The 197,763-nt window shown below is 52.1% G+C and carries 189 protein-coding genes, 1 other RNA gene and 1 pseudogene (1 of these 191 cut by a window edge); 96 read left to right on the forward strand and 95 right to left on the reverse strand.

All coding sequences use genetic code 11. The annotated features are described in order from the left end of the window. From ABXT62_RS15845 to ABXT62_RS15880, 8 genes are all read left to right on the forward strand, one after another. Positions 1 to 18: the final stretch of an NAD(P)H-quinone oxidoreductase gene (locus tag ABXT62_RS15845; protein WP_415356280.1), read on the forward strand. 981 nt of this gene lie to the left of the window's left edge; only the last 18 of its 999 coding nucleotides appear in the window; its start codon lies beyond the left edge, outside the window; its stop codon occupies positions 16 to 18. Positions 19 to 288: 270 nt separating this feature from the next. Beyond that, on the forward strand, positions 289 to 843 hold the full coding sequence (locus tag ABXT62_RS15850; protein ID WP_415356281.1) for an NAD/FAD-utilizing enzyme: 555 nt from the start codon (positions 289 to 291) through the stop codon (positions 841 to 843). A gap of 85 nt (positions 844 to 928) precedes the next feature. Then, positions 929 to 2,281, forward strand: coding sequence for a cytochrome c oxidase subunit II (gene coxB / locus ABXT62_RS15855; protein WP_415356282.1), 1,353 nt, complete (start codon positions 929 to 931; stop codon positions 2,279 to 2,281). A 48-nt stretch (positions 2,282 to 2,329) separates the two neighbouring features. Then, positions 2,330 to 4,087, forward strand: a complete 1,758-nt coding sequence (locus tag ABXT62_RS15860; protein WP_415356283.1) for a cytochrome c oxidase subunit I — start codon at positions 2,330 to 2,332, stop codon at positions 4,085 to 4,087. 3 nt (positions 4,088 to 4,090) lie between these two features. After that, positions 4,091 to 4,771, forward strand: a complete 681-nt coding sequence (locus ABXT62_RS15865) for a cytochrome c oxidase subunit 3 (protein ID WP_415356284.1) — start codon at positions 4,091 to 4,093, stop codon at positions 4,769 to 4,771. 10 nt (positions 4,772 to 4,781) lie between these two features. Next, positions 4,782 to 5,465, forward strand: coding sequence for a heme-copper oxidase subunit III family protein (locus ABXT62_RS15870; protein ID WP_415356285.1), 684 nt, complete (start codon positions 4,782 to 4,784; stop codon positions 5,463 to 5,465). A gap of 9 nt (positions 5,466 to 5,474) precedes the next feature. After that, positions 5,475 to 5,792, forward strand: coding sequence for a cytochrome C oxidase subunit IV family protein (locus ABXT62_RS15875; RefSeq protein WP_415356286.1), 318 nt, complete (start codon positions 5,475 to 5,477; stop codon positions 5,790 to 5,792). Positions 5,793 to 5,825: 33 nt separating this feature from the next. Beyond that, on the forward strand, positions 5,826 to 6,488 hold the full coding sequence (locus tag ABXT62_RS15880) for an SCO family protein (protein ID WP_415356287.1): 663 nt from the start codon (positions 5,826 to 5,828) through the stop codon (positions 6,486 to 6,488). 67 nt (positions 6,489 to 6,555) lie between these two features. Here ABXT62_RS15880 and ABXT62_RS15885 read toward each other — a convergent pair whose 3' ends face one another. Beyond that, a complete protein-coding gene (locus tag ABXT62_RS15885) occupies positions 6,556 to 7,785 on the reverse strand; it encodes a mechanosensitive ion channel family protein (RefSeq protein ID WP_415356288.1) in 1,230 nt (409 codons plus the stop codon). A 78-nt stretch (positions 7,786 to 7,863) separates the two neighbouring features. Here ABXT62_RS15885 and ABXT62_RS15890 point away from each other — a divergent pair, with 78 nt between their 5' ends. Together ABXT62_RS15890 and ABXT62_RS15895 are read left to right on the forward strand one after the other, a co-directional pair. Continuing rightward, positions 7,864 to 9,600 carry an amidohydrolase gene (locus ABXT62_RS15890; RefSeq protein WP_415356289.1) on the forward strand — a complete coding sequence of 579 codons (1,737 nt, stop codon included), beginning with the start codon at positions 7,864 to 7,866 and terminating at the stop codon, positions 9,598 to 9,600. Between the two features lie 166 nt (positions 9,601 to 9,766). Next, positions 9,767 to 12,442: a S8 family serine peptidase gene (locus ABXT62_RS15895; protein ID WP_415356290.1), complete on the forward strand. Its 2,676-nt coding sequence runs from the start codon at positions 9,767 to 9,769 to the stop codon at positions 12,440 to 12,442. 77 nt (positions 12,443 to 12,519) lie between these two features. Here the strand turns inward: ABXT62_RS15895 and ABXT62_RS15900 are convergent, their stop codons facing one another. Continuing rightward, positions 12,520 to 13,155, reverse strand: coding sequence for a hypothetical protein (locus tag ABXT62_RS15900; RefSeq protein ID WP_415356291.1), 636 nt, complete (start codon positions 13,153 to 13,155; stop codon positions 12,520 to 12,522). Between the two features lie 264 nt (positions 13,156 to 13,419). After that, positions 13,420 to 13,623, reverse strand: coding sequence for a hypothetical protein (locus ABXT62_RS15905; RefSeq protein ID WP_415356292.1), 204 nt, complete (start codon positions 13,621 to 13,623; stop codon positions 13,420 to 13,422). Positions 13,624 to 13,805: 182 nt separating this feature from the next. On the opposite strand from ABXT62_RS15905, the gene ABXT62_RS15910 reads away from it, so the two are divergent. Continuing rightward, positions 13,806 to 14,465 (forward strand): hypothetical protein, encoded by a 660-nt coding sequence (locus tag ABXT62_RS15910; RefSeq protein ID WP_415356293.1) that lies wholly within the window; start codon positions 13,806 to 13,808, stop codon positions 14,463 to 14,465. Between the two features lie 297 nt (positions 14,466 to 14,762). Here ABXT62_RS15910 and ABXT62_RS15915 read toward each other — a convergent pair whose 3' ends face one another. From ABXT62_RS15915 to ABXT62_RS15940, 6 genes are all read right to left on the reverse strand, one after another. Then, complete coding sequence (locus tag ABXT62_RS15915; protein WP_415356294.1) at positions 14,763 to 15,527, reverse strand: class I SAM-dependent methyltransferase; 765 nt, start codon at positions 15,525 to 15,527, stop codon at positions 14,763 to 14,765. Positions 15,528 to 15,626: 99 nt separating this feature from the next. Beyond that, on the reverse strand, positions 15,627 to 16,091 hold the full coding sequence (locus ABXT62_RS15920; RefSeq protein WP_415356295.1) for a hypothetical protein: 465 nt from the start codon (positions 16,089 to 16,091) through the stop codon (positions 15,627 to 15,629). 426 nt (positions 16,092 to 16,517) lie between these two features. Further along, positions 16,518 to 17,525, reverse strand: coding sequence for a DUF2860 family protein (locus ABXT62_RS15925; RefSeq protein ID WP_415356296.1), 1,008 nt, complete (start codon positions 17,523 to 17,525; stop codon positions 16,518 to 16,520). Between the two features lie 377 nt (positions 17,526 to 17,902). Further along, on the reverse strand, positions 17,903 to 19,129 hold the full coding sequence (locus ABXT62_RS15930; protein WP_415356297.1) for an OmpP1/FadL family transporter: 1,227 nt from the start codon (positions 19,127 to 19,129) through the stop codon (positions 17,903 to 17,905). Positions 19,130 to 19,372: 243 nt separating this feature from the next. Further along, positions 19,373 to 20,908 (reverse strand): DUF1254 domain-containing protein, encoded by a 1,536-nt coding sequence (locus ABXT62_RS15935; protein WP_415356299.1) that lies wholly within the window; start codon positions 20,906 to 20,908, stop codon positions 19,373 to 19,375. Positions 20,909 to 20,944: 36 nt separating this feature from the next. Beyond that, a complete protein-coding gene (locus ABXT62_RS15940) occupies positions 20,945 to 21,757 on the reverse strand; it encodes a transporter (RefSeq protein ID WP_415356300.1) in 813 nt (270 codons plus the stop codon). A 508-nt stretch (positions 21,758 to 22,265) separates the two neighbouring features. Here ABXT62_RS15940 and ABXT62_RS15945 point away from each other — a divergent pair. Next, a complete protein-coding gene (locus ABXT62_RS15945; RefSeq protein WP_415356301.1) occupies positions 22,266 to 23,660 on the forward strand; it encodes a DcaP family trimeric outer membrane transporter in 1,395 nt (464 codons plus the stop codon). Positions 23,661 to 23,869: 209 nt separating this feature from the next. On the opposite strand, the gene ABXT62_RS15950 is transcribed toward ABXT62_RS15945, so the two are convergent. Then, a complete protein-coding gene (locus tag ABXT62_RS15950) occupies positions 23,870 to 24,916 on the reverse strand; it encodes a YdiY family protein (RefSeq protein ID WP_415356302.1) in 1,047 nt (348 codons plus the stop codon). Between the two features lie 239 nt (positions 24,917 to 25,155). Between ABXT62_RS15950 and gorA the strand changes: the two genes are divergently transcribed. The 7 genes from gorA to ABXT62_RS15985 all read left to right on the forward strand — a co-directional run bounded on the left by gorA (position 25,156) and on the right by ABXT62_RS15985 (position 33,234). Further along, complete coding sequence (gene gorA / locus ABXT62_RS15955; protein ID WP_415356303.1) at positions 25,156 to 26,514, forward strand: glutathione-disulfide reductase; 1,359 nt, start codon at positions 25,156 to 25,158, stop codon at positions 26,512 to 26,514. A 2-nt stretch (positions 26,515 to 26,516) separates the two neighbouring features. Next, entirely contained in the window at positions 26,517 to 27,275 is a 759-nt protein-coding gene (locus ABXT62_RS15960; protein WP_415356304.1) for a sulfite exporter TauE/SafE family protein, read from the forward strand. 68 nt (positions 27,276 to 27,343) lie between these two features. Further along, complete coding sequence (locus ABXT62_RS15965; RefSeq protein ID WP_415356305.1) at positions 27,344 to 28,276, forward strand: ABC transporter ATP-binding protein; 933 nt, start codon at positions 27,344 to 27,346, stop codon at positions 28,274 to 28,276. Further along, positions 28,266 to 31,154 (forward strand): Gldg family protein, encoded by a 2,889-nt coding sequence (locus tag ABXT62_RS15970; RefSeq protein WP_415356306.1) that lies wholly within the window; start codon positions 28,266 to 28,268, stop codon positions 31,152 to 31,154. The genes ABXT62_RS15965 and ABXT62_RS15970 overlap by 11 nt, the downstream gene beginning before the upstream one ends. Then, on the forward strand, positions 31,151 to 32,053 hold the full coding sequence (locus tag ABXT62_RS15975; RefSeq protein WP_415356307.1) for a DUF4340 domain-containing protein: 903 nt from the start codon (positions 31,151 to 31,153) through the stop codon (positions 32,051 to 32,053). The genes ABXT62_RS15970 and ABXT62_RS15975 overlap by 4 nt, the downstream gene beginning before the upstream one ends. 73 nt (positions 32,054 to 32,126) lie before the next feature. Beyond that, positions 32,127 to 32,633 (forward strand): exosortase H, encoded by a 507-nt coding sequence (xrtH, locus tag ABXT62_RS15980; protein ID WP_415356308.1) that lies wholly within the window; start codon positions 32,127 to 32,129, stop codon positions 32,631 to 32,633. After that, entirely contained in the window at positions 32,626 to 33,234 is a 609-nt protein-coding gene (locus ABXT62_RS15985) for an exosortase H-associated membrane protein (protein ID WP_415356310.1), read from the forward strand. The genes xrtH and ABXT62_RS15985 overlap by 8 nt, the downstream gene beginning before the upstream one ends. A gap of 45 nt (positions 33,235 to 33,279) precedes the next feature. Here ABXT62_RS15985 and ABXT62_RS15990 read toward each other — a convergent pair whose 3' ends face one another. The 7 genes from ABXT62_RS15990 to ABXT62_RS16020 form a co-directional block, all read right to left on the reverse strand. Next, positions 33,280 to 34,083 (reverse strand): enoyl-CoA hydratase, encoded by an 804-nt coding sequence (locus tag ABXT62_RS15990; protein ID WP_415356311.1) that lies wholly within the window; start codon positions 34,081 to 34,083, stop codon positions 33,280 to 33,282. Between the two features lie 244 nt (positions 34,084 to 34,327). Next, positions 34,328 to 35,224, reverse strand: coding sequence for a 3-hydroxyisobutyrate dehydrogenase (gene mmsB / locus ABXT62_RS15995; protein ID WP_415356312.1), 897 nt, complete (start codon positions 35,222 to 35,224; stop codon positions 34,328 to 34,330). Positions 35,225 to 35,250: 26 nt separating this feature from the next. Then, a complete protein-coding gene (locus tag ABXT62_RS16000; protein WP_415356313.1) occupies positions 35,251 to 36,363 on the reverse strand; it encodes an enoyl-CoA hydratase/isomerase family protein in 1,113 nt (370 codons plus the stop codon). Between the two features lie 11 nt (positions 36,364 to 36,374). Then, positions 36,375 to 37,163, reverse strand: a complete 789-nt coding sequence (locus ABXT62_RS16005; RefSeq protein WP_415356314.1) for an enoyl-CoA hydratase — start codon at positions 37,161 to 37,163, stop codon at positions 36,375 to 36,377. After that, positions 37,160 to 38,320, reverse strand: a complete 1,161-nt coding sequence (locus tag ABXT62_RS16010) for an acyl-CoA dehydrogenase family protein (RefSeq protein ID WP_415356315.1) — start codon at positions 38,318 to 38,320, stop codon at positions 37,160 to 37,162. Before ABXT62_RS16010 ends, ABXT62_RS16005 begins: the two co-directional genes overlap by 4 nt. Positions 38,321 to 38,349: 29 nt before the next feature. Next, complete coding sequence (locus tag ABXT62_RS16015) at positions 38,350 to 39,759, reverse strand: aldehyde dehydrogenase family protein (protein ID WP_415356316.1); 1,410 nt, start codon at positions 39,757 to 39,759, stop codon at positions 38,350 to 38,352. A gap of 203 nt (positions 39,760 to 39,962) precedes the next feature. Beyond that, positions 39,963 to 40,940, reverse strand: a complete 978-nt coding sequence (locus ABXT62_RS16020; RefSeq protein ID WP_415356317.1) for a LysR family transcriptional regulator — start codon at positions 40,938 to 40,940, stop codon at positions 39,963 to 39,965. A gap of 197 nt (positions 40,941 to 41,137) precedes the next feature. On the opposite strand from ABXT62_RS16020, the gene ABXT62_RS16025 reads away from it, so the two are divergent. After that, a complete protein-coding gene (locus ABXT62_RS16025) occupies positions 41,138 to 41,722 on the forward strand; it encodes a hypothetical protein (protein ID WP_415356318.1) in 585 nt (194 codons plus the stop codon). 265 nt (positions 41,723 to 41,987) lie between these two features. Here ABXT62_RS16025 and ABXT62_RS16030 read toward each other — a convergent pair whose 3' ends face one another. The 6 genes from ABXT62_RS16030 to ABXT62_RS16055 all read right to left on the reverse strand — a co-directional run bounded on the left by ABXT62_RS16030 (position 41,988) and on the right by ABXT62_RS16055 (position 46,762). Next, complete coding sequence (locus tag ABXT62_RS16030) at positions 41,988 to 42,413, reverse strand: HIT family protein (RefSeq protein WP_415356319.1); 426 nt, start codon at positions 42,411 to 42,413, stop codon at positions 41,988 to 41,990. Between the two features lie 93 nt (positions 42,414 to 42,506). Further along, positions 42,507 to 43,271, reverse strand: a complete 765-nt coding sequence (locus tag ABXT62_RS16035; RefSeq protein WP_415356320.1) for an SDR family oxidoreductase — start codon at positions 43,269 to 43,271, stop codon at positions 42,507 to 42,509. A gap of 42 nt (positions 43,272 to 43,313) precedes the next feature. Beyond that, positions 43,314 to 43,874 (reverse strand): UbiX family flavin prenyltransferase, encoded by a 561-nt coding sequence (locus ABXT62_RS16040; protein WP_415356321.1) that lies wholly within the window; start codon positions 43,872 to 43,874, stop codon positions 43,314 to 43,316. Between the two features lie 56 nt (positions 43,875 to 43,930). Next, on the reverse strand, positions 43,931 to 45,820 hold the full coding sequence (locus tag ABXT62_RS16045; protein WP_415356322.1) for a DEAD/DEAH box helicase: 1,890 nt from the start codon (positions 45,818 to 45,820) through the stop codon (positions 43,931 to 43,933). Between the two features lie 165 nt (positions 45,821 to 45,985). Continuing rightward, positions 45,986 to 46,384: a nuclear transport factor 2 family protein gene (locus ABXT62_RS16050; RefSeq protein WP_415356323.1), complete on the reverse strand. Its 399-nt coding sequence runs from the start codon at positions 46,382 to 46,384 to the stop codon at positions 45,986 to 45,988. A gap of 30 nt (positions 46,385 to 46,414) precedes the next feature. Next, positions 46,415 to 46,762 (reverse strand): hypothetical protein, encoded by a 348-nt coding sequence (locus ABXT62_RS16055; RefSeq protein ID WP_415356324.1) that lies wholly within the window; start codon positions 46,760 to 46,762, stop codon positions 46,415 to 46,417. A 170-nt stretch (positions 46,763 to 46,932) separates the two neighbouring features. Between ABXT62_RS16055 and ABXT62_RS16060 the strand changes: the two genes are divergently transcribed. Together ABXT62_RS16060 and ABXT62_RS16065 are read left to right on the forward strand one after the other, a co-directional pair. Continuing rightward, complete coding sequence (locus ABXT62_RS16060; RefSeq protein ID WP_415356325.1) at positions 46,933 to 48,393, forward strand: coniferyl aldehyde dehydrogenase; 1,461 nt, start codon at positions 46,933 to 46,935, stop codon at positions 48,391 to 48,393. A gap of 136 nt (positions 48,394 to 48,529) precedes the next feature. Further along, on the forward strand, positions 48,530 to 48,793 hold the full coding sequence (locus ABXT62_RS16065; protein WP_415356326.1) for a DUF3012 domain-containing protein: 264 nt from the start codon (positions 48,530 to 48,532) through the stop codon (positions 48,791 to 48,793). On the opposite strand, the gene ABXT62_RS16070 is transcribed toward ABXT62_RS16065, so the two are convergent. Next, positions 48,786 to 49,484 carry a VOC family protein gene (locus tag ABXT62_RS16070; protein WP_415356327.1) on the reverse strand — a complete coding sequence of 233 codons (699 nt, stop codon included), beginning with the start codon at positions 49,482 to 49,484 and terminating at the stop codon, positions 48,786 to 48,788. The two genes, ABXT62_RS16065 and ABXT62_RS16070, sit on opposite strands and share 8 nt — an antisense overlap. Before the next feature lie 174 nt (positions 49,485 to 49,658). On the opposite strand from ABXT62_RS16070, the gene ABXT62_RS16075 reads away from it, so the two are divergent. From ABXT62_RS16075 to ABXT62_RS16100, 6 genes are all read left to right on the forward strand, one after another. After that, positions 49,659 to 50,468 (forward strand): substrate-binding periplasmic protein, encoded by an 810-nt coding sequence (locus ABXT62_RS16075; protein ID WP_415356328.1) that lies wholly within the window; start codon positions 49,659 to 49,661, stop codon positions 50,466 to 50,468. A 104-nt stretch (positions 50,469 to 50,572) separates the two neighbouring features. Continuing rightward, positions 50,573 to 51,547, forward strand: a complete 975-nt coding sequence (gene glpQ, locus ABXT62_RS16080) for a glycerophosphodiester phosphodiesterase (protein WP_415356329.1) — start codon at positions 50,573 to 50,575, stop codon at positions 51,545 to 51,547. Beyond that, entirely contained in the window at positions 51,547 to 51,939 is a 393-nt protein-coding gene (locus tag ABXT62_RS16085) for an MmcQ/YjbR family DNA-binding protein (protein WP_415356330.1), read from the forward strand. Before glpQ ends, ABXT62_RS16085 begins: the two co-directional genes overlap by 1 nt. A 155-nt stretch (positions 51,940 to 52,094) precedes the next feature. After that, complete coding sequence (gene pyk, locus ABXT62_RS16090; RefSeq protein ID WP_415358230.1) at positions 52,095 to 53,543, forward strand: pyruvate kinase; 1,449 nt, start codon at positions 52,095 to 52,097, stop codon at positions 53,541 to 53,543. A gap of 4 nt (positions 53,544 to 53,547) precedes the next feature. Next, positions 53,548 to 54,510, forward strand: coding sequence for a glucokinase (gene glk / locus ABXT62_RS16095; RefSeq protein WP_415356331.1), 963 nt, complete (start codon positions 53,548 to 53,550; stop codon positions 54,508 to 54,510). A gap of 246 nt (positions 54,511 to 54,756) precedes the next feature. Next, entirely contained in the window at positions 54,757 to 54,963 is a 207-nt protein-coding gene (locus ABXT62_RS16100; protein ID WP_415356332.1) for a cold-shock protein, read from the forward strand. Between the two features lie 88 nt (positions 54,964 to 55,051). Here ABXT62_RS16100 and ABXT62_RS16105 read toward each other — a convergent pair whose 3' ends face one another. From ABXT62_RS16105 to lgt, 10 genes are all read right to left on the reverse strand, one after another. Continuing rightward, positions 55,052 to 56,485, reverse strand: coding sequence for a tetratricopeptide repeat protein (locus ABXT62_RS16105; RefSeq protein ID WP_415356333.1), 1,434 nt, complete (start codon positions 56,483 to 56,485; stop codon positions 55,052 to 55,054). Positions 56,486 to 56,502: 17 nt separating this feature from the next. Next, positions 56,503 to 57,105 (reverse strand): energy transducer TonB, encoded by a 603-nt coding sequence (locus ABXT62_RS16110; protein ID WP_415356334.1) that lies wholly within the window; start codon positions 57,103 to 57,105, stop codon positions 56,503 to 56,505. Positions 57,106 to 57,110: 5 nt separating this feature from the next. Next, positions 57,111 to 57,536, reverse strand: coding sequence for an ExbD/TolR family protein (locus ABXT62_RS16115; RefSeq protein WP_415356335.1), 426 nt, complete (start codon positions 57,534 to 57,536; stop codon positions 57,111 to 57,113). Next, a complete protein-coding gene (locus ABXT62_RS16120; RefSeq protein WP_415356336.1) occupies positions 57,533 to 57,943 on the reverse strand; it encodes an ExbD/TolR family protein in 411 nt (136 codons plus the stop codon). The genes ABXT62_RS16115 and ABXT62_RS16120 overlap by 4 nt, the downstream gene beginning before the upstream one ends. Before the next feature lie 13 nt (positions 57,944 to 57,956). Next, a complete protein-coding gene (locus ABXT62_RS16125; RefSeq protein WP_415356337.1) occupies positions 57,957 to 58,475 on the reverse strand; it encodes a MotA/TolQ/ExbB proton channel family protein in 519 nt (172 codons plus the stop codon). A gap of 1 nt (position 58,476) precedes the next feature. Further along, on the reverse strand, positions 58,477 to 59,862 hold the full coding sequence (locus ABXT62_RS16130) for a MotA/TolQ/ExbB proton channel family protein (protein ID WP_415356338.1): 1,386 nt from the start codon (positions 59,860 to 59,862) through the stop codon (positions 58,477 to 58,479). Then, positions 59,859 to 60,647 (reverse strand): DUF3450 domain-containing protein, encoded by a 789-nt coding sequence (locus ABXT62_RS16135; RefSeq protein WP_415356339.1) that lies wholly within the window; start codon positions 60,645 to 60,647, stop codon positions 59,859 to 59,861. The genes ABXT62_RS16130 and ABXT62_RS16135 overlap by 4 nt, the downstream gene beginning before the upstream one ends. Positions 60,648 to 60,868: 221 nt before the next feature. After that, entirely contained in the window at positions 60,869 to 61,387 is a 519-nt protein-coding gene (locus tag ABXT62_RS16140; protein ID WP_415358231.1) for a dihydrofolate reductase, read from the reverse strand. 14 nt (positions 61,388 to 61,401) lie between these two features. After that, positions 61,402 to 62,235 (reverse strand): thymidylate synthase, encoded by an 834-nt coding sequence (locus ABXT62_RS16145; RefSeq protein ID WP_415356341.1) that lies wholly within the window; start codon positions 62,233 to 62,235, stop codon positions 61,402 to 61,404. Further along, positions 62,232 to 63,053, reverse strand: coding sequence for a prolipoprotein diacylglyceryl transferase (lgt, locus tag ABXT62_RS16150; RefSeq protein ID WP_415356342.1), 822 nt, complete (start codon positions 63,051 to 63,053; stop codon positions 62,232 to 62,234). The genes ABXT62_RS16145 and lgt overlap by 4 nt, the downstream gene beginning before the upstream one ends. Positions 63,054 to 63,189: 136 nt before the next feature. On the opposite strand from lgt, the gene ABXT62_RS16155 reads away from it, so the two are divergent. Beyond that, on the forward strand, positions 63,190 to 63,963 hold the full coding sequence (locus ABXT62_RS16155; protein ID WP_415356343.1) for an NRDE family protein: 774 nt from the start codon (positions 63,190 to 63,192) through the stop codon (positions 63,961 to 63,963). A 46-nt stretch (positions 63,964 to 64,009) separates the two neighbouring features. Here ABXT62_RS16155 and ptsP read toward each other — a convergent pair whose 3' ends face one another. Both ptsP and ABXT62_RS16165 read right to left on the reverse strand, forming a co-directional pair. After that, entirely contained in the window at positions 64,010 to 66,274 is a 2,265-nt protein-coding gene (gene ptsP, locus ABXT62_RS16160) for a phosphoenolpyruvate--protein phosphotransferase (RefSeq protein ID WP_415356344.1), read from the reverse strand. Positions 66,275 to 66,280: 6 nt separating this feature from the next. After that, entirely contained in the window at positions 66,281 to 66,781 is a 501-nt protein-coding gene (locus tag ABXT62_RS16165; protein ID WP_415356345.1) for an RNA pyrophosphohydrolase, read from the reverse strand. 117 nt (positions 66,782 to 66,898) lie between these two features. Between ABXT62_RS16165 and ABXT62_RS16170 the strand changes: the two genes are divergently transcribed. Beyond that, the gene (locus tag ABXT62_RS16170) at positions 66,899 to 67,552 is read left to right on the forward strand and encodes an HAD family hydrolase (RefSeq protein WP_415356346.1); all 654 of its coding nucleotides are present in this window, start codon (positions 66,899 to 66,901) and stop codon (positions 67,550 to 67,552) included. A gap of 69 nt (positions 67,553 to 67,621) precedes the next feature. On the opposite strand, the gene ABXT62_RS16175 is transcribed toward ABXT62_RS16170, so the two are convergent. The 6 genes from ABXT62_RS16175 to ABXT62_RS16200 form a co-directional block, all read right to left on the reverse strand. Further along, positions 67,622 to 68,803: a class I SAM-dependent rRNA methyltransferase gene (locus ABXT62_RS16175; RefSeq protein WP_415356347.1), complete on the reverse strand. Its 1,182-nt coding sequence runs from the start codon at positions 68,801 to 68,803 to the stop codon at positions 67,622 to 67,624. A 27-nt stretch (positions 68,804 to 68,830) separates the two neighbouring features. Further along, entirely contained in the window at positions 68,831 to 69,220 is a 390-nt protein-coding gene (gene gcvH / locus ABXT62_RS16180) for a glycine cleavage system protein GcvH (RefSeq protein ID WP_415356348.1), read from the reverse strand. Between the two features lie 132 nt (positions 69,221 to 69,352). Then, positions 69,353 to 70,570 carry a UbiH/UbiF/VisC/COQ6 family ubiquinone biosynthesis hydroxylase gene (locus ABXT62_RS16185; RefSeq protein WP_415356349.1) on the reverse strand — a complete coding sequence of 406 codons (1,218 nt, stop codon included), beginning with the start codon at positions 70,568 to 70,570 and terminating at the stop codon, positions 69,353 to 69,355. Between the two features lie 4 nt (positions 70,571 to 70,574). Beyond that, positions 70,575 to 71,816 (reverse strand): 2-octaprenyl-6-methoxyphenyl hydroxylase, encoded by a 1,242-nt coding sequence (ubiH, locus tag ABXT62_RS16190; protein WP_415356350.1) that lies wholly within the window; start codon positions 71,814 to 71,816, stop codon positions 70,575 to 70,577. A gap of 3 nt (positions 71,817 to 71,819) precedes the next feature. After that, entirely contained in the window at positions 71,820 to 73,133 is a 1,314-nt protein-coding gene (pepP, locus tag ABXT62_RS16195; protein ID WP_415356351.1) for a Xaa-Pro aminopeptidase, read from the reverse strand. A 57-nt stretch (positions 73,134 to 73,190) separates the two neighbouring features. Then, entirely contained in the window at positions 73,191 to 73,793 is a 603-nt protein-coding gene (locus ABXT62_RS16200) for a UPF0149 family protein (protein WP_415356352.1), read from the reverse strand. Between the two features lie 167 nt (positions 73,794 to 73,960). On the opposite strand from ABXT62_RS16200, the gene ABXT62_RS16205 reads away from it, so the two are divergent. The 4 genes from ABXT62_RS16205 to ABXT62_RS16220 all read left to right on the forward strand — a co-directional run bounded on the left by ABXT62_RS16205 (position 73,961) and on the right by ABXT62_RS16220 (position 75,329). Beyond that, a complete protein-coding gene (locus ABXT62_RS16205) occupies positions 73,961 to 74,170 on the forward strand; it encodes a TIGR02449 family protein (RefSeq protein ID WP_415356353.1) in 210 nt (69 codons plus the stop codon). Further along, the gene (locus tag ABXT62_RS16210; protein ID WP_415356354.1) at positions 74,167 to 74,478 is read left to right on the forward strand and encodes a cell division protein ZapA; all 312 of its coding nucleotides are present in this window, start codon (positions 74,167 to 74,169) and stop codon (positions 74,476 to 74,478) included. Before ABXT62_RS16205 ends, ABXT62_RS16210 begins: the two co-directional genes overlap by 4 nt. Before the next feature lie 72 nt (positions 74,479 to 74,550). After that, positions 74,551 to 74,730: non-coding RNA, 6S RNA (gene ssrS, locus ABXT62_RS16215), on the forward strand. Between the two features lie 8 nt (positions 74,731 to 74,738). Next, positions 74,739 to 75,329 (forward strand): 5-formyltetrahydrofolate cyclo-ligase, encoded by a 591-nt coding sequence (locus ABXT62_RS16220; RefSeq protein ID WP_415356355.1) that lies wholly within the window; start codon positions 74,739 to 74,741, stop codon positions 75,327 to 75,329. 48 nt (positions 75,330 to 75,377) lie between these two features. Here the strand turns inward: ABXT62_RS16220 and ilvA are convergent, their stop codons facing one another. After that, entirely contained in the window at positions 75,378 to 76,907 is a 1,530-nt protein-coding gene (gene ilvA / locus ABXT62_RS16225; RefSeq protein WP_415356356.1) for a threonine ammonia-lyase, biosynthetic, read from the reverse strand. Positions 76,908 to 77,072: 165 nt separating this feature from the next. On the opposite strand from ilvA, the gene rpiA reads away from it, so the two are divergent. Continuing rightward, complete coding sequence (gene rpiA, locus ABXT62_RS16230) at positions 77,073 to 77,747, forward strand: ribose-5-phosphate isomerase RpiA (RefSeq protein ID WP_415358232.1); 675 nt, start codon at positions 77,073 to 77,075, stop codon at positions 77,745 to 77,747. 44 nt (positions 77,748 to 77,791) lie between these two features. On the opposite strand, the gene ABXT62_RS16235 is transcribed toward rpiA, so the two are convergent. After that, positions 77,792 to 79,198 (reverse strand): FAD-binding oxidoreductase, encoded by a 1,407-nt coding sequence (locus ABXT62_RS16235; RefSeq protein ID WP_415358233.1) that lies wholly within the window; start codon positions 79,196 to 79,198, stop codon positions 77,792 to 77,794. 126 nt (positions 79,199 to 79,324) lie between these two features. Here ABXT62_RS16235 and serA point away from each other — a divergent pair, with 126 nt between their 5' ends. The 3 genes from serA (at position 79,325) to ABXT62_RS16250 (ending at position 84,844) form a co-directional block, all read left to right on the forward strand. Continuing rightward, positions 79,325 to 80,554 (forward strand): phosphoglycerate dehydrogenase, encoded by a 1,230-nt coding sequence (gene serA / locus ABXT62_RS16240; protein WP_415356357.1) that lies wholly within the window; start codon positions 79,325 to 79,327, stop codon positions 80,552 to 80,554. Positions 80,555 to 80,801: 247 nt separating this feature from the next. Next, positions 80,802 to 83,171: a TonB-dependent receptor gene (locus ABXT62_RS16245; RefSeq protein ID WP_415356358.1), complete on the forward strand. Its 2,370-nt coding sequence runs from the start codon at positions 80,802 to 80,804 to the stop codon at positions 83,169 to 83,171. 50 nt (positions 83,172 to 83,221) lie between these two features. Further along, on the forward strand, positions 83,222 to 84,844 hold the full coding sequence (locus ABXT62_RS16250; RefSeq protein WP_415356360.1) for a sulfotransferase: 1,623 nt from the start codon (positions 83,222 to 83,224) through the stop codon (positions 84,842 to 84,844). Here the strand turns inward: ABXT62_RS16250 and ABXT62_RS16255 are convergent. From ABXT62_RS16255 to tkt, 5 genes are all read right to left on the reverse strand, one after another. Then, on the reverse strand, positions 84,824 to 85,813 hold the full coding sequence (locus ABXT62_RS16255; RefSeq protein ID WP_415356361.1) for an alpha/beta hydrolase: 990 nt from the start codon (positions 85,811 to 85,813) through the stop codon (positions 84,824 to 84,826). The genes ABXT62_RS16250 and ABXT62_RS16255 overlap by 21 nt on opposite strands. Positions 85,814 to 85,824: 11 nt before the next feature. Further along, entirely contained in the window at positions 85,825 to 86,889 is a 1,065-nt protein-coding gene (gene fba / locus ABXT62_RS16260; protein ID WP_415356362.1) for a class II fructose-bisphosphate aldolase, read from the reverse strand. 42 nt (positions 86,890 to 86,931) lie between these two features. Then, a complete protein-coding gene (locus ABXT62_RS16265) occupies positions 86,932 to 88,104 on the reverse strand; it encodes a phosphoglycerate kinase (protein ID WP_415358234.1) in 1,173 nt (390 codons plus the stop codon). A gap of 66 nt (positions 88,105 to 88,170) precedes the next feature. Beyond that, a complete protein-coding gene (locus ABXT62_RS16270; protein ID WP_415356363.1) occupies positions 88,171 to 89,181 on the reverse strand; it encodes a glyceraldehyde 3-phosphate dehydrogenase NAD-binding domain-containing protein in 1,011 nt (336 codons plus the stop codon). A 10-nt stretch (positions 89,182 to 89,191) separates the two neighbouring features. Beyond that, positions 89,192 to 91,192 carry a transketolase gene (gene tkt / locus ABXT62_RS16275; protein ID WP_415356364.1) on the reverse strand — a complete coding sequence of 667 codons (2,001 nt, stop codon included), beginning with the start codon at positions 91,190 to 91,192 and terminating at the stop codon, positions 89,192 to 89,194. Between the two features lie 181 nt (positions 91,193 to 91,373). Here tkt and ABXT62_RS16280 point away from each other — a divergent pair, with 181 nt between their 5' ends. The 5 genes from ABXT62_RS16280 (at position 91,374) to ABXT62_RS16300 (ending at position 96,671) form a co-directional block, all read left to right on the forward strand. Continuing rightward, on the forward strand, positions 91,374 to 92,384 hold the full coding sequence (locus ABXT62_RS16280; RefSeq protein ID WP_415356365.1) for an ArsR/SmtB family transcription factor: 1,011 nt from the start codon (positions 91,374 to 91,376) through the stop codon (positions 92,382 to 92,384). Positions 92,385 to 92,409: 25 nt separating this feature from the next. Beyond that, entirely contained in the window at positions 92,410 to 93,567 is a 1,158-nt protein-coding gene (gene metK / locus ABXT62_RS16285) for a methionine adenosyltransferase (protein ID WP_415356366.1), read from the forward strand. A 106-nt stretch (positions 93,568 to 93,673) separates the two neighbouring features. Further along, positions 93,674 to 95,065 carry an adenosylhomocysteinase gene (gene ahcY / locus ABXT62_RS16290; protein WP_415356367.1) on the forward strand — a complete coding sequence of 464 codons (1,392 nt, stop codon included), beginning with the start codon at positions 93,674 to 93,676 and terminating at the stop codon, positions 95,063 to 95,065. A gap of 13 nt (positions 95,066 to 95,078) precedes the next feature. Further along, positions 95,079 to 95,918 carry a methylenetetrahydrofolate reductase [NAD(P)H] gene (gene metF, locus ABXT62_RS16295; RefSeq protein WP_415356368.1) on the forward strand — a complete coding sequence of 280 codons (840 nt, stop codon included), beginning with the start codon at positions 95,079 to 95,081 and terminating at the stop codon, positions 95,916 to 95,918. Between the two features lie 18 nt (positions 95,919 to 95,936). Then, a complete protein-coding gene (locus ABXT62_RS16300; protein WP_415356369.1) occupies positions 95,937 to 96,671 on the forward strand; it encodes a 16S rRNA (uracil(1498)-N(3))-methyltransferase in 735 nt (244 codons plus the stop codon). On the opposite strand, the gene ABXT62_RS16305 is transcribed toward ABXT62_RS16300, so the two are convergent. Then, the gene (locus ABXT62_RS16305; protein WP_415356370.1) at positions 96,668 to 97,918 is read right to left on the reverse strand and encodes an alpha/beta hydrolase fold domain-containing protein; all 1,251 of its coding nucleotides are present in this window, start codon (positions 97,916 to 97,918) and stop codon (positions 96,668 to 96,670) included. The genes ABXT62_RS16300 and ABXT62_RS16305 overlap by 4 nt on opposite strands. Before the next feature lie 147 nt (positions 97,919 to 98,065). Between ABXT62_RS16305 and gshB the strand changes: the two genes are divergently transcribed. Genes gshB through ruvX form a run of 4 tightly spaced genes read left to right on the forward strand, consistent with a single transcriptional unit; the run spans position 98,066 to position 100,999 of the window. Then, entirely contained in the window at positions 98,066 to 99,022 is a 957-nt protein-coding gene (gene gshB, locus ABXT62_RS16310; RefSeq protein WP_415356371.1) for a glutathione synthase, read from the forward strand. A 7-nt stretch (positions 99,023 to 99,029) separates the two neighbouring features. Continuing rightward, positions 99,030 to 99,896 (forward strand): energy transducer TonB, encoded by an 867-nt coding sequence (locus tag ABXT62_RS16315; protein WP_415356372.1) that lies wholly within the window; start codon positions 99,030 to 99,032, stop codon positions 99,894 to 99,896. A 54-nt stretch (positions 99,897 to 99,950) separates the two neighbouring features. Continuing rightward, a complete protein-coding gene (locus ABXT62_RS16320; RefSeq protein ID WP_415356373.1) occupies positions 99,951 to 100,541 on the forward strand; it encodes a YqgE/AlgH family protein in 591 nt (196 codons plus the stop codon). Positions 100,542 to 100,567: 26 nt separating this feature from the next. After that, entirely contained in the window at positions 100,568 to 100,999 is a 432-nt protein-coding gene (gene ruvX, locus ABXT62_RS16325; protein WP_415356374.1) for a Holliday junction resolvase RuvX, read from the forward strand. Positions 101,000 to 101,011: 12 nt separating this feature from the next. Here the strand turns inward: ruvX and ABXT62_RS16330 are convergent, their stop codons facing one another. Both ABXT62_RS16330 and ABXT62_RS16335 read right to left on the reverse strand, forming a co-directional pair. Further along, positions 101,012 to 102,151, reverse strand: coding sequence for a PilT/PilU family type 4a pilus ATPase (locus ABXT62_RS16330; RefSeq protein ID WP_415356375.1), 1,140 nt, complete (start codon positions 102,149 to 102,151; stop codon positions 101,012 to 101,014). Between the two features lie 38 nt (positions 102,152 to 102,189). After that, on the reverse strand, positions 102,190 to 103,224 hold the full coding sequence (locus tag ABXT62_RS16335) for a type IV pilus twitching motility protein PilT (RefSeq protein WP_415356376.1): 1,035 nt from the start codon (positions 103,222 to 103,224) through the stop codon (positions 102,190 to 102,192). Positions 103,225 to 103,349: 125 nt separating this feature from the next. Between ABXT62_RS16335 and ABXT62_RS16340 the strand changes: the two genes are divergently transcribed. From ABXT62_RS16340 to hemW, 8 genes are read left to right on the forward strand one after another with little or no spacing between them, the layout of a single operon-like run. Next, positions 103,350 to 104,042, forward strand: a complete 693-nt coding sequence (locus ABXT62_RS16340) for a YggS family pyridoxal phosphate-dependent enzyme (protein WP_415356377.1) — start codon at positions 103,350 to 103,352, stop codon at positions 104,040 to 104,042. Positions 104,043 to 104,094: 52 nt separating this feature from the next. Further along, positions 104,095 to 104,931 (forward strand): pyrroline-5-carboxylate reductase, encoded by an 837-nt coding sequence (proC, locus tag ABXT62_RS16345; RefSeq protein ID WP_415356378.1) that lies wholly within the window; start codon positions 104,095 to 104,097, stop codon positions 104,929 to 104,931. A 16-nt stretch (positions 104,932 to 104,947) separates the two neighbouring features. After that, complete coding sequence (locus tag ABXT62_RS16350) at positions 104,948 to 105,535, forward strand: YggT family protein (RefSeq protein WP_415356379.1); 588 nt, start codon at positions 104,948 to 104,950, stop codon at positions 105,533 to 105,535. Between the two features lie 10 nt (positions 105,536 to 105,545). Next, a complete protein-coding gene (metX, locus tag ABXT62_RS16355; protein WP_415358235.1) occupies positions 105,546 to 106,694 on the forward strand; it encodes a homoserine O-succinyltransferase MetX in 1,149 nt (382 codons plus the stop codon). After that, on the forward strand, positions 106,694 to 107,284 hold the full coding sequence (metW, locus tag ABXT62_RS16360) for a methionine biosynthesis protein MetW (RefSeq protein ID WP_415356380.1): 591 nt from the start codon (positions 106,694 to 106,696) through the stop codon (positions 107,282 to 107,284). Before metX ends, metW begins: the two co-directional genes overlap by 1 nt. Before the next feature lies 1 nt (position 107,285). After that, complete coding sequence (locus tag ABXT62_RS16365) at positions 107,286 to 107,726, forward strand: DUF4426 domain-containing protein (RefSeq protein ID WP_415356381.1); 441 nt, start codon at positions 107,286 to 107,288, stop codon at positions 107,724 to 107,726. After that, entirely contained in the window at positions 107,726 to 108,331 is a 606-nt protein-coding gene (gene rdgB, locus ABXT62_RS16370) for an RdgB/HAM1 family non-canonical purine NTP pyrophosphatase (protein ID WP_415356382.1), read from the forward strand. The genes ABXT62_RS16365 and rdgB overlap by 1 nt, the downstream gene beginning before the upstream one ends. Before the next feature lie 32 nt (positions 108,332 to 108,363). Further along, positions 108,364 to 109,470, forward strand: coding sequence for a radical SAM family heme chaperone HemW (gene hemW, locus ABXT62_RS16375; RefSeq protein WP_415356383.1), 1,107 nt, complete (start codon positions 108,364 to 108,366; stop codon positions 109,468 to 109,470). On the opposite strand, the gene trmB is transcribed toward hemW, so the two are convergent. The 6 genes from trmB to ftsY all read right to left on the reverse strand — a co-directional run bounded on the left by trmB (position 109,445) and on the right by ftsY (position 114,358). After that, complete coding sequence (gene trmB / locus ABXT62_RS16380; RefSeq protein ID WP_415356384.1) at positions 109,445 to 110,173, reverse strand: tRNA (guanosine(46)-N7)-methyltransferase TrmB; 729 nt, start codon at positions 110,171 to 110,173, stop codon at positions 109,445 to 109,447. The two genes, hemW and trmB, sit on opposite strands and share 26 nt — an antisense overlap. Before the next feature lie 25 nt (positions 110,174 to 110,198). Further along, on the reverse strand, positions 110,199 to 110,576 hold the full coding sequence (locus ABXT62_RS16385; protein ID WP_415356385.1) for a DUF423 domain-containing protein: 378 nt from the start codon (positions 110,574 to 110,576) through the stop codon (positions 110,199 to 110,201). A gap of 50 nt (positions 110,577 to 110,626) precedes the next feature. Next, positions 110,627 to 111,481, reverse strand: coding sequence for an RNA polymerase sigma factor RpoH (rpoH, locus tag ABXT62_RS16390; RefSeq protein ID WP_415356386.1), 855 nt, complete (start codon positions 111,479 to 111,481; stop codon positions 110,627 to 110,629). A 155-nt stretch (positions 111,482 to 111,636) separates the two neighbouring features. Further along, complete coding sequence (ftsX, locus tag ABXT62_RS16395; RefSeq protein ID WP_415356387.1) at positions 111,637 to 112,620, reverse strand: permease-like cell division protein FtsX; 984 nt, start codon at positions 112,618 to 112,620, stop codon at positions 111,637 to 111,639. Then, positions 112,617 to 113,282 carry a cell division ATP-binding protein FtsE gene (gene ftsE, locus ABXT62_RS16400; RefSeq protein WP_415356388.1) on the reverse strand — a complete coding sequence of 222 codons (666 nt, stop codon included), beginning with the start codon at positions 113,280 to 113,282 and terminating at the stop codon, positions 112,617 to 112,619. The genes ftsX and ftsE overlap by 4 nt, the downstream gene beginning before the upstream one ends. Continuing rightward, a complete protein-coding gene (ftsY, locus tag ABXT62_RS16405) occupies positions 113,279 to 114,358 on the reverse strand; it encodes a signal recognition particle-docking protein FtsY (RefSeq protein ID WP_415356389.1) in 1,080 nt (359 codons plus the stop codon). Before ftsY ends, ftsE begins: the two co-directional genes overlap by 4 nt. 80 nt (positions 114,359 to 114,438) lie before the next feature. On the opposite strand from ftsY, the gene rsmD reads away from it, so the two are divergent. Then, positions 114,439 to 115,008: a 16S rRNA (guanine(966)-N(2))-methyltransferase RsmD gene (rsmD, locus tag ABXT62_RS16410; RefSeq protein ID WP_415356390.1), complete on the forward strand. Its 570-nt coding sequence runs from the start codon at positions 114,439 to 114,441 to the stop codon at positions 115,006 to 115,008. A gap of 104 nt (positions 115,009 to 115,112) precedes the next feature. Next, positions 115,113 to 115,601 carry a pantetheine-phosphate adenylyltransferase gene (gene coaD, locus ABXT62_RS16415; protein ID WP_415356391.1) on the forward strand — a complete coding sequence of 163 codons (489 nt, stop codon included), beginning with the start codon at positions 115,113 to 115,115 and terminating at the stop codon, positions 115,599 to 115,601. Between the two features lie 26 nt (positions 115,602 to 115,627). Here coaD and mutM read toward each other — a convergent pair whose 3' ends face one another. The 4 genes from mutM to radC all read right to left on the reverse strand — a co-directional run bounded on the left by mutM (position 115,628) and on the right by radC (position 117,795). Continuing rightward, positions 115,628 to 116,440 carry a bifunctional DNA-formamidopyrimidine glycosylase/DNA-(apurinic or apyrimidinic site) lyase gene (mutM, locus tag ABXT62_RS16420; RefSeq protein ID WP_415356392.1) on the reverse strand — a complete coding sequence of 271 codons (813 nt, stop codon included), beginning with the start codon at positions 116,438 to 116,440 and terminating at the stop codon, positions 115,628 to 115,630. A gap of 99 nt (positions 116,441 to 116,539) precedes the next feature. Further along, positions 116,540 to 116,695: a 50S ribosomal protein L33 gene (gene rpmG, locus ABXT62_RS16425; RefSeq protein WP_415356393.1), complete on the reverse strand. Its 156-nt coding sequence runs from the start codon at positions 116,693 to 116,695 to the stop codon at positions 116,540 to 116,542. Between the two features lie 12 nt (positions 116,696 to 116,707). Beyond that, entirely contained in the window at positions 116,708 to 116,944 is a 237-nt protein-coding gene (gene rpmB, locus ABXT62_RS16430; protein ID WP_415356394.1) for a 50S ribosomal protein L28, read from the reverse strand. A gap of 176 nt (positions 116,945 to 117,120) precedes the next feature. Continuing rightward, positions 117,121 to 117,795, reverse strand: a complete 675-nt coding sequence (radC, locus tag ABXT62_RS16435) for a RadC family protein (protein ID WP_415356395.1) — start codon at positions 117,793 to 117,795, stop codon at positions 117,121 to 117,123. A gap of 96 nt (positions 117,796 to 117,891) precedes the next feature. Here radC and coaBC point away from each other — a divergent pair, with 96 nt between their 5' ends. From coaBC to slmA, 4 genes are all read left to right on the forward strand, one after another. Continuing rightward, complete coding sequence (gene coaBC, locus ABXT62_RS16440; protein WP_415356396.1) at positions 117,892 to 119,094, forward strand: bifunctional phosphopantothenoylcysteine decarboxylase/phosphopantothenate--cysteine ligase CoaBC; 1,203 nt, start codon at positions 117,892 to 117,894, stop codon at positions 119,092 to 119,094. Between the two features lie 6 nt (positions 119,095 to 119,100). Further along, positions 119,101 to 120,540, forward strand: a complete 1,440-nt coding sequence (locus ABXT62_RS16445) for a phosphomannomutase/phosphoglucomutase (RefSeq protein WP_415356397.1) — start codon at positions 119,101 to 119,103, stop codon at positions 120,538 to 120,540. A 43-nt stretch (positions 120,541 to 120,583) separates the two neighbouring features. Further along, complete coding sequence (gene argB, locus ABXT62_RS16450) at positions 120,584 to 121,486, forward strand: acetylglutamate kinase (protein WP_415356398.1); 903 nt, start codon at positions 120,584 to 120,586, stop codon at positions 121,484 to 121,486. Between the two features lie 104 nt (positions 121,487 to 121,590). After that, positions 121,591 to 122,226: a nucleoid occlusion factor SlmA gene (slmA, locus tag ABXT62_RS16455; protein ID WP_415356399.1), complete on the forward strand. Its 636-nt coding sequence runs from the start codon at positions 121,591 to 121,593 to the stop codon at positions 122,224 to 122,226. A gap of 78 nt (positions 122,227 to 122,304) precedes the next feature. On the opposite strand, the gene pyrE is transcribed toward slmA, so the two are convergent. Further along, positions 122,305 to 122,949 (reverse strand): orotate phosphoribosyltransferase, encoded by a 645-nt coding sequence (gene pyrE, locus ABXT62_RS16460; RefSeq protein ID WP_415356401.1) that lies wholly within the window; start codon positions 122,947 to 122,949, stop codon positions 122,305 to 122,307. A 264-nt stretch (positions 122,950 to 123,213) separates the two neighbouring features. On the opposite strand from pyrE, the gene ABXT62_RS16465 reads away from it, so the two are divergent. Beyond that, positions 123,214 to 123,978 carry an exodeoxyribonuclease III gene (locus ABXT62_RS16465; protein ID WP_415356402.1) on the forward strand — a complete coding sequence of 255 codons (765 nt, stop codon included), beginning with the start codon at positions 123,214 to 123,216 and terminating at the stop codon, positions 123,976 to 123,978. Positions 123,979 to 123,996: 18 nt separating this feature from the next. Here the strand turns inward: ABXT62_RS16465 and rph are convergent, their stop codons facing one another. Then, positions 123,997 to 124,719, reverse strand: a complete 723-nt coding sequence (gene rph, locus ABXT62_RS16470) for a ribonuclease PH (RefSeq protein ID WP_415356403.1) — start codon at positions 124,717 to 124,719, stop codon at positions 123,997 to 123,999. 173 nt (positions 124,720 to 124,892) lie between these two features. Between rph and ABXT62_RS16475 the strand changes: the two genes are divergently transcribed. The 5 genes from ABXT62_RS16475 to ABXT62_RS16495 all read left to right on the forward strand — a co-directional run bounded on the left by ABXT62_RS16475 (position 124,893) and on the right by ABXT62_RS16495 (position 129,437). Further along, complete coding sequence (locus ABXT62_RS16475) at positions 124,893 to 125,747, forward strand: YicC/YloC family endoribonuclease (protein WP_415356405.1); 855 nt, start codon at positions 124,893 to 124,895, stop codon at positions 125,745 to 125,747. 36 nt (positions 125,748 to 125,783) lie between these two features. Further along, complete coding sequence (gmk, locus tag ABXT62_RS16480) at positions 125,784 to 126,401, forward strand: guanylate kinase (protein WP_415356407.1); 618 nt, start codon at positions 125,784 to 125,786, stop codon at positions 126,399 to 126,401. Between the two features lie 191 nt (positions 126,402 to 126,592). After that, on the forward strand, positions 126,593 to 126,853 hold the full coding sequence (gene rpoZ / locus ABXT62_RS16485; protein ID WP_415356409.1) for a DNA-directed RNA polymerase subunit omega: 261 nt from the start codon (positions 126,593 to 126,595) through the stop codon (positions 126,851 to 126,853). Between the two features lie 40 nt (positions 126,854 to 126,893). After that, the gene (locus tag ABXT62_RS16490) at positions 126,894 to 129,011 is read left to right on the forward strand and encodes a RelA/SpoT family protein (protein ID WP_415356411.1); all 2,118 of its coding nucleotides are present in this window, start codon (positions 126,894 to 126,896) and stop codon (positions 129,009 to 129,011) included. Between the two features lie 42 nt (positions 129,012 to 129,053). Further along, entirely contained in the window at positions 129,054 to 129,437 is a 384-nt protein-coding gene (locus ABXT62_RS16495) for a RidA family protein (RefSeq protein WP_415356413.1), read from the forward strand. On the opposite strand, the gene ABXT62_RS16500 is transcribed toward ABXT62_RS16495, so the two are convergent. Then, the gene (locus ABXT62_RS16500; RefSeq protein ID WP_415356415.1) at positions 129,434 to 130,309 is read right to left on the reverse strand and encodes an epimerase; all 876 of its coding nucleotides are present in this window, start codon (positions 130,307 to 130,309) and stop codon (positions 129,434 to 129,436) included. The two genes, ABXT62_RS16495 and ABXT62_RS16500, sit on opposite strands and share 4 nt — an antisense overlap. Positions 130,310 to 130,361: 52 nt before the next feature. Here ABXT62_RS16500 and ABXT62_RS16505 point away from each other — a divergent pair, with 52 nt between their 5' ends. Next, entirely contained in the window at positions 130,362 to 131,264 is a 903-nt protein-coding gene (locus tag ABXT62_RS16505) for a hydrogen peroxide-inducible genes activator (protein ID WP_415356417.1), read from the forward strand. Beyond that, positions 131,245 to 133,338 (forward strand): ATP-dependent DNA helicase RecG, encoded by a 2,094-nt coding sequence (gene recG / locus ABXT62_RS16510; protein ID WP_415356419.1) that lies wholly within the window; start codon positions 131,245 to 131,247, stop codon positions 133,336 to 133,338. Before ABXT62_RS16505 ends, recG begins: the two co-directional genes overlap by 20 nt. A gap of 33 nt (positions 133,339 to 133,371) precedes the next feature. Here the strand turns inward: recG and ABXT62_RS16515 are convergent, their stop codons facing one another. Together ABXT62_RS16515 and ABXT62_RS16520 are read right to left on the reverse strand one after the other, a co-directional pair. Beyond that, the gene (locus tag ABXT62_RS16515) at positions 133,372 to 133,920 is read right to left on the reverse strand and encodes a DUF1415 domain-containing protein (protein ID WP_415356421.1); all 549 of its coding nucleotides are present in this window, start codon (positions 133,918 to 133,920) and stop codon (positions 133,372 to 133,374) included. A 30-nt stretch (positions 133,921 to 133,950) separates the two neighbouring features. Continuing rightward, positions 133,951 to 135,321, reverse strand: coding sequence for an FAD-dependent oxidoreductase (locus ABXT62_RS16520; protein ID WP_415356423.1), 1,371 nt, complete (start codon positions 135,319 to 135,321; stop codon positions 133,951 to 133,953). A gap of 234 nt (positions 135,322 to 135,555) precedes the next feature. Between ABXT62_RS16520 and ABXT62_RS16525 the strand changes: the two genes are divergently transcribed. From ABXT62_RS16525 to ABXT62_RS16535, 3 genes are read left to right on the forward strand one after another with little or no spacing between them, the layout of a single operon-like run. Then, a complete protein-coding gene (locus ABXT62_RS16525; protein ID WP_415356425.1) occupies positions 135,556 to 136,209 on the forward strand; it encodes a chorismate--pyruvate lyase family protein in 654 nt (217 codons plus the stop codon). 15 nt (positions 136,210 to 136,224) lie between these two features. Further along, positions 136,225 to 137,112, forward strand: a complete 888-nt coding sequence (ubiA, locus tag ABXT62_RS16530) for a 4-hydroxybenzoate octaprenyltransferase (RefSeq protein ID WP_415356427.1) — start codon at positions 136,225 to 136,227, stop codon at positions 137,110 to 137,112. A gap of 7 nt (positions 137,113 to 137,119) precedes the next feature. Then, entirely contained in the window at positions 137,120 to 138,277 is a 1,158-nt protein-coding gene (locus ABXT62_RS16535) for a GNAT family N-acetyltransferase (RefSeq protein ID WP_415356429.1), read from the forward strand. Positions 138,278 to 138,309: 32 nt separating this feature from the next. On the opposite strand, the gene yaaA is transcribed toward ABXT62_RS16535, so the two are convergent. After that, positions 138,310 to 139,089, reverse strand: coding sequence for a peroxide stress protein YaaA (yaaA, locus tag ABXT62_RS16540; RefSeq protein WP_415356431.1), 780 nt, complete (start codon positions 139,087 to 139,089; stop codon positions 138,310 to 138,312). Positions 139,090 to 139,521: 432 nt separating this feature from the next. Between yaaA and ABXT62_RS16545 the strand changes: the two genes are divergently transcribed. Genes ABXT62_RS16545 through ABXT62_RS16580 form a run of 8 tightly spaced genes read left to right on the forward strand, consistent with a single transcriptional unit; the run spans position 139,522 to position 150,546 of the window. Continuing rightward, a complete protein-coding gene (locus tag ABXT62_RS16545; protein ID WP_415356433.1) occupies positions 139,522 to 140,088 on the forward strand; it encodes a polysaccharide biosynthesis/export family protein in 567 nt (188 codons plus the stop codon). Between the two features lie 24 nt (positions 140,089 to 140,112). Beyond that, positions 140,113 to 141,297, forward strand: coding sequence for a hypothetical protein (locus tag ABXT62_RS16550; RefSeq protein ID WP_415356435.1), 1,185 nt, complete (start codon positions 140,113 to 140,115; stop codon positions 141,295 to 141,297). A gap of 51 nt (positions 141,298 to 141,348) precedes the next feature. Then, complete coding sequence (locus ABXT62_RS16555) at positions 141,349 to 143,115, forward strand: GumC family protein (RefSeq protein ID WP_415356437.1); 1,767 nt, start codon at positions 141,349 to 141,351, stop codon at positions 143,113 to 143,115. After that, positions 143,115 to 143,966, forward strand: a complete 852-nt coding sequence (locus tag ABXT62_RS16560) for a CpsD/CapB family tyrosine-protein kinase (protein ID WP_415356439.1) — start codon at positions 143,115 to 143,117, stop codon at positions 143,964 to 143,966. The genes ABXT62_RS16555 and ABXT62_RS16560 overlap by 1 nt, the downstream gene beginning before the upstream one ends. A 19-nt stretch (positions 143,967 to 143,985) precedes the next feature. Then, positions 143,986 to 144,891 carry an ExeA family protein gene (locus ABXT62_RS16565; protein WP_415356441.1) on the forward strand — a complete coding sequence of 302 codons (906 nt, stop codon included), beginning with the start codon at positions 143,986 to 143,988 and terminating at the stop codon, positions 144,889 to 144,891. Positions 144,892 to 144,903: 12 nt separating this feature from the next. Continuing rightward, entirely contained in the window at positions 144,904 to 146,484 is a 1,581-nt protein-coding gene (gene xrtD / locus ABXT62_RS16570; protein WP_415356443.1) for a VPLPA-CTERM-specific exosortase XrtD, read from the forward strand. 8 nt (positions 146,485 to 146,492) lie between these two features. Further along, positions 146,493 to 148,115: a glycosyltransferase family 4 protein gene (locus ABXT62_RS16575; protein WP_415356445.1), complete on the forward strand. Its 1,623-nt coding sequence runs from the start codon at positions 146,493 to 146,495 to the stop codon at positions 148,113 to 148,115. Between the two features lie 40 nt (positions 148,116 to 148,155). After that, positions 148,156 to 150,546, forward strand: a complete 2,391-nt coding sequence (locus tag ABXT62_RS16580; protein ID WP_415356447.1) for a tetratricopeptide repeat protein — start codon at positions 148,156 to 148,158, stop codon at positions 150,544 to 150,546. Positions 150,547 to 150,645: 99 nt separating this feature from the next. Here ABXT62_RS16580 and ABXT62_RS16585 read toward each other — a convergent pair whose 3' ends face one another. The 3 genes from ABXT62_RS16585 to ABXT62_RS16595 form a co-directional block, all read right to left on the reverse strand. Next, positions 150,646 to 151,842 (reverse strand): glycosyltransferase family 4 protein, encoded by a 1,197-nt coding sequence (locus ABXT62_RS16585; protein WP_415356449.1) that lies wholly within the window; start codon positions 151,840 to 151,842, stop codon positions 150,646 to 150,648. Next, on the reverse strand, positions 151,823 to 153,136 hold the full coding sequence (locus ABXT62_RS16590) for a nucleotide sugar dehydrogenase (RefSeq protein WP_415356451.1): 1,314 nt from the start codon (positions 153,134 to 153,136) through the stop codon (positions 151,823 to 151,825). The genes ABXT62_RS16585 and ABXT62_RS16590 overlap by 20 nt, the downstream gene beginning before the upstream one ends. A 101-nt stretch (positions 153,137 to 153,237) precedes the next feature. Next, a complete protein-coding gene (locus ABXT62_RS16595) occupies positions 153,238 to 155,169 on the reverse strand; it encodes an alginate lyase family protein (RefSeq protein WP_415356453.1) in 1,932 nt (643 codons plus the stop codon). A gap of 215 nt (positions 155,170 to 155,384) precedes the next feature. Here ABXT62_RS16595 and ABXT62_RS16600 point away from each other — a divergent pair, with 215 nt between their 5' ends. From ABXT62_RS16600 to ABXT62_RS16615, 4 genes are all read left to right on the forward strand, one after another. Further along, positions 155,385 to 156,524: a glycosyltransferase family 4 protein gene (locus ABXT62_RS16600; RefSeq protein WP_415356455.1), complete on the forward strand. Its 1,140-nt coding sequence runs from the start codon at positions 155,385 to 155,387 to the stop codon at positions 156,522 to 156,524. A gap of 201 nt (positions 156,525 to 156,725) precedes the next feature. Beyond that, positions 156,726 to 157,529 carry a sulfotransferase family protein gene (locus ABXT62_RS16605; RefSeq protein ID WP_415356457.1) on the forward strand — a complete coding sequence of 268 codons (804 nt, stop codon included), beginning with the start codon at positions 156,726 to 156,728 and terminating at the stop codon, positions 157,527 to 157,529. Positions 157,530 to 157,595: 66 nt separating this feature from the next. Next, entirely contained in the window at positions 157,596 to 157,976 is a 381-nt protein-coding gene (locus tag ABXT62_RS16610; protein ID WP_415358236.1) for a glycosyltransferase, read from the forward strand. Next, on the forward strand, positions 157,943 to 158,680 hold the full coding sequence (locus tag ABXT62_RS16615; protein ID WP_415356459.1) for a glycosyltransferase: 738 nt from the start codon (positions 157,943 to 157,945) through the stop codon (positions 158,678 to 158,680). Before ABXT62_RS16610 ends, ABXT62_RS16615 begins: the two co-directional genes overlap by 34 nt. A gap of 677 nt (positions 158,681 to 159,357) precedes the next feature. On the opposite strand, the gene ABXT62_RS16620 is transcribed toward ABXT62_RS16615, so the two are convergent. After that, positions 159,358 to 160,719, reverse strand: coding sequence for a hypothetical protein (locus ABXT62_RS16620; protein WP_415356460.1), 1,362 nt, complete (start codon positions 160,717 to 160,719; stop codon positions 159,358 to 159,360). 2,215 nt (positions 160,720 to 162,934) lie between these two features. Here ABXT62_RS16620 and ABXT62_RS16625 point away from each other — a divergent pair. The 5 genes and pseudogenes from ABXT62_RS16625 to ABXT62_RS16645 form a co-directional block, all read left to right on the forward strand. Further along, positions 162,935 to 163,093: pseudogene (locus tag ABXT62_RS16625) on the forward strand (hypothetical protein); the annotation flags it as partial. Positions 163,094 to 163,407: 314 nt separating this feature from the next. Next, on the forward strand, positions 163,408 to 164,706 hold the full coding sequence (locus tag ABXT62_RS16630) for an ArnT family glycosyltransferase (protein ID WP_415356461.1): 1,299 nt from the start codon (positions 163,408 to 163,410) through the stop codon (positions 164,704 to 164,706). Further along, positions 164,703 to 165,227, forward strand: coding sequence for a TRAP transporter small permease subunit (locus tag ABXT62_RS16635; RefSeq protein WP_415356462.1), 525 nt, complete (start codon positions 164,703 to 164,705; stop codon positions 165,225 to 165,227). Before ABXT62_RS16630 ends, ABXT62_RS16635 begins: the two co-directional genes overlap by 4 nt. After that, complete coding sequence (locus tag ABXT62_RS16640; RefSeq protein ID WP_415358237.1) at positions 165,224 to 166,585, forward strand: TRAP transporter large permease; 1,362 nt, start codon at positions 165,224 to 165,226, stop codon at positions 166,583 to 166,585. Before ABXT62_RS16635 ends, ABXT62_RS16640 begins: the two co-directional genes overlap by 4 nt. Before the next feature lie 33 nt (positions 166,586 to 166,618). Then, the gene (locus ABXT62_RS16645) at positions 166,619 to 167,011 is read left to right on the forward strand and encodes an acyl-CoA thioesterase (RefSeq protein ID WP_415356463.1); all 393 of its coding nucleotides are present in this window, start codon (positions 166,619 to 166,621) and stop codon (positions 167,009 to 167,011) included. Positions 167,012 to 167,081: 70 nt separating this feature from the next. On the opposite strand, the gene ABXT62_RS16650 is transcribed toward ABXT62_RS16645, so the two are convergent. Both ABXT62_RS16650 and uvrD read right to left on the reverse strand, forming a co-directional pair. Then, positions 167,082 to 168,260, reverse strand: a complete 1,179-nt coding sequence (locus tag ABXT62_RS16650) for a TRAP transporter substrate-binding protein (RefSeq protein ID WP_415356464.1) — start codon at positions 168,258 to 168,260, stop codon at positions 167,082 to 167,084. A 16-nt stretch (positions 168,261 to 168,276) separates the two neighbouring features. Continuing rightward, positions 168,277 to 170,427 carry a DNA helicase II gene (gene uvrD, locus ABXT62_RS16655; RefSeq protein ID WP_415356465.1) on the reverse strand — a complete coding sequence of 717 codons (2,151 nt, stop codon included), beginning with the start codon at positions 170,425 to 170,427 and terminating at the stop codon, positions 168,277 to 168,279. Positions 170,428 to 170,570: 143 nt separating this feature from the next. Here uvrD and ABXT62_RS16660 point away from each other — a divergent pair, with 143 nt between their 5' ends. Next, the gene (locus tag ABXT62_RS16660) at positions 170,571 to 171,608 is read left to right on the forward strand and encodes an SPOR domain-containing protein (RefSeq protein ID WP_415356466.1); all 1,038 of its coding nucleotides are present in this window, start codon (positions 170,571 to 170,573) and stop codon (positions 171,606 to 171,608) included. A 111-nt stretch (positions 171,609 to 171,719) separates the two neighbouring features. Then, positions 171,720 to 172,094: a hypothetical protein gene (locus ABXT62_RS16665; protein ID WP_415356467.1), complete on the forward strand. Its 375-nt coding sequence runs from the start codon at positions 171,720 to 171,722 to the stop codon at positions 172,092 to 172,094. A gap of 127 nt (positions 172,095 to 172,221) precedes the next feature. On the opposite strand, the gene glmS is transcribed toward ABXT62_RS16665, so the two are convergent. The 16 genes from glmS to ABXT62_RS16745 all read right to left on the reverse strand — a co-directional run bounded on the left by glmS (position 172,222) and on the right by ABXT62_RS16745 (position 188,278). Then, positions 172,222 to 174,051, reverse strand: coding sequence for a glutamine--fructose-6-phosphate transaminase (isomerizing) (glmS, locus tag ABXT62_RS16670; RefSeq protein ID WP_415356468.1), 1,830 nt, complete (start codon positions 174,049 to 174,051; stop codon positions 172,222 to 172,224). A gap of 2 nt (positions 174,052 to 174,053) precedes the next feature. Further along, on the reverse strand, positions 174,054 to 175,424 hold the full coding sequence (gene glmU / locus ABXT62_RS16675; protein ID WP_415356469.1) for a bifunctional UDP-N-acetylglucosamine diphosphorylase/glucosamine-1-phosphate N-acetyltransferase GlmU: 1,371 nt from the start codon (positions 175,422 to 175,424) through the stop codon (positions 174,054 to 174,056). A gap of 302 nt (positions 175,425 to 175,726) precedes the next feature. Then, positions 175,727 to 176,155: a F0F1 ATP synthase subunit epsilon gene (locus tag ABXT62_RS16680; RefSeq protein ID WP_415356470.1), complete on the reverse strand. Its 429-nt coding sequence runs from the start codon at positions 176,153 to 176,155 to the stop codon at positions 175,727 to 175,729. Positions 176,156 to 176,182: 27 nt separating this feature from the next. Next, entirely contained in the window at positions 176,183 to 177,580 is a 1,398-nt protein-coding gene (atpD, locus tag ABXT62_RS16685; RefSeq protein ID WP_415356471.1) for a F0F1 ATP synthase subunit beta, read from the reverse strand. 93 nt (positions 177,581 to 177,673) lie between these two features. Beyond that, positions 177,674 to 178,537: a F0F1 ATP synthase subunit gamma gene (gene atpG, locus ABXT62_RS16690; protein ID WP_415356472.1), complete on the reverse strand. Its 864-nt coding sequence runs from the start codon at positions 178,535 to 178,537 to the stop codon at positions 177,674 to 177,676. Positions 178,538 to 178,553: 16 nt separating this feature from the next. After that, complete coding sequence (atpA, locus tag ABXT62_RS16695; RefSeq protein ID WP_415356473.1) at positions 178,554 to 180,098, reverse strand: F0F1 ATP synthase subunit alpha; 1,545 nt, start codon at positions 180,096 to 180,098, stop codon at positions 178,554 to 178,556. A 30-nt stretch (positions 180,099 to 180,128) separates the two neighbouring features. Next, complete coding sequence (locus tag ABXT62_RS16700) at positions 180,129 to 180,665, reverse strand: F0F1 ATP synthase subunit delta (RefSeq protein ID WP_415356474.1); 537 nt, start codon at positions 180,663 to 180,665, stop codon at positions 180,129 to 180,131. A gap of 12 nt (positions 180,666 to 180,677) precedes the next feature. Beyond that, positions 180,678 to 181,148, reverse strand: a complete 471-nt coding sequence (locus tag ABXT62_RS16705) for a F0F1 ATP synthase subunit B (RefSeq protein WP_415356475.1) — start codon at positions 181,146 to 181,148, stop codon at positions 180,678 to 180,680. Positions 181,149 to 181,213: 65 nt separating this feature from the next. Continuing rightward, positions 181,214 to 181,444, reverse strand: a complete 231-nt coding sequence (gene atpE, locus ABXT62_RS16710; RefSeq protein WP_415356476.1) for a F0F1 ATP synthase subunit C — start codon at positions 181,442 to 181,444, stop codon at positions 181,214 to 181,216. Positions 181,445 to 181,492: 48 nt separating this feature from the next. Further along, positions 181,493 to 182,374, reverse strand: coding sequence for a F0F1 ATP synthase subunit A (gene atpB, locus ABXT62_RS16715; protein ID WP_415356477.1), 882 nt, complete (start codon positions 182,372 to 182,374; stop codon positions 181,493 to 181,495). 22 nt (positions 182,375 to 182,396) lie between these two features. Then, positions 182,397 to 182,786 carry an ATP synthase subunit I gene (locus tag ABXT62_RS16720; RefSeq protein WP_415356478.1) on the reverse strand — a complete coding sequence of 130 codons (390 nt, stop codon included), beginning with the start codon at positions 182,784 to 182,786 and terminating at the stop codon, positions 182,397 to 182,399. A 238-nt stretch (positions 182,787 to 183,024) separates the two neighbouring features. Then, entirely contained in the window at positions 183,025 to 183,921 is an 897-nt protein-coding gene (locus ABXT62_RS16725) for a ParB/RepB/Spo0J family partition protein (RefSeq protein WP_415356479.1), read from the reverse strand. A 2-nt stretch (positions 183,922 to 183,923) separates the two neighbouring features. Next, positions 183,924 to 184,742 (reverse strand): ParA family protein, encoded by an 819-nt coding sequence (locus ABXT62_RS16730; RefSeq protein ID WP_415356480.1) that lies wholly within the window; start codon positions 184,740 to 184,742, stop codon positions 183,924 to 183,926. Positions 184,743 to 184,786: 44 nt separating this feature from the next. After that, positions 184,787 to 185,413, reverse strand: coding sequence for a 16S rRNA (guanine(527)-N(7))-methyltransferase RsmG (rsmG, locus tag ABXT62_RS16735; protein ID WP_415356481.1), 627 nt, complete (start codon positions 185,411 to 185,413; stop codon positions 184,787 to 184,789). 1 nt (position 185,414) lies between these two features. After that, on the reverse strand, positions 185,415 to 187,331 hold the full coding sequence (gene mnmG, locus ABXT62_RS16740; protein WP_415356482.1) for a tRNA uridine-5-carboxymethylaminomethyl(34) synthesis enzyme MnmG: 1,917 nt from the start codon (positions 187,329 to 187,331) through the stop codon (positions 185,415 to 185,417). A 104-nt stretch (positions 187,332 to 187,435) separates the two neighbouring features. Further along, positions 187,436 to 188,278 (reverse strand): lysophospholipase, encoded by an 843-nt coding sequence (locus ABXT62_RS16745; RefSeq protein ID WP_415356483.1) that lies wholly within the window; start codon positions 188,276 to 188,278, stop codon positions 187,436 to 187,438. A 166-nt stretch (positions 188,279 to 188,444) separates the two neighbouring features. Here ABXT62_RS16745 and ABXT62_RS16750 point away from each other — a divergent pair, with 166 nt between their 5' ends. The 5 genes from ABXT62_RS16750 to ABXT62_RS16770 all read left to right on the forward strand — a co-directional run bounded on the left by ABXT62_RS16750 (position 188,445) and on the right by ABXT62_RS16770 (position 192,968). Next, positions 188,445 to 190,436 carry a sodium-translocating pyrophosphatase gene (locus ABXT62_RS16750; RefSeq protein WP_415356484.1) on the forward strand — a complete coding sequence of 664 codons (1,992 nt, stop codon included), beginning with the start codon at positions 188,445 to 188,447 and terminating at the stop codon, positions 190,434 to 190,436. A gap of 130 nt (positions 190,437 to 190,566) precedes the next feature. Further along, positions 190,567 to 191,046 (forward strand): PaaI family thioesterase, encoded by a 480-nt coding sequence (locus tag ABXT62_RS16755; protein WP_415356485.1) that lies wholly within the window; start codon positions 190,567 to 190,569, stop codon positions 191,044 to 191,046. Between the two features lies 1 nt (position 191,047). Further along, positions 191,048 to 191,479, forward strand: a complete 432-nt coding sequence (locus tag ABXT62_RS16760; RefSeq protein WP_415356486.1) for a PaaI family thioesterase — start codon at positions 191,048 to 191,050, stop codon at positions 191,477 to 191,479. Between the two features lie 22 nt (positions 191,480 to 191,501). After that, positions 191,502 to 191,957, forward strand: coding sequence for a nuclear transport factor 2 family protein (locus ABXT62_RS16765; RefSeq protein ID WP_415356487.1), 456 nt, complete (start codon positions 191,502 to 191,504; stop codon positions 191,955 to 191,957). A 21-nt stretch (positions 191,958 to 191,978) separates the two neighbouring features. After that, on the forward strand, positions 191,979 to 192,968 hold the full coding sequence (locus tag ABXT62_RS16770; protein ID WP_415356488.1) for an LLM class flavin-dependent oxidoreductase: 990 nt from the start codon (positions 191,979 to 191,981) through the stop codon (positions 192,966 to 192,968). 476 nt (positions 192,969 to 193,444) lie between these two features. Here the strand turns inward: ABXT62_RS16770 and mnmE are convergent, their stop codons facing one another. From mnmE to rpmH, 5 genes are read right to left on the reverse strand one after another with little or no spacing between them, the layout of a single operon-like run. Then, on the reverse strand, positions 193,445 to 194,809 hold the full coding sequence (gene mnmE / locus ABXT62_RS16775) for a tRNA uridine-5-carboxymethylaminomethyl(34) synthesis GTPase MnmE (protein ID WP_415356489.1): 1,365 nt from the start codon (positions 194,807 to 194,809) through the stop codon (positions 193,445 to 193,447). A gap of 37 nt (positions 194,810 to 194,846) precedes the next feature. Further along, positions 194,847 to 196,550, reverse strand: coding sequence for a membrane protein insertase YidC (gene yidC / locus ABXT62_RS16780; RefSeq protein WP_415356490.1), 1,704 nt, complete (start codon positions 196,548 to 196,550; stop codon positions 194,847 to 194,849). Positions 196,551 to 196,567: 17 nt separating this feature from the next. Continuing rightward, positions 196,568 to 196,795, reverse strand: coding sequence for a membrane protein insertion efficiency factor YidD (yidD, locus tag ABXT62_RS16785; RefSeq protein ID WP_415356491.1), 228 nt, complete (start codon positions 196,793 to 196,795; stop codon positions 196,568 to 196,570). Further along, complete coding sequence (rnpA, locus tag ABXT62_RS16790) at positions 196,795 to 197,187, reverse strand: ribonuclease P protein component (RefSeq protein ID WP_415356492.1); 393 nt, start codon at positions 197,185 to 197,187, stop codon at positions 196,795 to 196,797. Before rnpA ends, yidD begins: the two co-directional genes overlap by 1 nt. Positions 197,188 to 197,196: 9 nt before the next feature. Continuing rightward, positions 197,197 to 197,331 carry a 50S ribosomal protein L34 gene (gene rpmH / locus ABXT62_RS16795; RefSeq protein WP_415356493.1) on the reverse strand — a complete coding sequence of 45 codons (135 nt, stop codon included), beginning with the start codon at positions 197,329 to 197,331 and terminating at the stop codon, positions 197,197 to 197,199. Between the last annotated feature and the right edge of the window lie 432 nt (positions 197,332 to 197,763).

Below are 197,763 nucleotides of genomic sequence, written 5' to 3' on the forward strand. Positions count from 1 at the left end.
ATCATTATCAAAATATAGCCCTTTCTAGTCATTATTCGCATATCAATCTCGCTACTTGTAACCAAATAGTCTTAAAAACGCTATTTGGATGCCCGTCAGATCAACATCTTTCTAAAAAAACTACGGTTATACCCAATTTTTATTCTTTTTAATGCTAACGAAAGATAGTAGTTATTCCTTTATGCGCTTAAAACCCATTTAGGCAGGGACTAAAAATTGCGCCTGCTAGATTCCAATTTTGCCAGTGCTATACTCAAATTTAAAATAAGAGTAATAAGGAAGGCTACGATGAAACGCCATTACTACATCAGTGACGACCTTGATGATTTAGAAGTTATCGAACAACAGTTGGAAGCCGCCGGCGTTTCAACGCCTCAAATCCACGTGCTCAGTAAAGATGACTCAGGCGTTCAACAACACCACCTGCATCAAGTAGAGCCTGTGCTTAAAAAAGACGTCGTAAAGGGCACCAAAACGGGCGCTTTGGTGGGTGCAATAGGCGCTGTTGCAGTCCTGTCTTTGGCTTGGAAAACGGGCCTTACTGACACCTACACTTGGGTGCCGGCAATATTTCTCTCCGTTATCATTCTGGGTTTTTGCACCTGGGAGGGTGGGTTGATTGGCATACAGGAACCGCATACCGATTTCAAAAGATTTCAGGAAGATCTGCGCCAGGGTAAGCATATCCTTTTTGTAGATGCGGACCCTGACCAAGAAAGCATACTAAGAAATGTCGTCACTGCTCATCCCAAATTACAGGATGCCGGCGAGGGCGCTTCAACGCCACGCTGGGTAGTCACTGCTCAGAACAAGTTCGCGCGCTTTATGCATCTTGCGCCCTGATTAAGTTTATAACTGCACTGTAAAACACGCAGAGGTTTTTAACACGTACTGACATCCGCCCAATAACAATGATAAGGGAAGGTATATGAAGCTAGTGATTGCGCTGGTGTTACTAGTCCTAGGGTCTTTATTGTTCCACTGGTGGAGCCCTTGGTGGATGACACCTATTGCGTCCAACTGGGTCGCAATCGACGACACCATTGAGCTAACACTTTATATCACCGGCGTCGTTTTCGTTGCAGTAAACCTATTCATGGCATGGGCCATTTTTCGCTATCGCTTCGACCCATCACGACGGTCTCATTATGAGCCCGAAAACAAAAAACTTGAAATCTGGCTAACCGTTATCACCTCAGTAGGCGTAGCAGTAATGCTGGCACCTGGACTAATAGTATGGGCGGACTTTGTTAATGTGCCTGAAGACGCCGATGAGGTAGAAGTCGTGGGCGCACAGTGGCAGTGGAGCTACAGGTTTCCCGGTGCTGATGGCATTCTTGGCCAAGTCGATTCTCGCTTCATAAGCTCGGACAATCCGTTTGGCATGAGTCCCAATGATGAGGCTGGCAATGACGACGTTCTTATTAGCAGCAACGAATTACATCTGCCCATAGATCGCCCGGTCAAACTGTTACTGCGCTCCAACGATGTGCTCCACGATTTTGCCGTACCGCAGTTCCGCGTGAAAATGGACCTCGTACCCGGCATGGTCACTTATGTCTGGCTCACACCCACCCGCACTGGAAAGTTCGACATACTGTGTATGGAATTATGCGGTATCGCGCATTACACCATGCGCGGTCATGTCGTCGTTGATGAGCAAGAAGATTTTGATCAATGGATGTCGCAACAACAGACCTGGAACGAGATACAGTCTATACCGCCTGGCGACCCCATTGCTGGAAAAGCAAGCTATGCTACCTGCGCTGCCTGCCACGGCCAGCAGGGCGAGGGTAATCTGGCAATGAACTCGCCCAACTTAGCTATCCTTCAGCCTTGGTATATCACTCGGCAAATCAACCATTTTAAAGACGGCATTCGCGGCGCGAATCAAGCTGACGAATTTGGTCGGCAAATGGCCCCAATGGCCAATATGTTAATGGACGAAAGCGCCATCCGAAATGTAGCCGCCTACATCGGCACACTGGACCCCCCAGCTACCGTCAGCACTCTCGATGGTGATGTCGAGAAAGGCGCCTACTTTTATAACAGCTGCGGCGCTTGTCATGGCGCAAAAGCGCAGGGCAATTATGCATTACAAGCGCCGCGCCTTGCGGGGCAGGATGACTGGTATCTGAAGCGCCAGTTGAAGAATTTTCGCCTAGGAGTGCGCGGTGCAAATGAAGGTGACACATACGGCCACCAGATGGTTTTAATGGCCCGCTCCATTCAAAACGACCAATCAATCAATGATTTGCTGGCGTACGTCAATACGCTTTAATCCGGCGCCGAAACAACGTGCAGGCTCAAGCAACTAAGGAAAGATAATATGCAAAACGTGGCAATTGCCGACCAGCCAGACGAGCTACATGATCCACAGACGTTTATTACCAAGTACGTCTATAGCCAGGATCATAAGGTTATTGCCATTCAGTATGCGATTACTGCAATTTTCGTCGGCCTGGTCGCACTAGCCCTATCTGCACTAATGCGCCTACAACTTGGTTTTCCTGATGCCTTTGACTTCATAGATCCCAGTAGCTACCTGCAATTCGTCACCATGCACGGCATGATTATGGTGATCTATCTACTGACGGCTCTGTTGTTGGGCGGATTCGGTAATTATCTGATCCCTCTCATGGTTGGCGCTAGGGATATGGTTTTCCCTTTTATGAACATGTTGAGCTTTTGGTTTTACCTCCTTTCGGTCATCGTTCTACTCGCCAGTTTTTTTGTACCCGGTGGGCCGACGGGTGCAGGATGGACGCTTTATCCGCCGCAGGCTATTTTGCCAGGCACCCCTGGTTATGACTGGGGCATTATCTTGATGCTGGTCTCTCTGGTGATATTTATTATCGCTTTCACCATGGGTGGATTGAACTATGTCACCACTGTCTTGCAGGCGCGCACCCACGGCATGACTCTGATGCGCATGCCCCTAACAGTGTGGGGAATTTTTACTGCAACAGTACTGGGCCTGCTTGCATTCCCCGCGCTGTTAGTGAGCGCTATTATGATGATGCTAGACAAGACGCTTGGCACCAGCTTTTTCATGCCAGCACTAGTGTCCTTGGGAGAGAGTCTCGATTACTCCGGCGGTAGCCCGGTTCTATTTCAACATCTATTTTGGTTTTTTGGCCACCCGGAAGTCTACATTGTTGCGCTTCCAGCTTTTGGCATGGTGTCGGACGTCCTCGCTACCCACGCGCGCAAGAATATCTTCGGCTACAGAATGATGGTCTGGGCGATAGTCGCGATTGGCGGTCTCAGCTTCGTTGTGTGGGCTCACCACATGTATGTCAGTGGGATGCTTCCAGCGTTCGGATTTTTCTTTGCAACGACTACGCTAATTATCGCGGTGCCAACCGCCATAAAGGTCTACAACTGGGTCCTCACGCTCTACCGTGGAAACATCCACCTCACGGTTCCTATGCTGTTTTCCATCGGCTTTATCTTCACGTTTACCCACGGCGGCCTAACCGGTTTATTTCTGGGCAACGTAGTGATCGACCTGCCTCTCTCTGATACCTATTTTGTGGTAGCGCATTTTCATATGGTCATGGGGGTTTCCCCGATCATGGTGCTGTTCGCCGCCATCTACCATTGGTATCCGCTGATCACAGGCAAGATGTTCGACGAGAAGCTGGGCAAAATTCACTTCTGGTTCACATTCCTTGGCACCTATGCCATTTACCTACCCATGCACTACCTTGGGTTTCTGGGTGTACCTCGGCGCTACTTTGCGATGGGATCTACCGATTTCATTCCTGAATCAGCCCAAAGCCTCAACGCAAGTATCACCGTTTCGGCACTGATCGTTGGGCTAAGCCAACTTATTTTTATCTATAACGTGTTCTGGAGCCTGCGGGCCGGAAAACCAGCTGGCCATAATCCGTGGGAAGCCACAAGCCTTGAGTGGCAAACCCCGGATGTGCCACCTCATCATGGCAACTGGGGCCCGGAGCTACCAACGGTCTACCGCTGGGCCTATGACTATGGCGTACCAGGTGCAGAGAAAGACTTTATCCCCCAGAATCATCCAGTAACGGAATCCGAGCAAACCGCCGGCGAACCGGAGGGCCGGTAGTTTATGAATATTCTAAAAGTGTTGCGTGACAAACCGTGGGTACACTCAACCGCAAGCGCCACCCTTGAGCAATACAGTGGCCCGGACCCAGTAGCAGCCTCACAGATCATGCTGCGATTTGTGCTAGCGATTGTTGGTGTGCTGTTTTTTCTTTTTATCATTACGTTTCTTTCACGATCCCAGTATCCAGATTTTGAAGCGCTTGCGGGCTCGCCATGGCAACCCTTCACTGACTCTTCTCGCCTCTGGTTTAACACTGCACTGCTTGCCTGCGCTAGCCTCGCGATACAGTGGGGTTTGGGCGGTTCTCGCTCAGGAAAATTAAATATAACGGTGGCAGGGATCAGTGCTGCCGTATTTTTTACCCTCCTTTTTTTAGTCGCGCAATTTGATCTTTGGCTGCGCCTGCAATCCATGGGGTTCTACCTCAGCGGCAACCCAGCGAACAGCTACTTCTATCTGCTCACAGGGGTACATGGGCTGCATCTGATTGGTGGGCTGGTTGTGCTAACCAATGTCGTTTTTCGAGTCTGGTATAACCACAATATTGACTCTTTAAAAGCGCCATTAAAACTGTGTACAACCTATTGGCATTTCCTCCTCGGAGTCTGGCTAGTGCTGTTCGCACTTCTTACCAGCAGGCCAGAGACCATTAACGCACTCGCAGCCATGTGCGGATTTTGAGGGCTATTACATGACAATTCAAACCGATAAGAGTACGAGCTATACAGAGCCCGGTATCGAAGGCTTAGTTGCTGACTGGTCATCCGATAGACAAACGTTCGACCTGCCCTGGGGCAAGTTGATGATGTGGATATTTTTACTGAGTGATACTTTTATCTTTAGTATATTCCTCACTGGTTATATGAATGTTCGGCTGTCGCAAACCGACAATTGGCCTAACCCAAGCGAAGTCTTCGCATTAGAAATTGCGGGTCAACATCTACCGCTGCTGCTGATCGCAATTATGACATTTGCTTTGATCACCAGCAGCGGCACCATGGCGATGGCAGTAAATTTTGCCTATGCTGGCAACAAACGAAAAACAGTCATACTGATGACAATAACCGCGATACTGGGTGCTTCTTTCGTTGGTATGCAGGTGTTTGAGTGGACCAAGCTGATCGTCGAAGAAGGCGTGCGGCCTTGGTCGAACCCCATGGGGGCCGCCCAGTTTGGTTCTATTTTCTTTATGATCACCGGCTTTCACGGACTGCATGTCACTGCTGGCGTGATTTATCTCAGTATTATTGCTCGTAAAGTTGCCAGGGGTGACTATGAGAAAAAGGGCTATGCCATCGTTGAAATAACCGGCCTTTACTGGCACTTTGTCGATCTGGTATGGGTATTTATTTTTGCATTTTTCTACCTGTGGTGAGGTAAATCTATGAGCGAAACTGCCGGCCAACAACATCCTATCGGGATCTATCTAAAGGTATGGCTACTGCTATTCATCCTCAGTGCCTTTTCTTATGCCGTAGACCTGCTGCATGTCGAAGGCTATTTACGCTGGACCCTGATTCTAATTTTTATGTTTTTGAAGGCGGGGCTGATTGTCACTATCTTTATGCATGTCACGTGGGAGCGCCTGGCGCTGAAGTACCTGCTATTCGCCCCACTGATCGCAATAGCCGTGCTCATTATTTTAATGGCGATGGAAGGTGATTACACCTTTATGACCAGAGAGATTTTTTTCGATCAATAGGTGCACACACAGACTTTGAGACTGTCTCCTCGCATGAAGATGCTGACTGGCTTCCTAATAGCCAATGCCGTCCTTGCGGTTGTAATCACTGCCATTTTTCTAAACAGGCCTAATACACCGCCGCAGATTCAAGGTGTGCTCCTACCCCAGGCCAGACAGTTACCAGAATTTCAACTGCTCGATCATAATAACCAGGACGTCAGTCAGGAAAGCCTGAAAGGGCAGTGGCACTTGATCTCTTATGGCTTCACCACCTGTCCCGACATTTGCCCGACGACACTGTCACAGCTCGCTATCGTAAATCAACATCTGAAGGGACTAGGCCGCACCGACCTGCGGGTGTTGTTCTACACGGTTGATCATCGGCGCGACACCGTTATGCAAATGGCTTCTTATGTGCCGTTTTTTGATGCGGACTTTGTCGGACTGACTCATATCGATAACAGTGACAACCTTCATCTTCCATTTGAGCAGGGTCTGGGTATCGTCGCACAGCTAGTGCCGTCCACAGGAACTGATGTTGACCCCGCCGCCAACGAGTATCAGGTCAATCACGGCGTCACTCTATTTCTCATTAACCCGAGAGGCCAATTACAGGCAATTTTTCGACCTGAGATTAATCGCTCGGGTGATCACACATTCAGCCCGGATACAGTCATTCGCGACTATCTTGCCATCCGAAATTACCTAGGATAAATAATGAGAAAACCTCGGTCAATTTTGGACACACCGGGGTGTAACTGTTTCGGCGAATGGACCATCACTACAGTTGTCTAATCGAAAACTCTTTACCCGCGGGTCTTTGGAATAACTGCAAACCAAACTCTGGCATAATCGCCAACAAGTGGTCGAAAATGTCCGCCTGAATATCTTCATATTCTGTCCATTTCACGGTATTCGTAAAGCAGTACAACTCTATCGGTATACCGTCATCCGGCGCTAATTGACGAACCAATAAAGTCATATCCTTACGTATCCTCGGATGCTCTTTAAGGTACCGCCAGGCATAGGCTCGAAATGTACCGATGTTAGTCAATCGACGCATATTGACAGCAGCATCAGATTCATCTGCAGTCGCCCCAACCATTGTCTGATTATATTTCTTAAGCTCATCGTGTTTGCCAGCGAGGTAATCCTCTAATAAAGAGAACCGTCTATAACTATTCACGTCCTGTGCGCTGATAAAGCGTATAGAGGATGCATCAATGTGCAGAGCGCGCTTGATACGGCGCCCACCCGAACTCGACATGCCCCTCCAATTTTTGAAAGAGTCAGTGATCAGCCGCTGAGTAGGGATAGTGGTGATAGTCTTGTCAAAGTTTTGCACCGTAACCGTGTATAGCTCCATATCCACCACGTCTCCATCAGCGCCCAACTGGGGCACCTCGATCCAGTCTCCTACACGCACCATGTCCTGGGCCGCCAATTGCACACTGGCCACCAGAGACAGCAAAGTGTCTTTGAACACCAGTAACAGTACTGCCGTCATGGCACCAAAACCACTCAGCAACAGCACTGGTGATTGATCAAGCAATGCCGCAATGAACAGCAGCCCCCCCAGAATCACTACTGCGAGTTGTAATAACTGGATAAACCCTTTGATCGGCCGTTGTCGGGCCTCGGGATTTGACTCGTAAATATCATTGGCCGCATTGAGAACCGCAATGATAGTAATCGTCGCCACCACCATCATATAGGCGGTGGTCAAATTCATCACAAACGATTCCAGCCCGGCATTAATACTTGGCAGGAAATTTACACCCATGTGAATAGTGAACGCAGGCAACAGCTGTGCCAATCGTTTGCCCACCCCATTTTTGATTAGGGCATCACTCCAAGTGTATGTCGAGTATTTCGCTACAGTACGCAAACCAAGATCTAACAACCGGTGCGCTACAACGTAGCCAAGAAGGGCCGTCAATAGTAAAATCAAAACGACGGTGATATCCGGTAGCGCCGGGTGATATTCTGCTAACTGCGTTATCATGCTCATCACTTCAACCTGTGTAAAAATGAATGTTAGCACGCTAGTAGAGCCGTGCCTTAGTTTCCAACAGAATAGGGGATTCCCATGACGTTTCCAGTACTATTTTTTCCGCTGGCCTTCCTGCTAGCATCTAGTTCTGTTGCAGACTCCACGCCACTAACCGTGGAAGCTTCTGTGGTGCCGACCACAAGGATAATCGCCGACTCAATTTATTACGGGGGCGACATCCTCACAATGGCAAGTGACACGGCTCATTATGCGCAGGCGGTTGCTGTTCTAAACGGGAAAATTTTATTTGTAGGCAAAAAAGAGCAGGCGCTCCTGCACCAAAGCGACGAGACAGTGATGGTCGATTTGCAAGGGAATACGATGATGCCGGGGTTCATTGAGCCCCACTTGCATCCATCAATTGCTGCGATTATGTTGCCCAATGAAATTATCGCGCCCTATGACTGGGTGTTACCTGATGAAACGAAAATCGGCGTGCAAGGTCATGACAATTATATAGATCGCATCACCACATCAATAGAAGAGAACGCGCAAAGCGACAATGTTTATTTTATTTGGGGCTATCACCAGCTGTGGCATGGTGAACTGTCGCGCGACATCCTAAACCGTATTGCGCCGGATCAACCCGTTGCCATCATACATCGCTCTTTTCATGAAATTTATCTCAACGATGCGGCTATCGCCGCAATCGGAATTGAGAAAAAAGATTTTCTGGGTAATCCGCAGGTTGACTGGGAAGCTGGACATTTTTATGAAGGAGGCTGGCTAGCTTTAGTGCCGAGAATGGCGTCTAACCTACTGGACCTAAAGCGTTATCTAAAGGGCTTGAGTATTATGAGCCAGCTAGTCGTTCAAAATGGAATAACCACCATTGCGGAACCCGGATTCCCCAGTGCGAATTTTGAGGCGGAGTATGCCCTGTTGAAAGTCGAGATGGATAAACTGCCGCCCTATAGCGTCTATCTGATCCCCAATGGGACTCAGCTCTACCGCATGAAAGGCGGCAACAAACAAGCTCTCGCGTTCACAAGAACGCTAGATGAGAAATACAACACCGATAATATTAAGTTCCTACCTAACCAGATCAAGCTTTTCTCCGATGGCGCCATCTATTCGCAGTTGATGCAAATGCAGGACGGTTATACAGACGGTCATGCTGGAGAGTGGATGACCCCCCCAGATCTGCTTAAAGAGCAGCTAAGTCTGTATTGGGATAACGATTATAAGATCCATGTGCACTCCAATGGGGATCTAGGTATACAACAAGTTCTGGATTTCAACAGTGCTGATCAAAAGCGAAATCCGCGATCTGATCACCGGCTTACGCTGCATCACATGGGCTATTTCACTGATGCGCAGGCACAGCAGGTCGCTGATTTGGGTATGGACGCATCAGTAAACCCCTATTACCTTTGGGCTTTAGCGGATAAATATTCAGAAATTGGTCTGGGTAAAGAACGTGGAGAGAATCTTGTGCGTATTAACTCTTTGGCCGAAAAAAATGTCCCGATATCCTTCCACTCGGATTTCTCGATGGCTCCGATGGAACCTCTGACACTGGCCTGGACAGCGGTCAATCGGGTAACCTCGCAAGGCAGTAAATTCTCTCAAGATCAGCGAGTCGATGTATATACTGCCTTACAAGCGATCACCATCAATGCCGCGAGAGTGTTAAACCTAGAAAATGAAATAGGGTCTATTGAGGTCGGAAAAACAGCGAACTTCGTCTTGTTAGATGAAAACCCACTGCAAATAGACCCAATCATGCTAAAGGACATCAAAGTTCTAGGCACTGTTTACCGCGGAGAGTAAACGCACACACAGAGATCAACCATGAGAGGGACTTGGGGATGCGGCAAACGGCCTCTCAGGCGCGGTTACCGACCATGATTGACTCGGTGCAAAAACGGTACTGCCTGTGAGGAATCTCTGTTATCTTTTGGTTTCCTTATAGCGACTATTGATATTCTATCCGATTATGCCAATAACACTGCGCACCCTAACGGCTTGCCTCATTATCGCTTTACTCGCCGTTGCTTGCGGTGGTGGCGGCAGTAGCGGGGGAGCGGGCGACAACAACACACCAAATGTTCCTGAGCCTCCATTACCTGTTGATCCCATTGACCCTCCTGTTCCGGCTGAGACCTTTAGTATGTCCGGCACAATTTCGACATCGACGAGTCAATTAGTCGATAGCGATACCAACGATCCAAATACACTCGGCATTAGTAATGATGACCCAAACCAGGCCCAGTCAATAGCCAATCCCATCACAGTAGGGGGCTATGTGAATGTGCCTGGCGCAGGCGCTCCAGGACGTTCTATGGCGCCCGGAGATGTCGATGATTTTTTCCAAGTCGATCTACTGGCCGGTCAGCGAGTCACAATGTTGGTCGCTGATTTTGAACAGGCCGATGCAGACCTGTATCTGCTTGATTCTCAGGGCGTTCAAGTGGAAAACTCCCTCAATGGCGGCGAGATAGAATCCTTACTCGTGCCCGAGGATGGGACCTATTTTGTGGTCATTAACGTGTATGAGGGTGCAACTAACTATATTCTTGCGATCGGCAACACACCGAGTCAGGCCGACCTGCGCGAGTATAAGGTTATTCCATGGGAGGCCGTGGTGACCTATAAAGACGATACCCAGCAGTTGAGCAGTGGTCCTCAAACTGAAGAGATGAGCCGCGGGCTGGGCATACAACAGCGAGCGGGGGGGCGCGGACGCGGACGACTGATGGCTCTGCGCAGAGCGTTGTCACGCTCAGCCCAAGGGAGTCTAAAACCTGCTAGCTGGGCCTCAAATATCGGGACCATAAACGACCCTAATCTACGTGCGCGCACAGAGACATTGATGGCTATAAAGTCCTTGCGTAAGGACTCACGGGTCCTCTATGCCGAGCCCAATTTTCAGGTCAACGCTGTGGCCGCCCCCAACGACCAGGCTTACCCGCTGCAATGGCATTATCCTCTGATAGCAATGCCAGACGCCTGGGAGATCACCACAGGGCGCAGCGAGGTCGTGGTCGCAGTCATTGACACCGGTATCCTTGCAAATCACCCCGACCTAGCCGGTCAACTGGTAGATGGCTATGACTTTGTCAGCAACATTGAGGGCGCAATGGACGGTGACGGCATCGATTCCGACCCGCAGGACCCCGGCAGCTCCTTAGGCGGAAGCTCCTCGAGTTTTCATGGCACCCATGTCACCGGAATAATCGCCGCCCGAGGTAATAATCAAATAGGAGTCGCGGGTACCGCCTATGGCTCACGCGTTATGCCGTTGCGTGCGCTGAGCGCCAACGGTGAAGGTACATCCTATGATATTGATCAGGCAGTACGTTACGCCGCGGGTCTGCCCAATGACTCTGGGACAGTGCCACAAAGACGCGCTGATGTTATCAATTTGAGCCTCGGTGGCGCGCCCTTCACTCAGGCCACTCAGGCACTTTATGACGCGGTGCAGGCAACCGGGGTAGTCGTCGTCGCTGCGGCAGGCAACGAGGCCAGCTCCGCTCCCTTTTTCCCCGCAAGCTATGACGGTGTCATCTCCGTCAGTGCGGTAGATGGGCAGCGACGACTGGCATCCTACTCTAATATCGGTCCCGACATTGACGTGAGCGCCCCCGGCGGTGATAGCAGCATCGACTTTAACGGTGACGGCTACCCCGATGGGGTATTAAGTACAGATGGCAGCGTCAGCGACAACGTTATCGACTATGTTTACACCTTCCTCAGTGGCACCTCAATGGCAGCGCCGCATGTTGCGGGCGTTGTAGCGCTGATGAAAAGTGTCAACCCAGAGCTGACGCCTAGCGATATAGACGCCCTGTTGGCCTCTGGAGCGCTCACCGACGATCTCGGCACTCCGGGCAGAGATGATCTGTTCGGCCACGGCATTATTAATGCGCAGCGCTCGGTGCTGGCGGCTCTCGAGGCAACGGGCATCAGCCCTGCTGATCGCCCTCTTCTGACAGCCTCGACCAATACCCTGAACTTTGGGAGCACCACCACGACACTGAATCTGCTTTTGCGCAACGGTGGAAAGGGCGATCTTATATTGGAATCCCTGTCTACTTCTGCGTCTTGGCTGCAAATTGTCGCAGTGGAGGTGGATAACGCTAGACTAGGTGAATACGAAGTGACTGTGAATCGAGCCAATCTCCCTCCGGGAGTCTATGCGGCGGATATCACCGCCCAATCCTCAAAAAACAACTTGGCAGTTCGAGTCCTGGTCTCAGAAGGGGGAACGGGCACTGGGGCAGATGTCGGCGTGATCTACATTCTCCTCTACGATCCAATGCTGGATGATGTGGTCGCACAGGTCAGTACTCAGAGTAACGAGGCCGATTATCCATTCCGGTTTTCTGATATTCCCGCTGGGGACTATCAAATTATAGCTGGCACAGATACTGACAACGACCTCTTTATTTGCGACGCCGGTGAAGCCTGCGGTGCTTGGCTAACAACGGATCAGCCGATTCAGATCGAACTGGACAGTAATTTAACAGACCTGAACTTCCCGGTGGGATACCTTGTCTCACTGCCTGCAGCCAACAGTGTCAAACAGTCCAGCGTCAAAACAGGGATGCTCAGAACGGCGAGAGATCAGGACGAGGGTAGAGGGACGAAGCAACCGGCTAATGCGGAGTAACACCACTTTAGCCGGAATTTTAGGCTCTGACCAAAAGGCGGCGCCGGTTTAAGTCGGACGCCGCAAACACCGATCTATCAGGCGGCTTTTGGCTTGGCTGGGGCTTTCTTCTTGGCAGCAGGTTTCTTCTTAGCTGCAGGCTTCTTCTTAGCGACAACCTTCTTCTTAGCTGCAGGCTTCTTCTTAGCGACAACTTTCTTCTTAGCTGCAGGCTTCTTCTTAGCGACAACTTTCTTCTTAGCTGCAGGCTTCTTCTTAGCTGCAGGCTTCTTCTTAGCTGCAACCTTCTTCTTAGCTGTAACCTTCTTCTTGGCCTTGGCTGCCGCTTTCTCAACCAAGCTCGCTGCTTGATTAGCCGCTTTGGCTTTACGGTCAGCCAGAACAGCCTCAGTCTTCACCGTCACGAATTTCTCGGCTGCATCGTACGCGGCCTCAGCGACTTTCGGTAGTGACTCTGCAAATCCTTGCGCCTGCTTCACGAGTGCATCAACTTTTTTCTTGTTTTCAGGTGTGACCTTTTTTCGGAGTGCAACTTTAGCGCTTTTTAATCTCGCTTTTGCAGTCTTATGTCTCTTGCGCGAAGCAGCAAGTTCACGCTTGATGCGGACATGCGCTTTTTCCGAATCAGAGACCAACTTCTTCCGAAGCTGATCTACTCTTTTATGCGCGCTTTCTGCCATTTTTGTGGCTTGGGCTAATTCTTTTTCCAACATGATCAGGTCACTCCCTATAAAATTTGATCTTACAATTTTATTGTATTACTAAATCACAAAGATGTAACGCGTATTTTTTGATCAACACTTTGTCATCACAACGCATCAATGCGGTTTTTGAGCGCTGTTTATCTTGCTTTTCGATGGCACGTTTTTATACGGGCATCCGATACAGTTACATAAGTTAAGGGCTTTACTGCGTCCATGTAATACTGTGATGTGTTACGCGCAGTGCGGTGGCACAAGCCGATGGTTATGTAATCATCACGTGTAACCTATGCACACTTGATAAGTGTGGTCCAACTCATCTGTATTTTCCACGACGCCAGCGTCATATTCAAACAACATTTCAGCCGCCGCTTTTAAATCACCCATCAGCGGAAAGGAAGATCCACGCTGGCCACTCAAAGCGAAAACGAGCTTGTCGTAGGTACTCGTTGAGAAATAAACGGGTATCAATTGCTTCATCTGTGAAGCGAGCACAGCGTTAAGACCCTAGGCAAGGTGGTGTCGATCGCCGCCCACGACGGACTCGACAATGCGGTAGACACACTGCGATCATTTTCTCTATACTTGACTATTGGTATATTTTTGGCGCTTAAAAAGCACCATCACGCTGGCTGAGCAATGCAGACATAACAGGCGTAACGATGTTCACTACGACACTCGAAAAGGACAATGGCGGTTTCTATATTCACATAGACAATCACTTCACAGATCTATTTGGCTTAAATAAGTATCACCCAGACATGAAGTGGGACATCATACCACTAGAACTTGGCTTATCCGCCTCCGCAAGAGCGTCTCTTGAAAATATAGAAGCCACAGTCCGCAAAAAAAGAATACCCATAAGCAGCACTGCCATGTGGAATCCAATCAATGACATGCTCCAAATCGTCACACATAGGACGCCCACAATCAAAGGAGGCTTCGTAACGGTAGAGCATGTCACCAAAGTCAGCGATCTCTATCGTGGCTGGCCGCTGCTATTGAACCATCACCTACAGGTACTTCAGTTACCAAGTGGAAAGCAACTAACCAGAAAAGACTTGTCAGTGCTTAGTCTATTTGCAGCGCGTACGCCCAGAAAAAAAATAGCACATGCACACTGCTGTTCAGTGGCAGCGATTGAAAAACGTCTCGCAAAGATAAAAGACATATTAACGCCTCAAGACAGAGTAGCTAAGCTTCACAGCCTTAGTGAGCGCCTGATAGAACTAGACCTCCTACCATTCCTACTGAGTGGGGTTGACCACTTCGACCCCATCGAGTTTGTCTCGCCTCATGTAGCACATAGCCGTAGTTTTTGAAGTTTTACTGCTCTCTGCCGCAATGGTGGCGAGTGCCGCACCCTTCAGGCTATGGGTAAGGTGTTGAACATCATCTAACAACCGATATCGATTCACATGATTCAGAGGGCCGGGCTCCCACTGTTAGCTTACCGCAGGCTTAATAAGCCGCACAGCGCAGCTCACCTTTGAATACTTGGGGCTTTGCAGAGGCTCAACAGGGAGCGTGTGTGGATTGAAGCCTACCGCTGACTTTGGCTACGAGAAGCCGATCGATTGAACCTCGATAGTGCGGGATCTAGCGAATGAAAAGGGAACCTATGCGAAGGGAACCGCCGGCACACTAGCGAGTAAAGCGTGCCCTCTCTCACCGAGTTGCTCGTTAATATCAAAACTCTCTGGATCCAACGATTCCTGTCCGCGATAGATCACAGCAATACCGCGCTGAAGGACTACTTTCGTGATTATACCGGGCCGATAGGCGCTGGCGAGTGTTGCCATCAGAACAAGCCGAGCAAAACCAGTTGTTTTCTCTACCATGTAGTCTGGCCCGCCACCGCTTTCTGAAAAGTGTTCCCATGACCAGTCTTCAATGACAAAAATACCGCCGGGTTTTAAACGTGGAAACAGTACATTGAAAGAAACCAGTGAGGGAATGAAGTTGTGTGATGCATCATCAATGATGACGTCTAGCAACTCATCCCCGAAATCCTTTTTCAAGATTTCTTTAAGCATGCCGACATCACCCTGATCACTGTTAAAATGCGTACTAATACAGGCGGCTTGCGAGTGTGTCGACATAAACTCACCGAACGCTTCACTGGCGCTATCTGCAATCTCAATTGCACTTAGTTTTTGGGGCTTGAATAGCATTGAAAAAAAGGCAGTGCTAGCGCCAGTACGTATGCCAAGCTCGACTATGTTTGAGTCAGTCTTTACCTCAGCAGCCAGGTTTTCGTAACAGGTAATATGAAAAGGCTCCTTCATTATCTGTAGTTCTTTGGATAATGGAGAGCCCCAACCGGCTACTTTAAATGAAGTGCCATCGATTTCAATTCGATTTTTACTGGTCCAGTTGATCATATATAGATCTTAACCAAGAAACCTTTCACAAGGAAGGCCATGACCCTGAAATACACTTTTTCCCCGACAAGTTCCCACGTTGTCGAGGGTGAGCGCAGACTAGTTCAGGACTGAGATGTTGTAGTCCGCCCGTAAATCACAGATCCTAGCGTTCATCATTTCATCCGTAAGCGCTGAATGGGGCCACTTTTGACTCATCTTGCGCACATGCGTCAACCAGATCCAGAAGAACTGGGGTGTGTAGTAAAATACGATCTTGAAGGTACCCAGCAATTTGCCTCCCAACAGAGCCTCTCCCTCTTTATTCAATTTCTGCACTTCGGGATTATCGGCGTAAGCCTTCAACTCGGCCATACTGATATCGCACCCAAATAAAATCCAGGGCTTCAACAGTATTTCACCAATAAGGGAGGTGTCGCAGCCGAAGATGACGTGCGTCAGGTCATGATCGATGAAGGTCTTGCCGTTTACGTTGGACGCAGACGCAACCTCAGGATTGTGACGATACAATTCGTCCAGTCCTTCGCGTAGCGTCAATTCGCAATCTTGATTTAAAAACTCCATTCAGTCATTCTCAGAATGTGGCCAGCCGCATTTTAGAACCGATAGTGTATAACGCGCATGACGTTGAGCTCACAAAAGGTCTCATGCAGAACCCGAACCCTCGCTCAAGTATAGGCAATGTAAACGGAGGGTGTCCATCGGATTATCTCGTCAGTCTTGATCGGTGATCCCCACAATTTGCGCGAGAAGTTTTCCTAGTACCGCGGCACAGGACTCGAATCACAGATAAACCAATTCCTATTCGTTCATTATTGGACCATTGCGCACAGCAATTCGGGCCATGATGACCTCACTGGCCGACTTGCTGATGTAGCGTTAGCATCCTGCGAATAGCTACAATATCTCAGGTAGCCCCGCCTTAAGCTGACCCGATCTGAAAGAGCCCGCCAGTATCACTGCCGGGACTTTTCAATGCTCAAGAGATGCTTAAAAGGTACGAACTACCCGTGCGACAAATAATAACGTGGAGCTTTTGTTAAAGTCGATATCGGCGTCATTGTCGCCCCATTGAATACCGGTTGTCGCTACCCACTTATCCCAGCCCAATGGCTCTGGAAAGCGTAATTCACTCGCGACAATATAAAGGTCTGCATTATTCGTTTTATTGAATATCGGGTTGACCTTGTCGCCGTCGAGACTCTCATACAGAGCGCGGTTCAACCACCTGAAGTCTCCACCATTGTACATGTGAGCGACGCCTAACCTGTAACCATCCTGAGACATCGCGCCGCCATCAAGATCATAATCAACGAAGGCCATGCTAGGACGGATCATGTTTTTACCACCACCGAGCACAAACGCATAGCCTAGTTCTGCTACGGTTATGTCACCGCCCCGCTCGAGTAATTTCTCTTCCGCAGCGCTAAGTCCAAGATTTTGACCACTAAGCTCGTCACCGATATCCTTTTTCTTGAACGTCGCTATAAATTCGAAATTGCTCCCGAGAATCTTGTCCCAAGTAACACGCACACCGCTGGTTGAAAGATCGGTTCTGTCACGCTTTTGACCTGTCAGGTACGGATTTTTCCATACATCTACCTGCGCAAGAGGCGGCGCCAATGCCGCTAGCTCGATATGACCAATCGAGTCGAAGTTATGCCGCAAGGTCAAAGTCGTGTTACTAGAGAAATCGATGCTAGCTTCAGCAGCAGACGCCAAAGAGACTCGAGTTTTTTTGCTGTCAAAGGTATAGCCGATGTTGTAATCGAAAGTGGGCGAAATTATTTTGGTGTCACTGGGAGAACTAAGGCTATAGATTGTAGAGTCACTCAGATCAATACCGAGCACTCTAGCCAAAAAGTTTGACTCTACCTTCCCGCCAGCAGCGCCCCCAGCCAAAGAGCCAGAGAAACCCGCTTCCTCAGGCATAGGATCCAAAGCCAAGACGGACGCAGTCGCTGCAGAGGCTATTAAGGCGCACACTATTTTTTTCATCTTTACTCCCTACACACATTGATTATAGACCGCACGCAGCATCATACCATTAACCCCGTCTCCATCGGTCAAATCAAGTGAACATGCGTCCCTGCACGGCGCTGAAATAGGTGACTCCGGCTTTTTGAGCTTGCCATTCCCGCTCTGCCGCACCTCTTAGCCTCCCTCGAGCTCTTCCACTAGCAGGCCATCAGATAGGCTACGCAGCGTTAGGTCGTGGCGGTGTTGTCCTTGCTAAAAAAATATGTTTGGGTGCCGAGCCGATGCTCACATTGACAGCGATCAAAGCAGCCGGCCGGTTCACGTATCCTCTATCACAACAATAAAAGAACATAGAAAAACCTGCTTTTCACCGCCTGACTGACATCAAAGTGGCGTCACAGCATCCAGTTTGCAAAAAACGACAACTGAATCATCTCATTAGTGCTGTACTCGCCGCTCCAGAACTCTGCATCGATTTTGGCCTTACCCAAGTCAGTGTAATTAACATAGCCACCAAGCATTAGCGTATCACTCAGATGATAACGCGCTCCAGCGTTGTAGCGGATCTGCTCGTCAACGGGTAATTCGGGAACTCGGGCGCTCGCATCAACCACGTTAGTATCATAAGCCATGCCAGCAGTGACGTCCCAGGCGTCGTTCAATTGATACTGGAAACCTGCGGCGTAATGGTAGGTGTCCTTCCAGTCGATGGGCAGGGGAGCTCCGCCAGCGCCTTTAATCGAGATAAAGATATTGTCCAGCTCCTCCCAGTTATCCCAGCCAACTGTAAAATCCAAGCCTAGCCGATCATTCACATCATGGTGTAAGGCCACCCGAATATTCTGTGCCATCGTCAGCCCTGTATCGGTATCAAACTCTATGCCGTCACCGACGCTACCATCAAGTTCGAGTTCGCCGTCAAACTCAATATCAAAACTGCTTTGCCAGCTTATACCCACTCGCGTGCCAGCATTAAACGCATAGGTGGCGCCCACCATACCTCCGAAACCACTATCGTCACCATCCAGCTTGGCCCTAATATCGCTTTTACCAGTAAAGGGTGAGGTAGGCAGACTCAGTTTTTGTGTCAACGTGGAATAATAAATTTGTGGCTTGACGCCAACCGATAATCTATCCGTGACCTGATAGGCCAGAGTAACTCCCAGTGCCATGACCAACAGGTTGACCTCTGTGGCCTTATAACGTCCCACCCAGTCATCATCGTAGTCTAAGCCGGCACCGGCTAGCCCCTCAACAGAGATACCGGTGCCCCACTTGTCCCAGCCATTATCGAAAACATAGGCCATGCTAGCGGCAGGCGCAACCAGTCCCGCCTGCCCGCCATCCCCATCTCCAATAAACGGAACGGAATCCTTCACATCGAACTCTATTTTAGGAATAAGAGCGCCCACTGAGCCAAACAATTGGCTGCCTTCAATGCGCGTTGAACTGGCTGGGTTGTGAATAATCGTTGCTGCCTCGTCCGTGCCTGCAGCGGCGCCGGCCGATGCACGGCCCCCGGCGAAGTCACCGTACTCATTCAGCCACAATCCGCCGGCAAGTGCGTGATTAGCGCCCAGAAGTACCAGCGTGATGGCGGTTTTTTGTAGCATTTTTTCCATTGCACCTATTCCTTTGAGAATCATTCTCTTCTGCAAAGCAAACCCTTGCGACACAGGACCCGACAGAACCATTGTAACGCGAGGTTATGCGTAGTTAAAGCTGTCCGTGTAAAGCTGGCGGCACGTTTGCAATGGGGTGCTGGATAGGCGCTTGGAGTGTGCACATCCGCTTGTGGACACTAAAAACCCCGCAGTTGGCGGGATTTTATCATTGCTAATAACTGTCGCAATCCGGCAGATTGCCTACAGGTTGTCGTCGCCATCTAGAAGCTCAAAGTTACCAGGACGCCAGGTCTTGTCAAACCAGGGTTCCAGCGGTCCATAAAGTCTAAAGATCCCCCACCAACCCTTGCCAGGAACCGTTTGCACCCAATTTGCTTCCTTGCCTTCTGGTGCCGTGGGGCCAAAATAAAGGTCGACCGATCCATCGCTAGAGACTTCAAGCTGGTCTCGTTTGTTGTTCTTGCTTGGGAAGGGTTGCTCTGTTTGAAGCTCGCTCCTTGTCTGAGGATCATAAAGCACGACCGACCAAAAATCTTTTGCCGGAACATTGCCTGGAATATTCAAACGATAGGTTTTGCTACCATCCAGATATTCACCCTTTTCATCCGTTGCTGCGACGGCATATTGCGATCCGGCGCCGACCATTTTCAACACCATCGCGGGCGTGTTTAACGTGTAACCATAAAAGAATGCTGTGCGTGCATCGAGGTTACGTCCACCGTCCCCATTGTCAATTAGCCACTGGTAATCTCCGCCTAAAAAAGCAGTAAACCACTGACTGCCTTCATAGTAATAAGCGGATTCATCTCTTGGCCTAAGCAAAAGTGCGCGGGCAGTCGCATTACCTATCGCAACTCCATCGGTCAAAATTTTTGTCATGCGCTCGTCGGGATCGAAGGCCTGACCCTTCTGGATACCTATACTCGACAACTGACCACGTAGCTCAGGATCCAGGAAGTCGACTGGCTCTCTCTGGATCACATTATTGATTTCCTCAAAGAAACTAAAATCGTTGGAGTGAACGGTATTGAACGGAACCGTTGAGCCACTGATAAACTCCATAGCGGGAGGGTTATCTTTCTGATTGAGCGGGTAAACTTTCAGGCCTTCCTTAACTGATCGGACCGCTGCATCTGTTTTCCCGTCAACCAGAAAACCTCGCAGCACCATTAGGTTGATATTGGAGGGCGACCGAGCCTCAAAGTATCCCTCGGGGACTTCTCCGTCATAGGCCTCCGGCACAATCAAGTACTTGCCTCCCTTACCACGGTCCGGTCCCGGCGCACCCATGTCTGTCACAAAGCGAAAGTATGCATCATTCACCGTGCTGGGACCGCTTCCTGCTGGGATTTCCACGACAGTGGGACCATCACGCTCAAGGTCAAACATGACGGCTGAGTAAACGGTGTCGGTGTTGCCCGTGAGAAAAAGTGGATTCGAGTCAAGTAATTGGTCAAACATCATCACCTGATTCGACGCACTAGCGCCGAGGCTCGCGAGCCCTAAGCGCATTCCCTCCATCGAAGCCGCCGGCACCATGTCCAGAAACACCTCTGTGGCTCGTATGGTATCGAGGTTATCGTACACTTTGGTAACGGTTTCGGCATCGGGCATTCCATCAAAAAAGCTGAGTTTGCCGATGGACGTCTCAACACTATCAGGCGTAAGAATAGATTCGGGTATGAGGTTGTTAAACCCCGGGGTTACATCCTTTGCATAAGCAAGAGTACACCCGATGGAAACCGCTAAAAATGACACCGTTATGTGCTTTATCACTGTGATATCTCCTTTAAAATTTGACTTTTCTACACTCTAAGAGCCTTTCGGAAAAAGTAACGTCAACTGCAGACGCAGGCCCCATCCCTCTGGAGCCGCGTCCGGGGCTTCTGCCCAATATCGTGCGCCAACCCCAACCTGAAAAATTTGGTCGCCGGCCTTCAACATCTGGGCCACAAACAAGTTGATGGGGACTGACCAGTCGTTGCCTTTCCAGTTATAGGACGACTCCGCATTCAAGCTGATGGTGGTTTTCGTGCTGGTGACATAGGACACAAACGGCTGCACAAACGCAGCACTAATATCCTCACGGCTGCCGTCACCGGCAAAAGAATTGACCTGATTGACGAGCGCACCATAGGTCCAAGGCCCCGCCTGCTTTAAGGCAACAGCGGTAGGCCCGGCACCCCACTTTTGGGCGCCCAACACATCATTCGTCGCAGTGTCCAAGTACAAAACTGGGCCTACCCCCCAGATCCAGCCGGATGACGTTGGCGCCTTGGGCGAAAAGAAAATGCTCTGGGTAATATCCCCAAGGCCGGATTTGTTCAATTCCGGCAATTGCATATTTTTTTGGTCTATCATCGGCAAGATGGTCCGAGAAATAATATTCCAGTCTTCATTCAGTGAGATGGGAATAACGGGTTGAACATTGATAAGCCACCTCTCGCCTTCTTCATCCGAGCCAAAATTTTCATCATAATTAGCTTGGATCGGCAAGCTGATCAGGCTTGAAATCGGATTAGCGAGTTTCTTGGCCAATTCGGTGGCATCGTCTGCAGATGCGGAAGAAACCGCGACTAATGTGACTACCATCATGAGCGTAACGGCAAAACTACAAGGCTTCATACTGTCTCCTAAAGTGCTGATAATGCGTTCTTTATCTAAAACCACCAAAGTTTAAGCCACACAATTTTCTACTTCCCGTGAGCGGGCAATACCCTAAAAAAAGAAGGGTTACGCCGTTAGCGCCAACTTTAACATTGTTCCAATGCGTAACTTAACCTATTAGGGGCCGCAACGACATTAGGCAAGTGCCTACTTTTAGTCCCCTTAAGGCCTAGCTTAGGATAACCGGTTGACTATGGCTATAACTGGTTTAGTGTCTCGGGTGGGATGGGGAGTATCTCCGCCCCCATGTACGCTAAATTTTTCTCTGTCTGTTTTTACGAGGTGACAGGAATTCAAGCGTTTTGATGTGTCAGGATAAGGCAAAGCGACTCCAAATATGAAAATTGCACTCTCTGTAGTCTTATTCCTTACGCTAACAACTCTGAATGGTCGCAATGCAAGCTCACAGGAAATGCGGCCGTCAATTGATCCGACGCAAAACGCTACCGCAGATCAAAGAATAGACATGAAAACGGTTATCTCGCTATTGCAGCAGCAACAGAAGGAGCTAGCAGAGCAGCGGCAATTACTCGAGAGTCAGTCACGTCAAATCGCAACCTTAAGTGCAGAACTGGATAAACTACGCACGCCTCCTGAGGTCAGCAAGGACAAGGAAATAACGGAGACGCTAGTGTCCGGGTCAAAGGGGTCTACTGGGAATATCGCACTTTCGGAAATGGGGGCAGAGACCACACAAAGCACGACAAGAATACAAGAGAATGAAGCTGTCGAGGTGGCGCAGGCTCAATTTGACGACCCAAGCAGAGACTCACTCAGAGATTTTGTCGGGGCTTGGCCGCTGCCAGGCACCAATGCCGCGTTAGCTATTGGGGGTTTCGTCAAAACCGATGCCATTTACAATTTTGATGCTTTGCAAAGTAGGGACCGATTTATCGTTGGCTCGATCCCCGTCGGAATTCAGGCAACGAGTGGGGATGAGGCCCAAAGTAGCATTACAGCGAACCAATCTCGGCTCAATGTCGACCTCAGAGAACCAACCGAATACGGTCTTATGCGTGCGTTTATCGAAGGAGACTTCGCGGGGGACGACGATGCTTTTCGTCTACGGCACGCTTTTGGACAGTGGAGACGCATGCTCGCAGGGAAGACTTGGACGACCTTTATGGACCCCGATGCATCCCCCGAGGAAATTGATTTTGAGGGTTTAAACGGGCGTATAAATGTGCGCCAGAGCCAGGTTCGCTTTATGCCGAGAATTGGTAGTGCGTATGAACTCCAGTTCGCACTGGAAGACCCCAATCCAGAACTTCAGAATGGCTCCGGCATCAGTCAATTTCCCGACATAGTGTTGGCCGCCCGCTTCCAGCCCAGGCAACGACTGCATGTGAAATTCGCAATACTGCTCAGGCAAATTCGCGGGAAAAGCACTGATAGACAGGTCAAAGAAAAATTCGGCGGAGGGGCCTCGTTGAGCGGGCGCTTTATCATTCCCATCTTTGACCCTCGCGACAATCTGCTATTTCAGCTCAGTGCAGGTAACGGTATAGGCCGCTATGTGAACGACCTATCCAGCATTGGCAACTATGACGGCATCTTCGACCCCAGCACTGGCCAGCTAGGGCTTTTTGATATTGCAGCAGGGTACACTTCTCTCCAGCACTGGTGGGGAGTGGGGGAATTACGCTCCAATTTTACATTTGGCATAGTTGAAGTCATAAGCCCTGACTTTCTTGTTGATGACGCCTATAAGAGAACCCTGCGATTTAGCTCGAATCTGATATGGTCACCTATACCGCGCATAGACTTGGGGGCAGAATATTTGTGGGGCAGACGTGAAAATGTTGGAGGTGATAGCGGCGATGCCACCCAACTACAGGTTGCGGTGAAATATCGCTTCTGAGGTCAACGCGGCGACCGAACCATCGTCGACGACTTGATGACGTAACTCGCCTCTAATTTATCCCGTTTCTCGGCAGGTATGTCCCTTGGATTGCTGAAGCGCATTTTCTCGATTATAGGGCTTCACGGAGTGTTTAGAAAAACGGGGTTGCCTTGAGAGATTACTGATCGAAAAACTCAACGATAACTGCGGCCGGAACCACTAAGTGATCACCAAGTGTAACCAAGGCGAATATTATACGTTTGGTCCAGATCATCTACACCTTCGACCGCACCAGAGTCGTATTCAAACAACATCTCAGCGGATGCCTCAAGATCCCACATCAGCGGAAAAGACAGTCCAAAAGTCGTGTTAAGAATAACATCGGAGGTATCCTTCAAACTCCAGATGCCCGTCTGGTCGAAATACAGCGCCGACTTGCCGCCCAGATAATTGCTCGCTGCCTTCAGGCTCCAGTTGCTCGCGCCATAATGTTTCTCTTCGGCGGCGATGTACTCCTCGGTCACATAGGAAAACCCAATCTCGCCACTCAGGGAGAAAACGGGTTTGTCATAAAACTGGCTACCGAAATAAGGGCCTATAAGGTACCGAATCTCGAGGTCCTGAAATTTGTCTTTTTTTGCATTTACGACAAGGCCCACAAAGTTTGGATCCGCCAGGAAGTAGTCATATTTTCCGATAAGCAGCCAATTGTCAGCACTCTCCACACCGTTGGTCTCGTCTTGCTCCCCAGACCAATTTAAGGTGTACCGATCCCGCTTACTGCGCCACACCGGATCAAGCTTAAAGTTCAGTTCGTCGCTATCGGTGTTTCCACGCTGGAGAGCCCAAGCAAAGCTTATCGATCCGGTCCAGCGGTAACCATTACCAAGCTCCCACGGTTCCGGGTTCACCACTGCCAAATCCTCGATTGGGTAAGTCTGTGCGGCATCGGGCAGTACGAGATTTTCCTGATTAATGATCATAGACGTTGAATTTATAACTGTTTGATCCGCCAAAAGCATCACTGCAGGGTTTCGGTTGTTTACCGACACAATGTGATCCATTGAGAGATTGAGTGTGCCTGCGAAGCTAGTCTTGAAGGTTACCAGCCGATCCCTGACCGAGATCACGGTACCGATCAGTCGCGAGCCATCCTTGAGCACGACCTCGTCATAGAGTGGAGGGCTTTTCTCCGCATGCACGAAAACCGGAAACAGCAGGGCCATAGTCCAGACTAGGAAACCGTTTTTGAGTGCCTTATGTAACAAAATCATAAGAAATCATCTTCTCTTTTCCGACTTTCGCCGGATAATCTTCGAGCGACAAGGTGTTTATAGTAAATTGAAGAACCTTAAATTTCTAGGCCGCACATCGAAACAGTAACGTCGGTAGAGCGACTTAGGGTGATTTAGCCCTTTCATAGAGCTGTGACCTAAGATGCCGACAACTGAGAATGATAGCGCGGGACAAGCGTGGGCTGCTAAACTTGTGCTTTATCGCTAAGGAAAAGATCGTGAGCAATTTTGATTATGACCTACTTGTAATCGGCGCTGGTTCCGGTGGTGTGAGAGCTGCACGCATGGCGGCAGGGTTTGGCGCTCGCGTGGCTATAGCAGAGGATCGCTATATGGGAGGCACATGCGTCAATGTGGGCTGCGTGCCGAAGAAGCTCTATGTGTATGCCGCTCAGTATGGCAAGGGTTTCGGCGATGCCCAAGGCTTCGGCTGGGACAGCACTCAACCGCGCTTTGACTGGTCTACGCTGCGAGACAACAAAAAAGACGAAATCTCGCGCCTTAATGTAATCTATCGAAACCTACTGAAGGGCGCAAATGCGCAGGTGATTGACGGCCGTGCTGTTATCGTAGGGCCCCATACGGTGTCTGTTGGAGAGCAGCAGTACACGGCGGAAAAAATACTCATCGCGACTGGCGGCTGGCCGCATATCCCGGACTTTCCCGGCAGCGAATACGTCGTCAGCTCAAATGAAATATTTGATCTAGACGTATTCCCACAGAACCTTGTCATTGTCGGAGGTGGCTACATTGCGGTGGAATTTGCCGGCATCTTCAATGGTCTCGGCGCGAAGACAACACAGCTCTATCGAGGTCCTTTGTTTTTACGCGGCTTCGATGCAGATATTCGCGCTCACGCCGCTCAAGAGATTGCCAAAAGCGGCGTAGACTTGCGCTTTGACGTCAATGTCCAGTCGATCACCTCCGACGGTACCAGCCTGAGAGTCCGATTAACCGATGACTCCGAACTCGAGGCCGATGCCGTGCTCTATGCTACCGGACGCAAGGCTAATCTCGCTGGTCTCGGGCTCGAAAATGTAAACATACGCCTTAGCCAGCAGGGTGCCATAGAAGTCGACGAAGAGTTTTGCACCAGTGAGCCCACTATATTTGCCCTCGGAGACGTGACCGGAGGCATCGAACTCACGCCAGTGGCTCTCGCCCAGGGTATGGCGTTCGCACGACGTAATTTCGGTGGCCTGGACCAGCAAGTGGATTATGATTTCATACCGACTGCCGTGTTCTGTCAGCCTACCATCGGCACGGTAGGCTTCACCGAGGAGGAGGCTCGCGCCAGATTTGGGGATATCCGTCTGTTCAAATCCAGCTTTCGCCCCATGAAACACACCCTCAGTGGCAGTGACGAAAAAGCCTTCATGAAAATCATTGTTGATGCCAAGACTGATCGGGTTGTCGGCGTCCATATGATGGGTCCTGATGCGGGAGAAATCCTACAGGGCATCGCTGTCGCAATGCGTGCTGGAGCCACCAAAGCACTCTTTGACACAACGATTGGCATTCATCCGACCACAGCAGAAGAGCTCGTCACTATGCGCGAGCCTTGGACGGAAAGTTAGTCATGGAATTCGATCTGTGGCAGGCAGGTCTTCTCGTTGCGGTGGGAATCGCTGCAGGGTTTCTCAATGTGATGGCGGGCGGAGGCTCGCTCCTCACTGTACCGGTGATGGTTTTCATGGGATTGCCTGGCCCAGTGGCCAACGGTACCAACCGTATCGCTATCCTGGCACAGAATATTACCGCCATCGCGACCTTTGCCCGCCGCGGTTTTGGAGATTTTCGACTCAGCCTGACCCTCGCGGTGTGTGCCCTGCCGGGCGCTGTGGCAGGCGCATTGCTTGGGGTCCAGCTGCAGGGCGTCTGGTTCAATCGCGCACTCGCACTGATTATGGTGGCCGTTATGCTGGTGATGTACTTCGACAAACGCGCAGCAGAACAGCCTGAAAACTATCAGCCCACGCGCAGGCAACTGCTGCATGGCCACTTACTGATGGTGGGAGTGGGCTTCTGGGGCGGATTTATTCAGCTCGGTGTCGGCTTCCTTATCATGCCTGTTCTGAATCGGGTGATGGGCATAGATCTGGTGAGAACGAACATGCACAAGGTCTTTATCGTTGCCCTCTACACAATTGTCGCTCTACTGATATTTGCCAGTCAAATTCAGTTAGTGTGGATGATCGGCATCGCGCTTGCAGTTGGAAACTCAATAGGTGGGTATTTGGGCGCCCGGTTCACCATTAGCGGGGGCGAGCGCATGATCCGAAGGGTGCTAAACTGTGTGCTTATTGTTTTTATTATTAAGCTACTATTCAACTTCTAGCACGGTGGTATCAGGGCACAGTAACATGCCCAGATTCCTTGAAAGATCACACAACGACAATCGGCTGTATGATTGAAGTCCAATCTCTAACCCGCCTCTACGGCAAAAATGCAGCCGTAGACGACGTTTCCTTCACTATAGGCAACCATGAAATAGTGGGGCTGCTGGGGCATAACGGCGCCGGAAAAACCACCATCATGAAGATGCTGAGTGGCTATCTGGAACCCACCCGCGGCAGTATTATTATTGACGGCATAAACCTGTCCAATGATGCACGGTCTGCTCAAAATTACCTCGGTTATTTGCCAGAAAATCTACCCATATACCCCGAAATGATGGTCGCTGACTATCTGGACTACGTGGCAACACTCAAGGGTATACCCGCAGTAAAGCGACTGGGAGCTGTGCGAGAGGTCCTGTCTGCCACCGACTTGACGCAGCAAGCGCTCGATCCAATCAGCATCCTGTCTCGAGGTTACAGGCAGCGAGTCGGTGTCGCCCAAGCGATTTTAGGTGAGCCTAATTTATTGATTCTGGATGAGCCAACCAACGGCCTTGATCCCAACCAAACGGAACACATGCGACAACTGATAAGGCGCTTGGCGCGCCGCACCACCATCATTCTCTCCACACACATCATGCAGGAGGTAGATGCTGTGTGTAGCCGGGTACTCATGTTGCGTAATGGACGGTTAGCCCTAGACCAGAATCTCACTGATTTGCACAACAGCAAAACATTACTGTTACGCGCCAGCGCAGGTGCACCTTCTCTGGCGGCCTATCTGGAGCAACTAGCCGACGTTGCATCGCTACAGAGTTTCATTGCCGCAGACGGACTTATGCATTTCGATATTCACCTGAACCCAAACGCCGACATCGACACCGCCGCGAATAGTGTGGCTCATTGCGTCATACAAGCTGGGGCCGAACTCTACCAATTACAGGTCTCAGCACACGATCTCGATCAGGTATTTCGTGAGGTGTACAACAATGACAACTAACTCGGTCGCTCGCCGCGTTGCCCAAAAAGAGATCGGACTCTTCTTCTCGTCTCCCGTTGCATGGTTATTCCTTGCGTCCTTTGCCGCCGTCACGCTATTCCTTTTTTTCTGGGTAGAGTCCTTCTTTGCCCGCAACATTGCCGATATTCGACCACTGTTCGAATGGATGCCAATTCTTCTGATTTTTCTTTGCGCCGCTGTGACCATGCGTATGTGGAGCGAAGAGCGACGCAGCGGCACGCTGGAACATGTACTGACGCAGCCGATCAGCCTGTGGCACTTCGTCATTGGGAAATTTCTCGCCTGCTTCACCCTGTTACTGCTGGCATTGATCAGCACGCTACCGCTTCCAATTACCGTTGCCCTGCTTGCCAATCTAGACTGGGGGCCTGTCATTGGTGGTTATATCGCAGCGACTCTATTGGGTGCTACCTATCTCGCGATCGGCCTATTTGTATCGGCGCGCACCAACAACCCTATCGTTAGCATGATCGGCACAGTGGCGCTGTGTGCCATTCTCTATGTGCTTGGCAGCGCTACCCTGACCGGATTTTTTGACGACAGGACAGGTGAAATCCTGCGCCTACTGGGCAGCGGCGCACGCTTTGAAAGCATCACTCGTGGGGTCATCGATTTACGTGATTTGTTTTACTACATCAGCCTAAGCGCAGGCTTTTTGGTAATGAATGTGTATGTGCTGGAAAGCGAGCGTTGGGCGAGCAACACCTCCAGCAACCGTCACCGTTACTGGCGCGCGATTACCGCGTTGCTATTGGGTAATTTGGTAGTGGCGAATGTTTGGTTGGGACAGCTGCCTAACCTGCGCATGGACATGACCGAAGGCCGGCTATTTTCAATCTCGCAGTCAACAAATGATTTTCTGGATGAGTTGCAGGAGCCCCTTCTCATTCGTGGCTATTTCAGTAGCAAAACCCATCCATTATTAGCACCCCTGGTGCCGCAGTTACGCGACCTGTTGCAGGAGTATGGGCTGGCAGGTCAAGGTAGAGTCCGGGTTGAGTTTATTGATCCAGCCGATTTCCCGGAAATGGAGCAGGAGGCAAATGATCGATACGGTATCTCCGCACGCCCCTTTCAGGTCGCTGACCGACACCAATCTTCTCTAGTCAATGCCTATTTCAACGTGCTGGTGCGCTATGGCAGTGAGCATCAGTCTCTGGGTTTCGCCGACCTGATTGAGGTGCGAACGGCGCCCAATGCCCCGGCGGAAGTCCTGCTGCGAAATCCGGAATACGACATTACACATGCCATCAAGAAAGTACTGTTTGACTATCGCATGGGTGGAAACCTGTTCGACGGCATCGAAAATCCCGTTGAATTTATTGGCTATGTTTCTGCCGACTCATTGCTACCTGAAGCGTTGCTGGCCTACAAAAAAGCCATCATACCTCAGCTGGAACTCGCGGCCCGCAACTCGCAGGGCAAGTTTAGCGTGCGCTTTATCGAACCTGAGGCGCGCAATGCCGCTATCGCCTCTAGTATTTCTGAAGAGTGGGGTTTCAAGCCCATGGTTACGTCGCCAGGGGATACCGAGCAATTCTTTTTTTATCTGACGCTTGCGGATTCGCGTCAAGTGGTCCAGCTACCCACAGAGAACTTCAACCCCACAGCATTTCGGTTGCTATTGGATGCCGGCTTGAAGCGCTTTGCCCCTGGATTTACTAAAATTGTCGCGCTGTCGGTCCCTCACGTTGATCCACAGATGGCCCAGTTTCAAATGGGCGGACCAACCTTCTCAAACCTAGAGGGAATGATCATCAAGGACTACAGCATCAGGCCAGAAGACCTGTCGGATGGCGGTGTATCACCGGAGGCGGATATTCTGGCGGTAGTTGCACCGCACAAGCTGGACGAACAATCGATCTTTGCTATTGATCAGTTTCTGATGCGGGGGGGGACTGTCATTCTGGTGACCTCACCCTTTACCGCCGAATTCAGCGGCGGCCAACTGCGCCTGCAGGACTGGGACAGTGGCCTACAGCAATGGCTGCAGCACAATGGGATAAACATTCAAAAGACTCTAGTCCTCGATGAACAAAATGCCAGCTTTCATGCTCCTGTTACACGACAGTCCGGCGACCACGAATTTCGTGACATACAAATACTAGACTACCCTTATTTTGTCGACCTGCGAACACCGGGACTAGCAACCAAGCACGCGGTGACCGAGAACTTACCGCAGGTAACGATGGCCTGGGCCTCACCAATTTCCGTGGCGCCCAGCAGTGACAAGCGAACCACCCCATTGCTGCGCAGCTCTAACCAATCCTGGCTGAGCAACAGCATGGATATCACGCCCAACGTGGACGCAAACGGCCTCAGAAATCTTTCTCCACCGCCACCAGACAACAGCGCAGTCGATTCACTACCGGTCACTGCATCGCGGAATCTAGGTGTAGTAGTGGAGGGTCGTTTCGAGTCCTTTTTCGCCGACGGTGATTTCCCTCATCACGTCCCAAAAAGCGCTGGGCATGAGCACCCCCTGCCTGTTGCGAGCGCTCGAGGACTACTCAAGCGGTCTCCAGAGTCCGCCCGTATTGTGCTATATGCCTCCAATGACTTTATGGATGATCAAATACTCAACAGTATTGTTGCCGCAAGCGGCACACAATATCTCGGACCACTGGAGTTATTCATGAATACTCTGGACTGGGCACTGCAGGATGAGCAGTTGCTGGAAATTCGTTCCCGGGGACATTTCAACCGCACGCTGCCCCCGATGGAGCGCCGCGGCCAGCTAATTATAGAGTATTTCAATTATGGGCTCGCGCTATTGTGGTTGCTGGCTCTCGCACTCATAAGTTGGCTGAAAAGTATTTTGCAGCGTCGCCATTATGCGCAAGGTCTATCTCTGTGAAGCGATCAGTGGGCGTATTGCTGTTCGCACTGCTTATCCAGTGCGGCATCACAGCTATCCTGTTCTGGCCTGACCAACGTGCAGTCAATAGACCGACGAACCCGACACTCACCTCCTTCTCAAGCGATGAGATAGACGAGATTCGCATCGGCGACGACTTAGATAATGAGGTTGTCTTGATAAGGTCCTCGGAGCAATGGCTGCTGCCCGACCTAGGAGACTTACCGGCTGACTCTGTCAAGGTCCGCTCTTTATTACAACGCATCAGCGGGGAGCAAGGGGCGTGGCCAATAGCGCACTCGTCAGCTGCGCGACAGCGCTTTCAGGTTGCAGACTACTATTATCAACGCCGCTTGACGCTATTTTCCGCAGGCCAGGCATTGGACACCCTCTACCTTGGAACTTCACCACGCTTTCGCAAGGTGCACGCCCGCAATGATCGTCAGGATGCTATTTACAGCATCACGTTAAGCGCCTTTGAAACGCCCGCAACGAGTGGCGCATGGCTAGAACCCAGATTGCTGCAGGTACGCGCTCCCCTGCGCATCGATACAGGCTTCTACAACCTGAGCTTTGAGAGTGGACGCTGGCTGTCTGGCACCGGACGTGAGCCCAACGAGATGCAGCTGGAACGGCTTATTAGCGCCCTTAAATCCCTACAGATCGACGGTATCGCAGGTGAGGAACTGCAGCATGAACTGTCAATGGTAAAAGCAGATCTGGTGATGAAAATACAGAGCCCAACAGGGAACGTAACGCTAGAACTGATCAGTGTGACTAATGAGCACTTTATTTATAGCAGTGAATACCCGATTTTCTTTACACTAAGTGCATATGATTTCGATAGATTGACAGGAGTAGATCCTCGCCTGATCTCTGGCGAAAAAGGTGGAATATGATACGCGATGGCCAATAGTCGAACCAATCCGTAACGTGCTAATATTTTACTTTCTGTAACCTAAGAGCTGGTTCATGCTGCGATTTGTAACGACCTTTTTGCTGATACTTGTAGCCCTGTTCACACTCGAAATGCTCAATCCAGTGCAGGAACACGTAATCACTCCGTTCACATCCCTGTTGGCCCATCTCAGCGCTGTACTGATTCTTCCTTTCGACAATTCTGTCATCGCCTACGGCAAGATCCTCCAATTCAAAGACAGTGGCTTCGCTGTTTCCATCGAAGCCGGTTGCAACGGCGTAGAAGCCACCATTGTATTAATTGCTGCGATATGTGCTTTCCCTGCAAGCTGGCGCGCCCGCCTCACCGCCATTGGCTTGGGGTTTCTTGCCATACAGGTGATAAATATCGTGCGTATCATCAGCCTGTTTTATCTGGGCAATTGGAATCTAGAATATTTTTCCTGGATACACCTTTATCTTTGGCCCGCCCTGATCATGCTGGACGTTCTGGTGGTCTTTATCGTTTACCTACGCTACCTGTCGAAACAGACACAGCCTCGGGAGACTGCGGTTGGCTGAACAACATCATATGCGGCAGTTTTTGCTGTTCGTATTCACTCTTCTGATCCCGTTTTTTGCGCTCTGGACGATCGCTAGTGCGCCAATAGCGCTCCCTGCTATCGGAATTGTCGGCATGCTTCTTACTAACTGGTTTCCCGATGTGGTGAACGCGTTGTATGCCAGCGGCCCAGAGGCTATTTTAATGACAGAATTTGGTGAGAGTGCCGGGCAGCTTATCCCGTTAAGTCAGGCCGAATACCGCTTGGGGTTCGAGATAAACACACGAATTCTTTCCTATTCTTTACCCTTCTATACGGCCCTGCATTTCGCCACAGAAAAAAAAACCTATCTGGCTGACTATCTGTGGGGCGCACTAATCCTCTACGTACTGTTTGTATTCGGCCTGTTATGTCTGTGCCTTAAAGAACTCATGATTAACGTCGGCGCGCCCTTTTTCAACCAACCGGAGTCCTTCGTTCCCTACGCGGAGGTGATCGCAATTGCTTACCAGTTCAGTGTACTGATCGTTCCAACACTTGCTCCGGCAGTCCTGTGGATATGGCAAAGCAAAGACTCACAACTACTGCAAGGGGTGTTTGTCAAAACCGTCGATAGTTAGAATTGGGTTAGCTTCGAAGTTCCACTCTCCGTTTCTAAATGACGGTTAGTCCTTGAAGTCTGGCGCCCTTCCTTCCTTGCGCGCCTTAATCGCCTCTTCAAAGTTTTTGGTGGTCATGCGCACAAACAGTTGAGCATGCCCTTCGTGATTCATATGCGAATGCAAGCTGCCCGCATCCATGCCGGCCCACAACATCTGTTTGCTTAGCTCCACGCCCAGCTGACTAAAGCCATTGATCCGCTCGGCAATGGCATAGCATTCGTCCAGTAATTTTTCCTGCGAGACAACCTTCGACACCATGCCTATCCGCTGTGCCTCTTCGGCATCCACGTCCCTGCCCGTCAACATAATGTCGAAAGCACGACTGGTACCTATCGCCCGCGGCAACAGATAACTCAAACCCAACTCGGCGGACGTGAGCCCATTGTTAATGCCCGCCGGGCGAAAATACGCACTATCCGCTGCGACACGAATGTCGGTTGCCATGGCTAGGCAGAATCCGCCACCAATGGCTGGGCCGTTAATGGCGCCGATGACAGGCTGGTGCATATTCTGAATTGCCTTGACCACATCATCTAGAATCCTCATGGCCCGACGCGCGATACCAGGAATAGTCAAACCATCAAAAATCGCTAACCAGCCGGGGTCTTGAAGGTCAGCACCCGCACAGAAACTAGCACCGGCGCCGGTCACGATCACGACCCGAGTATCGTTGTCGAAACTGACCTCTTCCAGTGCTTCCTTAAAGGGCACCATCACATCAAACGCCATGGCATTCATACGTTCAGGTCGATTCAAAGTAATAAGCGTGATGTAGGGGCGCGGTTTTTCCACGATAACAAACGACATATAGAATCCTTGTAGCAGGTTTTGAGACTCCAGATTACGCTTTCGAGCATGTCTGATCCATGTCGAAATAGGCCAGTCTGAATGCGCCACCTGCACTGTCACACTCACACCGCGAGAAGTCGCGCAGGCAGCGCAGCCAAACACCTGTTAGCTCCACCGGCCGGATGCCGAGCTAAATGCTATTAGCGTCAGCCCCTACTGCTAGAGTCTCTGCGTGTATCACGGCGACAGGTTGCGCTTTCATTTAGGCGCTGATTTCGTTCTGCAACTTCTGCAAAATACTGGAAAAGTCGCGCTTCCCGTTACCAGCTTGTTGATGCTGGCCATAAAGCGCTGCGGCCAATTTCCCCATAGCATTATCGATGTCACATTGCTGTGCAATTTCCATCGCTAAACCCAGATCCTTGACCATCAAATCTACCATGAACCCTGGTTGATAACCGTCGCTGGCGGGGGCAGTGTCCATGACGCCAGGATAAGGATTGTACACTTCCAATGACCAGTTGCGACCCGAACTGGCCAGCATAATTTCGGACAACACCTTTGGATCGAGGCCATTGCGGGCGCCCATTTCCAGCGCCTCGCAGGTCCCAATCATCTGAATAGCCAGGAGCATATTATTGCAACCTTTGGCAACTTGTCCGGCACCTGCAGGCCCAGCGTGGAAAATATTTTTACCCAAATCTTTCAGAATCACTCGCGCTTTCTCAAAAGTGTCAGCATCACCACCGCACATGAATGCCAAGGTGCCTGCAGTGGCCGCGGCCACTCCCCCTGAAACCGGCGCGTCCATAAAGCCTATACCTGATTCGACCGCCGCCTCGCCGACCCGCCGCGCGGTCGCCGCGTCAATAGTGCTGCAATCGAGAATCGTGACAGAACCATCCAGTTTCGACAATAAACCGCCGTCTCCGAGATAGAGTTCGGCAACGTGCTTACCCGCTGGCAACATCGAAATCACATAGTCCACTCCAGCCACAGCTTCCGCGGCCGAACCGGCGACTGAGGCCCCCTTTTCCCGCAATTGGTCGCAGGCCACCTGAGAAAGGTCGAAGACAGCAACCGTATGCCCTGCCTTGACCAAATTGATGGCCATAGGACCGCCCATGTTGCCAAGACCAATGAAGCCTACATCTGCCATTCAGTTATCCCTCTAACAATTACGCGTTACAAATCAGCCAAAGGGTTAACATCCCAGGGCGCGTCAAAAAAAGCTGCCAACACACCTGCCGGCACATCGCGCGAGGATTGATACTGCCATGAAGGGCTGCGGTCCTTGTCGATCAACAGCGCGCGAACCCCCTCTGCGAACTCCGGGTGTCGCACAATATTGGTCACCAGCTGTATTTCGGACTGAAAAACTTCTTTCAGTGAGGCATGGCGCAACTCCACCAACTGCCGGAAAATCCACAGTGCGGCTAGTGGAGATCCGCGAGAAAGACTTTCACTGGCTTTGGACAACCACGGGTCGCTCGTCTGTAGAGACGCAATATTGTCGATGATCTCGTGGATGTCATCTCCATCACACAACGTATTAATCGTACTCAGGTGAGACTCAACCTGGCCGACCGGGCACTGATCAAGACTTTGCTCTGCGAACGAGCGCAGTACATGACGAGCCAGCGCATGGTTAGTCGGGGGCTCAGCCCCCCAGTGCTGACGCAGTAGCTGTTCTAGCACTTCGGGTTTACGCTCGCTGGAAATAAATCGGTCAGCAATACCTGTATAGATCGCATCTGCAGCATTGATCGATGCACCGGTCAATGCAAGAAATTGCCCGGAGCTTGCTGGCATATGATTCAAAAACCAGGTGCCTCCTACATCAGGAAACAGGGCAATCGTGACTTCCGGCATAGCAATGCGCGTTTTTTCTGTCACTACCCGGTGCGAACATCCCGCCATCACACCCAGACCGCCACCCATCACGATACCGTGGCCCCAGCAAATGATTGGCTTACAGTAAGTATAAAGCGTGTAATTCAAGCGGTATTCGCGCGCGAAAAAATTTTCAGCGTAGTCACAGGGACCGCCGGGCGTGGCCACCGCGGACTGGTGCAGCGCCTGAATATCGCCTCCGGCGCAAAAGGCTTTCTCTCCAGCACCCTCAATAAAAACAGCGGCGATAGCATCATCGTGCAGCCAAGCATCCAGCTTTTCTTGCAACAGGTCGACCATTTCCAATGTGAGAGAATTCAGCGTAGCCGCAACATTCAGCGTTACCCGACCCATTTTCCCGGAAGCCGCAGGCAGCTCCTGGAACATTACCGATGGTTCAGACATAGGGGCGCTCCTTAGCCGTTCTTCCAAACGGGCTTGCGCTTTTCCAGGAAGGCATTCACTCCTTCGGTCTGGTCCTGTGTAGAAAATAATTCTATAAACATGTCGCGCTCACCCTGCAAGCCAGCAGCGAGCACAGTATTACGACCGCTGTGCACCAAACGCTTGCAAAAAGCGATTGATGTCGGGCTTTGCTCGCCAACCTGTTCCGCTAACGCAAGTGCTCTTTCGAGGGCTTCGCCCTTGCCGACCACTTCTTCTACCAGACCAATACGCTCCGCTGTAGAAGCATTGATACGCTCGCCGCAGAGAATCATACGCTTTGCCCAACCCTCGCCCACCAACCATGACAGGCGTTGAGTTCCTCCCGCACAGGGCAACAAGCCGACCTTCGCCTCCGGCAACGCCATTTGCGCCTGTTCCTCAGCAATACGAATATCACAAGCCATCGCAGCTTCCAGGCCCCCACCCATGGCAAACCCATTGATCGCAGCAATGGATACGCCCCGAAAGTCTGCCAGGGCCTCAAACGCTTCTCCGAAAAACTGCGCCATATTGCCGGCAGTTATCGGGTCGCCATCGGCAAACAGCTTAAGGTCTGCTCCTGCGGAAAAGAACTTTTCCCCAGCACCGGTCAAGACCAGTGCATACACTTTTTTTTCGTCGTTCAACTTTTCCACTAAATTTTTAAGCGCCGGCAGGCTTTCTGTGTCCCAGGTATTTGCGCCAGGATTGTCTATCGTAACCAGAGCCGTGTGCCCCCGCAGTTCTACTTTCAATTTCTCTGACGTACTTAAACTCACTTAATAACCTCCAGTGCTCCGTCCATTAACAGTCTACGAGAAACAATCACCCGCATGATTTCATTCGTACCCTCCAGAATCTGATGCACGCGAGTATCGCGAACATGGCGCTCCATCGGGTATTCCTTTATATAGCCGTAACCGCCAAACAATTGTAGGGCATCGTTACAGACATTGAAGCCTACGTCAGTAGCAAAGCGCTTCGCCATCGCACAATAGGTCGAGGCCTGAGAGTCCTTGGTATCCAGTTTATAGGCTGCGAGGCGCACCATCTGTCGCGCGGCCACGAGCTCGGTGAGCATGTCAGCCAATTTAAATTGTGTCGACTGAAAGTCTGCAATCGCGGTATCAAATTGTTTGCGTTCACGAGCGTAAGCCGTGGCCTCTTCTAACGCTTGCTGAGCCGTGCCAACACTACAGGTGGCAATATTAATGCGGCCACCATCTAAGCCTTCCATCGCAATCGCAAAGCCCTGACCTTCAGCGCCCAACCGATTGGCGACAGGCACCCGCACTTGTTCAAAGGTGATCGAACGCGTAGGCTGGGCATTCCAACCCATCTTATCTTCCTTCTTGCCATAGGAAATGCCGGCTGCATCGGCAGGGATCAGCAGCGCTGAAATGCCCTTTGGGCCACCGTCCCCGGTACGCACCATAACCACAAGAACCTCGGTGTCCCCGGCCCCTGAGATAAAAATTTTGGTGCCATTAACGATGTAATCATCGCCCTCTCGCACCGCACGAGTCACCAATGAGGCTGCGTCCGAACCTGCGCCCGGTTCGGTCAGGCAATAAGATGCAAGCTTGGTTCCCATAACCAGGTCCGGACACCAGTGCTCGATCACCTCATCAGTACAGTACTTGCCCACCATACTGGTCGCCATGTTGTGAATAGTGAGAAACGCCGCAGTCGCAGTGCAACCCCTGGCCAGCTCCTCGACAATCATACTGGCATCGAGACGACTCATACCCAGACCACCGGCAGCCTCCGGGGCATACATGCCCATAAACCCCAGCTCTCCTGCCTGGCGCAGTGCGTCTTTAGGGAAAATCGACTGTGCATCCCAAGCAGCCGCATGGGGTGCCAGTGCGCCCGCTGAAAATGCTCGTGCGCTGGCAACAAAGGCGTGTTGGTCTTCTGTCAGGGAAAAATCCATACTTGTCTCCTTGGATAAGCGTAGCCGCTTTAAAATCTTCCCATCACAGAACTAAAGAGCTCGTCATCCGAGGGGATGACCTTGTTGACCGCTAACGGTTTGGAAACCCATGTCTCATTAATCAGGTCGCGCCAGGTAATATTGTGATTGATGCCATTACCACCCCATGAGCCACAACCTAGAGAGAAGGTCTGGCGCATGCCGTTCCAGACGTTTCCGCTGTTTGACGCGGCCTGCGGTTGGTTGACCATCACCCGCGACGTGCGGGTGGCCATCGCCAGCTTCATAATATTGTGTTCATTGTAGGAGTAGATACCACAGCTGTGACCCTGACCCTGGTAGGCTTGGATGCTATTGGTTAGCTCGATGGCCTCATCAATATTCCTAACCTTGTAAAGGGCCATGGTGACCGTTAGCTTCTCGCCAGAGAATGGATAGTCCGGGCCAGTGCCGGTTTCCGGTACGATCAGAAACTGCTTGCCTTCAGGCAGGTCGATGCCAGCCTGAGCGGCGATGCTGACAGCATGCTGAGCCACGATGCTAGGGTTTAGGTGGCCGTCATGCCACAAGACGCGCTGCAACTTCTCCTTGTTTCCGCCCTCAATGACATAACCTCCCGCGTGCTTGAGCTTCGCTAAAAACTCATCATAGACCGACTCAAACACGAGTACAGAATTGTCCGAAGAGCAAGACGCTGCAAGATCCAGCGTTTTCGAAATGCGGATTTTGTCAGCAGCTTCATCGAGGTCGGCAGAATCATCGACCGTGATGACGGCGTTACCGACGCCCACACCCAGAGCTGGGGTGCCGGAAGAATAGGCTGCACTCACCATGGCCGCACCGCCAGTCGCCAGAATGCGGTCGCACTGCCGCATCAGCTCATTGGTCTTGTCCAGCGAGGGAACATCGATACTCTGCACAAGGTCTGCCGGCCCACCCATAGCCACGATAGCCTCGCGCATATAGTCGCAAATCTTCTTATTCGTCAGCTTAGCGCGGGGATGCGGCGCCACAATGATGGCGTTGCGACCCTTGACCGCAGAGATGGCCTTAATAACGGGCGTCGCTTCTGGGTTAGTGGACGGTGACAATGCCCCGATGACGCCTACTGGCTTCGCGATCTTCACAATGTTGCGCTCCGGAATCTCCTCGATCACACCCACAGATTTATCACCGATGATGTCCATCAAGGTGGCACGAGTTTTGCGATGGATCTTGAGATACTTACCCTCGTAGTTGCCGAGCTGCGTTTCATCAATCGCCAAACGGGCAATTTCTTCTGAGCGATCTTCACGGCCAACCGACCAGACCATCGCTGTTATCAGTTCATTTACCTGCTCCTGGGTATAATCGGCGATCTGCTCCTGAGCCGCGCGTGCGCGCGCCATCATAACGGCCACTTCCTCTTTGGCTGCTATCAATTCCTCATTGTCTTCCATTGCCCTGAGCTCCGCTGTTAGTTGCTGGCGCGGGTGCCGTCGATGGCTGCCCACACATCACCAAGTGGTCAAAATCTGAGCGCTAGGCTACAAATGCCCAAAGCGCGCTCTAAAGAGACTAAAGTGTTCTTATTATGAGCTATATGGCTATTTCTTGGCTAGCGCAGACCGCTGCATAATAAGCACAGGCGGCCAGTATACTCTCACACTGCGGTGGTAGGCTCCTCCGCAACCGGCGAACGGGTCAACAGCTTCATCAGCAGTGCTCGCATCCACTGGTGGGGTGCGCTACGGGAAGTGCGGGTGTGACGCATGAGCGACATCTTGCCTCTGTTGGGACTGTGCGTGTTATGAATCATGCTCTGCAGCTCTGCTGGCAGCTCTTGACCCAAAATACGCTCATGGTAGAGACCGCTCTCTTGAAAACCCGCATTAGCCACTAGTAACGAGTCCGTACGGGTGAGTACGCCAACGGCTGAGGAAAACTGTGTCGTTTCCAAAACGATGGTGCGAAGCACGCCATACTCGCCAAGCACATCATCCACCATGCTGGTGTTCCCCCGCGCCAGACCAGGAAGATAAAGACGCAGATGCGGATAAGCGAGAAAATCATGTAAGTCCATTTGCTTATCCTCCAATGGATGGCCAACACGCATGTAACAGCGCGGTGCGATGGCAGCAATGGGCTCTGCATGAATGTCCCGCTCCGTCTCAAGGGAGACGAAAGCGGCAAAGTCTGCCTCGCCCTTTCTCAATAGTTCTTCAAAATTGGGTGGTACCTCTGCCATCATAATCTGAACAAGCGGTGCTATGACTGACAACTCCGCCATCAGACTCGGCAATAGGGACTCGCACAAAATGGGTGGCATCAACAACTTGAACGAGCCCGCATAGGTATTAGGGCTGAAGTCCGCGTCACCCAACACATGTTCTATGCTTTCCAGCAGATCAGGGAGCTCCCGACGCAATTCCTCCGCGCGCGGTGTTGGCACGAGGCCGTGCGCAGTGCGGGTGAAAAGCTCGTCTTCAAACGTGTCACGCAATCTCTGTAACGTCCTGCTCATCGCCGGCTGGGACACGGACAAGCGCTCTGCCGCTCGCGTGACATTATGCTCTTCCAGAAGAATCTGTAGTACAACTAATAGATTAAGGTCGGTGCGGATTAACCTGCGAGAAATCATTGCAGCCCCTAGAAATAACTTTAAGTTATATCTAGAGCTTAACAAACTACTGTGAACGAATCACCTGCCAAAATCACAAAGTGTCAACTCTATGGCCGACACTCATGCGGCCTGCTACCATGAGCGCGCAACCCGGCACTCGGCCACGCCGGGGAAACCTTTTTATACCCAACTGCGACTTCATCTAGAGGAATACCATGCGGATTACTAATATCCTTGCCTACGCAATATTGTCACTCACCGTTCTAGGGTGCAGTGGGGTCGAGATACAACCGGCCGATACTAACCGTTTCATCGCCGGCAATTATCTCTACTACCAATGGCGCACAGATGCCCTACCAAGTGACGTTAGGTCCTCTGACCCAGCGTACGCCATTGATCCGGTGATGCGGCGCGACGTTAATGCAGATCTCCAGAGCAAAGGCTATGTGCTGAATCCAGAGCGGGCCCAGTTTACCGTGGGCTATATTCTTATGAATGGCATGGTCCAAGGGGCGACCAGCGACTTGGCAAGCAATATTTCACCCTATCCACGCGTCACACCCAACCGTCAGATCGATCAGGCCAGCGTGGACAACGCTATCGCCTTAGGCGGCGTAAAAGAGACGAACAATATTATTCTCCAGTTCAACGACAAGACAAGCAATCAAGAAATCTGGCATGTCACTCTGACGAAAATAGTAGAGGATGCCAACAGCGTTGACACATCGCGTATCAACGACAACCTTACGCAATACCTGAAACGGGCACTGAAATCATTACCGCAGGCACCTCGCTCCTAATGCATCCCACGCCGGCAAGGGGGTAAACTTCCGGGTTAACACAATGCGGCATGGGCGAGCACTCGCTCGTTCACGATGTCCCCAGCGGTATTAACCAGCAACTCTTCGAGGGACACATTGTCCACTCCCGACACTTCGCGTCCTGAGGGCGCCCAACTGATTACGCGCCTATCAAAACCGGACTCTTTTAAGTGCTGGTGCGGTAACGGCCGGGTGATCACGGCTTTTTTAAGTCTATGTGCGTGTATCTCCAACACCCATAAAACTAGAGTGTCGCTGCCGTAAGACCCACTGTTTTTACCAGGTTGAGCTGCCATTCGCGTAACTGTTCGAGTGCGTACGGATCGCCTTGAGGGAGGTTGCCCCACACCGGTTGTGGCCAGCAGGCGTCCTTTGAGTGTCGCCCAATAATATGCAGGTGCATGGTCGAAACCACGTTGCCCAGTCCGGCAAAATTCACTTTGTCAAATCCCAGCTGCTGCTTAATGAACCGCGAGACCGCTGCACATTCTGCCAATAGGGCCTCACGCTGGTCATCGGGCAGATCTAGGACGTCATGCATCGGTGTCTGTGGAACCAAGATAAACCAGGGAACGGCGGCGTTGCGGTTAAGCAGAACGGCTGATGCGCGAAGCCAACCAAGGTGGTGACAATCTGCCAGCAATTGATTGGGGATATTAGGCTGAGTCATAACGATAGTCTCTTATACTGATGTATTGATAAGGCTGCCAAGTGAGAAATTTTAGCGCTCAGCCAACGCTAGAGTTCATTGCAATAACCTCTACTAGATTGTTATGCCGCCATCCACAGTAATGCATTCGCCGGTGGTATAGCTACTGGCATCGGACACGAGGTAGAGTACCGTGCCAGCCATTTCACTGGGCTCCGCGTGGCGCCCCATGGGAATAGCCTGCACCGCCATTTGATAAATATCCTCGTTGCTAAATAACGCGCCTGCAAACTTGGTCTTGGTAAGACCTGGCAACAGCGCATTACAGCGAATACCAAAGGGAGCACACTCTTTGGCAAAGACTTTTGTCATGTTGACTACCGCCGCCTTGGTGATGGAATAGATTCCCTGCATAGGTCCGGGCTGCAGTGCACTGATCGATGCGGTGTTAACAATGGCGCCGCCACCGTACTCCCGCATGAGCTTGCCGGCTTCTATCGACATGAAAAAGTAGCCGCGAATATTCACTTCAACCGTTTTGTTGTAGGCACCGAGATCGGTGTCCAACACATGCCCGAAATACGGATTGGTGGCGGCATTGTTCACACAGATGTGCAGTTTGCCATGTGCCTTGCGTATGTGCGCGAAGAGCTCCGCAATCTGATCCATCGTGCCCACATTGCAGGCAAAGGCCTCCGCGCTCCCACCCGCCTTGCAAATCTCGTCAGCCACTGCAGTACAGTCGTCGATCTTGCGACTTGAAACAATCACATGGGCGCCCTGCTCAGCCAGCAGCTTAGCGATTTCCTCGCCAATGCCGCGGCTGGCGCCGCTCACTAGGGCAACCTTGCCGGTCAAATCAAAAAGTTGTGTCGCCATGTCATTACTTCCTCTGCCTTTATTCTCAGTCAACCATGAATTTTAGCCTTGCCAACGCTTTACCTGATCAAGATCGAGGTCAAAAAGGTCAAGCGCACGACCGACAGTCTGGGTGACCACCTCATCCAGGGTCTGCGGCCGCGTGTAGAGCGCCGGGACCGGGGGTGCTATGACCGCACCCATCTCCGACAATTGGGTCATGGTGCGCAAATGACCTGTGTGCAGTGGTGTCTCACGGACCATCAATACAAGCCTACGACGCTCCTTCAATACAACATCCGCAGCACGAGTAAGAAGGCTTGAGGTAACACCGGTAGCGATTTCAGACATAGTGCGCACCGAGCACGGAGCAATCAGCATTCCGGCAGTGGGAAATGACCCACTGGCGATGGATGCACCGATCTGGTTGACAGGGTGCACCTCGCTGGCCAGAGCTTCAAGCTCCGCAAGAGACAGGTCCAACTCATAATGCAGGGTGAGTTTTGCAGACTTACTAATCACTAAATGGGTCTGTATCGAACAATCGCGTAACAACTGCAGGGCTCGCAAGCCGTATACAATCCCGGATGCACCGCTGATGCCCACAATAATAGGCTTGGACATGAAGCTACCTCCACTCTCTTGCGTTATGTCGACTCCAGGAGTCTCAGGACAAAAATTTATTTCGCCGGTCGTCGATCACGAGGTGGTGTCCGAGAACCACTGTCAGGTTTTTCTTCGCCTTCCAATCGTACTTGCGGACGCGACGCTCGACTTTTGCCACTTGCAGGTTTTCGTTTCCCCGCAGCGCCAGGCGACAATTTTTCAGGTGAGTTGAGTCTAGATATTTGCAACCGCTGACCGCTGATCCACACTGTTTTCAAATGCTTCATGAGTTCTTTTGGCATACCTTCAGGCAGATCTACAGTGCTGTAATCAGCAAAAATTTCGATGCGACCAATATGCTCACTGTCGATCTCCGCCTCGTTGGCAATTGCGCCAACGATATTGCCGGGTTTTACGCCATGCGTATTGCCCACTTCAATACGGAATCGCTCCATGCCACTGTCTAATCTGTCTTTTTCGGCCTGAGTCTTGCGTTCAGGGTTCGCTATCGCCTCTTTCGCCCGCTTGGTGTCAGCGGGCTTTCGGTCATTGTCCTTGTCTTTATCCCGCCTAGACTTGCCACTGGCGCTGCGCCCGGGCTCGCTAGCAGCACTCTTTTTATCATGCTTCGGCGCTGCTTTGACCTTATCCTGTAATGGCTTTTTGCCCTGCGCCAGCATGCCCAGTGCTGCCGCGATCTCCACCACCGGCACGCCATATTCGTGCTGGTAATCCTGCACGAGTTTCCTGAATATCTCGAGGTCTTCTGTATCCAGTGTTTCCGTGATGCGCTGCTTGAACTTTCCTACCCGCTTGTCCGTCACTTCCTCGACTGTCGGTAGTTCCATTTTATCTAAGGTGTTGCCGGTGGCTTTCTCTATTGCACCCAGCAACCGGCGCTCACGACTAGCTGCAAATAAAATAGCATCGCCCTTGCGGCCAGCTCGACCTGTCCGCCCGATACGATGGATATAAGATTCTACATCCGAAGGAATATCGTAATTGATGACGTGACTGATGCGCTGCACATCCAGCCCGCGCGCTGCCACATCAGTAGCGACAACAATATCGAGTTTGCCGTTCTTAAGATTCTCTACGGTCTGCTCACGTTGCTTTTGCGGGATATCCCCATTCAAAGCTGCCACGGAGTAACCACGCGCCGACAGTTTGTCTGCCAGCTCAGCAGTCAGTATTCGGGTGCGCACAAAGATCAGCATCCCGTCAAAATCTTCCACCTCCAGAATGCGGGTCAGCGCATCGAGCTTATGCATGCCCGCCATCATCCAGACCCGCTGGCGAATTAAATTCGTGGTAACGGCCTTGACCTTGATCGCGACTTCTCGCGGATCACGCAGATGACGTTTTGCAATACGACGGATGGCATCAGGCATCGTGGCGGAGAACAGAGCAATCTGCCGCTCCTGCGGCGTCTGCTCTAAGATCCACTGCACATCGTCGATAAACCCCATACGTAGCATTTCGTCGGCTTCATCGAGCACCAGCGTTTTCAACGCGGACAAGTTTAGTGAGCCACGGCGCATATGATCCATTACCCGTCCGGGTGTGCCGACAACAACATGCACTCCGCGCTTCAACTGACGCAACTGGCCGGTGTAATCAGAACCGCCATAGATGGGCAGCACGTGGAACCCCGGCATATGCCGTGCATATTTCTGAAACGCTTCGGCGACCTGTATAGCCAACTCTCGAGTTGGCGCCAACACCAATACCTGTGGCAATTTTAACGTGAGGTCCAGCAAAGCAAGAATAGGCAGCGCAAATGCTGCTGTTTTACCAGTCCCCGTCTGGGCCTGGCCCAGCACATCAACACTCTCGAGCATAAGTGGAATGATTCGAGCCTGAATCGGCGACGGTGTTTCGTATCCGACATCAACCAGGGCTTGTTGCAGGGGAGCGGGCAATTCCAGTTCTGAAAAACTGGTTACCGCATCTGAAGAGGACATGATGAGTACCTTGAAGGGGGTAAGAGACCCACTATAGAAGCGGCCGCAGAGTATACAGGGAAATGCGGCGGGTGTCGCTTTAGCTCCTGGCTAGTCTACGTAGTGCTCCAAGAGGACAAGAGCCCGGCTCTTCAGCCGTAAACGCTTTCCTCGGACAGCAAATACCTAAAAACCTGTCTTATTGCCCTGACTATGCTCCAGCATCGCCTTCATCTTCGTATGTAACAGGTTAACCGCCTTGAGAGGGCGCACCATAACCTTAAACTCGACAATTTTTCCCGCGTCATCAAAGGTCATGATATCAACCCCGTTAATAACAATGCCATCCAGATCACAGACAAACTCCAGTACCGCATGTTGTGGTGTCACCACTTCTTTTACATAGCGAAAACTGTCATTGAACACGCCGAAAGCGGCGGTTAGATACGCTCGAGTTAGCTCCCGTCCCTTTTGGGGTGTGTGCACAACAGGTGACATAAATACACAATTCTCTGCCAGCACCTCTTCCAGACGATCCATCTCACGACCGCGCGATATCTCATGCCACAACTCTACGGTATTCATTCCATTCACCCCTTGCTAGATCTCCGGCAGCTAAATATCTGTTTCCTGTACAAACTCTCGCTCGATTTGTTGTTGTAGCTCATAGCGCGCAACACCCTTGCTGTGGCTCGATTCGCGCAGGCGCTGCCTGTATCGACCGGTGCGATAGTACTTGACCAGTTGAGGAAAACGCTCTGGCTCTATCTCGCCGGCAATCAGCTCCTCAATAAACGCAATATCAATACCTACACGGTAGGCAATTCGACTGGGCCTAATCTTGTGCGAGTGAAACTCAGCCACAATATGGAGCTGCTGCTCTCGTGAATGCGTGCACAGCCGAGAATAGCCATAGGGTGGCGACGGAGTGCGGGTATCTTGGTGCGAGGTATCAGTGCTCATCGGCAATTTTTACCATTTCATCACCAGAATGCCAAGCCCGAGCAAGCTTCAGTCCCTGTAAGTGCCAAATAAGTGACTTTTCTGGTTAATTTTCGTACATCAGAGGTCTATACTTGCGCGCTAGTATCGAACCCCCAAGTGCGCCGCAATCACATAGCGAGAAACACACCATGAATGCAGAGCAGCAATTACCCACCCTAGGTGACTCTGAACAGAAAATGAATAGCACCCTTCAAATGCAGCGCGATGCCTACCTCAAGGAAGGTATTGTCTCGGCAGAGATACGCATTGACCGGCTGCAGCGCGGCGTCGATGTTTTAATCAAGTACAACGAAAAAATCACAGATGCTCTGAATACCGATTTCACCTGCCGCCCCCGCGAGGTGACCCTACTAACTGACGTCGGGGCAGGGATAGCGCCCATGAAGCACGCCATCAAGCATCTACGCTCTTGGATGAAACCGGAAAAACGTCCCACCATGTTTCCCTTTAACCTTGTCGGCGGCCGCTCTCGCATCGAATACCAGCCCTTGGGCGTAGTCGGTATTATTGCGCCATGGAATTTCCCGGTCAATATGGTGTTCGCGCCTCTTGCCGGCGTCCTTGCGGCAGGTAACCGGGCCATGATCAAGCCATCGGAGTTTACCCCTGCCACTTCCGCGCTGATGGCAGAAATGATCGCCGAGGCCTACGACCCCACGGAGGTCGCCATATTCGATGGCGGCCCGGAAGTCGGCCAAGCATTTTCTAACCTGCCTTTTGACCACATGATCTTTACCGGGGCCACTTCGATCGCCCGCCATATCCTCACTGCTGCAGCGCGTAATTTGGTACCCGTGACATTGGAGCTAGGCGGGAAATCGCCTGTGGTGATTTCCCGCAGCGCTGATATTGAGAAAAGCCTAGGGCGTATCATGACCGGCAAGACACTCAATGCAGGACAGATTTGCCTCGCGCCAGACTACCTTTTGGTTCCCGAAGAGAAATTGCATGAAGTTATCGCCGCCGCGCAAAAAGCGGTCGCCCAGATGTATCCCAGAATCCTGGACAACCCGCAATACACCTCTGTGATCAACGAGCGTCATTTTCAGCGTCTCAATGGCTATCTCGCCGAAGCAAGCGAACGCGGCCAAAAAATTATTCCTATCAATCCCGCCAAAGAGGATTTTAGTACGCAGCAGGGCACGCTGAAAATACCACCCACACTGATCCCCGAACCTGCGGATGACCTAAAAATGATGGAGGAGGAATTGTTCGGCCCGCTGCTCCCTATTCGCACCTATAACAATTTCGAAGAAACTATCAGCTACATCAATAGCAAGCCTCGCCCACTCGCTGCGTATTACTTCGGTGATGACAAGCAAGAAGAAACTGCCTTGATCAGTCGCACCACCTCCGGAGGAGTCTGCATCAATGATGTCGTTATGCAGGTCGCACAGGAGGACCTGCCGTTTGGTGGTGTCGGCCCCAGCGGGATGGGGGCCTACCATGGACTCAAAGGCTTCCAGACGTTCAGTCACGCCAAGTCCATCTACCGTCAGGCCAGCATCAATATCGCCAAACTGGGCGGCATGCTGCCGCCGTATGGCAAGGCCACAGAGAGTACGATCAAAATGCAGCTAAAAAAGTAGCTTTATTTCTTACAGCGTTCAAGCGGACCATGAGAAGGCTAACCAAGATTCTTTCATGGCTCGGTCGAACGGACTATCCTCCGCCGGGTTGCGAATACGTTGCCCAACCATGAACACCAAAACAGGAAGTCATTTTATGCTACGAACTCTTCTTATCGGCAGTATTTTTTTACTGAGTGCGTGCAGTGTCGAACCCGGCACCGCGAAATGGTGCTCCAGCAAAAAGGAGCAAGCGAAGAGTGAATGGTCGGGGTCGGACGCGGCCACTTATGCCCAAAACTGCTTGTTCGATGGCTCGGCCGTGGGTTCTAAAAATTGGTGCGCGGATTTGTCGGCAAAAGCCAAGGGCGAATGGACCATAAACGAAGCCGAAAATTACGCCAAGAACTGTCTTATGTAGCAGGCTGGATCAGCAGTGTGGGTATCCCAAGGCCATGGCTCTTAAGCGTCGCCACAAGGGTTCCGGGTTTTCTTCCTTCCCGGACACTTGAGACGGCTACGCCACGCGCGCCAGCATCGCGGATGACAGTCGCGAGATCAGCGCATTGATAGGCTAGGCCCCAAAAGGCGTTGTCGCTGACGCCGCCCTTATCAGATTCGATCACTTCCAGCGTTAGTTTACCCGTGCGGAAAAACAGCATACGGCCGCCCCATTCAGGCACCGTTTTATCCAGAGCCAGGCGAACGCCCAGCTCATCGGAAAATAATTTAATGCAGGCCTGGGCATCGTTGGTGCGCAAAACCACATGATCAACCGATAATCCCGCGTATTGTGCCTCGGCACGCAACTGACGAAAATTGGCCGTTGAATGGCCCCCACAAATACGAACATCGAGTCCCATAGCGTTTGGCATCGCTTGGTCTAGGGGGCCGGCCTCGGGCAATCTCAACACCATACCCTGAACACAAGGCTGACCCACAGTGCCTTGCACCATTTCTATCACCGTATTAGGCAAGCCCCACCTGGCTGTCGGTTGTCCTTGTGGTGATTCAGCCATGAAAGGTGGTGTCGCAAATAGCTGCTGGTACTGCTCGGCTGCCGCACCCAGTTCCGGCACAGCAATGACGATCCTATCAAACGTTACGGCCATTGCCTGTCCTTTGAACACCCTATCTATGCGATCTATCATAAAAGATTTTGGCTTAATGTGTTGATCAGAATTACACTTGTGCCGCGGGTTTATTTTCTGGCCGGCAATTAAGCGAGTCCGCCAGCGGCCACCCAACTTGCCGCTACCTATTTGAAGCTACAAGGGAAATCTTTAATGTCTAAAACAATAGCAAGACTCATCCTGTCAGGCCTTGTGGCGCTCGGGCTGGCAATCCCTACCTATGCTACGGCGGGTGACACGCTGCAGCGCGTAATTGACTTTAAGGTACTGAGGGTTGGCATGTCAGGCAATCAGCCGCCCATGACGATGATCAGTCGCGATGGCGGCATGATGGGTTTTGACGTAGATCTTGCCAAGGCTCTAGCGATCGCGATGAAGGTAACGCTAGAAATCGAAGTAATGCCTTTTGGTGAGCTGATGGAGGCACTGGAGAAAGACAAAATTGATATGATACTGTCAAACCTGTCGATAACACCGGAACGCACTGAACAGGTCTCTTTTGTCGGCCCTTACATGATGTCCGGCATATCTATACTGACCGGAAGCACTGCCCTAGGCAAGGCATCCTCAGTCGAGGAATTCAACCGCAAAGGCCTCAAACTACTCGCTGTGAGCAACTCAACACAGGACTCTTTCGTAACATCCAATGCACCAGAGGCGACCCTCATCGAAGTGCCGAGTTACGACAAGGGTGTGGCAATGTTGATCGCCGGCCAAGCAGATGCCATGGTCGCAGATATGACACAGTGCGTCTTGGCCACGCTGCGCTATCCCGACGCAGGCCTAACCACCTTGAGCAAGCCATTGACCGTCGAGCCTATTGGTATTGCGGTCAGTAAAGATGACGCGCAGTTTTTCAATCTGGTTGACAACTACCTGCGCGCCTATGAAAAAACGGGCGTGCTGACCCAGCTGCGACAAAAATGGTTTGAAGACAATACCTGGATAGCGTCCCTTCCCTGAGAACATCTTGTTGCCGCGGTTACCAGCAAAGGTGCAGATAATCTATTCCGTCCTTTTTGTTGCGCGTAGATATTCAGCACGCGCCATCGTATTGTAGATCCATTATGAAGACATCCAGCCCAATCGTTATCGCGCATCGCGGAGCCAGCGGATACCTCCCTGAGCACACACTGGCGGCAAAAGCCATGGCGCATGCTATGGGAGCCGGCTTTATCGAGCAGGATGTGGTGCTAAGCAGGGATGGGACCGCCATCGTGCTGCACGACATCCATCTCGATTGCACCACGGATGTAGCGCAGTGCTTTCCCGATCGCGCCCGAACCGATGGGCGCTTTTATGCCATCGATTTTGACCTGCAAGAGATCAGGCAGTTGCGGGTACACGAACGGACCCACCTCGATATCGAGCGCAACGGGCTGGCCGTATTTACCGAACGGTTCCCGACGCAGCCTGCTTTGTTTCAGGTTCCCACCCTCGCCGAGGAAATCGCTATGCTCGCGGGGCTTGACCGCAGCCGCGGGCAAAGCACCGGCCTGTATATCGAACTCAAGTCACCCAACTGGCACCGGCGCGAAGGGCTGGACCTGTCGGCCGCTATCCTTCAAGTGCTGGATGAGACGGAGTATTGGAATCGCCCTGAACAGGTTTTTCTACAGTGCTTCGATGACCAAACGCTGCGCCAATTACGCCACGACCTAAAGGCACCCCTGCCGATGATCCAGCTTATTGGCGAGAATAGCTGGGGCGAAGATAGCGAGGTGGACTATGACTACCTCCGGACGCCGAAGGGGCTATCTTACGTGGCCAGTTATGCTCAGGGGATCGGCCCCTTTATACCCCACATTTACCTCGGTAAAACGGCATCGGGCGACGTCCACCTCAGTGAATTAGTGGAACTGGCGCATGCACGTGGGCTTCTGGTGCATCCCTACACATTACGCCGCGATGAGCTGCCTAAAGGCATTAATAGTTTCACCGAGTTGCTGGATATCCTCATCGACCAAGCAGGTGTCGATGGCCTGTTCACTGATTTCCCCGATATTGTGGTCGATTTTCTGCGGACAGGTAGGATCATTTGATGACTTTTCATGAAATCAGGCATTACCTGCTCAGCAAACCGGAAGCGCAAGAAGACTTTCCTTTTCGCCTCCCGGTGGCCGTTATGAAAATCCAGTCAAAGATGTTTGCCACCCTGGCGGAAAAGGATGGGGTTGTCAGTATGAACCTAAAATGCGACCCGCATGAGGCATTGATCCTGCGTGACATTTTTCCGGCAGTAAAGCCCGGCTACCACATGAACAAACGACACTGGAATACAGTGGTATTCGATAGCAGTATTCCCAAGGGCGAGATTGAACGCATGGTCGATAATTCATACGCCCTTGTAGTACAGGGGCTGCGCAAGGCAGAGCGGTATGCGCTAGAGGTTCGCCATGGTCGGGTTGCGCTCTATGCAAACGCCGAAGCTTAACGGTGCGCGCTCACAAACCGCTGCCAGAATGCATCAGGTACTAGCGTGCCGACGTCTAACAGGGCATTATCGTGGCTGTCTTTTTACCGCACAATACAGAGCCTGCTTTTCAGCCGCGAGGTATTTGGGTTGAAGCGCCAACAACGGAAACCAACGTGAACCCAAAGGTCATCAGACGCACTAAGATCGTCGCCACCGTCGGACCCGCCAGTGATTCGGACGACACCATCGCCAAGCTCATCAGAGCTGGCGTCAATGTATTTCGCCTCAATTTTAGCCACGGCACCACAGAGCAACATACTCTTGTGGCGAGCCGAATTCGCAAGCAGGCCAGTATCGCCGGCCAATACGTCGGTATCATGGCGGATTTACAGGGTCCAAAAATTCGTATCCGAAGCTTCCGCAACGACTTTATTGAGCTTGCCGCCGGCGACCGCTTTCATCTCGACCTCGACCTTGGTGCCAGTGAGGGCGATATTCGCGGCGTGGGGCTGGAGTATGAGCCGCTGTGTTCCAGTGTCGTGCGAGGCGACATTCTACTGCTGGATGACGGGCGCATCCGCTTGCGAGTAGACAACGTCGAGGCTAGAGCGGTCGAATGTAGTGTTCTTATTGGTGGCAAACTCGGTTCACGCAAAGGAATCAACCGTCTCGGGGGGGGACTGGCAGCGCCAGCCCTGACCGCAAAGGACCTCACAGACATCGACAGCCTGAGCGCAATCAGCCCGGATTTCGTCGCCGTGTCGTTTGTTTCCACGGCTGAAGACATCTTCCAAACCAGAGAACGATTGCTACAGCATCACCTAAAACCCGCCATCATTGCCAAGATAGAACGCGCAGAGGTGGTTGCCGACGCCGGCCTGCTCAACAGTATCGTGATAGCCTCAGACGGGGTGATGGTGGCCCGCGGAGATCTGGGTGTCGAAGTTGGTGATGCTCAGTTGATCGGCATACAAAAGGAACTCATCTCCCTCGCACGCACCATGGATCGGGTCGTCATCACCGCTACCCAGATGATGGAATCGATGATCAGCAGCTCTATGCCGACACGTGCCGAGGTATTTGACGTTGCCAACGCCGTACTCGACGGCACGGACGCCGTCATGTTGTCGGCAGAGACTGCTGTTGGTGATTATCCGGTCGAAGTTGTCGAGGCGATGGCAGATGCTGCGCTGGGTGCCGAGCGTCATCCGGTCGCCAGAAGATCCAAATCCCGTCATGACGCCGAATTTTCCAGTGCTCAGAGCGCCATCGCCCTGTCAGCGATATACGCCGCCAACCGCTACAGTAACGTGCGTGGCATTGCCTGCCTTACCGAATCTGGCGCCACCCCACTGCTCATGTCACGTCTAAGCTCGGGCTTGCCCATTTTCGCGCTCAGTCAACGCAGCGAAACACTGCAGAAGCTCTCTCTGTGTCGCGGTGTCGTGCCGCTGTTTTTCGATGCTGCCGCTTTCGAACAGGATACTGTGGATGGCCGCGCTATTGAGTTTTTACTGGATGGTGGCTATTTGCAAAAAGGCGACTCCATTATCCTCACGAAAGGGGCCGTCATAGGAACCGCGGGTTCCACCAGTATCATGCAGATCCTACCCGTGTATTAAGCCTATGCCATTGACAAAATCCAACGCCAACCGGCTCGTAGCGGATATGGGTGGCACCAACACTCGCCTCGCACTGTTCGACCCATTGGCAAACGAATTACGCTCGCTGAGCCACTATATCAATCGAGACTACGCCCAACCCGAGGACATTATCGGTGCATGGTTAAACGCCTTGCGTGAGCCGCGGCCAACGGCGTGTTGCTTGGCCGTAGCGGCGCCACCCTTTGGCGACCAGGTCACCATGCTCAATATCGACTGGTCATTCTCCTGCCGCGAGATGGCGGAGCACTTCGAGTTCTCCGCATTGCGCTGTATCAACGATTTTGAAGCTAACGCCCATGCACTGCCCCACCTAGCGGACCACGACCTGACAACCCTGCATTGCGGGAAACGAAGCGCGAGCGGCAAGCTGGCGACGATCGGCGCCGGCACCGGGCTGGGCGGAGCGACACTGACCCTCATTGGGGGAGCGCCCATTGCGGGCGCAAGCGAGCCGGGATATATGGGGTTGACTGCCGCCACCGACGTCGAACTGGAGCTTTTTCGCTACCTACTGCGACAGTACGGAGAAATTTACGCTGAGCTGCTATTATCAGGGCCAGGCCTGCAGCGCCTCTACCAATCACTCGCCGACATTCAAGGCAAGAACCTCCCATTATTGGCTCCAGAAGCGATATCTGCCCGCGCGCTCACCGGACAATGTGAGTTGTGTACACTCACTCTCAACACTTTTTGTGCTCTACTGGGCTCAATCAGTGGTGACTATGTGCTTGCCAACGGCGCCTATGGCGGGCTTTATCTCGCGGGAGGGGTTCTGCCTGACATGATCCCGTTTTTACAAAACAGCACCTTTGTGCAGCGTTTCCAGAACAAAGGTAAGATGCGTGATCATCTAGCAGATGTGCCGCTTTACTCCATTACCAGTGCCGTTACCGGCCTGCTCGGTGCCGCACACGCACCCTTATAGCCCTTGATTGAAGGCCACAGTGCGGGGAATTTGGGCCATTACGGGGTGTTATTGGCTGAAAATAGTTGTAAAACGGCCCTGTTAATCGTCAATTATGGTGCTACACTTATTTTTGCTGACTAAATTCAGCGGGGTTTATGCTCACGGTCGAAGTTCCAGCATGGTCATCGGTACGTAAATCATAAATAAAAATAAATAGAAAGGCACCTAGGCATGGTGGTGCTGCTCGCTATACAGGTAAATATTATGTCTAAGACAAATGGTACGGTGAAGTGGTTTAACGAAACCAAAGGGTTTGGCTTTATCGAGCGTGAAGATGGTCCCGATGTGTTTGTTCATTTCAGCGCTATTCAAGGCGATGGTTTCAAAACTTTGGCTGATGGCCAAAAGGTTGAATTCGACGTTACGGATGGCCAGAAAGGCCCTCAGGCCGAAAATGTAGTCCCTATCTAAAGCCGAAAGGTTGCGGAGTAAAAAAGGAGCCCTAGGGCTCCTTTTTTATCTATCCACGCATTGGCCTCGCCTAAAGCCTAGGGAGTTTTTATCCTTCGCCTGGCACTGCGCCTTCTTTCGACTCAGGCTCTTCCTGCATGAGTTCTGCCTGCAGTGCTGCCTCTTCTTCTTGCATTGCTTCATCCTCATCTTGCAGCGATTTTTGCCGCGCCAGTTCAGAGTCCATGTAGCCGATCCACTGATCAGCGTAGGCAACTGAGCGCTCATCGCGGCCTGCCGCTATAAAGGCCTCGCGCGCCTTTTCATATTGCTCATTGTTGAAATATGCCATGCCAAGCACCAGGCGTGCAGTATCCGGCCGCTTCACACCGCCGCGGGACAAACCCTTATTAATCGCGGTTATCGATTGTTTGAATTGATCATTATCCAAATAGACATTGCCGAGGCGGACATAAAGCTCTCCCTTAGACGACTTAGCTGCAGCCTTCTCCATGGCAGGAATTGCCTTGTCGAGCTCTTGCGATTGACGCCAGGCATTGCCGGTTAGCTCCCAGTTTTTGGATGTGCCTTCGATCGATTCATTTTTAAGTCCCTTGTCCATTACCTTGGCCGCTTTGTAAGGCACATCGGCGTTCAAGTAAAGATAGGCCATTGTTATCTGTTCATTACCCTTATCCAGCATATTTTGCACATACGCCGTTTCCATCGCAGCCAGCTGCTGAGACTCTTTCTTCTGCTCGCCATACAGATGGGAAATCTGAACCCAGTACTCCTTCTTGGGGTAGTGCTTCAGTAACTGCTCCAGCACAACGACCGTACTATTGGTGTCATTCTTTTCAAAATACAGGTAGCGGGCCAGGTTGTACCACTGCTCTCTGGGGACCTTTCCCGCCTCCTCACTCATGCTGATTGCTTTCTGCACATTCATCAGGGACTCGTCATAGTCTTTGACCTGATAGTACCCCTGAGCCAACAACACATAGGCATTGGCGTTGGGTGTATCGGTCATTTCAAACCATTTAATGAGAGCATTGATGCCTTTTTGCCACTGCTCCTGCACAAAGTACAGCTGGGCAATGGTAAATCGTGTGTTGATTTCCATCGCCAGCGGGATGTCCGGCTGAGCCACGACCTGCTCATAAGATCGCAACGCCCCGGCATAATCTTCCCGGGAATACTGGATAAAGGCATACAGGTTATAGACGTTCGCCAGCTCATAACTGTTCAACGACTTCTTGCCGTCCGTTGCGATCATCTCATCAAGGATTTGCTTAGCGGTGGCAAGGTCTTTGGCCTCCGCGGCAACTTGCGCCTCCGAAAGCTTCTCATAAACACTGTTGCGCAGGGCCGGGGTGCGACGTGTCGCCTCTTGCGACTTCTCTTTCTTTTCCGCCGCGAACGCACTGGAAAACGGCGATAGGCCGACATCAGTTTGCAGCTGCGTCACGGCGACTTGAGCGGCAAACAGAGGGACCGCAAAAAGCGCAGCGCGTGTCCAGGTAGTGGCTTTAAACAACGTCATAACGCATTAACCGTTTACTATTCCAACTCATAAGTGAACTTGTTTCGCACGCCTGCCACTTCGATAGGCTCGCCATCGACCACACGAGGCTTATACTTGAACTTCAAAGAGGCCTTAACAGAAGCCTTGTCAAAGACGCCACTGGGCTGACAGTCTACTGCCCGTGGATCGCGAATAGCGCCAGAAGTGGTGACGGTGTACTCAACAATACAATAACCACTGATACCGCGAGTCTGTGCCCTTCTGGGATAAATAGGCGCCACTTTCACAATAGGCAAATATTCGCCATCACCCTGGGCCATGGTGCCGGTACCGATGGAGATGTTGATATTGGCCCGCGGTGCGACATTCTCGATGTCGACGTCCATGTTAACGTCGAGTTGCTCCATCTCCATGTCCGGCGGAGGCTCTTCCGGATCTTCCGCCTTGTCCGGTTTCGGCGTGGAATTCTGCAACTCAATGTCGTCGGGAAGCCGCACTAGCTCGGCAACCATGCGGTCATCTACCTCAGGGTTGACGAAATTACCATCGATAAGCGTGCGCATGATCAAGAACAGCGCCACAACCACGACGATCGCCAGCAGTATCGAAATAGCCGTTCTAAATAGACTACTCTCCATCTCGCCTACCCCTTCTCGTCAGTGGAGATGCACACGGTCGGGTCTAGCAAGTCCTTGATCTTATCCAACAACTCGCTGGTCGCAAGCGTACTCGCCTCCGCGTCAACCTGTATCACAAAATTCGCCTTAGGGGCTTCTATCTTGGCAGCCTCTGCGGCACTCGCGACGCGAGCCAGCGGTATCTCCTTCTTGTCGTAGTGAATCTTACCTAAGGCGTCTACCGCAAATATAATGGTGCCTCGCAGACAACGATCAGCAGTAGCCGCCTCGATTCTCACGATTTCGGGGCCAGGTTCCTTCACAAAAGTCGACGTCACGATAAAAAAGATGAGCATGATAAACACGACGTCGAGCATCGGCGTCAAGTCAATGTCACCTTCACCACCTCCATCCTGCGGTGCTAAAGGGCCCCTGGTTCTGCGCCTGCTCACTGCGTGCTCTCCGCCGGCCAATTTACCTGCTTTACGCCCGCCTCGCGGGCGCCATCTGCAACAGAGATAAGCGTTTTAGAAGACGCGCCAGCCTCCGTTATAATCGAAAAGCCCTGTTCCGGATCCGAGGCCAACCGCTGTGCTACGCTCGACCTAACAGCCTTAATATCGACAATCCGATCATCCATCCAGATCTGGTCATTGCCCCTTATGGTAACAACGATACTGGTAGCATCAGACTCAGGGGGATCAATATTGGTATCGGGCCGGTTTATATCAACACCGATCTCCCGTAGGAAAGACGCCACTACGATAAAAAAGATCAGCATAATAAACACCACGTCCAGCATGGGTGTCAGGTCGATCTCGGCCTCATCGGCATCTGCGTTTCGGTTTGTTTTGCGCATCAGTGTAGCTCTATCAGTGATCCGTTGTCAGGTTGTCCCACAAGAGCTTGCCCTCACGCTGGGCAATCCGGGTGACATAGGTATTGGCGAACACGCCGGACAAAGCCGCTACCATCCCTGCCATCGTGGGGATTGTGGCCTTCTGGACACCTTCGGCCATGGACTTGGCGTCACCACCGCCGGTTACCGCCATGACATTGAACACTTCTATCATGCCCCACACTGTTCCCAGCAGTCCCAGCAACGGGCACAACGCCACCATCGCCTTAATCATGGGCATAAACTGATTAATCTGCATGCTGGACTGAGAGAGCAGCATGCTGCGGATCTGCTTGGCTTCCCAGGACTTTCTCTCCGCGCGGCCCTCCCACTTGGCAATGACTTTGGTGGCATCTTGCTTCCAAGCAAACTTCAGGTACCACACGCGCTCGAAAATCAGGGTCCACATCACGAACAGCAGGGCAGCAATCAGCCAAAGGACCTCGCCACCCTGTTCCATGAAAGCGAGCAGCACCTGAGCTAAACCGTCCATATCAAGACCTCAGTTTAGCTTCAGTGTGCTCCGCAATCATACCCGTGGTCTGCTCGTCCAGGATGTGAATGATCCGTTGGGCGCGACCGTTCACGATGGTGAACATCAGTACGGTCGGAATCGCTACCAAAAGGCCCAGCACGGTGGTGATCAAGGCGCTAGAAATACCCCCGGCCATAGCCTTGGGATCACCCGCACCAAAGATAGTAATGGCCTGGAAGGTCAGAATCATACCCGTCACCGTGCCCAGCAGCCCCATTAGCGGCGCAATAGCGGCGATAATCTTCAGAAGGGTAAGACCACTCTCCAGCTCCGGCGTTTCCTTTAGCACACCCTCGGACAGCTTCAGCTCCAGGGTCTCAGTGTCCATATTGGGATTGTCCTCGTGTATCTTTAGCACGCGACCCAAAGGATTATTGGTGTTCGCCTTGTCTGACCTAAGCTGAGCACTCACCCTCCCGCCCACGGTGGTCAATACGGAGAAGCGGTAGATGGCCAACAGAAAGGCAAAAATACCCAACGCGGTGATGGCATAGCCGACGTAACCGCCCTGATGCCAGCGCTCTGCTATTGTCGGCGTACCAATGATGGCCGCCAGATAAGAGCCGCCAGTAGGGCCGGTAGGGTCCACGCCGAAGGGGTTCAGTCCGCCCGAAGCAGAGGCCAAGGCGGCAGCCCAACCGGTGTAGGGACCACTAGGTTGGCGCGCTAGCTCACTGAGCTTCCCGTTCTGAAAGCTGAGATAGTTGCCGTCCATATCGACGATATTGAAAGAGCCCACGCGCAGCACCTGGCGCTCAGTACTCTCCCCCCCGGGCGAAGACACATCCGCTGAGAACGTGGTTACCGCGCCGGTCTCGCGGATTTCGCGCAACAGCTCGTACCACACCCTCTCGATCTCCTCAATACTGGGTAGGCCCGTAGAATTGTTCATCCTTTCTACAAGCTCTTGCAGAAAGACTTCCCGGCCGGGATACTGAGCCGAGGCCAGCGAATAATTCTCGAAGTTGGTTATCAGATCTCCGGCAGCCGACGTGAGATGTCCAAACAGCTCCTTCAGAGTGCCGAGCTTCTCAGTCAGTAATTCTTCCTTGGCAGCGATCAGAAGCTCGTTTTCTTCGAAGGCGTTTTCCAGCTCAGTAGAGAGCGCTTCTTGGCGAGCACGCTCGTCCTGCGCCCGTTTCAATTCTGCAGCTTGGCCGGCTTTATCATTGGCAAAGCGCTGTTCCCGCTGTCGGTTTTCCCTGGCCTCCGTGGTCTGGCCCTGCTTGACAAAGCCCAACAACTCATCCAAAGATTTAGCCTGCTGCGCAAGTGCGGATCCACCTGAAACTGCCAGTGCGCCGCAGAGTGCGAGGGCAGCACCTTTTACCCATTTAATGCTCATCGGTTAGCCTCCGGTGCTGCTATGGGCATTTTCAATAAATCAGTTGTTGCCTGCTTGTTCACAATTGCAATGCCCTTTTTAATGGCGGCGTCGTAGTCGCTCGAAGGCAGTGTCACCCAGCTCCTGGAGGTATTGTCCCAGGCGCCGTTCAAGGCGCCATCCGATGACCGATAGGCAAGTGCGATGCGGCCCACTTGTAGAAAATCTACTTCTCGCTCGCTGCCGTCGGTGTCAATCGGCCCCTTATAAGTACTGATTGTGCGGCCGTACTGAAGCTCGATATTGTACGCTTCGAGTACCGCACGAAATATTTCTGCCGTGTCCAGGTTATCGCGATCAAGACTGCTGCGCAGCATCTGCACGCGCGCTAAGCGTTCTTTTTCTTCAAACGGTACATCCAATTTTATAAAAGCCTCGAGCCCGTCTAGCATACGGGGGACCAGCGGGGGTATCTGCCGGGCAATGACCGTCGACTTATCGATATCTGCCTCGATCCCGGCGATGCGCGCGACTTGGTTATCAATTTGGCGCTGCAGGCGAGCGTTGTAAACCTTCAAGCCATCGACCTGCTTAGTCACCGTCTTATAGTCAGACAGTAAATCACGGGTTTCATCGGCCAGCCGGTCAATTTTCACCTGCGAATTGCGCGCGGCGTTGTTTTTGGATTCGCCCACCGCCAGGATGGAGTCCAATGTGGTGGCTTGCACCGTTGCCACAGAACCGCCAAGGGTGCCTGCGGTAATCAGCGTGGCGATTAAGACTTCTTTCAATCGATGCTTAGTCATGGGAATAGTGCTTCCTATAATCCAACAGAGTGATTCACAGCTAACGAGGATAGACCGAATTCATCTTCAATACCGATGAAAATTAGTCTCAACAAACCGAGAAAGGCAATTTAAACCAAGTCGGGGGGTGTTTTCAATCAATGTCCTACAGCATTCATTATAATCCATGCGAGTGTGTATTTTAGTTACACTTTTTACGGCCACTTTATTTCAAAGTAACACTATTTGCGGGGCGGCGCCTGCGAATCAACATCGACGGATTCATAGCACAAAAAGCTGTAATCATAAGGGTTGGGCGCCTCAGCAGCGCAATACTCCCGACTGACCTCCCGCCACCTAGCCCAGTCAATAGGCGGCAACACAGCATCGCCCTCGACGTTCGCGTGGACCTCTGTGACGTAAAGGCGGTCGGCGGCAGGAATCGCGGCCTGATAGATCTGCGCGCCGCCAATCACGACGGCCTCCTGCGCACCGTCAAGCAACGCGATACTCGCGGCCAGTTCCAGCGCCTCATCGAGGGAATACACCACTTTCACACCCTCAACCTGCAGCCTCATATTGCGTGTAATCACAATATTAGTGCGCCCCGGCAGCGGCCTGCCGATAGACTCAAAGGTCTTGCGGCCCATGATGATGGGCTTGCCCATGGTGACACGCTTGAAATAGCGCAAGTCTTCTGGGAGATACCAGGGCAGAGCATTATTGTTGCCAATAACGCCGTTTTCAGCAGCGGCCACCATAACGGACAGCCTGATCACACCGCTACCGGTGCTGCGATGTGAGCGTGAGGGTTGTAGTCCTGTAAGTCGAAATCTTCGAATCGATAATCATAGATGCTGTCTGGTCGACGCAGAATATTGATGCAAGGAAGCGGAAGCGGCTCTCGGGTCAACTGCTTTTGCACCTGCTCCAGATGATTATTGTAGATATGGGAGTCGCCGGTACAAATGATAATTTCTCCTGGCTCCAGATCACACTGCTGCGCCAACATCAGGGTAAGCAACGCCAGGCTGGCAGTGTTATAAGGCAAGCCCAAAAAGGAGTCGCTGGAGCGAATCATCAGCTGCGCAGACAGCCGTCCCTCTGCCACATAAAACTGATACAGCAGATGGCAGGGCGGCAGCGCCATGCGACCGGCCTTCACATTCTCCTGCGGGCTCATGCGCTCATCGGGCAGGAATTCGACATTCCAAGCGTGAAACAGAATGCGACGACTGTCCGGATTATTGCGCAAGCAATCGATCACATAGTCGATTTGATTGATTGTACTGCCATCACGTGTAGGCCACGCGGTCCATTGGGCACCATAGATAGGCCCAAGCTCACCCTCCTCGGTGGCCCACGCGTTCCAGATAGAGACGCCATTCTCCTTCAACCAACGGGTATTCGTATCCCCGCTGAGAAACCAAAGAAGCTCGTTAACGATGCTCTTAAAGTGCAGTTTCTTGGTTGTCAGTAGCGGAAACCCGGTGGCGAGATCGTGACGATACTGGCGTCCGAAGACAGACAAAGTACCGGTGCCCGTCCGATCTCCCTTGCACACACCGTGGTCGAGAACATCCTGCAGCAGCTCCAGATATTGTTTCATTTAGCGCCTTTCGCCTTCCGTTGCGGAGCCGCCCCGTTCGCATTGCGATAAGCCATAGCAATCAGGTAGAGCCCCAACACCACCATGGGCAGTGACAGTAGCTGTCCACGGGTCATCCATCCCATCGCCTCGAAACCAATGTGTCGGTCTGGCTCCCGAAAAAACTCTGCAATAAATCGCAGGCAGCCATAGCCTAGGGCAAAAACTCCAGCAACAGACCAGGTCGGCCTTTCACGAGACGAAAACCACAGCATGATGACAAACAATAGCACCCCCTCTAGGGCAAACTGATACAGCTGTGAGGGATGTCGGGCGAGTTGCAGCGGATCGCGCGGAAAAATCATTGCCCAGGGCGCGTCAGTGGGCCGCCCCCACAGTTCCTGACCGATAAAGTTTCCCAGACGTCCGAGCGCCAGACCCACTGGCGTCAGCGGCGCGACAAAGTCCATCAGTGACCCAAACCCTATTTTGTGGCGACGGGCAAAAAGGTACATGGCAAACAGTACACCTAATAAACCGCCATGAAACGACATGCCACCCTGCCAAACGCGTAGTATCCAGGTGGGGTCTTGCAGCAGCTTTTCACCCCCGTAAAAGAGGGCGTAACCCACCCGACCGCCAAGTACGACACCCAGCGCGGCATAAAAAATGAGGTCGTCGACCTGATCACGCTGAACCGCCGTCCAGGGCAATCGGCTGCGCCGTGCCGCCAGCCACCAGGCAAAGGCCAATCCGGCCAGATAAGTTAGGCCATACCAATGTACCGTTAATGGCCCCAGGGAAAGGGCAACAGGGTCTAGTTCAGGATATGGCAGCATGGTTTCACTTCAATGAGTAGCCAAGAAATAAGCCGGACAACCGTCGCCCGCATGAGTAATCAAGATCGAAAAAACGTATTATCATCCAGCGCGCAGGGATTCACAATTATTTCGCCCCGACTAATGGTTACAATTTATGTGCTTGTTGATTTTGGCCCACCAGGTTTCATCAGACTATCCCCTTTTAGTGGCAGCCAACCGGGATGAGTTTCACGCCAGGCCTACCGCTGCATCCCATTTCTGGCCTGAATACCCGGAGCTGCTGGCTGGCAAGGACCTCCTGCAGGGAGGAACTTGGATGGGCATGACCCGCAGTGGGCGCTTTGCAGCAGTGACTAACTACCGCGACCCGTCACACACACCTGAGGCTCCCCGCTCCCGTGGAGAACTCCCGCTGCAGTACCTAACGGGCTCGCAGACCCCCGAGGACTTCCTTAGCGACATTGCAGCACAGGCGCAGGACTATGCGGGCTTTAATCTTCTGGTGGGCGGTCACGACAGCCTGTGGCATTACACCAACAGCGATACCCAGGGTCCGCAGAACCTGCCCCCTGGCATCTATGGGCTCAGCAACGCCACGCTCGACACACCTTGGCCCAAGGTCGTGCTTGGCAAAGCCAAACTGCTGGCGCTGCTAGAGACCGGCCCGATGTCCCACCGCGCACTGGCCGACGTCGTTTCCAGCCAGCAACTGGCGGACCAAAACAGCCTCATTGCGCAAGGCCTCGACAGCACCATGGAGTCCACATTATCACCTCAGTTTATTGTGACGGACACCTACGGCACGCGCTCCAGCACCACTTTGTGGTTCGATACCCAGGCCCAGGCCAGCTGGCTGGAACAGAGTTTCAATGCACAGGGGGTATTGCAAGAAGTGCAACACAAAGAAATGCGTTTGAGCGACAGGTGAAACAGTGCCTGCGGTAAAGGCGGGCAAGAACATTAGCAATGCCGCGCTACTCTACCGGGCTGTGAATGAACCTTTCCATTCCGTGCTCGGCGAGAAAGCGCTCCAGGCGACGGCTTATCTCATCGGCATAATCCATTGCCATCACTTCTTCCAGCAATTCGCGCGCCTCACTGCCTCGAATATGCCGTAGTGCATTCTTGACTTTAGGAAGACTTGTCGCGTTCATCGACAAGACGTCGTATCCCATTGCCAGCAAGAGCACAGCCGCGCCCGGGTCCCCGGCCAACTCCCCGCAGATTCCAACAGGAACGTTCTCCGTCACACCGGCCACCGCAACTTCTTGAAGCGCCATTAGTACGGCCGGGTGCAAAGATTGATAAAGGCGCGCCACCCGCGCATTATTGCGATCCACTGCCAACAGATACTGCGTCAGATCGTTACTGCCGACCGACAAGAAATCGACGCGTTTGGCCATCGCCCGCGCCTGGTAAACCGCCGACGGCACCTCAACCATGACGCCAATGGGCGGCAGCTTTCCTGCTAAACCGCCTCGGCTGAGCTCACGGTGACAGCGCTTGATCAGATCGAGCGCCTCATCCAGCTCCGGAATATTGCAGACCATGGGCAACATAATACGCAGATTGCCTAGGCCCTCATTGGCCTTGAGCATAGCGCGAACCTGAGCCAGGAATATCTCCGGGTGATCCAGTGTCACGCGAATGCCGCGCCAACCCAGAAAAGGGTTATCTTCTTCGATAGGAAAATACGACAGCGCTTTGTCGCCGCCGATATCCAGCGTGCGCATGGTCACAGGTTTGGGCGCAAAGGCCTCTAATTGCTGGCGATAGATTTGTCGCTGCTCCTCCTCACTGGGAAAACGATCCCTGAGTAGAAACGGCACCTCAGTGCGGTAAAGGCCGACACCCTCAGCACCTTGTTCTAGCGAGCGGGTGACATCCGCCATCAAACCGGTATTCACCCACAGCGGCATGCGATGGCCGTCGAGCGTCACACAGGGCTCGTCTCGCAGCGATTCGAGATCCCGCGAGAGTGCACTGTCTTCGTCAACGATTTGCTGGAAGCGCTGCTTGATCTCGGGCAGGGGGTTGATATGCACGGTGCCGTTATACCCATCGATAATCAACTCGCGGTCTTGCAGCCTGGCATAGGGCAAATCGATCGCACCCATCACCGTAGGCACCCCCATCGCTCGAGCGAGAATGGCAACATGTGAATTGCCCGAGCCACGCACGGATATCAGGCCCACGAGCTTCTCGCGAGGAATCTCTCCGAGGGAGGTCGCCGTCAGCTCCTCACCCACAAGAATCGTCTGGCTCGGGTAGGTCTTCACTTCGTGACTGGCCGCCTGCAGGTAAGCGAGCACTCGCGTACCCAAATCCTTAACATCCACCGCACGTTCTTTCAGGTAACTGTGTTCCATACGCTCAAAATGACGGATGTGCTCTATCATCACTTGGCTCAACGCGCCCTGCGCCCATTGTCCGGCTTTGATCAGACCAACCACTTCCGCGCCAATGGTAGAGTCGTCCAGAATGCTGAGATAGACATCAAACAGCGCATGGTCCTCAGGGCTGAGCTCTGAACCCAGATTGTCAGCAACTCGCTGAATATCTTCCTGCACGCTTTGCAGAGCCTCACGGAAAGCACGAACTTCCGCGCGCCTATTTTTCGCTTGACGCGCTGGAACGGCATAAAGGTCTGCGCCCGGCGACACCACTACAGCAGTGCCAATTGCGATCCCCGCAGCACCGGGCACACCCACAATTTTGGCAGGGGCCGCTCCGTCTAATGCCTGCGACTCGACAACACCGGTAGCCTGCGCATGCGCAATAACACCTGCCAGCTGTGCCGACAGCGTGACCAGAAAAGCTTCTTCACTCTCATCAAAACGACGGCGCTCAGCCTGCTGCACCACCAATACACCCAGCAGACGCCGCTGGTGAATAATGGGCACACCCAAAAATGCGTGAAAGTGCTCCTCCCCAATACCGGGAAGGAATTGAAAGTTGGGGTGATTCTCGGCTTCTTCAAGGTTGACCGGCTCTCCTCGCTCTGCGACCAGACCGATCAGGCCCTCGCCCTCCGCAAGGCTGGCCATACCCACCAACTCTTGGTTTAGTCCTTGGGTCGCCTGAAACACATAGCGCCCGCCCGCCAAATCTCGCATGTACACACTGCACACCTGAGTATTCATAGCTTCACGAACACGGCGCACAGTAATCTGAAGAGCCTCATTCAGCCCACGGGCTGCATTGACCTCCTGAACAATGTGGCGCAGAGTTTCGAGCATAGTGGCTTACGCCCCCTCACGTTTGTCAGTGTAGCGTCCCAACGGCAGGGCCAATTCTTTCATTGCCCTGCGGTAAACCTCGCGCTTGAATGAAACCACCTGATTCAGCGGATACCAATAGCTGACCCATTGCCAATGATCAAACTCAGGCTTGTCATCAAGATCCAGCTGCACCGCCGCGTCATCCTTCAGCAGCCGCAGTAAAAACCATTTTTGTTTCTGCCCGATACACAAAGGCTTTTGGCCCTCACGAACGAATCGCCGCGGCAGCCGATAACGCAACCAGCCTTTGGTAATGCCTAAAACCTCCACCGCGTCCGGCGACAAACCCAACTCTTCATGCAATTCGCGATACAACGCCTGCTCTGGCGACTCTCCCTTGCTAATACCCCCCTGGGGGAACTGCCAGTTATTCTGGCCACCAACCCGCCGAGCCCACAACAACTGGGCCTGGTCGTTGACCAGCATTATTCCAACATTCGGCCGAAAACCGTCTGAATCAATCACTTAAAAAGTTCACCTATTAGTAGAGTAGGGTATTGTTCCACAATTTGCAGGCCCTGAGAAATTTACTATAGCTGACTCTAGGACTATGATATCAATCCTTTTTTCGAGACCCCCACTGTGACACTGGCTATTTTTGACCTCGACAATACCCTAATCGGCGGCGACAGCGACAATCTATGGGGACAATTCCTCTGCGAGCAGCACCTCGTAGAAACTACCGATTACGCCCAGCGCAATGATCAGTTCTATGCTGACTATCAGGCCGGCCAGCTCGATATAGACGCCTATCTTCGCTTCGCCCTCAGTGCATTGAAGGGGCACTCTCCGCGACAACTTAAGGATTGGCATCTAGCCTTCATGGCCAGCAAAATCACACCCATCATGCTACCTAAAGCTGCGGCCCTCATTGACGACCACCGGCAGCGCGGACACGAACTGCTGGTCATTACCGCGACCAATCGCTTCATCACTGAACCTATCGTCCAATCACTGGGCATTCAAAACCTGATTGCCAGCGAAGGAGAAATCATTGACGGCCGCTATACCGGAGAGCCAAGCGGTGTACCCTCCTACCACAGAGGCAAGGTCACCCGGCTCTATGAATGGCTGCATGAGCGCCAGGCCAGCCTCGATGGGGCATGGTTTTATAGCGATTCACGCAATGATCTGCCGCTGTTAGAGCTGATTGATCATCCGGTGGCCGTTGACCCCGATGATGTCTTACGGGCTAGAGCTATTGAGCTCGAGTGGCCAGTGATTTCACTGCGCTGACAGGTCTCGCCACGGCGTCGAGCTTTCGGTTCAGTATTGAGAGATCGCGGCGCAGTGCGTAAAAAAATTCTACACCTTACGCGCAAATACCGCCTTCAAATACTCTGTCTCAGGGATTGCCGGATGAATCGGATGATCTGGCCCCTGAGCGCCCTGCTCAACCACGCGTATACCACAATCAGCCCGCACCGCCGCCTGTTGCATTGCTGTCATCAAATCTGCGCGAGACAGATGCATAGAGCATGATGCGGAAACCAACAGGCCGCCGGGTTGTAATAGCTGCAAGCCCAGGTCATTGATGCGGCGATAGGCCGCTATGCCTTTTTTGAGGTCTTTTTTACGCTGAATAAAGGCGGGCGGATCGAGAATAACCACCTCAAACCGACTGCCCTGCGCAACCATCGCAGCCATCGTCTCGGGCGCAGAACCACGGCGAGTGACGACGCGGGACTCCACTTGATTCAGGCGGGCGTTGGCATCAACACCTTCCAGCGCCTGAGCGGAGCTATCCAGACAACATACCTGGGTTGCACCAAAAGCGGCAGCCTGAACACCCCATCCGCCAATATAGCTGTAGACATCCAGTACGCTTTTATCTTTGACCCAGTTCGCTAGGCGCGCCCTAGACATGCGGTGGTCGTAAAACCAACCGGTCTTCTGGCCATCAAAGACCGGCGCTAGAAATTGCACACCATTCTCTTCTAGGGCAACGTGCTGAGGCACTTCGCCATAAACGACCGCACTGTCAGTGGAAAGCCCCTGCTCCCGACGACTGCGACTGTCGGCCCGCAACAAAATGCCTCGCGGTTGCAGCGTCGCAATCAGCGCCGCCAGTAATGGCTCGCAATAGCGCTCCAGGCCGCTATTGTTGAGCTGCATCACCAAGTAGTCACCGAAACGGTCTATGATCATTCCAGGCAGCGTATCGCTGTCGCCATAAACTAATCGGTAAAAGGATTTTTCAAAAGCCGCCTGCCGCATGGCCAGAGCCGCCTCCAATCTCGACGTAAAGAAGGGGGTATCCATGGCACGCTGCTCGCCGGGCGCGTACATCCTGGCGCAAATAAGTGCACTAGGCTCCATGTAGGCACTGCCGAGCAGCTTGCCATTGGCATTTCTGACCGCCACTAGATCGCCGGCAGAATAACCACTCAGGTGTGAGCGCTGGCTATCAACTTCATTGGAATAGACCCAAAGGTGACCGCCACGCAAACGGTGATCGGCGCCTTTGCGCAAGAAGAGATCAATCACGGGGTATTCCAATCGAGGCTTGAATGCCTATTCGTCTTCACATTGCTGCTGATAATCCTCAGCAGACAACAGTGCATCCAGATCACTGGTGTCAGCAGGCTGCAACTTATAAAACCACCCGTCATTATAGGGGTCGGAGTTGACGATCTCGGGCTCATCTTCAAGCATCGAGTTGATGGCGATCACCTCACCACCCATCGGCGCATAGACATCCGACGCCGCCTTAACCGACTCTACAACGCCAGCATCATCCGCCGCTGCAAAAACAGTTCCCACCTCGGGCAACTCCACAAACACGACATCACCCAACGCTTCCTGCGCATGGTCGGTGATGCCAACCGTCACCGTGCCATCCTCTTCGCGCCGGGCCCATTCGTGTGTAATAGCGTATCTGAGTTCACTTGGCGTCTGGCTCATAGTATTCCCTCTGAAAATATATATCCGGACTCAGCGCTAGGCGCGACGATGAGCGATGCCATTATGGCGCTGTTAAGTGACTCAGTTTAACGGCCCAGTGATGAAAAACAATATCCCTGAGTAACGAAAGAATTACTCCAGTCCCATGGCATGGCGCAGCAGCTGTTGCTTAAGTGGCTGTATCTGGCCCACGACCCGCATACCGGCATTGCGCAACCAGCGCAACGGCAATGACTGCTGTTCAAACAACCGCTTAAAACTGTCCATAGCGGTCATCATCAGTAGGTTGTCACCCTTACGACGGCGCTGATAGCGACGCAGCAACTCCAGCTGCCCTGGACTGACGCCGCGGGTATGGCCGGCCAAAATCTCCTCGGCCAAAACAGCAATATCCTGCAGCCCGAGGTTAATCCCCTGCCCGGCCAAGGGGTGAATCGTGTGCGCCGCGTCTGCCACCAGCGCGACCCCCGGTTGCACATAGTCAACCGCATGACGCTGGCGCAGTGGAAACGCCAAGCGCTTAGTGCTGCCTATCACTGTGCCAACCCGTCCTTCGATAGCACGCTCGAGCGCGGCGCAAAAAGACTGATCCTCCAGCGCCAGCAGGTCATCAACCAGATGTTCCTGCAATGACCACACGATCGAACAGTAGTGGCGTCCGTCCTCGCTGGGCAGCGGCAGCAATGCCAGCGGCCCGGTGGGCAGAAAGCGTTGCCACGCTGTGTTTTCATGCGAGCGGGCAACTTCTACTGTGGCGACAATCGCGTGATGGCCGTAATCCCACTCCCGACTTTCGAACGCCATCATCGTCCTCACCCGTGACAGCGCCCCGTCCGCTGCCACCAATAAATCGGCCTCAAGCGCGCCTCCATCTTCCAGCTCTAACAACATGCGCGAGGAGCTCAGCCGCGTGCAGGTGCTTAGCGCGACCGGATGTAATAGGCTGATGTCGGGAGCGGCCTCAACCCTGGCAAGTAACGCACGGGTGATCACGCGGTTTTCCACGATGTGTCCCAGCTCCGGCAGTTTAACCTCGGCACGGTCAAACTCAATTTCTCCGGTTCCCTGCGCATCCCATACGGTCATATGGTGATAAGCGCAGTAGCGGTAGTCGACGATCGACTGCCATGCCCCCAGCTGTTCCAACAATGCGCGCGATCGCGGCGTCAAGGCACTCACGCGCGGATCAAAATTTTGCAGGCTACAGTCGGTCGGAAATATAGCCGTATCGAGCGGTTGCGCCTCGATCAGTGCAATCGACAAGCCCTCACCGCTGAGTGCAACTGCCAGAGAGGCCCCGGCGATACCCGCGCCGACGATCGCAATATCAAATTGTCGGGTCTCAGCCACTCAATTAACTCCCATTACCCGCTACACCTGCTGCATAACGCACAAACTCTCGCTTGAGACTAGGCATGATGTCCAACCCTGCCAGCGCCAGATCTCGCCCCAGACCCAACACAGGGTCGCCATGCATGAACAGAGCAGGTATGCGATCACTGAATTGTATGGTTCTGTCCTGGTCAGTTTGTTGCCGCTGCTGATAGCGCTGTAGCATCTCCAGATCACCCGGCGCCAACCCGGCAGCAATGCCCTGGCTCAGCACGCGACCCAGTTCGGCCACATCCCGTAGCGCCAGATTGAAACCTTGCCCGGCCACAGGATGCAACGCATGCGCAGCATTACCCATGACGACTATACCTTGGCGTACCTGTTCACTGGACTGCACTAACGATAGGGGGTAAGCGTGACGCTCGCCCACTTTTACCAGACGACCCAGTCGGTAGCCAAAACGTTCCTGAAGAACCTGCAAAAACTCCGCTTCATCACAGTCGCGCAAATGTCGGGCTTGCTCAGCAGGCAAAGTCCACACAAGCGCACTCCGATTCTCTGTGCCGTCTGCCTTAAGCAAGGGTAACAACGCCAAGGGTCCGGTATCGGTAAAACGCTCATAGGCACAACCGCCATGTGGCTCCGCGGAGGCGATGTTCGCGACCAATGCATGTTGTCGATAGGGCTTCTCATTAACGGCCATGCCCAGCTGATCGCGCAGCCGCGAATTGGCACCATCTGCGACCAACAATAGGCCTGCACTAAGACGACTCTTCGATCCCTCGCCCTCCAGCTCAAGGGTGACACTCTTCCCCTCCGGTCTGACGCCAACCACCTTGGCCGGACAGCGCACCTCAACTCGACCTTGTCGATATAACTGTTGAATCAGCGCGTTGCCGAGCCAGGCATTTTCCACCACATAGCCCAGGGCAGGCCAACGGTAATCACTGGCCTGCAAAAGAGTGCTGCCAAATCGACCTCGACTAGAGACATGAATGCTTTCAATGGCGCACAGCCATCGGCGCAAACCTTCCCACACATTCATGTCGTCATAAATCTGGCGGGAGCTGTAGCTCAGTGCTGTAGAGCGCGCATCAAATGCCGGATGATAATCCGGCACGCCGCCCTCGACAGCCGCGGGAATTGGGACGCTCTCTACCAGCAGAATCGTCGTTTGTGCTGGCAACACTGCGCCCAACTGAAGTGCGAGGCTGATGCCTACCATGCCACCACCGGCAATAACAATGTCGAAATGATCAGACATACATCAAGCGGCCATCAGGGCCTCTATCTCCTCTATCGTTTTCGGTACGCCCGCCGTGATGACGTCGCAGCCCTCTTCCGTCACCACCACATCATCCTCTATTCGGATCCCTATACCGCGCCACTTCTTTGCCACGTTGGTGTTGCTCTCAGAGATATAGAGCCCTGGCTCAACGGTCATGACCATACCGGGCTCCAGCACGCGCCATTCCTCGCCGACCCGATAGTCACCGACATCATGCACATCCAGACCCAACCAGTGCCCCACACGGTGCATATAAAAGTCGCGGTAGGCGTTGCGCTTGATCAAGTTCGCGACACTGCCCTTGAGCAACCCCAGAGCAACCAGACCCTGAGTGAAAACCTTCACGCTGGCATCATGTGGCTGATTCCAGTGATTACCGGGCATTATTTCAGCGATAGCCGCCAACTGCGCGCGCAGTACCAGCTCGTAAAGTGCCCGCTGCTCGACACTGAAGCGACCATTGACAGGGAAAGTGCGGGTCACATCCGAGGCATAATATTCCAGCTCACAACCCGCGTCGATTAATACTAGGTCGCCATCACGCATCTTGTCGCTGTTTTCGATATAGTGAAGGACACACGCGTTGCGGCCACTGCCAACAATACTGGGATACGCAGGACATCGGGCACCAGACGTCGCGAACTCGTATTGTATCTCGGCCTCTAACTCATACTCGTACAGGCCACCTCGGCAGACATGCATGGCACGACGATGTGCGCGCGCAGTAATATCCGCAGCCTTGCGCATCAGGCGCAACTCAGCGGCGCTCTTGTATAAACGCAATTCATGCACCATATGATCCAGATCAGTAAATTCCCCAGGGGGAACTGCACCGGTAGATTCCTTGCTGCGAATACTGCTCACCCAACCCATGATTTGGCGATCGAATTCGGTGCTACGCCCCATAGAGTAATAAACGCGTTCTCGCCCTTCAACCAGACCGGGAAGAATCTCGTCGATGTCTCCGATGGGGAAGGCGTCATCTGCGCCGTATTTTTCACACACTCCCTCTGGCCCGGCACGATAGCCGTGCCACAGCTCCAAAGCGGGATCGCGCTCCCGGCAAAAGACCACAAACTGACCATGTCGGCGGCCAGGCAATAGCACCAATACCGCATCTGGCTCGACGAACCCTGACAGATAAAAGAAATCACTGTCCTGACGAAAAGGATACAGCGTGTCCCGACTGCGCACCTGCTCATCGGCGGAAGGTATGATGGCAATACTATTGGGGTCCATCAAAGCGATGAGATTTCTTCGTCGGCGCGCAAACTCAGTCTTACTAATGCTCATAATATCATTCGTCCGCACCCTTGCGGCCATTGAATAGTGATGAAGAGACTACCATAGCTAGTGGAGGAGCCGTTCTGTTTCGGGCGACACATCGCTGTCCTCGGTAGTCGCCAGACTGTCTAAAAATACATTGACCACTGCCGCCCGCAAATACTCCACCAGCTCTATGTAGCTGTCCTCTGCATCTTCCTCGCTCTCATCGTCAGCATGCGCCTGAGCCATGGCAGCAATATCTTTGAGCACCTCCCCGGTATCTTGAGAAAGCGCGGCTGCGGTTTCCTCATTCCCAGCGATCACATAGGCAAAGCCTGACATAAATCCATCGCACCAGCTCGCCAGGGCCGACGCTCTCAAACCGATTTCCTCGTCATCATCAGGCAGCAGGGGTAGGAACGTGAACTCCTCATCCTTCAACGCCACTTCGGTAACGGTGTACAGCTGCATGATGCGACTGGCGAGCTCTCCATGCATTACGATATCGAGGGCCTGAGACAGCGCATCAAGGCCATACTCCGCCTCCGTCGGCGCACCTGTACACAGTATCCCGCAAAGGCAGCCGTGCAACTGGGAGGGCGACACCAACATCCCCTGATCCACCAGGTGATCGGCAAACTCATCGAAGTCAAAAACGCCGACTTCCTCAGCTAGGTCTTCATGCATAGGGTATTCTCCGTGGGAGGTCGCACCCGGCTCGGTGCAGAGGCGCCTCCACTGTTAACTGTAAAAGAGTTGGCAGGCTATTGATATATAAAGATTTTGTGTCGTTGACCTCGATGCCATGCACCACTATAGTAGAACTCCAATAATACTCGTACCAGTATACCCGCATGCCTGTAAATCAACTCAAAGACCTTGAAAATAAAATCGACGAACTTATCGCCTTGTGTGAGGCGTTAAATCGCGAAAATAGTGCGCTCAAGTCAGATGTTGCTGGCTGGGATGATGAGCGAAAGGATCTTATCAACAAGAACGAACTGGCCCGCTCCAAAGTAGAGACCATGATAGATCGCCTGCGCGCAATGGAGTCACAAGTGTGAGCACACCCAACACCACGACCGTCAAGATTCTCGACAAAGACTATCAGGTGACATGCCCCGAAGAGAAGGAAGCAGAACTATTGGTTTCTGCAAAATATCTGGACAAGCAGATGCGCGGGATTCGTGACACGGGTAAGGTTATCGGGCTGGAGCGGATCGCAGTCATGGCGGCGCTCAACATTAGTCACGAACTGCTCCAACCCAATAGTGAGCCGGATGCAAGCAACACTGCGGATGATTCTGTCAAACGCCTTAGCAGCAAGCTGAACAGCGCTCTGCAAGAACTGCGGCAACTCAAAATCAGCTAACGTGCAAAAATTTATTCCTTTATTTGTGGATTATGTGCGGTGCATTAACCGTATCTGAGCTATACTAAGAGTGGGACCCTAGCTTACTCGCCAGACTTTCAGTCCTCGAGCCGATATAGTGTAACCGGGGATTTCTCGTTGCTGTTGGTGTGCATGTCCGGTTTCGGCCGGAAAGCCTTTTTCAGTGCAGGAATCACCACCTTGAACCATCGGGTTCAAGGGCAGTTCTGTCAGCGGTAAGCCGGGAATCCTTTTTTACTATGGCAGATATTCAACGTAGAAAAATTCGACTTCGTAGCGATTTGCGACAGCGCCGAAACACCCTAAATTCTGCCCAACAAGACACCGCAGCCCAAGCTTTAATTCACTCAGTTGTGACGCTTCCGAACTGGGCAAGCGCCCAACGCATTGCCCTGTACTTGGCGACGGATGGAGAAATCGATACCCGTGCCCTGGAAAACGCAGCGCGAGGCCTAGCCAAAGAAATTTTTTTACCCCTTATCACTAACAGCCGTCTCTGCTTTGCGCAGTGGCATGAAGAGGTACTCCTTTCATCCAACCAATATAACATTGCGGAACCGCCAGCAGACGCAGTTCGCTGCCCGGCATCAGATCTGGATATTATTTTTCTCCCCACTGTGGGATGGGACGGGCACGGCGGCCGCCTAGGAATGGGGGGCGGTTTCTATGATCGAACGCTATCTGGAATTTCCGGTCCGTTACTGGTTGGGCTCGCTCATGAAAACCAGCAGGTAGACGAAATTCCTTTAGAAAACTGGGATATCGCACTGGATTATGTGGCCACCGATGTTAGCCTGTATGCTTGCCAACAAAAGGAGCGGTGTCAGTAACGCATCCAGAGTAAAAGGGGACCCCAGCGCACCTTATGAGCCTACGTTTTAGTCTTGACCACTGCCGAGATAGAGCTGATATGCCCGATTATGTGTTTCCTCTGAATACTTGAAATTGATCCGATCCAATACCTGCTCAAATTGTTTCCGCTCAGATTTTCGCACCTGAACCCCAACAAAAATTCGGCCATAGGCGGCGCCATGATTGCGATAATGAAACATAGAAATATTCCAGCTCGATCCCAACCCCGATAGAAACTTGAGCAGAGCACCGGGACGCTCTGGAAATTCGACACGATAAACCCGCTCATCCTGCAATTGGGCCGAGGCATGCCCTCCCACCATATGACGGACATGCAACTTGGCCACCTCGTTATCGGTCATATCCTCAGCGGTGTAACCGCGCTCCCGCAGATCGACTAGCAGTGTCGCCAAATCGTCTCCCCCTGGCGCAATTGAAAGCCCCACAAAAACCTGGGCGGCGTTCGCATCTGCGTAGCGATAATTGAACTCAGTAATACTTCGGCGCCCCAATGCGCTGCAAAACTTTTTAAAACTGCCCGGCCGTTCGGGTACAGTGACACTGATGATAGCCTCCCTTTGCTCGCCAATTTCCGTGCGCTCTGAGATGTATCGCAGACGATCGAAGTTGGTATTGGCGCCGCTGACAATGGCCAATAAATCCTGCCCCTGCACGCCCGTTCGATGTACATACTTTTTTAAACCGGCCAGGGCTAACGCTCCAGCGGGCTCTGCAATACTGCGGGTATCTTCAAAAATGTCCTTGATCGCTGCACACATTTCATCCGTAGATACCGTGATGACTTCCTCTACCGTTTTCCGGATGATGCGAAAAGGCTCCTTACCAATCTGCGCCACAGCGCAGCCGTCGGCGAACAAACCCACCTCAGCAAGGGTATCTCTGCGCCCACGCGATAAAGCCAGCTGCAAACAGGCGGCATCCTCTGGCTCGACACCAATCATCCGCGTCTGTGGCCATGCGGACTTCACGTAAGCAGAAACACCTGCCAATAGGCCTCCTCCACCAACTGGCACGAACAGAGCCTCCAGCGGATTTTGGTGTTGGCGCACGATCTCCATGCCCACAGTGCCCTGCCCTGCGATCACATCCGGATCATCAAACGGGTGCACATACGTCATACCCTTGGCTTGCATAAGCTCCCGGGCCTGCAATGCTGCTTCGTCATAGGAATCACCATGCAGCAGGACCCGCGCGCCAAGGCGACGCACGGCATCTATTTTAATCTGTGGCGTCGTGCGCGGCATGACGATAATAGCCTTCACGCGCAGTTTTTTCGCCGCCATGGCAACCCCTTGTGCATGGTTTCCTGCCGAAGCGGCGATGACTCCACGGCTGCGTTGCTCTGGGGTTAGACGGCTCATCTTGCAGTATGCGCCACGCAATTTGAACGAAAAAATTGGCTGTAAATCTTCACGCTTAAGCAACACTCGATTCCCCAGCCGGCGTGACATCAAGTCCGCTTCATGAATCGGTGTTTCCCGGGCAACATCATAAACCTGCGCGTCGAGAATACGTTTGACGTAGGACTGTGGCATGAGGCATTAACTTCCAGTAGCAGCAGATAGATTAATCATCTTAATAGACCCTGCCCGGCATTTCAGCCGAAACCTCTGTAACGATTGCTGACTCTTTTCGTGATCACAGCAGTGGGGTACTCTATAATGAAACACGCTATACACTATTATGTCCAAGGACAAAACATGACTCAGGATGAATTGAAGCAAGCGGTGGCAGACGCCGCACTTGCCTATATCCAACCCAGACTCGAAAGCGAAACGATCTTGGGTATCGGTACGGGCTCAACCGCTAACCTCTTTATCGACGCGCTCGCCAGGATTAAGGGTCAGATCAATGGCACCGTCGCCAGCTCAGAGGACTCGGCACAGCGACTAAAAAGCCACGGTATTCCAGTATATGAGCTCAATACCGTGGACCAAGTAGACTTTTACGTGGACGGGGCCGATGAAAGCAACCGTGCACTGCAACTGATCAAGGGTGGCGGGGCCGCACTGACCCGTGAAAAAATCGTGTCGGCAGTCGCGCACGAGTTCATCTGTATTGCCGACGAAAGCAAACTGGTACACACCCTCGGAGAGTTTCCACTCCCGGTGGAAGTCATCCCCATGGCCCGTAGTCACGTGGCGCGGGAACTGGTCAAGCTCGGCGGCGACCCGATCTACCGCGAAGGCGTAGTGACTGATAACGGTAATGTGATTCTTGATGTGTACAATTTTTCTATTGCACAACCGTTGTCAATAGAAGGCAAAATCAACAACATCACCGGCGTAGTGACTAATGGATTGTTTGCGCTAAGGCCTGCGGATGTACTCTTTCTTGGAACAAACGAAGGTGTAAAGGCGCTGTATGCTCAGTAAAGTTGAAACCATGTCATGTCACTAAGACAAATCACGTGACATGGTTAAATATCAAAAATCTTTCCGGGATTCATAATACCGTGCGGATCAAACACCTTCTTGATCTGACGCATAATCGACACTTCGAGCTCTGAACGACTATAGTGTAAATAGTCTTTTTTCAGCAGTCCAACGCCATGCTCAGCAGAAATACTGCCACCATAATGCTGCACGATATCGAATACCCACTTGCTCACCTCTGTGCAATGCTGCTGAAAATCTTTCATGGATAGATCATCAGGCTTGAGCACATTCAGGTGTACATTGCCGTCGCCAATATGGCCAAACCAAATGATCTCGAACTGCGGATAATTTTCGCTAACCACAGCTTCCACCGCAGCAAGGAATTCTGGGACGCGGGAAATCACTGTGGATATATCATTTTTATAAGGCGTCCAGCGCGAAATGGTTTCCGAAATATCCTCCCGCAGACGCCACAGAGACTCTGCCTGAGCAAGGCTTTGACTCACCACGCCATCGAGAACCCAACCCTGCTCCGCGCAATATTCGAACAGGCTCATTGCCTGCTCCATGACCTTTTCGTCCCGCTGTTCAAACTCCAGCAGCGCGTAAAACTCTGTCGCTGTTTCGAAAGGACGCTGTAAGCCCTGATGCTCGACGACTTTCTGCAGCGCTAGTTCAGAAAAAAACTCGAACGCACTGAGCTCAATGCTGTCCTGATATGTGCGCAGTACATGCATAATAGATGTCATGTCGGGCGCACCCAATACCAATACGGCCGACTCCTGTGGTGGCGTTGTGAGGCGCATGGTTGCCTCCACCACCACCCCCAGCGTACCCTCGGCCCCGATCACCAGTTGCCGCAGGTCATACCCAGCATTGTTTTTGATCAGGCCTCGATTAAGATCGAGCAGCTCGCCGGTACCGTTAACGACCTTCAAGCCTGCCACCCAATCACGGGTCATGCCGTGACGAATAACCTTGATGCCGCCGGCATTGGTAGAAACGTTGCCGCCGATCTGGCTCGAGCCACTGGATGCGAAATCAACGGGATAGAACAGCCCGCGCTCCATAGCATACTGCTGCAACTGCTCGGTCACTGCGCCAGCACCACAGCGCACTGTGCGGTCGATTGAACTAAAATCTTCTACATAATTGAGCCGATCCAAAGCCAGCACCAATTCCCCATTGGAGGCAACTGCACCACCACTGAGGCCTGTGCGCCCACCAGAAGGCACAATGGCCAGGCCCTCGCGAGCTGCAAGGCGCACAATTTCTTGGACCTGTTCAATACTATCGGGCAGCACCACCGCTGCCGGATTAGGTGTATACACCCGAGTCCAGTCGCAACCATAACGCTGTAAATCTTCGGTGCCGGTCAGCACCCTGTCTGGACCAACTATATTCTCTAAAGCAGTCAGGACAATGTTGTCAATTGCGGCCAAGGTTATTGCCTCCGGTATTTTTCACAGGTCGCTGGTTCAGGCGGCACGTATGATACCATACGCGCGGTTTTTTGCCGCACCGGCAAGCTCACCGGACCGCTCGGCCAACAACCTTTAAAGGAACCGAAAATCATGGCGCTGCAATCCCTAGAAAAAAGTAAAATAAAGTTTCTGCTACTTGAGGGCGTGCACCCTTCCGCACGTGCAACATTGCAGCAATCTGGGTACAGCAACATCGAAGAGCACAAGAAGGCACTGCCCTTGGAAGAGCTCAAGGTCGCTATCGCCAATACTCACTTCGTGGGGATTCGGTCTCGCACACAGCTCACCCAAGAGGTGTTCGACGCTGCCAAAAAACTCGTGGCCGTAGGCTGCTTTTGCATAGGCTCCAACCAGGTTGAACTTGACGCCGCTACCCGCCGCGGCATTACCGTGTTCAATGCGCCCTTTTCCAACACACGCAGCGTGGCCGAGTTGGTGCTCGCCGAGGCGATCCTTCTGCTGCGTGGTGTACCCAGCAAGAATGCAGCGGCCCACCGCGGAGAGTGGCAGAAAACAGCCGCCAACGCCTTTGAAATCCGAGGAAAAAAGCTGGGCATCATTGGCTACGGCAATATCGGTATGCAGCTTGGCGTGATCGCCGAGGGACTGGGCATGCAAGTGCAGTTTTATGACACCAGCAATAAACTACCCTTGGGTAATGCTCGGCAGGTACCGAGTCTCAATCAGCTGCTGGCCGGCTCCGATGTGGTGAGCCTGCATGTGCCTGAAAGTCCTGCCACACAAAACCTGATCGGAGCGGCGCAACTGGCACAAATGCCTGCTGGCAGCATTTTGATCAATGCCTCGCGCGGCACTGTGGTCGACATCGACGCGCTGGCTGATGCGCTGCAAAGCGGTGCTTTGGGTGGTGCCGGCATTGACGTATTCCCCGTGGAGCCGCGCTCCAACGATGATGAGTTCATGTCCCCACTACGCCGCTTCGACAACACTTTTCTCACCCCACATATTGGCGGCAGCACTATTGAGGCCCAAGAAAATATCGGCATGGAGGTGGCGGAAAAGCTGGCGCGTTACAGCGATACTGGGACTACAACGTCTTCTCTCAATTTTCCGGAAGTTGCTCTGCCGGAACATGCAGGATCCCACCGCCTATTACACATACACCGCAATGTGCCGGGCGTTCTAAGCGCTATTAATAGCGTGTTCTCAGAAAACCGGATTAATGTATCGGCCCAGTTCCTGCAAACTAACGATCAGGTCGGCTACGTCGTGATCGACATCGATGCCGAGTACAGTGATATGGCTCTTAAAAAGTTGGCCACCATCGACGGCACGATCCGCAGTCGCGTCCTATTCTAAACTGCGGCTGCGCCTTGCCCGACCGCTAAAAACCCTTCATTCACCCTAGCAATTTTTGTTAAACGGTATTTTTTCGCTCTATCGATTGTTGCCGTTCATATCCTCACGGGGATACAGTTCTTAAGGCTTGTGCTGCCATTTTCCTTAGCCCATCAAGGGCTCATTAATCATAGCTACATACACGGATGTGTCTCATTGCCCGGGAACATCGACTGAACGCTCATACTCAAAATTAATCGAGGTGAACATGCACAAAAAAGATAGATTCCAGCTTAGTGTATTGTCAGCGGCAATTGCCTCAACGCTCATTTCGGGCTATGCAACGGCGCAAGATTCGATTCTGGAAGAAGTCATCGTAACCGCCACCCGCCGTTCGGCGTCGCTGCAAGACATCCCAATCAATATCACTTCCCTGAGCGGCAAAATCATCGAGCGTGACCGCCTTACTGATTTGGTTGATATCGCCCGCATGGTGCCCGGCATGACAGTAGTGGACCAGGGGCCACGCGACAGCAACACGCTCACAGTACGTGGTTTGAACGTAAGTTCGATCTCGGCTAACGATGGCTCCAACAATGGTGGAAATACCGTCGGCACCTATATCGGAGAAATTCCGTTATATATTGATTTCAAGCTCAATGACATGGACCGAGTGGAGGTCCTAATGGGGCCGCAAGGCACGCTCTATGGTGCCGGCACCATGGGCGGCGCTGTACTGTATATGCCTAATCGACCACAAGCCGATCAGCTTACTTACCAAGTGCGTGGCGACGTCTACGACCTCAGCGAGTCCAGCGATGTGGGCTACGAGGGCGGAGGCACCATCAATGTGCCCATTATTAAAGACACGTTGGCTTTCCGGGCCTCTGTGGACTATCTCAATGACCCAGGCTTTATTGATTACAACTACCTAGTGCGTGAAGCCGGTGTTTCCAATCCTCAGCCGAATTTCAGTGATCCGGCCGACGTGAGTGCCAATCTGACACAGGAAAAAGATGCTAATACCGAGGAAACCTGGTCCGGGCGCGCTGCCTTGCGTTACACCGATGACCAATTGGATGGCACGCTCTCCTACTACTATCAGGATCAGGATATCGGTGCGCGCCAGGTCAACCACCAAGCAGCCTTTGGCACTGGCGAATATGAGTCCGCACATCGCTTTCTGGAACCCAACAGTCGTAAGAACGAATTATTCGCACTAGAAGTGGTTATGGATCTCGGGTTTGCCGCGCTGACCTCGGCCACTGGCTACTCAGAATACACCGAAAAGGGTCAGCGGGATCAAACCGACCTGTTGCTCACCTTTGAATATGGATATGAGTTGTTTCCCAGCTTCTCCGCCTATACTCGCGAAGATGCTGATGAAGACACCTTTACTCAGGAGCTAAGACTGGTATCGGCTAGCGACGGCCCCTTCAACTGGATTATCGGTGGCTTCTACTATGACTATGAGTCAAATTCGCTGAGCCAGGAATTCACCCCCGGGTTCGATCAGTTTGCAATAGATGAGCTGGGTGGGGTGCAGTTACGCCCCGACTCCCTGGAGTACTACGAAGAGCTCCATGGCAACCAAAAGGAAACTGCAGCCTTTGGTGAGCTTGGTTACGACATTACAGACGCTTGGCAGGTGACGGTTGGCGCTCGTTGGTTCAAATATGAGAGTAAGGTCACCACCGGCTTTGCGCTGCCGTTATTGGACACCGTTTTTGATGGCGCCCCGCAAGACTCAATCGATGTCAACTCAGAATCCAGCGATGTGGATGACGATGATGTCATTTACAAGTTCAATACGTCCTATAGCTTCAGCGATGACGTTATGGCCTACCTGACTGTCAGTGAAGGTTACAGACTGGGCGGTTTAAACTCGGTGCCGCCGTGCCTACAACCGTTGGAGCCGGGGCAAAATGTGTGTGCCCTGCCAGATGAGACCACCTACGAGCCCGATAAAACCACAAACTATGAGCTTGGAGTACACTCGCAGTTTGGCGACTCCTTACGCCTCAATGGCTCGGTCTACTACATCGAGTGGGATGATGTGCAGCTGGACTCGATAACCCAAAATGGGGACATCCCCATTCTGTCTAATGGCGGCGCTGCAAAAAGCACCGGCATTGAACTATCGACCCAGTACTACGTCATGACCAACTTTTCGCTCAGTGGCGCGTTTGCCTGGACAGACGCCGAGCTGACTCAGGATGTAGACAACCTGTTTGCTCCGGGTGTCGGCGCTTTTGATGGTGATCGACTACCGGGCACCCCGGAATACCAGGCTTACGTCGCCGCGCACTATGAAATACCGCTCAGCGATGGTTCAGATTTGGCTTTCGACTGGTCGATGTCCTACCAGAGCGACGTGCTTACCAAAGTTGGCGAACGAGACTTCGGACAGAGCCTGTCCAACTTTTACCTGAACAATGTTTCCGCCACCTGGCTGAACGATGCCTGGAGAGTATCTCTTTATGCTGACAACGTATTTGATGAGTTCGCGCAGACCGGTGTTCGTGCGGATACCAGCTTCATCGGTGACTCAGGTCTCTTCACAATGCGGCGCTACTACGAGAACATGGTGCGCCCGCGACAGGTTGGCCTCAAGTTCATCTATAACTTTGAAGGCTGAAGGTAAAGCAGCCAAAATACAGGGCGCTGCGGCGCCCTTTTTTTCACGCCATGACAACTGACGAAGAAGCGATCGCCAAGGGACACGCTGCTGCACAAGAAGCAATGCGGGGCGGCCAGCTGCGAGAGGCTCATAAGCACTGCTTGGGCATACTCAAAAGGGACCAGACCTTCGCCGACGCATGGTTCCTCTGCGGCGTTATCGCGTCGCACAATGGGCAGCACGCCAAAGCCATCGAAATTATTGAGAACGCAGTCAAGCTTGCTCCGGACAATGCAGAATACCGCACCGAGCTAGGCAAAAACCTCATAGCATCCAATCAAACTGAATGGGCTTTGCGCGAAGCACAAACAGCGCTATCGCTAGATCCTTTACAGCCAGCCGTCCTTAACACGTTAGGAACAGTGTTCAGTCATGCCGGCGAACACAAGAGTGCTTTACTGTGCTTTACTCGCGCGGCCCAGTTATTAGAAGAGCGCGCTGGCGGAACAAAAGAGCTGTCTATACAGTGGCAAGCTGATTTTTATTTCAATTCAGCAGCGTCAATGCAATTCGCTGGGCACTTTGCAGAAGCAGAGCAGGCCTACGAGAGGGCAATCACACTGCAGCCACTAATGTTCAAGGCCCATTCCGCACTTTCAACACTGCGACGACAAACATCGACAGACAATCACCTCAAGCGACTGCATGAACTTCGCAATAAGGTATCAGGCCCCAGAGATCAATTGCACCTTGGCCACGCCATCGCTAAAGAGCAGGAAGATCTGGGTCACTACGAGGATGCTTTCAAACATCTGACCTGGGCCAAGCAAGCACAGTCAGCCGCAGGCTCTTATAGCGCACAGTCTGATAAAGAGTTATTTGCCGGCGTGCGGCAACTTTTTAGCCAAGAAGTCTTTGACGCCCTGCGCGCCGGCTGCGACAACCCCGAGCCGATTTTTATTGTCGGCATGCCGCGCACCGGCACCACGCTGGTGGAACAAATTCTGTCCAGCCATTCACAGGTTTACGCGGCAGGCGAGCTGCAGAACTTTCCGCTGCAAGTGAACCGATTGACTGGCTCATCCACGGATAATGCGTTCAACATTGAAACGCTTGAGAAATCACTGCAGCTTGAGTCTTCTGTACTCGGATCAGCCTATATCGACAGTACCCGCTCAAGAACCGGGCACTCACAGCATTTTATTGACAAGCTACCACTGAACTTCGTTTTTTTAGGCCTGATCAAACTCGCGCTGCCTAATGCAAAACTGGTCTGCCTGCGCCGGGATCCGATGGACACTTGCTTGAGCAATTACCGCCAGCTGTTCGCAGTGAATTTTAAGCACTATAAGTACAACCTCGATCTCCTCGACTGCGGTCGCTACTACATTCAATTTGATCAGCTGATGCAGCACTGGCGAAAAGTGATGCCTGGCGCAGTGCATGAAGTGGAGTATGAGGCCCTGGTGGGTGACCCCGAGCAGGTGTCAAGAGACTTGCTGGCATACTGCAATTTACCTTGGGAGGAAGGCTGCCTGTCTTTTCACCAACGCAAGACCAGTGTGGCAACCCCCAGCGCCGTGCAAGTTAGACAGGGCATTTACACCAGCTCTGTCAACCGATGGCAGTCTTACGGTGACGCTATGCAACCCCTGTATGAACTACTGAAATCAGCCGGGCTCTACGTTTGAACAACCCGCTATTTTTGCAGAATTATCCTGGCCGATACCGGATTCAGTGAGCCAAGTCTCCACAAGGCGCAAATAATCACTGCGGATTGTATCCGATTCATTTGCCAGCTGATGTCCTGCTCCGGACAGGTATTCCACATGACTCGCGGGAAACAGCTGTCGAATCACGCCAATATTATAGCGCCAGTCCACAGTTGCATCGGCATCGCCCTGAATAATCAGCGCCGGACCCACACCCAGATCATTGTGCCGCAATGCAGTTAGCCAGCGCTGCAGAGCACTCACCCAGCGCAGTGAGATACGCTGGCTTTGGAGGGGGTCATGTATTAAAAAATGCTGGAACGTGTGATCCGACGAGTTCGGCGAAAACTTGCGTGGCAGACTGTCAGCAATATTAGTTAACAGGAAACGAATCGCTCTGACACTCTTCCATCGCACGGGACGTATCAATGGCGCCAGCAACACGGTCGCGGCAAAGGGCCAGGCATATTTACTCGCGTAATCAACTAGGGCCGCGCAGCCGGTACTCTGAGCCATCACCCACAGTGGTAATGGCGGCATGGTGACGGCGCGCAGCACGTCTGCAATGGCGCAGCTATAGTCACTAAAATCATCGATCACTGCGGGCTCGCCGGTGGACAAACCATGTCCAGGCAGGTCAAAGATGAGGACATTGCAGTTGTGCAACAAGCCCCATTCGATCAGCTTGCTGAATACGCCTGTGTGGTCGAAATAGCCATGCAGCAACAACAGGTTTGCAGTCGCATCGGGCTGGCGCCAGTGGTGAACAGCTAGCGTGTATTTGCCCGATTGGACACGACCTGCTACATGCTCGACGTGCGGTAGTTTCGCCGCAAATTCAAGTCCATAAAAGTGGCAAAACGATTGTAACTCCGGAGATGATTGCACGCCGCCATTAAAGGGACGGAGCTGTTGGCGCAGCTTCTGCAGTAGTTCTGGTGTCAACACGGACATGTCATTCAGTGTACGACGGGGGTAAGCGCTCCAGATTCATAATCCGCCTGCATACTGTCTAGCGAGCGAACCTTAATCTTGCCTGCATTGCCGGCTGTGCCAAAGGCTTCATAGCGTGCGATACAAATATCCTTCATCGCGGTGATGGTATGGGCCAAATACTTACGCGGATCAAACTCCGCGGGGTTCTGCGCCATGAAGCGGCGAATCGCACCGGTGGATGCCAGTCGCAGATCCGTATCAATATTGACCTTACGCACCCCGTGGCGAATACCCTCCTGAACCTGCTCGACGGGTACGCCGTAGGTTTCTGAGATCTCACCGCCGAACTCATTAATAATAGCCAGCCACTCCTGGGGGACAGCGGATGAACCGTGCATCACTAAATGTGTGTGGGGAATACGGGCATGGATTTCCTTGATGCGATCAATAGCAAGAATATCGCCGGTGGGAGGACGAGTGAATTTGTAAGCGCCGTGGCTAGTGCCACACGCTATAGCCAAAGCATCCACGTTAGTGGCCTTAACGAACTGGGCCGCTTCCTCTGGATCGGTAAGCATTTGCTCTAAGGTCAATATGCCTTCTGCGCCGCTGCCGTCCTCTTCTCCTGCCTCGCCGGTTTCCAGCGAGCCCAGACAACCCAGCTCACCCTCAACCGAAACGCCGCAGGCGTGCGCCATTTCCACTGCACGACGAGTCACTGCCGCGTTGTAATCATAATCCATCGGCGTTTTACCATCTTCTCCCAGCGAGCCGTCCATCATCACTGAACTAAAGCCTAACTGAATTGAACGCTGGCATACGCCTACCGATACACCATGATCCTGATGCACTACCACAGGGATGTGCGGAAATTCGTTCATTGCGGCTTCCATCATAGCCCGCAGAAAGGGTGCGCCGGCGTATTTACGAGCACCGGCACTGGCCTGCATGATGACGGGCGAATTGGTTGCATCAGCTGCCTCCATAATAGCGCGGGTCTGCTCTAGGTTATTGACATTAAATGCCGGCACACCGTAGTCGTGTTCGGCAGCATGATCCAACAATTGACGCAAACTGATTAATGCCATGTAAATAATCCTTTAGCCTATAACGTTAAGTGAGAGCCGATCCTATTTTGATTTCTGACCCGCGCGTTGTTCAAGTATCTCGACCGCAGGCAGAGTCTTTCCTTCGACAAACTCCAAAAAGGCACCTCCGCCGGTAGAAATATAAGAAATCTTATCCTCGATATTATATTTCTCGATTGCTGCCAGAGTATCACCACCCCCTGCCAGTGAAAACGCGGGGCTGTCTGCAATGGCCTGAGACAAGGTTTTGGTCCCCTCGGCAAACTGATCGAACTCAAATACACCCACGGGACCGTTCCAAAGAATCGTGCCGGCGCTTTCAAGAATTTTCACTATCTGCTTCGCTGACTCAGGCCCGATGTCAAAAATCATATCATCTTCCGCCACTTCATCGGCAGGTTTTAAACATGCCATAGCATCCTCGGAGAACGCTTTGCCCGTCACCACATCAACGGGCAGTGGAATATTGGTTTTCTGCATCAGGGCTTGCGCTATAGGAATCAGCTCATGTTCACACAGAGATTTTCCTACTGAGCTACCGCTGGCTGCCAAAAAGGTATTGGCAATGCCGCCGCCCAACACCAGTTGATCCACTTCCCCAGATAGCGACTCCAGCACCTGCAGCTTGGTTGACACTTTCGAGCCTCCGACGATAGCCACTAAGGGGCGCACAGGGTTGGTGAGCGCCTGCTTCAATGCGCGCAATTCCTTTTCAAGTAAGGGGCCAGCGCATGCGACAGGGGCATAGCTCGCAACGCCGTGAGTAGACGCCTGTGCACGGTGCGCGGTGCCGAAAGCGTCCATAACAAAAATATCGCACAGCGCCGCATAGGCTCGCGACAGCCCTTCTTCATTGGCATTTTCGCCGGAATTAAAGCGCACATTTTCCAGCAGGACCACCTCTCCATCGGCCAGATTCACACCCTCGCGCCAATGTTCCATTAAGGCGACTGACGTTCCCAATAAGACTGATAAATGCTGCGCGACCGGTGCCAGTGAAAATTGCTTATCGTACTCGCCTTCCACTGGACGGCCCAGGTGCGACATCAGAATCACCCTAGCACCTGCCGCCAGCGCCATCTCAATCGTCGGCAGTGCTGCACGGATGCGAGCATCGCTGGTCACGGTGCCATTTTTGATGGGCACGTTAAGATCTTCACGAATTAACACGCGCTTGCCACGTAATTCTTGATCCTGCATTAGATCAACATTCAATGTCATACCGCTAGCCTCTGCTATCACGTGCCCACTTACACGCGCCTCGCAGCACCTTGTGAATCTCTATAACCCACCCCAAAATTTTGCCACATCCAGCATGCGATTGGCGTAACCCCATTCGTTGTCAAACCAGGTCAATACTTTTACCAAGCGTTTCCCACTAATCCGAGTCTGACTAGCGTCCACAATACTGGATCTTGAATCGTGATTAAAATCGCAGGACGCCAGAAGCTCCTCAGTATAGCCAAGGACGCCGCTAAAATCAGACAATGCAGCGTCACGCAGAATTTGATTGATTTCGATCACATCCGTGTCTCGGCGTGTTTGCACAGTCAGATCTAGAGCCGACACATTGAGTGTAGGCACCCTCAGTGCCTGCGCGCTAAAGCGCCCCACCATGTCAGGCAGCAGACGCTCAATACCCCGTGCCAGCTCCGTATCCACCGGAATAATAGACTGGGCGGCCGCCCGTGTTTTACGCAAATCCGTGTGGTGGTAGGCGTCAAGTACGGGCTGGTCGTTCATCGCAGAATGAATAGTAGTGATGGTGCCGTTCTCAATGCCGACGGCATCGTCGAGGGCCTTGATCAAAGGTAGAATGCCATTGGTGGAACAGGATGCGTTCGAAACGATACGATGCTCTGCGCGCAATTCGTCGTGATTGACGCCATAGACGACCGTCTTGTCCACGTCGGACTGCGCTGGCTGAGAAAACAGTACTTTTCTCGCGCCCTGATGCAGATGTTTTTCAGCCGTAGCTCGGTCAGTGAATGCCCCTGTGCATTCCAGCACAACATCCACCCCCAACTTTCCCCAAGGAAGGTCATCTATCTCAGAGTGATTCAGCAGGGTGATCGCATCGCCGTCCACCCACAATTGATTGGCGTCTCCCTCAAGAGACTTCGGGAAGCGCCCGTGCGTTGAGTCATAACGAGTGAGATGCAAAATCGTCCCTGCATCAGCCAATTCGTTGATGGCGACAATACTCAGTTCATGCCTGAGCGGGCTCTCGTAGAGGGAGCGCAGGATGCTGCGGCCGATTCTGCCGTAACCATTGATAGCGAGACGCAACATCGGGTCAGCCCTAGAGGAGGATATCTTCTACGACGGAGACCACATTGTCCGTCGTGAATCCAAAGTGGCGCATCAATTCATCGGCCGGCGCTGACTCACCGAAAGTCGTCATGCCCACTACGCGCCCATCCAGACCAACATATTTATACCAGTAGTCTGCATGCAGCGCTTCAATCGCCACTCGAGCCAGTATGTCGCTCGGCAGCACAGACTCTCGATAACCCGTATCTTGCTGCTCGAACAGTTCGGCACAAGGCATGGATACCACACGAACCTGCTTGCCCTTCGATGCCAGTTCCTCGGCTGCCGTTACCGCCAGTTGAACTTCCGAGCCAGTGGCAATCAGAATGGCATCGGGTGTGCCAGAGCAATCCTTGAGCACATAGGCGCCGCGACTGATATCTGCGACCTGCCCGTCATCCCGCAGCTGGTGGGGCAGTGCCTGACGAGAAAAAACCAGTGCGCAAGGGCCATCGCGACGCTCAATCGCTGTCTTCCACGCCACCGCAGATTCCACTGCATCACAAGGACGCCAGGTTTGCATATTGGGTGTGGCACGCAGCGCGGTTAACTGCTCAACAGGTTGGTGTGTCGGGCCATCTTCTCCAAGACCAATAGAGTCATGGGTAAAAACAAAGATGGATTGCTGTTTCATCAACGCCGCCATGCGCACCGCATTGCGGGCATACTCCATAAAGATTAAGAAGGTGGCACCGTAATTAATGAAGCCGCCATGCAGAGTAATACCATTCATGATCGCTGCCATGGCAAACTCCCGTACGCCATAGTAAATATAGTTGCCGCTCGCATCCTGCGCGCTTACACCCGTCGATCCACTCCACAGGGTCAGATTGGATGCGGCCAGATCTGCAGAGCCGCCGAGGAGCTCTGGCAACAACGGACCGTAGGCATTCAGGCAATTCTGGGAGGCCTTGCGCGAGGCGATAGTCGCGCCTTCCTTCTGACATTGTGCAATATACGCTGTGGCCTGCCGCGAAAAGTCCTCGGGCAGCTCACCCGCGAGCCGGCGGCGCAGTTCTATCGCCAGATCAGGATGCGCAACGGCATAAGCCGCCATCGTCTCTTCCCATTCTTGTTCACGGGCAGCGCCCGATTCGTGTGCATCCCAGCCGGCATAAATATCGGCGGGAATCTCGAAAGGTCCATATTTCCAACCCAGAATCTGGCGTGTCGCAGCCACTTCATCCTCACCCAATGCCGAACCATGAGCAGACTCTGTGCCCTGCTTGTTGGGTGAGCCCTTGCCTATAATGGTCTTGCAGCAAATCAGCGTCGGCTTGTCATTCTGAGCGCGAGCCGCCTCGATCGCAGACCGAATTTCAGAGGCATTATGCCCATCGACCCCCGCGACGACGTGCCAACCATAGGCTCCAAAACGGGCGGGAGTGTCATCGGTAAACCAACCCTGCACCTCGCCATCAATGGAAATACCGTTGTCATCATAAAAGGCGATCAGTTTTCCCAGGCCCAGCGTCCCAGCTAAGGAACTGGCTTCATGGGAAATGCCCTCCATCAGGCAACCATCACCCACAAACACATAGGTATGGTGATCAACCACGGCATGTCCTGGTTGATTGAACTGGGCTGCCAAAACTTTTTCCGCCAAGGCCATACCTACTGCATTCGCCAGGCCCTGGCCCAGCGGGCCCGTCGTGGTCTCTACACCCGGGGTGTAGCCATATTCCGGATGTCCAGGCGTCTTACTGTGCATTTGGCGAAAATTCTGTATTTCAGAAATAGGTAGCTCATAGCCGCAGAGGTGCAAAAGCGAGTAGAGCAACATCGAGCCGTGGCCATTGGACAGCACAAAGCGGTCGCGGCCAGGCCAAGCGGGGTTTGCCGGGTTGTGCCGCAGAAAGTCATTCCACAGCACCTCAGCAATATCCGCCATGCCCATGGGGGCGCCGGGGTGGCCACTTTTCGCTTTCTGGACCGCGTCCATACTAAGAGCACGAATGGCATTGGCAAGTTCTATGCGGGGGGACGACATCAGGTTCTCCGGGGAGGTGAATAGGTACGAAATGGGGCGCTATTTTCGCGTAAGCGGGAGCGAACGGCAAACAAATAGGCAGATATTTGGCGCATAACCGCAATTTCATTGGCGTGAGAAGCACTAAAAAACTATATCAAAATATTTTGATATAGTTTTGATGGCCTGCTAGACTCCAAAAATGACCTTGTCTAACGCCGCCAAATTGGTGACATCACAGCCGGACCAGCCGCCGTCTGCTCTGCAACTAGCCACGCTTACCCGCCTGTGCAAAGCCAGCGCGGATTCTCTGCGCCTACTAGTGCTCAGGGTGCTACGCAAAGATTCGTTCGGGGTCTCCGAGCTATGCTCAATCTTCGACATTCGTCAGCCTGCCCTCAGCCACCACTTGAAGGTTCTTTCCAGTGCCGGCCTAGTGGCGGCAAGGCGTGAGGCCAACTCTATTTTTTACCGCCGCAGCGAAACGGGGCAACACCCCGATCTGGAAGCGCTGCAACACAGCATTTTCGATGCGGTGGATAAGATTGATCTGCCGCTAGATATTCAGGAACGGCTCTTAGCCATGCACCGGCAGCGCGAAGAAAACTCCAGCACCTTTTTCCAGCTCAATGCGCATAAGTTTCAACAACAGCAGGATTTGATCGCTAGCTATGAGCAATATGCTGATATCGCCATCCAGGTGCTGGAAGACGCCCCGCTAAAGCACCGTCGCACGGCGCTGGAAGTCGGGCCTGGGGATGGTTCGTTCCTGCTTGAACTTGCACCGCTGTTTGAGCGCGTAGTGGCGCTGGACAATGCCCCAAGCATGCTGGAACAAGCACGAAGCAGGTCTGCTTCAGCCGGATTGCAAAATATAGACTTTATTCTGGATGACACGCGTAGTCCTCAATTGGCCAATCTGCAGGTCGACTGCGCGATCATTAATATGGTGTTGCACCACACGCCAGCACCGGGTGAAGTTCTGCGCGACGTCGCTTCATACCTCGCACCTGGCGGTGTAGTCCTCATTACCGAGCTGTGCAATCACGATCAGGGCTGGGCACGGGAGAATTGCGGCGATTTATGGCTTGGGTTTGACCCCAGGGAGCTCGCGCAGTGGGCAACGGACGCAGGGCTCAAGGACATCACCAGCGTTCATCTAGCCCAACGTAATGGCTTTCAAGTACAAGTACGGTTATTTGGCCGACTTTAACGATTTTATTTATAAGGATAAGACTATGAGCGAATACAAACTTTTTACCTCCGAATCAGTGTCTGAGGGACACCCAGACAAAATGGCTGACCAGATATCAGATGCGGTCCTGGACTACCTCCTCAAGCGCGATAAAGACGCGCGCGTCGCCGTGGAGACCATGGTCAAGACCGGTATGTGCATAGTAGCAGGCGAGGTCACCACCTCGGCCAATATGGATCTTGAGGAGACCATTCGCCAAACCATACTCGACATTGGCTACGACAGCTCTGACGTGGGTTTCGACGGCGCTTCCTGTGCAGTACTCAACGCCATTGGCAAGCAGTCCCGAGATATCGCGATGGGCGTTGACGAAAGTAAAAGTCATGAGCAGGGGGCTGGAGATCAGGGCCTGATGTTCGGCTATGCCACCAATGAAACTGATGTGCTGATGCCTGCACCCATTTATTATGCCCATCGCCTTGTGGAACGTCAGGCAGAATTGCGCAAGAACGGCAAACTGAACTGGCTGCGCCCAGACGCCAAAAGCCAAATTACGTTGCGCTATGAAGACGGCAAGCCGGTCGCCATTGACGCAGTGGTGCTATCCACTCAGCACGATGAAAAGGTCAGCCAGAAAGAAATTCACAAGCAAATTTTGAAGCATGTGATTAAGGATGTTCTGCCAGCAGAATGGTTGCATAAGGGCACCCAATATCACATCAATCCTACTGGTCAGTTCATCATCGGCGGCCCCGTCGGTGACTGTGGCTTAACCGGACGCAAGATTATTGTGGATACATACGGCGGCATGGCGCGTCACGGTGGCGGCGCGTTTTCCGGCAAAGACCCGTCCAAGGTGGACCGTTCTGCAGCCTATGCGGGTCGCTATGTGGCGAAGAATATTGTCGCAGCGGGTCTTGCGGATCGCTGCGAGATTCAGGTGTCTTATGCGATTGGTGTCGCGGAACCCACATCTATTGCCATTGACACGTTCGGCACTGGCAAAATTTCTGATGACCGCATAGCAGAGCTGGTGCGCGAGCACTTCGACCTGCGTCCCAAGGGCTTGATTGCGATGCTTAACCTGAAGCGTCCTATTTACCAAAAAACAGCAGCCTATGGTCACTTCGGGCGAGAAGATAAGGATTTTACTTGGGAGAGAACGAATAAAGCGAAGGCGCTGAAAAAAGCCGCGCGTTGATGAAAAACGGCTGATCGACGCTCAGTTGCGCCGGGCAGCAAAAAAACTGACTACCCCCATTAACATTTAGACAAATAACGGGCTCCAAGCCCAAAGGAAGATAAAGATGAGCACAGCACAAAAATTGCAAACGACTGAAGACTACAAAGTTGCCGACATCTCACTGGCCCAGTGGGGCCGTCGCGAGCTGGAGATTGCAGAAAGCGAAATGCCAGCGCTGATGGCGATGCGGGCTAAGTATTCAGCCAGCAAGCCACTCGCCGGAGCAAAAGTTCTAGGCTGCATCCATATGACGATCCAGACTGGGGTATTGATTGAAACACTGATGCTATTAGGTGCCGAAGTGCGCTGGTCTTCGTGTAACATTTTCTCTACACAGGACCACGCTGCGGCCGCTATAGCCGCCGGGGGAATTCCTGTATTTGCCTGGAAAGGTGAAACTGAGGAAGAGTATGAGTGGTGTCTTGAGCAGACCGTTCTCAAAGACGGCAAGCCATGGGACGCTAACATGATACTGGACGATGGCGGCGACCTCACCTCTTTACTGCATGACAAGTATCCCGCCATGCTGGACAAAATACACGGCGTTACCGAAGAAACCACCACAGGTGTGCACCGCCTGCTGGAGATGCTGGAGCGGGGCACACTGAAGGTGCCAGCTATCAACGTGAACGACTCCGTGACCAAGTCTAAGAATGACAATAAGTATGGTTGTCGCCACAGCCTCAATGACGCTATCAAGCGCGGCACCGATCACCTGATGGCCGGCAAAAAAGCACTGGTCATCGGCTATGGGGACGTTGGCAAGGGCTCAGCACAATCCCTGCGTCAGGAAGGTATGATTGTAAAAATTACCGAGATCGATCCTATCTGTGCCATGCAGGCCTGCATGGACGGTTTTGAGATTGTTTCGCCTTTCATCGACGGCATCAATGATGGCACTGAGTCGTGCATCGACCGCGAACTATTAGGCACTACTGATCTGGTCGTCACTACCACTGGCAACTACAAGGTCTGTGATTCGAACATGCTGAAAGCGCTTAAAAAGAACTGCGTCGTCAGTAATATCGGCCACTTCGACAACGAAATTGATACGGCTTACATGCGCAGTAATTGGGAGTGGGAAGAGGTTAAGCCGCAGGTCCACAAAGTCTATCGCGACAAGGCAGCCAATGATTACCTGATCCTGTTATCCGAAGGACGCCTGGTGAATCTTGGCAATGCTACGGGTCACCCGTCACGCATTATGGACGGCTCTTTCGCGAACCAAGTGCTAGCGCAAATTTATTTATACGAGCGTAAATTCGCGGACCTAGAGTCAGACATGAAGGCCTCTGCGTTAACTGTTGAAATTCTGCCCAAGAAACTCGACGAGGAAGTGGCGGCACACATGATCGGTGGTTTTGGTGCAGTGCTTACCCGACTCACGCCAGAACAAGCTGATTATATCAAGGTCAGCCAGGATGGACCGTACAAGCCTGAAAGCTACAAGTACTAGGAAACGGTTACTCATGGCTGCGCAAAAACCGCGTATAAGTTGCGAGTTCTTCCCGCCCAAAACAGGGGCGGGTATTGACAGGCTTCTGACCGAGGTTATGCCTGCTCTTAATGCACTAGGCCCAGAGTTCTTCTCGGTGACCTACGGCGCAGGCGGCAGCACGCGCGACACCACGGTTGGGCTAGTGTCCTCTATCAGGGAAGCGGGCACCGATGTCGCACCTCACCTCAGCTTCGGGGGTGATGACGACAGTACTATTGCGGCGCTACTTGAAACGTATCAAGGCGCAGGCATTAAACGTTTGGTCGCGCTGCGCGGTGATGTTCCCTCAGGGACCGGCGGTCCAGCACAGCTTATTTACGCCAGCGAGTTAGTGGCGTTTATACGTGAGCGCACGGGGGATCATTTCCATATCGAGGTCGCGGCTTATCCGGAAATACATCCGGAAGCTAAAAGCTACGACACCGATATCGCTTTTCTCAAAACTAAATTCGATGCTGGCGCCGACAGCGCCATTACCCAATACTTCTTCAACGTTGAATCGTACTTTTACTTTCTAGACCAGTGCGCGGCTATTGGAATCGACAAGCCTATCTATGCTGGCGTTATGCCAATAATCAACTTTTCTAATCTGATTCGCTTTTCCGCCAATTGTGGCGCGGAAATTCCTCGATGGATTTGCCGACGCATTGAAGCCTATGGTGATAATCAGGAGAGCATCGCCAAATTTGGCGTCGAGGTTGTTACTCAACTTTGTCAGACATTGCTGGACAATGGCGCTCCAGGTATCCATTTCTACACCATGAATCAGGTGGAACCGACGCAACAAATCTATAATAATCTAGGCCTGTAGCAGTAGGACTCGATAACTATGCGCACAGCGCGTATTTACACCACTCACAAACTGCACAGTAATACCGTTGTTGTGCTGGAGTCGGAGCCAAGCCGACACTTAGCGCGTGTTCTGCGTTTGGGAGTGGGTGATCGCCTGACCCTTTTTGATGGCAGGGGCGGCGAATATCTCAGCAGCATTACTGCCGTCGACAAAAAAAATGTACAGGTTCTAACAGGCGCCCACCTGCAACATGAATGTGAGTCCCCTCTGAACATTCATCTGGGTATTGCGATATCGCGCGGCGAACGCATGGACTGGATCGTACAAAAATCTACCGAGCTAGGCATCAGCTCTCTGACGCCATTATCGACAAAGCACACTGGCGTTAAGTTAGCCGGCGATCGTGCAGACAAAAAAATTCATCATTGGCAACAAATTGCTATCAGTGCCTGTGAGCAATGCGGACGCAATCGCACACCGGTCATTCATCCTTTAAAGACACTCGACAACTGGCTAGCGTCTACTGTTGCCGAGTGCAAATTTGTACTGCACCACCGAGCGGACGCCTATGCCGAGCAACGCGAGCCCCCTACCAGTATTGCTTTATTAATCGGCCCAGAAGGTGGCCTGGATGAGAGTGAAATCGCCGCGGCAGAGCAAACCGGCTACGCATCCCTCAAGCTGGGGCCCCGTGTGCTGCGCACTGAGACCGCACCGCTAGCAGCTATCGCGATGCTGCAGGGCAGGTGGGGAGACATGGGGCCAAGCTAGCGTGCACGCAACCACTGCGCGTGGGTCCATTCCAGGAAATGACCAACAGCATGAGCCGTATGGTCTGTGCGCACCGAATGGAAGATCTCGAAAGCGTGCTGCGCCCCGGGGAGTTCCGCATAGGCAACCGGCTGTTTAGACATAGCCTGCAGCGCAGAGACAAAGGCCCGCGCCTCTTCCACCCACACCAATGAATCATGCGTGCCCTGGATCACCATCATCGGCGGAGCATCTGCCGAAACATGACTGAGTGGCGAAGCGCTATCCCACACTTGTGGGTTGCCCTCCTTTGAGCACTGCATAACACGATCGGCGAGCAGCTTATCCATGGACATCCCTGGTCGAATACCGCCTCGGTCGAGGAAATCATAGACGCCGTAAAACGGCACAGCCGCTTGCACCGAAGTGTCAACTGTTTCGAAGCCGGGCTGCCAATCAGCGCGGTTGGGCGTCAATGCCGCCAACGAGCTGAGATGGCCGCCAGCGGACCCGCCGGTAATCGCAATGAAATCGGGATCGCCACCGTAATCCCTGATGTGTTCCTTTACCCATGCAATGGCCTTTTTCACATCGATAATATGCGCAGGAAAAGCCGCCTTGGGGCTCAAACGATAGTTGATCGCTACACACAGCCAGCCACGCTGTGCCATGTGGTACATCAGCGGTTTGGCCTGCTGTTCTTTTTCTCCGATAATCCATGCTCCGCCATGCACCTGAAGTAGCACTGGAAACCCGCCCTCGCGCGGTTCATGGGGACGATAAATGTCCAGCAAGTTGCGCTTGCCAGCGTCTCCGTATGCGATATTACTGTCCACGCGAACCCCATCGCGCTTGAAATGGAAAGGTTTGAGCCAGTGACGGGTCAGGATATCATCGGACAAAACATGCTGACGCTCTGATGGTATATCGGCTCTGTAGTTCTCTCCGAGAGACTTGCGTAAAGCCGGGCGAAGATGGTTTGGCGTATCCATAGACTGACAATGCAGATAGACAAGTCCTAACCAGGCCAGCGCAAAAATACCCAGCCCGGTCTGCGCCAGAGGATCGGACAAACCCCCCGTCCACGCCAGCAGCGCGGTGAGCGCAACTTGCCACAATAGATGAATCAACGCTAACTCACCGCACAGCCAGGCACTCAAGAAATAGAGGGGCACCAACCAGTATATGCGCCGCGCCTGTACGATTGCGGTAAGGACGCAATAAGCGCTCAATAACGCCAGAAAAAAGTATATGCCTGCTAGGCTCACGTCGCTCTCCAAAAACAGATAGTCATTTCGAGGGTCTAGTCTAAGGGAATTTCACTCCAATGTGGCCCTCTCCCAACAATCTTCCTACTTGCACCCACCACAGGCTTTGCGTAAGTTAGCAGACCCTCGGAACACATGAGATAGATAATGGCCGTCAAACTAGGGGTCGTGATGGATCCCATCAGCGACATCAACTATAAGAAAGACACCACTATGGCCATGCTGTGGGCGGCCCAAGATCGGGGCTGGGAGTTATTCTATATGGAGCAGACCCACCTCTATCTCGAGCAGGGTGTTGCGCGCGCCCGCATGGCCCCGTTGAACGTCTTTCGTGATCAGGACCATTGGTTTAACCTCGAGCAAGACGAGGATAGAGATCTCGGTGAGCTCGACGTCATCCTGATGCGCAAGGACCCCCCTTTCGATAACGAATACATCTATAGTACGTATATCCTCGAAGCAGCGGAACGCCTGGGGACGCTTGTGGTAAACCGCTGCCAAAGCCTGCGCGACTGCAACGAAAAGGTCTTCGCCACCCAGTTCCCCCAGTGTTGCCCTCCGGTGCTGGTCAGCGCAGACATGCAACGCCTCAAGGCATTCCACCGGCTGCATGAAGACACTATATTCAAGCCCCTCGACGGTATGGGCGGCAGTGCCATTTTTAGGGTAAAACCGGACGACTCTAATATCAGCGTGATTCTCGAGATGCTCACACGGAATGGTTGCGAGACCATCATGGCGCAAAAATTTATTCCCCAGATTGAGAAAGGTGATAAGCGCATACTGATGATCAATGGAGAACCTGTACCCTATTGTCTGGCCCGTATTCCGCTGGCAGGCGAGACTCGAGGCAATCTGGCTGCGGGCGGGACCGGCCAGCCCCAACCACTTTCAGAGCGTGACCAGTGGATTGCTGCACAGGTTGGGCCCAGCCTACGCGAGAAGGGTCTCCTGTTTGTCGGCCTCGATGTGATTGGCGACTACCTCACAGAAATCAACGTCACCAGTCCGACCTGCATTCGGGAAATTGACGCCGGCTATGGTCTGGACATTGGTGGACAACTAATGGAGTGTATTGTCGAAGCATTAGCTAAAAGGCGCTAATTGGCCCATGTATTACCTGGAAACAGGACGTGATAAGCACACTCGGTTTAGAAATGCCCTCGCCCTGGCATTGGCAGTGCACGCCGCCTTAATCCTGACTATTTCCTTCAGCGCCAGCACCCCAATGACGTACTCAACGCCACAAATTGAAGTGACGCTTGCCAACCGACCCAGCGCAACATCCCCACAAGACGCCCGCCAAATTGCGCAGGCCAATCAGGAGGGTAGTGGCGATGAAGCTGAAATTCGTCAAATCAGCCGTAGCAATATCCTTCCTTTCGTTCAGCACTCCCAGCAGCAACCGTTGATGCAAGTACACCAGGAGCAGCTCGGGCAACAGCGTGATGTGCTGACCACCACCGCCAGAGCCGTTCGCACGCAAGCAATAGAGCCGACACAACACGCACAGCGAGAAGTCAGCCTGGAAGGGATTAGCCCAGAAGTTGATCGTCTCAGCGAGGAGCTCGCCAGTCTGCAAGCGGAACTGGATCAACACACAAGAAATTATGCCGATCGACCACGCGTAAGGCGTTTGACTGCTACCTCGGCTAAAAAATCTGCAGACGCCGCCTATCTGCTGGACTGGCAACAACGTTTAGAAACCGTTGGGAACCATTATTATCCGCAAGCGTCCGTTCGCTATGGTATCTATGGCAGTCTTCGCATGCTTGTCGTCATTCGACGCGATGGTAGCCTAGACGACATTCAGATCTTATCTTCTTCCGGTTATGCAGTGCTGGATGAAGCCGCTATCACCATTGTGCGAATGGCTGCGCCCTATTCTCCCTTTCCACCTGAACTTAGGGCTACCGCAGACAAACTGGAAATCGTTCGGACATGGCATTTCCGAGAAAACCCGTTAAGCTCACCCTAGAACTCCACCATTCTGGTTGCTCCCCTTTTTCACACACAAGAGACACGTTTATTCATGCATAGAAGATTTACCACCAACATCGCTAAAAGCGGTGATTGCCTACGAAATCATTTTCTGCTGGCTATGCCTCAACTGTCGGAAGGTATTTTTTCGCAAAGTATCACCTATATTTGCGAGCATGGAGAAGGCGGCGCCATGGGCATTGTCATCAACCGGCCTCTGGATCTATCAGTAAGCGCCATTTTCGAACACCTAGGAATCAGTACCCAACGTGATTTCTCTCATCTACAGGTGATGGCGGGCGGCCCGGTAGACATGGATCATGGCTTTGTATTGCACCGCCGTTGTGATAGAACATGGAAAGCCAGCATGAAGGTAACCCCCGAGATTACCCTTACCACCTCTCGTGACATTCTTAGCGCTATCGCGACTGACGACGGACCGAGCGATCATCTGATCGCCCTAGGCTTCGCCGGCTGGGCTGCTGGTCAGTTAGAGCAGGAGCTGGCAGAAAACAGTTGGATAACCCTGCCCGGAGACAGTGAGGTCATTTTTTCCACGGCCTGCGACAAGCGTTTGAGTGCCGCTGCAGCACTTCTGGGAATAGACATGAACCTGATTTCCAGTCAGGCGGGGCACGCCTGATTGAACAACCAGCCAGAAAATTCTCAATGAGAAAATCTCACCGCACAGTAATGGCATTTGATTACGGCCTGAGTCAGATCGGTGTAGCGATAGGGAACTGCATGCTCGGGACCACACAGCCGCTTGCCGTGCTCCGAGCGAAAGATGGTCAGCCCGAATGGCAGCTCCTTGAAGACCTGATAAAGGAATGGCGCCCAGACGTTTTGGTAGTAGGCGAGCCATTAAATATGGACGGAACTGCAAGCGAATTAAGCGCGCGGGCCAATAAATTCGGGCGACGTTTACACGGACGGCTGGGGCTGGAAGTGGCAATGGTCGATGAGCGGCTCAGTAGCTTTGAGGCGAAGCACAACAGTCGCGAGCAAGGTCATCGGGGAGACTACAAACGGCAACCGGTGGACAGCCTTGCCGCAGAGCTTATCCTGCGCACCTGGCTAGCGGAAAACACGGAGCGATAGCCTAGCCGTTGGTTAGCGTCCGTGGAAACGGCCTTCCTCCTCTTGGTCATCGACGGCAAGCCCCAACCCATCGCCTGATCCAAACTCGCCTCTCTCGTGCATTTTGATTTTCAGGCGCACATCGTTGGCAGAATCGGCGAAGCGTAAAGCTTCCTCCTTATCTATTAGTCCATCCTTGTAAGCTTTCACCAGCGCCTGGTCGAGTGTCTGCATGCCGAGCTCAGTTGACTTGGCCATCAGCTCCTTAATCAAGTGCACCTCACCTTTGCGAATATATTCCGCGATCAAAGGCGAGTTGAGCAACACCTCAACGACCGGAGTGCGCCCCTTGCCGTCCTTGTGCGGCAGTAACTGCTGAGCCACCATTGCCTTCAGGTTCAAGGACAAGTCCATCCACACCTGATTGTGCATTTCAGGCGGGAAGAAACTCTGGATTCTATCCAGCGCCTGGTTGGCATTGTTTGCATGCAGGGTGCATAGGCAGAGGTGGCCGGTCTCGGCAAAGGTCAAAGCCTGCCGCATGGTTTCAGCCGTCCGCACCTCACCAATCAATATGACGTCAGGTGCTTGTCGCAGGGTGTTTTTCAGGGCCACGTCAAAAGACTCCGTGTCCATACCGACTTCCCGCTGGGTAATGATGCAGCCAGCGTGCTCATGAATATATTCAATGGGGTCTTCAATGCTAATAATGTGTCCGCGACTATTGTGGTTGCGATAACCGACTACCGCCGCGAGGGAAGTGGATTTACCTGTGCCGGTAGCTCCCACAAAAATAACCAGACCACGCTTGGTCATGGCCAGCTCCTTGATAATGGGCGGCAGGCCCAATTCATCAACAGTCGGTATTTCGGACTGAATGCGCCGGACTACCAAGCCATATTTCCCACGTTGCATAAAAGCGCTGGCTCGAAAACGACCCAGACTTTCGGAGCTCATCGCGTAATTACATTCATGGTGCTTCTGAAAATCTTCCTGCTGATCTTTTCGCAGAGTCGACAATACAAGCTCGCGCGTCTCCTGCTCAGTAAGTGGCGCGTCGAAAATAGGATGGATTTCACCATCAACCTTGATGCTGGGCGGAGCGCCCGCGGTAATGAATCCGTCAGATGCACCCTCCTTCACCATTCGTCCCAGCAAGTCTTCGATGTTCATATTAACGCTCCCCTGTGAGTTACAAGCAGATTAGAGGCCTAAAAGTTCTCCGGCATCCTGGCTTTTTCGCGCGCCACTTCGCGGGTGATGAGGCGCTTCCCTACCATTTGCTCTAAACACTGGTCCATCGTTTGCATGCCTAATGCGCTGCCCGTCTGGATAGCGGAATACATCTGCGCCACCTTGTCTTCACGAATCAAATTCCGTATTGCGGAGGTGCCACGCATAATTTCATGGGCCGCTATCCGTCCACCGGTGGCTTTTTTTAGTAGCGTTTGTGATACCACCGCTTGCAGTGATTCCGACAACATGGAGCGCACCATAGACTTTTCCGCAGCAGGAAAAACATCAATCACTCTGTCAATCGTCTTAGCTGCTGAGGTCGTATGCAGCGTGCCAAACACTAGGTGCCCGGTTTCCGCTGCCGTCAACGCTAGGCGTATGGTTTCCAGATCACGCATCTCTCCCACCAGCACAATATCGGGGTCTTCCCGCAGCGCTGACCGCAATGCTTCAGCAAAGCCCAGGGTATGGCGGTGCACTTCGCGTTGATTTACAAGGCACTTCTTACTTTCATGTACAAATTCAATGGGGTCTTCGATAGTGAGAATATGTTCGTATTTATTGTCGTTGATAAAATCCACCATGGCCGCCATAGTAGTGGACTTGCCCGAACCGGTGGGCCCGGTCACCAGCACCAGCCCGCGAGGCATCATCGAAATATCCCGAAAAACCTGCCCCATTCCGAGATCTTCCATGGACAAAACCTTGGAGGGGATAGTGCGAAACACACCTGCGGCGCCTCTATTTTGGTTGAACGCATTGACTCTAAAGCGCGCGATGCCAGGCACTTCAAAGGAAAAGTCTGTCTCGAGAAACTCTTCATAGTCCTTACGCTGCTTGTCGTTCATGATATCGTAAATGAGTTCGTGAACCTGTTTGTGGTCCATCGGTGGCAGGTTGACACGGCGAATATCGCCGTCAACACGGATCATTGGCGGCAGGCCCGCTGAAAGGTGTAGATCAGACGCGCCCTGCTTGGCACTAAAGGCCAGTAATTCTGTTATATCCATTTGTACCCTCAACTGTCGACATTGTTCGCCGACTCTTTGCTCGACGGTGCCTCTTGGATGCGAGCCACTGCCACGTTATTTTATTCTCGTGTCCCGCAGACCTCTAATCCGCTAACATGCACGTCATGGACGAACAATTACTTTTTGACAATATAGCAAATCTGCTCCAAAGAGTAAGGCGCAGCGCAGGGAAAAGCCAGTATCACAATAGTGACATTCTTGTGATTGCTGCCAGCAAAGGCCATCTCGCAGAGGATATTCGGACTACCCATGCCTGTGGCCTCAGACATTTTGGCGAAAGCTACTTACAGGAAGCCCTGCAAAAAATGGCCGCGCTGGAGGACCTTGATCTGGCGTGGCACTTTATAGGCCCAATTCAATCCAACAAAACCGGCCCCATAGCCCAACATTTCGACTGGGCGCACAGTGTCGATCGAATAAAAATCGCTCGGCGCCTCAACGAACAGCGACCACAGCACCTGTTACCCTTACAGGTCTGCTTACAGGTGAATATATCGGGGGAAGCCAGTAAATCTGGAACAACGATTGAAGAGTTGCCGGAGTTAGCCCGCGCCGTCCTCGAATTGCCAAACCTCCGACTACGCGGCCTGATGGCGATACCTGCAGCCAATACTGATACAGACCAGCAACGCGAGGCCTTCGGTCGGATGCGAGAGGCTCTGGCACGCCTAAGGACGCTGGCTCCGGATATCGACACACTATCTATGGGTATGTCTGCGGACGTGGAGAACGCTATCATTGAGGGCGCCACTGCAATTCGTGTCGGCACCGCTATTTTTGGCCCTCGTAACAGGTGATTTTGATATTGAGCGGCGTGTATACTGTCGGATTGTTCTCTTGGGTAACCACATGAAAGGCGCAGCCTTGGATACACCACACATTGCATTTGTTGGCGCGGGCAATATGGCCAGCAGTATTATCGGCGGCCTGATCGCAAGCGGCCATTCGGCAACCTGCATCACGGCAGCGGATCCCTTTCCTGCGAGCCTGGAACGTCTCCGCAAAAGCGCCCCCGTTGCCGTTTACAACGATAACGCTGAAGCAGCGCGCTCTGCCGATATTGTCATACTGGCCGTAAAACCGCAGATCATGGCAGAGGCAACTGACAGTATCGCGGCCGTAGTCAGATCCAACAATGCGGTGGTTATTTCCATCGCTGCTGGCGTGACGATTGCCAGCATGCAAGCAAGACTTGGACCAGAAGCTGCTATCGTGCGCTGCATGCCCAATACGCCTGCGCTGCTGCAGCACGGAGCCAGCGGATTGTTTGGCAATGATAATTGTTCCGCACAGCAACGCGACTTCGCTCAGCGGGTACTGTCTGCTGTGGGGATTACATGCTGGGTAGATTCTGAACAAGAACTCGACGCAATCACCGCACTGTCTGGAAGCGGCCCGGCCTATTTCTTTTTGTTTATCGAGGCCATGATTGATGCCGGCCAAGCGTTGGGGCTGAACGCGGATATCGCCACCAAGCTAGCGCTGCAAACCAGTTTGGGCGCGTCACAGATGGCTCTGCAAAGCGATGTGGACCTGGCGGAATTGCGACGCAGGGTCACCAGCCCTGGCGGCACTACCGAATGTGCCGTTCAAAGTTTTGAACAAAGCGGCCTGCGCAAAATCGTGGCAACAGCCATGCACGCAGCCGCCGACCGGGCCGCGGAAATGGCACGAGAAATGGGCTAACCGGAGAAGATTATCTGTGACCGCCATGAATGAAATTATCGTTTACCTAATACAGACACTGCTCAGTCTGTTTCTGCTCGCAATGCTGTTGCGTTTTTTGTTGCAACTTGTGCGCGCCGACTTCTACAACCCCATTTCCCAGTTTGTAGCCAAAATGACCAACCCCCTTGTATTGCCATTGCGCAAGATAATACCCAGTTATGCTAGCCTCGACCTCGCATCACTGCTCCTTGCGCTGCTGTTGCAATTGGCGGGGGTTGTCTCCATTTTGCTGCTTAACGGTATTGCCCTGCCCGGCACCCTGCAGTTACTTATTTGGTCTGCACTAGGCATTATCGGCCTGCTGGTGAATATTTATTTCTTCGCCCTGCTGGCAATGATTATTCTCAGCTGGGTAGCCTCGGGCAGCAAACATCCGGCCATCTATTTGTTGTATCAGATCACTGAGCCGGTGATGGCGCCTTTGCGAAAAATATTACCCTCTATGGGCGGCTTGGATTTTTCCCCCATTTTGGTTTTCATTGCGATTAACATAATACAGATCGCCCTGCGCCATATCGCAAATAGCGTAGGATTGTACCCCGGACTGGTATTTGGTCTGTGACGCGCTGATGATGAACGAATTAATCAATAGCGACTCCGTAGGTATCGTTGCACCACAGGTCGCTTACTTCGATGAACCGCTGCAGCTGACCTGTGGACGTGACTTACCTAGCTACGAGCTGGTTTATGAAACCTATGGCGAGCTCAACCAGCAACGCTCCAACGGCGTACTGATCTGTCATGCTCTCAGCGGGAACCACCATGCTGCCGGATACCATAGTACGGACTCCAAGAAAGCCGGCTGGTGGAACGAGTGTATTGGCCCAGGGAAGCCGATCGACACTAACCACTTTTTTGTCGTCAGCCTCAACAATTTAGGTGGTTGCCATGGCTCCACCGGGCCCAATACCGTCAACCCGTCAACAGGAAAGCCATGGGGACCTGATTTCCCCCCCATGCGGACAACGGACTGGGTGCAGAGCCAAGCCAAACTGGCAGATTATCTCGGCATCGATTGCTGGGCAGCTGTCGTGGGTGGCAGTCTTGGCGGCATGCAGGCTATGCGCTGGTCTCTAGAATTTCCTGAGCGCATTCGGCACTGTATCGTCATCGCCGCAGCACTGAAACTCAGCGCCCAAAACCTGGCTTTCAACGAGGTGGCCCGTCAAGCCATCGAGTCTGATCCGGATTTTTTCGGTGGCGCCTATCAGGATCACGACAAAGTACCCGCCCGCGGTCTGGCGCTGGCACGTATGATCGGCCACATCACCTATCTATCAGACGATGCCATGGCGAACAAATTTGGACGTGATTTGCGGTCTGGAAGTTTGGACCGCGGAGACACTGCCGGCGTCGAGTTTCAAGTGCAAACTTACCTGCGTTATCAGGGCAGTCAATTCTCCGGCAACTTCGATGCCAATACCTATATCCTGATGACCCATGCCCTGGATTACTTCGACCTGACCTTGCAATACGACAACGACCCGGTCGCAGCCTTCCGTAATGCACAATGCAGCTTTTTTGTGGTTTCATTTTCCACTGACTGGCGCTTCTCTCCCGTGCGCTCGCGGGAAATAGTCAATGCCCTGATTGCTGCAGACCGGCCTGTTAGTTATGCAGAGATTGAGGCTAATGAGGGTCACGATGCATTTTTGATGCCCATTCCACGCTACCTTGATGTATTTCGCGCCTACATGCAGCGCGTCGCGGAAACCGACTAATGCGCCTCGACTTGTCGCATATTCAGCGCTGGATCGCACCGGGCTCTCGGGTATTGGACCTCGGCTGTGGAGACGGCGTGTTTTTAGAATTCCTGCGCGACCAAAGACAGGTCCGCGGTACCGGTCTGGAAATTGACCAGGACTATATCACCGCAGCGATTTCCCGTGGGCTCAACGTCGTGGAACAGAACATGGACGAGGGCTTGTCGAACTTTCCCGACCACAGTTTTGATACCGTGGTGCTGGCGCTTGCTCTGCAGGCGGTGAATTATCCGGATCGCGTGCTGGAAGAGATGCTGCGCATTGGCCGCGAGGGTATTGTGACTTTCCCCAATTTCGGCCACTGGCGCTGTCGCTTGATGCTCGGTATTCGCGGACATATGCCGGTGTCAGGTTTCATGCCGCATACCTGGTACAACACACCCAACATCCACTTCTGCACCGTGAACGACTTCGAAGATCTGTGCCGGGACAAGGGTATCCGTATTCTGGCCAGAAATACGGTGGGCAATACCCGCCGCCCGCCCATACTGTCCAGGAAATGGCCCAACTTATTCGCTACCACAGCCATCTACCGTATTACACGCTGACATGCGCTTATCCGTCCTCATGCTTACGACACTCTTCTGGCTGGCACTGCTTCCCGGTCAGACTCTGGCGCAACAGATGGAAAAATTCGGGCGCTTTGAGCTCTATTATAGTGTGGTCAACACCACCTTTCTGGACCCGAAAATCGCCTCGACTTACGGTATCGCCCGCGGGGAAAAACGCGCGATTATTAACTTAGCGGTGCGCGAGAACCTGGCGGATGGCAGCACTTCTCGTGCGATGAAATTACAGGGTCGCACCTGGGACCTCATACAGAGTCAGACACTCGAGTTCACGGAAGTGCGCGAAGGGGATGCAATTTATTACATCGCTAAGTTTCAGTTTATCAATGAAGAGTGGCGCTTTTTTGAGATAGATTTTCGACCTACAGGGGGAGATCAGACCTACACCTTTAAGTTTAAACACCAGCTTTACATCAATTGATGCGCAATCCAGATGATAACCAGATTGTAGTGCTAGCCAGCGGCAATGCCGGCAAACTGCGCGAACTGGATAAGGTTCTGGCTCCCCTCGATGTATCTCTCCAGCCGCAGGCACAGTTCAATGTGCCCGACGCAGAAGAAACAGGCTTAAGCTTTGTTGAGAATGCGATCATCAAGGCGCGGGCGGCCGCGCAACACACTGGGTTGCCCGCGATCGCAGACGATTCCGGCATTGAGGTTGACCACCTAAACGGTGCTCCAGGCATTTACTCTGCGCGATATTCAGGGGCAGGTGATGAGGCCAACAATGTCCTCCTATTACAAGAGCTCAGGGAAATACCCGAGGAACAGCGCAGCGCTCGATTTCAATGTGTCCTGGTTTACATGCGGCATGCTCTGGACCCCGTGCCCCTGATTTGCCAGGGGAGTTGGGAAGGCTTTATTTTATCGGAGCCTAGAGGGGAAAATGGGTTCGGTTACGACCCGCTATTCTACCTCCCCGATTACCAATGCAGTTCTGCACAACTGGCACCTGGCATAAAAAACCGCATCAGCCACCGCGCGAAGGCTAGCAGGCTTTTATTCGACGCCCTGCGCCAGCACTGATGCAGCTCCCTCCACTGGGACTGTATATTCACTTGCCCTGGTGCGAACGCAAGTGCCCTTATTGCGACTTCAACTCCCACGAAACAGAAGACGTCCCCGAGGATCACTACATCCGCACGTTGTTGCAGGATTTGCGCGAGGACTCGCCGATGATTCAGGGGCGGGCAATAGAAACCCTGTTTATCGGCGGCGGTACGCCCAGTCTTTTTTCCGCTGAAGCGATTCAAAAACTGATGCGAGGTATTGCGCAGCTGATCCCGCTTGCTCCAACACTAGAAGCCACCATGGAGGCCAACCCTGGAAGCGCAGATGCAGACAAATTTTACGCTTTCAAAGACGCAGGCATTAATCGTTTGTCAATTGGCATCCAGAGCTTCGACAATGCTCAGTTGCAGACGCTAGGGCGCATACACACCAGCGATCAAGCCTATGCCGCGATTGATTTCGCGCGTCAGGCTGGCTTCGACAGTTTCAATCTGGACCTGATGCACGGTTTGCCAGCTCAAACCTTGCTCAGCGCCAAAACGGATCTGTTTGCGGCCATCGCCTGCAAGCCTTCGCATCTTTCATGGTATCAACTGACCATCGAGCCGAATACGGTGTTTCACAAACGTCCGCCGCTACTACCGGTTGAAGATGAACTGGCGGACATCCAACAATGCGGCGAGCAACTTCTTGCCGACAACGGTTACTCGCAATACGAAGTGTCCGCCTACAGTCAAGAGGGCTTTAACTGCCGCCATAATAGTAATTACTGGTCCTTTGGGGATTATCTGGGTATCGGTGCGGGTGCTCACGGCAAAATCAGTTTTCCCGATGGCCGCATCAAACGCTATAACAAACGACGTCAGCCGCAAGAGTATATGTCTGTTACCTCACAAGCGTTTGTCGCTAGCACACGAACACTGCATCGCGATGAAATCGCCGGCGAATTTATGATGAATGCGCTGCGCCTGAATGACGGTTTTACCTTGCCGCAGTTTGCGTCGCGAACAGGACTGGACTACGCACAGTTAGAACCGCAGCTAGAATTACTCTGTCAGCGCGAATTGCTTGTGCGCGACAGAAATGCTGTCAGAGCTACGGACACAGGCCGGCGCTTTTTAGATAGCATTATTGCGGAGTTTTTCCCTGACTGACCAACGGCTCTGAACGTGTAACACGAGAGAAGACTAGGTCCCACACACCATGTCCAAGCCGCTCACCCCGCGCCTCAAACTTGGTAAGAGGACGATATTCGGGGCGGGGAGCGAACTGATCCTTACCGCAGGTATTGGACAGTCCGTCGGCACTGCCGAGAACAGCCATCATCTGCCTAGCATAATCTTCCCAGTCAGTCGCTAAATGCAGAATGCCGCCCGGCTTAAGCTTGCTTGTCAGTCGCGCGACGAAAGGCGACTGAATAAGTCGGCGTTTGTTGTGACGTCTCTTGTGCCAGGGGTCGGGGAAAAAAATCTGTATGGCATCCAGCGACCCAACAGGAATGCAGTCGCATAAAATTTCCACAGCGTCATGACAATACACCCGAATATTATCGACGCCGCGTTCTTCCATACTGTGTAGCAACTTGCCAACACCAGGCGAATGCACTTCAATGCCTATAAAATTTGTGTCCGGGCTAGCCTCCGCCATGACCACCAGCGACTGGCCCATCCCAAAGCCGATCTCCAGCGTCCGTGGACCGGAGCGACCAAATACTGCATCAAATGCTATTTCACGACCATCATACTCAAGGCCCCAGCGCTGCCAGTTCTCTTCAAGGGAACGTTTTTGAACCTGTGTCATGCGACCGGTGCGCAGCACGTAACTGCGGATGCGCTGTCTCTTGTCGAGATCCGTCATGAGAATCCTCGCCATTACTCCAGAATCAGACCAGCAGCTTCCAGCCCGTTGCGGCCAGACAGGCCCAGCCAGCAATCAATGCCAAGCCACCCAATGGGGTAATAGCCCCCAGCCAGCGCACCCCGGTGAGACTCAAAAGGTAGAGGCTACCAGAGAACACTAGAATTCCGATGACGAATAACCACCCGCTACTTTTGAGCAACACAGTCTGAGGCTGGTTTAAGGCTATCACTCCAACCACCAAAAGAGCGAAGGTATGATAGAAATGGTATTGCACGGCGGTTTCAAATACCTTGAGGGCCTGGTCATCCAATTTGCCCTTGAGGGCATGCGCTCCAAACGCACCGAAGACAACGGCTAGCATGCCGCTAAGAGAAGCTAGGGTAATAAATAATTTTGCCATTTAAGCAGTATAACTCAGAGGCAGTGAAACCGCCTCTGTTGTTAGGCTGTCTAAGCGGGGATGGCCACACGCAGCTTTTTCATCGCACTCTGTTCAAGTTGTCTGATGCGCTCCGCTGAAACACCGTACTGTGCTGCCAGCTCATGCAGGGTGGCCTTCTTTTCGGCCAACCAGCGCTGCGACAGTATGTCACGGCTGCGTTCATCCAGGTCAGCCAAGGCATGGTGAAGCTCTGCTTCACTATTGTCCTGCCACTCACTGGATTCCAGTAACTGAGCAGGGTCTCCGCTGTGATCCTCGAGATAATACTGAGGGGCCTGCCAACTGTCATCATCATCCGCATCAACCGGCTGGTCGTAGCCGAGGTCACGACTACTCAAGCGACCCTCCATGCGTTGTACTTCATGCACCCCCACACCCAGATCATCTGCGATGGCCTGTGCCTCATCTGCGCTCAACCAAGACAGGGTTTTTTTCGCACTGCGCAGATTAAAAAACAATTTGCGTTGTGCCTTGGTGGTGGCAACCTTAACGATGCGCCAGTTGCGCAGAATAAATTCGTGCATTTCGGCCTTGATCCAGTGCACCGCGAAAGACACTAAGCGGACGCCCTTCTCAGGATTGTAGCGTTTGACCGCTTTCATCAAACCCGCATTACCTTCCTGGATCAAGTCGGCCTCGGCGAGACCATAACCTGAATAGCTGCGCGCAATGTGCACCACAAAGCGTAAATGCGACATCACCAGCTCGCGTGCAGCCTGGACGTTTTCGTTGTAATACAGATCTTCGCCCAGCTCGCGCTCGCGCTCTATACTCAGCACCGGAATGCGGCTGACAGCCTGCACATACGCGGACAAACTGCCTCCAGGAACCATCTGATCAACCGGTTGCAGGCTCTTTTTCATTGTTACGACCCCCTATCTATTCCTTGGTCAATTTTAGCACTCAATCAGTTAGAGTGCTAATATTAGAATAGTTCCACAACATCAAACAAATAAAATTTATATTGTATTAAATTCAAGGAGTTGCAGGATACATTGTTACTTAGCGCGCGGCCGTTCTAGCGTGGCTGAATACGGGCCAAATGGCGCGAGACTGCAAGCCAGGCACCTGCAAGGCCGAGTAAGCCGCCTAGAATCACGAGATTCAAGCTGCCCATCACCCCCAGCCCACTCAGTTGAAATGCGCTCTCGTAGAGTATTGCAAGGTCACTTATTGGCTTTTCGAGGAACCACAGTGCCGCTGATACCAGTAGAGCGGCCAACACACCTCCGCCGACGCCATACCAGAGTCCGGTATACAAAAATGGCCTCCGCACAAAACCGTTACTTCCGCCTACCAACTTAACGATAACAATCTCATCCCGACGGCTCTCAATCGCAAGACGTATGGTATTGCCCAGGATTAGCATTACCCCAACAACCAGCATACATCCTATCGCCAGAACCAGACGGCGGCTGAGCGCCATTAGGCTGTTCAGCCGTTGCAGCCACTCCATGTCCAACACCGCCTCCGCCACATCTGAATTGCCCTGCAACTCCACGCGCAGTGCCGACACTGCCGGTCCATCGAGGGCGGCATCAGGCGTAACCAGAATCAGATCCGGTAACGGGTTTTCCTGCAGACTGGCCAATACATCTGCAAAACCGGATAACGTACGGAACTCATCCAAAGCCTCCTCGCGTGAAATAACGCGCGTCTTGCTAACGTCCTGTCGCGCGCCCATCTCCGCTTCGAGTTCTCGTAGTCTGTCGGGGGAGACTTCCCCCTGCAAAAAAAGGGAAATTTGTGCCGGGCTATCCCAGCCAGCGCTTACCTGGCTTACATTATCCAATGCAACATTCAACCCAACCGGCAGAGCGAGTGCGATACCGATCACCAGCCACGTCAACACACTGGAGCCCGGACTGTCGAGCACTCGCATTAGACTGTCCGCAGCCGATAGACGGTGGTGCTGTATCCAAGCTTTGGCATGCCCGCGCAGGTCCGTGCGACTTAAGCTAGCGCCCTCTTTGCGCCGAACCGTTTCTTGTCGGCCTATCACTGCGCCCTACCACTGACCAGACAGCCCTGACTTAACGTGATAATACGGTGCCGCAAACGTGAAATCAGGACCAAGTCATGGCTGGCGATCAATACGGTGACGCCTACCTGATTGAACGCCTCAAACAGGTTCATAATTTCAGCCGACAGCGTCGGGTCGAGGTTGCCGGTAGGCTCATCCGCCAATAAGATTTTTGGCTTGCCCACCACCGCCCTAGCAATACCCACGCGCTGCTGTTCTCCACCCGACAGCGCGATAGGCATGGCTCGCTCTCGATTGAGCAACCCCACTTTATCCAGAGCGGCGCGCACTCGTCGTCCGACCTCTCGGGTGTCATAGCCGGCTATAATCAGCGGCAGCGCCACATTATCGAATACCGTTCGGTCAAACAGCAGTTGGTGATTCTGGAACACGACGCCTATGTTGCGGCGATGTTGTGCAATATTACGGGGGCGGACCCCAGCCAAGTTCTGACCATTGACGACGACCTGTCCACGGCTGGGTCTATCCATCAGCATGATCAGGCGCAGCAGTGTGCTTTTGCCGGCCCCCGAGTGGCCCGTTAGGAAAACGAGTTCGTCCTGGGCGATCTCGATGCTGATTTCCCGCAAAGCATCGTGCCCTTCATCATAACGCTTGCTAACTCGGTCAAAGCTAATCATGCAGAGGCGTCACCCCCATCGAACAAGGCCTCAATAAACGGCACCGCCTCGAAAGGGCGTAGGTCATCGACGGCCTCCCCAACCCCGATAAATCGGATCGGGAGCCCCAGTTTTTTTGCGATCGCAAAGATAACACCGCCTTTGGCAGTTCCATCCAGTTTGGTCAAAGTCAGGCCTGACACCCCTACCCAGCGCTGAAAATGTTCCGCTTGAGACAATGCATTCTGCCCCGTACCCGCGTCCAGAACCAACATGATTTCATGCGGCGCAGAAGCGTCGATTTTGCTCATGACCCGAACCACTTTTTCCAGTTCCTCCATGAGATTATCCTTGTTGTGCAGGCGACCCGCCGTATCGGCAATCAGGATATCTACCTTCCGTGCGCGAGCCGCTTGCAATGCGTCAAAAATCACAGACGCACTGTCTGCTCCCGTATGTTGAGCTATAACCGGTACGTCGTTACGCGCTCCCCATACCTCAAGTTGCTCAACTGCCGCCGCCCGAAACGTATCACCCGCTGCCAGCATGACCGAATGCCCCTCGCCCATATAGTGCTTCGCCAACTTGCCGATAGTGGTCGTCTTGCCAACACCATTGACACCTACCATCAGAATGACAAATGGCTGGTGCCCATGCACCTCCAGTGGAACTTCACAGGGCCGAAGCAGCGCCAGCAGCTCCTCCTGCAAGGCACCTTGCAGTGCGTCCGGCCGCATCAGCTCATTGCGTGAGACACGCTGCATAAGCCGATCAATAATTTCTACCGTGGCATCAACGCCGACATCTGCCAGCAGCAGGCGGGTCTCCAGCTCCTCAAAAAGCTCAGCATCAATTTCTTTGCGGCCCAGAAACAAGGTGCCCAGTCCATGCAACAGAGTATCGCTAGTGCGGCCCAATCCAAGGCGTAGTCGGGATAAAAGACTGCCTTTTGCCGATGACGCTGGCTCTGGCTCGCACACCGCAACCTCAGCTGCACTCTTCTGTGCTTGAATCAATTCATCGTCGACAACTGCGGAGCTTTTATCAGCTAACGCTTGTTCAAGGTCTACCGGGTTTTTGCGTTTAAAAAATTTCATATAGGCCGTGCTAGAGTGTGTTGGTGCAAATGAAAGTCTAGAAAGACACCTATCTTACCACCCTTGGATTCGGCGGAGAAATGACAAGATCAGGAAAGCTTCATCAGGTACGAATCATTGGAGGGCAGTGGCGTGGTCGTAAACTTTCCTTTACGCCCGCAGACGGGTTGCGCCCAACGGGCGACAGGATAAGAGAAACGCTGTTCAACTGGTTGGCGCCCACTATTGAGGGCGCTCGATGTGTTGACCTGTTTACAGGAAGCGGAGCGCTCGGACTGGAGGCGCTTTCTAGAGGTGCGATCCACTGTGACTTTGTCGACAGCTCAAACGCAACATTGAGCCAGGTGAGCGATCACCTGAAAACACTTGTGGCCGTTAATCGGAGTCGGTGCCACCCCGTCTCAGCGCAGCAGTTTCTAAAGATGGCGACTCAGGCGTATGACATCGTATTTATTGATCCACCCTTCATGCAGCAGTTAGTGGGGCCTATCTGCGAGGCATTGACTAAGAAGCAGTTGTTGAGCGGCGATGCGCTGGTCTATGTTGAGACGGGGGCGATGGAGCCGCCAGCCAAAGTTCCGTTAGGCTGGAAAATACACCGACAGAAGGTTGCAGGTGGCGTAGCGTACCGCCTGTTCAGCGTTGATTGATCAAACAAATCGGGCCCACCGGCGACCTTTCCTAACGGATGCGTTGTCGCTCCCCGACAAATTGTTTACCATCCGCAGTCCCGCCTCCACAATCGGCCACCAACATGAGAACCAATACCGTCATTTACCCGGGAACCTTCGACCCAATCACCAATGGCCATGTGGACCTGACCGAGCGCGCTGCACGCCTGTTTGATAGAGTCGTGGTAGGCATTGCCCACAGCGAAAAAAAGACGCCCCTGTTTACTCTAGAGGAGCGAGTCTCTATGAGTCAGTCAGCACTCACACACCTGGATAACGTTGAAGTTGTTGGGTTTAGTAACCTACTTACAGATTTCGCCATTAGCCAGAACGCCCGATGCGTCCTGCGTGGCCTAAGGGCTGTGTCAGATTTCGAGTACGAGTTTCAACTGGCCAATATGAACAGAGCCATATACCCCGAATTTGAGAGTATCTTTCTGACTCCCTCAGAGCACTTGTCGTATATTTCCTCTTCCCTGGTAAGAGAAATTGCAGCCCTGAACGGCGACATCAGTCCGTTTGTTCCGCCCGGGGTTGCAGCGGCGCTGAAACAACGGTTTGCCAGTGCGTAGGAACCAGGACGGCCGCTAGCGACAGCTCAGCGCTGACAGGTCGCACAGTAGACGCTACTGCGCTGCCCCAGACGTACTTCCCTTAACGTAGCCTCGCAACGCTTGCAAGATTGACCCGCTCGCCCATAAACCAAAAGTCGTTGGGCGAAGTATCCGGGCCTGCCATCACCCCCCACAAAATCCCTTAGGGTAGTTCCACCCTGTTCTATAGCAGAAGTAAGTACTTGCTTAATATTTTCTGCGAGTCGCTGGTAGCGGGCTGCCGAAACCCTTCCAGCAGCGCGATCTGGACGAATTCCGGATATAAACAGGGCCTCGTTAGCATAAATATTACCCACACCAACCACCACCTTTCCGTCCATGATGAAATTCTTTATGGGGCTCTTGCGGCCCCGGGAGCGCTGATACAAAACCTGTCCGTCAAACTCCGAGGAAAGGGGCTCCGGCCCAAGGTGAGCCAGTAAAGGGTGGATCTCGCCAGCAGCCAACCAAAGAAAGCAGCCGAAGCGCCGCGGGTCGTGGTAGCGCAGGCAGGCCCCATCGTCGAGCAGAACATCGATATGATCATGCCGGCCGGGGGGAGCATCGAAGTCGACCAACCGCAGAGACCCGGACATGCCTAAATGAACCAATAGCGACCCTGCCTGTGTTCGAAAGAGCAGGTATTTGGCGCGACGTTCTACCGCTTCGATGGCCTGCCCAGCCAACAAAGCCGCCAATTGGTCCGGCACCGGCCAGCGCAACCGGGGCTCCCGCACAAGCACCCGAGTGACCACCCGACCAACACAGTGCGGCTCGACTCCCCGACGGGTGGTTTCAACTTCTGGCAGTTCAGGCATGGTGGGTTGATATCTTTTCTATGCTAATGCGTAGCGGGCCCTGAAACAAAAAACCCCAGCGATAGCCAGGGTTTCAGTCGTCGATCCTAAAAAGGTAGCTTACTTAATTTTACCTTCCTTATACATAACGTGCTTGCGCACTACCGGATCATATTTTTTCATTTCGAGTTTGTCGGGCGTAGTACGCTTATTCTTGTCTGTGGTATAGAAGTGTCCGGTACCAGCAGATGAATTCATTCTGACTTTATCTCTCATCGCAATTCTCCTTTAAACTTTTTCGCCGCGAGCGCGGAGATCTTCCAGCACTTTCTCGATCCCCAACTTGTCAATGATACGCATACCTTTGGTTGATACCCGCAAGCTCACAAAGCGCTTCTGTGACGGCAACCAGAAGCGATGCTGGTGCAGATTGGGCAAAAAACGGCGGCGAGTGCGATTCTTTGCATGTGATACGTTGTTCCCCGATACCGGACGCTTCCCAGTAACCTGACAGACTCTAGCCATGATTTTTCTCTCCCAAAATAGACGCGGGATTTCCAGTAAAAATGAGTGTGATTTAACGACTCAAACGAGACACAGGCCGCGCAGAGCGCGACTTTATACCAGAACACCCCAACCATAGCAAGCGCTTCAGAGCCGGCGAGAGGGCATAATGCACAAAGAATTGTAGGCACTTCGCCTCACAGCAGTCCCTGTTCTGCAAAGGAATACTCTCGGCCACAACCGACGATGATGTGATCCAGCACTCGGATATCCAATAACGACAGCGCAGAACACAGCCGCTCGGTAATCCTGCGGTCGGCGCTGCTGGGCTCAGCAACGCCGGAAGGATGGTTATGCGCAAAAATGACTGCGGCCGCACCATACTGTAGAGCCCTTATCGCCACTTCACGCGGGTAAACCGCCGCGCCATCCAGCGTGCCAAAAAACAAATCCTCACAGCGCAGCACCCTGTGCTGGCTATCCAGAAACAGGCAGGTGAACACTTCTGCACTGTGACTCCCCAAGTGGTATTGGAGGAAGCGTCGTGTTTCGCTGGAACTGGTGAGCACATCCGCGGCAGACGCCTTCTGTAGAGCCTGACGACGCGCCAATTCCATTGCAGCACATAAACGGGCATATTTCGCCGGACCAACGCCAGAACAAGCGAGCAACCTACTCTGATCCGACCGGATCAGCCCACTGATGCCATCAAATTCTTTAAGGAGATTGCGTGCCATATCCAGCGCGCTGCAATCGCGATAGCCCGTATTAAGCAGCAAAGCGAGTAGCTCGCCATCTGACAGTGCGGAAGCACCTCGCTCCAACAGTTTATCCCTCGGTCCTTCGCCGAATGCCCAACCGGCCATGCTCATAGCGCTCCTCCCTGAGCCCCCTGCTGCCGCAGTGTCAAATGTGGCGTCACAATGGTATCTTTCCCAACAGGTTATTTTCCCAGTTTGAGCGAATAAATGGCACATCTTTTCAATCGCAATGTCCTGCTCGGCGTCAGTGGCGGGATCGCAGCCTACAAGTCAGCGGAGTTGGTCAGACAACTACAGGAACTCGGCGCCAATGTGCGCGTGATCATGACGCGCGGTGCGCAGGAGTTTATTACCCCCCTTACACTTCAAGCGCTTTCAAGCAATCCGGTGCATACCGAGTTACTCGATGAGTATGCTGAAATGGGAATGGGGCACATTGAGCTGGCGCGCTGGGCCGACCTGCTGCTAATCGCTCCGGCGACCGCTGACCTGATCGCTCGACTCAGCACCGGTCGGGCCGATGACCTGCTCTCGACCGTGGCCCTGGCAACGGCAGCGCCACTCATGTTGGCTCCGGCGATGAATCAGCAGATGTGGAAGGACCCTGCCACGACAGCCAACATAGGCACACTGTCGGTCAGAGGTGCGCGGATAATTGGCCCTGCGGCGGGCCAACAGGCCTGTGGCGATGTGGGCCTCGGGCGCATGGAAGAACCCTCTACTATTGCCGGCGCTGCGGCCAGTCTGTTTGAGAACAGCCAGCTGGCGGGCAAGCGCATCATGATAACAGCCGGCCCCACCCGGGAGGCTCTGGACCCGGTACGTTACATTTCCAATAACAGTTCGGGGAAAATGGGTTACGCGCTCGCAGCAGCTGCTGTAGACGCAGGTGCGATTACAACATTGGTGAGTGGCCCAGTGGCCTTGGCGCCACCCGACCGTATTCGATTTCTGAGCGTACAAAGCGCCGAGCAAATGCTACAACAGTGCATTGAGCTGCTGCCAGAGTGTGACATTTTTATCGGCTGCGCCGCGGTGGCTGATTATCGCCCCGCTAAAGTGGAAAATCAGAAAATCAAAAAAGCACAGAATGAAATGACTTTGCAACTCGTGCGCAACCCTGACATTGTCTCGGCAGTGGCTGCAAACAAATATCGGCCATACACCGTTGGCTTCGCTGCTGAGACCAATAATGTTGTCGCCTACGCCAGGGACAAAATGCAACGAAAAGGCCTTGATATGATGGTAGCCAATGATGTGTCCAATCAAACCATAGGTTTTAACAGCGATAACAATGCCGTTACTGTTCTGTGGCGCGATGGAGAGAAGATCCTCGAGCTCGCGAGCAAGGCCTCCATAGCACAACACATTGTTCATTTAATTGCCCATCAAACTCGAAAAAACAACTAAAGAAGCGTGTCACACAACCCCACACTCAAACCTTCTCTTGCGGGCAATACACAAGTTGCAGCGCACAAGGAGGGCGCTTTCCCCGAGCATATATTTCGCGCCTATGACATTCGCGGTCACGCAGAGAAAGAGCTCACCGATGCAGTAATAGCCAGTATCGCAGGCGCGATTGGCACAATCGCTGGACAAATGGGTGAACACGCACTGATCGTAGGATGTGATGGCAGAGAGTCCAGCCCCCGTATTAAGGCCGGTCTCATCCGTGCAATCATAGCGACCGGTAGGGATGTTATCGACATTGGCATGACGCCCACGCCACTGCTCTATTTTGCTACGCGGCATCTAAATTGCCGATCCGGCATCATGATAACGGGCAGCCACAACCCGGCAGAACAGAATGGACTGAAAATTGTACTAGACCGGCAGACCCTGGCGGCCGGCCGTATTGCTGAGATTCGCGATCAGGCGGCAGCCGGTAACTTTAGTGCGGGAAATGGACGAATCACTCAAGAGAATATTGTTCCTGCCTATTTAGACAGGGTCCGCCATGATATTGCCATCGCTACGCCCCTTAAAATTGTCATCGATGCGAGCAATGGCGCCACCAGCGAGATCGCGCCGCAACTGTTTCAAGAGCTCGGCTGCGATGTTATACCGCTGAACTGCAAGGTGGACGGTCGCTTTCCTGGCCACCCCCCCGACACCAGTAACGAAGAAAATCTCGCAATGTTGGTGCAGGAAGTCGTCGATGTTGAGGCCGACTTTGGTGTAGCTTTCGATGGCGATGGCGACCGCTTAGCGGTCGTCACACCCTCCGGAAAAATTATACGCTCGGACGTATTATTGATGCTCTATGCTCAGGATTTTTTGTCACGCAATCCTGGTGCGGATGTTGTCTTTGACGTCAAGTGCAGTCGCCAGCTCTCCACATTGATTGCCGACCTTGGCGGCCGGCCCGTGGTATGGAAGACCGGGCACGCTTTTATGAAAGAAAAAATGCAGGAGACCGGTGCGCTGTTAGGCGGAGAATTCTCCGGACACATGTTCTTTGGTGAGCGCTGGTATGGATTTGACGATGGCATCTATGCCGCGGGTCGCCTCGCAGAAATCATAAGTACTCACGGGGATAATCTAGACGATGCCATTGCAAAATTCCCCGCTACGAGCAATACACCCGAAATCATCATTCCCGTGGCGGATGACTACAAATTTGAGTTGGCGAAGAGAATCATCAACAATACCGACTTTCCTTCTGGGAAAGTGACCACTCTGGACGGACTCAGGGTAGACTTTAGCAACGGCTGGGGCTTGGTGCGCGCCTCCAATACGGGACCGGCGCTGACGGCCCGCTTTGAGGCAGACACACTGGAAAACCTCAAGAAGATCCAGGACGAGTTCAGAACCCAAATCGCGCAAATAGACCCTGCGATTGAACTCAATTTCTAACCACCCGCCCCCTTTGGGGTCGGGCTTAATAGTAGGCCAGGATATGTCACTCGATCGCGCAGAAGCTCTCAATATCGCCCAGGTTCTGACCGAAGCCCTTCCCTATATCCAGCGATTCATCGGCAAAACGATTGTGGTCAAGTTTGGCGGCAACGCCATGGTAGACCCGCTGCTCCACGAAAGCTTTGCCCGCGACGTGGTGCTGATGAAACTGGTCGGTATGAACCCGGTTGTGGTGCACGGAGGCGGGCCGCAAATCGGCGCCCTGCTGGAAAAACTCAATATTCAAACAACGTTTGTTGATGGAATGCGCGTCACCGACTCCCAAACCATGGACATAGTGGAGATGGTGTTGGGTGGCAGCGTCAATAAGGAAATAGTCTCGTCTATCAACCGCAACGGCGGTAAGGCTATCGGTGTAACAGGCAAAGACGGCCAAATGATTAAGGCGCGCAAGCTCACGGTCAATCAGTACAGTTCTGAGCGCGATATATCGGAAAACGTCGATATCGGACAAGTGGGAGAGGTCGACCAGATTGATACTGAAGTGCTAAAGGTCATTCTAGGGAGCAACTTCATTCCTGTTATCGCTCCGATCGGAGTGGGCGACGACGGCAGTACTTACAATATTAACGCTGATCTTGTTGCCGGAAAACTGGCCGAGGTTATGCACGCAGAGAAATTGATGCTGCTGACCAATGTCGCCGGGTTGTTGGACAAAAAAGGTCACATTCTTACCGGCCTCACCACAGAACAGGTGGATGGCTTGATCGCAGATGGGACTATCAGTGGTGGTATGCTGCCAAAAATCCGCTGCGCCCTCGATGCAGTGAAGTTCGGAGTCACTAGCGCGCACATTGTGGATGGTCGAGTGCCTCACGCTGTACTGCTGGAAACCTTCACCGACGAGGGGATGGGCACACTCATCACCAATAAACGCGTCTAACTCGCATAAACTGATAAAAATTCTCCCCCATTATGGTCCCGCTTATTGCAGGCAAGACGGGTAATCGCTAGCATTGGGTGACACGCTATTCGATATGGAACGCTATGCCCCCTAGAAAATCCCAAAGGCGCCAGCAAATATTGGAAGCTCTCGCCCATATGCTGGAGGCCGGCCAAGGTAGCCGGATCACTACAGCTGGTCTTGCGAGGCAGGTCGGAGTCTCCGAGGCCGCTCTGTATCGGCACTTTCCCAGCAAGTCAAAAATGTTTGAAGGCCTCATCGAATTCATCGAAGACACGCTTTTTAGCCGCATCAATATCATTCTGAGTGAAGAGCAATTTGCCGCAGTGCGCTGCGAAAAAATGCTCATGCTGTTACTCGTATTTGCCGAACGCAATCCCGGGCTTACCCGCATCCTCACCGGTGATGCGCTGGCGGGGGAAACCGAACGCCTGCACGTCCGTGTGGCACAACTATTCGATCGCTTTGAAACACAGCTCAAACAAGTCATTCGGGAAGCAGAGTTGCGCGAGGGTCTGCGTCCTAGCATCCCCTTGCCCGCAGCCGCCAACCTCCTGATAGCGGCAGCAGAAGGACGCCTATCACAGTATGTGCGCAGCGGATTCCAGCGCCTTCCGACCACAGAGTGGGCCCGTCAATGGGAGTTATTGATGGACGGCTTTTTCCGCGAAGCCGTCACCACGCCACTTTCTGGCCAAACCACTCGTTTTATTCGCTAGGTATGCGGTGGAAGGACGTTACTCGCACGAGGAAATCGCCGCGCGTTCAACATAAACCCCTTGCCCACTTGCTACGGCTTAGACTCCATACTGTTGACGGTACTGCCGCATAGCGGCCAAAGCGCCCGGAGGCCCCTGATCTTCAGCCTCCAGATAATCAATAATGTGGCCCATGTTAATGATACTTAACACCGGCGCATCGTAAGCTCGCTCCACCTCCTGTATGGCCGACAACTGGTCCACCCCCCTCTCCTGCCGATCAAGACCGATGACAACGCCTGCTAGGGTGGCGCCGGCCTCATCAATCATCTTGATCACCTCTCGAACGGCCGTACCCGCTGTAATGACGTCGTCGATCACCAGTACACGCCCTTGCAAAGGCGTCCCCACCACCACACCACCCTCGCCGTGGGTTTTAGCCTCTTTGCGGTTGTAGGCATACGGTACATCCAGCCCGTAATGGTCAGCCAGGGCGATGGCAGTCGCCGCGGCCAGGGGAATGCCTTTATAGGCAGGCCCTAGTAATACGTCAAACTGCACGCCTGAATTCACAATGCAATGCGCGTAGCATCGGCCTAGAGCAGCGAGTGCAGCGCCCGTTGAAAATGCCCCAGCATTGAAAAAATAGGGACTTACGCGACCTGATTTAAGGGTAAATTCACCGAATTTTAACACCTCATGTCTGCGGGCAAGCTGAATAAACTCTGTTTGAACTGCATGCATATCGGCTGTAGATCCTTAAACGAAACATTGTATTCCACAGGTTACGCTATAGAATACCCAAATCTGGATTTGTCCACTTTTTAACACTAGGAAACGAGCAGTAAATTCTTCTCCCGACGCCAATATAATCCATGTCGGCAGCACTGCTAAACAGCAACCCAAACCATCTTACGCACGACCATTCCGACGGGAACTCGGCGAGATGTTTAAATTGTCGCGTGACTCAAGCTTGATAATACACGCTCTCATATCAAGGGATCAAAAATGAGGATCATTAGTATCAGTGCGGATGGTATTAAAAATGCCGCTGAGAAAGGCGTTTTTGACTGGCTCGGTGAGCAAGATGCAGATTTTATCTGTATTCAAGATCTACAATGTTCAGAACATGACTTGCAGGACAAAATCTTCTTCCCAGAGGAGTACAACGCCTACTTTTTTGACGATGCAGGCGGTAAAGCCAATGGCGTTGCTATTTATAGCCGACAAATGCCCAAGGCAATCATGACCGGCCTCGGTTTCGCCGACTTTGATATGGAAGGTCGTTATATACAGGCAGATTATGAAAACCTGAGCGTGGCCTGCCTTTTAGCCCCGCGGGTAGGCCCAGATAACGCCTCCCAACAAGCCCGGAAAAACGAATTTTTCGAGCTCCTCAGCGCCCACCTGCAAAAAGTCCGCAACAAGCGTCGGGAGTTCATCATTTGTGGTAACTGGAATATCGTCCATAGTGCAGCAGATGTGCAAGACAGCCAGCGCAATAGCACTGCATCAGGCTTTCTTGCCGAAGAGCGCCAGTGGATGGACGAGCTGCTAGAGTCTGGCTATGTTGACGCATTTCGGGAAGTTAGCTCAGATCAGGACGAGTTCACCTGGTGGCCAGATGGCGAACGTGGCACAAATGGCTGGCGCACCGACTTCCATTTGATCTCCCAGGGCCTGAAGTACGCTGTAGATTACGGTGCCATTTACAAGATCAAGCCGTTCTCTTCTCACGCACCCGTCATAATGGACTACGATATCGAGCTTTAGTCTGCGGCCGCGCCGCGCTTATCCAGAGGCTAACGCGGCTTTTTGTAAGGCAATTAATTGCTGTATCCCGTCAGACGCTAAGTCCAGCATGTCATTAAGCTCCTCGCGGGCAAACGGCGCCTGTTCAGCCGTACCCTGTACTTCAATAAATCCTCCGGTCTCCCCCATTACGACATTCATATCGGTATCCGCCGAAGAGTCCTCCGGATAATCCAGGTCCAGCACAGGAACACCCTCGTAAATTCCCACCGATACTGAGGCCACCATTTGCAACAAGGGATCATCCTTGATCAGTTTCTCGCGCTGTAAGTAATTAATGGCGTCGACCACGGCAACACAGGCTCCGGTAATTGCGGCAGTGCGGGTGCCACCGTCCGCCTGAATCACATCACAATCTACCGTTATCGTGTTCTCACCGAGCTTCGAAAAATCAATAGCCGCCCGCAATGAACGGCCTATCAGGCGCTGAATTTCTAATGTCCGCCCGCCCTGCTTGCCGCGACTGGCCTCCCGGCCCATGCGGCTGCCTGTAGAGCGCGGGAGCATGCCGTACTCGGCCGTCACCCAACCCCGACCTTGGCCACGCATAAAGCGCGGAACGCCCTTTTCCACTGACGCCGTGCAAATAACTTGTGTGTCACCAAAGCAAACCAGCACTGAGCCCTCGGCATGTCGAGTATAGTTGCGGGTAATGTTGATCTCTCTCAGTTGCGCAGCTGAGCGCCCACTAGGTCGTTGCATGGATTTACTCCGTCGTGTTTAGTAAGCGCGCCAGTATACGCGAGCCGGCAGGCTAAGGTAGTTAAATAGCGCCGCAGAGCGTCTGCACAACCCGGCCTGTTTGCACTAATAACAAACTGCTACACTCGTAACCTGTTAAGCGAGATGGAACAACGGCTGTAATGATTCAGAGCATGACCGCATTTGCTCGAGAGAGCGCCGAGATTGAGCAAGGCACACTGACGATAGAGCTGCGTTCAGTTAACCATCGCTATCTCGATTGCACCTTTAAACTACCTGATGCACTGCGTGCGCTAGAGCCAAAATTGCGGGAGTACGCTGGTGCCATTCTGACCAGAGGCAAAGTAGAGTGCCTGCTGCGCCTGCAGCTGCAGCAGACACAAACTGAGGCGCTACATATTGATACCGCCCGCCTCGACGCATTACTGGCCGCTACCGGTATTATCCAGAAGCAGCTGGGCAGTTTAGCGCCCATCAGCCCGCTGGAAGTACTGCTGTTCCCCGGTATCTGCTCTGCCCAAGCAGCATCAGAAGAACAGCTGCAAAAGGAGGCGCTGTCCCTGTTCAGTAAAGCGCTGGAGAATATGCAGCAAAACCGTTGTCGGGAAGGGGAGAAGTTAGCGACACTGGTACTGGATCGCATGACTCTGGTTGAAGCAGAGGTAAATGCCACGCGCGCGATACTGCCCGCACTTATGCAGCATCAGCGCGACCGAATCATCCATCGAATCGCAAATCTAGAGATAGAAGTCGACCAAGGTCGACTGGAACAAGAGCTGGTCTACATGGCCCAAAAAGCCGATGTGGATGAAGAGCTGGATCGTCTCGATGCCCATCTGGGCGAAGTCCGGCACACTCTCAAACAGGGCGGCCCCTGTGGTAGGCGACTAGACTTTCTGATGCAGGAGCTGAATCGAGAAGCCAACACTCTGTCTTCCAAGTCGCAATCGGCGACTACAACGCAGAGCGCGGTAGAGTTAAAGGTGCTCATCGAGCAGATGCGCGAACAAATACAAAATATTGAGTAGCGCCTCGCGTTTGCACTACCGCAACAGGAACCGAACATGACAAGCACCGGAACACTTTACACTGTGTCCGCCCCATCAGGAGCCGGCAAAACAAGTCTAGTTAATGCCCTCATTGAGCGCTGCGGGGGCCTACAGGTCTCTGTCTCACACACAACACGTCCCATGCGGCCCGCCGAAAAGGAGGGGGTCAATTACCACTTTGTCTCAGAGAACGTCTTTGTAGACATGCTGGATCGAGCTGAGTTTCTGGAGCACGCGCAAGTCTTCGGCAACCTCTATGGGACGTCCAGTGTCTGGCTGGAAGAGCAGCTCGAGCGCGGTCTTGATGTCATTTTAGAGATTGACTGGCAGGGCGCAAGACAGGTCAAGCAGCTGCTGCCCGAAACTCAGTCTATTTTTATCCTACCGCCGTCGCGCCAGGCTCTACAGCAGCGACTTAGCCTCAGAGGGCAGGACGACCCTAGCATCATCGAGGGTCGCATGAACGCCGCCGTAGCAGAAATGTCGCATTATGTGGAGAGTGACTTCCTCGTAGTCAACAAGGATTTCGATCAAGCCCTAGATGAACTGCAGAGTATTGTAGCCAGTCAACGCCTGCGCACCGCTCGCCAGCAGAAAATCCTGTCTGGCATGTTACAAAACCTCCTAAAATAGTGCCTCTGGCGTCATTAGTGCTGGACGTACCCCCGGTATACTGCGCTATAATTTAGGGTTCCTTCGGCACAGATTCGCTGTGCCGTGGGTAGAGAGGCATCGGCATCATTGACGGCGCCCCAGCTTCAGTAACCTGTGTCTCCAAGCCAAAAGCTTGAAGTAACACACGCAAAAATGGGAAGTATTGAATAATGGCACGCGTAACCGTTGAAGATTGTCTGGAAAACGTCGCAAATCGCTTTGAACTCGTCATGGTTGCGAGCAAGCGGGCCCGGCAATTGGCCACCGGCGGGAAAGACCCTCTGGTACTGGAGGAATCGGACAAGTGCACTGTCATCGCCCTGCGCGAGATTGCTGAAGGGCTAGTCACCAACGAAATTCTCAGCCGGGCAAGCGAAATAGCGGCCGAAGAAGAGCTGGCAGAAGTGTTTGAGGCCAGCGAAGCGCTTTAAGCTCCGCGGGCATCTCTGATACGGGTCTCAAGCCAACAACATGCAAACCCTAGATGCCCTAAATATCACCCTCCGTAGTTACCTCAACACCGAGCAAGCCAACCACGTAAATCGCGCCTACTTTTTTGCCGAGCAGGCGCATTATGGGCAGCAGAGACACAGTGGCGATCCCTATGTAAGCCATCCGCTTGCTGTCGCTGGCATCCTCGCCGACATGCACATGGACCACCAAAGCCTGATCGCAGCCATGCTGCATGATGTCATTGAAGACACGGGTATCGAGAAGTCCGCCATTGGTGAGCAGTTTGGCCCCACTGTCGCTGAGCTGGTCGATGGCGTCAGTAAATTAACACAGATGGAATTCCAGTCCCTAGAAGAAAAGCAGGCGGAGAACTTCCAGAAAATGGCACTGGCCATGGCCCAGGATATTCGCGTAATTCTGGTAAAGCTCGCCGACAGGTTACACAACATGCGGACACTGGGAGTGCTGAAATCTACCAAAGCACGCCGCATCGCGCGCGAAACCCTCGACATTTACGCCCCTATCGCAGCGCGCTTGGGAATGAATACCGTGCGCCTCGAGTTTGAAGAGCTCGGCTTTAGCGCTCTCTATCCTATGCGTGCCCGGCGCATAGACGCCGCTCTGCGAAAATCGGTTGGGCATCGCAAGGAGCTCGTCGAACAGGTCCGCCACCAGATTGAAGTGACACTGGAACAGGAGGGCCATGAAATTTGTGTCATTGGACGTGAAAAACACCTGTATAGCATCTACAGAAAAATGAAGTCCAAGCACAAGTCCTTTTCCGAGATCACAGACATCTATGCCTTTCGCATCATCGTGGACTCTGTTGACACCTGTTACCGCGTTCTGGGCTGCATTCATAGCCTCTACAAACCGGTGCCCGGCGAATTCAAGGATTATATCGCCATCCCCAAGGCCAATGGCTATCAGTCCCTCCACACCGTCCTGATGGGCATGCATGCTGTGCCGATCGAGGTTCAAATCCGCACCCAGGAAATGGAAGATATGGCCAATAAGGGTATCGCCGCCCACTGGCTATACAAAACTGACAGCCAGTCCAGCACGAGTAGTCATGCCCGCGCCCGAGAATGGGTGCAGGGCTTGCTAGAGATGCAGCAACGCGCAGGCAACTCGCTGGAATTTATCGAGAGCGTCAAAATTGACCTCTTCCCTGATGAAATCTATGTCTTTACCCCACAGGGCCGCATACTCGAGCTGCCACGGCGCGCCACTCCGGTGGACTTTGCCTACGCCGTGCATACGGACGTGGGCAACAGCTGCGTAGCCTGTCGAATAAACAGGCGCCTGTCCCCACTCTCCGAGCCTCTGCAAAGCGGCCAGACCATTGAAATTCTAACCTCGCCCGGGGCTCAGCCCAACCCAGCCTGGCTCGACTACGCCGTCACGGCCAAGGCTCGTTCCAATATTCATCATTTCCTGAAAAGTCAGACTCTGGATGACTCAGTGGCCCTAGGGCGCAGCCTCCTCGATAAGGGGCTCATGGATTTTGGCACCAATTTGGCAAATCTCGCTGAAGACAGGCTCTGGGACTTTCTGTCACAACAACACTATGAAAACCTGGATGACCTGCTGGTGGATATCGCTCGCGGCAACCGATTACCTGTATTCACTGCGCAACAGCTGTTGAGCGGGCTGGAGGAGGACCCGCTGCAGCAGCATCATGACAGCGTCCAACCTGTAGCCATCTGTGGAACAGAAGGCTTCATGGTCAGTTATGCTAGGTGCTGCCACCCCATACCTGGAGACCCCATTGAGGGTTATCTGAGCCTCGAAAAAGGTGTGGTTGTGCACCGAGAGCAATGCAAAAATCTCACCGATATACGCGATCATAACGAACGGCAAATAGCGTTGCGCTGGGACGACAATGTGGAGGGCGAATACTCCGCAGAGCTGCGTGTGGAGGTCGAAAACCGTCGCGGGATGCTTGCCGTGATCGCCACTCGCATCAATAGTATGAACGTTAATATCGAGAAAATATCCACTGAGGACAAGGACTATCAGTTCACCTATGTCACCTTGGAAATGCTGGTACACGATAGAGTGCATCTGGCCCGAGTCATGAAGCGCCTAAGGACTATCAATCACGTGCACAAAGTTAACCGCGTCAAAAACTAAACGGCCAAACAACCCGCGCCGCCTATAGAATGGAGAACTGCCTTGAGTAATCGCGCCGTCATTTCGACACCCGCTGCCCCTGCTGCCATTGGCCCCTATTCGCAAGCAGTCAAGGTAGGCAATACGGTATGGCTATCCGGCCAAATCCCGCTCGTGCCTGGCACGACCGAGCTGGTGTCCGAAGATATAACAGAACAAGCAGTTCAGGCCTTTCAAAACCTGAGCGCGATAGCAGATGCGGCCGGAGGCAGCCTGAAAAATGCAGTTAAAATCAATATCTCGCTCACTGACCTTGCACACTTCGCAGTGGTTAATGAGGTCATGGCGCGCTTCCTCAAAGAGCCCTTTCCCGCGCGTGCCTGCGTGCAGGTCGTCGCACTGCCCAGGGATGCGCAGATTGAGATAGAGGCAGTCCTCGCGCTTTAATTCTGAGCAAGCAACGCGTTATATCCGCTTTTATAGTCGGGATAAATCAGCTGATAGCCGCTGTCATGAAGCGCTTTATTGCGACAGCGCTTATGGCCACTCTCGCCGCGCCCAGTGGGTTGATCGACTGATGCGGGCAATCTCTGCTGCGGCAGCACCTCTAACCCCATTGCGCCTGCCAACCAACTTTCCACTTCGTAACGGGGCGCTGGCTCATTATCTACTCCGATGTAGAGAGACTCGATTTTTTTCCCTACATCGACCAGCTGCAACAGATGCGCGAGAAAGCCCGCACAATCATCCCGGTGAATGCGATTGGTGTAACTCACAGGCTCCGAGTGACATAGCTCCCCCCTGCCCACCCTCGACATAAGACGACTTCGGGGGATACCGTATATCCCGGCAAATCGCACCACTGACGCATTATGCCCCGAGGTCAGTAGTTGCTGCTCGGCGGCAATTATTGCCAGAGCACAAGGATCATCATCCGTCAGGGGACTATCGTCGTTCACCCAACCACCGCGGGCCTCGGCAAAAACGCGAGTACTGCTTACCATCAGGATATGTCGAGGTCGATGCGAGCCCAGACCAGAGATCAAATGGCTCATAGCGTTTTGAAAGCCTGCTTTATAGCCCGCTGGAGTTCGGTCTGCGGGGTTAAATGTAGCGATCACGAAGTCCGGCTCTAACGGCGCTATAAAATCCAAACTTGCGGACTGAGTGTAGTTCGCTGCATAAGCGACAAATTCAGCTGGCAACTTCGAACTATCGCGCCTCACACCCGCAACGTCCCAACCCTGTGCCATAAGGAGTCCACCGGTACGAATACCAATATCGCCACATCCAACAATTAGAACAGAACTGTGCTTCATATTAATCACTCACTGGTTACACTAGGGGCTGTATTAGCAAGACCGAGACCCCATGACATTAACAGAACTGCGCTACCTTGTAGCACTGGCCGAATCAGGTCATTTTCGCAAAGCGGCTGAGCAATGCAGCGTCAGTCAACCCACTCTTAGTATCGCCATCAAAAAGCTCGAGGCCGAGCTTGGTGTCTGCCTATTCGAACGCGCACGCCACAAAGTAGCCGCCACTCCCACCGGAGAGCTTATTGTTGAGCAGGCTCGCACGGTTCTGCGCGAAACGCAAAACCTGCGGCTGCTGGCGGAACAGGGCAAGGATCCAATGGGTAGTATGCTATCCGTCGGCGCGATCTATACCGTGGGTCCCTATTTGTTCCCACGCTTGGTCGGCCATCTACAGCAATTGGCCCCCAACATGCCGCTGTTCATCGAGGAGAGCTATACCGCCAGTCTGCGCGTCAAACTAAGCAACGGTGAGCTGGATGCTATTTTTGTAGCGCTGCCATTTACCGAAACTGACATAGTTACACGGACACTCTTCGATGAATCGTTCGTCGTGTTACTCCCACAAGACCACCCACTGACTGAACACTCACACATCAACGCCAGCAGCTTGGCCGAACACTCGGTACTTTTAATGGGCGAGGGCCATTGTTTCCGCGATCAGGTGTTGGAAGCCTGCCCTGGGCTGCAACGCGCCATACGAGAAAAATATGCGCAGGGCCATACGGTGGTAGAAGGCGGCTCTCTGGAAACCCTAAAGCACATGGTGGCAAGCGGTCTGGGTATTACTGTCTTGCCAGAATCAGCGGCCAATGAAGCCATCTATGGGAACAATGTACTGGCCGTGCGACCGTTCGAAAGTCCAGCACCCTGCCGCAGCATCGCCTTAGCCTGGCGTGTGAGTTATCCGCGACCAGAGGCTATCGATATTCTCATCGATGCCCTACGGCCTCAGTAATATAATGATAGACGGCATCGCCAACATTTCAGTACAGGAGCTGCGTGGAGTGGGCCCCAAGCTTGCGAGCACGCTGGCCGATTACGGCGTTCGGCACGTTGAGGATCTCCTATTTCACCTCCCATTGCGTTACCAAGACCGCACTCGGGTCACCCCCATCGCGACTGCCAGGGAAGGCGCCGATGTAGTGATAGAAGGAGAGGTGAGAGCAGCGGATGTAGTCTTTGGGCGCCGTCGCAGCCTCGTAGCGCGAATCCAGGACGGCAGTGGAACATTGACCCTGCGCTTTTTCCATTTTAGCGCCGCGCAGAAAAACAACCTACAAACCGGCAGTCGACTGCGCTGTTTCGGCCAAGTGCGTCGTGGAGGCAGTGGCCTGGAAATGTACCATCCGGAATATCGCGTACTACAAGACGAGGATGTCGCTGTAGAGGAGGCCCTAACCCCGATCTACCCGACGACAGCCGGTATCGGCCAAAACCAGTGGCGCAAACTCTGCAAGCAGGCCCTCGACCGCCTGCACAGAGAACAAGTCGATGAGTTATTGCCTCCCAGCGGCAAATACCCCTATGAATTAACGAAGGCCCTGCAATATCTGCACACCCCTCCCCCTGACGCCGCCCAAGAATTACTGCGAGAAGGCAAACATCCGGCCCAGTTGCGACTGGCGCTGGAAGAATTGGTGGCGCACAACCTATCGCTTCACCGACTGCGCGAACGACAGCAAGAAGAGGGCGCGCCAGCCCTGCCACTGAACAAGGAGGCACTCGGAGCATTCCTCGCAAGCCTGCCGTTCACACCCACGAACGCTCAACGCCATGTCCTGCAAGAAATCGCTATTGATCTGGCCAAGCCTGTTCCAATGATGCGGCTAGTGCAGGGCGATGTGGGGTCAGGGAAGACCCTGGTGGCCGCTGGTGCCGCGCTGCAGGCAATTAGCAGCGGCTACCAGGTCGCGATCATGGCCCCTACAGAGATATTAGCAGAGCAGCACTGGCGTAATTTCTGTCAGTGGTTCGAACCCTTCAACATCACCATGGAATGGTTAAGCGGCCGCACCAAGGGCAACAAACGGTTAACCGCTTTAGGGCGCATCGCCTCCGGGGACGCAAGCTTGGTCATCGGCACTCATGCATTATTTCAAGATAATGTGGCCTTCGCATGTTTAGGCCTGGTTGTCGTCGACGAGCAACACCGCTTCGGGGTTCATCAGCGTCTCGCTTTAACCAAAAAAGCAGCGCCGCAACAGGGCCGGGCCCACCAGTTGGTCATGACGGCGACCCCTATTCCCCGAACGCTGTCCATGGTCGCCTATGCCGACCTAGACTGTTCAATAATCGACGAATTGCCACCGGGCAGGTCTCCAGTAACCACGGCACTCATCGATAGCAGCCGACGAGAGGACGTTGTAGCGCGAGTCGCGGCCGCCTGTAGCGAGGGCCGCCAAGCCTACTGGGTCTGTACCCTCATTGAGGAAAGCGATGTACTGCAGGCACAAGCGGCGGAGGCGACCGCTGCAGAATTACGTGCGGGACTACCTCATCTGGCAATCGGGCTAATTCACGGCCGGCTCAAACCGCTGGAAAAGGCCGCGATAATGGCCGCGTTCAAAAGCGGAGAACTGGCGCTGCTGGTAGCCACAACCGTCATTGAGGTCGGCGTAGACGTGCCCAATGCTAGCCTGATGATCATTGAAAACCCCGAGCGGCTTGGCTTGGCGCAATTGCATCAACTGCGCGGGCGGGTGGGCAGAGGCTTACAAGCCAGCCACTGTGTACTGTTGTATCAGACCCCGCTATCTGCCAACGGCAAACAGCGCCTGTCTGTTATGCGGGAAAGTTCGGATGGATTCTATATTGCCGAGAAAGATCTGGAACTGCGCGGCCCAGGCGAAGTACTCGGCACCCGGCAAACCGGTCTGATGGAGTTCAGGATCGCTTCGCTACCGGCACACAGTCACCTGTTAGACGAAGTGCAATTTATTGCCAACGCTATCCGTGAATCCTATCCAGAACGGACTGACCCACTGATTCATCGCTGGACCGGCTCAGGCCAGCAATTTGCCAAGGTTTGAATACGCTTTAGCTGCCCCTAATAACCAATGGCGCTAGCGCAGAAATAACGCCTGCCAGCGCCGCTCCAGTTCATCCACGCCGATAGTACTCAAGGCTTCAATATTCCTATTTGGGATCTGCTCGGGATCGGCAAAGTCCTCCAATGCGCGGCTTACCATACCTTCTCTGAGCAGATGAATGAGCGGGTAGGGTGCCCGGTTGCTGAAGTGACTGGCAGCCTCTGGAGCCTCTCCCGCAAAGCGATATTGCGGATGAAAACTAGCCAACTGCACGATACCGTCAAGGCCCGATTCAATCAGCAGGTCCTGGGCTTCGTCGACGAATTGTAGGTAGTCTTCAAAATTCCGCAGCGCCCGAGGAAACACCACAAGGGTAGTAGCGACATCCTGCTCCATACTGCGCTGAAGTAAATCGAGCTCCTGCAGGAGCACCCTGCGCAGATCTGCTATCTGGGTTTCCTCACAAACGGCTATACGCAGGTTGGGCGCACCCAGCAGAGGGCGCGCAAAAGGGCATAGATTCAAGCCGACAACAAAGTCGCGCAACCAGCGTCTCACATGACGCTCAGCGTTATCAGTCACCGACAGTGCCGGTGCGCATGGAGCCTCACGTCAGGCCATAATCGGCGGCAATTCTTTCTGCAGGATTATTTTCTCTTTAATGGCCTCGCCGGTCAGCGCAAAACCCAGCAGCTTGCCACCACTGTCACGGAACTGCGCGTTGACGTTGTTGCCGTCGGCCACAATAGTCCAATCGCCCTCTGCCCCACGTGCAACAGGCGCGACCACCACCGGACAGGCTGGCGTTTTAATCGTCACCGGCATGGCCCCGTAGCTGACCTCAGTGGGCTGACCCGCTAGGGTTTTGCCCAACGCTTTAGCTGCCGCCATCAAAGGCGCGACATAAACCAACACGTGTCCGTCAACCTCTGCGCAATCTCCCATCGCATAGACGTGGCTGGCGCTGGTCTCTAAAAGGCGGTTGGTAACAATACCCCGATTGACGACAATACCGCTGGCCTTGGCTAAATCAGTTCGAGGCCGCACACCAACCGCCGAAATGACGATGTCGGCGGCAATGGTCTCGCCATTATTAAGGCTCACAATCACGCCCTTCTCAGCCTTGTTCACGGCAGTTACCAAAGGACCGAAATGGAACTTCGCGCCTTTCTGTTCCAACGCTGTCTGCACTGCCTTACCCGCAGGTTCGGGCAACAACGTTGGCAGGCAGTAGCCAAGAGGATCCACAGCTTCCACCTCAAACCCACCATTAATCAAATCATTGGTGTATTCGCAGCCGATCAGTCCGCCTCCGATGATGCACACCTTCTTTACACCATTCTTGGCAACGGCGACGCGGAAATCAGCGTAGTCCAGCAGATCATTGACGGAATAGACCAGTTCCAGCCCATCGCCCTCAATCGGGGGACGGATCACCTCGGCCCCCACGGCCAGAACCAATTTCCGGTAGTGAATTACAGTCTCGGCATCACCCACCTTGATCAACTGACGCTCGGTATCAAGTTCGTTCACCTTGGTCATAGTCCAAACGCTGGCTTTGAGTTGGCGTGCCATGCTACCCGCATCCAACTGGGCCAGATCATCAGCCGAGTGGTCTTTGGTATAACCCGTGGACAGCATCGGCTTGGAATAGGAGCGGCCGTCGTCCGACGTGATAATGATAAGCGGCGTTTCGCTATCATGCTTGCGAAACTCCTTAGCCAAGCCGTATCCTGCCAGGCCTGTCCCGAGAATAACCACCGGCGCATGGACTTTATCCACCGTAGGTTCCTCATGGTGGGGCACATCGTCAACCAGTGCCTCTTTTAATAATTCAAAATCTTCCTTGCCAACACCACAGTCAGGGCACAACCAATCTTCCGGAACATCCTCCCACTTGGTTCCTGGCGCGATACCATCGTCCGGCCAGCCTTCCTTCTCGTCATAAATCAGACCACAAACAATACATTCCCATTGGCTCATGCTACTTCTCACTCTTTATAATGCTTGCGGATGACTTCATTTGCCGAACGAAAAATACAAGACCTTGCAGCAACGGAAGAATGGACAAATTTGGAAACCGAACACTATAGGGTTGTACAATAATTGTGCAAGGATTTTTTCTCGTCAAACTTCTGGAAATTTGGATCGGCAACTCTCTTGCAAGCGCACTCCCGATAAAGCATTCTCGCCACTCGAATTAAGGATATCATACGTTTGCAACCGTCCAATCCCGCACTGGTGCCCCGCCCGCAGTGGCGCAAACGCATACCCGTTGAGCCCCACTGGCGGCCCGAAGGGCTCTATGACCGTGAGACCCTGCCGCCGAATTTGCGCAGCTGGTTAACAGACAATGGCTCTCTAACGGCACGGCTGGTAGCGTCTGGACAGGGCGAATTCAGTGTAAAACGATTGTATCAGGGATGGGAGGTACCGCTACTCTCCGAGCGCCGGCTATTAGCCCTACCCCCCAGACAGGTCGCGCTGGTGCGCGAGGTCGCTCTATTATTGGATGACAACGCTGTAGTATTTGCCCGTAGCATCTTTCCCATTACAAGTCTGAATGGCAGCCTGGCACACTTGCGACGGTTACAGAACAAATCGCTAGGAGCGTTTCTATTCAAGCATCCCGGCATGCACCGCTATCCCTTTGAACTTTCGCACATGTCGGGAAACAGTGATTACCTGCCAGAAGACCTCCGCCAACCCGGACTCGCCTGGGGGCGTCGCTGTCGTTTCGAGATCAACGGGAAAAAGCTGATGGTAAGCGAGGTTTTCCTGGAGACTTTTACCCCTTGGAGAGCTGCACCTTCGATGCATCGCACACAGCGCGGCAAGGTCAGCACTGCATTTATGTCGCTAACCCAGTAAGCTACGCAGTTTACTATGCCGCAAAAGGTTTCAATGGCAACCTCACCCAAAACTCATGCACTGCTGCAACTGATTCGCTTTGATAAGCCGATCGGCACCCTACTCCTGCTGTGGCCAGCCCTTTGGGCTCTTTGGCTCGCGGCGCAAGGTGTGCCTGACTACACACTACTGGCTATTTTTCTGGCCGGTACCTTTCTTGCCCGCTCCGCCGGTTGCATCATCAATGACCTCGCTGATCGGAATCTAGACGGTGCGGTAGCGCGCACCAATGCTCGACCACTGGTGACCGGGGCAATCACTGTTCGGGAAGCGGTGGCCCTGTTTGTGGTGCTGATGTTGCTCGCGTTCATACTGGTGCTGTTCACCAACCGATTGACTGTCATACTCTCTGTTGGTGCGGTGATACTAGCCTCCAGCTACCCGTTTATGAAACGCTACATGCAATTACCGCAACTGGTATTGGGCGCCGCATTTTCCTGGAGTATTCCGATGGCCTTCGCTGCCCAAAGTGGTGCCCTGCCTCCCGCGCTATGGCTGGTCTATCTGGGAAATCTGCTCTGGACCATGGCCTACGACACGGCCTACGCCATGGTAGACCGGGAGGACGACCTCAAAATAGGCATAAAGTCTGCAGCCATATTATTTGGCCAGTACGACCGCCTCATGATTGCGCTGCTGCAGGTATCAAGCCTGATATGTCTTTACCTCGCGGGCCAGGCATTCGGACTGGGCCTCTACTACAACGCATCGCTGGTCGTATCTGCCGCGCTGTTTGGCTATCACCAATACCTGATCCGCGAACGCAAGGCGGATGAATGTTTCAGGGCCTTCCTGCATAACAACTGGGTGGGCATGACGATCTTTGTCGGCGTGGCGCTCAACTATCTGACAGACGGCACCTGAGTCGCCAATGGCCCTGGCTCCGCACCCACATGCATTCACCACCGAGTTTCTCAACAGCCTCAACCAAATTTCTGCTGCGCAGTGGAACGCTATCGCCGGTACTGATTATCCGTTTCTGCGCCACGATTTTCTGCTTGGACTGGAAACAACTGGATGCACAACAGCAGAAACCGGATGGCAGCCGTGCCATCTAATCCTCCGTTGTGACAGCGAAGTGGTGGCAATTATGCCGCTCTACCTCAAAGCACATTCTTACGGCGAGTATGTGTTCGACTGGTCCTGGGCCGATGCCTGGCGGCAGAGTGGTCTCGTCTATTATCCGAAATTACTCACCGCAATACCTTTCACTCCCGCCACAGGGCCGCGCCTGTGCGTCTCTCCTGACGTTGATGCAGAGCAGTGCTTGCGCGCCGTGCTTCACGCTGTAAAAGCTCTGGCCGCAAAACGACACATTTCATCTTGGCATCTATTGTTTCCCGATGAGACCATGAGCGAAACACTGCTCGACGCCGGCCTGCATCGCCGCGCCGGCACCCAGTTTCACTGGTTCAACGATAACTATGCCTGTTTCGAGGATTTTCTCGCGACATTTAATAGCCGCAAACGCAAAGCGCTAAAAAAAGAGCGCCGACGTGTCGCAGAACAGGGGCTGGTGCTGAAAACACTGACGGGGGCAAGCATTGGCGAGCAAGAATGGGAACAATTCTATCGCTTTTATCAGCTGACCTATGCCAAACGCAGTGGTCATGGTGGCTACCTGAGTCGCGATTTTTTTGTCACTACCGCCGCCGGCATGGGAGACCAAGTGGTTATGGTGCTAGCCTACCTTGATACGCGCGCTGTGGCCGGAGCCCTTTATTTCTGTTCCAACGATACGCTTTACGGGCGCTACTGGGGCTGCGAAGAAGAATATGACTGCTTACACTTCGAAGCCTGCTATTACCAAGGTATTGAGTACTGTATCGCCAACAAGCTAGCGCGGTTTGACCCAGGAGCACAGGGAGAACATAAAATTCAACGCGGATTTCGCCCCATAACCACATGGTCAAATCACTGGATTGCAGATCCTGATCTGTCCGCAGCAGTAGGCGACTTCACTCGCCGTGAGGAGGAACAAAACGACCTTTACCGGCAAGCAGCCACAAAAATGCTGCCCTTCAAATAATGTATCCCCGCTACTAACTGTTCGGACAGCAATCAGATTGGACGATTCTCGCGGGTAAACACCCATTCACGCGCGCTAGATTCGGCTTTGTTATAGCGATAACCGTCGGTTTTAAACTCTTTTATAGCCTCGGGCTCATTCAATGCGTTATCGATAATAAACCGGGTCATTTGTCCGCGTGCTTTCTTGGCAAAAAAGCTGATCACCTTGTATTGGTCGCCCTTGAGGTCTTTGAAGACAGGCGTGACAACATCGGCATCCAGCGCCTTTGGCTGTACTGACTTGAAATATTCGTTGGATGCAAGATTGACCAGCACCTTGCTGCGCGAGTTATTCAGCTGCTTATTAATAGACTTTGTGATGGAATCACCCCAGAATTGATAGAGGTTTTTGCCCCCGCGATTAACAAACTTAAGCCCCATTTCAAGCCGATAGGGCTGCATTAAGTCGAGCGGACGCAACAGTCCGTAGAGGCCAGAGAGAATACGCAGGTGACTCTGGGCGAAACTGAGCTGTGCCTCTGTCAGGGTCGAGGCCTCTAGGCCCGTATAGACACCACCCTTGAACGCCAGTATTGCCTGCTTAGCATTATCCAATTCAAAGGGCTCACCCCAATCCATGAAGCGCCGATGATTTAACTGTGCAATGTTCTCACTCACACCCATCAAAGCCTGGATATCTTCTTGGCTGAGCGCGCGCGCATCTTCTACAAGCCCAGCAGATCGCGCCAGGAACTCAGGCTGAGTCGCGCTAAGAGTGCCTGCGGGTATATCAAAGTCCAGCGTTTTGGCCGGAGATAGAACAGTCAACATTCGATTAATTCCAAATTAAAGGGCTGTTAGTGGCGTCGTTTTCCAACAGTGGTCGATCCCATGATACTCCGTGACACCAGAATCAAAAAGAACCATTCTCTGTGACGGCCATCGGAGCGATTGTTTTTGCCATCCAATATTTCCAATAATTCAGCTAACGAGCCCCGCATACACAAACATGTGAGACTAGCGTGAGCTCTAAGCACATGAACAGCCTCAGAGGTGCCACCCAAGCTATTGATATACATGTGGAAATAGCGTAGCTTAAGTTCATAACGTAGACGAATCAATACGCAAACTGAAATTCAATTACCCACTTTGCAAAAATAGACCCGTACTATGCCATATGCTCAAAATAAAAAAGCGTTGTCAAAGTACTCAATTTAACAACTAATCTATACTAGACTGACAATAGCGTGTCGGGAGAAATTGATGTCACACTGCATTATGCGCAAAATACTTATATTACTGTCGAGCTTTATAGTCTTACTGTCAGCTGCTGCCTTTAGTGCTCCCTATTTTGTCAATCCGGGCGATATTCTCGCAGTCAATATTTGGAATGAGGATCTCCTGAGTCGTGAGGCCCTAGTGCGACCTGATGGCTTTATCAGCCTGCCAATGATCGGCGAGATCGACACTACCAACAGCACCCCGCTAGAGGTCAGCGATACTATCGCCCAAGCCTTAAGTGAATATATAAAGGATACACCACAAGTGGTGGTCTCTGTGCAGAACGTTGCGGGCAATAAAATTTACGTGATGGGCAAAGTGAATCGTCCAGGCGAATACAACATCACTAGTGACACCGACATCATTCAGGCTCTGGCATTGGCAGGCGGCCTCAACACGTTCGCCGCCGAAAATGATATCCTGATTTTACGACGGGAAGCCGATGGTACGCAGGTTTCTATCCCATTCGAATATGCAACGGTCAAAAATGGTGAAGAAATGCACACCAATATTGTGCTGCATAGCCGTGATATTGTGGTCGTTCCTTGATTGCTAGGCTCACACATCAAAAAAATGTTCAGACAAACGCACATCATTTTTTGTCATGCTGGCTTTTTCTTGGCTTATATGGTGGTTGCGCTTTTGACGTCTGCCAGCGCCCAAGCGAAGGAGTATTCTATTGATTATAATGTGTCTGGTGGAGCGAGCTACAACGACAACGAAGGGTTAAGCGCAAAGGATGAGAGGGCAACGTCCGGCGTCCGAATTGCTCTTCCCATCAGTTTTAAGATGCGCGGCGACCAAGTAACTGCCTCATTTTTAAGCGAGCTGAAATCTTACAAGTTTGATGACAGCGGATACGACAGTAATGACCAGAATTTCGAAAGCAATGCTGCCTATCAACTGGAGCTCGGCTCCGTGAGCGGCATGGCGGGCTATATGCGCGGTTCAACTCTAGGCACTGAGTTTCTTGACACCGGTCGTATAGGAGGCGTAGCTACGCGCGTCGAACGTGCAACTGCTGGAGGCAACGGTACTTATTTTTTGACAGAGAAAAGTCGGGCCTACGTCGCTTTAAACTATGTACAAACGGACTATGCAAGTCCTCGCTACATAGGCGGCACAATTATTAACAGCGGTTTTGGCGCAGCCCATCAGTGGACCGAAAGAACCTCGCTATCGCTGGGAGGCAACGTTTCGCGCTACCAAAGCAATGCCGACCGACAGACAACATCAGACATCATTGGCTCGCGGGCGGGTTTCAAATCCGTACTTTCGGAAAACTTGGATGTGGCCCTCACTGGCGGCATATCGTATGTAACGACCTCATTCGCTACCAATTCGGCCATGTCTCGCCCAGATTCCGACACTACTGCATATGTTGTTAACGGGGCCGTCAACTACAGGCAAGAGCGATATTCGTTGTCGGCGACTTTGGCGAGAAGTCTCAGGCCTACAGGCAATGGCGACCTGAACATATTCGACCAAGTGAACATCACCTATCGCTATCAATTATCAGACCTGAGCGGCTTCAACGCAAGCCTTCTGGGCGGTAACACCGAAGCCTTAGAAGGCTCTATCGATAATGACCGCAGGTTTGCACAAATCGGTTTAGGCATAAGTTATAGGTTAGCGCCGTCCTGGTCCGTATCTAGCAACTATAGATATCGTTATCAGGATAATGGCCGCGCGGCCCAGGCTAACGCCCTGGAAATTAGGCTGGTTTTCAATCCCAAGGAATATATTTGGTCTCGTTGACCGGGCAGCTACTTCCTGAGAACTTCAATGTAAAAATGGAAATCGCGTTTAATGAATAGTGAAGAAGAATATGTAAAGTCCACAGATGACTATATTGCCATGCTCACGCGGCGCAAATGGGCGATGGGTATACCCGCGGTTGTTATTTTTGCATTGGCAATAATTTTGGCCTTTGGCTTACCCCCTTCCTACCAATCACAGGCCACGATTCTGATTCAACAGCAGGCCGTGGCCAATAACTTTGTGCAAAGTAGTGTTACCAGCTTTGCCGCACAACAGGTGCAGACCATTAGTCAGAGAGTACTGACTGTCGCTAACATCGGCACAATTGTCAAAGAGTATGATTTGTATGGACAGTCAGGCGCCGAGGCTGGCTCCCGCCTTCCCGGCACTGAACTGGCATTACTGTTTCGTGAAGACATGGACATGGAACTGGTTAGCGCCGATGTAATGGACCCTAGGACTGGCAAGCCGACAGAGGTGACGATCGCATTCACGCTTGCATTTAAGGCGAGATCCGCGCGAAGCGCGCAGAAGGTTGCCAATAAGCTGGTGACCCTCTTCTTGAACGAAAATCTCGATATCCGCACCGACCAGGCCAGCAGCACTGCAGATTTTTTCGAAATGGAGGGCCAGCGATTAGATCGCGATGTGCTAGACTTCAGTCAACAACTCGCTGAATTCAAAGTGCTGAATGAAGGCAGCCTGCCGCAGCTGTATCAATATAACCTGAACCTACTTGAGAGAACCTCACAGCAGCTCTCTACAGCGGATCTGCGGTTACAAGAATTATACAAACGTGAAATTGAGCTTGCCTCAAGACTCGCACAGTTGAGTCCTTTTTCTCCAGTTGTGCTGCCAACGGGAGAGATCGTACTGAGTGACGATGATAGGTTAAAGGCTGCTCAGTCGGACTATCGTCGCAAATCCGCGATATACAATGATAGCCACCCGGATGTGGTTCGGCTTTACCGTGAGATACAGGCACTACAGGCGGAGTTGGGTGTAGAAACAGACATAGAGGATTTGCGGCAGCAACTGCAGAGGCAGAAACGACACCTTAGTGAATTACAGGGCAAATATCTGGATGGTCATCAGGACATTAGGAACACCCAGCAGGTAATCAGCCAGCTGGAAGCCAGTATTAGAGCTGCCGGAAATGCTACCGCTGTAAATTATACCCCCGAGGCTGACAATCCGGCCTACGTCTTGTTGAGCACTCAACTAGATGCTATAGCATCAGAGGCCCTGTCCGTTAGCAAACTGAAAATCGAATTGCAGGAAAAGGCGAACCGCTACGAGGAGATAATAAAACGCGCGCCCGATGTAGAAAAGGATTACGAAGCTCTGTTGCGCGAATACACACTCGCCACTAACAAGGCTCAAGACACCAAGAGAAAACAGCAAGACGCACAGATGTCCAAAAGCTTGGAGGAAAACCGTAAAGGCGAGCGCTTCATCCTTATAGAGCCCCCCGCGGTGCCATCAGAGCCGGTAAGCCCAAACCGTCCTGCGATTATCTTTCTGGGCCTATTACTTGGCGTAGGTGCAGGACTTGGCTTCGCTCTTTTACGGGAAAGCCTGGATGGTGGCATACAGAGCACAGGTGAGTTGGCTAGCCTGATGGGCGAGCCACCGCTTGTCACTATCCCCTACATTGAAAATGAATGGGATGCTAAGAAGAAACAAAAGAGTTGGCGACTAAGTCGATTATCAGCGATCGTGGTGGGCATCGTACTTTTGCTCTGTCTACATTTTTTTTACACGCCACTCAACATACTCTACTTCGTGATACTCAATAAGCTGGGGTTTAACTAATGGAATCTTTGCAAGACGCGATCGAAAAAGCGCGCCTCGAACGAGAAGGCTTGATTGGTAAAACAGCAGCACTCGGAACGTCACAAAAAGACGCGCTGCCGGAAGAACCAACGAGAATGGAAGACTCTAAAAATGCTTTTGAGGCCGGGAGAAATCCATCGCCGTTGCGCTCACAACTCCGTTATAGTGCGACCCGCCGTGTCCAGCTGGATGAGGATGTCCTATCAATGAACCGCATTATAGCGGGGGATATTCACGACCCACGTGTAGAAGCCTACCGTCAGCTACGCAGCCAGGTGTTGATTAGCATGAAGCGCAACAACTGGCACAGCCTGGCCATAACCAGTGCCCAAGAAAATGCCGGCAAGACACTCACAGCCATCAACCTCGCGATCTGTATGTCGCAAGAGGTTACTAATACCGTCATGCTAGTTGATTTAGACTTACGCACCCCGCATGTCCACACGGCTTTGGGTATCGATATTGATAAAGGCATTGTAGATCATCTTCTCCATGACGAGCCCCTTGAGAATATCCTTGTTAACCCAGAGTTTCCGCGTTTGGTTGTGCTGCCAGGCCTACCTCAGGGCAGTCATTCCTCCGAGATTCTCTCCTCTCCCGAAATGAGTGTTTTCATGGATGAGATTACCAACCGTTATCCGGACCGCATAATCATTTTTGACCTGCCACCCCTACTTCGAAACGATGACGCCATCGTATTTGTACCTAAAGCTGACGCCTTCTTGTTTGTGGTGGAACAAGGCGTGACGCGTGCAGACGAGATCGAGCGCTCTCTGCAATTGCTCGGGCCATCTAAAATGATGGGGACTATCCTCAACAAGGCTCGATAGCCATCCGGAATATAAGTGTATGTACACTCGTTTTTTTAGCCTAGAAGATAAACCGTTTAGCCTCATTCCGGATGGCGATGCTGTTTTTCTATCTCCCGGCCACACAGCAGCGTTTAGTATGCTGGAATTCGGCTTACTGGAGCAGGTAGGTATCACCGTTATTACGGGGGAGGTAGGTAGTGGGAAAACGACACTTGTTCGGCATCTCCTCAGTAGAATAGACTACAATCAGCTAACAGTGGGCCTCATTGGCACAGCACATAGTTCCTACGGGACGCTGCTCAAGTGGATAATCACTGCTTTTCGAATACCCATAGAGAGCAACGACGAGAGTGCATTATTGCAGTCAGTGCAGCAATTTTTAATCGACCAATACGCCAGCGGCAAGCGCACCGTGGTGATTGTCGATGAGGCGCAAAACATGTCAACGCAAGATCTAGAATCATTGCGTCTACTGACAAATATCAACGCTGACAAAAATCAGTTATTACAAATAATTCTGGTCGGTCAACCCGAGTTACTGCAAAAGTTTTTTGACCCGGGGATGTCTCAACTCGCTCAACGCGTTTCCGCTGAATATAACCTGAATCCGCTGAGTCTGTCTGATACCTTGGGATATGTCCGTCATCGCATTGAGTCCGTTGGCGGACAGCGTGACCTATTCGATTTGTCCTCCTTACTGGCCGTGTATTATTTTAGTGGCGGGTTACCTCGTATCATCAACACACTCTGCGATGGAGCGCTGGTGGTTGCCTACGGTAAGAGCATCGCGACGGTAAACCTACCCATTCTCTTGGAGGTCGTGAGCAGCAAACGAATTGGCGGCATACATCGCACCGGTATCGATAATCCTGAGCGAGAAGCTGTTAGAGATACGGTCCTAAAAATGAACGATGTCGATCTTCACAGCATGGTCCCGCGGTAACAGGAGCCTACAATGTCAAAATTGGCACCCTTCGACGGCTCAGAGCGGGTAGTGCTGTTAATGCTGCTCGTCTCGATGGTGTCTCTAGCTTTCATCTTCGCAGATGGCTTTGTCGAGATGGAGTATCGCTGGTCATCGATGGAGCAATATAGCTACGGCTATATGGTCCCCATCGTGGCATTGTTCCTATTATGGCAAAAAGTGGGCGAGATAAAGTCCATGGATTGGGAGCCTACCTGGTGGTCCTTCGGCTTGATGGCGCTGGCGCTACTGGGTTGGTGTCTGGGCGAGCTCAGTGCGCTGTTCATCATCGTGCACTACAGTTTTTTATTGGCGATAGTTGCCCTCACGCTAGCTGTAATTGGTTGGCGTGGTACGAGACGATTATGGGCGGCATTGCTCTACCTCGTATTTATGATCCCCTTACCAAGTTTCATTTTGCAGCAACTCTCCGCCGAGTTGCAATTGATCTCGACGCAAGTTGGCGTTGCTGTTATCCGACTAATGGATATCAGTGTATTCGCAGAGGGTAACGTTATAGACCTCGGCAGTTACCAACTCCAGGTTGTGGAGGCCTGCAGCGGCCTAAATTATCTGTTCCCGTTGATGAGCTTTGGGTTTTTGATCGCGGTGTTATATGAAGGTCGCCTCTGGCACCGCTGGCTTATTTTTTTAGCGACAATTCCTATTACGGTTTTGATGAATAGTCTACGCATCGGTATCATCGGGATAACGGTCGAATACTGGGGAATCGCTGCCGCAGAAGGGTTTTTGCATTCATTTGAAGGTTGGTTTGTGTTTATGGCGTGTCTGGCCCTGCTAACGCTATTGATTTGGGCGCTTAATCTGCGTAATGCGGATGGTCATAGTGCCCTTCATCGAATCAACCTTTTCTACCCATCTCTAGCGGAGGTAAAGCAAATTTCATCAGGCAGGCGGGCAACTAACCGCACTCTCATGGCCACCATGACCTTATGCGTGCTGGCCGCCCCTGCGAGCATAGCGCTTTTCACTGCGGAAGAAATCGTCCCCAAACGCGAGCTCTTTTCGCAATTCCCGTTGATTAAAGACAATTGGGTTGGCCAGGAAAGCAGTATCGAAGAGCGAATCCTAAATAAGCTGTTGCTCTCCGACTACATCCTTGCTGATTATCATCGTACTGGTGACCCGTTGCCGGTTAACTTGTACGTGGCCTACTATGGCTCGCAACGCACTGGTGCTGCCATTCACTCGCCGCGCAGCTGCATACCAGGTGGGGGCTGGGAAATCACAGACCTGAAGCAGGTAGAGCTGTCTGACTCCTTGGGGATGGACGCGCCTTCCGTTAACAGAACCATCATTCAACTGGGTAACCAGCGTCAGCTAGTCTATTACTGGTTTCAACAACGCGGTCGCACTTTCACAAGTGAATATATAGCCAAGTGGTACCTTTTTCAGGACGGACTCACCATGTCACGCAGTGACGGTGCATTGGTACGCCTCATTACGCCTATACCACCCGATACCGATGAGGCAGCCGCAGACGAGCGGTTACAAGTATTCCTGCGCGAGTTTTATCCTGAACTCGGCCGATTCATTCCGGGCGGGAGCTGAGAACTACGATGCAGCTTCTGTATTTGTACGGTTTTTTTCTAGCGCTATTGTCATCGCTAGTATTAATTCCGATTTTAATGAAATACGCGAGCCAACTGGGTTTAGTAGACAACCCCGCCGGGAACGCACGAAAACTCCATAAAGCTCCGATGCCGCGCAGTGGTGGGCTAGGCATTATTATTCCAACAGCCGTCGCGATACTTGTCGTCTTGCCATGGGATGACTCCGTTGTTAGCTTCCTATTCAGTAGCCTAGTCATTATCGGGTTTGGCTTGCTGGATGATGTTATAGAGCTGAAGCCCATTCAAAAGCTCGTCGGGCAAGCATTGGGTGTCACTCTCGCCATGGTCGGCGGCATGATCATCAGCAATGTCCCTTTTATAGACAACGCTCCAACTTGGATTAGCTACGCACTGACCTTTGCCTTCGTTATGGCCGTTATTAACGGCGTGAATTTTTCTGATGGTATGGACGGACTGGCCGCCGGCACAACACTTATGGCGCTAGTAGTGATCTTCTTACTGGCGGTAGACAGCAGTAACCTCCTGGTCGCGATTATTGCCGCGTCCATCTGTGCGGCACTAGTCGGATTTTTACGCTTCAACACACACCCGGCAACCATTTTTATGGGTGATGCCGGAAGCCAGTTTCTAGGTTTTAGTGTCGCATGGCTGGCCATAACCGTGAGTCAAGCCGAAACATCAACTCTGACCCCTTTAATGCCATTACTTATTTTGGGTATTCCGATTATGGATGTCCTACAGGTTATTTGTGTACGGATCAAAAAGAGGCTGCCGCTACCCGGCCCTGACAAAGAACATTTCCATCACCAAATCGGCAAACTCGGCTTGCGACAGAACGGGGTAGTGGCGGCTATCTACCTGTTGCAGCTCATACTACTTTCGGGCGCTTTCTTGCTGCAACATGGTTCAGACATCACAGTGCTCGGTTTTTACATCTGTTACCTGATGGTCGTTTTAGGCGTGTTATACATAGTACACGCGCAGGGTTGGAGAATGAGAGGGGCGAACACGTTTGACGGCATTAACCGGCGAAACGGGATCTTCAGGCAAGTAAGTTTTTTGCACCCTTATTCAGGAAAATTTTTTGGCATCGTAACAGCCGCTCTCTTATGTCTGTTTGCGGTGATGTCTACGGAAATGCCAAAAGGCTTTATTTACATAGCCCTAGCTCTGGCGACTAGCATATTGTGTCTCAGGCTCGCTGTCCGCGGCCGATTCGCGCTGTTAATTGCTAGGGTATCGACCTACGCGGCAACGACATTCTGCGTCTATGGCATGGCGCTATCATCACCTCCTCACGAAACATTTGGGATTTTTAACCTGCTTCTTATTGCTTTGACCATAGCGTTAGCTTTATCCATCCGTACCACTCGCAAGAAATATTTCTGGCTGACTCCACAAGACTTGCTTGTGCTGTTTTTCGTCATATTACTCGCTCCTTCGCTGTCATTGGATCTTGGCCCGAACGTGAACTCCGGCGCCCTCATTTTTCATACCATCTTATTACTCTACATCTGCGAATATGTACTCGCTAGGGGCCATGTTGCCCAGAGGCGCCTTACTACTGCAGCGTTATTTTCGTTATTTCTTCTTGCGATAAATCTTTGATCTTTCTGCTCAGCAATAGCACAACTAAGAGGCCGTATTAATGCAGTATAAATCCTTCGTCATTACTGTTCTGACACAGCTGATGCTTATAACCCTTCTTGGGGCATGCTCTTCAAGCGAGGAGCAGCAAGCGAACTATCTAAATCGTGCGCAAGAACAGTATGACGCCGATGATTCTAAAAAAGCTCGCCTAGAACTACGTAATGTTTTGCAGATCAACCCCTACAACCCCCAAGCTCGCTACCTGTTAGCGCTTATCCATGCGCAAGATGCTAACTGGCGTGAGGTTTCGAAAAATCTGAGCCTAGCGATCGAGTACGCCCCTGATTTTATAGATCCGCGCATAAAAATGGGGGGTCTCCTATTCCGCTATGGGCCCAGCGCTGATGAGAAAACCTTAGAGCAAGCGGATGCTGTACTGGCTCTAGATCCTGACAATGCAGATGCCCGCGCACTCCGCGCTGTTGTATTTCAACGCCAAGGAGAAGAGGCAGACGCGATCAGCGAGGCACAGCTCGCGTTAGATAGCGTGCCTGGGCACGTCGGCGCCAGTTCCGTGATGGTGAAAGTTTACACAGATCAAGATGCTGAGCTGGCGCTTGCGTACATTGACACAAGCATTGAAATAAACCCTTCCGATAGTGTTGCCAAAGAGGTGAAACTGGCCCTATTGAATAGACAGGACGAAACTGCTGCGGCCATCGCTTTGTACAACGAGCTTATTGCTGACGACCCAGAAAACATCGTGTATTACGTTCGCTTGTTGGCGTATCTTAGCGAGAAAGATCGTGACGACGAGGCGGATGCACTACTAAGTAGTCTCGCCATATCGCCTCGTGACAGTATCGATTTCAAGATCTGGCTAGCCCAAGCGCTGAATCGGAAGAATCTACTAGATATTGCAGAAAATACGGTTAAAGGCTTTATTATCGATTACCCAGAAGAGTATGAACTGCGTTTTGCACTATCGCGAATATATATGACATCGGACCGGACGGCGTCCAACAACGTTTTGCGAGAAATTATCGCACTTGATGTGGATGGTGCTGATGCACAATCGGCTCGCGGTGCTATTGCTGCTTTCGCGTGGATGTTAGACAACGATCGAGCTACTGCAGAGGCGATGGCAAATGAGATGTTGGTAATCGAAGAGGGCAATCACCATGCGTTGCAGTTAAGAGCGATCTTCAGACTCTTAGACAACAATAATATAGGTGCCATCTCCGATCTACGCGCTGTCTTGAAATCTAATCCAACGTCGGTTGCTTCACTTCTCATGCTGGGCGAAGCACATACGGCAAATAATTCTATGGATCTTGCCCTTGATGCTTATCGCAGTGCACTTGAGTTGTCGCCTAACGACGGCACTGGGGTGCAAAAAATCTCTCAGCTGTTGATCAACCAGGGCAACTACACTGCCGCAGAATCGATACTGATAAGCCATCTGGAACAATTTCCGGCAAATGCAGATGCTCATGTTTTATTAATCGAATCTTATATTTTGCAGCAACGCTGGAATGACGCATTAACCGTCACAAGAGAACTAGAGAAGCAAGACCAGCAGCTGGCACGAGGTGTTTACCTAAGGGGTCGTGTGCTATACGCGAGCAAGGAATATCCCGCTGCAATAACAGCATTTGAGGAAGTCCTCCAGCTTGAGCCAAGTGCAGTCGAAGCGCTTTCATATCTCGTCAATACAATGCTCGTAACAGGAGAGGTCAGTGGCGCAGAAGCGTACTTGTTGAAGCATATAGAAGCTTACCCACAGCAAGTACATCCCCTCGAACTACAGGGCTCTGTCTATCTGAGCTCCGGAGATTTTGACGCCGCCATCGAGAGCTATCGAGCGGCACTTTTAATCGACCCTCAACGCGGGTCCGCTCAAGTCGCGCTGGGTAGAGCACTTCAAGCAAAAGGTGACTTACTCGCTGCGCTTAAAGCGTATGACGATGGCCTGCAATTGTGGCCGAAGAATGTCGACCTGTTGACTCTCAAAGCTGGATTACTCGAGGCTCTGAAGCGACACCAAGACGCCGTAGATGGCTACAACGCAGTGTTGGCCATCAACGAAGATGAAGTGATTGCATCTAACAACCTGGCCATGCTTCTAATAGATTACTTTCCCAGTGAGGAAAGCTTTGCTCGAGCGTTTCAGTTAACCAGTAAGTTCGAAGATACCAATATAGCTGTCCTGTTGGATACTCGCGGCTGGCTGTACTACCACATGGAAGATTACGTTAGTGCTAAGCGAGTGCTAAAACGAGCTGTTGCAGCAGATGGTGACGAAAGTATATTTCGATTCCATTTGGGAATGGCGTATTACAGGCTCGGGGATAATACATCTGCCAAAATAGAACTAGAAAAATCTCTTGCTAACGATGCGAAATTTGTGGGCTCTGATGAGGCGTCTGAATTAGTAAAGAAACTTTAAACCTTGACGCTGGATTAATTACTGGCTAGCTGGCATTAATAATTGATATAGGCGGGGCTCGACTAGACTGCTCAGCTATGTCCACAGTCTTCTTAATGGCTATAAAAACAACAGCCGATAAGCCTCGAGCAATTTCGGCTCCTCGTATTTCCATTCTAATTCAGTAATAATGCGATTTCGACCAAAATCACCCATAGCCTTTCGCTTTACCTGATCGTCAAGTAACAAGAGTATTTTCTCCGCTAAGTCTTTCGTATCATTCCTGCGTGCATAGAGAGATGCCTCCTGAGCTGAAAAGCGCCCTTCGCTTAAATCGAACTGCACAATGGGCTTGGCCAACGCCATATATTCCATGATTTTATTCATCGTGGACTTATCGTTCATCTCGTTGGCCACGTCAGGATTTACACAAACATCTGCTGTATTGAGCATTTCCAGCATCTGCTGATCTGAAACGCGTCCGGTAAACGTAACATAGTCCTCTATCCCTAACGCCTTCGCATAGGCCTGCAGGCTAGTGAGCTCTGTTCCGCCTCCTACCAGCCCGAAGTGCACATCAGTTCGGTTTTTTTGTTCTACAATATAGTGCAGAGCTCGCAACAAGTAATCGATGCCTTCTTGCTTACCCATCACTCCCACATAACCGACTAAATGTTTTCGACCTTTTTTAAGGGCGAGTACTGGTTCAATGATCTTTAATCGATTAAGTTTCGGACCGCTTCTAACAACTGTCACTTTGTCGGGGTGCATACCACCGCGCTCTATGGCTATCTGCTTGTAAGATTCGTTGGTGGCGATAGATCTATCAGCTGTTTTGAACGTGAGTCTCTCGCAAAGTAGCATTAACCGATAAAAAAAATCGCGCCGACCGAACTTAGCTTCATAGAGCTCAGGGTTAATGTCATGGTGATCGAAAAGAAATTTCTTGTGAAAAAAGAATTTGAAAAATCCACCGACAAGAAAGATCAAGTCCGGTGGATTACAAGCATGAATTGCATCAAAGCCATGGCTGAATAACACTTTGAACGACAGGTAAAACTCCCAATATAGCGCTACACCGTATTCTAGCGCATAGCCTAGAGCACCTTCAGCCTCCGGCGGTAACGGATGCCGGTAGATATGGATCCCATCTAGGCATTCATACTTTTCTTCATAACCTTTGCCGGTAGGGCAGATAATAGCAACTTGGTATCCATTTTGATGCAGCGTTGTCGCCTCCTGCCAGACTCGGCGATCGAATGGAGAAGGAAGATTTTCAACTATAAAAAGGATTCGCTTACCAGCAGATGCCATCATACCGCCCTGCAATACTGCGATGATTGACTATTCTGACCAAGTCAACAATCACCTGCTCTTCGCTGGTCATGGCAATGATATTTTTAAACTCGTTCGCACAGTTACCAATGACAATGGTCTGTCCATGGGAAATTGCTTCGTCGAGTGTTTCCACCATCAGCGAGGAAATGTGGGGGATAGCATTGAGGATATAGTCTTTATTGGCGCCTGTCAGTCTTGCGAGGTTTACGCTTTTATCATATAGGCACAGTTCATACCCCTTCCCGATCAGGCGCTCTACCACTTCAACCAGTGGACTCTCTCGCAGGTCATCGGTCCCTGCCTTGAAGCTAAAGCCCAGTATCGAGACTTTTTTGTTGCCCTTATCCATAATCATCGCTACGCCGCGATCAATTTGCTTGGCGTTATTAGTAAGGATGCTACCAATAATTGGGAGCTCTAGATCGAGCGACTTCGCTTTGTAATTAAGTGCCCGTACGTCTTTAGGTAGGCAGGAACCGCCAAAGGCGAAGCCCGGCTTCATGTAGTAGGGTGATAGGTTGAGCTTCGTGTCTTGACAAAATATATCCATGACGTCGTGGCCGTCGATACCGATGGCTTTGCAAAGATTGCCAATTTCATTGGCAAAACCTACTTTAACCGCATGCCATACATTATCGGTGTATTTCACCATTTCCGCAGTTTCGATGTCGGTCCGAATGAGTGGTGCACTGAGGTCACTATATAGCCTTGCTAGCAACTCTCCACTTGTTGTGCCAATTTCCCCAATAACTGTTTTAGGCGGATTATAGTAATCGTATATCGCAGTGCCTTCTCGCAAGAATTCGGGGTTATTGCAAACACCAAAATTGACGCCCGCCTTTTTACCCGAAATCTTTTCGAGAGTGGGGATAACAACGTCACGCATACTGCCTGGCAACATGGTACTGCGTATCACTACGACGTGAAAATCGTCCTTATTTCGCAACACAGAGCCAATGTCTTGACACACTCTCTCGACAAAGGATAGATCCAAGTTGCCATTTGCTTGACTGGGAGTACCAACGGAAATAAAGGAAATCGTTGTATTAGTGACCGCGTACTCCGCATTACTCGTCGCCTCTAATCGGCCACTAGTGACGCCTGCTACAAGCAGCGCTTCCAGATCCTTTTCGATAATTGGAGCCAAGCCCTGGTTGATCAGGTCCACCTTTGTCGGATTGGGGTCGACACCGATCACAGTGTGCCCGTCGCTGCTCAGGCATGCAGCAGAGACAGCCCCCACATAGCCCATGCCAAAAATACTGATGTTCATACTGTGGGCACTATACATAAAAGAATGTACTCATATACTACTGTGTAAAATCCCATAAACGCAAATTTGTAAGGTGTTATTTTATTGCTATCACGTTGCCGCTAGACAGTGATGTCGACGATTAGTGTAGTAGACCCGCTAATCTTGAGGCTTTCCACCACAGTAGTTATCGGAGCTTTGACATCATAGGACTTTGATATCCAGCCAATTACAGGGTTTTCGGCGCCGCGGCTCACAATAATTTCACGATGTGCGAGGGGAGTAAACGTGAACCCAGCAGTTTGCCCTTCACGTGTAACAGAGATGGCATCTTGCTCGACAGCTATCTCACAGGCTTCCGCAAAGTGCCAGATACGTTCTACCAAATGTTGGCCTACACATTCGATATAGTCAGTTACACGGAAGCGGCGCAGATCCGCGTTGTATTCTATCTCTCGCCGGTGGGTAACAGGATCGGACAGCCGATGGTATCCGTTGTGGCTAGCCAGCAAGCGCTGCTTTTTCCTGCTGCTCTCCCATATCTCGCACACCGCTTCAGCTTTATGAATCCACATAAAGTTGCCGCCAGATTCGGATTGGTCCGCAGAATCTATACGCACGGTATTATGCGCCAACGTTCCTCTGAAATAGTCCCTCCATACTTTTTGTGTGTGGTAAGCGTATGTGCCAGGGTCCACCAGTATCTCGTAGCCGGCTACAGACAGCACCATAGACAACGCATCTGCATGGCCGTGTGCCGCGATGCCGAGGTAGCCCAATGGGCCTACATCGACAATACATTTCACTTCCAGTTCGGTGTCAAAGTCACCCCCAACAATATAGTATCCGCCAGTAGGGTAGCTCCTATTCAAACTGACTTTTGTCACGCTTGCGCCACCTTCGCGAGAGTAGTCAAGCCCAAGCAACCACTGAGTCTTATCATCAACAGCGCCTGCTTTTTGCAAATACTCAGGTCGACCGAACAGTAATCCACCCGTCGCCAACAAGGACTTATAAGGACAAAATTTCTTATCAGGACAAAGTCGGGTCACGTAGCCGTCGTCAGCATCACCAATCATGGGTACATTACCCTGAACATCCATGATCGAGGCCACAAACCCGATCATCTGATCCAATCGTTCCCAGTAGGCGGCAGGAAAATCATGATTCGTAGATCTCGCCGCCAAACCAGAAAATAATAGAAAGTCGAGCACAAATTGCTGATAGGAAACAGCCTGCTCCCGATTCACCCCGTCCTCGGTATTCTGTGTCAGTGCCTCTTCCAGCAAAATACGATAAGACACCTCCCGCCACTGCCCCCACGCCTGCCAGAAAGGCCATGTAACTGAAGCAATATACAATCCGGCCGCCTCGCCGATAAGATGATTGTTCGCCGAGGAATACCGGGACCAATACAAGTTAATGCTGTGGCAATGCTGGTAAATAGAATTAAGCCAACGCTCCCGCAATGCTTCACCTCGTCTTCCCCGAAAGAGTTCGGATTGCTCACCCCCAATCAGCTGCCACACGATGGACCAGTTTATGAGGCGAATGCCCAACTCCAAAGAGCTCGTCCAGTTAGGGCCCAGAGGATAGGGGCACTGTTCCAGCCAAGACGAAAGCTGCTCGGCAAAACCATCAAGGAACCGGCGCTCTCTCGACAAGGCATAAGCCTGTGCTAACACAACCCACTGCAGATGCCGATTAGGCTCCCAAAGATACTTGATATCCCCGACCACTTCGGAGTTACGATAATCTAGCGCCCTGCCAAACATAAGAGGGGCATGAACACCAGATTTAGGGTCAGTATTCCATAAGGGAATAGAGCCCAAACTGGCCGGTCTCAATGCAAAAATAGGCACCTCGCCACCAAGTACACGTGTGGCTTCCTCCAAATAACCATCCGCTGGCAACGCCGTACTGGATTGCAGCCAGGGCCTAACCTTAATTGAGAGATCTGGAGCAGGAGCGAGCTTAGCGCTAAAAAATCCAAGGCGTTGCAGATTTATAAGGCATTTTTCTCTGATGCGATGTAATAATTCTGACACTGACATGCAACGTAAGCGGTTCCAAAACCATCTCAATTTTTCATTAGTTTTTCTGAAAGCACTCATTGCTATTTGTATTCACCTCCAAAAAAACAGCCGCCCATACTCGAATCGAATAGGTTAAACTGCCCGTACGCTAGAAAATGATCTGCGCGAGCACGCCACCATTATACGTAAAATTGTCTGCTTGGTTGGGACGCCGAACATAAAAGGTCACTTCAATGGCAAAAAAAAATATTTTAATCCTAACCCCCAGCCTGCACAACAGTGGCGGAGTCGCCAATTACTACAGCATTCTGCAGAACAAATTTCCATTCGACTACGCGTTTTTCATCGTCGGTAAGCGAGAGGGAGATGCCCAGAAAGACACCAGGACTCGCCATCTCGTCAGGCTGATCTCTGACTACTGTGCATTTATTCGGACATTATGGCGCAGTGATCTCGATCTCGTACTTATCAATCCATCTCTCAACTTTAATGGCTTCAGTCGAGACTACATTTTTTATCTTATTGCGAAGCTTTTAAAAAAGAAAACCATTGTGTTTTTTAGAGGGTGGGATGACAACTATGCCAAAGTAGTATTCACTGGGAAATTTCGCTACTTTTTCCGTCCTTTGCGAAACACAGACGGATTTATAGTGCTAGCGAAATGCTTCAGCGATACCATTACCTCTCGCTTGAACACATCACGCGTCTTTGTTGAATCAACGATATTTGACGAACGTATATTGCCACAGGGGTATGACGCACTTTATAACTTAAAAAATCCCAATGAGAAAATACGTATGCTTTTTCTCTCACGCATTGAGGCAGATAAAGGTATTTATGAATCGATTGCCGCATATAAAGCACTTCGCGCCAAAAATGTGAATGTCGAGCTTGTGATTGCAGGAGATGGAAGTGAGGCCAGTAATATTCAACGGATGATTGCTGAGCATGATGATGAGGGCCTACGGTACCTAGGGAGAATAAGTGGTGCTGAAAAAGCAGATGCGCTTTTATCATCAAGCGTACTCTTGTTTCCATCAATGCATGCTGAAGGAATGCCCAATACTGTGTTGGAGGCAATGGGATGTGGGCTTGCTGTCCTGACAACCAGAGTCGGGGGGATAAACGATTTTTTTGTCGGTGATTTAATGGGGGCCGAACTGACAGGAGATCTTACTCAAGGAATCGTAGGGGCTGTCTCGGCACTGGTCAGTGACAATGCCCGTCTTAAGTCGATCTCCGAATACAACTATAGCTTTGCAAAGCAGTACTTCCACTCTGAAAGAGTGGTTGAGCGCCTAGACCATATTATTGATTCGGTAATTCATAACTCCGACTGTGGATCCTTCTGGTACGAATCCGAAGCCCGCTAGGGCAGGAAGGCGATGCAGGGTATTTTAGCAAGAGGATCCGGCCGACTGTTCTTTGTGTTTCATCTGGCGTTTTTATTGGCTATGATGCGTGAAACGCAATAAGACTAACTGACATCTCTATGCTAATCTCAGGCCGGTAATCCCAGAATGCTTCCGAGTCGCGTATCTTTAAATAAAACTCTCTGTAAATGGGAGAATGGATTGGCAACCATCGGTGGCCTGCGTGCAATCCAAGGGCAAGCAGCAGCGACGGATCACCCCATCTTTGTCATCGGAACAGGACGCTGTGGCAGTACATTATTTAGTCGAGTTCTTGAGTCTCACGAGGACATCCTTATTTACCCTACAGAAGCGAATAACCTGTTCTACCCGAAGACATATCCTTTTCGTGACGCGCAGATAAAGACGCCACCGATTTTGGAAGACCCTGGCTTGTACACGGAGCTTTCAGTAGGCGCCTGGCCGGCTGGTCATGAAACTAAAATACGCAATACTTTAAGGGGGTTCCAGTGCCTCAATAAGCGTGGGAATGTTTTTGTGCTGAAGAGTGCAATGATATCCTTTCTTATCCCACATCTGTTACGCCTCTTTCCCGAAGCGAAGTTTATTCACCTGTATAGATATGGCCCTTCCGTCGTTACGTCGCTTATAGAGAAAGAGCTGCACAAATACAAAAATTTAACGACAAGGAATGATTTTTTAATTTGGGCTGCAGGTTATTGGAATAGCTGTATCAAGGAAATTGATAGGGCTAACACGAAGTATTCGCTGACCGCTAATGGCAAACTTTTAGAATTGAGTTATGAAAGTTTCTGCGAGGACCCAAAAGCTGTGTCCAAAAAGCTCGCTCGGTTTATGCGGTGTGACCCAGCCAAGTTCACCTTCGACTTCTCAACCGTCAAGAGTACTAATTATAAGGCTGACGCCATGAGTCCTGACGATCTAAGGCTCGTTTGTGACGTAATAAAATCCAGCCTCGACCTTAAAGGTTACTTGGAAACTTGATGAAACACTCTAGTAAAATCGACCACTTATCTATCTTCGCTCTTTAGCATGAAAATTCTCATATTAATGCGAGGCTGCATCTTTACCGCTCGTGGTAGCGCAGAAGTGCAACTCAATTTTATTAAGGACGCGTTTTTCAGGGCTGGTCATGAGGTCCATTTTACGTGTGATGAGAAGGTAAGCGTCCAGATTGATGATCCGCAGGCAACTTACCATAGCCTCCCGGATCGCGGGAAACGTGCCTCATGGAGAAATTACGGCGTTATAAAGAGGCGGGTCGCCGAAATTAAACCCGATATCATTTATCAGCGAGTTCGGCAGGGTTACACGGCTTTAGGTGCAGTTATCGCAAAGCAAAATGGGATACCATTTGTACACCATATTAGCGCAGATTATGCCTGTAAAAAAATCGCGTGGCGTTTGATCAGAGCTTTTTGGGCGGTCTAGTTTTAGAATATTTGGGACGCTACGGCATAGCACATACAGACCTTCGGATTGCCCAAACAAAAATACAAGCTAATATGCTGAAGGCCAATTTTGGCCTCGAGAGTCTAGTGATTCCCAACGGGCATCCTGCACCGTCGCGACAGGGCGTAAAAGCTAACCCTCCGGTGGTTCTTTGGGTAGCAAATATTAAGGCATGGAAACAACCGAAAATCTTTATAGACTTAGCCAAACGGATGAGTGATACCGAAGCAAAGTTCGTTATGACAGGGAAAGAAAGGGACAAAAAATTTCATAACAAATTTCTTGAAATGATCCTCCCTGTTCAGAACCTCGAGTACGTTGGGCAATTATCTCTAGAGGAGGTCAATGTCTGGCTTGCAAGATCTAGTATATTTGTTACCACGTCGCTGCCGCGTGAAGGATTCCCTAATACCTTTGTTCAAGCCTGGTTAAGATCTGTACCCGTGGCTTCACTAAGCTTCGATCCAGATGATATTAACACAACACAGGATATCGGATTTTTGTCCAAGACTTCGGATAACCTTGAGAGGGATGTGAGAGTTTTGCTATCGTCTCAGCAAATGAGGCTTGAGATGGGCGCCAGGGCAAGGCTTTTCTCGCTAGCTAATTTCCACACACCAGTGACCGATGCGGTCTACCTGCGCGAATTTCGTCGGCTGGTTAACGCAACGCAAAAATTGTAACTTGGCTGTTTTTTCACCCATAGGCGTGCTGCTGGAGGGGGGCTCTCGAAAGAACAGCACAACGGCTGTTAAAAAGAGTTTCTATCGATGATATACGTTGTGTTGCGAACCCCGTTCAGGTCAAAGAAGGCTGGGGTGGAGCAAAAATCGACCAATTCCCCCCCTATAACTTTTTTGCTCTTTTTCACAGTGGAAGCGAAGAAGAAGCCATAAAAGATATGCAGAGTTGTTATTACCAGCGAATGCTCGTCCATGGGCACATTTTTATACCTAAAGCAGAGGGGGTATGGCAGGCGGCTCAATGCATAGGGATATAGACGTGCAGCATGAGGTGACTGGAATTTCTTTGGCAAAGGATTTTGGAAATGTTAATTATGACCTCGTCTTGCGGGTTATAAAAAAGTGAACTATAGATTTGAGCCGTTTCGGTCTGTAAGAGACCACGGACAGAAGTATTCTTGGGATTTTGTCCGGCTAATTCCCGGGGATGGCACGTATCATTTGCGGGGAGTTCATCGCCGGGTTGCCGCCTTAGCGGTTTGTGGTCACCAAGAGGTGACAGCTACCGTTTCGGAGTCAATATTTCTAAAGACAATCAGAAAAATAGCGACAAAACTCTTCTAGTGAAGAGATCTTCCAGTTCTGGTCTACTTGCACAGTAGGCAGATATGTTATCTTTAAGCTCCAGCCCTTGTCGCCTCAGTATCTCCCGAAATCATATGGGCCCTAATGTTTGCGGTCATTTTTTTCCGCTCGCCTTTCTTCATTCGCAGAGCGTTCGCGGCGACCATGCCAGAATAAAACCAGAAGGTATATGCGATAGCACTATCTCGAAACATATCGCGAAAAAACAACGCCAATGTTGCTACTGCAATTACACCCGTCCACCCCAGCGCAAGCTGGGCTGAGATACCCTCTCCTTTACTAAGTTTTCTAGCATCGCTGTAAAGCATGTAAAAGAAAATAAAATATATTATAAGACCAAGTACACCAATCTCCCACAGGAACATAGAAACAGTGGAGTCGATACGAACGGTATAGTCACCAGTATCGGGTCTATCAGCAGCAAGGCTCTCTATAGCAGAGTCAGAAACACTGCCTATACCCAAGCCAAAAAATAGTTTGAACGGTTCATCAGACAGCTGAACCAACGGGAGAAGCACGAGATCAACATAGCCTGTTTTATTCACCCTGCGAGCGTCAATAGCGCCGCGATTTAGATAGTTCTCAGCTGTGCCGCTAGTAAAAAATTCGATTATCCCGCCCCGCCGACTTTCTCTGCCGAATTGAGCAAAATAATCATATGTCGCCACAAATCCGACCCCCACGACTGCCAGCACTGTGAGCACGCCCAGAATCTGTTTGCCATTTTTCCTATTGCTCCCCGTTCGAAAATTAATCAATATTGGAACAACAAACGCCAAGGGGATGTATCCGATACTCGCCTTTGATTCAGATAACATGATCGGCATGGACATGAGAAACAAGAAAGTGACATAGCGAGCGGTCGTCATCCGTTGCCGCAGATAAAATGCAGTCAGAACCGCCATGGCTCCAGCAAGTAAAATCGGGATCTGACCACCACTAGACAGTGTTCCTGAGATATGGTCTCCAGAACTAGTAATGCCAAATTGTATAAATTTTTGATACAAGGCAAGAGGCCCTTGTAATAACACGAAAGCCAGTAGCAATTTGAGCTGTGAGCTGATCTGCTTTTCACTAAACGTGAAAACTGCAGGCAGGAAGAAGAAAGGCAGGAACTTTAAGTAGTTACGAACTCCGACGATCAAAGAACCCGCAGTAGTGGAGTTCGATGCCACCCCAACGAGCATTACTGCTAATAAACATAGGAACAGAATTACATACTTCTTAGATATCGCACCGTCTCTGGAGGCGGATAAAACCAGGACAACTAGGACCGCAATCATAGACAGTATGTCTGGCAACCACGCTATAGACGTGTGAATAAGATCCAACTTAACTGACAGATAGTCTAAAAAGAAAACAGAGGCGAACAGCAAGTAGATAAATTTATTCATTTATATCCAAAAAACAGAAAGGAGCCGTCAACCGTCCCTTTCAGTATCATTGTGTACACTCTGGCATCTCGAAAAAGCTGAGTCAATCATGCTAAACGCGTCGGGCCCCATTTATTAATGATAAAGTCCATAACTTTAGAAGTCCTGGCATCTAGCCTCAGCAGTGTAAACTAGAAATTTTTTTCAAGGAGGTGCCGATATGTCCTACAAAACATTCTACGTCTGCACGTTTAACTCTGACCCGCTAGATATCTTAGCACAGTGCTTGCGGGGGCGATGTCCAAATAGGTGTATTTTTCAAATAGTAGCGCGTTGCCCCCCGAGTGTGATGCCCAATACAACGCCCGCACAGTTTGGCCCTTGCACTGTCAGATTTCGCCTCTTTGCGTCTTATGTTCTTACCCTATAATGGCTCCAATGGCGTCAGAGTTTACGCTATAGGCGCAGAGTCGGGGACTCCCCCCATAGTCGGTCTCGCATGTGCCGCTCTCTCTTTAACGTTGACGAAAGTGGTTATTCTTTACTAAGAAGCATGTCTCATTGCATTAGTTGATCCCCGTCATATTGAATACTTCGGCAAAGGGGATCTTGGCTACCACGATTACTGTTAGGACGATGTGCATTATCAACAAAAATGGTCTTTCGGGTTTTGGTTCATCGGGTCAATAAACATTAAGAAGACTAGAGCGTCTATTTTTATACGTCTAAATACTGAATGGCCAAACCAAAAATAGGCCTGTGGTGATTTCTAGATAGGAATCATATTCCATGTGCTTTCTCAATATTGATATCTGTAACTCCTCAGCGCTAGGCTCATCGAGTGTTGCCCTTACAGCCCACCCCGGACTAATGATATTGGCGATATTTCTGTAGTTAGTGCCCGTCATGCCAAAGCGGTCTACAGCATCAATGCTTCTGAGCAGTTTTGATCGGGGTGCCCTGTTTGACTTATGATCGATCGTTAGAAGAGGACTGGGGTTTTTGATGCGGAAAATTGGCGCGTGAAAACGATTAAAGATGCCTGCGCATGCTAATGGCCCCCTATGCAAAAAGTCATAATCTGTTAGCTTTGACCTGCCTCGCTATGATGCACCGGCATAGCCTCCTAATTTAAGATATGTCACCGCATCTTCTACGCCGGCTGGGCTAACAAGAAAATTAAGGCCTATTATCGGAATCTCCGGGCACACCCCTTTCGTCCTCAGATAAGTTTTAGCGATCGCGCTATCTATAGAACAAGAAAATGTCGGGGCTAGTATCGCATCAACTTATTAGTTGCTTGTGCAGTCAAATCATAAATGAAATCGCGAGTTATCGTATCTCTTGGTCCAAGCATCGAAAACCCTAAAAGCGCACTGCAGGTCAGCGCCTCGCTATCTGGAGTAAACCCTTTAAATGGCCCGCCGCGCCTAATGAGAAGAGGACAACACAACGGGGTTGTTAACACTGCCTCTGATCGAATTGCCAATGCTACCCTGGGAGTCTTGAATAACTCGAGAGCAAGCACGGCGCTGAATCGTCAGTATCTTTGGCTCGGCGTCGCCATCGGGGCTCCGGGTGAGAACATACGAGATTCGAGCGACCCTAGATTGGAAAGACATGGGCGATCTGGTGTCTATTAGCTGGGTTCTTGCGGCCTCGCGAGTAAAAGCTGGAGCTTCTGCAATTGCATTCATTTTATAGACTTTACCCGACCGGATAGATGGCGTTTTGTAGGGTTTTAAATAAGCTGCCAAAAGCAAGTGTTACAGTCAGAGTAATATCAACGCGAAAGCCGATGACTATAAAATGCAAACATAAAGTAGACCAGTATCGAGCTTTATAAATTCCCCGTCGGCTTTCAAGTGCTCACACGAGAGACCAGCTGTTAGCCTCGGCCGCGTCTCTTTACCTAAGGAAAATGTGATCGCCTATACTGGACGTATCGAGGCTGCTTCGGAAAAGCATCTATAACAAACTACGCAGGAAGTGCGTTTTCTGCGATTGCGATATTATTATCACGTCGCTCCCCAAAAGTGGTCGGACTTGGCTCACATTTATAATAGGGAAGACGCTATAGTACAATTTAAATAGTACCAATAATCTCCTACCCACGCTCGAAGCACTGGCAACAGCTTCTTATTAATCAATTCCGAGTTTTCTCATGGGCCACGGTGAGGCGACATTCTGAGCTCGCCAGGATTACTTTGACTCATCCAAGGCCAAATACAAGAACAAAGAAATTATTCTGCTAGCCCGAGACCCCAAAGATGTTGCGGCCTCTGCGTACTTCCATAGGAGCAAACGTGAGAAGAAGTCATTTAACCGGTCTTTCTCAGGTTTCTTTCTCAACGAAGAAATGCGAAGTGGGTGGCTTCGTCGAGCATTTCTCTAAAGGTGATCTAGTCTATGCTGATTCGTTGATAAAAGAGCTAAACCCCGTATTTGATTATTACCCCATTCCTGGCCTCGGTTTATGGGGGCTAACGGCCTTTTTAGCTTGACCACGTTACCGCTCGTCTGCTCATACATAAACTAGGCCGCAGGGGCTATGAGGCTTTGGGCCGTCTATTTTCCCATCATTGATGCGTTGCCGGCACAAAGTTCACTATTTGTGAATTATTTCAGTACTTTAAGCGCTAAAGACTATGCGTAGGGCAATGGAAAATTGTATGCTCGGCGTCTAAGAACTATATAAAGTGACAGCTCTTGTCTAGAAGAATAAACAGCGAAGTTTTTTTATGTGGGCGACAGGTTTTATTTCTTATATTTCTTGTTGCACTCCTCACTCGCGTTGTATTCGCTTTTACGCTGAAGGACGGCTTTTATTTTGCTGACGAGTTCGACTATACCGTCATTGCCCGTTATTTTGTTGAGCACGGTACGCTTCCGGAGAGTTTTGATCGCTCACCATTGTTCCCGCTGTTTCTCGCTGGTTTGTTCAAAATGGGTGGCGAAAGTTTCTTTTACATCCGTATTGTACAGGCAGTGCTCGGCGCGATTATCGCACTGCAGATTGCCCTTATCGGAAGACGTGTCGGCGGATCAAGCGTGGGTATTGTCGCCGGGGCTTTATGGGCCATCTACCCGATGGGTATTTTTATGAGCGGGATACTTTATCCAGCAATTCTACTAACGAGCCTGATGACCTCGGCGGTGTTATGCCTTTTGGCCAAGCGTGATAGCCCAGTATACGTTGCATGGGTTGCTCTTGCCGGCCTACTATTGGGTGCAGGCACCCTCGCAAAACCTATGGTTTTGTCATCAATCGTGGTTGTGGCGTTGTGGCTTTTTGCGCAAAGAAGATCAGGCCGCTTACGTTTGCTACTCGTATCTATTTTTCTAGGGTCCGCATTAATGTCTCTGGTGCCATGGACGCTGCACAATGCTGTAAAGTATGGAAAATTCGTTCCGGTTGAAGCAAGATCGCTTGACGAGCTAGTCCCTTGGGCGGAAAACGCGGCGGCTCCAACAATTGAAGGCAAACGTGGCCAGGGGCAATTAATTCAGGCCAAAGGCGATAGCACCCCAGTAGCTCAACCCAGTGCTGATAGTAAACTGGTGAAAATGCTCACTCGGATGGCAAAGCGTTATCCGCATGAATTTGTGTCGTTTTTCGAGCTTTATCCAACCCGAGTGGGCTTCCTCAACCAAGCACAAAGGGAGAACGCGCGTAGAAAAAAAACCGAGCGCTTTGTCCGCTATATCCCCTTCGGGTCTGATCTTGTAATGGCCGTCAGTATTTTTAGCGTAGGGCCTCTATACCTTTTTGCCGTTGTGGGCATGGCTTCCATGTGGCGAGGACGGGAAAAGCGACGAGAACTTTCGCTTTTTGTCCTGCTGGTGATGTCATTCGCTCTGAGTTATGCGGTGTCCTGGGGTAAAATTCGGTACCGGGTTCCTGTCGACCCCTACATCATCCTTTTGAGTGCGTGGGGTGTGGTCGCAGTCTGGAACAGCGTGTTTAAGAAAAAGCCGACCGCGCTGCGGCGTCAAGACACAGCATGACTGCTGGATCAGTTATGCACATGTGTGTGCATAGCATCGACACCTTTACCGACTACAGCGGCCGCCTGCTCGCCTGGCTTACCCTTGGCATGGCTTTACTTACCGGGTTTATCGTGGTTCTGCGCTATGGCTTTGGTATAGGCTCGATCCCCGCACAAGAAGCCGTAATTTACATGCATGGCAGCCTATTTCTGCTAGGTGCTGCCTATGCACTGAAGGTTGGCGCTCATGTTCGAGTCGATATTTTTTATCGAAACTTCAATGCGCGGGCGCGTGCCTGGGTTGACAGCCTCGGCGGTATTATATTCCTGCTCCCGCTGTGTGGCTTCATACTCATCAGCAGTACAGATTACGTTAGTACGTCTTGGGCCATGCGCGAGACCTCCGCAGAACCCGGCGGGATTCCGGCCGTGTTCCTCCTTAAAAGCCTCATCCCGTTGATGGCAATAACCCTTGCGCTGCAGGCCGTCGCGGAAGTATTCCGTAACGCTCTTATCCTGACAGAGAGCGCAGAGAAATAGTGGAGTACCTCTCTCTCTATCTATTCCTGGCAGTTTGTCTATTTCTGATGCTGGGATACCCAGTAGCATTTACGCTCGCCGGAACGGCACTAGCCTTCGCTACAGGAGGAGTGCTTACTGGGGTTTTCGATGCAGGCTTCCTGTCTGCCCTCCCTGCCCGTATTTTCGGTACCGTCAACAACTCCACCCTCATCGCAGTCCCACTGTTCATTCTTATGGGCACTATCTTGGAAAAGTCACGAGTGGCTGAAGAGCTGCTCGACAGCATGGCACGATTGTTCGGTAGTTTGCGCGGGGGACTCGGTATTTCTGTCGTCGTGGTCGGTATGTTTCTCGCAGCGAGCACCGGTATTGTCGGCGCCACTGTGGTGACGATGGGCCTTCTGTCTCTCCCGAGCATGTTGCGCAGCGGCTACAGTCCTTCTCTCGCAGCTGGAACGATCTGTGCAACTGGCACGCTAGGACAAATTATTCCGCCCTCCATTGCCCTAGTGCTGCTAGGAGACATTCTCTCCAACGCCTACCAACAGGCTCAGCTGAGCACGGGCACCCTCAACCCCAAGACAGTATCCGTGGGTGACCTGTTCATGGGCGCACTCATTCCGGGGCTGATACTCGTCGCGATGTACATTTTGTATTTGCTGGTCCAGGCCCGACTAAAGCCAGAGACGGCGCCGCCGAGCGCACTTGAGCCCGTCTCCGCCGGCGTGGTGGTGCGCGGCCTGATACCGCCACTAGGGCTAATTATACTCGTCCTCGGGTCGATTCTCGTCGGTGCCGCAACGCCGACCGAAGCGGCCGGTATCGGCGCGATTGGTGCACTCTTACTGGCTATCGCCAAAAGACAAATGGGCTTCGTGCGACTCAAAGATGCCATGCGGCAGACACTCGAGATTACCTGCATGGTGTTTATGATACTGATAGGGGCTGCAGTGTTCTCACTTGTTTTCAGAGGTTTTGGTGGGGAAGAGCTGATACAAACGTTTTTCTATGGCCTCCCTGGGGGCGTGATGGCTGCTACTTTGGTGGTAATGGTAGTGATTTTCCTACTGGGCTTTATTCTCGACTTTATCGAGATTACCTTCGTGGTAGTGCCTATTGTCGGCCCGATTCTTCTAGCGATGGGACTCGATCCCGTCTGGCTGGGCATCATGATAGCGTTAAACCTACAAACCTCATTTCTCACACCGCCCTTCGGTTTTGCGCTTTTCTATCTGCGAGGGGTTGCGCCTGAATCAGTGACCACAAGCGCTATCTACAAAGGTGTAGTTCCCTTTATACTCATGCAATTAGCGTTGCTAATCGCGCTGTGGTTTTGGCCAGGAATAGCAACCTGGTTACCTTCGGTAACCCAATAGACCGAGCGGTCCAATTCGAAAAAGGTAATTGACATGAGTGATATCGATACCGCACCTGCACCGCACGGCGACCTTGCCCTACAAACGGTCGCCATGCCGAAAGACACCAATGCCAACGGGGACATTTTTGGAGGCTGGTTATTGTCACAGATGGATATTGCAGGAATGATTACGGCCAGCGAGGTCGCTAGTGGCAGGGTAGCCACCGTCGCGATCAATGGTATGGCGTTTCTAACGCCTGTCCATGTCGGCGCCGTGGTGTCCTGTTATTGTGATGTGCTTGAAGTGGGGCGCAGCTCTATTCGAATTATAGTAGAAGTCTGGATCAACTCGCAGCACGACCGAGAGCCTATTAAGGTCACTGAAGGAGAGTTTGTCTTTGTTGCCATTGATATAAATGGTCGCACGCGCACCATTCAACAATAGTCATTCTGAGGAAAGCCTAACGCAGGGCTGCGGGTATATTACGCTCACCAATAATCTGCTCCATGCGGCACTAAAAATCCTCGTCGCCAAATACCTTGTCACGAGCGTTAAGATAAGCTTGCTCTGAAATGTGGTGGTAGTTGCGCACTCCCTTATAAAAATCACTGTAGGAGGCATAGACCTTCGCTGCCATTGGGTCAGATTCAACGAGCTCTTGCATCACCACTTGAGTACCGTGCCAGAGGGCGAGCAGTACATCGTCCGGAAGACGGCGCAGTTGCACCCCGTGTTCATCGACCAGGCTTTGCAGGGCGGCGTTGTTACGCGCAGTGTACTCGTCTAACATGTCTTGATTAGCGGCTCGCGACGCGAATCTGACAATGGCTTGCAAGTCCTTCGGCAGCGCCTCTAGAGAATCCTTGTTAACGACAAATTCGAGGATAGACCCGGGCTCATGCCAACCGGGATAGTAATAATATTTTGCCACCTGATGAAACCCCAGCGACTTGTCGTTATACGGGCCTACCCACTCGACTGCATCGATAACTCCGGTCTGCATAGACGTGTAAAGTTCACCCCCAGGAATCGTTACGGCAGTACCGCCCGCTGCCGCAAAAACTTCTCCGGCGAGCCCTGGGATACGCATCTTCAACCCTTTTAGGTCCGCAATTGAATTAATTTCCTTGTTGAACCAGCCCGCCATTTGCACACCGGTGCTGCCGCCCGCCATCGGCACCAAGTTATAAGGGGCGTATGCCTCCTGCCACAACTCGAGGCCACCGCCGTAATGTAGCCAGCCGTTAGTCTCCTGCGCGGTCAGGCCAAAAGGCACGGCAGTAAAAAACACCGATGCGGGGACTTTGCCCTTCCAGTAATAAGCCGCCCCATGACCTGCATCCACGATGCCTTCGGAAACGGCCTCAAACACGCCCAGTGCAGGTACTATTTCTCCGGCACCATACACGTGGACCGTCAGCCGACCGTTACTCATTTCCTCGACAGAGCGTGCAAAATTTTCTGCGGCAAAGCCCAGACCGGGGAAGTTCTTGGGCCATGTTGTAATCATCTTCCACTGAAAGTGCTCGCCTCCGGTGCCGCCGATAGACGCGTTATTGCTGGAGGCCGGCTTAGTGCCCCACCGGTCTGCAGCCCAAAAGCCGAGTGTCGCCACGAGCGCGGCTACAAGCAACAAAATAACCAGTGGCATAGACTGCTTTTCTTTAGAGGTGTTTCCCATTCTCGATTTCATCTCCACACCTGCCGCATTACATTAACTGGAGGTTAGCGTATTGCAACACCAGCCACTTGCTGCCATCAGTATCAAAATTGACTTCCACCCGAGCACTTGCGCCGCGCCCTTCAAAGTTTAGCACGACACCCTCTCCAAAAACCTGGTGATAGACTCGCTGTCCTAGTGACAGCTCGGTGTCAGGTACCTGGGCCTGACTTAGGCTGCTCACAGGCTGTGTGATCGTGCCGTGCACTCGCACCTCTTGTAGTAACTGTGCGGGAATTTCCCGAACAAATCGCGAGGGCGTATTAAACGTTTCGCTACCGTGTAGGCGACGGCATTCGGCATAGGTGATGATGAGCTTTTTCATCGCTCGGGTGATTCCCACATAGCACAGCCGTCGCTCCTCTTCCAGGCGCCCCGGCTCCTCCATAGACATTCGATGGGGAAACAAGTTTTCCTCCATGCCTGCAAGAAAAACCAGAGGGAACTCCAAACCTTTAGCGGAGTGAAGGGTCATCAGTTGGACGCTGTCCTCGTGTTCCTCCGCCTGAGCATCCCCTGCATCCAGAGCTGCACGGTCAAGAAATTGCTGCTGCGGTGAGCGGTCATCATCCTCCGCAACAAACTGCTTAGCGGCGCTGACCAATTCCTCCAAGTTTTCGACTCGTGCCTGACCCTTCTCGCCTTTCTCATTCTTGTGATACTGAAGCAGCCCAGATGTCTGTATTGTATGATCCACCAGCCCTTCTAAAAGAAGGTCGCCCGTCCCGGAGTCCAACTCGTTAATCAAAATAATGAACCCTTCGAGGGCGCTCAAAGCCCTAGCAGGCAAACGTTTTTCCTCCAGCACAGCGGTAATGGCTCCCCACAACGGTATACCCCTGTCACGAGCACACCCGCGCACAGCATCAAGTGTCTTGCTACCGATACCCCGTGGCGGCGTGTTAATGACTCTTTCCACTGCCGCATCGTCGCCACGATTTAGCAGCAAGCGCAGATAGGCTAGAGCATTACGGATTTCCAGTCGCTCATAGAAACGCTGCCCACCATAAATACGGTAGGGTATGGCACTGCGAATCAAAGCCTCCTCCAGCACGCGTGATTGCGCGTTCGAGCGATACAAAATGGCGACCGAAGAGCGATTGTTGCCATCAAGTAACCACTGCTCTGCCTGCTCTACGATATAGCGAGCTTCGTCATGCTCGTTATACCCTGCGTAAAGGCTTATCGCTTCGCCAATCTCTCCATCGGTCCAGAGCTCCTTGCCTAGCCGACCAGAATTTTGCGCAATCACACCATTAGCGGCCTGTAAAATTGTCTGGGTCGAGCGGTAATTCTGCTCCAGGCGAATAGTCCGGGTATCGCTAAAGTCTTCGGTAAAACGTTGAATGTTCTCAATCTTTGCCCCGCGCCAACCGTAAATAGACTGGTCGTCATCTCCCACGGCGACCACGGGAATGTGTGCGCCGGCTAACACCCGCAGCCATGCGTACTGAACCGTATTGGTATCCTGAAACTCATCCACTAGAATCTGTCGAAAACGGCCTTGATAGTGCTTTAATACTTGGGGCTTTTTAAGCCACAATTCATGCGCGCGCAGCAGCAATTCAGCAAAGTCCACCAAGCCAGCGCGGTCACACGCAATCTCGTAAGCGCGATACACCTGCAACATGGTCTGGACAAATAAATCCCCTGGCGGCGCATCGATATGCGCGCTGCGCAACCCCTCATCTTTTTGTGTGTTGATATACCACATGGCTTGTTTGGGGGGCCAGCGAGACTCATCCAAGCTCAAGTCCCTGCACACTCGCTTAACTAGGCGGAGCTGATCGTCACTATCCAGTATCTGAAAATTTTGCGGCAGACCGGCGTCCTGCCAGTGTGCCTTCAGCAGCCGATGAGCGAGGCCATGAAAGGTGCCGACCCACATGCCGTGGGATGGGATTTGCAGCATTTCCTCTATACGACTGCGCATTTCCCTGGCCGCTTTATTGGTAAAGGTCACTGCCAGAATTGACCACGGGGAAAAGTTCTCCGCTCTAATTAGCCATGCGATGCGGTGCACAAGCACCCGCGTTTTGCCGCTGCCGGCGCCGGCCAGAACAAGCATATTCTGGTTTTCTGCGGCGACAGCATCCCGTTGGGCCTCGTTCAGAGGAGAGAGAATATCAGATACGTCCATATGCCTATTCTAACTACATTCGAACCGTGGAACGTACCCTTATTCTTTATCAATGCCCAACAGCAGTTCCTTCACAATGATGTTGCCTTACCGGTGCTTTATGATCAAACTGGGTTGTCGCGATACGCAGGTGCTGTTACGCCATGTCCAAAGACAACCACGAAGGCTCAGATGGTGACAGTGAAACGTCCCCTGATGTCGAATCCAAAAATAAACAGCAACGTCATGAATCCGGCTTTGGGGGTTTCAACGCCAACGACGAGTATGAATACGAAGAACCAGATAGGGATATTGACTACAGCTCGAGCTACAGTACTGATAGCGAAGATGAGGGGTTTGACGACGCGAGTTCGGATGATGAGGAACAAGACGCCTTCTCCTTCGAGGAAGAGGGTGAAGAAGAATACGAGTCTGACCAGACTCTTGCAGGGGAGCCCGACGACTGGCTCGAGAATGAAGATAACGACAATGATGAAACTGAAGATAGTACCCAATCCTGGCCGTTAGGCTTGATTGCCGTTGCGGCTGTAGCCCTCATGCTGTTAGCTGCCGGTGGTTACGGCGTCATACAGGAGCGCGCTGAAACCGTGGAAGAGCTTCGGCAGTTGCGAGAGACTCTGACGACAGTGACAAGCCTTGACGATGCAGGCGTTAGCCAAAAAGCCCTGCAGACGCTTAAACAGTCGTATGACGGGCTGACCATAAATGCAGAAGCGCTTATGCGCGAAAACCGCCGACTGACGAATGCTGTGGCTGAACTTGAGATCCAACTGGAGGCCAGCCAAGCCTTGCTGCCAGCTAGCAATAAAGTGATTGTCACGTCGGTCTCAGCGGAAACACAGCGTTCTGCATCGAACAGCGCTGACCCGGTAGCACCTAAACCCTCTACACCAGTATTCGTCAGCCCTCAGCCTGCGGCGGTCACGGCCTCCTTGACGGCATCTTCAGGTGCTTGGTTCGTCAATGTTAGCTCCTACAGTACGCGCGCCGCTGCAGAAAAATGGGTGGACAAGGTGCGCCCTGACGCGGGCAAAGTTATCGTGTCCGCAAGCACCAGAGAGGGTAAGACATACTATCGGGTTAGGGTGATCGGGCTGGCCAATAAAAGCGCGGCCGCGCAAGTAGCGCGTAAGTTGGAGGCAGAGTTAACCCTAGATAAGTTGTGGGTCGGCCACGAGTAGGCCGCTGACAATGTCTCGGCCTGACTTGGCAGAAGCTGCTTGTCCTGTTACTGTTTTCCCTGCTGGATACAGTGAGCACACTAAAAACACTACATAGATGAGGTATTTGTGATGAATTATATCAAACTGGCGCTAATTGGCCTGGTCCTAGGAAGTACGGCAAGCATTGCTGACGACTGCACTGCGCCACCGTCACCCACACTGCCTGATGGCGCTACTGCGACTATGGAGCAGATGCTGGCAGGGCAAAAAGCAGTGAAAGCTTATCAGGCGGTAAACACGGACTACCGAGCATGCTTAGACCCACTCGTAACCGCGGCCGAAGTAGCTGCCGCAGGTGACTCTCCTGGTCCTGAGTTAACGAATACGCTGGCACAGCTTAATGAGGACTACAACGCATCCGTCTCTAGCGAAGAGCAAGTTGCTAATGACTTTAATGAGGCTTTGCGCGCGTATAAAAAAGCGAACCCCGCTGATGTCGATTAGTCCCTTTGGCCGTCCGAGCGTTTCCCGCTCCGGACGGTTACTCCTGACGATACGGTAAAAAACCGTATCGCGCTTATAGAAAAATACGCTACCGTTCGCTCTGTTGCCCGTCGCTCACCGTTGTGAATTACTCCACTGTGACAGACTTGGCCAGGTTGCGCGGTTTGTCGACATCGGTGCCTTTTTGCAAAGCAACGTGGTATGACAACAACTGCAACGCCACCGTATATACTATTGGCCTGATAACCTCAGGGCAATGAGGCATAGGCAAGATTTGCACACGGGGCTCGTTGGCAAACCCCGCTTCTTTATCAGCAAAAACAAACAGCTCACCGCCGCGCGAGCGCACCTCTTCCAGATTGGATTTCAGTTTCCCCAAAAGTTCATCATTAGGCGCCACGGCCACCACAGGCATATCGTGGTCTACCAGAGCCAGAGGGCCATGTTTCAATTCCCCCGCGGGATAGGCCTCGGCGTGAATGTAGGAAATTTCCTTTAGTTTAAGCGCACCCTCCATGGCAATGGGATACTGAATGCCACGACCGAGAAAAAGAGCGTGCCGTTTGGGTATAAAGGCTTCCGACAACAGCCGTATAGCCTCATTGAGCTCAAGTGTTTGCCGCACACACTGTGGTAGATCCTGCAGGGCTGTAATAATGTCCTGCTGCCGGCTATCCGGCAGCTCGCGACGGCGGCCCAACGCCAGGGTCAACATTAGCAGGGCGACCAACTGTGTCGTAAATGCCTTCGTTGAAGCAACCCCAATTTCAATGCCAGCTCGCGTCAGAAACACCAGATCACATTCTCGAACCAGAGAACTATTATCCACGTTGGACACCACTAGGCTGCCTATGAATTCGTCCGCACTGGCGTTACGCAGAGCCGCCAACGTATCGGCGGTTTCACCTGACTGAGAGATCACCACCAGCAACGTACCCGCATGCTGCACGCGCTTTCGGTAACGAAACTCCGACGCGACTTCAACGACACAACTCACTCCCGCAATTTCCTCCAGCCAATAACGGGCCACCATGCCGGCATGAAAACTGGTGCCGCAGGCTACAATCTGTACTTTTTTGACTTGGTCGAACAAAGCCGGCGCGGCAGGGCCGAAACGCTCCTCGATCTTTTGCGCGTTAATCGCGCCGGCGAATGTTGCCTCAAGCGCCTCCGGCTGTTCGAATATTTCCTTGATCATGTAGTGCTCAAAGTCGCCCATATCGGCTGCTTCCAGCCCCTCTTCAATGCGCGCTATTGGCCGCTTAGCCTCTCTGCCATCAGCGCTGTATACCTGCACGCTGGCCGGAGTGATGCAAACCAAGTCAGCTTCTTCCAGATAAATAAAACGATCTGTTACCTGGCGCAGCGCCATTGTGTCAGATGCCAGAAAGTTTTCGCCTATGCCCACACCTACCACCAACGGACTACCTTTTCGCGCGCCCACAACTGTGTCAGGGTTTTGAGTATCTATCGCCGCTAGGGCATAAGCTCCTTCGAGTTTAGCCACCGTTTGTTGCATGGCTTGCAGCAATGATCCACCGATCGCAAGACTGCGGTGCAGAAGATGAACGATAACCTCGGTGTCAGTGGCCGATGTGATTTCGTAACCCTCTTCGACGAGTTCCGCACGCAATGTTGCATGGTTTTCTATGATGCCGTTATGCACCAACGCAACACGCCGACCGGATATATGGGGATGCGCGTTTACGCCAGAAGGCTCACCATGCGTCGCCCATCGGGTATGAGCAATACCCGTAGTTCCATGGTAAGGCTGTTCTCGCTGGGCCTTTTCCAGTTCTGCGACCTTGCCTTTGCGCTTATGTATCCTTAAGCCGTGCTCTTGATCTATCAGCGCCATACCGGCGGAGTCATACCCCCTGTATTCCAGACGTCGCAACCCTTCCAGCAAAATTTCAGAAACTTCACGCCGCGCAGCGGCGGCAACAATGCCACACATAGTCAGTCCTTGGTGTCTCGCGTGCCGGGACGAACCCAGCCCTCGATATTACGCTGTCGGGCTCGACTAACCGCCAATTCACCCTTGCCAACACTCCCCGTAATCGTAGAGCCCGCAGCAACAAACCCCTGTTCCTCAATCTGCAAAGGCGCAACCAGAGTACTATTGGATCCAACAAACACACCCTTGCCAATGTCCGTCTTATGTTTATTGACACCATCATAGTTACAGGTAATGGTACCGGCGCCAATGTTAACCTCTGCGCCTACATCACAATCACCAATATAGCTCAGGTGATTGACCTTGCTGCCCGGGCCTATGCTCGCTTTCTTGGTTTCAACAAAGTTGCCAATGCGGGCACCTTCACTCAATACAGTTCCTGAGCGCAACCGAGCATAGGGTCCAACACTACAGTCTTTACCAATGACGGCTTGCTGCAAATGACTCATAGGGTGAATCACTGAGCCGTCCGCCACACTAACGTCAGACAGCACGCAATTTGCGCCCACTGAAACGTCATTTCCCAGAGTCACTTTGCCTTCAAATACAACGTTGATGTCAATTGAAACGTCTTCGCCACAGGAGAGACTGCCACGGATATCCAGGCGTGCCGGGTCGGCAATGTTTACACCCTCACGCATTAGTTGCTCTGCCTGACGATGTTGGTACTCACGCTCCACGTGATTGAGCTGAACGCGGTCATTGACTCCGAAGATCTCCAGCTCAGACTCCACTGCACAAGAAGACACTGTTTTACCGTTAGCGACCGCCAGGCCGAGTATATCAGGAAGGTAATATTCTCCCTGCTGGTTGTCATTGCCAACTTGGGGCAAGTACGCAAGAAAATCGCGCTGGGGAGCGGCCAATAAGCCGGTGTTTATTTCCCTGATGTCACGCTGGATAGGTGTCGCATCTTTATCCTCGACCACGCCAACAAGCGCGCCTATCTTATCTCGAAGTATCCTGCCATAGCCTTGGGGGTTCTGCAGTTCGGCGGTCAACAGCGCGGGTGCTGTTCGAGCCTGTTGCACCAGGTTTTGCAATGTCGATAATCGGGTCAATGGCACATCGCCATAGAGAACCAATACAATGCTGTCATCAGCGATGGCAGGCAACGCCTGCAATACGGCATGTCCAGTACCTGCTTGCCGTTCCTGTACTACCCAATTAATATCGTAATGCGCTAAAGCGTCCTGCACCTGCTCACTGCCATGTCCAACGACCACATGAATAGCCCTAGGCTCAAGGCCCTGTGCTGTGCGTATCACATGCTCCAGCAAAGGCATACCGCCTACAACATGCAGCACCTTTGGTAGCCGGGATTTCATCCGCTTTCCCTGACCCGCGGCGAGAATCACGACTTCCAGTTTCATGGTAATTGCTTTCCCGTTATATCCATTGGCCTTCCTAGCAAAAGAATCTGTTCTTGTTTTTCCAAGATGTATTATGCGCTGCTGGGCATATAACGCCAACTACCGCCGCCTATGACTTCTGTCGCGGCGGTTGCGTAAAAAGAGGACGTCAAGCACGTCGCTGCAGCTGCCGCCGGTCATTGATGATAGGAACTGCAAGAAAAAGAGCGCCGGCACACGCGAATGCAGTATGCCTATATAGTACCTTGACTTTCGTGACCAGAAAAGACCGCTTAAAATCGACTAAAAAGGGGAGAGTGCGACTAACCGCGGCCCGACCTGTTCCTCATTTTTCGTAGGGTCGCCAGCTGAGCCGCCGCTTCCGCCAGTTGTGCGGATGCACGCCCGTAATCAAAGTCGCCGGTTTGGTTCGCAATTGCCTGCTCCGCCTCCTTGCGCGCCTCTTCTGCAGCCGCTTCGTCAACATCGTCGGCACGGATAGCCGTGTCCGCCAGAATAGAGACCACGCCGGGCTGCACTTCTAGAAAACCACCAGACACATAGTACACCTGCTCGTCCCCGTTTTGGGTCACGATACGCACCGGACCAGGAACCAGCGCAGACAACAGAGGCGCGTGACCATACGTCACACCCAACTCACCCTCACTGCCTGTTGCCACAAGCATCTCTACCAAACCAGAAAAGATTTCCTCCTCGGCACTGACGATATCACAGTGAATTGTCATCGACATATCATAGTCTCTCTAAAGCCTTTCTGCTTACAGGTTTTTGGCTTTCTCGACGGCTTCTTCTATACCGCCCACCATGTAAAACGCCTGTTCCGGCAAATGGTCATATTCGCCCGACAGTATGCCCTGAAAGCCAGCAATCGTTTCCTTCAGAGACACATACTTACCGGGTGCGCCAGTGAAGATTTCCGCTACATGGAAAGGCTGGGATAAAAAGCGCTCAATCTTACGTGCACGGTTTACCGTCTGCTTGTCTTCCTCAGACAGTTCGTCCATACCCAAAATGGCAATAATATCTTTCAGTTCCTTATAGCGCTGCAACACGTTCTGCACCCCGCGAGCGGTATCGTAATGCTCATGGCCGATAATAAGGGGGTCAAGCTGACGCGAGGTTGAATCGAGCGGGTCTACCGCGGGATAGATGCCCTTCGCTGCAATATCTCGACTCAGCACCACGGTTGAATCGAGGTGAGCAAAAGTCGTTGCTGGTGATGGGTCAGTCAAGTCGTCCGCCGGCACATAGACCGCCTGAATTGATGTGATCGAACCCACCTTCGTGGAGGTAATTCGCTCCTGAAGTACACCCATCTCTTCTGCCAATGTCGGCTGATAACCCACGGCAGAAGGCATACGACCCAACAGCGCTGACACTTCAGTTCCCGCCAGAGTGTATCGGTAGATGTTGTCGATAAACAGCAGTACATCTCGACCTTCGTCACGAAATTTTTCAGCCATAGTCAGACCGGTCAGCGCTACGCGCAATCGGTTACCTGGAGGCTCGTTCATCTGGCCATACACCATCGCAACTTTAGAGTTGGAAAAGTTTTCAACATCCACGACTTTGGATTCCTGCATCTCGAAGTAAAAGTCATTACCTTCTCTTGTGCGCTCTCCCACACCTGCGAATACCGACAAGCCGGAGTGCTCAGTAGCAATGTTGTTAATAAGCTCCATCATGTTGACGGTTTTACCCACACCGGCCCCGCCGAACAGACCGACCTTGCCGCCCTTGGCAAAAGGACACACAAGATCGATCACCTTAATGCCCGTCTCCAACAATTCATTTGACGCGGCTAAGTCTTCATAGCTGGGCGCTTTTCGGTGAATAGAGGCGGTCTCTTTCGCTCCGATTGGGCCACATTCGTCGATCGGGTTACCCAGAACGTCCATAATGCGCCCCAGCGTCTCAATACCCACTGGGACACAGATGGGTCCGCCTGTGTTCTCCACCGCCAAGCCCCGACTAATACCCTCGGACGATCCCATAGCAATTGTTCGAACAACGCCGTCGCCTAACTGCTGCTGCACCTCTAAGGTCAGACCTTTTTCTGTTACTTTTAGTGCATCGTATACCCGCGGCACACTGTCACGCGGGAACTCAACGTCGAGTACGGCGCCAATAATTTGTACGATTCGTCCGCTGCTCATGTTCGGATCCTCTAGATCAAAGTTCAATTCTGGCTGGCTCGGACCATCGTCCAAAGCCCCATCTTTATTTATACTGATTCTGCTGGACAGGCGTTAGCTAATCGCAGCAGCCCCACTCACAATTTCGGACAGCTCCTGAGTAATCGCTGCCTGTCGCGCCTTGTTGTATATAAGCTGTAGGTCATCAATCAAGTCCCCTGCATTTTCGGTGGCGTTTTTCATCGCCAGCATCCGTGCGGCCTGTTCACAGGCGCCGTTTTCGACCACGGCCTGATACACCTGGGACTCGATATAGCGGGTCAGCAGATCTTCCAATAATTCTTTTGCGTCAGGCTCATAAATATAGTCCCAGTGGTGTTTCATCTCATGGCTCTGCTCTGCCTCAAGCGGTAACAGCTGCTCCACTTCAGGTTGTTGCGTCATGGTATTCACAAACTGATTGCCCACTAGATAGAGCCGGTCAATCTTGCCCTCTTCATAGGCGTTCAGCATCGCCTTTACCCCGCCAATCAAGCTGGAAAGCGATGGCTCTTCACCCAAATCACGAACGGCAGCGGTTACATTACCTCCTAGGCTACTAAAAAAAGCCGCCGCCTTAGCGCCGATCAAACTAAGGTCTACATCGACGCCCTGGTCGTTCCAACCCTTCATTGACCTGACCGTAGTTTTAAACAGGTTCATGTTAAGGCCGCCACACAGGCCTCGATCGGTGGATACGACAATGTAACCTACGCGCTTGACCTCACGCGTTTCCATATACATATGCTTATACTCTGGCGCTGCATTGGCAATATGGCCAACAACGGCGCGCATACGTCGCGAGTAAGGCTTGCCTAGCTGCATGCGCTCCTGAGCTCTGCGCATCTTGCTTGCCGCAACCATTTCCATCGCACTAGTGATCTTTTGCGTGCTCTGAATGCTCGAGATCTTAGTCCGTATTTCTTTTCCAGCTGCCATTTACGCGTCCTCGGCCCTACCAGGTCTGCGTGCTTTTAAACGTCTCAATCGCGGCCTTGAAGCTGGCGTCGATTTCGTCGTTATAATTGCCCGAAGCGGCGACACTGCTCATCAAGTCTCCGTGCTCTGAATGCATATAAGACAGCAGCGCACCTTCAAAATCACCGATCTTATCGACCTCAATATCTTCCAGATAGCCTTTATCTGCGGCGAAAAGTACTAAGCCCATCTCAGCAATACTTTGCGGCGAATACTGCTTTTGCTTCATCAGCTCGGTGACGCGTTCACCATGATCCAGCTGCGCCCTAGTGGCATCATCCAGGTCCGAGGCAAACTGAGAAAAAGCAGCAAGTTCTCGATACTGCGCCAAGGCTGTACGAATACCGCCGGACAGCTTCTTGATGATTTTGGTTTGAGCCGCACCACCCACACGCGATACAGAAATACCCGCGTTCATCGCAGGACGAATCCCCGCATTGAACATATCCGCTTCCAGAAAAATCTGGCCATCAGTAATAGAAATCACGTTAGTTGGAACAAACGCTGAGACGTCTCCAGCCTGAGTCTCAATCACCGGCAACGCGGTAAGCGAACCGGTCTTGCCTTTCACTGCGCCTTTAGTAAAGTCTTCTACGTACTTCGCGTTGACCCGAGCTGCACGCTCCAACAAACGCGAATGAAGATAAAAAACGTCCCCGGGGTAAGCTTCCCGGCCAGGCGGCCGACGCAGCAGCAATGATATCTGGCGGTAGGCCCAAGCCTGCTTAGTCAGATCATCGTAAATAATTAGAGCATCTTCACCGCGGTCTCGGTAATACTCTCCCATGGTGCAGCCCGCAAACGGCGCCAAGTATTGCATTGCCGCCGGATCAGATGCGGTTGCGGCAACAATAATCGTATGATCCATTGCACCGTGCTCTTCGAGCTTGCGCACCACCGCTGCAACAGAGGATGCTTTTTGCCCAATGGCGACATAAATACACTTAATCCCTGAACCTTTCTGATTGATAATGGCATCAACAGCGATAGCCGTCTTTCCGATTTGGCGATCGCCAATAATCAGTTCACGCTGACCGCGGCCGATAGGCACCATGGCATCGATGGCTTTCAGGCCAATCTGTACCGGTTGATCAACGGACTGCCGAGCAATAACGCCAGGCGCCACTTTTTCAAGGGCATCGGTCATCGCCGCATTGATAGGGCCTTTGCCATCAATAGGAGACCCCAGCGCATCTACAACGCGCCCCTGCAGTTCCGGCCCTACGGGCACCTCTAGAATACGGCCCGTGCAGCGACAAGACTGCCCTTCTGCAATACTCTTGTAGTCGCCGAGAATCACAGCGCCCACTGAGTCGCGCTCAAGGTTTAGCGCCATCCCGTAGATGCCGCCTTCAAATTCAATCATCTCGCCGTACATCACTTCGGCAAGACCATGGATACGAATAATACCGTCTGTAACCGATACTATCGTGCCTTCATTGCGAGCTTCCGCAGTGACATCGAGCTGGTCGATGCGCTGCTTGATAATCTCGCTAATCTCAGATGGATTCAGTTGCTGCATGCTCTATTCCTCAATCCTATGTCTTAAAGTCTAGGAATTCATTGCTTCGGCAAGCTTGTTTAGCCCGCCACGCACGGAGCCATCGATCACTAGATCACCGGCTCTGATTAAAACGCCACCCAAAAGATTGCTGTCTGTTGACGTGCGCACCTTCACTTCGCGTTCAAGTTTTTTGCCTAATACTGTGGCTAATTTGTCCCGTGCCGCGTCAGCAAGATCAAAGGCAGATATCACCTCGACGTCAACCGACTTTTCCTGATTTGCCTTGTACTGAGCAAACAAGGAATGGATCTCGGGCAACAAGGCAAGGCGCTTGTTAGAGGCGAGAATTGAGACAAAGCTTTGCGTTTCCGCTCCCAATGATTCGCCGCACACGCCATTTAACGTCTGTGCCTGCTGCTCCGCTGTCAGGGCAGGATTGTGAAGCACTCCGTCCATCGTGTCGTCCAAACTCACTGCCGCTACGGCAGCTAACTCCTTATCCCACTGTGACAACTGACCCTTATCCCGAGCGTACTCGAAAGCCGCCTTAGCATAGGGACGTGCGATTGTGCTTAACTCCGCCATAGCTCCCCCGGGTTACAACTCTGCAGCCAGCTTATCAACCAGACCGGCATGTGCCTTCTGATCAATAGCCGCACCCAAAATCTTTTCAGCGCCTGCGAGAGACAACGCGGCTACCTGACCACGCAAGTGCTCCCGCGCACGATTAGTCTCTTGCTCAATTTCTGCTTGGGCAGCGGTCTTAACACGACCGGCCTCAACAACGGCAGTACTTTTGGCTTCGTCTACGATCTGAATACCGCGCTTGTTGGCAGCGTCGACGATAGCCGCCGCTTCATGCTTAGCCTCGATAAGACGCTCTACGGCCTTTTGTTTTGCTAGCTCCAGATCGTGACCAGCGCGATCTGCAGCCGCCAACCCGTCAGCCATCTTCTTCTCGCGCTCTGCCATTGCCGCCAATATAGGCGGCCACACATACTTCATGCAAAACATGACAAAGCAGACAAATGCGATCATCTGCCCAATAAGCGTAAGATTAATATTCACGCCTTGCTCCTCACAGGTTATTGAGGGCCGCGATCAGGGCGGCCCCATTCCCGTCGCTAGTTGATTTAAGCTGCGACAACGAAGATCAGGTACATTGCGATACCGACACCAATAATTGGGATCGCATCGACCAAGCCTGCTCCCAGAAAGAAGGTAACCTGCAGTTTGGGTGCCAATTCAGGCTGACGAGCAGAACCCTCTATAAGCTTTCCGCCCAGCAGACCAACGCCAATAGCGGCTCCAAGACCACCCAGACCCATCATAATGGCGGCAGCTACGTAGATTAATTCAGGCATTTTTTTCTCCTATCGTTACATTAAGCAAAACATACATTAAAAAATGAATCAGTGGTCCTCATGGGCCATGCTGAGATACACAATTGTCAAAACCATAAAGATAAATGCCTGCAGAGGAATGACCAGCAAATGGAAAATACCCCAGGCAACTTGCAACAAACCGGCAGGAATCATCCAGCCGACCCCGGCACTAAAGAGCGCCGCTATCAGGATAAAAATCATTTCCCCCGCATACAGATTGCCAAACAATCGTAAGCCGAGAGAGAAAGGCCTGGCTAATAAACCAACCACCTCCATAAAAAGGTTAACCGGGATAAAAGCCCAGTGATTAAACGGGGTGAAGCTCAACTCCTTGAGGAAGCCAACGCCTTTAATTTTAATCGAGTAATAGAGCATCAAAATAAAGACACCCATCGCCATACCCATCGTAATATTCGGATCCGTAGAGGGCACGATTTTCTGGAAATGAACGCCGGCAACGATCTCTAAAATCTTGGGAACCAGATCAATTGGAACAAGGTCCATTAGGTTCATCAGCAACACCCAGACAAATATAGTTAACGCCAGCGGTGCAATCATCCGATTTTGTCCGTGGAAGGTATCACGCACAGTGCCATCTACAAACTCAACAATCATTTCTACCATGTTGACCATGCCGCTAGGGACACCTGTCTCTGCCTTTTTAGCCACTCGGCGAAACAGCCAACAAAAAACAATGCCAAGGCCGATCGACCACAACATAGAGTCCACATGAATCGCGTTAAACCCCATTGCAGAAGCTTCTTCTGCGCCGCGCGCCATCACCCACGCGCCGCCTTCGCCAATAATAGCGCCGTCCTCACGCTCAAAGCCGCCCGGCAATTCGCCATAGGTAAGGTTTGTCAGGTGGTGCGTAATGTATTCAGAAACGGTCTGGGTTGAGCCTGCCATCTATCAAAACCCTTGAATCTATCTATTTTCGCCAGTCGCCTTTTAACAGCAACCAACTGCCTATAATTTGAATAACCAGCATGGCAAGAAAACCGGCAAAAACTGCCAGGCCACTTATTGGCCGCAACATAGTAAACACTATGGCGAAGCCAGCAACACTGAGTGCAAACTTACCTACTTCGCCAACATAGCTGGCCCGAGCTATGGCTTGGGCTGAACGCGCGCCGCGCCACCTAAAGGCGTACAGCGCAAAATATGCCTGTGGCACTATGGCTGTGAGGCCACCGCTGAATACCGAGTAAGCAATAACTCTATCGGACATCAGCAAAAAAAGGCTTGCCACAACAAGCAATGCCAATTGAACCCAAGTGATTCGGTATACCGGGGGGCGCGCTATTTCAGCACCAGCCATCAGCGCCTCGCGTCACTCCCGTCGTCATTAGGTACACCGAGCTTCCTCATTTCGGGCGAGCATTATAGGGGCATTGTCCGACAGGTTCAACCGAGTTATCGCCGGCTGGGCAACTGAGTGTTTTTGGTCTTGATTTACACCCCCTATTCCCAGATCAAGACATGATCGCAGACATTCTGCGCCGGCACAGAGCCTTGTGCTGGCGCCAATCTTGGCGACGATATCGTGTGTTGCGGTCTTATTTGATATGACTCAAAATGCCGTCCAGCTCATCCAGGCTATTGTAATGCAATACCAGCTTACCTTTACCTTTTGCGCTGTGTTGGATTTTGACCTTTGCCCCAAGACGCTGCGACAGGTCGTCTTGTAAATGGCGAATATTAGGGTCAACCGAGGCGTCGGATGCGGGTTGTGTCTTTTTCGCCGACCAATTGCGCACCAAAGCTTCTGTTTGACGCACCGTCAAACCTTTGCCTACCACGGTGCGCGCTGCCTGAGATTGATCGGACCCCTCCAAACCTAGCAACGCACGCGCATGTCCCATCTCTAGATCACCGTGTTCCAGTAGGCGCCGCACATCTTCCTGTAACGTCATCAGGCGCAGCATATTGGCGACTGTGGATCGGGATTTACCTACCGCTGTTGCCACTTCCTGTTGCGTAAGCTCAAATTCGCGCTGCAGCCGCTGCAGTGAAGCTGCTTCCTCTATCGGGTTGAGATCCTCGCGCTGTATATTTTCTATCAGCGCCATAGCAATCGCAGCCTGATCGGAAACGTCACGGATAACCGCGGGGATAACATCCAAACCAGCCAATTGCGTGGCCCGCCATCGCCGTTCGCCCGCGATGATTTCGTACTTTTGATCAGAGATAGGACGCACGACGATCGGCTGCATTAGGCCCTGAGCAATAATACTGTCCGCCAGTTCACGCAGAGATTCTGGCTCAATCTCCCGGCGTGGTTGGTACTTGCCGCTCTGAATAAGGTCTACTGCTAGCTCTTTAAATGCTGAATCCTCGCCGCCCATGGCGTCTTTTGAGCCGGCATGCGCCTCCGAGCCAACAGATTGCATGTTATTGCCTGCCCCGAGCAACGCATCAAGTCCCCGCCCCAAGCCCCGTTTTTTACCTGCCATCTCTAATCTCCCTCATTACAGGCCGCCACGACATTTTTAGGCTGCTGCTTTGCCTCTTGCTCCGCTCGCCGGATGATTTCTCCCGCCAGCGCCATGTAGGCCTTGGACCCGCGAGAGTTTTTATCGTAGTACATGGCCGGAAGGCCGTGGCTGGGGGCTTCCGCAAGGCGCACATTTCTGGGGACAACCGTACGATAGACCTTGTCGCCAAAATGCGCGCGCAACTGCGCTGACACGTCTGTCGTAAGGCTGTTACGGGGGTCGTACATAGTGCGCAGTATCCCCTCGATCCGCAGGTCGTCGTTGAGTGTTTCAGCCACGCTTTCAATAGTCCGTGATAGGGCTGCCAAGCCCTCCAGGGCGAAGTATTCGCATTGCATGGCAATAATCACTCCGTCAGCGGCAACCAGGGCATTGATGGTCAGCATGTTAAGGGAGGGAGGACAGTCAATCAGTATGTAGTCGTATTCGCTAGAGGATTGAGAGAGCGCCATCCTTAGGCGGCGCTCCTTGTGTTCAACGTCTAGCAGTTCCACTTCAGCCGCCGTCAGGTCGCTATTGGCAGGCAAAACATCGTAACCACTTGCGCCCGCAGGGCATGTTACGAGGTGGATAGGCGCGCCGTGCACCAGAACGTCGTAGATGCTGCGCTCGATAGCGTGTTTATCAATACCGCTGCCCATAGTGGCATTGCCTTGTGGATCTAGGTCCACAAGCAACACGCGCTTCTTCATCGCCGCTAGCGATGCCGCAAGGTTGATGCTGGTCGTGGTCTTGCCAACGCCACCTTTTTGATTCGCGATTGCGATAATTTTGGTCAATGAACTTGCCCCTGGCAATAGTGTTACGGTCGGCACGTGCTCTGTTACAGCGCAATCTCTACCAGATGTCGATGCTCACAGAGCCCCGGCACGACGAGCGGGTGAACGGCCACCTGCGCGCCCTCTTGGCCAATTGCATCCAGCTCCTCCGCAGGATACGCCCCCTTCATCGCCAACAGCCGACCCTCTGGAGCCAGCAGGTGGCGGCAACCATGCATCATATCCTGCAAAGAAGCAAAAGCCCGCGATAACACCGCGTCAAACGGCTCAACAACACGAAATGATTGCACCCGTGCCTGATGAACAACCATATTATCCAAGCGCAGTGCTGTTTTCACCTGAAAAAGAAACCGAGTCTTCTTGCCGTTACTGTCCAGCAGATGAAACTCTCGCTGAGGAAAAAGTATTGCCATAGGGACTCCCGGCAGGCCCGCCCCCGTTCCAACATCCAGAACACGCTGGCCCGCGAGAAAAGGCGCAATCGCCAGGCTATCCAGCAGGTGACGCGTGACCATGTCCGCCTCTTCGCGCACCGCGGTCAAGTTATATGCCGTATTCCATTTTGACAGCAGAGCTACATAGTCGATCAACCGTGCCCGCTGGTCGCTGCCAAGAGACAACTGCAGGTCGTCGCAGCCCTGCTGCAACCGATACATCAGGTCTGGCTGCAATTCAGGCCAACTTGCGCTGGCTATCGGAGCCTTCCCGCATATCGCTGCCGAGGGCGCCGCGCTTTTTGAGGTAAATCAGCAGCAGTGCAATAGCGGCCGCCGTAACGCCGGGTATTCGCCCGGCGCGTGCCAGAGAGTCGGGCCGGGCGGCACTCAACCTTTGCTTTACCTCATTAGACAGCCCGTCAACCGCGTTGTAATCCAAATTAGGAGGCAGCGGTGTATGTTCATTGCGACGCAGACGCGCAATATCCTCTTTCTGTCTTTCGATGTAGCCTGCGTACTTTGCCTGTATCTCAACTTGTTCTGCTGCTTGGGGGTCTGCACTCGGCTCTCCCACCAGCGCGGCGAGGTCCGCGTATTCAAGCTCCGGTCTTTTCAGTAGTTCAGCCAGTGAATACTCGCGGACAATCGGGTTTTTTAGTTTTCCAGAGAGCGCTTCGGCCTGAGGGGTGTGGGGATGAACCCAGCTGGTCGCCAGTCGGGTTGTTTCGCGCTCTATTTCATCGCGTTTTCCTTCAAAGCGCTCCCAACGCGCATCGTCCACAAGACCCAATGCCCTCCCGCGCTCGGTGAGTCGCAGATCCGCATTGTCTTCACGTAGCAGTAATCGGTACTCCGCGCGAGACGTAAACATGCGATAGGGCTCAAGAGTGCCCATTGTGATCAAGTCGTCTACCAACACGCCAATATAGGCCTCGTCTCGCCGCGGGGTCCAGGCCTCCTTCTCGCGCACCGCGAGTGCGGCGTTAAGCCCGGCCAACAAGCCTTGTGCGGCGGCCTCTTCATACCCAGTAGTGCCATTGATCTGCCCAGCAAAGTATAGCCCCGGGAGCGCTTTTGTCTCCAGGGTTGCGTTAAGATCCCGTGGATCGAAGAAGTCGTATTCGATAGCGTACCCAGGCCTGGTGATGTGAGCGCTCTCAAACCCTTTGATAGAGCGCACTAGATCGACCTGAACATCAAATGGCAGGCTGGTGGAAATGCCATTGGGATAAAGCTCCCGCGTGGTTAACCCTTCCGGCTCTATAAAAATCTGATGCGAACTTTTATCCGCAAATCGGTGAATCTTGTCTTCAATACTGGGACAGTAACGCGGCCCGACCCCCTCTATGACGCCTGAATATAAGGGCGACCGGTCCAGGCCGCCTCGAATAATATCGTGGGTTTGCTCATTGGTATGAGTGATCCAGCAGCAACGCTGCTCGGGGTGTTCCGCGATACCGCCCATATAGGACATGACCGGCTCTGGCTGATCGCCCCACTGTTCTTCTAATCCGGCGAAATCGACGCTGCGTGCATCAATTCTCGGCGGTGTGCCCGTTTTCAGGCGCGCTACCCGAAATGGCAGCTCCCGCAAGCGCGCTGCAAGAGCAATGGACGGCGGGTCTCCGGCGCGGCCCGCAGAGTTGTTCTCAAGCCCAATGTGTATTTTCCCACCGAGGAACGTGCCGCTAGTAAGAATCACTCGCGGCGCCCGAAAAACGAGCCCCATTTGCGTAATCGCACCGGCTATTTGGCCATTCTCTATTAACAGGTCATCAACGGGTTGCTGGAATATAGACAAGTTGGGTTGTGACTCGAGCATTTGGCGAATGGCATTTCTGTACAACACCCTGTCCGCCTGGGCCCGCGTGGCCCTGACGGCCGGCCCTTTACGTCGGTTCAACACCCGAAACTGTATCCCGGCTTGGTCGGTGGCACGAGCCATAGCTCCGCCTAAGGCATCCACCTCCTTGACGAGGTGGCTCTTTCCAATCCCGCCAATAGCAGGATTACAGGACATTTGTCCCAGCGTATCGACGCTGTGGGTAAGCAAGAGGGTACGACAACCCATGCGGGCAGCTGCCAGACAGGCCTCCGTACCCGCATGTCCTCCGCCAATGACGATCACTTCAAACTGTTGCTGATATTCCACTGCCGGCCTCGCATGCCAAGTGCACACTCTTTTGGGGGGTGAGAGATTATACGCGGGCAATGGCTGTTGTTCAAAATATGTTCGGCGCCACTCTAAATGCTGGATCAGTTGGCGGGTAGTCTCGCCTCGCACCAGCTAAGGATTTGATCCAGAACGTCTTGGCGCTCAGGTTCATTGAGAATTTCGTGATACAAACCCGGATACATCGTGAGTGTTTTGTCCGTGGAGCTTATGTGCTGGTGCAAATAGCGCGACCCATCAGGCGAGGTTAATACGTCTGCGTCTCCATGAAGCATCAGCATCGGCAACGTAATGTCTGCTGCGTCTGCTTGTAAGGTCGCCATGCCGGCAAATAGCTCTCGCACCATCCGCGCCGAAGCCTTCCCATGGAGCACCAGCGGGTCATCGACATATTTTTTCACTTCCTCGGCGTCGCGGCTGACGCCGCTCGCATCTAGCTGCATTACACCCAATCGCGGCGCCAGTAGCGCCAGCAGCCGAATGACCCCCATTTGCACCCATCCGGGCTGTAAATCGGACTTAATAAGCGCGCCGGATAGGATGCAGCCGACAAACCGATCCTGCTGCTGCAAAAGATAATTGCAAGCGATCAGGCCACCCAAACTGTGGCCAAGGAGAAATATTGGCACACCCGGGAACCGACTCCCTACCTCATTATGAAATACTGCCAAATCAACGAGATAATCGTCAAACATGTCTATATGCCCTGGCTTGCCATCAGAATGCCCGTGCCCACGGTGATCCAGCGCTGATACAGCCAAACCCTGCCCAACAAAGAACTCCGCCACATGCGTATAGCGCCCACTGTGCTCTCCAGCGCCATGGACTAACAACAAGATTGCTTTGGGTGTCGCCTCTGGCTCCCAGCACTGACGATAAATTGAACGCTGGTCGGCTCCTTGCAGCCTTGCCTCTGTGTGTTTCATGTTCTCTCCTAGTCTGATGGCCTGTGAGACACACTCTGGTTTATCAGCATGCAAGTACCGCTTTTTATTCCCGGGCCAGACATTTCATTGTTTCACTTGTCACTGTTACCACAATTTAGGTAGCATGCGGAGCATACTATAAATAATAAAATACTGGAGTTTGTCTATGACTGAATACTTTGTCATCCCACCTATTATTGGTTTTGCTGGCCTTGCCATTGCTTTCATCATCTACCACATCATGCTCCGCCATGATCCCGGTGACGGCGTGGTTAAAAAAATCGGTGATCAAATACATCTCGGCGCGATGGTGTTTATGCACCGTGAATACAAAATGTTGGCTATATTTTCGGTAGTGCTGCTGGTGGCTATCTTTGTTTCGCCACTAGGCCTTAACACCGCCATCGCTTTTACAGCAGGCGCAGTATCTTCTGCTACTGCGGGCTATCTGGGTATGTTCGCTGCCACGAAGGCTAACGTGCGCACCACGGTGGCGGCCCACAACCACGGTCAAAAAACGGCGCTGTCTGTTGCATTCTATGGTGGCTCTGTCATGGGCTTATGCGTTGCATCACTGGGCCTCGTTGGTCTTGGAGGTGTTTATTGGTATTTCGGCGGTGACCCTGGCACCGCGCATGCCATCCACGGCTTTGGCATGGGGGCATCTGTAGTCGCTTTATTCTCGCGCGTCGGTGGCGGCATTTTTACCAAGAGTGCTGATGTCGGAGCCGACTTGGTCGGAAAAATCGAAGCGGGCATCCCAGAAGACGATCCTCGTAACCCAGGCGTTATTGCAGACAATGTCGGTGATAATGTCGGTGACATTGCCGGTATGGGTTCGGATATTTTCGAGTCATACTGCGGCGCGATGATTGCTTGCGTCGCTATCGCGTCGACAATGACGGTGGCAGCGACACGAGATGCAATGATGTTCCTTCCTCTCGCTTTAGCCACTATCGGCCTATTGGCATCCGTTTGCGGCATAGTGATTGTTCGTATCCGATCTAACGCCCCCCCAGAGGCTGCTTTGCGTTCTGGCACGCTCTTAGCACCTGTTATTTTTGCCATCATGGCATGGTACATGATGGAAGCTATGGATATACCGCCCAACGTTTGGTGGTCAGTGATTTGTGGCGCCGTCGGCGGTGTCTTTATCGGTTTGATTACTGAGTACTACACCGGCGGTGGACCCGTTAAGAAAATTGCTAAGTCCGGAGAAACCGGCGCAGCAACGGTTATGATCACGGGTTTGGCCGTCGGTATGCAATCTGTTGTTCTGCCGGTCCTGTTTTTAGCCGCTATTATTTATATCTCTACAGAACTCTCAGGCCTCTATGGCGTCGGTATTGCCGCCGTCGGCATGCTGGCCACCGTGGGAATAACAATGGCAATTGATGCCTATGGCCCAGTCGCAGATAACGCGGGCGGGATCGCTGAAATGGCCGGCATGGGTGAAGAAACTCGCAAGATCACCGACGGGCTAGACGAAGTAGGCAACACCACTGCTGCTATTGGAAAAGGGTTCGCCATTGGTGCGGCAGCGCTAGCTGCTTTAGCGATCATCGCCGCTTTTGTGGAGACGGTGCAGGTGCACACCGCTGACTTCTCCTTGGTCCTTACCGAACCCGTCGTTTTGGTAGGCATGTTTATCGGTGGAACAATTCCGTTTCTGATAGCGGCTATTACCATGACCGCTGTGGGCGAGGCGGCTTTCGACATGATCAATGAAATTCGCCGTCAGTTTCGCGAGATTCCGGGTCTGTTAGAAGGTACCGCTGAACCTGATACAGAAAAGTGCGTCGACATTGCCACCACTGCCGCGCTACGCCGCATGATTCTACCTGGCGTCATTGCTGTGTCTGCGCCGGTTATCGTCGGCTTTGGCCTCGGTGCTGCTTCTCTCGGAGGCATGCTGGCTGGCGCGTTGCTCGCGTGTGTTCTAATGGCCTTAATGATGGCTAATGCTGGGGGCGCATGGGATAACGCCAAGAAGTATGTAGAGAAAGGTAATCTAGGTGGTAAGGGATCGGATACTCATTCCGCCGTCGTCGTTGGTGATACAGTAGGTGACCCCTTTAAAGACACCTCAGGCCCTGCAATGAATATCCTAATTAACGTAATGGCCATCGTTAGCCTGGTGATCGCGCCCCTGCTTTAACGCTTTAATGCTGCGCTTCGACGCATCGTCGAGGCGCATTCAAACCAAGCCGCCATTATTTCATCCAGGAATGGCACTTTTCTTATTCTTCGTCCATATTATCCTCTCGTCAGCTCCATGAGTTTTTTGCATGCCTGTACTGAGCAACAGCCAAAAATATAACCTCGTGAAAATAATGAACGATCATATTCCCCATGCGGCATTACTCGGGATTCAGGTCGAGCGCATCGATGGGGAAGAGCTCACGTTAAAACTACCCTATCAGACCGCACTGGTGGGCGACTCCGACGCAGGGACGTTGCATGGCGGGGTATTAACCGTGTTGCTAGACCAGACCTTAGGGATGGCCACCGTGTGTTGTGACACCACTGAACCATCCGTTACTCCAACGCTAGACCTGCGCATTGATCACCTTTGTGTCGCGCCGCCAGGGATGGATGTATTTGCTTCAGCACGGGTATACAAGGCCACCCGCAAAATACTCTTTGTCGAAGGGTACGCCTACTGTGAGTCGAAAGAAAACCCTATTGCGCGGGCTACTGGAAGCTGGGTCCGAGTTGCAGACATTGACTTGTCTTGGCTCGTCCCCACCGATCAGGACGCTGTCTAAAATGGCGCTGGTAGATAACGTTCGCAACAGCCCCAACCTAGCTGCACTGGAAATGTGGTTGCAAAAGGTACCGTATGCCGTGTTTCTTGGGATCAAGGCCGAACTAAACAAGGGCGATATTTTATTTATCCTTCCAGAGGACAAAAGATTTATCGGAAATCCTTCCCTGCCTGCATTGCACGGTGGTGTTGTCGGCTCTTTCATGGAACAGGCGGCCACGCTTCACCTGATCGCTAACATGGATAATCCTGCTTTACCCAAAATCATTAATTTCTCTCTAGACTATTTGCGACCTGCACGACTGCGCGATACTTATGCTAAATGCCTATTAAGTCGCCAAGGCCGGTTCATTAGCAACATTACTATTACCGCCTGGCAAGAACATGCTGATCAGCCTAACGCTATTGCAAGAGCACATTTTTTAACCCCTTAGTATAAATAAAAGGATAACGACTATGTCACGATGGGAGCGATTAGAAATTGAACACGCTTTTGATCATTATCAGGCTGCTGCTTTAAAAGGGGCACAAACTAAAGACTGGACTGACTGGGCAGCTTGTTTTACGGAAGACGCCACGTATTTTGAACACCACTATGGACGATTCTGGGGCCGTGATAATATTCATAGTTGGATTACCGCAACGATGAATAAATGGCCTGCTAGCGAGATGACGGCTTTTCCTGTCACCTGGTATACCATTGATGAAGATAAAGGCTGGGTTATCGCCGAAGTCATGAACCGTATGACTGACTTAGGTGACGGCTATATTTATCAGGAACCGAACATAACCATTTTGCATTATGCCGGCAATGGTGTATTCAAGTATGAGGAAGATGCCTATAACCCACATAATATGGGCGTTACTATCGGTGCCTGGATTAAGGCGAAAAAACTGCTGGATGCTGAATAAGCATTTACTAAGACTTTCGAAATGACTCGCCGTACAACAACAAGCAACATCGTTCTCCGCTTTGATATGCGAACCTCACCACTGTGCAAAGATACGTCTGCAGATCGTTATCGGGCAGCGCTAGACATGGCAAGCTGGGCTGATAACCAGATGGTCAATGTTGTGGGTTTGTCTGAACATCATACTACTTGTGATGGCTTTTTATCTGCACCACTACAACTTGCCGGCATGATGATTGCGTGCACTAAGAGGATTCGTGTCAGTGTTAGCGCTCTGCTGGTGCCGCTGCACAACCCTTTAAGATTGGCGGAAGACATCTGCTTAATAGACCAGGTGGCTGGAGGTCGTTTCTCGGTGACTTGCGGTCTTGGTTACCGAGAAATAGAGTATCAATCCTTTGATGTTGAGTGGTCACAACGCGGAAAAGTTTTTGATGAAAAACTGGATATTTTAATACAGACGCTTAAAGGTGAATGTGGTCGCAATAGTGGTCCTTCTACACGATTAAACCCGCTTCCTGTATCTAAAATTAATAGCTTGTTAATGATTGGTGGGAACAGTAAAGCAGCAGCTCTAAGGGCAGCACGGCTAGGTTTATTTTTCTGTCCAGCAATTGACGACTTGAAATTAGAAAAAATATATATGGATGCCTGTCGGGAGTATGGTGTTAAGCGGGGTTTTATTATCTCTCCAGGTGAACCGTCTACAACATTTATTAGTCAAGATCCTGCTGCTGATTGGAAAAATATTGGTGAGCATTTACTGTATGACGCAAAGGCTTATGCCATGTGGCAACACCCTAACCGTCGAGCGTATGCAGAATCGTTTGCTGGCAATATTGAAGAATTAAAACGGGAAGGGAAATACCGTGTCCTTTCTCCAGAACAGGCCTTGGAATCAATAAAGAAAACAGGTTCATTGCATCTTGCTCCACTCACTGGGGGGGTTTCTATCGACGTTGGATGGAAGAGCTTGCGCTTATTTGAAGATCACGTCCAACCCTATTTATAATTATTTTTAGCCCAGCTGAAATTATGACATCCAAAAGATTTTGCGTTTTTTTACTCCGTATAAACCATTTATAATTAGTTAGATATATAGGTATGTATATAGGTAAGTATTATTGTTACTACTGTTATTAAGGGCCATTATTTCAGTGGAAAACAGCGGTTTATTGATTTAAATCAATATATTGAAGCAATGAAAACCGTTAGGAAAAAATCAGTATTAGCTGGTTGAAAACCGTGCTTAAGCGGTGTGTTAAAAGTCTTTTTTTGTGGATACTTTTAATAGCCGATATGCCATCGTGGATAAGAGTCTATCTTACTCACGGCTTATACAAAGATTGCTAAGATGTTAGGTACAAACACGTTAGTTAAAAAAGGCGTTAGTGTAAAAGAGGAAATAGAAACTGAAGAAGATAGGTATAAGGAATAGAAAATGTATTAGGTGTGAAAATCATGTGTGTAACATGGAGAAACAGCGTTTTATTTTCCAATACAAAAGCTCGAAAAGATAACGCCTAAGAGTTCATCACTGCTGACGGCGCCGGTAATGTCACCTAGGCTGTTTTGACACAGACGTAAATCTTCAGCAAGTAATTCACCAGCACCGGACTCTAGTAGTTGTTTTTGACCATTTAAAAATAAGTTTTTTGCGTCTTCAAGTGACTGTAGGTGACGGCGGCGGGCACTGAAACTTCCTTGCCCTCCCTCGGTATAGCCGATACAAGTCTTCAAGTGTGTCCTAAGTAAATCTATTCCCGCGCCGGATTTGGCGGATAAATTAATGACTGTATTGTCTGAAGCTAATGCTATGTCTGGGCCATCACTGGTCAAATCGCATTTGTTTTTTATGATGGTTACGGGTATATCACGGCGTAGCGGTGAGTTTTCCTCTTGCCATAGGCCGCTAAGAACAGCGCTGACGTCAGAATGGGCACTCCCATCGACTACCAATAGTATGCGATCCGCTGAATCAATTTCCGCCCACGCTCGGCGAATGCCCTCCTGTTCAATGACATCGTCGCTGTCGCGTAGACCTGCTGTGTCGACGATATGGATAGGCAGACCATCAATTTGGATGTGTTGTCGTAACACATCGCGAGTCGTCCCTTCTATTGCTGTAACGATAGCGGTATCTTGTCCAGAAAGGGCGTTAAGGAGGCTAGACTTTCCGGCGTTGGGTCTGCCGGCTATTACGAGCTTCATTCCCTCCTGGACTAAAGCGCCTTGTTTGGCCTCACCCATTACAGCTTCAAACTGCTCGGAGATGGTGTGTAGCTGTTGTGAGACTTGGCTGTTTTGAAGGAAATCGATCTCCTCTTCTGGGAAGTCGATAGCAGCCTCTACATAAACTCTTAACCGCGTGACATGCCTTATCAGTAATTCGATTTTTTTCGAAAAGACGCCTTGCAGTGAGCGGCTAGCATTAAGCGCCGCCTGCTCTGTTGTGCTGTTAATAAGATCAGCAATCGCTTCTGCTTGAGCTAAGTCTATTTTATTATTGAGATAGGCACGCTGTGAAAATTCCCCAGGTAACGCCTGTCGGGCGCCATGTTTGCAGGTTTCGCGCAGAAGTAGATCCAATATTATCGGACCACCGTGAGCCTGCAGCTCCACCACGTCTTCTCCAGTAAACGAATTTGGCGCGGGGAAAAAAAGGCTTATACCGGAATCCAACACGGAACCGGTACTATCACGTAGGCGACAAAAATGAGCGTAGCGCGGCGCAAGGGTGACCGCGGTAATGGTTTCACCAATAGAGCGTGCGCTGGGCCCGGACAGCCGAATAATTCCAATACCGCCGTGACCGGAGGCTGTTGCTATAGCGACGATCGTTTCCTGGTGCATGACTTAAAACCTGGCGCGTTAACGGTTGTTAGTCATTCTAGGCCTTAGCGGCAGCCTTTTCTATCTGACGGGTGATGACGTATTGCTGCGCCATGGAGAGTAAGTTATTGACGACCCAATACAAAACCAGCCCAGCCGGAAACCAGAGGAAAAAGAAGGTAAACATAACAGGCATCCATTGCATGATTTTCGCCTGCATTGGGTCGGGCGGGGGCGGATTGAGTTTCTGCATATAGAACATGCTAGCGCCCATCATCAGAGGTAGGACGAAATAGGGGTCCATTACGGCTAGATCTTTAATCCAGAGTATAAAAGGCGCTTGTCGCAGCTCGACGCTTTCCATCAACATCCAGTAAAGGCCTATAAATACAGGCATTTGAACTAAGATAGGAAGGCAGCCGCCCATCGGATTAATTTTTTCTTTCTTGTAAAGCTCCATCATGGCTTGAGATTGTTTTTGTTTGTCGTCAGCGAACTGTTCTCTGATATCGACCATTTTGGGTTGAACGCGCCGCATGTTCGCCATCGATCGGTAAGAGGCAGCAGAGAGTTTGAAAAAAGCGGCCTTAATGAGAACAGTCAGCAATATAATGGCAACACCCCAGTTACCTACTAACGCGTGGATGTTTGTCAGTAACCAGAAAAGCGGCTGGGCGATCCACCAAAGAAAACCGTAGTCTACAGTGAGGTCCAAATAGGGTGAAATTTCTTGAAGTCGGTACTGATCCTTTGGTCCAGCATAGAATTTGGCACCGACTTCTCCGGATTTACCCGGATCGAGGGTTAGAGCCGGGCTGGTGAATCCCGCGATGTTGAAGCCGGTAGAGGTTACGCGTGCGCTGTAAGTCTGGATTTGGTCAGGATTTGGAATCCAGGCGCTTAGAAAGTAGTGCTGCACCACCGCTATCCATCCTCCGGGCAGCTGGGCTTTGAAGGACTCTTCTTCAAGGTCATCAAAGGTGAACTTGGTAAAGCGGTCGTCAGGCTGTGTGAGCGCGACTCCCAAGAATGGCTTCATGCCCATGGCGTTAGTATTCGCGGACGGAGGTGGCGCACTCCCTCGTTTGATTTGTCCAAACAGATTACCCTGCCAGCGCTCTGCGCTATTGTTTTCAATCAAATAGTCCACGTCGATGAGGTAGGAGCCAGGGTACAAGGTGAAGCGCTTGGTGACGCGGACGCCTGCGTTGCCTTGCCATTGCAGATCAACAACAACTGAATCGTCTCCAGGGTTAAGGACGTAGGTGGCGGATGAGGCGTTAAAAAGAGCTCTGCCATTACTGTCGATTCCGTCGGGGCCGATGAGTCCACTTTGTGCGATATAGGTCAGGGCGGCATTGTCTTCCAGCAATACGAATGGGTCATTGGGATCGTCCAGTTCTGCCAAAAACTTTGGCAGTGAAAGCTCCATGATGTCGCCCCCTTGTAAGTCGACTGCCAGCTGTAATACGTCCGTCTTAATCTGGATAATACGCCCGCTTTTAACGTCAACGGTAGTGGACGGTTTGGCCTCTGAAGAACTGTATTCTGGAGCGACAGGAATGTCTTCTTCGGCGTTAGCGACAGAATCTATTGCGGGTGCGGGCAGTGCTGAGGGCACTTCGTCTGTGGCTGAAATAAGACGTGATGTGTCTTGCATCACCGATGCACTTTTTTCGTCAGTGAAGCTAACCCATTTTGTGAGCAGCATAAACGATAGTGCGGCAATGGCGCCGATGAGGAGTGTGCGTTGCAAATCCATAATAGAGTATCTGTGGCCTAGTGTTGGTGTGGACAGGGCGGGACGGGGTCTTCTCCCCCTTCATGCCAGGGATGGCATCGTGCCACCCGAAGCAGGGTTAGATAGCTTCCCTTAATAACGCCGTGTGCGTCGATCGCCTCTTGGGCATAAGAGGAGCAGCTGGGATAAAAGCGGCAATGATTACCCATGAAGGGGCTGAGGCAAGTCTTGTAGCAGGTGATCAGAAAAATCAACAGGCGGCGCATTAGGAGTCCTGGCTATTGTTCAGTGTCATTTTAGTGGTTTGGTGTATCAGTTTCTTCCACTGCTGCTGCAATATAGAGGATAGTTCAGCATTAGCCAAATCACCTATACCGCGCCTCGCCAGGAGCACAACGTCGACGGCGGATTCACCGGCTGGGCGGGTACGTAAAAATTCGCGAGCCACTCGTTTTATTCGATTTCGATGAACGGCTAGTCGAACATTCTTCTTGGCGATGACCAAGCCCAAACGATGACCCGTGCGGTCATTAATTTTTGCCAGTAGCAATACGTTCTGATGTGAGGCTCGGGCATCGGGGTTGTCAAACACGCGGCTGTAGTCTTTGGCGTTGAGTAGGCGCTTTTCTTTGCCGAACCCAGAGCTCTGGCCAGCCAAGCTGTAACTCTATGCAGTCAGACGCTTGCGGCCTTTGGCTCGGCGGCGCCCGACTACGTTGCGGCCGCCTTTAGTGGCCATACGAGCGCGAAAGCCGTGCGTGCGAGCGCGCTTTAAAACGCTAGGTTGGAATGTTCTTTTCATCGTATGTGTTCCAGATTGATAGAGCAGCCGGTAAACCCATTCGTCTTACAAAACGCTTGAGTTTAGTGTCCGGCCAGAAAAACGGTGGGCTATTCTATGTAAATGCGCTGCCTAATTCAATCAAAAGCGCAACTATTTTATTGGCGTAGGCGCAGCGGTTTTGTTTTAGGAGATACCGTGAGGCAGGCTGACTTTTGTGTGTGTGGGCGCCCTCCACACAGACGCTGAGTGTCGTTGTTTAGAACAGTAGTACACACCTTTTCAAAAAGATACACACAGGTTATGCACAGAAAATGTTACTCAGGTGCGAAATTGGTAGAGCTGGCTATAATGTCGGCATATGACAGATAACATACTGAATACTATAGATAAAATATTTTTGCGTTTTTGGCGTTTATATGTGGATAACTCGACTGTTCAGGGGTATTATGA

Source organism: Halioglobus sp. Uisw_031 (assembly GCF_047729875.1).
Taxonomy (GTDB): Bacteria; Pseudomonadota; Gammaproteobacteria; order Pseudomonadales; family Halieaceae; genus Marimicrobium.

Coding starts and splice junctions, on each gene's coding strand:
- ABXT62_RS15850 (WP_415356281.1), top strand. CDS start 289: ATGAAACGCCATTACTACATCAGTGACGACCTTGATGATTTAGAAGTT.
- coxB (WP_415356282.1), top strand. CDS start 929: ATGAAGCTAGTGATTGCGCTGGTGTTACTAGTCCTAGGGTCTTTATTG.
- ABXT62_RS15860 (WP_415356283.1), top strand. CDS start 2,330: ATGCAAAACGTGGCAATTGCCGACCAGCCAGACGAGCTACATGATCCA.
- ABXT62_RS15865 (WP_415356284.1), top strand. CDS start 4,091: ATGAATATTCTAAAAGTGTTGCGTGACAAACCGTGGGTACACTCAACC.
- ABXT62_RS15870 (WP_415356285.1), top strand. CDS start 4,782: ATGACAATTCAAACCGATAAGAGTACGAGCTATACAGAGCCCGGTATC.
- ABXT62_RS15875 (WP_415356286.1), top strand. CDS start 5,475: ATGAGCGAAACTGCCGGCCAACAACATCCTATCGGGATCTATCTAAAG.
- ABXT62_RS15880 (WP_415356287.1), top strand. CDS start 5,826: ATGAAGATGCTGACTGGCTTCCTAATAGCCAATGCCGTCCTTGCGGTT.
- ABXT62_RS15885 (WP_415356288.1), bottom strand. CDS start 7,785: ATGAGCATGATAACGCAGTTAGCAGAATATCACCCGGCGCTACCGGAT.
- ABXT62_RS15890 (WP_415356289.1), top strand. CDS start 7,864: ATGACGTTTCCAGTACTATTTTTTCCGCTGGCCTTCCTGCTAGCATCT.
- ABXT62_RS15895 (WP_415356290.1), top strand. CDS start 9,767: ATGCCAATAACACTGCGCACCCTAACGGCTTGCCTCATTATCGCTTTA.
- ABXT62_RS15900 (WP_415356291.1), bottom strand. CDS start 13,155: ATGTTGGAAAAAGAATTAGCCCAAGCCACAAAAATGGCAGAAAGCGCG.
- ABXT62_RS15905 (WP_415356292.1), bottom strand. CDS start 13,623: ATGAAGCAATTGATACCCGTTTATTTCTCAACGAGTACCTACGACAAG.
- ABXT62_RS15910 (WP_415356293.1), top strand. CDS start 13,806: ATGTTCACTACGACACTCGAAAAGGACAATGGCGGTTTCTATATTCAC.
- ABXT62_RS15915 (WP_415356294.1), bottom strand. CDS start 15,527: ATGATCAACTGGACCAGTAAAAATCGAATTGAAATCGATGGCACTTCA.
- ABXT62_RS15920 (WP_415356295.1), bottom strand. CDS start 16,091: ATGGAGTTTTTAAATCAAGATTGCGAATTGACGCTACGCGAAGGACTG.
- ABXT62_RS15925 (WP_415356296.1), bottom strand. CDS start 17,525: ATGAAAAAAATAGTGTGCGCCTTAATAGCCTCTGCAGCGACTGCGTCC.
- ABXT62_RS15930 (WP_415356297.1), bottom strand. CDS start 19,129: ATGGAAAAAATGCTACAAAAAACCGCCATCACGCTGGTACTTCTGGGC.
- ABXT62_RS15940 (WP_415356300.1), bottom strand. CDS start 21,757: ATGAAGCCTTGTAGTTTTGCCGTTACGCTCATGATGGTAGTCACATTA.
- ABXT62_RS15945 (WP_415356301.1), top strand. CDS start 22,266: ATGAAAACGGTTATCTCGCTATTGCAGCAGCAACAGAAGGAGCTAGCA.
- ABXT62_RS15950 (WP_415356302.1), bottom strand. CDS start 24,916: ATGATTTTGTTACATAAGGCACTCAAAAACGGTTTCCTAGTCTGGACT.
- ABXT62_RS15960 (WP_415356304.1), top strand. CDS start 26,517: ATGGAATTCGATCTGTGGCAGGCAGGTCTTCTCGTTGCGGTGGGAATC.
- ABXT62_RS15965 (WP_415356305.1), top strand. CDS start 27,344: ATGATTGAAGTCCAATCTCTAACCCGCCTCTACGGCAAAAATGCAGCC.
- ABXT62_RS15970 (WP_415356306.1), top strand. CDS start 28,266: ATGACAACTAACTCGGTCGCTCGCCGCGTTGCCCAAAAAGAGATCGGA.
- xrtH (WP_415356308.1), top strand. CDS start 32,127: ATGCTGCGATTTGTAACGACCTTTTTGCTGATACTTGTAGCCCTGTTC.
- ABXT62_RS15990 (WP_415356311.1), bottom strand. CDS start 34,083: ATGTCGTTTGTTATCGTGGAAAAACCGCGCCCCTACATCACGCTTATT.
- mmsB (WP_415356312.1), bottom strand. CDS start 35,224: ATGGCAGATGTAGGCTTCATTGGTCTTGGCAACATGGGCGGTCCTATG.
- ABXT62_RS16000 (WP_415356313.1), bottom strand. CDS start 36,363: ATGTCTGAACCATCGGTAATGTTCCAGGAGCTGCCTGCGGCTTCCGGG.
- ABXT62_RS16010 (WP_415356315.1), bottom strand. CDS start 38,320: ATGGATTTTTCCCTGACAGAAGACCAACACGCCTTTGTTGCCAGCGCA.
- ABXT62_RS16015 (WP_415356316.1), bottom strand. CDS start 39,759: ATGGAAGACAATGAGGAATTGATAGCAGCCAAAGAGGAAGTGGCCGTT.
- ABXT62_RS16020 (WP_415356317.1), bottom strand. CDS start 40,940: ATGATTTCTCGCAGGTTAATCCGCACCGACCTTAATCTATTAGTTGTA.
- ABXT62_RS16025 (WP_415356318.1), top strand. CDS start 41,138: ATGCGGATTACTAATATCCTTGCCTACGCAATATTGTCACTCACCGTT.
- ABXT62_RS16030 (WP_415356319.1), bottom strand. CDS start 42,413: ATGACTCAGCCTAATATCCCCAATCAATTGCTGGCAGATTGTCACCAC.
- ABXT62_RS16035 (WP_415356320.1), bottom strand. CDS start 43,271: ATGGCGACACAACTTTTTGATTTGACCGGCAAGGTTGCCCTAGTGAGC.
- ABXT62_RS16040 (WP_415356321.1), bottom strand. CDS start 43,874: ATGTCCAAGCCTATTATTGTGGGCATCAGCGGTGCATCCGGGATTGTA.
- ABXT62_RS16045 (WP_415356322.1), bottom strand. CDS start 45,820: ATGTCCTCTTCAGATGCGGTAACCAGTTTTTCAGAACTGGAATTGCCC.
- ABXT62_RS16050 (WP_415356323.1), bottom strand. CDS start 46,384: ATGAATACCGTAGAGTTGTGGCATGAGATATCGCGCGGTCGTGAGATG.
- ABXT62_RS16055 (WP_415356324.1), bottom strand. CDS start 46,762: ATGAGCACTGATACCTCGCACCAAGATACCCGCACTCCGTCGCCACCC.
- ABXT62_RS16060 (WP_415356325.1), top strand. CDS start 46,933: ATGAATGCAGAGCAGCAATTACCCACCCTAGGTGACTCTGAACAGAAA.
- ABXT62_RS16065 (WP_415356326.1), top strand. CDS start 48,530: ATGCTACGAACTCTTCTTATCGGCAGTATTTTTTTACTGAGTGCGTGC.
- ABXT62_RS16070 (WP_415356327.1), bottom strand. CDS start 49,484: ATGGCCGTAACGTTTGATAGGATCGTCATTGCTGTGCCGGAACTGGGT.
- ABXT62_RS16075 (WP_415356328.1), top strand. CDS start 49,659: ATGTCTAAAACAATAGCAAGACTCATCCTGTCAGGCCTTGTGGCGCTC.
- glpQ (WP_415356329.1), top strand. CDS start 50,573: ATGAAGACATCCAGCCCAATCGTTATCGCGCATCGCGGAGCCAGCGGA.
- ABXT62_RS16085 (WP_415356330.1), top strand. CDS start 51,547: ATGACTTTTCATGAAATCAGGCATTACCTGCTCAGCAAACCGGAAGCG.
- glk (WP_415356331.1), top strand. CDS start 53,548: ATGCCATTGACAAAATCCAACGCCAACCGGCTCGTAGCGGATATGGGT.
- ABXT62_RS16100 (WP_415356332.1), top strand. CDS start 54,757: ATGTCTAAGACAAATGGTACGGTGAAGTGGTTTAACGAAACCAAAGGG.
- ABXT62_RS16105 (WP_415356333.1), bottom strand. CDS start 56,485: ATGACGTTGTTTAAAGCCACTACCTGGACACGCGCTGCGCTTTTTGCG.
- ABXT62_RS16110 (WP_415356334.1), bottom strand. CDS start 57,105: ATGGAGAGTAGTCTATTTAGAACGGCTATTTCGATACTGCTGGCGATC.
- ABXT62_RS16120 (WP_415356336.1), bottom strand. CDS start 57,943: ATGCGCAAAACAAACCGAAACGCAGATGCCGATGAGGCCGAGATCGAC.
- ABXT62_RS16125 (WP_415356337.1), bottom strand. CDS start 58,475: ATGGACGGTTTAGCTCAGGTGCTGCTCGCTTTCATGGAACAGGGTGGC.
- ABXT62_RS16130 (WP_415356338.1), bottom strand. CDS start 59,862: ATGAGCATTAAATGGGTAAAAGGTGCTGCCCTCGCACTCTGCGGCGCA.
- ABXT62_RS16135 (WP_415356339.1), bottom strand. CDS start 60,647: ATGACTAAGCATCGATTGAAAGAAGTCTTAATCGCCACGCTGATTACC.
- ABXT62_RS16140 (WP_415358231.1), bottom strand. CDS start 61,387: ATGGTGGCCGCTGCTGAAAACGGCGTTATTGGCAACAATAATGCTCTG.
- ABXT62_RS16145 (WP_415356341.1), bottom strand. CDS start 62,235: ATGAAACAATATCTGGAGCTGCTGCAGGATGTTCTCGACCACGGTGTG.
- lgt (WP_415356342.1), bottom strand. CDS start 63,053: ATGCTGCCATATCCTGAACTAGACCCTGTTGCCCTTTCCCTGGGGCCA.
- ABXT62_RS16155 (WP_415356343.1), top strand. CDS start 63,190: ATGTGCTTGTTGATTTTGGCCCACCAGGTTTCATCAGACTATCCCCTT.
- ptsP (WP_415356344.1), bottom strand. CDS start 66,274: ATGCTCGAAACTCTGCGCCACATTGTTCAGGAGGTCAATGCAGCCCGT.
- gcvH (WP_415356348.1), bottom strand. CDS start 69,220: ATGAGCCAGACGCCAAGTGAACTCAGATACGCTATTACACACGAATGG.
- ubiH (WP_415356350.1), bottom strand. CDS start 71,816: ATGTCTGATCATTTCGACATTGTTATTGCCGGTGGTGGCATGGTAGGC.
- pepP (WP_415356351.1), bottom strand. CDS start 73,133: ATGAGCATTAGTAAGACTGAGTTTGCGCGCCGACGAAGAAATCTCATC.
- ABXT62_RS16200 (WP_415356352.1), bottom strand. CDS start 73,793: ATGCATGAAGACCTAGCTGAGGAAGTCGGCGTTTTTGACTTCGATGAG.
- ABXT62_RS16205 (WP_415356353.1), top strand. CDS start 73,961: ATGCCTGTAAATCAACTCAAAGACCTTGAAAATAAAATCGACGAACTT.
- ABXT62_RS16220 (WP_415356355.1), top strand. CDS start 74,739: ATGGCAGATATTCAACGTAGAAAAATTCGACTTCGTAGCGATTTGCGA.
- ilvA (WP_415356356.1), bottom strand. CDS start 76,907: ATGCCACAGTCCTACGTCAAACGTATTCTCGACGCGCAGGTTTATGAT.
- rpiA (WP_415358232.1), top strand. CDS start 77,073: ATGACTCAGGATGAATTGAAGCAAGCGGTGGCAGACGCCGCACTTGCC.
- serA (WP_415356357.1), top strand. CDS start 79,325: ATGGCGCTGCAATCCCTAGAAAAAAGTAAAATAAAGTTTCTGCTACTT.
- ABXT62_RS16245 (WP_415356358.1), top strand. CDS start 80,802: ATGCACAAAAAAGATAGATTCCAGCTTAGTGTATTGTCAGCGGCAATT.
- ABXT62_RS16250 (WP_415356360.1), top strand. CDS start 83,222: ATGACAACTGACGAAGAAGCGATCGCCAAGGGACACGCTGCTGCACAA.
- fba (WP_415356362.1), bottom strand. CDS start 86,889: ATGGCATTAATCAGTTTGCGTCAATTGTTGGATCATGCTGCCGAACAC.
- ABXT62_RS16270 (WP_415356363.1), bottom strand. CDS start 89,181: ATGTTGCGTCTCGCTATCAATGGTTACGGCAGAATCGGCCGCAGCATC.
- tkt (WP_415356364.1), bottom strand. CDS start 91,192: ATGTCGTCCCCCCGCATAGAACTTGCCAATGCCATTCGTGCTCTTAGT.
- ABXT62_RS16280 (WP_415356365.1), top strand. CDS start 91,374: ATGACCTTGTCTAACGCCGCCAAATTGGTGACATCACAGCCGGACCAG.
- metK (WP_415356366.1), top strand. CDS start 92,410: ATGAGCGAATACAAACTTTTTACCTCCGAATCAGTGTCTGAGGGACAC.
- ahcY (WP_415356367.1), top strand. CDS start 93,674: ATGAGCACAGCACAAAAATTGCAAACGACTGAAGACTACAAAGTTGCC.
- metF (WP_415356368.1), top strand. CDS start 95,079: ATGGCTGCGCAAAAACCGCGTATAAGTTGCGAGTTCTTCCCGCCCAAA.
- ABXT62_RS16300 (WP_415356369.1), top strand. CDS start 95,937: ATGCGCACAGCGCGTATTTACACCACTCACAAACTGCACAGTAATACC.
- gshB (WP_415356371.1), top strand. CDS start 98,066: ATGGCCGTCAAACTAGGGGTCGTGATGGATCCCATCAGCGACATCAAC.
- ABXT62_RS16315 (WP_415356372.1), top strand. CDS start 99,030: ATGTATTACCTGGAAACAGGACGTGATAAGCACACTCGGTTTAGAAAT.
- ABXT62_RS16320 (WP_415356373.1), top strand. CDS start 99,951: ATGCATAGAAGATTTACCACCAACATCGCTAAAAGCGGTGATTGCCTA.
- ruvX (WP_415356374.1), top strand. CDS start 100,568: ATGAGAAAATCTCACCGCACAGTAATGGCATTTGATTACGGCCTGAGT.
- ABXT62_RS16330 (WP_415356375.1), bottom strand. CDS start 102,151: ATGAACATCGAAGACTTGCTGGGACGAATGGTGAAGGAGGGTGCATCT.
- ABXT62_RS16335 (WP_415356376.1), bottom strand. CDS start 103,224: ATGGATATAACAGAATTACTGGCCTTTAGTGCCAAGCAGGGCGCGTCT.
- ABXT62_RS16340 (WP_415356377.1), top strand. CDS start 103,350: ATGGACGAACAATTACTTTTTGACAATATAGCAAATCTGCTCCAAAGA.
- proC (WP_415356378.1), top strand. CDS start 104,095: ATGAAAGGCGCAGCCTTGGATACACCACACATTGCATTTGTTGGCGCG.
- metX (WP_415358235.1), top strand. CDS start 105,546: ATGAACGAATTAATCAATAGCGACTCCGTAGGTATCGTTGCACCACAG.
- metW (WP_415356380.1), top strand. CDS start 106,694: ATGCGCCTCGACTTGTCGCATATTCAGCGCTGGATCGCACCGGGCTCT.
- ABXT62_RS16365 (WP_415356381.1), top strand. CDS start 107,286: ATGCGCTTATCCGTCCTCATGCTTACGACACTCTTCTGGCTGGCACTG.
- rdgB (WP_415356382.1), top strand. CDS start 107,726: ATGCGCAATCCAGATGATAACCAGATTGTAGTGCTAGCCAGCGGCAAT.
- trmB (WP_415356384.1), bottom strand. CDS start 110,173: ATGACGGATCTCGACAAGAGACAGCGCATCCGCAGTTACGTGCTGCGC.
- ABXT62_RS16385 (WP_415356385.1), bottom strand. CDS start 110,576: ATGGCAAAATTATTTATTACCCTAGCTTCTCTTAGCGGCATGCTAGCC.
- rpoH (WP_415356386.1), bottom strand. CDS start 111,481: ATGAAAAAGAGCCTGCAACCGGTTGATCAGATGGTTCCTGGAGGCAGT.
- ftsE (WP_415356388.1), bottom strand. CDS start 113,282: ATGATTAGCTTTGACCGAGTTAGCAAGCGTTATGATGAAGGGCACGAT.
- ftsY (WP_415356389.1), bottom strand. CDS start 114,358: ATGAAATTTTTTAAACGCAAAAACCCGGTAGACCTTGAACAAGCGTTA.
- rsmD (WP_415356390.1), top strand. CDS start 114,439: ATGACAAGATCAGGAAAGCTTCATCAGGTACGAATCATTGGAGGGCAG.
- coaD (WP_415356391.1), top strand. CDS start 115,113: ATGAGAACCAATACCGTCATTTACCCGGGAACCTTCGACCCAATCACC.
- mutM (WP_415356392.1), bottom strand. CDS start 116,440: ATGCCTGAACTGCCAGAAGTTGAAACCACCCGTCGGGGAGTCGAGCCG.
- rpmG (WP_415356393.1), bottom strand. CDS start 116,695: ATGAGAGATAAAGTCAGAATGAATTCATCTGCTGGTACCGGACACTTC.
- rpmB (WP_415356394.1), bottom strand. CDS start 116,944: ATGGCTAGAGTCTGTCAGGTTACTGGGAAGCGTCCGGTATCGGGGAAC.
- radC (WP_415356395.1), bottom strand. CDS start 117,795: ATGAGCATGGCCGGTTGGGCATTCGGCGAAGGACCGAGGGATAAACTG.
- coaBC (WP_415356396.1), top strand. CDS start 117,892: ATGGCACATCTTTTCAATCGCAATGTCCTGCTCGGCGTCAGTGGCGGG.
- argB (WP_415356398.1), top strand. CDS start 120,584: ATGTCACTCGATCGCGCAGAAGCTCTCAATATCGCCCAGGTTCTGACC.
- slmA (WP_415356399.1), top strand. CDS start 121,591: ATGCCCCCTAGAAAATCCCAAAGGCGCCAGCAAATATTGGAAGCTCTC.
- pyrE (WP_415356401.1), bottom strand. CDS start 122,949: ATGCATGCAGTTCAAACAGAGTTTATTCAGCTTGCCCGCAGACATGAG.
- ABXT62_RS16465 (WP_415356402.1), top strand. CDS start 123,214: ATGAGGATCATTAGTATCAGTGCGGATGGTATTAAAAATGCCGCTGAG.
- rph (WP_415356403.1), bottom strand. CDS start 124,719: ATGCAACGACCTAGTGGGCGCTCAGCTGCGCAACTGAGAGAGATCAAC.
- ABXT62_RS16475 (WP_415356405.1), top strand. CDS start 124,893: ATGACCGCATTTGCTCGAGAGAGCGCCGAGATTGAGCAAGGCACACTG.
- gmk (WP_415356407.1), top strand. CDS start 125,784: ATGACAAGCACCGGAACACTTTACACTGTGTCCGCCCCATCAGGAGCC.
- rpoZ (WP_415356409.1), top strand. CDS start 126,593: ATGGCACGCGTAACCGTTGAAGATTGTCTGGAAAACGTCGCAAATCGC.
- ABXT62_RS16490 (WP_415356411.1), top strand. CDS start 126,894: ATGCAAACCCTAGATGCCCTAAATATCACCCTCCGTAGTTACCTCAAC.
- ABXT62_RS16500 (WP_415356415.1), bottom strand. CDS start 130,309: ATGAAGCACAGTTCTGTTCTAATTGTTGGATGTGGCGATATTGGTATT.
- ABXT62_RS16505 (WP_415356417.1), top strand. CDS start 130,362: ATGACATTAACAGAACTGCGCTACCTTGTAGCACTGGCCGAATCAGGT.
- recG (WP_415356419.1), top strand. CDS start 131,245: ATGCCCTACGGCCTCAGTAATATAATGATAGACGGCATCGCCAACATT.
- ABXT62_RS16520 (WP_415356423.1), bottom strand. CDS start 135,321: ATGAGCCAATGGGAATGTATTGTTTGTGGTCTGATTTATGACGAGAAG.
- ubiA (WP_415356427.1), top strand. CDS start 136,225: ATGCCGCAAAAGGTTTCAATGGCAACCTCACCCAAAACTCATGCACTG.
- ABXT62_RS16535 (WP_415356429.1), top strand. CDS start 137,120: ATGGCCCTGGCTCCGCACCCACATGCATTCACCACCGAGTTTCTCAAC.
- yaaA (WP_415356431.1), bottom strand. CDS start 139,089: ATGTTGACTGTTCTATCTCCGGCCAAAACGCTGGACTTTGATATACCC.
- ABXT62_RS16545 (WP_415356433.1), top strand. CDS start 139,522: ATGTCACACTGCATTATGCGCAAAATACTTATATTACTGTCGAGCTTT.
- ABXT62_RS16550 (WP_415356435.1), top strand. CDS start 140,113: ATGTTCAGACAAACGCACATCATTTTTTGTCATGCTGGCTTTTTCTTG.
- ABXT62_RS16555 (WP_415356437.1), top strand. CDS start 141,349: ATGAATAGTGAAGAAGAATATGTAAAGTCCACAGATGACTATATTGCC.
- ABXT62_RS16560 (WP_415356439.1), top strand. CDS start 143,115: ATGGAATCTTTGCAAGACGCGATCGAAAAAGCGCGCCTCGAACGAGAA.
- ABXT62_RS16565 (WP_415356441.1), top strand. CDS start 143,986: ATGTACACTCGTTTTTTTAGCCTAGAAGATAAACCGTTTAGCCTCATT.
- xrtD (WP_415356443.1), top strand. CDS start 144,904: ATGTCAAAATTGGCACCCTTCGACGGCTCAGAGCGGGTAGTGCTGTTA.
- ABXT62_RS16575 (WP_415356445.1), top strand. CDS start 146,493: ATGCAGCTTCTGTATTTGTACGGTTTTTTTCTAGCGCTATTGTCATCG.
- ABXT62_RS16580 (WP_415356447.1), top strand. CDS start 148,156: ATGCAGTATAAATCCTTCGTCATTACTGTTCTGACACAGCTGATGCTT.
- ABXT62_RS16585 (WP_415356449.1), bottom strand. CDS start 151,842: ATGATGGCATCTGCTGGTAAGCGAATCCTTTTTATAGTTGAAAATCTT.
- ABXT62_RS16590 (WP_415356451.1), bottom strand. CDS start 153,136: ATGAACATCAGTATTTTTGGCATGGGCTATGTGGGGGCTGTCTCTGCT.
- ABXT62_RS16595 (WP_415356453.1), bottom strand. CDS start 155,169: ATGTCAGTGTCAGAATTATTACATCGCATCAGAGAAAAATGCCTTATA.
- ABXT62_RS16600 (WP_415356455.1), top strand. CDS start 155,385: ATGGCAAAAAAAAATATTTTAATCCTAACCCCCAGCCTGCACAACAGT.
- ABXT62_RS16610 (WP_415358236.1), top strand. CDS start 157,596: ATGCGAGGCTGCATCTTTACCGCTCGTGGTAGCGCAGAAGTGCAACTC.
- ABXT62_RS16620 (WP_415356460.1), bottom strand. CDS start 160,719: ATGAATAAATTTATCTACTTGCTGTTCGCCTCTGTTTTCTTTTTAGAC.
- ABXT62_RS16635 (WP_415356462.1), top strand. CDS start 164,703: ATGACTGCTGGATCAGTTATGCACATGTGTGTGCATAGCATCGACACC.
- ABXT62_RS16645 (WP_415356463.1), top strand. CDS start 166,619: ATGAGTGATATCGATACCGCACCTGCACCGCACGGCGACCTTGCCCTA.
- ABXT62_RS16650 (WP_415356464.1), bottom strand. CDS start 168,260: ATGAAATCGAGAATGGGAAACACCTCTAAAGAAAAGCAGTCTATGCCA.
- uvrD (WP_415356465.1), bottom strand. CDS start 170,427: ATGGACGTATCTGATATTCTCTCTCCTCTGAACGAGGCCCAACGGGAT.
- ABXT62_RS16660 (WP_415356466.1), top strand. CDS start 170,571: ATGTCCAAAGACAACCACGAAGGCTCAGATGGTGACAGTGAAACGTCC.
- ABXT62_RS16665 (WP_415356467.1), top strand. CDS start 171,720: ATGAATTATATCAAACTGGCGCTAATTGGCCTGGTCCTAGGAAGTACG.
- glmS (WP_415356468.1), bottom strand. CDS start 174,051: ATGTGTGGCATTGTTGCCGCCGCTGCGCGGCGTGAAGTTTCTGAAATT.
- glmU (WP_415356469.1), bottom strand. CDS start 175,424: ATGAAACTGGAAGTCGTGATTCTCGCCGCGGGTCAGGGAAAGCGGATG.
- ABXT62_RS16680 (WP_415356470.1), bottom strand. CDS start 176,155: ATGTCGATGACAATTCACTGTGATATCGTCAGTGCCGAGGAGGAAATC.
- atpD (WP_415356471.1), bottom strand. CDS start 177,580: ATGAGCAGCGGACGAATCGTACAAATTATTGGCGCCGTACTCGACGTT.
- atpG (WP_415356472.1), bottom strand. CDS start 178,537: ATGGCAGCTGGAAAAGAAATACGGACTAAGATCTCGAGCATTCAGAGC.
- atpA (WP_415356473.1), bottom strand. CDS start 180,098: ATGCAGCAACTGAATCCATCTGAGATTAGCGAGATTATCAAGCAGCGC.
- ABXT62_RS16700 (WP_415356474.1), bottom strand. CDS start 180,665: ATGGCGGAGTTAAGCACAATCGCACGTCCCTATGCTAAGGCGGCTTTC.
- atpE (WP_415356476.1), bottom strand. CDS start 181,444: ATGCCTGAATTAATCTACGTAGCTGCCGCCATTATGATGGGTCTGGGT.
- atpB (WP_415356477.1), bottom strand. CDS start 182,374: ATGGCAGGCTCAACCCAGACCGTTTCTGAATACATTACGCACCACCTG.
- ABXT62_RS16720 (WP_415356478.1), bottom strand. CDS start 182,786: ATGGCTGGTGCTGAAATAGCGCGCCCCCCGGTATACCGAATCACTTGG.
- ABXT62_RS16725 (WP_415356479.1), bottom strand. CDS start 183,921: ATGGCAGGTAAAAAACGGGGCTTGGGGCGGGGACTTGATGCGTTGCTC.
- ABXT62_RS16745 (WP_415356483.1), bottom strand. CDS start 188,278: ATGAAACACACAGAGGCAAGGCTGCAAGGAGCCGACCAGCGTTCAATT.
- ABXT62_RS16750 (WP_415356484.1), top strand. CDS start 188,445: ATGACTGAATACTTTGTCATCCCACCTATTATTGGTTTTGCTGGCCTT.
- ABXT62_RS16755 (WP_415356485.1), top strand. CDS start 190,567: ATGCCTGTACTGAGCAACAGCCAAAAATATAACCTCGTGAAAATAATG.
- ABXT62_RS16760 (WP_415356486.1), top strand. CDS start 191,048: ATGGCGCTGGTAGATAACGTTCGCAACAGCCCCAACCTAGCTGCACTG.
- ABXT62_RS16765 (WP_415356487.1), top strand. CDS start 191,502: ATGTCACGATGGGAGCGATTAGAAATTGAACACGCTTTTGATCATTAT.
- ABXT62_RS16770 (WP_415356488.1), top strand. CDS start 191,979: ATGACTCGCCGTACAACAACAAGCAACATCGTTCTCCGCTTTGATATG.
- mnmE (WP_415356489.1), bottom strand. CDS start 194,809: ATGCACCAGGAAACGATCGTCGCTATAGCAACAGCCTCCGGTCACGGC.
- yidC (WP_415356490.1), bottom strand. CDS start 196,550: ATGGATTTGCAACGCACACTCCTCATCGGCGCCATTGCCGCACTATCG.
- yidD (WP_415356491.1), bottom strand. CDS start 196,795: ATGCGCCGCCTGTTGATTTTTCTGATCACCTGCTACAAGACTTGCCTC.
- rpmH (WP_415356493.1), bottom strand. CDS start 197,331: ATGAAAAGAACATTCCAACCTAGCGTTTTAAAGCGCGCTCGCACGCAC.